At 67.2% G+C, this 227,549-nt stretch carries 200 protein-coding genes, 1 tRNA gene and 1 pseudogene (2 of these 202 cut by a window edge); 88 read left to right on the top strand and 114 right to left on the bottom strand.

Translation table 11 applies throughout. The features are described 5' to 3' along the window. Both ETR14_RS08630 and ETR14_RS08625 read left to right on the top strand, forming a co-directional pair. On the top strand, positions 1–2,243 hold the 3' portion of the coding sequence (locus ETR14_RS08630) for an efflux RND transporter permease subunit (RefSeq protein WP_129384238.1). 931 nt of this gene lie to the left of the window's left edge; 2,243 of the gene's 3,174 nt are visible here — the last part of the coding sequence; its start codon lies off the left edge, out of view; the stop codon is at positions 2,241–2,243. A gap of 11 nt (positions 2,244–2,254) precedes the next feature. Further along, positions 2,255–3,721: an efflux transporter outer membrane subunit gene (locus ETR14_RS08625; protein WP_129384237.1), complete on the top strand. Its 1,467-nt coding sequence runs from the start codon at positions 2,255–2,257 to the stop codon at positions 3,719–3,721. Between the two features lie 128 nt (positions 3,722–3,849). Here the strand turns inward: ETR14_RS08625 and ETR14_RS08620 are convergent, their stop codons facing one another. After that, positions 3,850–6,201 carry an ATP-binding protein gene (locus tag ETR14_RS08620; protein WP_129384236.1) on the bottom strand — a complete coding sequence of 784 codons (2,352 nt, stop codon included), beginning with the start codon at positions 6,199–6,201 and terminating at the stop codon, positions 3,850–3,852. Between the two features lie 159 nt (positions 6,202–6,360). Here ETR14_RS08620 and ETR14_RS08615 point away from each other — a divergent pair, with 159 nt between their 5' ends. Further along, positions 6,361–6,528, top strand: coding sequence for a hypothetical protein (locus ETR14_RS08615; RefSeq protein ID WP_243455827.1), 168 nt, complete (start codon positions 6,361–6,363; stop codon positions 6,526–6,528). On the opposite strand, the gene ETR14_RS08610 is transcribed toward ETR14_RS08615, so the two are convergent. Next, complete coding sequence (locus ETR14_RS08610; RefSeq protein ID WP_243455826.1) at positions 6,525–7,229, bottom strand: HPP family protein; 705 nt, start codon at positions 7,227–7,229, stop codon at positions 6,525–6,527. The two genes, ETR14_RS08615 and ETR14_RS08610, sit on opposite strands and share 4 nt — an antisense overlap. 68 nt (positions 7,230–7,297) lie before the next feature. On the opposite strand from ETR14_RS08610, the gene ETR14_RS08605 reads away from it, so the two are divergent. Continuing rightward, a complete protein-coding gene (locus ETR14_RS08605; RefSeq protein ID WP_129384234.1) occupies positions 7,298–8,848 on the top strand; it encodes a tryptophan halogenase family protein in 1,551 nt (516 codons plus the stop codon). A 187-nt stretch (positions 8,849–9,035) separates the two neighbouring features. On the opposite strand, the gene ETR14_RS08600 is transcribed toward ETR14_RS08605, so the two are convergent. Continuing rightward, positions 9,036–10,412 (bottom strand): cation:proton antiporter, encoded by a 1,377-nt coding sequence (locus ETR14_RS08600; RefSeq protein WP_206186000.1) that lies wholly within the window; start codon positions 10,410–10,412, stop codon positions 9,036–9,038. 114 nt (positions 10,413–10,526) lie between these two features. Between ETR14_RS08600 and ETR14_RS08595 the strand changes: the two genes are divergently transcribed. The 3 genes from ETR14_RS08595 to ETR14_RS08585 are packed head-to-tail and all read left to right on the top strand — an operon-like array spanning position 10,527 to position 12,216. Continuing rightward, complete coding sequence (locus tag ETR14_RS08595) at positions 10,527–10,889, top strand: type II toxin-antitoxin system Phd/YefM family antitoxin (RefSeq protein WP_243455825.1); 363 nt, start codon at positions 10,527–10,529, stop codon at positions 10,887–10,889. Continuing rightward, positions 10,889–11,380 carry a PIN domain-containing protein gene (locus ETR14_RS08590; protein ID WP_129384232.1) on the top strand — a complete coding sequence of 164 codons (492 nt, stop codon included), beginning with the start codon at positions 10,889–10,891 and terminating at the stop codon, positions 11,378–11,380. The genes ETR14_RS08595 and ETR14_RS08590 overlap by 1 nt, the downstream gene beginning before the upstream one ends. Before the next feature lie 47 nt (positions 11,381–11,427). Then, positions 11,428–12,216 (top strand): class III extradiol ring-cleavage dioxygenase, encoded by a 789-nt coding sequence (locus tag ETR14_RS08585; protein ID WP_129384231.1) that lies wholly within the window; start codon positions 11,428–11,430, stop codon positions 12,214–12,216. Here the strand turns inward: ETR14_RS08585 and ETR14_RS08580 are convergent. Together ETR14_RS08580 and ETR14_RS08575 are read right to left on the bottom strand one after the other, a co-directional pair. Further along, positions 12,194–13,738 carry a sodium:solute symporter gene (locus tag ETR14_RS08580; RefSeq protein ID WP_129384230.1) on the bottom strand — a complete coding sequence of 515 codons (1,545 nt, stop codon included), beginning with the start codon at positions 13,736–13,738 and terminating at the stop codon, positions 12,194–12,196. The genes ETR14_RS08585 and ETR14_RS08580 overlap by 23 nt on opposite strands. Then, the gene (locus ETR14_RS08575; protein ID WP_129384229.1) at positions 13,735–14,616 is read right to left on the bottom strand and encodes a LysR family transcriptional regulator; all 882 of its coding nucleotides are present in this window, start codon (positions 14,614–14,616) and stop codon (positions 13,735–13,737) included. Before ETR14_RS08575 ends, ETR14_RS08580 begins: the two co-directional genes overlap by 4 nt. Before the next feature lie 102 nt (positions 14,617–14,718). Between ETR14_RS08575 and ETR14_RS08570 the strand changes: the two genes are divergently transcribed. Next, entirely contained in the window at positions 14,719–15,675 is a 957-nt protein-coding gene (locus ETR14_RS08570; protein ID WP_129384228.1) for an NAD(P)H-binding protein, read from the top strand. A 41-nt stretch (positions 15,676–15,716) separates the two neighbouring features. Further along, positions 15,717–16,409: an alpha/beta fold hydrolase gene (locus ETR14_RS08565; RefSeq protein ID WP_129384227.1), complete on the top strand. Its 693-nt coding sequence runs from the start codon at positions 15,717–15,719 to the stop codon at positions 16,407–16,409. A 12-nt stretch (positions 16,410–16,421) separates the two neighbouring features. Here ETR14_RS08565 and ETR14_RS08560 read toward each other — a convergent pair whose 3' ends face one another. Then, on the bottom strand, positions 16,422–16,739 hold the full coding sequence (locus tag ETR14_RS08560; RefSeq protein WP_129384226.1) for a hypothetical protein: 318 nt from the start codon (positions 16,737–16,739) through the stop codon (positions 16,422–16,424). A 168-nt stretch (positions 16,740–16,907) separates the two neighbouring features. Here ETR14_RS08560 and ETR14_RS08555 point away from each other — a divergent pair, with 168 nt between their 5' ends. Next, a complete protein-coding gene (locus ETR14_RS08555; protein ID WP_129384225.1) occupies positions 16,908–18,839 on the top strand; it encodes a CocE/NonD family hydrolase in 1,932 nt (643 codons plus the stop codon). 334 nt (positions 18,840–19,173) lie between these two features. Here ETR14_RS08555 and ETR14_RS08550 read toward each other — a convergent pair whose 3' ends face one another. The 3 genes from ETR14_RS08550 to ETR14_RS08540 form a co-directional block, all read right to left on the bottom strand. Next, a complete protein-coding gene (locus ETR14_RS08550; RefSeq protein ID WP_129384224.1) occupies positions 19,174–19,953 on the bottom strand; it encodes a hypothetical protein in 780 nt (259 codons plus the stop codon). Further along, on the bottom strand, positions 19,953–22,529 hold the full coding sequence (locus ETR14_RS08545; protein ID WP_129384223.1) for a TonB-dependent receptor: 2,577 nt from the start codon (positions 22,527–22,529) through the stop codon (positions 19,953–19,955). Before ETR14_RS08545 ends, ETR14_RS08550 begins: the two co-directional genes overlap by 1 nt. A gap of 186 nt (positions 22,530–22,715) precedes the next feature. Further along, complete coding sequence (locus ETR14_RS08540; protein ID WP_106513961.1) at positions 22,716–23,099, bottom strand: hypothetical protein; 384 nt, start codon at positions 23,097–23,099, stop codon at positions 22,716–22,718. A gap of 345 nt (positions 23,100–23,444) precedes the next feature. Here ETR14_RS08540 and ETR14_RS08535 point away from each other — a divergent pair. Further along, a pseudogene (locus ETR14_RS08535) lies at positions 23,445–24,323 on the top strand (UDP-2,3-diacylglucosamine diphosphatase). Next, complete coding sequence (locus ETR14_RS08530) at positions 24,323–25,366, top strand: glycosyltransferase family 1 protein (RefSeq protein WP_129384222.1); 1,044 nt, start codon at positions 24,323–24,325, stop codon at positions 25,364–25,366. The pseudogene ETR14_RS08535 and the gene ETR14_RS08530 overlap by 1 nt, the downstream one beginning before the upstream one ends. Here the strand turns inward: ETR14_RS08530 and ETR14_RS28300 are convergent. From ETR14_RS28300 to ETR14_RS08520, 3 genes are all read right to left on the bottom strand, one after another. Further along, positions 25,319–25,477, bottom strand: coding sequence for a hypothetical protein (locus ETR14_RS28300; protein ID WP_165356382.1), 159 nt, complete (start codon positions 25,475–25,477; stop codon positions 25,319–25,321). The two genes, ETR14_RS08530 and ETR14_RS28300, sit on opposite strands and share 48 nt — an antisense overlap. A gap of 80 nt (positions 25,478–25,557) precedes the next feature. Beyond that, on the bottom strand, positions 25,558–26,871 hold the full coding sequence (locus ETR14_RS08525; RefSeq protein ID WP_129384221.1) for a sorbosone dehydrogenase family protein: 1,314 nt from the start codon (positions 26,869–26,871) through the stop codon (positions 25,558–25,560). Next, positions 26,868–27,317: a DUF2231 domain-containing protein gene (locus ETR14_RS08520; RefSeq protein ID WP_129384220.1), complete on the bottom strand. Its 450-nt coding sequence runs from the start codon at positions 27,315–27,317 to the stop codon at positions 26,868–26,870. Before ETR14_RS08520 ends, ETR14_RS08525 begins: the two co-directional genes overlap by 4 nt. Positions 27,318–27,439: 122 nt before the next feature. Here ETR14_RS08520 and ETR14_RS08515 point away from each other — a divergent pair, with 122 nt between their 5' ends. After that, positions 27,440–28,453, top strand: coding sequence for an adenosine deaminase (locus tag ETR14_RS08515; protein WP_129384219.1), 1,014 nt, complete (start codon positions 27,440–27,442; stop codon positions 28,451–28,453). A gap of 5 nt (positions 28,454–28,458) precedes the next feature. Here ETR14_RS08515 and ETR14_RS08510 read toward each other — a convergent pair whose 3' ends face one another. The 7 genes from ETR14_RS08510 to ETR14_RS28295 all read right to left on the bottom strand — a co-directional run bounded on the left by ETR14_RS08510 (position 28,459) and on the right by ETR14_RS28295 (position 35,891). After that, positions 28,459–29,070 carry a TetR/AcrR family transcriptional regulator gene (locus tag ETR14_RS08510; RefSeq protein ID WP_129384218.1) on the bottom strand — a complete coding sequence of 204 codons (612 nt, stop codon included), beginning with the start codon at positions 29,068–29,070 and terminating at the stop codon, positions 28,459–28,461. 327 nt (positions 29,071–29,397) lie between these two features. Then, positions 29,398–30,465 carry a calcium:proton antiporter gene (locus ETR14_RS08505; protein ID WP_129384217.1) on the bottom strand — a complete coding sequence of 356 codons (1,068 nt, stop codon included), beginning with the start codon at positions 30,463–30,465 and terminating at the stop codon, positions 29,398–29,400. Positions 30,466–30,577: 112 nt separating this feature from the next. After that, entirely contained in the window at positions 30,578–31,801 is a 1,224-nt protein-coding gene (locus ETR14_RS08500) for a mechanosensitive ion channel family protein (protein WP_129384216.1), read from the bottom strand. 145 nt (positions 31,802–31,946) lie between these two features. Then, complete coding sequence (locus tag ETR14_RS08495) at positions 31,947–33,047, bottom strand: DNA topoisomerase IB (RefSeq protein ID WP_129384215.1); 1,101 nt, start codon at positions 33,045–33,047, stop codon at positions 31,947–31,949. Between the two features lie 219 nt (positions 33,048–33,266). Beyond that, the gene (locus tag ETR14_RS08490; protein WP_129384214.1) at positions 33,267–34,364 is read right to left on the bottom strand and encodes an acyltransferase; all 1,098 of its coding nucleotides are present in this window, start codon (positions 34,362–34,364) and stop codon (positions 33,267–33,269) included. Continuing rightward, positions 34,361–35,740, bottom strand: coding sequence for a DUF5935 domain-containing protein (locus ETR14_RS08485; protein ID WP_371416765.1), 1,380 nt, complete (start codon positions 35,738–35,740; stop codon positions 34,361–34,363). Before ETR14_RS08485 ends, ETR14_RS08490 begins: the two co-directional genes overlap by 4 nt. Then, a complete protein-coding gene (locus ETR14_RS28295) occupies positions 35,724–35,891 on the bottom strand; it encodes a hypothetical protein (RefSeq protein ID WP_165356381.1) in 168 nt (55 codons plus the stop codon). Before ETR14_RS28295 ends, ETR14_RS08485 begins: the two co-directional genes overlap by 17 nt. 130 nt (positions 35,892–36,021) lie before the next feature. Here ETR14_RS28295 and ETR14_RS08480 point away from each other — a divergent pair, with 130 nt between their 5' ends. Continuing rightward, the gene (locus ETR14_RS08480; protein WP_129384212.1) at positions 36,022–37,770 is read left to right on the top strand and encodes a hypothetical protein; all 1,749 of its coding nucleotides are present in this window, start codon (positions 36,022–36,024) and stop codon (positions 37,768–37,770) included. 184 nt (positions 37,771–37,954) lie between these two features. On the opposite strand, the gene ETR14_RS08475 is transcribed toward ETR14_RS08480, so the two are convergent. After that, entirely contained in the window at positions 37,955–38,899 is a 945-nt protein-coding gene (locus ETR14_RS08475; protein ID WP_129384211.1) for a right-handed parallel beta-helix repeat-containing protein, read from the bottom strand. Positions 38,900–38,985: 86 nt separating this feature from the next. Between ETR14_RS08475 and ETR14_RS08470 the strand changes: the two genes are divergently transcribed. Beyond that, positions 38,986–40,188 (top strand): TIGR04063 family PEP-CTERM/XrtA system glycosyltransferase, encoded by a 1,203-nt coding sequence (locus ETR14_RS08470; RefSeq protein ID WP_129384210.1) that lies wholly within the window; start codon positions 38,986–38,988, stop codon positions 40,186–40,188. Continuing rightward, positions 40,185–41,006, top strand: coding sequence for a hypothetical protein (locus ETR14_RS08465; RefSeq protein WP_129384209.1), 822 nt, complete (start codon positions 40,185–40,187; stop codon positions 41,004–41,006). Before ETR14_RS08470 ends, ETR14_RS08465 begins: the two co-directional genes overlap by 4 nt. 23 nt (positions 41,007–41,029) lie before the next feature. Here the strand turns inward: ETR14_RS08465 and ETR14_RS28290 are convergent, their stop codons facing one another. Next, positions 41,030–41,200: a hypothetical protein gene (locus ETR14_RS28290; protein WP_165356380.1), complete on the bottom strand. Its 171-nt coding sequence runs from the start codon at positions 41,198–41,200 to the stop codon at positions 41,030–41,032. A 138-nt stretch (positions 41,201–41,338) separates the two neighbouring features. On the opposite strand from ETR14_RS28290, the gene ETR14_RS08460 reads away from it, so the two are divergent. The 4 genes from ETR14_RS08460 to ETR14_RS08445 all read left to right on the top strand — a co-directional run bounded on the left by ETR14_RS08460 (position 41,339) and on the right by ETR14_RS08445 (position 48,329). Then, positions 41,339–41,545 (top strand): hypothetical protein, encoded by a 207-nt coding sequence (locus ETR14_RS08460; RefSeq protein WP_129384208.1) that lies wholly within the window; start codon positions 41,339–41,341, stop codon positions 41,543–41,545. A 45-nt stretch (positions 41,546–41,590) separates the two neighbouring features. Continuing rightward, the gene (locus ETR14_RS08455; RefSeq protein WP_129384207.1) at positions 41,591–43,603 is read left to right on the top strand and encodes an autotransporter assembly complex family protein; all 2,013 of its coding nucleotides are present in this window, start codon (positions 41,591–41,593) and stop codon (positions 43,601–43,603) included. Then, positions 43,603–47,823 (top strand): translocation/assembly module TamB domain-containing protein, encoded by a 4,221-nt coding sequence (locus tag ETR14_RS08450; RefSeq protein ID WP_129384206.1) that lies wholly within the window; start codon positions 43,603–43,605, stop codon positions 47,821–47,823. The genes ETR14_RS08455 and ETR14_RS08450 overlap by 1 nt, the downstream gene beginning before the upstream one ends. Before the next feature lie 65 nt (positions 47,824–47,888). Then, the gene (locus tag ETR14_RS08445) at positions 47,889–48,329 is read left to right on the top strand and encodes a PilZ domain-containing protein (protein WP_129384205.1); all 441 of its coding nucleotides are present in this window, start codon (positions 47,889–47,891) and stop codon (positions 48,327–48,329) included. A 96-nt stretch (positions 48,330–48,425) separates the two neighbouring features. Here the strand turns inward: ETR14_RS08445 and ETR14_RS08440 are convergent, their stop codons facing one another. From ETR14_RS08440 to ETR14_RS08425, 4 genes are all read right to left on the bottom strand, one after another. Further along, positions 48,426–51,245: a pitrilysin family protein gene (locus ETR14_RS08440; RefSeq protein ID WP_129384204.1), complete on the bottom strand. Its 2,820-nt coding sequence runs from the start codon at positions 51,243–51,245 to the stop codon at positions 48,426–48,428. Between the two features lie 197 nt (positions 51,246–51,442). Next, positions 51,443–52,855: a type I glutamate--ammonia ligase gene (glnA, locus tag ETR14_RS08435; RefSeq protein ID WP_129384203.1), complete on the bottom strand. Its 1,413-nt coding sequence runs from the start codon at positions 52,853–52,855 to the stop codon at positions 51,443–51,445. Positions 52,856–53,008: 153 nt separating this feature from the next. Continuing rightward, positions 53,009–53,347, bottom strand: a complete 339-nt coding sequence (locus tag ETR14_RS08430; protein WP_106513982.1) for a P-II family nitrogen regulator — start codon at positions 53,345–53,347, stop codon at positions 53,009–53,011. Positions 53,348–53,487: 140 nt separating this feature from the next. After that, positions 53,488–54,819: an SLC13 family permease gene (locus ETR14_RS08425; RefSeq protein ID WP_129384202.1), complete on the bottom strand. Its 1,332-nt coding sequence runs from the start codon at positions 54,817–54,819 to the stop codon at positions 53,488–53,490. Positions 54,820–54,937: 118 nt separating this feature from the next. On the opposite strand from ETR14_RS08425, the gene ETR14_RS08420 reads away from it, so the two are divergent. Both ETR14_RS08420 and ETR14_RS08415 read left to right on the top strand, forming a co-directional pair. Then, positions 54,938–55,819, top strand: coding sequence for a hypothetical protein (locus tag ETR14_RS08420; RefSeq protein ID WP_129384201.1), 882 nt, complete (start codon positions 54,938–54,940; stop codon positions 55,817–55,819). Positions 55,820–55,948: 129 nt separating this feature from the next. After that, the gene (locus tag ETR14_RS08415; protein WP_129384200.1) at positions 55,949–56,836 is read left to right on the top strand and encodes an alpha/beta fold hydrolase; all 888 of its coding nucleotides are present in this window, start codon (positions 55,949–55,951) and stop codon (positions 56,834–56,836) included. 64 nt (positions 56,837–56,900) lie between these two features. On the opposite strand, the gene ETR14_RS08410 is transcribed toward ETR14_RS08415, so the two are convergent. Continuing rightward, positions 56,901–57,869 carry an alpha/beta fold hydrolase gene (locus tag ETR14_RS08410; RefSeq protein WP_165356379.1) on the bottom strand — a complete coding sequence of 323 codons (969 nt, stop codon included), beginning with the start codon at positions 57,867–57,869 and terminating at the stop codon, positions 56,901–56,903. Positions 57,870–57,928: 59 nt separating this feature from the next. Continuing rightward, positions 57,929–60,817 carry a YadA-like family protein gene (locus tag ETR14_RS08405; protein ID WP_165356378.1) on the bottom strand — a complete coding sequence of 963 codons (2,889 nt, stop codon included), beginning with the start codon at positions 60,815–60,817 and terminating at the stop codon, positions 57,929–57,931. 152 nt (positions 60,818–60,969) lie between these two features. Between ETR14_RS08405 and ETR14_RS08400 the strand changes: the two genes are divergently transcribed. Both ETR14_RS08400 and ETR14_RS08395 read left to right on the top strand, forming a co-directional pair. Further along, complete coding sequence (locus ETR14_RS08400; protein ID WP_165356377.1) at positions 60,970–61,914, top strand: AraC family transcriptional regulator; 945 nt, start codon at positions 60,970–60,972, stop codon at positions 61,912–61,914. 83 nt (positions 61,915–61,997) lie between these two features. Further along, on the top strand, positions 61,998–62,507 hold the full coding sequence (locus ETR14_RS08395) for a DUF4189 domain-containing protein (RefSeq protein ID WP_165356376.1): 510 nt from the start codon (positions 61,998–62,000) through the stop codon (positions 62,505–62,507). Positions 62,508–62,525: 18 nt separating this feature from the next. Here the strand turns inward: ETR14_RS08395 and ETR14_RS08390 are convergent, their stop codons facing one another. Further along, positions 62,526–65,147: a glycosyl hydrolase 115 family protein gene (locus ETR14_RS08390; protein ID WP_243455907.1), complete on the bottom strand. Its 2,622-nt coding sequence runs from the start codon at positions 65,145–65,147 to the stop codon at positions 62,526–62,528. Between the two features lie 178 nt (positions 65,148–65,325). On the opposite strand from ETR14_RS08390, the gene ETR14_RS08385 reads away from it, so the two are divergent. After that, positions 65,326–66,315: an SDR family oxidoreductase gene (locus tag ETR14_RS08385; RefSeq protein WP_129384195.1), complete on the top strand. Its 990-nt coding sequence runs from the start codon at positions 65,326–65,328 to the stop codon at positions 66,313–66,315. A 54-nt stretch (positions 66,316–66,369) separates the two neighbouring features. Here the strand turns inward: ETR14_RS08385 and ETR14_RS08380 are convergent, their stop codons facing one another. After that, positions 66,370–67,092 (bottom strand): DUF6683 family protein, encoded by a 723-nt coding sequence (locus ETR14_RS08380; RefSeq protein WP_129384194.1) that lies wholly within the window; start codon positions 67,090–67,092, stop codon positions 66,370–66,372. 209 nt (positions 67,093–67,301) lie between these two features. On the opposite strand from ETR14_RS08380, the gene ETR14_RS08375 reads away from it, so the two are divergent. Together ETR14_RS08375 and ETR14_RS08370 are read left to right on the top strand one after the other, a co-directional pair. Then, positions 67,302–68,666 (top strand): LysM peptidoglycan-binding domain-containing protein, encoded by a 1,365-nt coding sequence (locus ETR14_RS08375; protein WP_129384193.1) that lies wholly within the window; start codon positions 67,302–67,304, stop codon positions 68,664–68,666. Positions 68,667–68,679: 13 nt separating this feature from the next. Beyond that, positions 68,680–69,180 carry a hypothetical protein gene (locus ETR14_RS08370; RefSeq protein WP_129384192.1) on the top strand — a complete coding sequence of 167 codons (501 nt, stop codon included), beginning with the start codon at positions 68,680–68,682 and terminating at the stop codon, positions 69,178–69,180. Positions 69,181–69,206: 26 nt separating this feature from the next. On the opposite strand, the gene ETR14_RS08365 is transcribed toward ETR14_RS08370, so the two are convergent. Further along, positions 69,207–70,379 carry a carbohydrate porin gene (locus ETR14_RS08365; RefSeq protein WP_243455824.1) on the bottom strand — a complete coding sequence of 391 codons (1,173 nt, stop codon included), beginning with the start codon at positions 70,377–70,379 and terminating at the stop codon, positions 69,207–69,209. Between the two features lie 263 nt (positions 70,380–70,642). On the opposite strand from ETR14_RS08365, the gene ETR14_RS08360 reads away from it, so the two are divergent. Beyond that, positions 70,643–72,520, top strand: a complete 1,878-nt coding sequence (locus ETR14_RS08360) for a methyl-accepting chemotaxis protein (protein WP_165356375.1) — start codon at positions 70,643–70,645, stop codon at positions 72,518–72,520. A gap of 105 nt (positions 72,521–72,625) precedes the next feature. After that, the gene (locus ETR14_RS08355; RefSeq protein ID WP_129384189.1) at positions 72,626–74,023 is read left to right on the top strand and encodes a hypothetical protein; all 1,398 of its coding nucleotides are present in this window, start codon (positions 72,626–72,628) and stop codon (positions 74,021–74,023) included. Between the two features lie 15 nt (positions 74,024–74,038). Here the strand turns inward: ETR14_RS08355 and ETR14_RS08350 are convergent, their stop codons facing one another. Next, complete coding sequence (locus ETR14_RS08350; protein ID WP_129384188.1) at positions 74,039–74,818, bottom strand: SDR family NAD(P)-dependent oxidoreductase; 780 nt, start codon at positions 74,816–74,818, stop codon at positions 74,039–74,041. A 96-nt stretch (positions 74,819–74,914) separates the two neighbouring features. Between ETR14_RS08350 and ETR14_RS08345 the strand changes: the two genes are divergently transcribed. Together ETR14_RS08345 and ETR14_RS08340 are read left to right on the top strand one after the other, a co-directional pair. After that, positions 74,915–75,826, top strand: a complete 912-nt coding sequence (locus ETR14_RS08345) for a LysR family transcriptional regulator (RefSeq protein WP_129384187.1) — start codon at positions 74,915–74,917, stop codon at positions 75,824–75,826. A 103-nt stretch (positions 75,827–75,929) separates the two neighbouring features. Next, positions 75,930–76,385: a VOC family protein gene (locus ETR14_RS08340; protein WP_243455823.1), complete on the top strand. Its 456-nt coding sequence runs from the start codon at positions 75,930–75,932 to the stop codon at positions 76,383–76,385. A 6-nt stretch (positions 76,386–76,391) separates the two neighbouring features. On the opposite strand, the gene ETR14_RS08335 is transcribed toward ETR14_RS08340, so the two are convergent. Then, positions 76,392–77,024: a TetR family transcriptional regulator gene (locus ETR14_RS08335; protein ID WP_129384185.1), complete on the bottom strand. Its 633-nt coding sequence runs from the start codon at positions 77,022–77,024 to the stop codon at positions 76,392–76,394. A gap of 87 nt (positions 77,025–77,111) precedes the next feature. On the opposite strand from ETR14_RS08335, the gene ETR14_RS08330 reads away from it, so the two are divergent. Continuing rightward, entirely contained in the window at positions 77,112–77,780 is a 669-nt protein-coding gene (locus tag ETR14_RS08330; protein WP_243455822.1) for an O-methyltransferase, read from the top strand. 5 nt (positions 77,781–77,785) lie between these two features. Here the strand turns inward: ETR14_RS08330 and ETR14_RS08325 are convergent, their stop codons facing one another. Next, the gene (locus ETR14_RS08325) at positions 77,786–78,427 is read right to left on the bottom strand and encodes a TetR/AcrR family transcriptional regulator (protein WP_129384183.1); all 642 of its coding nucleotides are present in this window, start codon (positions 78,425–78,427) and stop codon (positions 77,786–77,788) included. An 86-nt stretch (positions 78,428–78,513) separates the two neighbouring features. On the opposite strand from ETR14_RS08325, the gene ETR14_RS08320 reads away from it, so the two are divergent. Further along, entirely contained in the window at positions 78,514–79,254 is a 741-nt protein-coding gene (locus tag ETR14_RS08320) for an SDR family NAD(P)-dependent oxidoreductase (protein ID WP_129384182.1), read from the top strand. 27 nt (positions 79,255–79,281) lie between these two features. Here the strand turns inward: ETR14_RS08320 and ETR14_RS08315 are convergent, their stop codons facing one another. The 3 genes from ETR14_RS08315 to ETR14_RS08305 form a co-directional block, all read right to left on the bottom strand. Further along, on the bottom strand, positions 79,282–79,971 hold the full coding sequence (locus tag ETR14_RS08315; protein ID WP_165356374.1) for a zinc-ribbon domain-containing protein: 690 nt from the start codon (positions 79,969–79,971) through the stop codon (positions 79,282–79,284). 109 nt (positions 79,972–80,080) lie between these two features. Continuing rightward, a complete protein-coding gene (locus ETR14_RS08310; RefSeq protein ID WP_129384180.1) occupies positions 80,081–80,743 on the bottom strand; it encodes a hypothetical protein in 663 nt (220 codons plus the stop codon). A 94-nt stretch (positions 80,744–80,837) separates the two neighbouring features. After that, positions 80,838–81,731 carry a LysR family transcriptional regulator gene (locus ETR14_RS08305; protein ID WP_129384179.1) on the bottom strand — a complete coding sequence of 298 codons (894 nt, stop codon included), beginning with the start codon at positions 81,729–81,731 and terminating at the stop codon, positions 80,838–80,840. A 95-nt stretch (positions 81,732–81,826) separates the two neighbouring features. Here ETR14_RS08305 and ETR14_RS08300 point away from each other — a divergent pair, with 95 nt between their 5' ends. From ETR14_RS08300 to ETR14_RS08285, 4 genes are read left to right on the top strand one after another with little or no spacing between them, the layout of a single operon-like run. Further along, the gene (locus ETR14_RS08300; RefSeq protein ID WP_129384178.1) at positions 81,827–82,561 is read left to right on the top strand and encodes an SDR family oxidoreductase; all 735 of its coding nucleotides are present in this window, start codon (positions 81,827–81,829) and stop codon (positions 82,559–82,561) included. Between the two features lie 11 nt (positions 82,562–82,572). Then, positions 82,573–83,472 (top strand): SDR family NAD(P)-dependent oxidoreductase, encoded by a 900-nt coding sequence (locus ETR14_RS08295; RefSeq protein WP_129384177.1) that lies wholly within the window; start codon positions 82,573–82,575, stop codon positions 83,470–83,472. 3 nt (positions 83,473–83,475) lie between these two features. Beyond that, positions 83,476–83,919, top strand: a complete 444-nt coding sequence (locus tag ETR14_RS08290; protein WP_129384176.1) for a DoxX family protein — start codon at positions 83,476–83,478, stop codon at positions 83,917–83,919. Between the two features lie 21 nt (positions 83,920–83,940). Then, entirely contained in the window at positions 83,941–84,156 is a 216-nt protein-coding gene (locus ETR14_RS08285) for a 4-oxalocrotonate tautomerase family protein (protein WP_243455821.1), read from the top strand. Between the two features lie 7 nt (positions 84,157–84,163). Here ETR14_RS08285 and map read toward each other — a convergent pair whose 3' ends face one another. Beyond that, positions 84,164–84,991: a type I methionyl aminopeptidase gene (gene map, locus ETR14_RS08280; RefSeq protein WP_129384175.1), complete on the bottom strand. Its 828-nt coding sequence runs from the start codon at positions 84,989–84,991 to the stop codon at positions 84,164–84,166. A gap of 102 nt (positions 84,992–85,093) precedes the next feature. Here map and ETR14_RS08275 point away from each other — a divergent pair, with 102 nt between their 5' ends. Continuing rightward, complete coding sequence (locus ETR14_RS08275; RefSeq protein ID WP_129384174.1) at positions 85,094–85,852, top strand: molybdopterin-binding protein; 759 nt, start codon at positions 85,094–85,096, stop codon at positions 85,850–85,852. A gap of 32 nt (positions 85,853–85,884) precedes the next feature. On the opposite strand, the gene ETR14_RS08270 is transcribed toward ETR14_RS08275, so the two are convergent. The 4 genes from ETR14_RS08270 to ETR14_RS08255 are packed head-to-tail and all read right to left on the bottom strand — an operon-like array spanning position 85,885 to position 89,589. After that, positions 85,885–87,135, bottom strand: coding sequence for an adenosylmethionine--8-amino-7-oxononanoate transaminase (locus tag ETR14_RS08270; protein ID WP_129384173.1), 1,251 nt, complete (start codon positions 87,133–87,135; stop codon positions 85,885–85,887). Next, positions 87,132–87,743: a dethiobiotin synthase gene (gene bioD, locus ETR14_RS08265; protein ID WP_129384172.1), complete on the bottom strand. Its 612-nt coding sequence runs from the start codon at positions 87,741–87,743 to the stop codon at positions 87,132–87,134. The genes ETR14_RS08270 and bioD overlap by 4 nt, the downstream gene beginning before the upstream one ends. After that, a complete protein-coding gene (locus ETR14_RS08260) occupies positions 87,740–88,864 on the bottom strand; it encodes an 8-amino-7-oxononanoate synthase (RefSeq protein ID WP_129384171.1) in 1,125 nt (374 codons plus the stop codon). Before ETR14_RS08260 ends, bioD begins: the two co-directional genes overlap by 4 nt. Positions 88,865–88,905: 41 nt before the next feature. Beyond that, positions 88,906–89,589: an HAD family phosphatase gene (locus ETR14_RS08255; RefSeq protein ID WP_129384170.1), complete on the bottom strand. Its 684-nt coding sequence runs from the start codon at positions 89,587–89,589 to the stop codon at positions 88,906–88,908. Between the two features lie 158 nt (positions 89,590–89,747). Between ETR14_RS08255 and ETR14_RS28285 the strand changes: the two genes are divergently transcribed. Beyond that, on the top strand, positions 89,748–89,894 hold the full coding sequence (locus ETR14_RS28285) for a hypothetical protein (RefSeq protein ID WP_165356373.1): 147 nt from the start codon (positions 89,748–89,750) through the stop codon (positions 89,892–89,894). 82 nt (positions 89,895–89,976) lie between these two features. Continuing rightward, entirely contained in the window at positions 89,977–90,360 is a 384-nt protein-coding gene (locus ETR14_RS08250; RefSeq protein WP_129384169.1) for a thioesterase family protein, read from the top strand. Positions 90,361–90,528: 168 nt separating this feature from the next. On the opposite strand, the gene ETR14_RS08245 is transcribed toward ETR14_RS08250, so the two are convergent. Together ETR14_RS08245 and ETR14_RS08240 are read right to left on the bottom strand one after the other, a co-directional pair. Further along, the gene (locus ETR14_RS08245) at positions 90,529–91,053 is read right to left on the bottom strand and encodes a phosphoribosyltransferase (RefSeq protein WP_129384168.1); all 525 of its coding nucleotides are present in this window, start codon (positions 91,051–91,053) and stop codon (positions 90,529–90,531) included. Between the two features lie 70 nt (positions 91,054–91,123). Continuing rightward, on the bottom strand, positions 91,124–91,753 hold the full coding sequence (locus tag ETR14_RS08240) for a DUF4893 domain-containing protein (RefSeq protein WP_165356372.1): 630 nt from the start codon (positions 91,751–91,753) through the stop codon (positions 91,124–91,126). 296 nt (positions 91,754–92,049) lie between these two features. Between ETR14_RS08240 and ETR14_RS08235 the strand changes: the two genes are divergently transcribed. Beyond that, positions 92,050–93,504, top strand: a complete 1,455-nt coding sequence (locus ETR14_RS08235) for a CYTH and CHAD domain-containing protein (protein WP_129384166.1) — start codon at positions 92,050–92,052, stop codon at positions 93,502–93,504. Between the two features lie 178 nt (positions 93,505–93,682). Here ETR14_RS08235 and phoB read toward each other — a convergent pair whose 3' ends face one another. The 4 genes from phoB to ETR14_RS08215 form a co-directional block, all read right to left on the bottom strand. Next, entirely contained in the window at positions 93,683–94,375 is a 693-nt protein-coding gene (gene phoB, locus ETR14_RS08230; protein ID WP_129384165.1) for a phosphate regulon transcriptional regulator PhoB, read from the bottom strand. Further along, positions 94,376–95,083 carry a phosphate signaling complex protein PhoU gene (phoU, locus tag ETR14_RS08225; protein WP_129384164.1) on the bottom strand — a complete coding sequence of 236 codons (708 nt, stop codon included), beginning with the start codon at positions 95,081–95,083 and terminating at the stop codon, positions 94,376–94,378. Positions 95,084–95,218: 135 nt separating this feature from the next. Next, a complete protein-coding gene (locus ETR14_RS08220) occupies positions 95,219–95,506 on the bottom strand; it encodes an SEL1-like repeat protein (protein WP_371416763.1) in 288 nt (95 codons plus the stop codon). Positions 95,507–95,675: 169 nt separating this feature from the next. After that, positions 95,676–97,997 carry a GH92 family glycosyl hydrolase gene (locus ETR14_RS08215; RefSeq protein WP_129384163.1) on the bottom strand — a complete coding sequence of 774 codons (2,322 nt, stop codon included), beginning with the start codon at positions 97,995–97,997 and terminating at the stop codon, positions 95,676–95,678. A gap of 277 nt (positions 97,998–98,274) precedes the next feature. On the opposite strand from ETR14_RS08215, the gene ETR14_RS08210 reads away from it, so the two are divergent. After that, positions 98,275–98,694, top strand: coding sequence for an energy transducer TonB (locus ETR14_RS08210; RefSeq protein WP_243455820.1), 420 nt, complete (start codon positions 98,275–98,277; stop codon positions 98,692–98,694). A gap of 21 nt (positions 98,695–98,715) precedes the next feature. Here ETR14_RS08210 and ETR14_RS08205 read toward each other — a convergent pair whose 3' ends face one another. Then, positions 98,716–99,636, bottom strand: coding sequence for a LysR substrate-binding domain-containing protein (locus ETR14_RS08205; RefSeq protein WP_129384162.1), 921 nt, complete (start codon positions 99,634–99,636; stop codon positions 98,716–98,718). A gap of 103 nt (positions 99,637–99,739) precedes the next feature. Here ETR14_RS08205 and ETR14_RS08200 point away from each other — a divergent pair, with 103 nt between their 5' ends. The 5 genes from ETR14_RS08200 to ETR14_RS08180 all read left to right on the top strand — a co-directional run bounded on the left by ETR14_RS08200 (position 99,740) and on the right by ETR14_RS08180 (position 102,363). Then, the gene (locus ETR14_RS08200) at positions 99,740–100,057 is read left to right on the top strand and encodes a UrcA family protein (RefSeq protein ID WP_129384161.1); all 318 of its coding nucleotides are present in this window, start codon (positions 99,740–99,742) and stop codon (positions 100,055–100,057) included. 266 nt (positions 100,058–100,323) lie between these two features. After that, the gene (locus ETR14_RS08195) at positions 100,324–100,851 is read left to right on the top strand and encodes a Dps family protein (protein WP_243455819.1); all 528 of its coding nucleotides are present in this window, start codon (positions 100,324–100,326) and stop codon (positions 100,849–100,851) included. 41 nt (positions 100,852–100,892) lie between these two features. After that, complete coding sequence (locus ETR14_RS08190) at positions 100,893–101,315, top strand: cupin domain-containing protein (protein ID WP_243455818.1); 423 nt, start codon at positions 100,893–100,895, stop codon at positions 101,313–101,315. 120 nt (positions 101,316–101,435) lie between these two features. Continuing rightward, positions 101,436–101,879: a phage holin family protein gene (locus tag ETR14_RS08185; RefSeq protein ID WP_129384159.1), complete on the top strand. Its 444-nt coding sequence runs from the start codon at positions 101,436–101,438 to the stop codon at positions 101,877–101,879. Next, a complete protein-coding gene (locus ETR14_RS08180) occupies positions 101,869–102,363 on the top strand; it encodes a DUF3618 domain-containing protein (protein ID WP_165356371.1) in 495 nt (164 codons plus the stop codon). Before ETR14_RS08185 ends, ETR14_RS08180 begins: the two co-directional genes overlap by 11 nt. A gap of 11 nt (positions 102,364–102,374) precedes the next feature. On the opposite strand, the gene rnk is transcribed toward ETR14_RS08180, so the two are convergent. Then, positions 102,375–102,803 carry a nucleoside diphosphate kinase regulator gene (gene rnk / locus ETR14_RS08175; protein WP_129384157.1) on the bottom strand — a complete coding sequence of 143 codons (429 nt, stop codon included), beginning with the start codon at positions 102,801–102,803 and terminating at the stop codon, positions 102,375–102,377. On the opposite strand from rnk, the gene ETR14_RS29520 reads away from it, so the two are divergent. Beyond that, a complete protein-coding gene (locus ETR14_RS29520; RefSeq protein ID WP_256370196.1) occupies positions 102,802–102,930 on the top strand; it encodes a hypothetical protein in 129 nt (42 codons plus the stop codon). The genes rnk and ETR14_RS29520 overlap by 2 nt on opposite strands. A gap of 258 nt (positions 102,931–103,188) precedes the next feature. Next, on the top strand, positions 103,189–104,823 hold the full coding sequence (locus ETR14_RS08170) for an FAD-dependent oxidoreductase (RefSeq protein ID WP_129384156.1): 1,635 nt from the start codon (positions 103,189–103,191) through the stop codon (positions 104,821–104,823). A 16-nt stretch (positions 104,824–104,839) separates the two neighbouring features. Here the strand turns inward: ETR14_RS08170 and ETR14_RS08165 are convergent, their stop codons facing one another. From ETR14_RS08165 to ETR14_RS08150, 4 genes are all read right to left on the bottom strand, one after another. Next, positions 104,840–105,460, bottom strand: coding sequence for a hypothetical protein (locus ETR14_RS08165; protein ID WP_129384155.1), 621 nt, complete (start codon positions 105,458–105,460; stop codon positions 104,840–104,842). Positions 105,461–105,557: 97 nt separating this feature from the next. After that, positions 105,558–105,923: a cupin domain-containing protein gene (locus tag ETR14_RS08160; protein WP_129384154.1), complete on the bottom strand. Its 366-nt coding sequence runs from the start codon at positions 105,921–105,923 to the stop codon at positions 105,558–105,560. A gap of 93 nt (positions 105,924–106,016) precedes the next feature. Further along, a complete protein-coding gene (locus ETR14_RS08155; RefSeq protein ID WP_129384153.1) occupies positions 106,017–106,781 on the bottom strand; it encodes an SIMPL domain-containing protein in 765 nt (254 codons plus the stop codon). Positions 106,782–106,981: 200 nt separating this feature from the next. Beyond that, positions 106,982–107,887, bottom strand: coding sequence for a LysR family transcriptional regulator (locus ETR14_RS08150; RefSeq protein WP_129384152.1), 906 nt, complete (start codon positions 107,885–107,887; stop codon positions 106,982–106,984). 89 nt (positions 107,888–107,976) lie between these two features. Between ETR14_RS08150 and ETR14_RS08145 the strand changes: the two genes are divergently transcribed. After that, positions 107,977–108,858 carry an aldo/keto reductase family oxidoreductase gene (locus tag ETR14_RS08145; RefSeq protein ID WP_129384151.1) on the top strand — a complete coding sequence of 294 codons (882 nt, stop codon included), beginning with the start codon at positions 107,977–107,979 and terminating at the stop codon, positions 108,856–108,858. A gap of 37 nt (positions 108,859–108,895) precedes the next feature. Here the strand turns inward: ETR14_RS08145 and ETR14_RS08140 are convergent, their stop codons facing one another. The 3 genes from ETR14_RS08140 to ETR14_RS08130 all read right to left on the bottom strand — a co-directional run bounded on the left by ETR14_RS08140 (position 108,896) and on the right by ETR14_RS08130 (position 112,606). Continuing rightward, complete coding sequence (locus ETR14_RS08140) at positions 108,896–109,471, bottom strand: helix-turn-helix transcriptional regulator (protein ID WP_129384150.1); 576 nt, start codon at positions 109,469–109,471, stop codon at positions 108,896–108,898. Between the two features lie 65 nt (positions 109,472–109,536). Next, on the bottom strand, positions 109,537–110,655 hold the full coding sequence (locus ETR14_RS08135) for a glycosyltransferase (RefSeq protein WP_165356370.1): 1,119 nt from the start codon (positions 110,653–110,655) through the stop codon (positions 109,537–109,539). Positions 110,656–111,055: 400 nt separating this feature from the next. Beyond that, a complete protein-coding gene (locus tag ETR14_RS08130) occupies positions 111,056–112,606 on the bottom strand; it encodes a hypothetical protein (RefSeq protein WP_129384148.1) in 1,551 nt (516 codons plus the stop codon). 503 nt (positions 112,607–113,109) lie between these two features. Here ETR14_RS08130 and ETR14_RS08125 point away from each other — a divergent pair. Continuing rightward, positions 113,110–114,324, top strand: a complete 1,215-nt coding sequence (locus tag ETR14_RS08125; protein WP_129384147.1) for an amidohydrolase family protein — start codon at positions 113,110–113,112, stop codon at positions 114,322–114,324. A 114-nt stretch (positions 114,325–114,438) separates the two neighbouring features. Here the strand turns inward: ETR14_RS08125 and ETR14_RS08120 are convergent, their stop codons facing one another. Further along, on the bottom strand, positions 114,439–114,972 hold the full coding sequence (locus tag ETR14_RS08120) for a hypothetical protein (RefSeq protein ID WP_129384146.1): 534 nt from the start codon (positions 114,970–114,972) through the stop codon (positions 114,439–114,441). Between the two features lie 164 nt (positions 114,973–115,136). On the opposite strand from ETR14_RS08120, the gene ETR14_RS08115 reads away from it, so the two are divergent. The 3 genes from ETR14_RS08115 to ETR14_RS08105 all read left to right on the top strand — a co-directional run bounded on the left by ETR14_RS08115 (position 115,137) and on the right by ETR14_RS08105 (position 118,515). After that, positions 115,137–115,793: a glutathione S-transferase family protein gene (locus ETR14_RS08115; RefSeq protein WP_129384145.1), complete on the top strand. Its 657-nt coding sequence runs from the start codon at positions 115,137–115,139 to the stop codon at positions 115,791–115,793. A gap of 128 nt (positions 115,794–115,921) precedes the next feature. Then, a complete protein-coding gene (locus ETR14_RS08110; protein WP_129384144.1) occupies positions 115,922–118,033 on the top strand; it encodes a PQQ-binding-like beta-propeller repeat protein in 2,112 nt (703 codons plus the stop codon). Positions 118,034–118,221: 188 nt separating this feature from the next. Further along, positions 118,222–118,515: a hypothetical protein gene (locus ETR14_RS08105; RefSeq protein WP_129384143.1), complete on the top strand. Its 294-nt coding sequence runs from the start codon at positions 118,222–118,224 to the stop codon at positions 118,513–118,515. A 46-nt stretch (positions 118,516–118,561) separates the two neighbouring features. Here ETR14_RS08105 and ETR14_RS08100 read toward each other — a convergent pair whose 3' ends face one another. The 5 genes from ETR14_RS08100 to ETR14_RS08080 form a co-directional block, all read right to left on the bottom strand. Then, a complete protein-coding gene (locus ETR14_RS08100) occupies positions 118,562–119,353 on the bottom strand; it encodes an IclR family transcriptional regulator (RefSeq protein ID WP_129384142.1) in 792 nt (263 codons plus the stop codon). A 104-nt stretch (positions 119,354–119,457) separates the two neighbouring features. Then, entirely contained in the window at positions 119,458–121,002 is a 1,545-nt protein-coding gene (locus tag ETR14_RS08095; RefSeq protein WP_243455817.1) for a tannase/feruloyl esterase family alpha/beta hydrolase, read from the bottom strand. Continuing rightward, positions 121,002–123,668, bottom strand: a complete 2,667-nt coding sequence (locus ETR14_RS08090) for a TonB-dependent receptor (RefSeq protein ID WP_243455816.1) — start codon at positions 123,666–123,668, stop codon at positions 121,002–121,004. Before ETR14_RS08090 ends, ETR14_RS08095 begins: the two co-directional genes overlap by 1 nt. A gap of 63 nt (positions 123,669–123,731) precedes the next feature. Continuing rightward, complete coding sequence (locus ETR14_RS08085) at positions 123,732–124,751, bottom strand: hypothetical protein (RefSeq protein ID WP_129384141.1); 1,020 nt, start codon at positions 124,749–124,751, stop codon at positions 123,732–123,734. Next, the gene (locus tag ETR14_RS08080; protein WP_129384140.1) at positions 124,748–125,872 is read right to left on the bottom strand and encodes a CapA family protein; all 1,125 of its coding nucleotides are present in this window, start codon (positions 125,870–125,872) and stop codon (positions 124,748–124,750) included. The genes ETR14_RS08085 and ETR14_RS08080 overlap by 4 nt, the downstream gene beginning before the upstream one ends. Positions 125,873–126,032: 160 nt before the next feature. Between ETR14_RS08080 and ETR14_RS08075 the strand changes: the two genes are divergently transcribed. Further along, positions 126,033–127,010 (top strand): hypothetical protein, encoded by a 978-nt coding sequence (locus ETR14_RS08075; RefSeq protein WP_243455815.1) that lies wholly within the window; start codon positions 126,033–126,035, stop codon positions 127,008–127,010. 6 nt (positions 127,011–127,016) lie between these two features. On the opposite strand, the gene ETR14_RS08070 is transcribed toward ETR14_RS08075, so the two are convergent. From ETR14_RS08070 to ETR14_RS08045, 6 genes are all read right to left on the bottom strand, one after another. Continuing rightward, positions 127,017–128,249 (bottom strand): S9 family peptidase, encoded by a 1,233-nt coding sequence (locus tag ETR14_RS08070; RefSeq protein ID WP_129384139.1) that lies wholly within the window; start codon positions 128,247–128,249, stop codon positions 127,017–127,019. A 93-nt stretch (positions 128,250–128,342) separates the two neighbouring features. After that, entirely contained in the window at positions 128,343–129,302 is a 960-nt protein-coding gene (locus ETR14_RS08065) for an alpha/beta hydrolase (protein WP_129384138.1), read from the bottom strand. 59 nt (positions 129,303–129,361) lie between these two features. Continuing rightward, complete coding sequence (locus ETR14_RS08060) at positions 129,362–131,254, bottom strand: NPCBM/NEW2 domain-containing protein (RefSeq protein WP_129391535.1); 1,893 nt, start codon at positions 131,252–131,254, stop codon at positions 129,362–129,364. 5 nt (positions 131,255–131,259) lie between these two features. Further along, complete coding sequence (locus tag ETR14_RS08055) at positions 131,260–133,938, bottom strand: glycoside hydrolase family 3 C-terminal domain-containing protein (RefSeq protein ID WP_129384137.1); 2,679 nt, start codon at positions 133,936–133,938, stop codon at positions 131,260–131,262. Positions 133,939–133,961: 23 nt separating this feature from the next. Beyond that, on the bottom strand, positions 133,962–135,503 hold the full coding sequence (locus ETR14_RS08050; RefSeq protein WP_129384136.1) for a tryptophan halogenase family protein: 1,542 nt from the start codon (positions 135,501–135,503) through the stop codon (positions 133,962–133,964). Positions 135,504–135,573: 70 nt separating this feature from the next. Next, positions 135,574–138,588 carry a TonB-dependent receptor gene (locus ETR14_RS08045; protein ID WP_243455814.1) on the bottom strand — a complete coding sequence of 1,005 codons (3,015 nt, stop codon included), beginning with the start codon at positions 138,586–138,588 and terminating at the stop codon, positions 135,574–135,576. Positions 138,589–138,839: 251 nt separating this feature from the next. Between ETR14_RS08045 and ETR14_RS08040 the strand changes: the two genes are divergently transcribed. Together ETR14_RS08040 and ETR14_RS08035 are read left to right on the top strand one after the other, a co-directional pair. Next, positions 138,840–139,523 (top strand): SapC family protein, encoded by a 684-nt coding sequence (locus ETR14_RS08040; RefSeq protein WP_129384134.1) that lies wholly within the window; start codon positions 138,840–138,842, stop codon positions 139,521–139,523. Beyond that, the gene (locus tag ETR14_RS08035) at positions 139,523–140,533 is read left to right on the top strand and encodes a cupin-like domain-containing protein (RefSeq protein ID WP_129384133.1); all 1,011 of its coding nucleotides are present in this window, start codon (positions 139,523–139,525) and stop codon (positions 140,531–140,533) included. Before ETR14_RS08040 ends, ETR14_RS08035 begins: the two co-directional genes overlap by 1 nt. Positions 140,534–140,539: 6 nt before the next feature. Here the strand turns inward: ETR14_RS08035 and ETR14_RS08030 are convergent, their stop codons facing one another. Then, positions 140,540–141,535 carry a LacI family DNA-binding transcriptional regulator gene (locus ETR14_RS08030; RefSeq protein WP_129384132.1) on the bottom strand — a complete coding sequence of 332 codons (996 nt, stop codon included), beginning with the start codon at positions 141,533–141,535 and terminating at the stop codon, positions 140,540–140,542. Positions 141,536–141,573: 38 nt separating this feature from the next. Beyond that, positions 141,574–143,085, bottom strand: a complete 1,512-nt coding sequence (locus tag ETR14_RS08025) for an AMP-binding protein (RefSeq protein WP_206185998.1) — start codon at positions 143,083–143,085, stop codon at positions 141,574–141,576. A gap of 95 nt (positions 143,086–143,180) precedes the next feature. On the opposite strand from ETR14_RS08025, the gene ETR14_RS08020 reads away from it, so the two are divergent. Continuing rightward, on the top strand, positions 143,181–144,305 hold the full coding sequence (locus ETR14_RS08020) for a 5-methyltetrahydropteroyltriglutamate--homocysteine S-methyltransferase (protein ID WP_129384131.1): 1,125 nt from the start codon (positions 143,181–143,183) through the stop codon (positions 144,303–144,305). Here the strand turns inward: ETR14_RS08020 and ETR14_RS08015 are convergent. Further along, positions 144,271–145,482, bottom strand: coding sequence for a zinc-dependent alcohol dehydrogenase family protein (locus tag ETR14_RS08015; RefSeq protein WP_129384130.1), 1,212 nt, complete (start codon positions 145,480–145,482; stop codon positions 144,271–144,273). The genes ETR14_RS08020 and ETR14_RS08015 overlap by 35 nt on opposite strands. A gap of 99 nt (positions 145,483–145,581) precedes the next feature. Here ETR14_RS08015 and ETR14_RS08010 point away from each other — a divergent pair, with 99 nt between their 5' ends. Then, on the top strand, positions 145,582–146,481 hold the full coding sequence (locus ETR14_RS08010; RefSeq protein WP_129384129.1) for a LysR substrate-binding domain-containing protein: 900 nt from the start codon (positions 145,582–145,584) through the stop codon (positions 146,479–146,481). Between the two features lie 234 nt (positions 146,482–146,715). Here the strand turns inward: ETR14_RS08010 and ETR14_RS08005 are convergent, their stop codons facing one another. The 3 genes from ETR14_RS08005 to ETR14_RS07995 are packed head-to-tail and all read right to left on the bottom strand — an operon-like array spanning position 146,716 to position 150,059. Beyond that, positions 146,716–147,756: an aromatic ring-hydroxylating dioxygenase subunit alpha gene (locus ETR14_RS08005; protein ID WP_129384128.1), complete on the bottom strand. Its 1,041-nt coding sequence runs from the start codon at positions 147,754–147,756 to the stop codon at positions 146,716–146,718. A gap of 41 nt (positions 147,757–147,797) precedes the next feature. Beyond that, positions 147,798–148,643, bottom strand: a complete 846-nt coding sequence (locus tag ETR14_RS08000; RefSeq protein WP_129384127.1) for a p-hydroxycinnamoyl CoA hydratase/lyase — start codon at positions 148,641–148,643, stop codon at positions 147,798–147,800. Positions 148,644–148,685: 42 nt separating this feature from the next. Beyond that, complete coding sequence (locus tag ETR14_RS07995; RefSeq protein ID WP_243455906.1) at positions 148,686–150,059, bottom strand: aldehyde dehydrogenase; 1,374 nt, start codon at positions 150,057–150,059, stop codon at positions 148,686–148,688. A 161-nt stretch (positions 150,060–150,220) separates the two neighbouring features. Between ETR14_RS07995 and ETR14_RS07990 the strand changes: the two genes are divergently transcribed. The 4 genes from ETR14_RS07990 to ETR14_RS07975 all read left to right on the top strand — a co-directional run bounded on the left by ETR14_RS07990 (position 150,221) and on the right by ETR14_RS07975 (position 153,928). Then, positions 150,221–150,682 (top strand): MarR family winged helix-turn-helix transcriptional regulator, encoded by a 462-nt coding sequence (locus tag ETR14_RS07990; RefSeq protein WP_129384125.1) that lies wholly within the window; start codon positions 150,221–150,223, stop codon positions 150,680–150,682. A gap of 44 nt (positions 150,683–150,726) precedes the next feature. Further along, entirely contained in the window at positions 150,727–152,040 is a 1,314-nt protein-coding gene (locus tag ETR14_RS07985) for an MFS transporter (protein WP_129384124.1), read from the top strand. Positions 152,041–152,129: 89 nt separating this feature from the next. Further along, positions 152,130–152,543 (top strand): DoxX family protein, encoded by a 414-nt coding sequence (locus ETR14_RS07980; RefSeq protein WP_129384123.1) that lies wholly within the window; start codon positions 152,130–152,132, stop codon positions 152,541–152,543. A gap of 329 nt (positions 152,544–152,872) precedes the next feature. Then, the gene (locus ETR14_RS07975) at positions 152,873–153,928 is read left to right on the top strand and encodes an alpha/beta hydrolase (protein ID WP_165356369.1); all 1,056 of its coding nucleotides are present in this window, start codon (positions 152,873–152,875) and stop codon (positions 153,926–153,928) included. Between the two features lie 39 nt (positions 153,929–153,967). Here ETR14_RS07975 and pobA read toward each other — a convergent pair whose 3' ends face one another. From pobA to ligK, 5 genes are read right to left on the bottom strand one after another with little or no spacing between them, the layout of a single operon-like run. Continuing rightward, complete coding sequence (pobA, locus tag ETR14_RS07970; RefSeq protein ID WP_129384121.1) at positions 153,968–155,137, bottom strand: 4-hydroxybenzoate 3-monooxygenase; 1,170 nt, start codon at positions 155,135–155,137, stop codon at positions 153,968–153,970. Further along, entirely contained in the window at positions 155,137–156,084 is a 948-nt protein-coding gene (locus tag ETR14_RS07965; protein WP_243455905.1) for an aldo/keto reductase, read from the bottom strand. Before ETR14_RS07965 ends, pobA begins: the two co-directional genes overlap by 1 nt. Before the next feature lie 53 nt (positions 156,085–156,137). Next, entirely contained in the window at positions 156,138–157,013 is an 876-nt protein-coding gene (locus ETR14_RS07960) for an amidohydrolase (RefSeq protein WP_129384119.1), read from the bottom strand. Further along, a complete protein-coding gene (locus ETR14_RS07955; RefSeq protein ID WP_129384118.1) occupies positions 157,010–158,080 on the bottom strand; it encodes a 4-oxalomesaconate tautomerase in 1,071 nt (356 codons plus the stop codon). The genes ETR14_RS07960 and ETR14_RS07955 overlap by 4 nt, the downstream gene beginning before the upstream one ends. Further along, positions 158,073–158,747 carry a 4-carboxy-4-hydroxy-2-oxoadipate aldolase/oxaloacetate decarboxylase gene (gene ligK, locus ETR14_RS07950; RefSeq protein WP_129384117.1) on the bottom strand — a complete coding sequence of 225 codons (675 nt, stop codon included), beginning with the start codon at positions 158,745–158,747 and terminating at the stop codon, positions 158,073–158,075. Before ligK ends, ETR14_RS07955 begins: the two co-directional genes overlap by 8 nt. A 265-nt stretch (positions 158,748–159,012) precedes the next feature. Between ligK and ETR14_RS07945 the strand changes: the two genes are divergently transcribed. The 6 genes from ETR14_RS07945 to ETR14_RS07920 all read left to right on the top strand — a co-directional run bounded on the left by ETR14_RS07945 (position 159,013) and on the right by ETR14_RS07920 (position 164,430). Continuing rightward, the gene (locus tag ETR14_RS07945; RefSeq protein WP_129384116.1) at positions 159,013–160,176 is read left to right on the top strand and encodes a LysR family transcriptional regulator; all 1,164 of its coding nucleotides are present in this window, start codon (positions 159,013–159,015) and stop codon (positions 160,174–160,176) included. A 66-nt stretch (positions 160,177–160,242) separates the two neighbouring features. After that, on the top strand, positions 160,243–161,121 hold the full coding sequence (locus tag ETR14_RS07940) for an NAD(P)-dependent oxidoreductase (RefSeq protein ID WP_129391530.1): 879 nt from the start codon (positions 160,243–160,245) through the stop codon (positions 161,119–161,121). Further along, positions 161,118–162,143 carry an amidohydrolase family protein gene (locus ETR14_RS07935; protein ID WP_129384115.1) on the top strand — a complete coding sequence of 342 codons (1,026 nt, stop codon included), beginning with the start codon at positions 161,118–161,120 and terminating at the stop codon, positions 162,141–162,143. The genes ETR14_RS07940 and ETR14_RS07935 overlap by 4 nt, the downstream gene beginning before the upstream one ends. After that, entirely contained in the window at positions 162,140–162,586 is a 447-nt protein-coding gene (gene ligA / locus ETR14_RS07930; protein ID WP_129384114.1) for a protocatechuate 4,5-dioxygenase subunit alpha, read from the top strand. The genes ETR14_RS07935 and ligA overlap by 4 nt, the downstream gene beginning before the upstream one ends. 1 nt (position 162,587) lies before the next feature. Beyond that, positions 162,588–163,469, top strand: coding sequence for a class III extradiol dioxygenase subunit beta (locus ETR14_RS07925; RefSeq protein WP_129384113.1), 882 nt, complete (start codon positions 162,588–162,590; stop codon positions 163,467–163,469). A 4-nt stretch (positions 163,470–163,473) separates the two neighbouring features. After that, complete coding sequence (locus tag ETR14_RS07920; RefSeq protein ID WP_129384112.1) at positions 163,474–164,430, top strand: Gfo/Idh/MocA family oxidoreductase; 957 nt, start codon at positions 163,474–163,476, stop codon at positions 164,428–164,430. A 243-nt stretch (positions 164,431–164,673) separates the two neighbouring features. Here ETR14_RS07920 and ETR14_RS29635 read toward each other — a convergent pair whose 3' ends face one another. The 6 genes from ETR14_RS29635 to ETR14_RS28275 all read right to left on the bottom strand — a co-directional run bounded on the left by ETR14_RS29635 (position 164,674) and on the right by ETR14_RS28275 (position 175,489). After that, entirely contained in the window at positions 164,674–166,293 is a 1,620-nt protein-coding gene (locus ETR14_RS29635; RefSeq protein ID WP_305851963.1) for a M10 family metallopeptidase, read from the bottom strand. A gap of 313 nt (positions 166,294–166,606) precedes the next feature. After that, positions 166,607–167,455 (bottom strand): hypothetical protein, encoded by an 849-nt coding sequence (locus ETR14_RS07910; protein WP_129384110.1) that lies wholly within the window; start codon positions 167,453–167,455, stop codon positions 166,607–166,609. A 143-nt stretch (positions 167,456–167,598) separates the two neighbouring features. Further along, on the bottom strand, positions 167,599–169,248 hold the full coding sequence (locus tag ETR14_RS07905) for a M10 family metallopeptidase C-terminal domain-containing protein (protein ID WP_165356368.1): 1,650 nt from the start codon (positions 169,246–169,248) through the stop codon (positions 167,599–167,601). Between the two features lie 273 nt (positions 169,249–169,521). After that, the gene (locus tag ETR14_RS07900) at positions 169,522–170,244 is read right to left on the bottom strand and encodes a hypothetical protein (RefSeq protein WP_129384108.1); all 723 of its coding nucleotides are present in this window, start codon (positions 170,242–170,244) and stop codon (positions 169,522–169,524) included. 273 nt (positions 170,245–170,517) lie between these two features. Next, positions 170,518–174,351 (bottom strand): tetratricopeptide repeat protein, encoded by a 3,834-nt coding sequence (locus ETR14_RS07895; protein ID WP_165356367.1) that lies wholly within the window; start codon positions 174,349–174,351, stop codon positions 170,518–170,520. Then, positions 174,317–175,489 (bottom strand): hypothetical protein, encoded by a 1,173-nt coding sequence (locus ETR14_RS28275; protein ID WP_165356366.1) that lies wholly within the window; start codon positions 175,487–175,489, stop codon positions 174,317–174,319. The genes ETR14_RS07895 and ETR14_RS28275 overlap by 35 nt, the downstream gene beginning before the upstream one ends. Positions 175,490–175,737: 248 nt before the next feature. Between ETR14_RS28275 and ETR14_RS28270 the strand changes: the two genes are divergently transcribed. Further along, entirely contained in the window at positions 175,738–175,902 is a 165-nt protein-coding gene (locus tag ETR14_RS28270) for a hypothetical protein (protein ID WP_165356365.1), read from the top strand. Positions 175,903–176,141: 239 nt separating this feature from the next. Here the strand turns inward: ETR14_RS28270 and ETR14_RS07890 are convergent, their stop codons facing one another. After that, the gene (locus ETR14_RS07890) at positions 176,142–176,759 is read right to left on the bottom strand and encodes a TetR/AcrR family transcriptional regulator (RefSeq protein ID WP_243455812.1); all 618 of its coding nucleotides are present in this window, start codon (positions 176,757–176,759) and stop codon (positions 176,142–176,144) included. Positions 176,760–176,881: 122 nt separating this feature from the next. Between ETR14_RS07890 and ETR14_RS07885 the strand changes: the two genes are divergently transcribed. Continuing rightward, positions 176,882–177,841: a chlorophyllase gene (locus ETR14_RS07885; RefSeq protein WP_129384106.1), complete on the top strand. Its 960-nt coding sequence runs from the start codon at positions 176,882–176,884 to the stop codon at positions 177,839–177,841. A 94-nt stretch (positions 177,842–177,935) separates the two neighbouring features. Here ETR14_RS07885 and ETR14_RS07880 read toward each other — a convergent pair whose 3' ends face one another. From ETR14_RS07880 to ETR14_RS07850, 7 genes are all read right to left on the bottom strand, one after another. Next, positions 177,936–178,391, bottom strand: a complete 456-nt coding sequence (locus ETR14_RS07880) for an RcnB family protein (RefSeq protein ID WP_129384105.1) — start codon at positions 178,389–178,391, stop codon at positions 177,936–177,938. 151 nt (positions 178,392–178,542) lie between these two features. After that, positions 178,543–179,703: a hypothetical protein gene (locus ETR14_RS07875; protein ID WP_129384104.1), complete on the bottom strand. Its 1,161-nt coding sequence runs from the start codon at positions 179,701–179,703 to the stop codon at positions 178,543–178,545. Beyond that, a complete protein-coding gene (locus ETR14_RS07870; protein WP_129384103.1) occupies positions 179,696–179,896 on the bottom strand; it encodes a hypothetical protein in 201 nt (66 codons plus the stop codon). Before ETR14_RS07870 ends, ETR14_RS07875 begins: the two co-directional genes overlap by 8 nt. A 698-nt stretch (positions 179,897–180,594) precedes the next feature. Then, positions 180,595–181,368, bottom strand: a complete 774-nt coding sequence (locus ETR14_RS07865) for a hypothetical protein (RefSeq protein WP_129384102.1) — start codon at positions 181,366–181,368, stop codon at positions 180,595–180,597. Beyond that, positions 181,365–182,864 carry a hypothetical protein gene (locus ETR14_RS07860; protein ID WP_165356364.1) on the bottom strand — a complete coding sequence of 500 codons (1,500 nt, stop codon included), beginning with the start codon at positions 182,862–182,864 and terminating at the stop codon, positions 181,365–181,367. The genes ETR14_RS07865 and ETR14_RS07860 overlap by 4 nt, the downstream gene beginning before the upstream one ends. A 2-nt stretch (positions 182,865–182,866) precedes the next feature. Further along, on the bottom strand, positions 182,867–185,209 hold the full coding sequence (locus tag ETR14_RS07855) for a TonB-dependent receptor (RefSeq protein WP_129384101.1): 2,343 nt from the start codon (positions 185,207–185,209) through the stop codon (positions 182,867–182,869). A gap of 90 nt (positions 185,210–185,299) precedes the next feature. Next, entirely contained in the window at positions 185,300–186,697 is a 1,398-nt protein-coding gene (locus ETR14_RS07850; protein ID WP_129384100.1) for an MmgE/PrpD family protein, read from the bottom strand. Between the two features lie 95 nt (positions 186,698–186,792). Between ETR14_RS07850 and ETR14_RS07845 the strand changes: the two genes are divergently transcribed. Both ETR14_RS07845 and ETR14_RS07840 read left to right on the top strand, forming a co-directional pair. Further along, positions 186,793–188,076, top strand: a complete 1,284-nt coding sequence (locus tag ETR14_RS07845; RefSeq protein WP_129384099.1) for an MFS transporter — start codon at positions 186,793–186,795, stop codon at positions 188,074–188,076. Beyond that, positions 188,031–189,188: a CapA family protein gene (locus ETR14_RS07840; RefSeq protein ID WP_165356363.1), complete on the top strand. Its 1,158-nt coding sequence runs from the start codon at positions 188,031–188,033 to the stop codon at positions 189,186–189,188. Before ETR14_RS07845 ends, ETR14_RS07840 begins: the two co-directional genes overlap by 46 nt. 194 nt (positions 189,189–189,382) lie before the next feature. On the opposite strand, the gene ETR14_RS07835 is transcribed toward ETR14_RS07840, so the two are convergent. Then, positions 189,383–190,552, bottom strand: a complete 1,170-nt coding sequence (locus ETR14_RS07835; protein WP_129384098.1) for a cytochrome P450 — start codon at positions 190,550–190,552, stop codon at positions 189,383–189,385. A 139-nt stretch (positions 190,553–190,691) separates the two neighbouring features. Here ETR14_RS07835 and ETR14_RS07830 point away from each other — a divergent pair, with 139 nt between their 5' ends. After that, positions 190,692–191,090: a hypothetical protein gene (locus ETR14_RS07830; RefSeq protein ID WP_129384097.1), complete on the top strand. Its 399-nt coding sequence runs from the start codon at positions 190,692–190,694 to the stop codon at positions 191,088–191,090. Positions 191,091–191,156: 66 nt separating this feature from the next. On the opposite strand, the gene ETR14_RS07825 is transcribed toward ETR14_RS07830, so the two are convergent. Next, positions 191,157–191,507: a hypothetical protein gene (locus ETR14_RS07825; protein WP_129384096.1), complete on the bottom strand. Its 351-nt coding sequence runs from the start codon at positions 191,505–191,507 to the stop codon at positions 191,157–191,159. Positions 191,508–191,701: 194 nt separating this feature from the next. Here ETR14_RS07825 and ETR14_RS07820 point away from each other — a divergent pair, with 194 nt between their 5' ends. From ETR14_RS07820 to ETR14_RS07810, 3 genes are read left to right on the top strand one after another with little or no spacing between them, the layout of a single operon-like run. Further along, a complete protein-coding gene (locus ETR14_RS07820; RefSeq protein WP_129384095.1) occupies positions 191,702–192,733 on the top strand; it encodes a cupin-like domain-containing protein in 1,032 nt (343 codons plus the stop codon). 50 nt (positions 192,734–192,783) lie between these two features. Continuing rightward, positions 192,784–193,011, top strand: a complete 228-nt coding sequence (locus ETR14_RS07815; protein WP_129384094.1) for a hypothetical protein — start codon at positions 192,784–192,786, stop codon at positions 193,009–193,011. 36 nt (positions 193,012–193,047) lie between these two features. Next, entirely contained in the window at positions 193,048–193,455 is a 408-nt protein-coding gene (locus ETR14_RS07810; protein ID WP_129384093.1) for a hypothetical protein, read from the top strand. Positions 193,456–193,459: 4 nt separating this feature from the next. Here the strand turns inward: ETR14_RS07810 and ETR14_RS07805 are convergent, their stop codons facing one another. Continuing rightward, the gene (locus tag ETR14_RS07805; protein WP_129384092.1) at positions 193,460–194,437 is read right to left on the bottom strand and encodes a prolyl oligopeptidase family serine peptidase; all 978 of its coding nucleotides are present in this window, start codon (positions 194,435–194,437) and stop codon (positions 193,460–193,462) included. Positions 194,438–194,559: 122 nt separating this feature from the next. Here ETR14_RS07805 and ETR14_RS07800 point away from each other — a divergent pair, with 122 nt between their 5' ends. Beyond that, the gene (locus ETR14_RS07800; RefSeq protein WP_129384091.1) at positions 194,560–195,327 is read left to right on the top strand and encodes a LytTR family DNA-binding domain-containing protein; all 768 of its coding nucleotides are present in this window, start codon (positions 194,560–194,562) and stop codon (positions 195,325–195,327) included. 31 nt (positions 195,328–195,358) lie between these two features. On the opposite strand, the gene ETR14_RS07795 is transcribed toward ETR14_RS07800, so the two are convergent. The 9 genes from ETR14_RS07795 to ETR14_RS07755 all read right to left on the bottom strand — a co-directional run bounded on the left by ETR14_RS07795 (position 195,359) and on the right by ETR14_RS07755 (position 206,018). Continuing rightward, positions 195,359–196,549 (bottom strand): alginate export family protein, encoded by a 1,191-nt coding sequence (locus ETR14_RS07795; protein ID WP_129384090.1) that lies wholly within the window; start codon positions 196,547–196,549, stop codon positions 195,359–195,361. Positions 196,550–196,632: 83 nt separating this feature from the next. After that, positions 196,633–197,415: a uroporphyrinogen-III C-methyltransferase gene (gene cobA, locus ETR14_RS07790; protein WP_129384089.1), complete on the bottom strand. Its 783-nt coding sequence runs from the start codon at positions 197,413–197,415 to the stop codon at positions 196,633–196,635. Position 197,416: 1 nt separating this feature from the next. Further along, positions 197,417–197,776 (bottom strand): nitrite reductase small subunit NirD, encoded by a 360-nt coding sequence (gene nirD, locus ETR14_RS07785; RefSeq protein ID WP_129391518.1) that lies wholly within the window; start codon positions 197,774–197,776, stop codon positions 197,417–197,419. A gap of 4 nt (positions 197,777–197,780) precedes the next feature. Further along, positions 197,781–200,291 (bottom strand): nitrite reductase large subunit NirB, encoded by a 2,511-nt coding sequence (gene nirB, locus ETR14_RS07780; protein ID WP_129384088.1) that lies wholly within the window; start codon positions 200,289–200,291, stop codon positions 197,781–197,783. 219 nt (positions 200,292–200,510) lie between these two features. Continuing rightward, complete coding sequence (locus ETR14_RS07775; RefSeq protein WP_129384087.1) at positions 200,511–201,722, bottom strand: CmpA/NrtA family ABC transporter substrate-binding protein; 1,212 nt, start codon at positions 201,720–201,722, stop codon at positions 200,511–200,513. After that, positions 201,719–202,300, bottom strand: coding sequence for an ANTAR domain-containing response regulator (locus ETR14_RS07770; RefSeq protein ID WP_129384086.1), 582 nt, complete (start codon positions 202,298–202,300; stop codon positions 201,719–201,721). Before ETR14_RS07770 ends, ETR14_RS07775 begins: the two co-directional genes overlap by 4 nt. 386 nt (positions 202,301–202,686) lie before the next feature. After that, on the bottom strand, positions 202,687–204,444 hold the full coding sequence (locus tag ETR14_RS07765) for a bifunctional protein-serine/threonine kinase/phosphatase (protein WP_129384085.1): 1,758 nt from the start codon (positions 204,442–204,444) through the stop codon (positions 202,687–202,689). Beyond that, positions 204,444–205,265 carry a formate/nitrite transporter family protein gene (locus ETR14_RS07760; protein ID WP_129384084.1) on the bottom strand — a complete coding sequence of 274 codons (822 nt, stop codon included), beginning with the start codon at positions 205,263–205,265 and terminating at the stop codon, positions 204,444–204,446. The genes ETR14_RS07765 and ETR14_RS07760 overlap by 1 nt, the downstream gene beginning before the upstream one ends. A gap of 444 nt (positions 205,266–205,709) precedes the next feature. Then, entirely contained in the window at positions 205,710–206,018 is a 309-nt protein-coding gene (locus ETR14_RS07755; RefSeq protein WP_129384083.1) for a hypothetical protein, read from the bottom strand. Between the two features lie 178 nt (positions 206,019–206,196). Between ETR14_RS07755 and ETR14_RS28265 the strand changes: the two genes are divergently transcribed. Further along, positions 206,197–206,421 carry a hypothetical protein gene (locus tag ETR14_RS28265; RefSeq protein ID WP_165356362.1) on the top strand — a complete coding sequence of 75 codons (225 nt, stop codon included), beginning with the start codon at positions 206,197–206,199 and terminating at the stop codon, positions 206,419–206,421. Then, complete coding sequence (locus ETR14_RS28260; RefSeq protein ID WP_165356361.1) at positions 206,421–206,975, top strand: response regulator; 555 nt, start codon at positions 206,421–206,423, stop codon at positions 206,973–206,975. Before ETR14_RS28265 ends, ETR14_RS28260 begins: the two co-directional genes overlap by 1 nt. 28 nt (positions 206,976–207,003) lie before the next feature. Here the strand turns inward: ETR14_RS28260 and ETR14_RS07745 are convergent, their stop codons facing one another. The 4 genes from ETR14_RS07745 to ETR14_RS07730 all read right to left on the bottom strand — a co-directional run bounded on the left by ETR14_RS07745 (position 207,004) and on the right by ETR14_RS07730 (position 209,870). Continuing rightward, positions 207,004–207,597, bottom strand: coding sequence for an NAD(P)H-dependent oxidoreductase (locus ETR14_RS07745; RefSeq protein ID WP_129384081.1), 594 nt, complete (start codon positions 207,595–207,597; stop codon positions 207,004–207,006). A 115-nt stretch (positions 207,598–207,712) separates the two neighbouring features. Continuing rightward, positions 207,713–208,018 carry a hypothetical protein gene (locus ETR14_RS07740; protein ID WP_129384080.1) on the bottom strand — a complete coding sequence of 102 codons (306 nt, stop codon included), beginning with the start codon at positions 208,016–208,018 and terminating at the stop codon, positions 207,713–207,715. Between the two features lie 78 nt (positions 208,019–208,096). Continuing rightward, on the bottom strand, positions 208,097–209,476 hold the full coding sequence (locus ETR14_RS07735; RefSeq protein WP_243455811.1) for an HD-GYP domain-containing protein: 1,380 nt from the start codon (positions 209,474–209,476) through the stop codon (positions 208,097–208,099). A 320-nt stretch (positions 209,477–209,796) separates the two neighbouring features. Further along, a tRNA-Gly gene (locus tag ETR14_RS07730) sits at positions 209,797–209,870 on the bottom strand. 645 nt (positions 209,871–210,515) lie between these two features. On the opposite strand from ETR14_RS07730, the gene sugE reads away from it, so the two are divergent. Then, positions 210,516–210,836 (top strand): quaternary ammonium compound efflux SMR transporter SugE, encoded by a 321-nt coding sequence (gene sugE / locus ETR14_RS07725; RefSeq protein ID WP_129384079.1) that lies wholly within the window; start codon positions 210,516–210,518, stop codon positions 210,834–210,836. Between the two features lie 228 nt (positions 210,837–211,064). Here the strand turns inward: sugE and ETR14_RS07720 are convergent, their stop codons facing one another. After that, the gene (locus ETR14_RS07720) at positions 211,065–212,435 is read right to left on the bottom strand and encodes a 50S ribosomal protein L11 methyltransferase (protein WP_129384078.1); all 1,371 of its coding nucleotides are present in this window, start codon (positions 212,433–212,435) and stop codon (positions 211,065–211,067) included. Between the two features lie 550 nt (positions 212,436–212,985). Here ETR14_RS07720 and ETR14_RS07715 point away from each other — a divergent pair. Then, on the top strand, positions 212,986–214,014 hold the full coding sequence (locus ETR14_RS07715; RefSeq protein WP_129384077.1) for an oxidoreductase: 1,029 nt from the start codon (positions 212,986–212,988) through the stop codon (positions 214,012–214,014). Positions 214,015–214,054: 40 nt separating this feature from the next. On the opposite strand, the gene ETR14_RS07710 is transcribed toward ETR14_RS07715, so the two are convergent. From ETR14_RS07710 to ETR14_RS07695, 4 genes are read right to left on the bottom strand one after another with little or no spacing between them, the layout of a single operon-like run. Continuing rightward, complete coding sequence (locus tag ETR14_RS07710; protein ID WP_129384076.1) at positions 214,055–215,320, bottom strand: Gfo/Idh/MocA family protein; 1,266 nt, start codon at positions 215,318–215,320, stop codon at positions 214,055–214,057. Further along, positions 215,317–216,135 carry an FAD:protein FMN transferase gene (locus ETR14_RS07705; RefSeq protein WP_129384075.1) on the bottom strand — a complete coding sequence of 273 codons (819 nt, stop codon included), beginning with the start codon at positions 216,133–216,135 and terminating at the stop codon, positions 215,317–215,319. The genes ETR14_RS07710 and ETR14_RS07705 overlap by 4 nt, the downstream gene beginning before the upstream one ends. A 41-nt stretch (positions 216,136–216,176) precedes the next feature. Continuing rightward, positions 216,177–217,490, bottom strand: a complete 1,314-nt coding sequence (locus ETR14_RS07700) for a Gfo/Idh/MocA family protein (protein ID WP_129384074.1) — start codon at positions 217,488–217,490, stop codon at positions 216,177–216,179. Between the two features lie 14 nt (positions 217,491–217,504). Continuing rightward, on the bottom strand, positions 217,505–218,902 hold the full coding sequence (locus tag ETR14_RS07695) for a DUF1080 domain-containing protein (protein ID WP_129384073.1): 1,398 nt from the start codon (positions 218,900–218,902) through the stop codon (positions 217,505–217,507). Positions 218,903–219,186: 284 nt separating this feature from the next. On the opposite strand from ETR14_RS07695, the gene ETR14_RS07690 reads away from it, so the two are divergent. The 6 genes from ETR14_RS07690 to ETR14_RS07665 form a co-directional block, all read left to right on the top strand. Further along, positions 219,187–219,906 (top strand): FadR/GntR family transcriptional regulator, encoded by a 720-nt coding sequence (locus ETR14_RS07690; RefSeq protein WP_243455810.1) that lies wholly within the window; start codon positions 219,187–219,189, stop codon positions 219,904–219,906. A gap of 175 nt (positions 219,907–220,081) precedes the next feature. Continuing rightward, positions 220,082–223,150, top strand: coding sequence for a TonB-dependent receptor (locus ETR14_RS07685; protein ID WP_243455809.1), 3,069 nt, complete (start codon positions 220,082–220,084; stop codon positions 223,148–223,150). A gap of 132 nt (positions 223,151–223,282) precedes the next feature. Then, entirely contained in the window at positions 223,283–224,467 is a 1,185-nt protein-coding gene (gene uxuA / locus ETR14_RS07680; RefSeq protein ID WP_243455808.1) for a mannonate dehydratase, read from the top strand. 196 nt (positions 224,468–224,663) lie between these two features. Beyond that, on the top strand, positions 224,664–225,467 hold the full coding sequence (locus ETR14_RS07675) for a DUF1499 domain-containing protein (protein ID WP_165356360.1): 804 nt from the start codon (positions 224,664–224,666) through the stop codon (positions 225,465–225,467). Between the two features lie 1,242 nt (positions 225,468–226,709). Then, a complete protein-coding gene (locus tag ETR14_RS07670) occupies positions 226,710–227,153 on the top strand; it encodes a MarR family winged helix-turn-helix transcriptional regulator (protein ID WP_129384069.1) in 444 nt (147 codons plus the stop codon). After that, a protein-coding gene (locus ETR14_RS07665; protein WP_129384068.1) for an HlyD family secretion protein crosses the window boundary here: on the top strand, positions 227,150–227,549 show its beginning. Its footprint extends 758 nt past the window's final position; 400 of the gene's 1,158 nt are visible here — the first part of the coding sequence; its start codon is at positions 227,150–227,152; the stop codon falls past the right edge of the window. Before ETR14_RS07670 ends, ETR14_RS07665 begins: the two co-directional genes overlap by 4 nt.

Here is a 227,549-nt window from a genome sequence, read left to right as displayed (position 1 = left end):
CCCAATTGGCCGACGCCGCCAAGGATTTCCCCAAGGGTCTCGAATATCGGATCGTCTGGAACCCGACCGAGTTCATCAGCGAATCGATCACCGCCGTGCAGATGACGGTGCTCGAGGCGATCGTGCTCGTCGTCATCGTCATCCTCGTCTTCCTGCAGAGCTGGCGGGCCGCGATCATCCCGGTGGTCGCGATCCCGGTGTCGCTGATCGGCACCTTCACCGTGCTCGCCGCCTTCGGCTATTCGCTCAACACCCTGTCCCTGTTCGGGCTGGTGCTGGCGATCGGCATCGTCGTCGACGACGCGATCGTCGTCGTCGAGAATGTCGAACGCAATCTCGAACGGGGGATGAGCCCGCGCGATGCCGCCCATCGCTCGATGGACGAGGTCGCGGTCGCCCTGGTCGCGATCGTGCTCGTGCTCTGCGCCGTGTTCGTACCGACGATGTTCCTCACCGGCATTTCCGGCGAATTCTACCGTCAGTTCGCGGTCAGCATCTCGGCCGCGACTCTGATTTCGCTGCTGCTCTCGCTGACCTTGTCGCCCGCCCTTGCCGCCCTGCTGCTGCGGCCGAAGGCGCATGACGTGCCGGTGACCGGCTGGCGCCGCTACCCGCATCTTGCCGGCGAGCGCTTCAACCGGGCCTTCGATCGCCTGAGCGGCTGGTACGGCAGGACCACCGCGGCCCTGCTAAAGCGCAGCGGCCGGGTCCTTGTCACCTACGGCGTGCTGATCGCCGCAACCTTCTTCCTGTTCTCGGCGACGCCGGGCGGCTTCATCCCCGCGCAGGACCAGAATTACGCGCTCGCCGTCGTCCAGCTTCCGCCGGGCTCGTCGATCGAACGCACCGACAAGGTGCTGAAGAAGGTCACCGAACGGCTCCTCAAGGTCGACGGAATCGCCGAGGCGGTGATGTTCGCCGGCTTCGACGGCGCCTCCTCCACCCAGGCGCCGAACGCCGCCGCCGCCTACGTCACCTTCGATCCTTATGCCGACCGTGCCAAGACCGGGCGCAGCGAGGCTGCCATCCAGGCCGACATGCGCAAGGCCGTGGCCGACATCAACGAAGCGATGGTGATGGTGATCGGGCCGCCGGTCATCCAGGGCATCGGCAATGGCGGCGGTTATCGGATGATGGTCCAGGCACGCGAGGGCCAGAGCTATCAGGCGCTCGAAAAGGCGGCCGGTGGCCTGATCGGCGCCGCCAACCAGGCGGAGGGCCTGACCCAGGTCTACACCCTGTTCAACACCGCCACGCCCCGCATCTACGCCGACATCGATCGCACCAAGGCGGACATGATGGGGGTTCCGCCGAGCCGGGTCTGGGAGGCGCTTCAGGTCTATCTCGGCTCCGCCTACGTCAACGACTTCAACCTGCTCGGCCGCACCTTCCGGGTGACCGCGCAGGCGGAGAACCGGGCGCGCGACGATCTGTCCGACATCGGCCAGCTCAAGACCCGCTCGGACAGCGGCCGCATGGTCCCGGTCGGCGCCGTCGCCACCTTCGAGGATCGCACCGGGCCGTACCGGGTGGTGCGCTACAACCTCTTCCGCGCGGTCGAGGTCGATGGCGAGACGGCGCCGGGCTACTCGACCGGCCAGTCGATCGGAACCATGGAGCGGCTCGCGCAGAGCCTGCCGGCCGGGTTCCGCGGCGAGTGGACCGATCTCGCCTTCCAGCAAAAGGCCGCAGGCAACGTCGCCGCCCTGGTCTTCGGCCTCGCCGTCGTGTTCGTCTTTCTGGTGCTGGCGGCGCAGTTCGAAAGCCTGATGCTGCCGCTGTCGGTGATCCTGATCGTGCCGATGACCCTGCTCGCGGCGATGGCGGGCGTGAACATCCGCGGCATGGACAACAACATCCTGACCCAGATCGGCCTCATCGTGCTGATCGGCCTCGCCGCGAAGAACGCGATCCTGATCGTCGAATTCGCCAAACAGGCTGAGGAACGCGGGCTGAGCGCCATCGAGGCCGCGATCGAGGCGGCGCAGATGCGGCTGCGGCCGATCCTGATGACGAGCTTCGCCTTCATCCTCGGCGTGCTCCCGCTGGTGACGGCGACCGGCGCCGGCGCGGAGCACCGCCAGGCGCTCGGCACCGCCGTCTTCTTCGGCATGATCGGGGTGACCTTCTTCGGCCTCGTCTTCACCCCGACCTTCTACGTCGCCTGCCGCACCCTGCGCGTTCGCCTGCCGTGGCGCCGCCGCCGTCCGGACGCAGCCCCGACGCTGCAGCCGGCCGAATGAGGAAACCGACCATGTCCCGCTTCCGAATTCCCGTCCTTGTCAGCCTGCTCGCGCTCGCCGCCTGCACGGCGGGCCCCGATTACGTCCGCCCGGACGCCCCCTCGGCGGCGACGGCGCCCCTGCTCGGTGCCGCCAATCCCGCTTTCACTCTGGAGGAGCCGCAGGGCGACTGGTGGCGCCTCTACCAGGACCCGGTGCTCGACGCGCTGATCGCGGACGCCTTCCGGGCGAACACCGATCTCCGCGTCGCCGCCGCCAACCTGGAACGCGCGCGTGCGCTGCTGCGAGAGACACGCTCGCGCCGCCTGCCGCAGACCTCGGTCGGGGCCTCGGCCGGGTACGGCCGCGTCGCCGAGGGCCAGATCCCTGCAGGGGTGGACCGTGAGGATTGGAGCTTCGACGGCGGCCTCGACGTCGCCTACGAGGTCGATCTCGCCGGGCGGGTTCGCCGCTCGATCGAGGCGGCCCGCGCCGACGTCGCCGCCACCGCGGAGGTTCGCCATGCCGTCCAGGTCTCCGTCGCCGCGGAGACCACCCGTGCTTACGCAGACGCCGCGGCTGCCGCGGAGCGGCTCGACGTCGCCGAACGCAGCCTCGCGCTGATCGATCGTACGCTCGGCGTCACCCAGAAAAGATTCGAAGCCGGCTTCGGCACGCGGCTCGACGTGGTTCGCGTTACCTCTCTGCGCGACCAGCAGCGTGCCGAATTGCCGACGCTTCGAGCCGAGCGCGACGGGGCCTTGTTCCGCCTCGCCGCGCTCACCGGTCGCGCGCCCGCCTCCTTGTCCCCGAGTGCGGGCGCGCGCCGGACCATCCTCGAACTCGATCGGGCGATCCCGGTCGGGGACGGGGCCGGCCTGATCGCCCGGCGGCCGGACGTGCGCGAGGCCGAACGCAGGCTCGCCGCCGAGACTGCGCGGATCGGGGTGGCGACCGCCGATCTCTACCCGAACATCACTCTCGGCGGCTCCGTCGGCGCCACCGCAACCTCGATCGGCGACCTGTTCACGGGCGGCGCGTTCCGCTTCCTGCTCGGGCCGCTGATCAACTGGTCCTTCCCCAACCAGGAAGCGACCCGGGCGCGGATCCGGGCGTCCGAAGCATCGGCGGACGCCGCCCTTGCGCGGTTCGACGGCGCAGTGCTCGAGGCGCTGCGCGAAACCGAAACCGCGCTGTCCGCCTATCGCCACGAGATCGATCGCCGAGCGGCACTCGCCTCCGCCCGCGATGCGGCCCGCCGCGCCGCCGAGATCGAGCGCGCCCGCCTCCGCGCCGGCCGCACCGATTCGCTGGCGGTGCTCGATGCCGAGCGTACTCTCACCGAAGCGGAAGCGGATCTCGCTTTGTCCGAGGCGCGGATCGCCGGCGCCCAGATCGACCTCTTCCGCGCCCTCGGCGGCGGCTGGTCGGAAGGCCAGAGCCAGGCCGCGGCGCAGGCGGCGGCCTCGCCCGGCGCGGCCCTGGCGGCGCGCCGCTAGACTCGCGTAGCAAACATGACCCGTTCGGGCTGAGCCCGTCGAAGTCCTTCTCTTCCCCTTTGAGCAAGAAGAAGTGAAGGAAGGACTTCGACAGGCTCAGTCCGAACGGGACCAAGCTTTTCCAGAGGTTACGCGTTCGCCCCGCGCGCCGCCGGCCGCAGCTCCGTCAGCAGCTTGCGCACGCTGTCCCCGCTGAACGGCTTCTCGATCACCGGCCGGCCGCATCGCTCGACGAAGCGGGCGGCGCCTTCGCTGAGGGTGTCTCCGGTGACGAAGCCGATCCGCGGCACCAGATGCGGTTTCTCCGATGCGATCCAGTCGAACAGGCCCGGGCCGTCGAGCCCGGGCATGCGCAGATCGGACAGGATGATGTCGAAATCGGCCGTCTCCAGCCGGCTTCGGGCCTCGTCGCCGCTGGCCGCGATCTCGACCGTATAGCCGGCACGCTCGGCGAACAGCCCCAGCACTTCGGCGACGTCGGCCTCGTCGTCGACGACCAGCACGAGGCCGCGCTCGCCGGACGGCGGTGCCAGCTGCTCGGCCTCCAGCAGCGAGGCCTCGACCCGGTCGGCGGTGCCAAGCTCGATCCGGAAGCAGGCGCCGCCGCCCGGCGTGTCGACGAGCTGGAGCGAACCGCCATGCGCCTCCACCAGGCCGAGCGAGAAGCTCAGGCCGACGCCGGTGCCGCTGCCCTGCGGCTTGGTGGTGAAGAACGGCTCGAACACCCGCCGCCGGATCTCGTCGGGCACGCCGGGGCCGTTATCCTCCACCTCGATCCGGATCCTGGCGGGGTCGGGTGCCCGGGCAACCCGCACCGCAAGCCGGCGCGGCCCCTGCTGCTCCTGCAGCGCCTGCTGCGCATTGACGATCAGATTGACCAGCACCTGATGAAGCTGATCGGGATCGGCGTGGAGCGGCGCCAGATCGGGGGCGATGTCGCAGGTGACTGCGATCCCAGCCGTCCGCAGCGAATATTCGGTGAGGTCGAGCGCGGCCTCGACGATCTCGCCGGCGGCGACGCTTCGCCGCTCCGGCGCCTTCTGCCGGGCCATGGCGAGAAAGGTCTGGACGATTCGGGAGCAACGCTCCGCCGCCCGCCGGACCTTCTCGGCGCGGGTCGCGAACTCGCTTCCCTCCGCCAGTTCTTCCAGCAAAGCGCTCTGGGCGGTGACGATCGTCAGCGGATTGTTGAGTTCGTGGCTGACCCCGGCGAGCAGGCTGCCGAGCGCGGTCAGCTTCTCGGCCTGGTGGAGCGCATCGCGGGACCGGGCAAGCTCGTCCTCGTGGCGCTTGCGCTCGGTCAGATCGACGATCGACGCGATCACCGCCGGCGCGCCCTTGTAGGTGATCCGTCGCCAGTTGATCGTCACCGGGAAGCGGACTCCGTCGCGCAGGAATTCGGCCTCGTAATTGTCGTGCCGGGGATTGGCGCGGACGAAATCCAGAAACGCCGAAAATTCCTGCGGGTCCTTGGTCCAGCGGAGCGGATCTTCCGCGCGCGCATCGCCTTCGCCAACGCCCAGCATCTCGTAATAAGCAGGATTGGCGAGAATGATGCCGCCGTCCTGCGCGATCACCACCGGGATCGGATGCGCTTCGGTGACGGTGCGGAACAGCTTCTCGCTGTCCCGCAACGCGGCGTCGGCACGGGCGCGCTCCAATGTCGCCCAGGTCCGTTCCGCGACCTCGTCGAGCAGGCGGAGCTCCGCTGCCGTCCAGCGCCGGGGCGCGGATTGCTGAGCCGACATGATCGCGCGAAGCACGCCGCCCTTGACCAGGGGCACGCTGGCGAACGCCTGCACGCCGGCGCCCAGGAAACGCGCGCGCATGGCGCCCGAAACGTCCGCGTCGGCTCCGACTTCGAACGAGACCAGCGGCTCGCCGCGGCTGTGGGCCCGAACATAATCCTCGGGGAATTCCGTCATCGGATAATCGTGCGCGGGCGATGCCGGCGCATCGGCACGCCAGTCGCGGTTCACCCGCATCATGCCCGCCTCCCAGTCGATCGTCGCATAGACGATGCGGTCGGCGTGAAGCTCCGATCCGATCTGGTCGGAGACGATGGTGAGGATCGTCTCGGGATCATATTCGTCGCGAATGGCATCGCCGAGGCGCAGCAGGAAGGCTTGCGACCGGTCGAGCCCGTCGCCGGCCTCGACCGCGGTGCCGATCCAATAGGCGATCGCGCCGTCCTCGCCCCGCACCGGTCGTGAGGAGAGAAGAAAGGCGCGCAAGCCGCCCTCGACATGGTGCAGGTCCGCGCTTGCGCTGAACGCGACGTTGCGCGCGCCATTCTCCCGCACCGCATCGATCAGCGGACGGTGGGATTCGATGTCGTCCGGGGCCTCGCCGGTCTGTTCGTGCCAGCGCCGGTTGACCCAGCGCACGCGTCCGTCCGGCTCGGCCACCCAACAGATCACCGGCAGAGCTTCGGCAAAGCTCTGGAATTCCGCGCCGTCGGTCAGCGACGCTGCATTCATCCGGCTCGTCCCTCCCTTGTTCCGCACCCCCGTGCCGGGCGCTTCTAGCGGGGAACGCCGGCGCAGGCGAGAGCGGCCGCGCCGGTTCGCGCGTGAAACGAATGGCACGTTTGCCGACGTCGCGGCGTTGGAGGGGGCAAGCGAATGAAGGAGCAGCGAGTGGCCAACCCCGAGAAGATCGTCGCCGTGGGACTTCTGACGCAGCGCGATCTTGAAATGCTCGGGGCCGGTTTTCGCAGGGCCATTCCGCTTACCGACGTCAGCGAGTTCGAAGATCTGCTGGCAGCGATCGACGAAGCCGAGCAGCGCGCCGGCGAACGGGATTAGCGCCGGGCCGGTTGCACCCGGTCGAGGGCGTGCCGCTCGGCCACCCGGAACAGCAGATCGAGATCCTCGCGGGCGACGTCGAACGTCTCGCCGAGCTCCTCCAGCGCCGCATCGACATCCTCGGTCAGGATTCCATTGACGGTCGCGACCACCTTGTGGCCGGCGACCGGCACCGGGCGATGCGGATAGGAATGGCCGGAGAAACGGTGGAACAGCAGTCCCATCGCGATCAGCAGCAGCGCATTGAGGCCGACGGGGAGCAATGCGAAGCCGAAATCGGTCGCCGCGGATTGGCCGCTGGCAAGGATCGGCAGGATCGCGCAGGCGCCGCCGGGCGGGTGCAGGCAGCGCAGCGCCGACATCGCCAGAATGGCGAGCGATACCCCGATCCCGACCGCCCAATGAGGATCGGGGACGAGGCGCGCGACGCAGATGCCGACGAGCGCCGAGACGATGCTGCCGCCAAGGATCGGCCATGGCTGGGCCATCGGCGACGAGGGTACCGCGAACAGCAGCACCGCGGAGGCGCCCATCGGAGCGACCAGAAACGGAAAGGCGCCGACATGTGGCGCCACGCTCGATGCGGCAGCGGTGGCGGCGATGCCGATCAGCGCACCCAGGCAGGCGATCAGGCGGTCGGACCAGCGCGCGCCGGCAAGCAGCGGCACGAACAGCCGCACAGGGATGAGAAGACGGCGCATCAGGCGGTGACCGGCCATCCTCGCCGCGCGCCCTGTTCGCGCGCGATCGGCTGCGATATGCCGGAGCCATGGAGAGCAAACGCAGGATCCTGATCGTTGGCGGCGGCACGGCCGGCTGGCTCGCCGCCGCCTATCTCGCCCGTTCCTTGGGCCTGCCCGACAATCAACACGTCGAAATCACTCTGCTCGAATCTGCCGAGATCGGGATCATCGGGGTGGGTGAGGGCACCTTTCCGACGATCCGGAATACGCTGAAGTTCCTCGGGATCGAGGAGGCGCGCTTCATCCGCGAAACCTCCGCCACATTCAAGCAGGGGATCCGCTTCGCCGACTGGGCGCGCACGCCGGAGAACGGCGTCCACGATCACTTCTTTCATCCGTTCGAGGCGCCTTTCTATGCCGAGGACGCCGAACTGGTGCCCTACTGGCTGCTTCAGGATCCCCGTACCCGCCGCCCCTTCGCAGAGGCGATGACGATCCAAAACCGGGTCGCCGAGGCCAAGCGGGCCCCCAAGCGTCCCGACGAGAGCGATTTCTCGGGGCCGCTCAACTATGCCTACCATTTCGATGCGACCAGCCTCGCCCATGTCCTCGCCGAGCGCGCCGGCGAACTCGGCGTCGGCCATGTCGAGGACAGGATCGAGGGTGTCGAAACGGATGATCGCGGCATCGCCCGGGTGCTGACCCGGCGGCACGGCGCGATCGAGGCCGATCTCTACGTCGATTGCACCGGCTTCCGCGCCGAACTGATCGGACGTGCACTCGGAGAGCCGCTCAAGTCGATCCGCTCCGTCCTGTTCACCAACCGCGCGCTGACCTGCAAGATTCCCTATGCGAGCGCCGCCGCGCCGCTCGAAAGCTACACCATCGCCACCGCCCATGAGGCGGGCTGGATCTGGGACATCGGCCTGCGGGGCGCACGCGGCATCGGCTGCGTCTATTCCGCCGACCATGTCGACGACGATCGCGCCGCGGACATCCTGCGGGCTTATGTCGGCGCGGCGGCGGACGATCTTTCGCCGCGCCGGATCGAATTCGAGCCTGGCTATCGCGAACGGCAATGGATCGGCAATTGCGTCGCCGTCGGCCTTGCCGGCGGTTTCCTCGAGCCGCTCGAATCGACCGGCGTCGTGCTGATCGAGGCGGCGATCGCGATGGTCGCCGAGATGTTCCCGCACAGCGGGCCGATCGACGCACCGGCGCGCCGGTTCAATCAGCTGATGGCTGCCCGCTACGACAACATCATCACCTTCCTGAAGCTGCATTATTGCCTCAGCCAGCGGCAAGAGCCCTTCTGGCGCGACAATCGCGACCCGGCTTCGATTCCCGAGCGGTTGCAGGAGCTGCTCGAACAATGGCGGTATCGTCCGCCGGGGCGGTTCGATTTCATTCTCGATCTCGAATCCTTCGCCTTCTTCAACTACCAGTATATTCTCTACGGAATGGGCTTCCGGACCGATCTCTCGCCCGGCCGCGGCGATTTTCCGAACGTCCGCGCCGCCGACCGGATCTTCGCCCGCATCCGCAATTTCGGCGAACGCGCCACCCAGGATCTGCCCGCCCATCGCGCCCTGATCGAACAGATCAATGCGGAAGGCGAACCGGCGTTCGCGCTTTGAGGCACCAAACGGCCGCCAGCCCTGACGCCTGTTGGGCTTCCACAGCAAGTCACCAGGGATCATCCCCATCCCCATCTCCGTTCGGGCTGAGCCTGTCGAAGCCCCTTCTTTACCTTGTACGAGGAGGAAGAAGGGAGGGCTTCGACAAGCTCAGCCCGAACGGATGTTCGTTGATGATGGTGGGCGGTTAGGCCGCCCCCGCCGCCAGCTTGCCGTCGAGCGCGTCGAGCTCGCCGCTCGCCCGCGCCTTGCGGCCGTAGACCAGTTCGAACAGCGGGCTCGCCATCACCGTGGTGACGATCGCCATCAGCACCAGCATCGAGAACAGGGTCGGGCCGATGATGCCCTTCTGAAGGCCGATGTTGATGATGATCAGCTCCATCAACCCGCGCGAATTCATCAGCGCGCCGATGCCGAGCGCGGTGCGATTGTTCTCGCCGGCAATGCGGGCGGCGGCATAACAGGCGCCGAATTTGGCGAAGATCGACGCGGCGAGGATGCCGAGCGCAATCAGCAGCAATTCCGCGCTGTTGACCATGTCCATGCGCGTGTTCAGGCCGGAATAGGTGAAGAACATCGGCAGCAGCAGCACCACGGCAAGCGGCTCCACCTTCTTCTTCAGTTCCTCGGCGAAGAGCCCGCGCGGCATCACCGCCCCGAGGATGAAGCCGCCGAAGATGGCGTGGATGCCGATCGCGTCCATGAAGAAGGCGGAAAGGCAGAAGAGCGTCATGGTGATCGCGAGCACGGTCATGCTCATCTCGCCGGCGCGCTCGACGGCGCGGCCGAGCGGCGCCAGCAACCTGCGCCCGAACAGCATCAGGAAGGTGGCGTAACCGACGCCGCCGACGATCGCGAGCACCGCGACTCCCGGGCCGGCGCCGAAGGTGGCGAGAACGATGGCGAGGACGCACCACGAAACCGCGTCGTCGAACGCGCCCGCGGTCAGCGACAATGTGCCGAGCGAGGTCTTCGCCAGCCCGCGCTCGTTGATGATGCGGGCGAGCATCGGAAAGGCGGTCAGCGCGATGCAGGCGCCCATGAACAGGGTCGCGCTGCTGGTCGAAATCCCCGCCGCGAACAGCCCCGGCACGTTCAGCAGCAGCGGCGTGATCGCCGCCGCAACCAGGAACGGCATCACGATTCCGGCGAGCGACACGCCGAAGGCGCTGCGCGCCTTGGACTTGAAATGATCGATCTCCAGCGTGATCCCGACCAGGAACATGTACAGGCCGACGCCGAGCTGCGCGCCGGTGTAGAGGACGTTGCGCGTCTCCTTGGGGAAGATGGCGGCCTGAAGGTCCGGGAACAGAAGGCCGAGCAGCGAGGGGCCGAGCACCACACCGGCGATCATCTCGCCGACCACCTGCGGCTGCCCGAGCAGCTTCTTGCCGAGCCAGCCGACCACCCGGCAGGCGATCAGGATGACGGCGAGCTGAAGAAAGAAATGGATGCTGAAGTCGCCGGGCGCGTAGCTGGACGGCGCGCCGGCGACCGCAGGTCCGTGCGGCTTGAGCACGTCGGCAACGGCGCTGCCGAGCATGTTCAGAAATTCGGAAATCATTCGGTCCCCCTCCCAAGGAATCCTGTTTCGGTCGGCCGACATGGGGCCGTCGTGCCGACTTGGCCCCGGACCGAGCGGTCGCCGCAACCGGGAAACAGTCGGTTTTCAGTGGCCGTGCGCACATTTTCCACCGTTCCGTCCAATCTGTTGCGGCGGCGCTACATTGTAGGTACGTACCTACGCATCTGCGCCGCCCGCCCGGTCGGCGCCAAGGTGGGGAAGTGGCGGATGAAGGTGCTCAGCAGCCGCGAATTCAACCAGGACGTGAGCCGGGCCAAGCGGGATGCGCGACTCGCACCGGTCTTCGTCACGGACCGTGGTCGCCCCACCCATGTCCTGCTCAGCATCGAGGCGTTCCGGCGGCTGTCCGGGCAGAGCGAGACCATCGTCGATCTGCTCGCCATGTCCGATCATCTCGATGCCGCGCTCGACGATCCGCCGCGCGGCGGCTGGCCACGTCCCCCCGGGCGCCGCTGATGTACCTGCTCGACACTACGGTGGTTGCCGAACTCCGCCGTGCGAAAGCGCGCCGCACCAGCGAAGGGCTGGTCAGTTGGGCCGCGGGCACCGACCGAACGCAACTGTTCCTCTCCATCATCAGCCTGCTCGAGCTCCAGAGCGGCGCGGCGCGGCTCGCGCGACGCGACAAGGCGGCCGGTGCGGCGATCGGCGCGTGGATCGCCGACCAGATCCTGCCCGCCTTTGCCGGGCGCCTGCTGGCGGTCGACGCCCCGATCGTGCGCCGCCGCGCCAGGGTGCCGATCGCCGACGATCGCGACGGATTGCTCGCGGCGACCGCGCTCGAGCACGGCCTCACCCTCGTCACCCGAGAGACGGCAGCGTTCAAGGGCGCCAAGCTGAAGCTGCTCGATCCGTGGGATTTCGACGAGGACGATGCGGAGGACGACTGGCAGCAGGCGGGGCGCAGCGGACCGCTCTGGCTGAAGAACCTGTTCGTCCGCGGCTGAACGCCCCACATAAGCGGGAACGACGTCGATCCGATCCAGGACAGCCAATGACCAGCCTTCCCGCCTTCTTCCTGCCGCATGGCGGCGGACCCTGCTTCTTCATGGACGATCCGCAGGGCATCTGGTCGGGCATGGCAGCCTTCCTCCGCGCTCTCCCCGCCAGCCTCGACGCTCCGCCGAGCGCAATCATCGTCGTGTCAGGCCATTGGGAGACGGAGGGCTTCGCCTTTACCGGTGCCGTGCGGCCGGGCCTCGTCTACGATTATTCCGGGTTTCCGCCGCACACCTATGCGCTTCGTTACGACGTGCCGGGCGCGCCGGAGCTTGCCGCAAACGCGGCCACCCTGCTGCGAGGTGCCGGGCTGGAAGCCGGAGTCGATCCGGCACGCGGGCTCGATCATGGCGTGTTCGTGCCGATGAAGGTCGCCTTTCCCGAGGCTGAGATCCCGATGATCGAGATGTCCGTCGATCGGAGCCTCGATCCCGCGCTGCACATCGCTGCCGGACGGGCGCTTGCGCCGCTGCGCGAACAGGGCGTGCTGATCCTGGGTTCGGGGATGAGCTTCCACAACATGCGGGGCTATGGCGATCCCCGCTTCACCGCGCCGTCCGAAGCCTTCGACGCCTGGCTCGCCGATGCGGTGCAACTGCCCGGCCCTGAACGCGCCGTCGCCCTCGCCGGCTGGGCGGAGGCCCCCGCCGGGCGATTGTCTCATCCGCGGGAGGAACATCTGGTGCCGCTGATGGTCGCCGCCGGCACCTCGCAAATTGCGGGCGCCAGGGTCTATGGCGAACGCGTGCTCCAAACCGCGATCAGCGGCTTTCGTTTCGACTGATTCCGGGGGCGACGGCGCAGGTCACGAACGCCACCGCCGTTCCCAGGCACAGCTGGAACGGAAACGCCATGGCCTTCCAACCGTCCGGAAGACCGAGACTGTCGACGACATAAGGCTGCATCGCCACGATCGTCACGAACCCGGTGGCGAGTGCCGCCATCGCCGAGGCCGAAGAGCCGCGGCGGGTGAACAGGGCGGTGAAGAACACGCCGAGCAGACCGGAATAGGCGAACGACATCACCGCCAGCGCGAAGGTCAGCAGCGGCGTGTCGGTATAGTGCTGCCAATGATAGCAGAGCACCGACATCGCCAGCAGCGCGGCACCGAGCACGATCATTCCGATCCGCCCCGCCGTCACGAAATGCGCGTCAGGGAGCGTGCGACGGCGCGAGATCCAGGGTCGATAGAAATCCTCGATCAGCACCGACGCCATCGAGATCAGCCCCGAATTGACCGCCGCCGCCGCCAGAATGCCGACCGCGACGAAGCCGCGCAGGCCGGCCGGAAGCTCGGTCAGAATGTAGTGCATGAAGATGGTGATCGTCTCACCCTGGAACGCACCGGCCGCGGCCGCGCTGCGGCCCATCAAATCGGGGCGCTCGTAGAAGATGTAGAGCAGGGATCCGATCGCCATGAACAACAGCACCACCGGGATCGCCGACAGCACCGACCAATAGAGCGCGCGGCTGCCCTCGCGCGCGTCGCGGCAGGCGAGCAGCCTCTGGGTCGTATCCTGGTCCAGGCCCATGCTGGCGAAGAACAACAGGGTGATGCCGGTCAGCGTCGCGAGCACGGAAAAGGGCGCCGCCGGATCGAGCGACCAGTCGAGCAGGCGCAGCTTGCTGGCACCGTCCGCCGGCGCCGCGAGCGCCGCAACGATCTCGCCGTTGTCGGCGGGGATGGCGAGCCGCAGCAGCACCAGGACGACGAGCGCCGCGCCGGTATAGAGCAAGACCTGGACGAGATCGGTCCACACGATTGATTCCAGCCCGCCGAGGAAGGTGAAGGCGAGGCCGACCACGATCAAAGCCAGCGAGGCCAGAAAGATCGAGCCCGGCCCGACCTCGCCGAAACCGATCATCGCCACCGCGATCGCCGCCAGATAGAGGCGCGCACCGCTCGCCAGAATCCGCCCGATCAGATACATTCCGGCCGCTGCGCGCATCGCGCGAGCGTCGAAGCGATGGCGCAGCAGCTCGTAAACGGTGGTGACGCGAAGCGCGTACAGGCGCGGGATCAGCCAGCGGGAGATCAACCAGGCCGCGAGCAGAGGCCCGGCATAGCTGGCGAGATAGGTGTAATCGCCGCGGAAGGAATAATCGGGCGCGCCGAGAAAGGTCGCCGCCGATTGGGTGGTGGACAGCACCGACACGGCCACCAGCCAGACCGGCACTCTCTGTCCGGCCAGGAAGTAATCGGCGGCATCCCGCTGCCGCCGTGTCGACAGCAGACCGGCCAAAGCGAGCAGCAGCACGTAGCCGCCGACGATCGACCAATCGAGCGCGGTGAAGCCTCCGGTCACGACGGTGCGCCGCTGACATGGTCGAGCAGCCCGGCGACAAGCCGCTCGAACACGGCGCGTACCCGAGCGACCGAGCGCAGGTCTTCGTGCATCACCACCCAGCAGTCGAGATCGAACTGGAAGCCTTGCGGCAGGATGCGGACGAGGCGGGGATCGGCTTCACCGAGCCGGACCTGGCAGATGCCGATGCCGAGCCCCGCTCGGATCGCGGCGAGCTGGACGAGATCGCTGTCGCTGCGCAGGGCGAAATCCTCCAGCCGGATCGGGTGACCGGCCTTGCGCATGGCCCGGACGACGGCATTGTCCTGCTCGACCCCGATCAGGCCGCGTGCAATCACCTCTTCCAGGCGCCTCGGCGGATCGCCGATCATGTCGCGGCGGGCGAACAGGCCAAGCGGAATCGTTCCGATGCGCCGCGCGACCAGTGCTTCCTGCCGCGGCGCGACCATCCGGACGGCGATATCGGCTTCGCGGCGAAGCAGGTCCTCGTTTCGGTTGCTGGCGGAGAGTTCGAGCAGGATTGCCGGATGCGCGGCCCGGAGAGGCGCGAGGATCGGCGGCAGCACTTCGACGCTGACCACCTCGCTCGCCGAAATCCGCACCGGCCCGGCCAGCGCCTGGTCTTCGGCTGCCGCCCGGGCGAAGGCGGCGGCGGCGAGCTCCATCGCTTCGGCATGGCTGCGGAGCCGCTCGGCCGTGGCGGTCGGGATCAGTCCCGACGGCGCGCGGGTGAACAGAGCGGCGCCGAGCTCGGCCTCCAGCGCCTCGATGCGCCGGCGAACCGTCGGATGGACCAGCCCCAGCGCACGCGCCGCGCCGCTCAGGCTGCCGGCGCGGAGCACGGACAGGAAGGTGCGGTGCATCTCCCAATCGGTCATGCGGCGATGTTCATCAATTTGTGATAGGCTGCCTATCAAAGTCTGGCAATTTTCTTCAACTTCTACAGCGGCCATCTCCTTACCTGCCAAAAGGAGATGAGCATGCATGAGAACAAGGTTGCGCTGATCGTGGGCGCACGCGGCGGGATCGGCGGCGAGACGGCGCGCGCTCTGGTGCGGCATGGCTGGCAGGTTCGTGCCTTCGCCCGCACCGCACCCGCCGCGCCGGATTCCGGCTTCGAATGGATCGAGGGCGACGCGCGCGATCGCGCTGCCATCGTCCGCGCCGCCGCAGGTGCGCGCATCATCGTCCACGCAGTCAACCCGCCGGGCTATCGCGGCTGGGCGAAGCTCGTCCTGCCGATGATCGACAACAGCATCGCCGCGGCGCGGGCATCGGGCGCGCGTATCCTTCTGCCGGGTACCATCTACAATTACGGTCCGGACGCCTGGCCATTGCTGCAACCGGGCTCGCCGCAGCATCCTGCCACTCGCAAGGGCAGGATCCGCGTCGCGCTCGAACAACGGCTGGAGGCGGCCGCGTCGGAAGGCGTGCGCACCGCGATCCTGCGCGCCGGGGACTTCTTCGGTGCGAACGCCGGCAACAACTGGTTCTCGCAAGGTGTGGTCACGCCGGGGAAGCCGGTCCGCGCGCTCTCCTATCCCGGCCGACCCGGTGTCGGCCACGCCTGGGCCTATTTGCCCGATCTTGCAGAGACGTTCGCCCGGATCGCCGATGTCGAACAGAGGCTGCCGCCGTTCGCGCGCTACCATTTCGCCGGCCATCATGATGCGAGCGGCACCGAAATGGTGCAGGCGATCGCGGCCGCTCTCGGCCGCCCCGATCTCCCGGTCCGGCGCTTTCCCTGGTGGCTGCTGCGCCTTGCCGCGCCGTTCAACGAGACGCTGCGGGAACTGGGCGAGATGCGTCCGCTTTGGGACCATGATATCCGGCTCGACAATGCCGATCTGATCGCTCTGCTCGGCGCGGAGCCGCACACGCCGCTCGACGAGGCGGTTGCGGAGACCCTGCGAGGCCTCGGCATCCCGCGCGTCTGATCGCGCTTGCGCTCGGTGCGCGGGGATGCTGTCGTCAGGGGATGCTTGCCCCTTTGATCCTGCTGCCCGGCCTGCTCTGCGACGCGACCTTGTGGCGCGCCCAGGTCCAGGATCTCGCCGATGTCGCAGCGGCGATCGTGCCCGATCTCACGCTGGACAGCAGCATCGAAGCGATGGCGGCGCGCGTGCTCGCCGCCGCGCCGCCCGTCTTCGCGCTCGCCGGCCTGTCGATGGGCGGCTATGTGGCGTTCGAAATCCTCCGTCAGGCGCCCGCGCGGGTGGAGCGCCTGGCGTTGTTCTCGACGAGCGCCGCGCCCGATGATCCGGCGCGCGTGGCCGCCCGACGCGGCGGCATCGAGTCGCTGAAGCACGGCCGCTTCATCGGCGTGACCTCGCGGCTCCTGCCTCAGCTGATCCATCCCAGTCGGATCGGCAGCGAGGTCGGGGAGACGGTGACGGCGATGGCAAAGCGCGTCGGCGGCGCTGCCTTTCTCCGCCAGCAGCAGGCAATCCTCGGTCGCTCGGACAGCCGTCCCGGGCTGGCCACGATCCGGGTACCGACCCTGGTCGCAGTCGGCGACGCCGATATGTTGACGCCACCGGAACAATCTTGCGAGATCAACGCCGCGGTTGCGGGGTCGACCTTCCACCTGTTCGAGCAATGCGGTCATTTGCCGGCGCTCGAGCGGCCCGCGGAAACGAGTGCCCTGCTGCGCAGGTGGCTGTCGGGCTGACTTCTTGTAGGGTCAGCGGAACACGTCTTCGATACCGGGTGGTTCCGACACGTCCTCAGCGGCCTTGCGGGTGCGGTAAGACAGCAAGCGGGCCACAGCGACGAGGATACCGGTCAGGATGATCACGAAGGCGCCCGATGCCGGGCCGCGACCACGAGCGATGCTTGGAAGATAGAGGAAGAACAGGATCACCGTCGCGACACTGGAGGCCGCGACCATACCCGTCCTCGGATCATCGAGGATGCGTCGGAACAGCGCCCATTCGATCAGGCTGGAAAGCGCCCAGTTCATGGTCGCGGCGCCCACAAGGAACCCGATCCAGAAGTCCATCTGCGCCTCCCCCAGGAACGCCGCCCTAGTCGCAGATTATCGCATCGGCGATGTTGTGAAAAGCGTTGGGCGTGATGTTCGTCCGTGCAGGGCGTATCACCAGCACCAAGGTTGCGCGGCGCAACCCACCGCGCCTAGGCTGACGCATCCTCTCTCGCGGAGTCCCCAATGACATTGAAGCTGGTCCTGCTTGCCTCCCTCGCGCTCACCACCGCGACCGCCTTCGGCCAGACCACTGTTCCGGCGAGCCCGGCTGGCGACATCCCGGCCAAGTTCACTCCGCCGAGCGAGGATCGCGATTACGTCAAGCGCGAGGTGATGATCCCGATGCGCGACGGGACGAAGCTGTTCACCGTCATCGTCTTCCCAAAGGGCCTGACCGACGCGCCGATCGTGCTCACCCGGACGCCCTACAATGCGGCCGGCCGGGCGAAGCGGATGGACAGTCCCAGCATCCTCTCGACCCTGCCGCTCGCCGACGAAATGTTCGTCAAGGCCGGCTACATCAGGGTCTATCAGGACATTCGCGGCAAGTACGGCTCCGAGGGCGACTACGTCGTCACCCGGCCGGTCATCGGGCCACTCAACCAGACCAAGGTCGATCATGTCACCGACGCCTGGGACACGATCGATTGGCTCGTCAACAAGGCGAACCTGCCCGAATCGAACGGCCGCGTCGGCATGATCGGCTCCTCCTACGAAGGCTTTACCGTCGTCAACGCGCTGCTGAAGCCGCATCCGGCGCTCAAGGTCGCGGCACCGGAGAGCCCGATGATCGATGGCTGGATGGGCGACGACTGGTTCCATTACGGCGCCTTCCGTCTCGCCAACATCGCCTGGCTGGGCGCGCAGACCGGCTACAAGGGCGAAGGCAAGGCGCCGCCGACCGGCGGTTATGACGATTACGACAATTTCCGCCGGGTCGGCTCCGCCGGCGCCTGGGCGAAGAAATCGGGTTACGATCAACTGCCCTTCTGGCAGCGCATGGTCGATCATCCTGCCTACGATGCTTTCTGGCAGGGCCAGGCGCTCGACAAGATGGTCGCCGCCAATCCGTCGAACGTGCCGACCCTGTGGGAACAGGGGCTGTGGGATCAGGAGGACATGTACGGGGCGATCACCACCTGGGAGGCGCTCAAGGCCAAGGGCAAGACCGGCAACAACTTCCTGGTGATGGGGCCATGGCGGCACAGCCAGGTCAATCGCGACGGCCGCTCGCTCGGCGTGTTCCAGTGGGAAGGGGACACCGCCGCCCAATTTCGCGAGCAGATGGTGCTGCCCTTCTTCAATCAATATCTGAAGGATGGCCCGCCCGCGCCGATGCCCGCCGCGACCATCTACAATACCGGCGAGAACAAGTGGGATCGCCTGACCACCTGGCCGCTCGCCTGCGAACAGGGGTGCCAGGCACCGCTGAAGCCGATCTATTTGCAGGCCGAGGGCGGTCTCGGCTTCGAACGCGCCCAAGCGGGTCAGGACAGCTACGTCTCCGATCCCGCCAAGCCGGTCCCCCACCTGCCGCGCCCGGTCAATTTCGGCGATGGGCGCTGGGGCGAGTATCTGGTCACCGACCAGCGCTTCGCCGACGGCCGTACCGACGTGATGACCTATCAGACGGAGGTGCTGACAGCGCCGGTGCGCGTGTCGGGCGCGCCGATCGCCGATCTGTTCGCCAGGACGACCGGCACCGACGCCGATTTCGTGGTCAAGGTGATCGACGTCTATCCGGACGAAGTGGCCACCGATCCGAAGATGGGCGGCTTCCAGTTGCCGATCAGCCTCGACATCTTCCGGGGTCGCTATCGGAACAGCTTCGAGAAGCCCAGCGCGATTCCGACCGGCAAGGTCCAGCGCTATCATTTCCGGCTGCCGACGGTGAACCACGTCTTCCAGCCCGGCCACCGGATCATGATCCAGGTCCAGTCGAGCCTGTTCCCGGTCTATGACCGCAACCCGCAGACCTATGTGCCCAACATCTTCCTCGCCAAGCCGGCCGACTATCGCAAGGCCACCATCACCCTGGAACGCGGCGGCAGCAATGCCAGTGCGGTCTGGCTGCCGGTCGTCCCCGTCGATCAAAGCGCGGTGATGGTGAAGTAAGGGGACCGGCGCCTCCACTGCGCCCGGAATGCGGGTGGCCTGCGATCCGTTCTAACCCGTTCGGGCTGAGCCCGTCGAAGCCCACTCCTTCTTGTTGCTTGGGGCCAGGAAACGGGAGGGGTTCGACAGGCTCACCCCGAACGGCTGTCTAGCGATGGAGCGTTCTTTGATAGTTTGATTCAACGCTGCGCCCGGGCAGGCGAACGAGAATCGCCCTCACCCCCGAGGCCCGTTCGGGCTGAGCCTGTCGAAGCCCACGCCTTCACCTTGTTCCCCAACGGAAAGGGAAGGGCTTCGACGAGCTCAGCCGAACGGGTCCCTGGGGTTTTGATGCTCACTTGCCGACACTCACCCGGCTCGCCACCAGCGCCTTGCGCCCGCGATCGAGCGACCAGAGCAGGGTCGGGTCCGATCGATCCCACTGGATCGCCTGGCCGGGCGTCGGGATCGGGATCGTCGCGACATGTTCGAGCCGCGAGCCCGCCTTGGGCAGTTGTAGCGCGTACAGTTCGGGACGGTCGTGGCCGGTGACGTAGAGCAGGCCGTCCTTGCCCCACGCCCCGCCGGACGAGGAATAGGGCGCAAAAAGCGCGAGCACGGTCTTCGGGAACAGCCAGGCGCCCTGCTCGACGAAGTTGCGGTCGAAGCGGACGAGCGTGGTCGCGCGATGGTCGCGGCCGGCATCCGCGCCCTTGTCGTCGTAATTGGCGAAGCAGGCCCACCAGCTGCCGTCATGCCATTCGAGCCAGGTCAGCGATCCGCGGCCGGGCCCCAGGCTGCGGCTCTTGATGTGGCGCAGGCTGGCCAGATCGAACCATTCGATCGAGCTCGCCATCGGCACGTCGGGATAGTTTGACGCGGCGCAGACCAGCGCCCTGGCGACGATCGTGCAGCTGTTCATGTGGATGAACTGCGCGGGGTCGCCCGTCCAGCCGGTCACCCGCTTGCCGCTGCGCCGATCGTACTTGCCGATCTGGGCGTTCGAGATCGCATAGACGAACCGCGCGTCGGCCGCGACGCCCTGGCGCGCCTCCTCGGCCGGCAGGCGCATTTCCTCGCGAGCCGGCGGCAGTGCCGCGGGCGCAAGCATCAGCGCGATGGCGGCGGCCAGCATCAGAAATGCGCCGACACGCCGGCCCAGAAGGTGCGGCCGTAGCGCTCGTTCTGGATCACCCAGTCCCGGTGTCCGCCCTGATATTGGCGGGTCGGTTCGTCGGTGAGGTTCTGGCCTTCGAAGAACAGGGTGAATCGGTCGGTCACGGCGACGCTCAGCTTTGCATCGAGACGGCGAAGATCGTCATTATACTGATCGGCGTTCGGATCGGCATCCGCCGCGATCAGCGCCCGGCCGGTATGGTGGTAAGCGAGCGAAGCCTCGATCGGACCCTTCTGGTAGAAGAGCTGGGCGCCCCAGAGCAGATCGGATTGCTCGGGGAAGCCGGTGGTTCGGTCCGCTCCGGTCGTGCCGGGAACCCGCAACGTCGAATCGAGCAGGGTGACGTTGAGATTGACGCCGAAGCCGGAAAGCAGCCCCGGCAGGAAGCTGAATTGCTGCTGATAGGACGCCTCGAGCCCGATGATGTCGGCGCTCTCGCCATTTTGCGGCTGGGTGAAGGTGATCCGATCATAATCGGCCCCGCCGACGCTGCCATTGTCGGTCTGGAAGGTGGCGCTGAAAATCGGGTTCCTGATGAACTTGGCGAAGGCGCCAAGGCTGAGCAGGCCGCCTGGCGCGAAATACCACTCGCCGGTGGCATCGAGCGAGTCCGCGACATAGGGGCGGAGCGTCGGGTTGCCGAGCGATACGTCGGCCTCGTCGCCCTCGGCGACGATCTGTCCGCCGGGCGAAAGGCTGGCGTAGCTCGGCCGGCCGACGCTGCGGCTGTAACCGAGCCTGACGACCACATCGTCCGCCGGAGCGATACGGAGGATGAGGCTCGGCAGCCAGTTGGTATAATCACTCTGTTGGGAGACCGGCAGCACGGTAGCGCCGGCAAGCTGAAAGCCGGCAATGTCGAGGCTGGTACGCTCCACGCGCAGGCCGGCGGTGAGCGCGATGGCTCCGAGATCGAGGTCCGCCATGGCGTAGCCGGCCAGCACGTCCTCCTCGAGTTCGAGATCGGACACCGTCTGGTTGACGAGGCTTGCCGCGTCGTCGCGGACGAACTGGGCGGATCCGAGCCTCCCGTCGGTGAAGGCGCGGATCAGGTCGGCATCGATGGTCGGAGCGATGACGTAGGTACGGCCGCCGCCGACGCGGACGTCCGCAGCCGGGCCGGCGAGCCCGACCAGGGTGAACCGGTTCGCGGTCGTGCCCCGATTGTAGATGTCGTTGGCGACGTCGAAGCTCTTGTCGGTCGTCCGATATTTGGCGCCGAATTTGACGAAGCTCTCCGCCCCCAGCGCGAGCGCGCGCCTGGCATCCGCGCGGAACGCCCAGATATCTTCCTCGCCGCGTTCGTCTTGCGCTGTATATTGGCGGAACTGGAGGTTGGAGGCGCCGACCGGTATGCGCGGCGCCGCGGTGAACAACCTGTCGCTGAAATCGAAATCGACCGCGCCGATAGCGGACGCGTTGCGGAACTGCCAGAGCTGATTTGGCTCGATGACTTCGTTGTGGGTCCGCGACGCGCCGTAATCGAGGGTCCAGGGGCCGAAGCGGCTGGTCCCGCCGATCATGCCTGCGAGCACCGATTTCTCCTTATATTCGAGCCGGAGATCGGAGCGCTGCGCGGTTGCGGTGGAGCTGCCGCTGAGCCCATCGGGCGCGAGCACCAGCGCGCCGCTGGCCACCAGCGCCTGGCCGCCGTCGGCGAAGTCGAGCCGGTAACGCTGGCGATATTCGTCTTCGGTGAATCGGCTGTAGATCCCGCGGACATGGAATTGATGATCGTCGCTCGGCCGCCAGTCGAATGATCCGGTGGCGCCGATCCGCTCTCGCTCCAGACGATAGTCGGTATATTTGAGGTTGATCGGAAGCCCGCCGCGCGTGGCGCCGGCGACCGGTGCCCAATCGTCCGGATAGAGGCCGAAGCTCTGGAAATCGCGCTTCGAATAGCTTCCGCCGAGCAGCAGGCCGAATTGCCGGTCGGCGCCGAAGCGGCCGCCGACGCTGAGATCGCCGCGGACCGGAACCTTGTCGTTCAATTCCTGATAGCCGGCCTGAACATTGGCCTGAAGCGCGAACGGCGCGCGAAAGTCGAAGGCCGTCTGGGTGACGAGATTGATCGTCGCGCCGAGTCCCTGGCCCTCCTGGTCGGCGGTCTTGAGCTTGGACACCTCGACCCGGTTGAGCAGCTGGCCCGAAATGACGTCGAGCGGCAGGCGCCGGGTGTTGCCGTCGGGATTGCCGATCTCGAAGCCGTTGACCGTGTAGGAATTGAGATCGGACGGCACGCCGCGCACCGCGACGTAGCGGCCTTCGCCCTGGTCATATTGAACGCCGACGCCGGGCAGGCGCTCTACCACTTCGGCAACGTTGCGGTCCGGCAGCTGACCGATCTCGTCGGCTGAGGCCACGTCGGTGATGCCGAGTGCGTCCCGCTTCAGCGCGATCGATCGCGCCTGTTGCGCCCGCTGCCCGGTGACGACGATCGCGTCCTCCGCCGGAGCAGTCTCCGCCTGCTGCGCCAACGCCGGTCCGCCGGCCGTGGCGACGATTGCCGCGCCGCAAAGAAGATCGATCCGCATGTCCGTTCCCCGCATCCGTTTCGACGCGCCCTAGGCGGCAGGGATGACGGTGCGGCGACAATCGGATGACGGACGGGTGACGAGCCGGAGGCTATCTTCATGCGCCTCCAGCCTGGCGCGGGAGGCCGCGCCAGGCTGGAGGGATGTCGATGTCGGCTGAACGTGCGCCGGTACGGCGCAGCGCGATCAGCTGGCGATGTCGAACAGGCGGTTGTAGCGCTGGAAACCCTTTTCCTCGGCGAGGCTGACGACCTCTTCCTCGGTCAGGACCTGGGTCCCGACGACATATTGGCCGCGGAATTCCTTGCCCTCGATGATCCGGTGATAGACCGGGCGATAGGTCTTGCGCAGGAACTGCGCGGCTTCACTCGCAACGCCGGGGCTGATCGACGGCACGTGCTGCTTGGGCAGAGCGGCGCTGGCGAACGGGCGGATGGTCGCGGTGCAGCCGGTCTCCTTGCGCCATCGCGTGATGGTTTTTTCGCCGACCCCATATTTCTCGGCGAGCTGCCGGTTGGTCTTAACAGGGGCGTGATCCGCGAAATCGGGCGGGCAAGTGAGAATGGCCATGTCTGCCTATCGGCTGTTGGGGGAACGCACCGTGCGAGGAGGAGGTGCACGGCAAGTCCCAATTGGTGATTTGGCAGCGAAAATCAAGCCTTTGAACGGCCGCAGGGGAGAGAAGCGTCTCCTGCGGAGACGGAATACCGTGACTCTACGGTGCCGATCCGCGCTTTTTGCCGGCTTTTGTGCCGATACGGGCACGAGACGGCCGACTCGCACGCCCGTTTTCCAGGAAGGCCGGTGAACTCTTTCGGGTGACAGGGCGAGGCGACCTGCATCGCCGCCGTCGGAAGCACGATTCGAATTGTCACAATAAGCGGAGATAAGGGCCCAACTGCACAGGGGAACGACATGCAGCCTCGGGACAGCGAAGATCCGGCGCTTCGTCCGGTGACGGACTTGCGCAAGCGCCTCGCCAAAGTCGATCGGACCTTCGGGCCGTCCGGCGCGCCGCGCCGCCGCTATCGCACGATCTGGATCTCCGACGTCCATCTCGGCACCCGCGGCTGTAACGATCGGCTGCTGATCGACTTTCTCGACCATGTCGACAGCGACAAGCTGTACCTGGTCGGCGACATCATCGACGGCTGGCGGCTGAAGAAGCGCTTCTACTGGCCCGAGCGCCACAATGCGATCGTCCGGCGGGTGATGAAGCGGGCCAAGCGCGGCACCGAGGTCGTCTACATTCCCGGCAATCACGACCAGATGTTCCGCCAGTTCGCCGGCACCAGCTTCGGCGGCGTGCAGATCCGCCGCCGCGCGGTCCACGTCACCGCCGATGGCCGGCGCCTGCTCGTCCTGCATGGCGACGAATTCGACGCGGTGGTCATGGCGCAGCCGTGGCTCGCCTTCCTCGGCGACGCCGCCTACACCTTCCTCCTCTAGCTCAACGTGGTGGTGAATGCGGTGCGCCGCCGCTTCGATCTGCCTTATTGGTCGCTGTCGAAGCACGCCAAGCACAAGGTCAAGGACGCGGTTGCCTTCATCTCGCGTTTTGAGGAAACCGTCGCCCATGCGGCCTCGGTCCAGCAGGTCGACGGCGTCGTCTGCGGGCACATCCACACTGCCGAAGCCCGGACGTTCGGCGGCGTCGCTTACTATAATGACGGCGACTGGGTCGAAAGCTGCACCGCGCTCGTCGAACATGACGATGGCCGGATGGAAATCCTCCACTGGGCCGACGAGATTGCGGCGCGCGGCCGCGAAGCGGGGCTGAAGGCGGCCGCCTGATGCGCATTCTGATTGTCACCGATGCCTGGGCACCCCAGGTCAACGGCGTGGTGCGCACCCTGCAGGCGACCCGCGACGCTCTTCAGCAGATGGGGCATGTCGTCGGCCTGATCGCGCCCGATCTCTTCCGTTCGCTGCCATGCCCGACCTATCCGGAGATACGGCTTGCGCTCGCCGGCGCTGCCGCGATCGGCAGAAGGATCGAGGCATTCGCACCGGAGGCGATCCACATCGCCACCGAAGGACCGCTGGGCCTTGCAGCGCGGCGCTGGTGCCTGCGCCGCGGCCATCCGTTCACTACGGCCTACCACACCCAATTCCCGGACTATCTGGCGCGGCGCACGCGCTTGCCGGCGGCCGCCTTCTGGCCGTTCATCCGCCGCTTCCACCGTCCTGCCGCCGCCATCCTGGTGTCGACCCGGGCCGTCGCCGTGCAACTCGATCGGCAGGGCCTCGGCCAGACACGATTGTGGAGCCGCGGCGTCGACCTGTCCTGCTTCGGGCCCGATGCACCGGTGCATCCGCGGCTGCAGCGGCTGCCAGGACCGATCCTGCTGCATGTCGGCCGCCTCGCCGTCGAGAAGAATGTCGAGGCCTTCCTGCGCGCGCGCCACGCCGGCAGCAAGATCGTCGTTGGCGACGGGCCCCTGCTCGCCGCGCTCAAGTGCAAATATCCCGACGTCGCCTTTCTCGGCGCCCGTCAAGGCGCCGAGCTCGCGTCGCTTTATGCCAGCGCCGACGCGCTCGTCTTCCCCAGCCGTACCGACACGTTCGGCCTGGGGATGATCGAGGCGCTCGCCTGCGGCACCCCCATTGCCGCCTTTCCGGTACCGGGCCCGGCGGACGTGCTAGACGAGAGCGTCGGCGCGATGCGCGAGGATCTCGACGACGCCATCGCCGCGGCGCTGACTCGTGATCGCGCTGCCTGCGCCGCTTTCGGCCGACGGTTCAGCTGGTCGGCGAGCGCCGGGCAGTTCGTCTCGGCGCTGGTGCCGCTAAAGGCCGGTGCGGATTTCCGTCCGGGCCTCGCCGCCACCGCCTGAGCGGATCCAGCCGAGCCCGACGCCGATGACGGCGAGGCCGAGGAACAGCAGCAGCGCCGAGGTCAGCATCGCTATCTCGAACACGCCTGCGGCGACTTCTCTCGGGCGCATCGACCACTCCTCCGGCTTGCCGAAGGTCTACGCCGATGATGTTGCGCTTTCGCGACACGTCTCCGTGCGCCCCGTTCGGGCTAGCCTCCCGTCGCGGTGACCCGCCAGACGCTGTTGCCGACATCGTCGGCGATCAGCAGCGCGCCGGTGCGGTCGAGCGCCAGGCCGACCGGCCGTCCGCGTGCCTGCCCGTCGGCGTTGAGGAAGTCGGTGACGACGTCCACCGGCTTGCCGGCGGGCCGTCCGGCCTGGAACGGGATGAAGACGACCTTGTAGCCGGCATAATGATCCCGGTTCCAGCTGCCATGCTCGCCGACGAAGGCGCCGCCGGCGAAGCGTCCGCCAAGGCTTCCACCGGCGCCGAAGGCGAGGCCGAGCGGCGCGACGTGCGAGCCGAGCGAATAATCGGGCGGGATCGCGCGGGCGACGAGAGCGGGCTGCTCCGGCTTCACCCGCGGATCGAGATGCTTTCCGTAATAGGAATAGGGCCAGCCGTAGAAGGCGCCGGGCCGCACCGAGGTGAGATAATCGGGCACGAGATCGGGGCCGAGCTCGTCGCGCTCGTTGATCACGGCCCACAAGATGTTGCTGCCGGGGTAGAAGGTCAGGCCGTTGGGGTTGCGAAGACCGCTGGCATAGACACGGTGTCGGCCGGTTGCGCGGTCGACTTCCCAGATCATCGCCCGGTCGCGCTCCGCCTCGGCGCCGTTCTCCATCGCGTTGCTGTTGGAGCCGATGCCGACATAGAGGCTGGCGCCGTCAGGGCTGGCGGCAAGACTCTTCGTCCAATGATGGTTGATCTCCCCGGCTGGAAGATCGGTGAGACGCTGTCCGGGGGCGGTGATCCGGGTCTGGCCGGGCACATACGGATAACGCACGATCGCGTCGGTATTGGCGACGTAGAGCGCGTTGTCGACGAAGACGATGCCAAACGGCGCATTCAGATTCTCGAGCAGCACCGTCTTGAGCTCGGGAACGCCGTCGGCATTGGCGTCGCGCAGCAGGGTCACACGATTGCTCGGCGGCGGCGTGCCCTTTTCGCCATGCGCTTTCGACATCACCAGGCCGACAATGATGCCTTTGGGCCGGGTCACCGGTTCCGCGCCTTGCTTGCGCGATTCGACCACCAGGATGTCGCCATTGGGCAAAGCGATGAGGTTGCGCGGATTGGACAGGCCGGTGGCGACCTGACGGATGGCGAGCCCGCTCGGCACCGTCGGCGCTTCGTTCTGCTTCCAGCCGACCACTTCCGCGATCCGCATCGCCGGCAGCAGAGCCTGCCGCGGCTCGGGAAGCTGCGGGTTCGGGCCAAGCTGGCTCTGCGGATCGATCGTCTGTTCGCCGCAACCGGCCAGCGCGAGCAACGCGGCACCCGCGAGCAGCAGCCGCTTCATGGCCGCACCCCGACGCCATGCTTGTAGACGAGCGAGCCGCCCAGCCACGCGCTCACGCCCAGCAGCAGCACCGTGATCGTGGAGAGAATAAGCCCGGTCGGAACTACCGCGGTCCAGCCATCGCGATTGTGAACGAACACGTTGACCAGCCCGATCACCATCACCGCGATGTTGAGCAGCATGTGCGGCGTCGCCGGGCGCAGCGCGCGAATGCGCTTGTTGGCGAGATAGTCGGTCAGTCCGGTCGCGGCGGCGAGCGCCCCGAACAGAAGGCCGGCGGCGAGCAGCCAGCTCGCCATGTTGAGCCAGAACAGATTGGCCGAGCGCCAATAGGCGATGTCGGCGGCGAACGCGCCGATGAAGGAGACCATCGGGAACGGGATCAGCATCGGGTGAAGCGGATGGCCGAAGATCCGTGCGGTGGATTGCGGGGGCGGGTTTTCCATGCGGCGGACCTCCTGTTGCGAGCGTCTCTACTACACCGTCGCCCCGCCATTGTTCCGGCTCCGGGCTGGACATAGACGAAAGGCGGTAGCCAGTGTTGCGCCGCATGCTTTAGGCTCGAACGATGACCGATCTGTCCGACTTCATCGCTCGCCTGCCCAAGGCCGAACTCCACATGCACATCGAGGGAAGCCTCGAGCCCGAACTGATGTTCGCGCTTGCCCAGCGCAATCGGGTGGAGATCCCGTTCGACAGCGTCGAGGCGGTTTGCGCCGCCTACCAATTTTCCAACCTGCAGGATTTCCTGGACATCTATTATCGCGGCGCAGACGTGCTCCGCACCGAGGCGGATTTCCGCGACCTCGCCGCCGCCTATTTCGATCGGGCGGCTGCCGACGGCGTCGTGCATGCCGAAATCTTCTTCGATCCGCAGACCCACACCGATCGCGGCATCGGCTTCGACGTGGTGATGCGCGGGCTCACCGCGGCCATGGATGCGGCGCAAGCGCGCCATGGCATCACCTCCAGGCTTATCCTCTGCTTCCTCCGCCATCTCGACGAGGCTGCCGCCTTCGCGACCCTCGAGGCCGCGCAGCCATGGCTCCACCGGATCGAGGCGGTGGGCCTCGACAGCTCCGAACTCGGCCATCCGCCCGAAAAGTTCGCCCGGGTGTTCGCGGCGGCCGCCGCTTGCGGCCTGAAGCGCGTCGCCCATGCCGGCGAGGAGGGCCCGCCCGATTACGTCCATCAGGCGCTCGACGTTCTGCAGGTCGATCGGCTCGATCACGGCAACCGCTCGCTCGAGGATCCGGCGCTGGTCGAACGCCTGGTGCGCGAGCAGATGACATTGACCGTCTGTCCGCTCTCCAACCTGAAACTGTGTGTGGTCGGCACGATGGAGGAGCATCCGATCGATCGCATGCTGGACGAGGGGCTGCGGGTGACGATCAACTCCGACGATCCCGCCTATTTCGGCGGCTACGTCAACGACAATTACCGCGCTGCCGCGGAAGCACGCGGGCTGGGGCGCGACGCGCTCGTCACGCTGGCCCGCAATTCGTTCCTCGGCTCGTTCCTCCCCGAGGCCGAGAAGGCCGCGCTCGTCGCGCGCCTCGAGGAGTATGCCGCGCGGGCTTGAGGAACTCAGTCCGCGTGGGCCAACGGTCGTTCGCCCCGTGATGCAAGGTCCTTTAGCAGAGTCCGGATCGCCCAGCCGCAGGCGGCAGCGCTGGCCGCGCCGTCGAGGCCCCATTGGTCTCGCATCTCGCTCCACGCGAAGCCGGCACCGAGATACTGGATGACCGCAATCGCCATCGTCCGATCCGGTTCGGCGAGCGCTTCGGTCTCCTTGGCCAGCGCCGCGCGCCAGGCAGTGCTGCGTTCGGACGTCATGGCGTTGCGCATCGCGCGGCCCTGCGCGCTCGCCATGGCGACGATCATCGTCGGCGCATTGGCGTCGAAGCCCGCGAAGAGGCCGGGCAGGCGGGCGAGGACGTCGGGTCCGCTCTCCGGCCAGGCAGCGGGAGCGATCGCGCTCGCAAGGCGGTTCCATAGCGCCTTCATCAGCGCATCCTTGTCCGGGAAGTAACGGTACACGGTGCGCCGCGACACGCCGGCCGCCTCGGCAAGTGCGTCATGGCCGAGCCTCGCCGGCTCTCCGCTGGCAAAGCCGTCCAGCAAGGCGGCTTCGATCCGGCTTCTCATGTCCTCGCGGCGTGCGGCGCGCTTGCCCGAGGGGGTAGGGAGGGTGGCCATCGCCGCGCGTTAGAGACGGGGCACGCCGAGTGTCAATTTCGCCGAGGCGCCGCCGGCACGGCGTGGCTGAAATCTGCGTGAACGTTGACCTTGATCGATGTTCATGTTACGTTCCATTACATGCCCATGCGCCTGTCGATGGTGCGTGGCGTGATTCCTCCACCACGGGGTACCGCCCTTGCTTGAAGGTGGAGGACTGGACAAGAACAAGCCCGGCTGTCCTGCGGACCGGCTCGGCTCTTCCCGCCGCTGCGGAAATCGACCGTATTTACGGTGAATACGGTCGATCGCGTGGCTGGCCCCGCATCTCCTGGTTCGGCCGATTGGTCACGGCACGATCGTGGTGAACAGATAGACTCCAAGGATGACGAGGTGGACGGCGCCCTGAAGGATGGTGGTCCGGCCGGTGCCGAGCGAAAGGGTGGCGACGATCAGGGTCAGGAAGAGCAGGACGATGCTCTTGGGGTCGAGGCCGAGGGCGATCGGCAGGCCGGCTGCAAGCGACAGCCCGGCAACGGCGGGAATGGTGAGGCCGATCGTCGCCAGGGCGGAGCCGAGCGCGAGGTTGAGGCTGGTCTGGAGGCGGTTCGCCAGCGCCGCCCGGGTGGCGGCGACGCCCTCGGGCAGCAGCACCAAAGCGGCGATAATCACGCCGACGATCGCCCGCGGCGCACCGGCGCCGGTGACCGCATTCTCGATCGGAGTCGCGAGGCTTTTGGCGAGCAGGACCACGCCGCCCAGGCAGAGCAGCAGCAGAGCGGCGGACATCGCGGTGTCGCGGTTCGATGGCGGATCGGCATGGGCGGCGGGATCGGCGGCGCGATCCCGGGTCGGCAGAAAATAATCGCGGTGACGAACGGTCTGCACCGCCACGAAGGTCAGATAGAGCAGGAAGGATACGATCGCGACGAAGGCGAGCTGGGAGGGAGCGTAGACCGGCCCGGGCTGGGCGATCGTGAAGTTGGGCAGCACGAGGGTGAGGGTGGTCAGCGCGCACAGGGTCGCTAGCGAGGCGCTCACTCCGGTCTGCTGGAAACTCTGCTCGCGGTGGCGAAGCGCGCCGATCAGGATGCAGAGCCCGACCAGGCCGTTGAGGATGATCATCACTGCGGCGAACACCGTGTCGCGAGCGAGGGTCGCCGCGGCCGGGCCGGCCGCCGCCATCAAGGTCACGATCAGGCCGAGTTCGATAACCGTCACCGCGATCGCCAGGATCAGGGTGCCGAACGGCTCGCCGACCTTGTGGGCGACGAGCTCGGCATGATGAACGGCCGCGAGCACGGTCAGGATCAGGGCCGCCGCCAGCAGCCACGCGGGCAGCGATTTGCCGCCCGCGATCATTGCCCACGCAAGAAGCGGTGCGAACCAGGTCCAGTGGCGGGCGAGTCTCTCCATCCTCGAGCCTAACGCCGCAAGCGCGTATCCGGTGCCGTTACCGTGTCTGAGGCGCTCGAAGGATCGCCGCACACGTCAGGGCGCTCACGGCCGAAAGCGCGGATCTGGAGGGTCAGCCGTGGCCGTTCCCGCTGGCACGGGCCCGGGGGACTTCGTCTTGCCCTTCGTTCCCGCACTCCCCTTCCGCGAGCATCTTCACGTGCGGGTAGGGCATCACCATCCGGCCGTCCGGTGCGGCGGTGAAGGTGACCTGGGTCGGATAGGCGAATTCCACGCCAAGCTCGGCGAAGCGACGCATCATCTCGACCATCACGGCCTGGCGGACGTCGGCGAAGGCGGTGAACTCCGTGCCTTCCACGTGAAAGACCAGCTCGAAATCGATCGACGAGGCGCCGAACTGGAAGGCGTGGCAGCGGTCGAAGGTCGCGTTCGGCTGCTTCTCGACGATCGCCTTCAGCTCTTCGCCGAGCTGCGGGATGAGATCGGGGGCGATCTGGTAGGTCGTGCCGAACGTCATGAGCGCACGGCGCTGCTGCAGCGGCGCGAAATTCTGCAACTGCATGTTGAGCAGATTGGTGTTGGAGACCACCACCAACTCGCCGTTGAGCGCACGGATCCGGGTGCTCTTGAGGCCGATCTTCTCGACCCTGCCGGTGAACGTGCCAAAGGTGATCATGTCCCCACGGCGGAACGGCCGATCGAAGATGATCGAAAGCGCCGCAAACAGATCGGAGAAGATGCCCTGGGCGGCAAGACCGATGGCGATGCCGCCGATGCCGAGACCGGCGATCAGGCCGGTGACGTTGACGCCAAGATTGTCGAGGATGACGACGATCGCCACCGCGAAGAGGGCGACGGTGACGAGCAGGCGGACGATGCCCATCGCGGACGAGAGCGTGCCGTGGCCGTCGTCGGCGCCGGCACGGTGCTGGATGTAGCCAAGGATCAGCTCGCGGGCCCAGATCGCCGCCTGCAGCGTCGCGGCGATGACGAACAGGAAGTTGATCGCCTGCAGGATTGCCGGCGGAGTCTCGGCATGTTCGGCGACGAGTTGGGCCGAGACGAGGATGATGAAGAACAGGCTGGTCTTGGCGATCACCCGTGCGAACAGGATCGGCCAGCGGGGATCGGTTCCCGGCGTCACTCGGCCGACCATCCGGCAGCCGAGCGCGCGGATCCCGAGCAGGGCCAGCGCGATCACCACGCCGACCGCAGAGGCGATCAGGATGTTGAGCCCGTTATTGGCGATCCAGCCTTGCGCTTCGGTGGCGATTGCGCCGGTCTTCTCGGATAGGTTCTGCGCGGCGTCGGCGACGGAAATGCTGTTGTTGCTCATTCTGGTCCGGATGCGGTTTCGAAGGCTGAACGGGACGAGGCACGCTTCGTTGCCGTGTCGCGTCGAAGCGGCGCACCGACGCGGTAGGCGGCCATGGTCGGGGCCGCATGACGCTCGGATGAACGCAGGCCCCGGAAAGGCGGTGCTACGCCGCCTCGGCCTTTACCTTCTTGCTGGTCTCGGCGGCGATTTCGGCCTCGGCCGCCGCCTTGCTCTTGCCCTTGGATCGGGCGCGCTTGGCCACCTTCGCTTCGACCTTGGCGGCCTCTTCGGGCAGAGCGTCGAGGAACTCGATCAGCCCGCGCTCGGCGGCGGACAGGTATTTGCTTGATCGGGGCAGCTTGCGCTCGCCGATCGCGCCGGCATCCTTGGCCGCCTCGATCAGCGCCGGGTGGACATAGGATTTGCGGCTGATCGCCGGAGTATTGCCGAGTGCCTCGGCGACCGGTTCCATCACGCTCTTCAGCTTGACGCTGCCCTTCTCGTCGACGCGGCGGATCATCTCCTCGAAGGCAATCGTGCTGGCGCCCCAGGTGCGGAAATCCTTGGCGGTGAAGTCCTCGCCCATCGCCTCCTTGATGTAGGCGTTGACGTCGCTCGACGTGACCGCGCAGACATCGCCCTCGCCGGTGACATATTCGAATAAATTCTGCCCCGGCAGATCCTGCGTCTTCTTGGCGATGCGGAGCAGGTTGCGATCGGTGATCGTCACGGTTCGTTTGATGCCGTGCTTGCCGGTATAGCTGATCTTGAGCTTGCCGCGTTCCACCTTGGCATGGCGGTTGCGCAAGGTGGTGGCGCCGAAGCTCTTGTTCTCCTTGGCATATTCCTCATTGCCCACCCGCATCCGAGTTTCGTCGATGAGGCGGACCACGGCGGCGAGCACCGTCTCCTTCGCGGTCGGCTTGCCGGTCAGGTCTTCCTCGAGCCGCTGCCTGAGCTTTGGCAGCGCCTCGCCGAAGCGGGCGAGACGCTCGTATTTTTTGGTCTCCTGCTGCTCGCGGAACAGCGGGTGGTAGCGATATTGCTTGCGGCCGCGCGCGTCCCATCCGACCGCCTGAATATGCCCGACGGGATCCGGGCAGAACCAGCATTTCTCATAGGCCGGCGGCATGCCGACGCCGTTCAGGCGATCGATCTCCTCCCGGTCGGTGATCCGGCTGCCGTCGGCCGCGAAATATTGCCAGTAGCGGCCCTGGCGCTTGCGGGTGATGCCGGGCGCGCTGTCGTCGACGTAGCGGATCATTCACTTTCCTCTGCCGGAGCGAAGGATAAGCGCGCCTGTGGGGCCTTCGTTCCGGTACGGGATTTGTTGAGGCGCGACGAGGTTGCGGTGGAGGAGTTCAGTATCCGTTCGGGCTGAGCCCGTCGAAGCCCATTCCTTCACTTGCTTTTGCAAAGGACAGGAGAAGGCTTCGACAGGCTCAGCCCGAACGGAGTTGGGGAGATGCGGGCGAGCCGATTTCTATTCGGCCGCGATCGCCACCGAAACAGGTCGTCGCGCCCGGCGATCGAAAATATTGCAAAGCGCACGCTGGGCGGGGCGTTCGACGCCGTGGAACAGGATGATCGACGCGGCGAGGGTGAGCAGCAGGTAGAGGCCGAACAAGGCGGGCGTCAGCGCGGTGCCGACGAACACGATCTTGAACAGCCGGAACAGCAGGAAGTGGACGAGGTAGGTCGAGTAGCTGATCAGGCCGAGATAGTGGATCGGACGGGAGGCGAGCGGATCGAAGCGGGCTCCGGCGCCGAGCGCGACCAGAAACAGCAGGGTGGCAAGCAGCAGCGGCGCCGCCAGCGTCTCGCCGGGCGTCGCAGCGACCAGCCCGAGCGGCAGCAGGGCGGCGAGGAAGCCGCGCCGATACCCCGCGCGCCACTGCGTCCACAACGCGCAAAGCATCGTGCCGATGGCGAATTCGATGAGGGCGCGGAAGATGCCGAGGTGCGGGACATCGTGGTCGAGCACGCTGCCGCCGCCAGCCTTCATGACCAGGTGGAGCAGCATGGCAAGGCCGGTGACGAGCAGGATCAGCGCCCAGGCGGGCAGCCGCCGCCAGTCGATCGCGGCGGTGAGCAGCGGGAAGAGGAGATAAGCGGCGAACTCCCCGCTGATCGACCAGGACGGATCGTTCCAGGCCAGCCGGTCCGTGAATCCCCAATTGTGGACCAGCAGGATGTGGAGCGGCAGCTGGCCCCAGGGCTCGTCCGCCGGCTTGCCGAGCGCGAGCAGCAGCGAGGTGAAGGCGATCGCTGCGCCGAGCATGACGATGTGCAGCGGCCAGATCCGCGCGATACGCCGCGCGAGGAAGCCGGGGAAGGCCGCGATCCCGCCTGTCCGTAGCCGATCGACGTAATTCAGCCAGAGCACGAAGCCGGAGAGCATGAAGAACAGATCGACCGCGAGGTAGCCGCGGCCGAGCAGCGCCTGCACCGGCTCCGGCAGGAAAGCGCCGGCGGAGATCCGCGCATGGTAGAGGACGACGTACCAGGCGGCGATCCCGCGTATGCCGGTGAGGGCGGGCAGATCGCCACGTCCCGCGAGAGCCTGGCCTTTCCCGCTCATGCCGGCTGCTGAATGGCCGGGCGGGCAGGCGCCGCCGCAGGTTGCCCCCAGCGGCCGCGGCCCGCCTGCTCGCGACGGCGGACGATGAGCGAGAATCCGGTCTCGACCCCGAGCATCAGCAGGATGAACGGGGTCAGCGCGATCGCGACGAAAGCGGCACCGACCAGATAGATGATCTGAAAATGCTGGAGTGCTGTGGCGAGCGGCGCGATCCACGCCTGGTCGCCGGCGGCGTCGCGATAGCGGCGGCGGATGCGCTCCATCCTGAGCATGACGATGCCGTGGATCAGGAACAGCCACAGCAGACCGGGATAGCCCTGCTCGCCCAGCATCTCGAAATAGGCGCTGTGCCAGGCGCGGCCCTCGTCGATGAGTTTCTGCTCGATCAGGCGCTGCACGCCGCCTTCCTCGACCACCTGCGTGGTCTGCACTTCCAGCTTGTTGATATGATAGGCCCCGAAGCCGCCGCCGGTCGGGTGCTCGCGGGCAAAATCGAGCGTCCATTGCCATACCGCGATTCGCGATGCGGCCGAGCTGTCCTGCTGGTGCCCCGAGATCAGACCCATCCTTTGCTGGAAGCTCTGCGGCAGCAAGGGTGCCACCAGCAGACCAGCGAAGGCGACCAGGCCGATGTAAAGGAAGCGGCGCTTGACGTCGCGCAGCATCAGCACCGCCAGCACCGCGATGCAGACCAGTCCAGTGCGCGCCTCGGTGCCGATCGGGATCAGCAGGCAGGCGAAGACGAAGCCGCCGCAGAACAGCTTCACGCGACGGTCGGGCGGAAAGATGGTGCCGTGGCGGGTGAACCAGAGGATCACCGGGATCAACGCGATCGCGATCGCCGAGATGGTGCTGCCTTCGTAGAGGCCGCTGTTGCTGTCGACCAGCAGGTTGAGGCGGCCGTAACCGCCGCCGCCGGCCATCGTCTTGATCCCTGCCGAGATGATCACCACGCCCGCCGAGAGGACGAGGAAGAGCAAGGCGGCCTCCAGCCGCAGCCGGGTGCGCACCGCCAGCGGCAGGAAGGCGGCGAAGAGCAGGCTCTTCCAAACCCAATCCCATTTGTCCTGCGCCGGCAAGGGCGCGACCGCTGTGCCGGTGGTCCAGCCGGCATAGAGGATCATGCCGACCAGCAGCAGCTGGAAGACCGTGATCCGCATGCCCTTCTTGTCGTCGAGCAGGGCCCAGCCGCCGATCGCCAGCACGGCCACGATCATCGACAGCGGGATCGAATTCAGCAGATAGTAAGAAATTCGATGCGGCGAGACGCTGTCGACATAGATGTAGGCGAGCGTGAACAGGAACGGGCGCCGCGCTGCGAGCCCGAGCAAGGCGAGCAGGAACAGGATGATGCCAATGTCACGCACGCGGCGCATCCGGCGTGCGGCGGAGCTTCGCCCATGCGCTCGTCTCGGCAGCGGCCTCCGGAGCAACCGTATCGTCGTCGAGATCGCGCCGCGACAGGATCCGCCAGGCGGCGAGCAGCATCAGCCCGTGGGTCAGCCCCAGCACGAAATTGTCGATCATCGCCGCCTGTCCTTCCCGCTCGGCTGTAGCCGGATGCGGTTGACGGGCCGTTAAGCCGGCAGCTCCGAGCAACGGACGCGAATCCGGCCCTTCAGCCAGATCTTAAGACCTCCGCTTTAGGCCTGCGCGTATGGCAGGGTTGTTCCTCGTTCGCGGATCGGATCCCGGCGTCGCCGGTCCGGCGCTCGCGTCGGCGCGGGCGCAGTTCGGGCGCCACGGTTTTGCCGCTCCGTCCGAACATGTGGTCGGCGGCTGGACCCTGCTCCACGCGCCGCACATCATCGGCGGCCCGGAGAGCCTGTTCGTCCGCGGTGACGATCTCGTCGCGGTCGCCGGCACTCTGGTCTGCGACGGCAAGCTCGGACGCGGCGCGCTCGAGGCGCTGCTGACGATGGACCTGCCGCGGATCGACTGGAGCCGAATTGGCGGCCAGTTCGTGGCTCTGGTTCGCCGCGGCGGCCGCACCTTCCTGTTCACCGACTTCTTCGCCGCCTTCCAGCTGTTCCGTGACTCCGAGGCGCGGATCTTCTCCACTTCCTTTCTCGCTGCGGCGGAGGCGCTGCCGCGGCTGCATTTCGACGCCCAGGCGGTGTACGAGATGGCGTTCAACGTCGTGCCGATCGGCGATGACACCGTCTTCGCCGAGATCAAGCTCGTGGGTCCGAACGCGCTGATCGAATTGGACGCGGACGGCGCTGTCTTCCACACACTTGCGAAGCCGCTTCCGGACACGGCGATCGACCTGCCGCTTGCGGAACGCATCGCCGCTCACCGCACGAAGCTGGACGCGATCATCGGCGCGCATGTCGCCGCCTACGGCGATCGCATCTGCTGCCCGCTGTCGGGCGGCCTCGATTCGCGCCTGCTGCTCGCCGGCCTCCGCGCCGCCGGCAGTCGTCCGCATGTCTACGTCTACGGCCGCGCGGACAGCGAGGATGTCGCGATCGGTCGCGCGATCGGTGCGGCGGAAGGGTTCAAAGTCGAATGGGTCGACAAATCGGCCGTGCCGCCGCCCGGGCCCGAGGCCTATGCAGAGCGGGTCGCGCGCAACTTCCAGGACTATGACGGCCTTCCCGTCTACGGCGAGATCTTCGAGAGCGGCGCCAATGCCGCGGCGCGGGACGCCAGGCATCCCGGCGGCGCGCTCGCCGCCTCGGGCGGATGCGGCGAGATCTTCCGCAATTTCTTCTATCTGCCCGATCGGCCCGTCTCCGCCGCCGTCGTCGCCCGAACCTTCTTCGCCCGCTACGATCGCGGCGATCTCACCGGGGCGTTCGACGACAAGGCCTTTCTGCGCGGCATCGAGGACAAGATCCTGGCCGCGCTCGGCCGTGCCGGCGATCGCGGCAGGCTGCCGCGCCCGCTCGTCGAGCATATCTATCCGCGGCTGCGCTGCCGCTCCTTCTTCGGCCGCGAGATCAGCCTCGAGGCGCGCTACGGCCCCTATCTGATGCCGTTCCTCGATCATCAGGTCGTCGCCGGAGCAATGACCCTGCCGATGGCACTGAAACATGCCGGACGCTTTGAAGCGATGCTGGTCGCGGCCCTCGACCCATCGCTCGCGCGGCACATGTCCGCCTACGGCCATGGCTTCGATACGCCGCCGGGACTGCGCCACCGCCTGTCCGAATGGAGCACCCGGATGCGCCCGGCCCGCCTCCGGCAGCACAGTTACGCGCTGCAGCGGCGCCTGCAGCGCGGCTGGGCGGGCCCCACCGGGCTGATGGCGTCCGACTATCTCGGACGGGTGATCGATCTCGAACATCCGGCGATGCGGCGCTTCTTCCGGATCGAGCGGGTGCAGGATCAGGGCATGCTGATGCGCATCGCAAATCTCGAATATCTGGCGAAAAGCCTTGGGAGCCGAGTGATCGGGTAGAGCCGAAATTCTAAGCCCCTCCCTTTCAAGGGAGGGGAGGGGGTGGGTGAGCCGCAAGGCGGCTCGATGCCGCCTTGCGGCTGTTTAGCGCCCTCGGCCCCATCGAGGGGCTTCGGCCGCCTACCCACCCCTTTTAAGGGAGGGGCGAAGTTCAAGGCGAGAGGGGGCGAAGCCCGGCTTCCAATTACCGCCCCTCTTCGGCCTTGATGCCCTTGCCGAGGCGATTGCCGCGCACCGTCAGCGGATCGTCCGACCAATTGCCGACGAACACGGTCTCGTAGGTCACCCCGGGCGCCAGCGAGACATCGTTATTCTCCACCACCAGGCCGGCGGAGCTGCTGTGCACGCCTTCCGCGGCGACGGCGATCATCGTCGAATAATTCTCCTTGCCGCGGCCGTTCACGAAGACGTTGCCGACGATGCGACCGGTGGCGCCGCCCGACAGATCGATCGCGTAATTCGTGGCGCTGCCGCGGCTGTCGTCGAAGCTAGTGCCGGTTACCTCGATCTTCGGCGAACGGGATTTGAGATAATGGCCGCCGGTGCCGCGCTCGAACCGCGAATTGGTAACGATCAACGCGCCATATTCGCCGATATAGAGCGAATGGGCACCGGTGCCGTCGGGATGCTTGCCGAGGCCGCTGAAGGTCGAATGATCGATCCGGATCGTCGCGGCGGGATCGTTGGCCGAGAGAATGCCGCACTGGCCGTTCTGGAACACCGTCCAGGCGACGGTGAGATTGCCCTGCTCCATGCGAATGCCGGCGCCGTTGCCGTCGGGCACGCGGGCATTCTGGAAGACGAGGCCCTCGACGTGCGACTCGCGTCCGCGCAGCACCAGAGCGGCCTTGCCCTCGCACATCTCGCCGTCGAACACGGTGATCCCGCGCTGCTCGGCGACGAAGGCGACTCGGCCGCCTTCCTGCACGGCGCACTCGCGGTAGCGGCCGGGGGCGATATAGATGGTGCCGTCGCCATTGCCGATCGCCGAGACCGCTTCCTGCAGCGATCCGAAACGCTGGCCGGTCTCCTCGATCCGGTACGGCCCCGCGTCGGATTGCGCAGCGGCGGGTGCGGCGAGGCCGGTGGCGGCGGCGAAGGACAAGGCAAGGCGCAAGGGGATGGTCATCGCACGAGGCTCCACGATCGGGTTGGCGGGAAGGGTAGAGCGATGCAGTTGACGGGCCGTTAAGCCTTGAATGGCACAAGACGGAGATGCGGATTCTCCACGTGCTCGACCACAGCCTGCCGATGCACAGCGGCTACACGTTCCGGACTCGGGCGATCGTCACCGCGCAGCTCGGCCGCGGCCTGGACGTCGCCTGCCTGACCGGCGCGCGGCACACGAGCGGCGGGCCCCCTCTCGAGACGATCGAGGGAATCGATTTCCATCGCACCCCGATGCCGCGACCGGCGCCGTCGCCGCTGCGTGAGTGGCGCGAGGTGCGCGCGCTCTCGCGGCGGCTCGACGCGCTGGTGCGCGAATGGCGGCCCGATCAGCTCCATGTCCATTCGCCGGTGCTGAATGCGCTCGCCGCGCTGCCGGTGGCACGCCGGCACGGCCTGCCGCTGATCTACGAAATCCGCGCCTTCTGGGAGGATGCCGCGGTCGGCAACGGCACGGGACGCGAAAATTCGCTCCGCTATCGCGCCACCCGCCTGCTCGAAACGCGCGCCGCCCGCCGCGCCGACATGGTCGCGGTGATCTGCGAGGGGCTGCGCCGCGATCTCGTCGCTCGCGGCATCGCTCCGGAGAAGATCATCGTCTCGCCCAACGGTGTCGACATGTCATTGTTCGGCAGCCCGGTCCCGGCCGATCCCAATCTCGCGCGCCGGCTTGGCCTGAAGGATGCCGATGTGGTCGGCTTCATCGGCTCCTTCTACGATTATGAAGGCCTCGACGATCTGATCGCGGCGATGCCGCTGCTGCTTGGCCGGCGACCGAACGCGCATTTGCTGCTGGTCGGCGGCGGACCGATGGAGCAAGCGCTGAAGGCCCAGGCCGCCGCGTCGCCGGCCGCTTCCAGGATCCACTTCGTCGGGCGGGTGCCGCATCATGAGGTGGAGCGCTATTACGGCCTGATCGACGTGCTCGCTTATCCGCGCAAGCAGATGCGGCTGACGGAACTGGTCACGCCGTTGAAGCCGCTCGAGGCCATGGCCCAGCGCAAGCTGGTCGTCGCCTCCAACGTCGGCGGCCATCGCGAGCTGATCGAGGACGGCGTCACCGGCACCCTGTTCCCGGCCGGCGATCCGAAGGCGCTGGCCGACGCGCTTGACAGCCTGTTCGCCAATCGCGGCGCCTGGGAGGGGCGGCGCGACGTTGCCCGCGACTATGTCGAGCGCGATCGTAATTGGTCTTCAAATATTTCCAACTACATGCCGGCCTATCAGAGGCTGACGGGCAAGGCGTTATGATGATCCAGGCTCCCTTCCGGCTCCGCGCCGGCACGTTCGACATCGCGATCGCGGCGTTCGCGGCCGTGGCGATCGGCTTTGCCGGCTTCGCGCTGCCGGAATGGCGGCTGTTCCAGCTGCTCAGCCTCTTCCACGTGCCCGATCTGCTCCCGTTCGCCAATCCGCCGCTGGGCCTCAAGGCGCGGGCGGCGACGGCCTTTCTGTTCGGCGGCGGTGCGTTCGTCGGCGTCTTCCTGCTGATGCGGCTGCTGGACAGGATACCGCCCGCCCGTGACCCGCAGGATGCGGACGAGACGGAAGAGTCGCCGATCCGGTTGCGCCGTGCAGATGCCCATCCGGACGCGCCCGCCCGGCGGCCGCTGGTCGCGCGCGATCTCGGCGAACCGTTCGAGCTTGATCAGGTCGCGGATCTCGCGCTGCCCGCCGAAGCCGAAGCAATCAGCGCCCGTGCCCGCGAGCCGGAACTGGTCGAGTTCGTCGAGATCGAGCCGTCGCTGCCACCCCGCTTCGAGCGCGTCGCCGCCGCACCGCCGCGCGCCGCGCCGGCCGTTGAGGCGCCCGCACCGACCGCGGCGCCGATCCCCACCCTGGGCAGCGATCTGCCGCCGCCATCGGAGGATTCGCTCTCCACGTTGATGCAGCGGCTCGAATCGGGTCTGCGCCGCCGCGAAACTGCGGCGCCGCCTCAAGCTCCGATTCCCGCTCCTGCAATGCCATCGCCGCCGCCGGCTACGCACCGGGCGCCGACGGAGGACAGCCTGTCCGAGCGGCTGCGCAACGCGATGAACGATTTGCAGAGGCTCGCCGCCCGCACCTGATCGTGCGAAAGGCGTGAAGGGTCTCAGCCTTTGCGGTCGAAATGCCAGAACAGCAGGGCGAGCAGGATGCCGGCGGCGGTGCCGACCAGGAATCCGATGCTCGGCTGGCGTACGATGACGCCCGCGACCGTGCCCGCGATGATGCTGATCGCGAGGATCGATCCCCCCGCCTGCGTATAGCGACCCTTGTCCATCGCCGTCTCTTGGCAGGCTGCGGCGGCGAGTTCCAGCCCGTTAACCCTAGCGTTTCAGAACTTGCTATCTCCTGCCATGCTAGACCCTGTTCACCGGTGCGATGTTCCGCTCCGCCGTCCCAGCTTCCAGGGGGAAGATTGCGTTACCAGGTCTTTTTCGGCGCCGCCTTTGCCGACGCTGCCACCCTCATCGACGAATATGGCGCCGAAGCGGGCCGCGAGGCCAAGAAGCGGGCGAGCCGTAGCCGCGATCTCGGCAATGTCGTCCACTTCTGCCGCTGGCGCGAAACGGAGCGGATGATCGGCGCGCTGTGCGAGGACGCGGCGAGCGGAGCCATTCAGTAGAATCATAGGGTGGCGGCGGCCGGCATCGGCCGCTAAATTCCAGCCATGTTTCGCTTTTCCGCGGGGTGGGGTGCGGCGGCTGCTGTGGCTGCCGGAGGGGCCCTGCTGTGCCCGCAGCAAGCGGCGGCCGAGCAATCTGCCGCACCGTCCGCTGCGCCCGAACCGCCGCTTCCCGCCGACCCGTTCGAAGTGCTGAACGCGCCGCTCGATCCATCGGCACCGCTCGATCCGATGCCCGATATCGGCGTCGACTGGCCGGACATGGAGCAGGCGGCACCCGACGACACCATCGCCGACGCGCCGCAAGCGGGGATCGCCGACGCCGCATCGGAGCGAAGCTACACGATCGATCTCGCCGGGCTCGAACCGGAGGTGGAGGCGGCGCTTCGTCCCCGCTTCGACGCGCTTTCCACTTTGGTGCAGAACCGCGACGATCCCGCCAATGCCGCCCAGATCGATCGCCGCGCCCGCGAAGATGCCGATCTGCTCGCCGAATTGCTGCGCAGCCAGGGCTTCTATGACGCGCTCGTCCAGACTCGCGCAGAGCCGCCGCTCGTCGCCGGCGGTCCGGTGCGGGTCACGCTGGAGGCGGAGACCGGGCCGCTCTACCACTTCGCCGACGTTCGGCTGCCGGGCCTGGAGGATACGTCCGACGCGCAGGCTCTGCGCGACGCCTTTGCGGTCAGGCCGGCCGACCCGGTCAGTGCGGAGCGGGTCACTGCCGGCGAGGCCGCGCTGCGGGCGGAGCTCGGCCGCCGCGGCTATGCCTTCGCCGATGTCGGCGAGCTCGACATCGCGATCGATCACGAGGCACGCACTGCGACCCTGACCCTGCCGGTCGTTCCCAACGGCGCGCGGCAGTTCGGTCGGATCATCGTCGAGGGCCGGCCGCTGTTCGATGCCGGGCACATTCAGACGATCGCGCGGTTCAAGCCGGGCGAAGGCTATGAGCAAGCGCGGGTCGACGACCTCCGCCGCGCGCTCGTCGCCACCGGCCTGGTCTCCTCGGTGACGATCCGGCCGGTGGAGAGCGCCGACCGCAAGACGGTCGATCTTGCGGTTGCGCTCGAACCGGCGCCGATGCGCACCATCGCCGGCGAAGCGGGCTACGGTACCGGCGAAGGCATCCGCATCGAGGCGAGCTGGCAGCACCGCAACCTGTTGCCGCCGGAAGGCGCGGTGACCTTCCGGGCCGTCGCCGGCACGCGCGAGCAACTGCTCGGCGCAACGCTCCGCCGCAGCAACTTCCTCCGCCGCGATCAGGTGCTGACCGCCCAGGTGGCAGCCAGTCACGTCGATCGCGCCGCCTTTGATGCCCGCACCTTTTCGATGGCGGGATCGATCGAGCGCCAGACCAATATCATTTGGCAGAAGAAATGGACCTGGTCGCTGGGCGGCGAGCTGATCGCCTCGGACGAGCAGGATGTCGATGTCGACAGCGGCACCACGCGGCGGCGGACCTTCTTCATCGGGGCGCTGCCGGCGACCTTGTCCTATGACGGTTCGAACGACCTGCTCGATCCCACCGAAGGCTTCCGGCTGTCGGGCCGCTTCTCGCCCGAGGCCTCGTTCCAGGGCAGCCCGTTCGGCTATTCGCGCGTCCAGCTCGACGGCAGTTTCTACCAGCCGGTCAGCGATCGGGTGACTCTGGCCGGCCGCGCCCGGCTCGGCACGATCTTCGGCGCAAGCCGCGATCGGATCGCGCCGTCTCGCCGCTTCTACGCCGGCGGCGGCGGCTCGGTCCGCGGCTACGGCTTCCAGCGCCTGGGACCGCGCGATCCGGTGTTCGACGATCCGATCGGCGGCCGCAGCCTCGCCGAATTCTCGATCGAAGCGCGGGTGCGGTTCGGCAATTGGGGAATCGTGCCGTTCCTCGACGCCGGCAACATCTACACTTCGCCCTTGCCGGGGATCGATGACCTGCGCTTCGGCACCGGCCTCGGCGTTCGCTACCATACCCGCTTCGGACCGATCCGGGTCGACGTCGGCACGCCGCTCAACCGGCGCTCGGGCGACGCGCGTGTCGCCGTCTACGTCTCGCTCGGCCAGGCTTTTTGATGAGCGACGACGCGGCGCCGGTCGACGACGCATCGCGTGCCGGCGCCGAGCCGGAGGTGGTGCGCGTCAGGAGGAAAAGGCGGTGGCTCTCGCGGCTGGCCAAGGCCGCCGTCGCCTTGCTGCTGCTCGTCGTCCTGCTCGCCGGCAGCGCCGCCATCCTGCTCGATACCGGCGCCGGCCATCGCTTCCTTGCCGATCGCATCGCCGCGATGGCGCCCAATTCGGGCCTTCGCATTCACATCGGCCGCATCGAGGGTTCGATCTGGGGCGATACGAGGTTGCGCGACGTCCGGCTCTACGATCCGCAGGGGCTGTTCGCCGAATCCGCTCTGATCGAGGTCGACTGGCAACCCCTAGGGTGGATCACCAACCGGCTAATCGTGCACGATCTCGAAAGCGACCTCGCCACCCTCCACCGCTTGCCAAAGCTCAGGCCTTCGCCTGAGCCGAAGCCGATCCTGCCCGGCTTCGATATCCATGTCGGGCGGCTGCGGATCGCAACCCTCAATATCGGCAAGGCCGTCACCGGGCAGGCGCGGATCGCGAGGGTCGCGGGAGAGGCGGACATTCGTGCCGGGCGGGCGCTCGTCCGCCTCGATGCGGAGGTCAAGGGTGGCGGCGACCGGCTCGCGCTGACCCTCGATGCCGAGCCGGATCGCGATCGTTTCGATCTGGACGTCCGTCTGGCGGCACCGGCCAACAGCGTGATCGGCGCGATCGTCGGCACACAGCGGCCAATGGCGCTGGTGATCGCGGGCGAGGGACGCTGGAGCGCCTGGCGCGGCAAGGCCCAGTTCGATCTCTCCGGCCGCCGCACGGCCGAGCTCGTGCTGACCGCCGAGGCGGGTCGCTACGGCCTCAACGGCTGGGCAACTCCCGGCCAGTTTTGGACCGGCGCCAAGGCGCGGATGACGGCCCCGCGTGTGACGATCGCCGGCAACGCCACCTTCGCCGATCGCCGGCTTGCCGGCCGCCTCTCCGCGCGTTCGGCGGCGCTGAAGCTGGAGGGTGCCGGCACGATCGATCTCGCCGGCAGCCGATTTCGTCAGGTGCGGATCGGCGCCGATCTTCTGCGTCCGCCGGCCCTGATCGACACCATGAGCGGTCAGAAGGTGCGCCTGACCCTGCTTCTCGACGGTCCGTTCAAGACGTTCGGCTTCGCCTATCGGATTACCTCACCCCACATCGCGTTCAAGAATACCGGCTTCGATGATGCTCGGCTCGAAGGGCGCGGGAAATGGTCGAAGATGCCGGTCAGCATCCCGGCCCTGTTCGCCGCGCGGCGGGTGACCGGCGAAGGACCGATCGCCGGCGCGATCCTCGCCAACCTGCGCGTGGAAGGTCTGCTCAAGCTCACGCCGAAGGCATTGATCGGGGAGGGGCTCAGCCTCACGTCCGACAAGCTCAAGGGCAAGGTCAGCCTGCTCGTCGATCTCGCCACCGGCCGCTACGATGTCGTCCTGTCAGGCGGCGTCACCCGTTACTACATCCCCGATCTCGGCATCGTCGACGTGACCAGCGAATTGCGCGTGGTGCCGGGCCCGGGCGGCAAGGGCTCGATCGTCACCGGCAAGGGCCGCGCCTGGGTCCGCCGCTTCGACAACCGCTTTCTCGCTGGGCTCGCCGGCGGGCTGCCGAGCCTCGAGGCGGATCTCGTCCGCGGCACCGACAAGGTGCTGCATTTCCGCAATCTGCGCCTGACCGCACCCTCAATCCGCATCGCCGGAACCGCGCTCCGCCGCACCGACGGCACCTTCTTCTTCGAGGGCGGCGGACAGCAGGCGACCTACGCGTCGTTTACGATGACTCTGGACGGCCGGATCGAGCGACCGCGCATCGCGTTGCGGCTCGCCCGCCCCAACGAGGCGCTCGGCCTGTCGAACGTTCAGATCGGCCTCGATCCAACGGCTCTAGGCTATGCCTATCGCGCGCAGGGCGGCTCGCATCTCGGCCCGTTCACCTCGACCGGCGCGATCCTGCTGCCCAAGGGTGCGCCCGCGATCGTTCAGATTGCCGCGCTCGACGCGTCGAACACCCATGCCGCGGGCAGCCTGCGCTCCGATCCGGGCGGCCTCACCGGGCGGCTCGACATCTCCGGGGGCGGGCTCAGCGGCCGGCTGGATTTCAGTCCGTGGAACGACCGTCAGCGGATCGCCGCCGATCTTACCGCCGCCAATGCCCGCTTCGCCGGGCCGCCGCCGATCGCCATCCGCAGCGGCCGGCTGCGCGGTGTCGCGATCCTCGATCCGGCCGGCGTCTCGCTCGAGGGCAGCCTGGTCGCGCGCGGCCTCAGCCGCGGGCCGCTGTCGATCGCCAATCTCACCGCCACAGGCAGCATGCGCGGCGGCACCGGCCAGGTGAAGGCGCAGATATCCGGGACGCGTGGACGCAATTTCAGCTTCGAGACGATCGTCGATTTCGCGCCGAACCAGATCCGCCTGAGCGGCCGCGGTGCGATCGATCGGCGCGCGATCGAGCTTGTTCGCCCGGCTTCGCTGACCCGCGAAGGCGACGGCTGGCGGCTGCGCGAGGCCGCTCTGCGCTTCGCCGGCGGCAATGCCACCGTCTCCGGCCTGTGGGGCAGCGCGGGCACGGAGCTCAATGCCCGCGTGGACGCGATGCCGCTGTCGGTGCTCGACATCGGCTGGCCCGAGCTCGGTCTCGGCGGCTCCGCCTCGGGCACGCTTGCTTACCGCTTCCCGGCGGACGGCGGCCAACCGAGCGGCGATGCCAATCTGCGCGTCCGCGGGCTCACCCGGTCGGGGCTGGTGCTGTCGTCGCGGCCGGTCGACATCGGCGTCGTCGCCCGATTGCAGAACGGCAATGCAGGGATACGGGCGGTCGCGGTCAGCGAAGGCCGAACCGTCGGGCGGGCGCAGGCGCGGCTGTCGCCGGTCGGCGGCACCGGCAATATCGGCGAGCGGCTGGCCGCGGCACCGATGTTCGCGCAGATCCGCTACAACGGGCCCGCCGACACGCTGTGGCGGCTCACCGGAGTCGAACTGCTCGACGTCAGCGGTCCGGTCGCGGTCGGCGCCGATGCTCGCGGCACGCTCGCCAATCCCCAGATACGCGGATCGCTCCGCGCGGAGGGTGCGCGGCTGGAAAGCGCGGTCACCGGCATGGTGATCGACAATGTCCGCGCCACGGGTCGGTTCGGCGGGTCGCGGCTCGTCCTCGACAGCTTCAGCGGTGCGACCAAGCGCGGCGGCACCGTCACCGGCCGCGCTACCCTCGATCTTGCCGGCCCGAAAGGGTTCGGCATGGACATCGCGCTTCAAGCGCAGGCGGCGCAATTGCTCGATCGCGACGACATCCGTGCCCAGGTCACCGGGCCGATCGCGATCCGCTCGGACGGGGAGGATGGCAGCATCTCCGGCAAGATCCGGCTGGTCGGCGGCAGCTTCCGGCTCGGCAGCGCGGCCGCCGCCACCCAGATCACGCGGTTGCCGGTCCGTGAGGTCAAGCGGCCCGCAGACGAGCGTGCGGTGCCGCGGCGCCTGACGCCATGGACGCTGGACCTCGACGTCGATGCGCCGGGCCGGCTGACCGTCACCGGCCTCGGCATCAACAGCGAATGGAGCGCCGACCTCAAGGTCGCGGGAACGGTCACCGAGCCACGGATCAGCGGCCGTGCCGATCTCGTGCGCGGCACCTACGATTTCGCCGGCCGCCGCTTCGATCTCGAACGCGGCCAGATCCGCTTCCTTGGCGAGACTCCGATCAACCCGGTGCTGGATATCACCGCCGAGGGCGGCATCCAGGGGCTGAACGCGGTCATCCGGGTCACCGGCCGCGGACTGCAGCCGGAGATCGCCTTCACCAGCACGCCGGCTCTGCCGCAGGACGAATTGCTGAGCCGCCTGCTGTTCGGCACCTCGATCACCAATTTGTCGGCACCGGAGGCGCTGCAGCTCGCCGCCGCGGTCGCGTCGCTCAACAACAGCGGCGGCGGGCTGGATCCGATCAACGCCGTGCGCAGCGCCACCGGCCTCGACCGCTTGCGCATCGTCCCGGCCGATCTCACCACCGGCCAGGGCACCGCGATCGCGGCCGGCAAATATCTTGGTCGCCGCGTCTATGTCGAAGTGGTCACCGACGCTCGGGGCTATTCGGCGACGATGGTCGAATATCAGATCACGCGGTGGCTCTCGCTGCTCTCCAGCATCTCGACGATCGGCCGCGAAAGCGTGAACGTCCGCGTTTCGAAAGATTATTAGCGAGCCTTTTCAAGGCGGCGCAGCAATTCATTAACGGCTGCGGCGTAAACTCTCCGAGCGAACGCATGAGGTGGATCATGGGATCGGAGCTCGACGGAGACCGCGCGCGGAAAGCGGAGCGCCTGTCTCTCGACGCACCGGCACGGCTGCGGCCGAACGACTGGAGCAACGTCGAGGTGACGATGCTCGATCTCTCCGAGCTCGGCTTCCGCGCCCGATGCGAGGCGCGGCTGCAGCCCGGAGGCAGCGTCTCGCTCGATGTTCCCGGCGTCGGCCCGGTCGAGGCGCAGGTGGAATGGTGCAAGGCCCACCAGTTCGGCGCCCGCTTCTACGTCCCGATCGATCTCGGCTGCTGCCGATGGACGCTCAGCGAACGGCGCGAGGCGCTGGCCGAGTTGCTCGTCGAGCGCTCCAGGGCAAGGCGCTCGGGCCGTCGCACCGCCGAAGCGCCGCCCCGGCAGAAGCTTCTCGCCGATACCACGCGTGCCCAGGGCAACGCCGCATGAGCCTGATCATCTTAGGTCGCAGCCTCATGCTCCGACCTAAGGTGTAAATCAGGCTCTAAATCAAGGCTCTGAGCTACCGCGAGACGCCTGGCCGCCTCATTTCGTCTCGGGCACGATCTCCATCTTCCAGGCCTTGGCATCGACCAGATAGGTCTGCGCCGCCGTCTGCAAATCCGCCGCGGTGATCGCCTGATATTGAGAGATGCCGTCTTCGATGCTGGTGGCGACGCCAGGGTTCGTCTGGACGTTGGCAAGCTCCGACAGCCACCATTGATTGCTCGCCTTCTGCCGGACGATGTTCTCGATCAGCGGCTTGCGTGCGCGCTGGAGCTCGTCGGTGTCGACAGGAGTGGTGCGGAGCGAGGCCGCGATCCTGGCGGCATCGGCGAGGAAGCCGTCGAGCTTTTCCGGCGGCGCCTCGATCTGTGCGGCGAGATAGCCATAGCTTTTGAAGGTCTCGGACGCGCTGTGCCCGGCATTCGGGCTGTAGGTGGTGCCCTGCTTCTCGCGGATCTCGTCGGTGAGACGCAGCTGCAACACCTGGCCAAGCAGGTTGAGGGTCCGCGTCCGCTTCTGATCGGAATAGAAGTCGCTGGTCGGCCAGGCAATGAAGGCGAGCCCCTGGTCGGCGCGGCCCTTGTGGGTGGTGCGCACCAGGCCGGGGGCCGGAAAGGCGATATGCCCGGCTTCCGGGGTGACCGGATCGGGCTTGCGCGGCGGCAGCGCGCCGAAGGTCGCTGCAACCTGACGCACCGCATCGTCGGCCGAAACGTCGCCGACCATGACGATCTCGATCGGTCCGGTTGCGAGCGGTCCCGCGGTCAGCGCCTTTGCCGCGGCCAAATCCGCGCCGGCGATGTCCTGCCGGGTCGGGAACGCCCAGCGTTTGTCGCCGCCGTGGAGGAGCAGCCCGGAATCGCGGTTGAACACCCCCGCCGGCGTGCTCTGCAGCTGATCGTGGATCGGATCCCCGATCGCCCGAAGACGGTCCCAGGCGGCAGGGCGCAGCGCCGGATCGGTCGCGTAGGCCGCCAGCACCTGCAACTGGGTGGCGAGATCCGACGGCCGGGTGCGACCGCCGAGCATGAAGGCATCGTCGCCGATGCCGAAATCGGCACCGAACACCTTGCTGGTCAGCGCCTCCTGCATGTCCTCCTGGCTGATCTTGCCGAGCCCGCCGAGGCCGTAGGCGCCCGAGGCGAGCATGAACGCCGGCACGCTTGCCGCGGGGGTGACGTCGAGATTGCCGTTGCCGAGGCGGACCGAGACCAGGATCTCGTCCTTGCGGAAGTCCGTCGGCTTGACGGTGAGCCGCACGCCGTTCGCGAAGTGAACGGTCGTGACTCCGAGACTCTCGATCTGCTTGCGCTCGGCAATGCCGCCGGGCTTTCCGAACGACTGGTAGGGCCAGGCCGAGGCCTGCCGCGCCGCGCCCGCGCTGATCGGGGTTCCCGCCGATGCCTGGTAGGCCGCGAGCAGGGCCGGCTCTCCGCCGTCGAGCGGCGTCGGCGCCGTCAGGTAGACGAGGGGGCTGCCGGCGAATTTCCCGGCATAAGCGGCGCTGACCTGCGCGGCGGTCAGACCCTTCACCGCGCGATCGAAATCGGCGAGCACGTCCGCCGGCGACTGGAACACGGTCTTTTCGTCCACCGCCGAGAGCATCGCCTGCGCAAGCGCGTTCGAGGGACGGGTGCCGGCACCGGCAGCGGCGTTGACCAGAGCGGTGCGGATCTCCGCAATCTCCCGATCCAGTTCGGCCTGGGTGAAGCCGAACCGGGCGGCGCGTCTCTGCTCCTGCTCCAGCGCGGCAAGCGTCTCCTTCCACTTGCCCGGCTTGGCAATGCCGGTCACCTGGCTGATCTCGGCGCGCTCCGCCTGCTCGCTGCTGCCGCCGCCCGCGAACACGAACGGGGCCTCGGCCTCGGCGCCGATCCGCTGGAAGCGGCGATTGAGGATCCGGATGGCGAGCGCCGGGAGCAGATCCTCGCTGCGGACGGCGCGGCTGTCCGGCCGCAGGTCCGGCGGCGCCACCCAGCTCAGCGAGACGCGGCTGGGCACGCCGGGATCGATGAAGGCGTGGCTCTCCGCGGCCCGCGTGGCGATGCGGGAGGGGGCGAGCTCCGGCCCGGCCCTGCCGCGCGCCGTCCAACTGCCGAACTGCGCCCGAATCTTCTTTTCGATCGCGTCAATGTCGAAGTCGCCGACCGCGATCAATGTCGCGCGCTCCGGCCGATAGTAAGCGTCGTAGAATTCGCGGAACGCGGCCTGGGGTGCGCTCTTCAGCACCTCGGTCTTGCCGATCGGGAGGCGGGCGGGAAGGATGTCGCCCTTCAGCAGGTAGGAGAGTTCGTCCTCGGCATTGCGCAATTGCGGGGTGGCGCGGGTCCGCTCTTCGGACAGCACGATGCCGCGCTCGCTTTCGATCGCCGAAGGCGCGAACGTCGCCTCTCCGGCGACCTCGCGGAGCAGGAACAGAGCGGTGTCGACCGTCTCGGCGTCGGTTTCGGGAAGGTCGAGCATGTAGACCGTCTGATCGAAATCGGTCGAGGCATTGGTGTCCGGGCCGAATTTCAGGCCGGCGCGCTCGAGCCGCCTGATCATCTCGCCCTCGGGCACGTTCTTCGTCCCGTTCAGCACCATATGCTCGATGAAATGCGCAAGGCCACGCTGGTCCTCGCGCTCGTACATCGAGCCGACGTCGATCCGCAGGCGCAGCGAGGCATTGTGCGGCGGCGTCGCATTGCGCAGGATCTGATAGCGCATGCCGTTGGGCAGCATTCCGAAGCGTACCGCGGGATCCGCCTTCAGATCGGAGACGATCGCGCCACGGGCGTCGAACGTTGTCGGTGCAGCGGCGAGGACGGGTGCCGCCAGGGCGAGCGCGACCCCGGCGCAGAGAGGATGAACGTGACGCATTCCAGAATTCTCCCCACCACGGCGCCGTCGCCGATCCCCGTCGACGAACATAGTTCAACCTGCTGAGTTCACAAGGGTTTCGCGACCGGTAAACGCGGCTTCAAGAGGCCTCCTGCCGCCTGCTGCGCGGCAACGAAGAAGGCCTCCGCCCGGTGTCCCGGACGGAGGCCCCTTGCTCGCTTCGAGGAAGCCGAAGCTCAGCTCGAATAATACATGTCGTATTCGACCGGGCTCGGCGTGGTTTCCCAGCGCAGCTGGTCCTGCCACTTGATCTCGATATAGGCGTCGATCTGGTCCTCGGTGAACACGTCGCCCTTGGTCAGGAAGTCGTGGTCCGCTTCGAGCGAATTCAGCGCCTCGCGCAGCGAGCCGCAGACGGTCGGAACCTGGACGAGTTCCTGCGGCGGCAGGTCGTAGAGGTTCTTGTCCATCGGGTCGCCCGGATGGATGCGGTTCTGGATGCCGTCGAGGCCGGCCATCAGGATCGCTGCATAGGCAAGATACGGATTGGCGAGCGCGTCCGGGAAGCGGAATTCGACGCGCTTGGCCTTCTCGCCGGTGCCGTAGGGGATGCGGCAGGAGGCGGAACGATTGCGGCTCGAATAGGCGAGCAGCACCGGCGCTTCGAAGCCCGGAACCAGGCGCTTGTAGCTGTTCGTGGTCGGATTGGTGAAGGCGTTGAGCGCCTTGGCGTGCTTGATCACGCCGCCGATGAAGAACAAGGCGGTCTCGGACAGGCCGGCATAGCCGTTGCCGGCGAACAGCGGCTTGCCGCCGTTCCAGATCGACATGTGGGTGTGCATGCCCGAACCATTGTCCGCCTTGATCGGCTTGGGCATGAAGGTCGCGGTCTTGCCATAGGCATTGGCGACCATGTGCACGACATATTTGTAGATCTGCATGCGGTCGGCGGTCTCGACCAGCTTGCCATAGGTGAGGCCGAGTTCGTGCTGCGCAGCCGCCACCTCATGGTGGTGCTTGTCGCAGGGCAGGCCCATTTCGAGCATGGTCGAGACCATCTCGCCGCGGATGTCGACGGCGCTGTCGACCGGCGCGACCGGGAAGTAGCCGCCCTTGGCGCGCGGACGGTGGCCGAGGTTGCCGACATCATATTCGCGGCCGCTGTTGGTCGGCAGCTCGATGTCGTCGATGCGGTAATAGGAAGCGTTGTAGCTGTCCTCGAACCGCACGTCGTCGAACATGAAGAATTCGGCTTCCGGGCCGACGAACACGGTGTCACCGATGCCGGTGGTCTTGAGATAGGCTTCGGCCCGCTTGGCGGTCGAGCGCGGGTCGCGGGCATAAAGTTCGCCGGTGCCCGGATCGACGATGTCGCAGAACAGGATCATCATCGGCGTTGCCGAGAACGGATCGACATAGACCGCGTCCAGATCCGGTTTGAGGATCATGTCGCTTTCGTTGATCGCCTTCCAGCCCTCGATGGACGAACCGTCGAACATGAAGCCATCGGTCAGCTGATCCTCGTCGATCGCCGAGGCGACCATCGACAGATGCTGCCACTTGCCCTTGGGATCGGTGAAGCGAAGATCGACCCACTCGATCTCTTCGTCCTTGATCCGGCTCAGAATCTTGCCCGCGTCGCTGGCCATCTTACGTCAGTCCTTTGCTCACTTGGCGCCCGGCAGGGCCGGTGCGCGTTCGATGATGTCCGCGCTCCACCCCTTGCAACGCCGGCTCCAAGCCGGATCACTCCTGGTCAAGCGGCCCCAACCCCCGCGCCGGGCGGCTGCCCGGCACAGAATTCAGATCGCGTCCGATCCGCGCTCGCCGGTGCGGATACGAAGCACTTCCTCGACATTGGTGACGAAGATCTTGCCGTCGCCGATCCGGCCGGTGCGCGCGGCCGAAGCGATCGCTTCCACCACCCGCTCGGCCAGGCCGTCGTCCACCACCACTTCCAGCTTCACCTTGGGCAGGAAGTCGACGACATATTCGGCGCCGCGATACAGCTCCGTATGCCCCTTCTGCCGCCCAAAGCCCTTGGCCTCGGTGACGGTGATTCCCGAAACGCCCACGTCATGGAGCGCCTCCTTCACTTCATCGAGCTTGAACGGCTTGATGATGGCTTCGATCTTCTTCACGCGAATCCCTCGGCTGGCGGAGTCTCTCCCCTGATTACCCGCAGGCGTCCACCCCGGCGAGGCGAAAGGTGAAGATTTCACGCTGCAGGGCAGCATGGCACGCCTGTTGCCGTGCCTTTCGGTATGATGCGGCCGAGACTTTAGAAGGGGAAGAAGATGCTGATCGCCCCGATCGCAACGGCGAAGGTCAGGAGATTGAGCGGCAACCCGACCCGGACGAAGTCCAGATAGCGATAGCCTCCCATCTGATAGACGATCACGTTGGTCTGGTAGCCGAAAGGCGTCGCGAAGGCGGCGCTGCCCGCCATCATCACCGCGACCAGGAACGGACGCGGGCTGACGCCGAGGCTTTCCGCGAGGGCCACGGCGATCGGCGTCACCAGCACGGCGACGGTCGCGTTCGAGAGCAGCTCGGTGAGGATCATCGTCGCGCCGTAGAGAATGATCAGCGCGGCGAGGGGACTGATCCCGCGCACCGATCCGAGAAGCGCCCGGGTGATCGCGTCGGCAAGGCCGCTCTCCTCCATCGCAATTCCGATCACCACCATGCCGGCGATCAGGATGAGGATGTCGGGCTTCAATCCGCCATAAGCTTCGTCGGCGGTGATCACGCGCAGCAGGATCAGCAGAACGGCACCCGCGAACGCCGATGCGGCGATCGGTGCGATGTTGAGCGCGGCCAGCAGGATGGCACCAACGAAGATCGCGGAGGCGATCATCGCCTTGACCGGCCGGAACGGACGGGGCTCGGCGAACAGTTCGGCATGGCCGACCTGAACGCCGCCGACATGGACATCGTCGATCGCCCTCTTGGCCGCGAGCCGATCGTCGCCGGTGTCCGGCAGCTCGCTCTCGTCGAGGCTTCGTTGCATGAGCTTGCCGCTGAACAGGAACAGGTACAGCCCGCCGGCCAGCGCCATCGGCAGCCCGACCGGAGTGATTTCGAAAATACCGAACCGGGGCTGCCCCGCGATGCGGGCCATGTCGTCGACCAAGAGGTTAGTCGACGTGCCGATCAAGGTGCAGCAGCCGGTCAGTACGGCGATGTAGGAGAGCGGCATCAGATAGCGTTTCGGCGACAGCTTCAGGGCGACCGCGATGTCGCGCACCACGGGGGCACCGAGCACGACGATCGGCGTGCTGTTGAGAAAGCAGGAGACCAGACCGATCGCGGCCATCAGCAGCCAGAGTCCCGCTGCGCCGATCCGGCGGCACATCGCGATCCCGGCCTGGATCGCCCGATCGAGCAGGCCGGAAAGCTCGAGCGCGTAGGCGATCACGAACAAGGAGGCGAGCGCGATGATGGCGGGGCTCGCGAAGGCGCCCTGTACCTCGACAGGTCGTACCACGCCGGTCATCAGCAGAACAGCCGACCCGGCAAGCGCCACCACATCCGGTCGCAACCGGTCCCAGATCAAGGCACCGACGACCAGCGCCAGGACCAGCAAGGTCACGATCTGATCGATGCTCACGATCTGCTCAGGCCGGTTGCCCGCAACGTCATATACGCTCTGCCATCCAAACCTTCTTCCGCGCGCCGACGCCTGACCGGGTCTGGAGCCGGCGCCGGAATTTGCCTATCGTTTGCGGATGGAGGAACCAAGCCCGAGAAGCAGCCGCCTGGCCCTCGCCGGGGCACTGATCGCCGCGATCGTCGTGGGAGGCGCGGGTTTCCTGATGGGGCGCGCCACCGTCGCGCCGACGCAGCAGGCGGTTGCGCCGAGCGCGGCGCCGACCCTGCCGGCCCCCGCGCCGGACCCGCCTGCGGTGCGCGGAATTCTCGACCGTGCGGCGCTGATCGCCCTTGCCGGCGCAGCCGCCGACGCGGCGGCGGCCGGGAAGGATCCGCCGCCGGACGTCACCGAAAGCGATGGCCGCCGCTTCGCGATGCGCTTGCCCTTCGGCTGTGATGGCCCGGCTCCGGCGGACGGCAAGGCACCGATGCGCTGGCACTATGATCCGGACGATCAGGCACTTCGCATCCATGTCGAGCCGGTCACCTGGCCCGGACAGGCGTGGTTCGCCGGCGACTCAAGCGGCGTAGAGACGATCGAAGGCTTCTGGATCGCGCGCCCGTGGACTGCGAGCGAGGCCTGCCCCCGCGGGAACGACCCGCCAGATGGTACAGAGGCCGAAGCCGTGATGCCGGCGGACCAGAGCCTGGCGCTTGGACAGATTTTTTCGGCCGACAGCGGACGCGGAGGGCGGCGCAACGGCGAGGCGTATGAAACCACGCTGCGCGTCGCTCAAGCCGGTCTCGACACGTCGCAAGGCTTTCGGCTCCGGATCAGCGGCCGAATCAGCAGCGCGCACGGCCTGCCGCCGGTCTCTTGCCGTCAGCTCGACGGGCCGGAGCGTCGGCCGCTCTGTCTGATCAACGTGGTTCTGGACGAAGTGGCCATCGAAAATCCGATCACCGAAGACATTCTGGCCGCGTGGAACCTGGCCGGCCGTGATGCCGAGGGTCATTGAGCGACCGGTGCGAACCCGGGCGATCGTTGCGGCCACGATCGTTCGTGATGGCAAGGCAGTCTGCGTCTGCGCCGGCGGCTTCATCGGCGTCGAGGCTGCGCGCCGCATGCGCATGAGCGGGAGGAGCGGATGTCCGTACCTTGGATCGAAACCTTGGTGATGGCGGCGCTCGCTGCCTCGGCGGCCCCGGCTGCGCAGACCGCGGACGCTGGCGACCGCATCGATATCGGCGGACGCGCCCTGCGCCTGTCGTGCCGCGGTTCCGGCGGTCCGACCGTGATCGTCGATGCCGGCATGGGCACCGCGCCGGCCGAGGATCCGGGCTGGCAGGGCATCGCCGAGAAGATCGCGCCGACGGCGCGGATCTGCCTGTACGACCGCGCCGGCCTCGGCGGCAGCGATCCCGCGCCCGGCGGGCCCCGCACCAGCGCCGATGCCGCCGCCGATCTTCATGCCGCGCTCGCCAAGGCACAGGTGAGAGGTCCCTATCTGCTCGTCGGCCATTCGATCGGCGGACTGCACGCCCAGGTCTTCGCCGCGCTCTATCCCGAGGATGTCGCGGGTCTCGTCCTGGTCTCCTCGACCCATCCGGATCAGATGACGACATGGCTGTCGAAATTGCCGCCGCCGGCGTCAGGCGAGGAAAAGGCGATCGCCGAGACGCGCGCCTTCCTCGCCGCCATGATCGAAGATCCGACCAGAAACGAGGAACGGCTCGATTTCGCAACGAGCGCTACGCAAGCGCGGCGCCTGACCACGCTCGGCGCCAAGCCGGTGATCGTCGCCACCCACAGTCCGCGCTACCGGATGGTACCCGGTCTGTCCGAGCCGCTGGCGGTGACGCTCGAAGCGGAGACCCAGCGCATGCAGAAGCAGTTTCTGACGCTCTCGTCGCGGGCGAAGCAGAGCATCGCCGAAACGGCGGGGCACGGGCTTCCACACGAGGATCCCGGCTTCGTCGTTGCTGCGATACTCGAGGCGCTCGCGCTCGCGCGCGCCGACCCGCCCTCGTCGTGAAGGCGAATCTAGCCTCCTTCGGACGGACATGACGCGGAACCCACGTCCGCCAGACGTCAGAAAGTCATCGATCGTGGTGCGAAACGAAGGCGGCGATCTGCGCCCGCCATGCATCGGGTCGGTCGAATTGGGCCATATGACCGGCGCCCTCGATTTCGGCATAACGGCCGTGACGGAGACGCGGCAGCACGGCGCGGGTCGCCTCCCGCGACAAGAGGTCGAACTCGCCCCGCAGCAGCAAGGTGGGAACGGCGACGCGCCCTAGGAGCGGCTCGTCGTCGAAACCGCGCAACACGCCGCCGAAGCCGGCAAGAAGGTCGTCGCCGACAAGCGCCTTGGCGACGGCATTTCCACGATCCTCCGGAGTCGGCGCCATGTAGGGCATGGCGACGTTGCTCATGTCGGTGCGATAGACGTGACGGCGCATGAAGGCGGCGCTCGCCTTCTGATAGGCGGCGTCGTCGACGGGATCGCCGCGCTTGCGGGCCGTAACGGCATCCCCCGCCCCGTCAGGGAGCTGCGCGGCCAGGCCCTGCACGCTCGCTTCGGCCCGGCGTGCAAACAGGGGAGCACCCTGCAGGATCAGGCTCTTGAGCCCGGACGGCCGTCGCGCGGCATAGCGATTGGCGACGATCCCGCCCCAGCTGTGCCCGAGCAGGTGCAGACGCTCCACGCCGAGCGCGCCGCGGATCGCGTCGATCTCGTCGACGAAACGATCGACGGTCCAGTTGGCAGGATCTCCGGGGGCATCGGAACGGCCGGAATCGAGCTGGTCGTAAAGAATGATCCCCCGCTCGCGCGCCATCGGCAAGGCGGGAAAGAATTGCCACAGGGCAGCGCCCGGCCCGCCATGGACGAAGAGGATTGGTGGACGGCCGCTGAGGCTGCCGTTCACCCGCACATACAGGCTGCCGCCTTTCACCTTGACCCTGAGCTCGCGATCGGCGGCGGGCACCCCCGCTTCAGCAGCCTCCGCAAGCCTCGGCAGCAGCGCCAGCGCGAGCCCGCCCCCGATCGCGGATCGCCTGCACATCGGCATGGTGCATCCTCCCTTTTGTCCCGGAACCAACCGCGTCCGTCATTAACGGAAATCTAGAAGCCGAAGGCAACCCCGACGCGCCCGCCCTTGGATCCGCGTACGGTCGATCCGGCGAAGCCCCCGCTGACATAGATATTGCGGTTGGCACGGATCACCGCAGTGCCGGAAAAGCCCTGCTCGCCGCGATAGGTTGCGAGGTTGAAGGAGACGCTCACCGTCTTGTCCGGGATGACCATCGTTCCACCGAGCGCCATTGCCGCGGCGATGCCGCCCTCCTGCCGGCGGTTGAGCAACAGGGCCTGACCTTCGAGCGCGGACGATCGCGCTTCGAGCGCCGTGGTCCGGCCGTCGAGGCCGGACAGAGTGGCAAGGTCGAGAGAGGAGGTGGCGAGATTCCCGCCGAGATCGGTCGTGACGAGCCGCAGGGCACCCGCTTGCGCAGCCGCGCTCGCGCTCGAAGCAAGTCCGGCCATGCTGTAGGTCGAGCTGCTGTTGCCGAGGCTGACCTGGCCCGCCCGCTCGGCGGCGGCACCTTGGCCGATCGCCACTGCGCCGGCGCCGTTCGCCGTCGCCCCGTCGCCGAGCGCGATTGCCGAATTGCCGTTAGCAGTGTTGAGGTTGCCGATCGCGATCGCGCCTTGCCCGGTCGCGCTGTTGGTGTTGCCGAGCGCGACCGCCCCCGTCCCCGTGGCCACGTTCGGATCGCCGATCGCCACCGCGCCGTTGCCGCTCGCAACATTGGCCGATCCGATCGAAACCGCCTGACCGTTCTGCGCTCTCGCGCCACGCCCGAGCGCAACCGACGCGGTTCCATTGGCAATGCTCGCCTGGCCGATCGCAATCGCATCCAGGCCCGAGGCGGTCGGTGCCGTGCCGGCGGAGTTCACCCGTACATAGGCGCTGTTGGCGAATGCCTCGTCGGCGGTGGATTGTGCCGACGCGGCATTGGCGAGGGCGGTGTCCGCAGTCCCTTGCGCCGCCCCGGCCGCGCCGAGTGCTGTGGCGGCAGTGTCGCCGGCGGCGACGGCCATCGTCATCGCATCGTTCGCCGAGGCCTGCGCCGTCGCGGCGTTGGCAAGCGCTGTGTCGGCCGTACCCTGCGCCGCACCGGCCGCGCCGAGCGCCGTCGCCGCATCGGCGACGGCCGTGTTGGCGGAGCCTTGCGCGGCGTTCGCCGCGTTGAGTGCAGCCGCCGCGGCGTCGCCGCCTGCAGTTGCGGCGGCGAGGGCATTGTCTGCCGTGGCTTGCGCCGTGGCCGCATTCGCGAGTGCCGTGTTCGCCGTCGCTGCAACCGCGTTCAGCTGTGTGAGGTTGACCGCGTCGGTCGATTCGGTGCCCGCTGCGACATTGGTGATCTGACGTTCGCTTCCTGCGGCACCGACGGAAATGCTGTTGTTCCTGGCCGCGAGGGAATTGGCGCCCAGCGCCACCGCATTCGCACCCGTGACGTGCGCCTGATAACCGAGCGCCGCAGCATTGGCGCCGTCGCTGCGCGCACCGGCGCCGAGCGAGACTGCATTGGAGCCTGTCGCCCCCGCGGAGGTGCCGATGGCGATCGCCGAGCCGCCGTTGGCGATCGTCGGCGCGTTTCCGCCGGCGTCGCCGCCGATCGCGATATTCCCGCTGGTCGGCTGTCCTCCACCATCGGTGGTGGCAAAGCGGCCGATCGCCACGTCGGCATCGCCGCGCGCCACTGATCGGCCGATCGCGACTCCTCCGGCGCCCAATGCGCTGGTCGCGTAGCCCAGCGCCGTCGACGCCTCGCCCGAAGCCTCCGCGAAACTGCCGAAAGCGGCGGAAATTCTCGTCGCCGACGCCCGGTCGCCGACGGCCGTGCCATATTCGGCGGCGCCGCTGCCTGCGCCGATCGCGGTGCTGCGCACCTGATTGGCGACGCTGTCGCTGCCGAGCGCAGTCGCATTCTCTCCCCCGGCCCGAGACCCGGAACCGATCCCGACGGCCCGGGCGCCATCGGCCGAAGCGTTGAAGCCCGCCGCAATCGCCCGGTCACCCCCGGTCGAAGCGCCGGCGCCAAGGGAGAGGCTGAACGCCCCGGTTGCGCTGGTGAAGATCGTCACGTTGTTGGCATCCTTGTAGGCCGTTCCGACGGCCAGAGCGGATTGCCCAAGTGACTGGCTGAGCAAGCCCAGTGCGGCCGACCCTTGCCCGCTTGCCTGAGACCCTGCGCCGATCGCCTGCGCATTGCTGCCGGAGGCGACGGCGCTGGCGCCGAGTGCCGTCGCGAACACCGTCGTCGCACTGCTGTTGTGGCCGACCGCGACCGCACTCTGCGACTGCGCCGTCGAAGAAGCACCCAACGCGAGTGTGAAATTTCCATTGGCGCGCGCGTCGGATCCGACCGCACTGCTGTTGGTACCCTGTGCCAAAGCGGATTCGCCGACTGCCGTTGCCGACGCCGAATTTGCTGCGCTGCTGCGGCCGACGGCCGTCGAGCTGCTGCCAAGCGCCCGCGCCTGGGTGCCGATCGCCGTGGAGTCCGGGCCGCTGCTCAGGGCGGAATAGCCGATCGCGGTGGCGTTCGTTCCCGACGCGCTCGCCGCGCCGCCAAATGCCGCCGCACCGCTCTCGGACGCGCTGCTCATGCTGCCGACGCTCGTCGAACGAAAGCCCGAAGCCTCGGAGAGGGATCCCAGGGCGACGGTATCGGTCTCGCTGGCCTCGGCGGAAAATCCGATGGCGATTGCAGACGTGACCGGAGTCCCGTTCGGGCCCTCGGCGCTGGCTTGCGGCCCGATGCCGATCGCGCCGCTGCCGTTGACCGTGGCGCTGCCGCACACGACGGACTCGACACTGCCGGGTGCGATCGTTCCCACCGCATTGCCGTTGCCATCGACGCACTGGGAATTCTGGGCGGCGACCGGCGATGTCGGCATCAACAAGGCGATCACGGCAAACGACGAACCTGCGAGCAGATGCTTCATGAACATTATCCTCTTGTCGGCAGGCCGGTCGCGACCGGCGCGCATTTTCCTTGTCAGCCGGCTTCCGGGCGGCAATCCTCGTCGGATTAAGGGAGTCGTCGCCGCTTATGCGTGGACAGCAGCGCAACGCGCGTGGACCGGAGCGCACCAGCGTGCCTTCTCTTGTGCGCTTCTCGACGTCGTCGCTGCCGGCCGCGGATCGCGTCGCCTACTTTCAGGACATGCTCGCGCGCACCCTCACCGGGTGCAATTCCTCGTCGCTGGAACAAGCCGATCTCAGCGTGGACGTGAACTTCCTCACCGGGCAGGACGTGTGTCTGGGCATCACCCGCTCCACCAGTCTGCGCAATCATCGCGACCGCAGCTGCCTGTCGGACCAGGATGACGACTTCCTGCTGCTTTCGGTGCTTTCGGGCACGGGGCGCATTGAACATCGTGAGCAGCGTGTTACCCTGCAGCGCGGTTCAGGCGTGCTGACGCGGCTTTCGGACACGATCGACACGCACTGGCCGGATGCGCGATTGATGGTCCTTCGGCTGCGCAGACCCGCCCTTCGCAATGTGGATGCGGATCGCGCTGCCGGTCTTGATCTCGCGCGGTCCAGGCCTCTGATGCACCTGCTTCATGCTTACGGGCGGGCGGTGATGCGCGATGCCCTGAACGGAGAGCCGATCGATCCGCTGGCGGAACGCCACATGACCGAATTGGTCGAGGCCCTTTGCGCGCGCAGTGTCGACGAGGCGGAGCAGGCGGCGCGACCCGCAATCGGTGCTGCACGGGTCGCTGCGATGCGTGAGACGATCGCGAGGGATCATGCGCGCCCGATGCTGTCGATGCGCGACGTCGCCGCAGCCGTCGGCATCTCGGAACGCGCCGGTCACCTGGCCTTCGAAGCCGCGGAACTCGGCTTTACCGAGGAACTCCACGCCGTCCGGCTCGATCGTGCCTGTGAGCGCCTGGCCGCGGGCGGCGAGCGGGTGATCGACGTCGCCTTCGCGGTCGGTTTCTCCGACTCGTCGCACTTCCACCGCTTGTTCAAGCGCCGCTTCGGCATGACTCCGTCGGAATATCGCAGTGCGCACCGCAGCAGACGGTAAGCGGCGAGACCAAAGGCGCGTGACAGGCAATGCTTTTCAAGGCGGCGCGTCCGTCACATAGGGGACACGAAGGGAGAGAAGCTATGCATCTACGTACCTGGTGGTCCGGCGGCCTGCTCTTCGCAATGTCGATTGCGGCACCGGCAGCGGCTTTGGCCCCGTCGGTCAAGATCAGCGCGGGGGTCGCCGCGGTCAGAATGGCCTATGCGCCGGCCAGACGGCAAACCGGAACATTCGGCGCCTTGGCCGTCGATCGGACGAACGGCTATCGCTACGGATTCTCGTACGATTACACGTCACGCGCCGCAGCTGAGAAACGCGCGCTTGCCGAAGTGCGCAAACGCGGCGGCTCCGGCACGGTCGTCCTGGCGTGGTCCGGCCGGGGTTGCGCGGCGTACCGGACGGTGCCGGAAGGTGCCGGCAACGCTTATGGCTGGGGTATCGCAGCCACTCGCGCCGCGGCCGACCGCATCGCCTCGGCACATGCCGCCGTGCGCAGCAAGGGCAAGCCTACGCCTAAGGTCGTCTGGGCGTGCAACTCGAAGGGCGGGCCGCTCAAGAAATTGTACGACTCCGCCGCCGGGGGTCGCTGAGAGAGGCCGAAATCAGCCCTAACCTGTTCCTTCGGCCGGTGAGACTGCGATCGCATCCACCACGACATTGTCGTCGATCCGCCAGACCTTGATCGTGTGGCGGCCGGCGCGAAGCCCGGGGAAGGTTGCAGACACCTCGTGCGCGTTGGCGATCACGGCGGCGATCCAGGCGGTCTGCTCCGGCGTGGTTGCGGCGCCCGGTGTCGGGATCAGCGCCGAAGACAGGATCTGAACGGGCCGATCGTCGACCGAGATCCCGATTCGCAAGCCTTTCGCGCCCGTCGTACCGAGCGTCGGCGCAAGCCGGAGGGTGATCCGGGTGTCGCCGCCGCCCGTGGTGACGTCATATTCTACGCGCGGCCCCCTTCTGCTGTCGCTCGGTGGCCCGCCCTGGGGAAGCGAGACGAGCGCGCCCTTGCCCTGACCGAGATCGGCGATCGCGCGCCAGGCGACACCGTCCGCCGGCACCGCACGCTGGAAGTCGGCGGCGTCGAGCACGATCCGCCGGCCCTGGTCGGTCGCTGCGCGGCGGAAGCGCGGCTGCACGCCGCGTTCCTCGGGCGGGGTGTCCGCGCCGACGCGCATGATGCTCGGCATGGTCTGGCGGGTCGGGTCGTTCCAGATCACGTAGCTCATGTGGACCTGATTCATCATCCCGTCCCACTTGCCGCCGTTCAGGGCGTGATATTGCGCCGTCAGGGCCGCGTCGCGGGCGAAGGTCGCCTCGACCTGATCGGCGAAATAGTTCGCACGCGGATCGTTGCGCGAGGCCAGCGCCTTGTTCCACGCGGCCGCATAATAGAGCTCGTAGAGGTTGGAGAGGGCCGCAATCGGATAGCCGGCGAACTGGAACCAGGCGCTCTGCTGATCCGGCCGAAGCCTGGCCCGGACTGCGTCGGCACGGCTGGCGAGCGCGCGCCAGCCCTCGATGATCTCGCCAAATTCGCCGCCGTCGAGCGCATCGCCGGTGATCGGGCCGAGAGCAAAGCTGTCCTGATCGAGCAGCTCGGGCTTTCGGCGGGCGGCATAGCGGCTGTATGTCGTCATCAGGCTGCCGATCTCGGCCGCCAGATCGGGCCCGAAGGTCGCCGCCCCCCAGTCGGTCGGAAAGGCGCCTAGCGCCTCGGCCGTCATCGCCTCCGGATTCCACGCCATCTTCAGGAAGAAATCGAGCGGATATTCCATCGGCTTGATGTCGCCGACATTGACCACCCACAGCTGGCGGGCGCCGCGTGCATAAGCGAGATCCATCTGCTGCCAGATCTTGCCGACCTGGTTGGTGTTGATCCACTTGTAGTTGCGAGGGCCGCCGACATAATCGAAATGATAGTAGACGCCATAGCCCCCGCTGCGCGCGACATCTCCCTTCGATGGATCCGGAAGCCGGCGGATCTGGCCCCAATTGTCGTCGGAGAAGAGCAGGGTGACGTCGTCGGGCACGCGCATGCCGTGGTCGTAATAATCCTGCACCTCCTTGTAGAGCGCCCAAACCTGCGGGGTCCGTTCCGCCGGGCGGCCAGTGACGTCCGCGATGATCTTGCGCTGGTCGGCGACGATGGTTTCGAGAAGTTCGGTGGCAGTGGTCTCGGCCATCGGTTCATCGCCGTCGCCGCGCATGCCGACCGTCACCACATTCTCATAGGCCTGCCCGCCGCCTTTCGACATCATTCGCTCGATGCCGCCGCGCCAGAAGGCGCGCAGATTGGCCGCGTTGGTTCGGTAATCCCAGCGCCCGCCGGCGACTCCGTCGCCGCGCAGCCGGTGCCACTCACTCTGGGCGCGGGTCAGCGGCTCGTGGTGGGACGTGCCCATCACCACGCCCATCTCGTCGGCGAGCGGTATGTTGCGCGGATCATCGAGGGCGAAGGATTTGGGCGCCCACATCGCCGGCCACAGATAATTGCCCTTGAGCCGCAGCAGCAGCTCGAAGACCTTGGCATAGGCCTTTGAGTTCACGCCGCCGAACTGCTGCTTGGCCCAGCCGCTGAACGCGGGATCCTCGTCGTTGATGAAGAAACCGCGATAGCGGACCCGCGGCCGATCGGACCGTGTGCCGGCGGTCACGTAGACGTTCTCGCGGTGCCGCACCGGCACGTCCGCGAACCAGTGCCAGGGCGAGACTCCGATCCGCTCGGACAGATCGTAGGTGCCGAACGCGGCGCCGCGACGATCGGCGCCGACGATCACCAGGGCGCGGGCGACACCCGGCCATGGATGATCGACGACGACTTGGCGAAAGGCCTCCCACTGACCGGCGATGTCGCGCACGTCGATCTTTCCGGACGCGGCGAGGCCATCGATGATCGGGCTTCGGCCGAGCACACCCACCACGACTGCGAGACCGCGCACCTTGCTTCGATCCGTGAGCAGCGCGGCATCGTGCCCGCTCACCCGTTTCAGGTCGGCCCTGAAGCCTGCGACGGCATGTCGGACAGCAGAGTCCGCATCGGCATCGACCAGGATCGCCGCGGGTCTGGCCGCCTCGACGAGGCCGAAGCTGCCCGCTGCCGCCGTTTCGCAGACCGAAGCGGGCTCGACGCAGGCTTCCGCAGCGGTAAGTCCGCACAGCAGCAGGATCAGGCATGCGAAGTCGCGGCCAATCCTGAAGCACGAAATCGGCGACCCGCCTGCTCTCATCATCACCTCTCCGAAGCGGCCTTTGTGGCCTGCCTGGTCATGTTACCGGTAACATAGGTGCGCCGCGTGCGACCCGCCTGTCAATCGGGCACGGCCATGCGCCGAGAAGGCGGCCTTTTTCCCGTAGCAACCATTGCCACGATGGCGCGCTTGCGTGCCTGCCATCTCCCGGAGACGCATCATGGTCGATCAGCCTACCCGCCGCAGCCTTCTTCAGGCGGCCGCCGCCACCGGCGCCGTGCTCGCCGCCGCGCCGGCCATCGCGCAGCCGGCACCGGGGCGCCCATCGGGTACGCCCGCCGACCCGCAGACCAAATATCCGAGCGAGCCATTTCCGGAGCAGCGGCAGAAATGGCCGGGACTGCAGCGCGACATGACACCCGTGCCGGATTGCGGGGAACGTTCCTATGTCGGTTCCGGCAAGTTGCAGGGCCGCAAGGCCCTGGTGACCGGCGGCGATTCGGGGATCGGCCGCGCCGCGGTGATCGGCTTTGCCCGTGAGGGCGCCGACGTCGCGCTCAATTACCATCCCGACGAAGAGGCCGACGCACGCGATGTCGCCGGTCTGCTGCGGGGCGAGGGGCGCAAGGTGGCGCTGATCCCGGGCGATCTCACCAGCCAGCGTTTCTGCGTCGATCTGGTCGGCCGTGCCCGCTCCGAACTCGGGGGCCTCGACATCCTCGTCAACAACGCCGCCTATCAGCAATCCAAGCAATCGATCGACGAGATCAGCTTCGAGCAGTTCGATCGCACGCTGAAGACCAACCTTTATGCCATGTTCTGGATCACCAAGACGGCGGTGCCGCTGCTGCGGCCGGGATCGGCGATCATCAACACGACTTCGGTCAACGCCGTCGATCCTGGCGAGGAACTGCTCGATTACGCGACTACCAAGGCGGGCATTGCGATCTTCACCAAGGGCCTCGCCAAGCAGCTTGCCAAGAAGGGGATCCGGGTCAACGGGGTCGCGCCCGGACCGATCTGGACGCCGCTCCAGGTCGTCGGCGGCCAGTTGCCGGGCGAACTCGGCAAATTCGGGCAGGACACGCCGCTCGGCCGCGCCGGCCAGCCTGCGGAACTCGCCGGTCTCTATGTGGCATTGGCGAGCGGCGAACTCAGCTACACGGACGGCAGCATCTTCGGGGCCAATGGCGGGCTTGGAACGATCTGAGCCTTTTGGATCTGAGCCTTCGAGCTTCCGCCGCACGAAGATCGAGACCGAAACTTACCGCGCTGCGAACCCCGCATCGGTAAGCTCCATGCCATCGAGATCCAGCCCTGACGAACGCGCGCTCCGGCGCACGGCAGCCGCAACCTGGCGGACCAGGTCCGGCTTGCCCTCCGCGCCGTCCATGAAGCCGCCGATCAAGGCGGCCTGGATCAGGTGGGCGTCGGCCATGTCCTGCCGCACGGCGTCGCCAGCCTGTACCACTTGCGGAAGCGCTGCCATGGCTTTTGCGGCCTGTGCACGAACCGCCGCAATCTGGTGGCGCGGCGGCGTGTCGTTGCGCCCGCGCGAGGCGAGCCACGCGTTCAGCCAGTAGATCGTGTAGGCGTCGGCGACATTGTCGATGCGGAGGCCGTAGCCGGATAGGGCACGGCCCATCTTGTCGAAGAGATCGGGCGCGGCGAGCTGCTTTTCGAACGCGGCCGCACCCTGCGAATCCTGCTTGCGCGCGTTTTCGATGAAGCGGGCGATGTTGGCACGGCTTCGTTCCGGCGACCGCTGGTAGGTCAGGCGCACGCTCGGGGCGGGAGAGGGGCGCGTGCCGCCCCGGCGTGTCGTCGAGACGGACTTCTGCGCGGCCTCGTCCATGGCCGTGCCGTGGGCGATGCCGGCTATCAAGCCGCCCCAGTCGACGCCCTCCTGTGCGGCGGCCGGACTGGCGAGCCCGGCAAGCAGCAGCATGCAGGCGGCGAGGCGAGGCTGTTGGGTTCGGACACGCATCGACGATCTCCCTCGTTGGTCTTGTTTCACGTGAGCGCCCGGCAAGCAACGTCGGGAAAGCGCCTTGTCCCTGCCGTCGCTCGACGTGCGCCGGCGGCTCCGCATGATGATAAGCTTGGCGGTAAAGGATAATCTAAGCGATCCGTTTAGATACGGGCCTCCCCGTCTGCTGCTATTCCCGCCGCATCCGCGACACGGGAGTGAGTCCGATGGTCGGCATTTCGGCTACCAGCAGCACCAGCACCAGCATCAACAGCATCAACACCCATGCGAGCGTCAATGCAGGCGCTTCGCCGCCGCAGGAAGGCGGCCGCCACACGGTGGCCCGGGGCGAAACCCTGTCCGGCATCGCCCAGCGCTTCGGCACGGACGTGTCGACGCTTTCGCGATTGAACGACATCCGCAACCCCAACCTGATCCACGAGGGCCAAAGTCTCAAGCTGCCGCAAGGGGCGTCGCAATCGTACGAGATTGCGCGCGGCGACACGCTCGGCCGGATCGCGGCGAAGCACGGCGTCGGTGTCGACGCTCTGCTGTCCGCCAATCCGCAGATTGCCAATCCGAACCGCATCTATCCCGGCGACACCCTGACGATCCCTGCCGGCACCGGGCGCACGGCAGTTGGCGGGACGAACGGAGTCGCCGCGGTCGGCGGCACCACCCGGGTGGAGAACGGGACCTTGTCGCTCTCCGCGCAGGACGTGATCGACCTCAAGAAGACGCTGCAGACGGAATGGGTGCAGACGGCCGGCGACGCCCAGGCGCACGGCATCATCGACACCATCCTCAACCGCACCGCCTCCGGTCATTGGGGCGATACGGTCGCCGATGTGGTCAACAGCCACAACCAGTTTTCCGACATCAACGGGCCGATCGCCCGCCGCGATGGCCGCAACTCGGTCGACGACATTCCGGAAAGCCGGATCAGCGCGCGCGTCGATACGCTTGTCGACACCTATCTGGCGGCGCGTGCCGGCGGGCAGGCCTCGTCGATCGGATCGCACCTCAATTACGCCAATCCGCATTATTCGAGCGCCAACAATCTCGGCTGGATCAACGCCCTCGATGGTCCGGTGCTCGGCCGCGGCAACGCCGTCCACCATCACGGCACCGTGCCCGAGCTCGATCGCTACCGTCCGGCCGAATATGCTGTCGCCCTGCCGGGCGCAGCGGCGGCGACGCCGAGCCCCACCACCAATGTCCAGGCCGGCGGGCGGATCGACGGCAATGCCGTCGCCGCGGCCAACGGAGTCGAGGTCAAGGGGGCGAGCGTGCACATCAGTCGGCTCGATGCAGCGATGGATCCGGCGATCCAGGCAGTGGCCGACGCGGCACGCCGGCTGGGCCTGCCGACGCCGGTGATCACCTCGGGCAACGACAGCCGCCACATGAACGGATCGCTCCATTATTCGGATCGCGCGCTGGATTTCCGAGGCAACAATATCAGCATTGCCCAGGGCCGCGCCTTCCAGAACGAGGTTCGCGCCATCCTCGGCGACCGCTACGATGTCGCGTTCGAAACCTTCACCAATCGCAGCAACAATCACCTTCATGTAGAGTTCGACCCGAATTGACCACGGGAGCGTTATGAAGGGATCGATCGCAGCCTTTGCCGCCTGCCTGCTGCTGCTGCCGGGCTGTTCGCAGGCCGGGGCGCCGACAGCCGGCAACGACACCGAACGGGTGCAGGCTGCGCCGGCCCGAGCACCGTCATCGCAGGAGCCGGCGGCGCAGGCTGCGACCGCGCGCGCCGCTCCTGCGACACCAGCGGAGGCCGGATCGCACGTCCTCGGCAAGAAGGAGCTTGCCCTGCGCGGCAAGCCGGCCTGCGAAATCGCCTTCGTCTATGCAGGCCGCGAGCCCGAGACATTGATTTGGGAGGAAGCCTGCCCCGAGATTACCGCGTCGATGGTCGACCAGGCGGCGCTCGAACGGCTCGGCCGCTGGGAGCGTCTCGACGATTTCGCCCGCAAGTTCGTCGCCGCGCTGCCCGGCGGCAAGGTCCTTCAGGTGGAAGGCAGCCTCAGTGCCTCGGTGTACCCCGTCGGCACGACCGGGTCGACCTACGAGGTTCCGGTCGCCGACTGAGCGGGAGTGCGCGCAACTCACCCGGCTCAATTGCCTGGAATGGTGACGGTGAAGCGCAGACCGACGAGGACGGCGTCCTTGATCCGCGGGTTGGCAGACGGATTGAAGATGTACTGAACGTCCGGCTGGACCGACAGAAACGGCGTGATCGGCTGGCTGTACGTGAGTTCCACCCCCGTCTCGGTCCGGCCGAGCGGCTGGCCCGTCTCGGCGGCGTTGCGCCGGAACTTGGACGACAGTCGTGCCTGATTGACTCCGAGCGAGAGCTGGGAACCCGTGCCGCCCGCATTCTCCACCAGCAGGCCCGCCTGCCAGCCGCCCCGATAGGGCGTGGTGTCGCCGTCCGAGAGGCCGATGCGCGCGAAGCCGCGGATATCGCGCCCGTCCGCGCCGCCGCCGAGCGACGGCGTCTCGGCCAGCAGATAGGCGCCTTGCGTGATCCGGCCCTCCGCCGCGCCGTCTGCGTCGACGCTGCGAATGTCGCCCTGGTGCTTGGTGTAGCGCCAATAACCGGCAGCAAGCTTGCCGTTGCCCGCAATTCCCGCCTCGGCAATGGCCAGCGCGCCATCGCGCATCTTGAAGTCGACGCCGCCGTCGTCGCCGAGCACGCCGGCTTTGGCGTTGAACAGAGCGACATTGGCGTAAGCGCCCTTGCCGTCGGTGATCCGCAGCCGCGCCGCAAGCGCCGTCGATGGAAAGATCGAGGGGCCATTGGGCCCGGTCGCCGCCAGTTCGGATCCGATGCCGAACGCCGGCGCGATCAACAGCCCGGCGGCATCATTCTGATAGAATTCGGAATTGAGGTCGACCATGCCGATCAGCAGCGCCGCACGCTCGCCGGCGAAGCTCTGCTCGATCCAGGCCTGGTAGAGCTTGGAGCGGTTATTCTCGACCTCGATATTGTCGACGCCCTGCATGGTGCCGGCAAGATCGTTGGGCACTTCGCCGTGGACGCTGAGGAAATGGATCTTGGCGCGGGCGCCGCGCCAGCCGAAGCGCGCGAGGTCCGCCTCGGCCATGATCTCGCCATTGCCGAGCAGGCGGATGCCGCGGTCGACGCCGCCGCGCACGTTCGCCATCGCGTCGGCCTTGTACAGCCCCTCTATCTGCAGCCAGTTGGTGCTGCTTTCCACCTCCTCTGCCAACGCCGGGGATGTCAACAGGGCCGCTCCCGCGGCCGCGAACGCCAGATACTTCACGACAGCTCCAATACGCACGAACGCTGCACCGGCGTAACACTCCGCCAGGCAGTGAGCCTGCGCATGGCACCACGGCGGTTCAGACATTCGCACCATCGAACTAGGTAATTCGCCGTGTCGGCCGCACGGACTGGTTTCACTCTAAGATGGAGATGGGAACATCCATCGTTCGGGGTGGGTGTCGATCGGCTGCGGACATGAAGGTCCGGGGCCGACGCGGCGGCTCCGCGCAGGCGGCGCCGCGTTCGCAGAGGAAGTTCAGTGTGTCCGCTTTCAATCAGATGAGCGTCGCGACCAAGATCATGTCGGCGCTCGGCCTGTTTACTGCGCTGACCGGCGGTGTCGCCGCCTACGGCCTGTACAACGTTTCGGCCATGTCGGGGCTCGCCCAGGATCTGGCCAACGACGAAGCCGAAAGCCTGCGCATTGCCGGCGCGGCGAGCGAGCATATGAGCCGGATCCAGCAATTGTGGCTGGAAAGCGCCGTCACCGTGGACGAGGCGGCAACCCGCGCGCTCAAGCAGGAGACGGACGCCGAAACCAAGGCCCTCGACGAGAGCCTCGCCGCGCTGAAGCCTTTCTTTGAGGACGAGCCGGCCGATCTTGCACGCCTGGAAAAGACCACCAGCGCTTTTGCCGAATATAAGGAGACCGTTGCACCGGCCTTCGCCATGTCGCTGCGCAACGACGTTGCCGGCGTGTCGGCGATCCTGACCAAGCAGGCGACTCCCAAATACGATATCGTCGACCAGAATCTGGATGCGATCGTCGACAGCCAGGACAAGGAAATGGAAGCCGCCGCCGCCGACGCAAAGGCGCGCGCCTCGACCGCATCCTGGATGATGATCGGGGCGACCCTGCTTGGCCTGCTCGTCATCGGCGGGATCGCACTGCAGATCGTCCGCCGCCAGGTCACTGGGCCGATCGCATTGATCACCGAAGTGATGCGCAGGCTGGCCGGTGGCGAGACCCGCCTCGAGATTCCGGCCGCCGACCGTGCCGACGAGATCGGCGCGATGGCCAAGGCGGTCCTCGTGTTTCGCGACGCCGCAGTCGCTCAGGAAGAAGCGGCCGAGCAGAAGGAGCTCGCCGACGCCGCGCAACAGACCGTGGTGCGGGATCTCGGCAGCGCCCTCGCCAAGCTGTCCGCTGGGGATCTCACCGTGGCGTTGCGGAACTTCCCCGGCGATTATCGCAAGCTGGAAGAGGATTTCAACGCCGCGATCGGCGAATTGCGCGACGCAATGGGGAAGATCGCGCAGGCCACCGGCAACATTCATGGCGGCTCGGGCGAGATCAGCCAGGCCTCCGACGATCTGTCGCACCGCACCGAGCAGCAGGCTGCTTCGCTCGAGGAAACCGCGGCTGCGATGACGCAGATCACGACGACGGTCCACAACAGCGCGACGGGTGCGAACGAGGCCAACAAGCTGGTCCGCGCCACTCAGGCGGATGCGCAGGAGAGCAGCAAGGTGGTCGGCGATGCCGTCGCCGCGATGGCCGAGATCGAGAAGAGCTCGCAGGAGATCACCAAGATCATCGAAGTGATCGACAAGATCGCATTCCAGACCAATCTCCTTGCGCTCAATGCGTCCGTCGAAGCCGCGCATGCCGGTGAAGCGGGTCGTGCCTTCGCGGTGGTCGCCAATGAGGTGCGCGCGCTTGCCCAGCGTTCGGCAGACGCGGCGCAGGAGATCGGCACCTTGATCTCCAACAGCTCGCGTCAGGTCGAAGGCGGCGTGGCGCTGGTCGGCGAAGCCGGCAAGGCGCTCGGCCGGATCATCGGCTCGGTCGACGAAGTCTCGGGCCTCGTCAGCCAGATCGCAATGGCCGCGGATCAGCAAAGCTCCGCGTTGGCCCAGGTCAACACCGCGATCACCGAGATGGACAAGGTCACCCAGCAGAACGCCGCGATGGTCGAGGAGAGCACCGCAGCCGCGAAGACCCTGGCCGACGAAGCCGACGGGCTCAGCCGACTGGTCGGTCGCTTCGACACCGGCACGGCGAAGCCGTCCGCCGCCCCTGCCCCGCGGCGTGCGGCAACGTCCCGGCCCGCTGCCCGGCCGGCAACGCGCGGCAACAACGCGCTCGCGCTGCAGAGCAACCTCGCCGCTGCGGTCGACGATTGGAACGAGTTCTGAGCGTCCGGCGGGGGCGGCGCTCCGCCCCCGCCCGATTGCGGCGACCGGCACTGGACAGGCGCGCCGCCGCTTGTAAACCGCCCCCTCAGAGACGAGGGGGCTAAGATGATTTTCGAATTGGCGGCCAGCTTGGCGCTTGCCTGGTCGGCCGCCGCCGCGCCCGTCGCACACGTCGACACCCCGTCGCTCGACATCTTCATCGGCACCCTGGCCGTCGACAAGGGCGAGGTCATCCTGACCCGCTGCGATCTCGGCGAGACCCGCTATCGGTTGCACGACGGGCCAGGCGCCCAAACGGTTGCGCGCTACCGGGCAAATCCTGGGCCGGCCTATGCGGAAGTGGTGGCGAGTTATGGCGAGCAGGCGGGCCTGCCGGTCCTGACCGTTGCCGAATTTGCCGAGATCGTGCCGGGACGCAGCTGCCACCTTCGCGAGGCGGCCGAGACCTTGGCCACGGATGCGCAGGTGGGCACGTCCGAAGCCGCGGCGGCTAAGGCTCAGGACCTCACCGGCCATTATTACCTCACCGGCGTAACCGAAGTCGGATCGGAGCTGCTGTTGCGCCCGGACGGCACCTTCGAATGGTTCCTGGCCTATGGCGCGATTGATCAGGCGGCGCACGGAAAGTGGCGTCGCGAAGGCGAGGCGATCCTGCTGGTCGCGGATCTTTCGCCGGCGGACCGGCCGCTCTTCGCCTTCGTTGCGGCGGAGCCGTGGAACGCCGAGGCGGCGGAGGAGGTTCTCGAGCGCAGACAGGGTGCGCAGAACATTGCGCTGCTTGCGCGATGTCCGTTCCTGCCCGGCATGGACGTGATCGCAACGACCGCACCGCCGATTCTGCCCGGCGCCGCACCGGTTCCAGCCGCTACGCTCCGGGATCGTGCCGCCGCAGCTTTGCGGAAAGCCATTTCTGCCCGCGCCGACGTCGAACGGCTCGCCCGAAAGACGATGGCGGGCAAGAGCCAGGACTTGTCGCCAGGCGACGTCGAGGCTGCCCGGGACGCGGCCGCCGCCTGGCGGGCCGCACGTGCGGAAGCGATGGAGGCGGCGCGGGCCGCAGGATTGCCGGAGCCCGACCTCGCCGATCCGGTGCTCCCCGCCGCCTGCGCGCTGCCGATGGCCGCCGATGCCGCGCCGCCGCCGACAGGGCTCGGCGTCCAGGTCGCCGATCTCGAATCGGGAACGCCCCTCCGCCGTGTCGACGTCTCCCTCCGCTTCGCCGACGGCCGCATCGAGCGGATGATGACGACGGGCAGCGGGGGATATGCCTTCGTGGAAGGTCCGGCAGGATCGGCGGCGGTGGGCGCGACGCTGCACGTCGATCAGGAACCGGAACGCGACGCGACGTTCGCCTTCCCGCCAGTCTCCAGTGGCATCCTTCGTTTCTCCATGGATCGCAAGCAGCTCGCGCTGCCTGCCTTCACCGACCTGCGCCTGCGCATCGATGATGGCGCGCTCCTCCTCGGCGGCCCAGGTGACGGACGCTACCAACGCCGCCCCTGAGCCGCCGCGCGTTGTTCAAGCGAGCGCGTTGATCAGCCCGCCTTCGACCCGGATCGCTGCGCCGTTGGTCGCCGCGGAGAGCGGGCTGGCGAGGTAGGCGACGAGGCTGGCTATCTCCTCCGGGTCGATCATCCGCTGCAGCAACGATCCGGAACGCGGGCCGGCGAAGAATTCCGCTTCGGCCTCCTCCCCCGTCGCCTCCGGATTGCTCGACACGCTCTTCAGGAAGTCGACGATGCCTTCGGAGCGGGTGGGCCCCGGCATCACCGAATTGACGGTGACCTGGGTGCCGCGGGTCAAGCCGGCGAGCCCGCGGGCGATCGACAATTGAGCGGTCTTGGTCATCGCATAATGGATCATCGCCGGGTCGACCGCGAGGCCGGTCTCGCTCGACACGAAGATCACCCGGCCTGCTTTCTTCGCCAGCATGCGGGGGAAATAATGGCGGCTGAGCCGCACCCCGCTCAGCACGTTCACCTCGAAATAGGTCATCCAATCCGCGTCGGAGATGTCCGCGAACGGCTTGCTTTCGTAGATGCCGAGATTGTTGACCAGGATATCCACGTCGGGATGGGCAGCGATCACCTCCGCGGTGCCGCCGGGGGTGGTCACGTCGGCAAGGATGCCTGTGGCACGGCCGCCGATCTCCGCGACCGCGGCATCGATCCGCGTCTGATTGCGACCGGTCAGGATCACCCGCGCGCCCTCCTGGGCCAGGGTGCGGGCTATCTCGAGGCCGATGCCGGCGGTCGAACCGGATACCAGCGCAATCTTGTCGGTAAGCTTCAAGTCCATCGATCGTCTCCAGGAAGGGGTGGCCGCGATCTAGTCCTTGGAGCGGTGCTCAACTATGTCCTGGGCAGGAACAATGGCTGTGAATGTGAGGACCAGATGCCGGGGATACTGATGGAGCGATCGGGCGAGATGGAGGTGTTCACCCGGGTTGTGATCGACGGCGGTTTCTCTGCCGCGGCGCGCCGGCTCGACCTGACCCCATCCGCCGTCTCCAAGCTGATCGCCCGCCTTGAGCGACGGCTCGGAACCCGCTTGCTGATCCGCACCACGCGGGCGCTCACCCTCACCGAGGAAGGACGCGCCTTCTTCGAGGCCGCGCAGCGGATCGTCGGCGAGATCGCAGCGGCGGAGGCGGCGGCAAGCGGGGGCGTGGTCGCCGGGACGCTGGCGATCAATGCCTCGCTGCCGTTCGGCCGGCTGATCGTTGCACCGGCCGTACCCTCCTTCCTGCGTGCGCATCCGGGGGTATCGGTCAGCCTCAGCTTCACCGACGACGTCGTCGATCTGATGGCGGAGCGTGCCGATATCGCCATTCGAACGGGCGCCCTTCCGGACAGCGCGCTGGTCGCGCGCAAGCTCGGGCAGAGCCCACTCGTGGTGGTCGCGGCTCCTGCCTACCTGAAGCGCAACGGCAGCCCGGCGGTCCCGGCCGATCTGGCGTGCCATGATTGTCTCGGCTTCAACTTCAGGAAGGCGCGGGGCGGCTGGCCGATGAAGGTCGGCGGCGAGATCGTCCAGGTGCCCGTGGGCGGATCGGTTCGTGTCAACAATGGCGAGACCTTGCGCCAGATGGCGCTCGAGGGTGTCGGTATTGCCCGGCTTGGCCGCTTCCACGTCGCCGAAGATCTTGCGCGCGGCGATCTCGTGCTGCTGCTGGCAGGTTTCGATCCCGGTGACGTCGAGCCGGTCCACGCCATCCACGTCGGTGGCGGCCCGACGCCGCCGCGGGTAACGGCCTTCATCGATCACCTCGCCGCGGCGGTCAGGACATCTGCGCTCTTCCGCTGACGCAAAAGCGATCCCGTACGCCGCCGCTCCATGCTAAACTGCGTCGGTTGCACAGGGGGAGAGCGCGATGCGAGGCCTTCGACTTTCGATACTGTCGTTGGCGGTGGCAAGTGTGGCCGGCGCGACGTCGGCGCAGCCGGCGGATCAATCGATCCCAGCCGCTGGCCATGTCACGGGAGTGGGCGGCATCTTCGTCAGGAGCAAGGATCCAAAGGCGCTGACCGCATGGTATCGCGACGTGCTCGGCATTCGCATCGAGCCGTTCGGTCGCGCGATGTTGCGCTACGATGCGCCCGGCCATCCGGATGTGCTCGTGTGGGGTGGCTTCAAGCAGGACACGACCTACATGGCGCCGTCGACCCGGGAGTTCATGATCAACTTCGCCGTCGACGATCTCGACGCTTTCCTGGCGCGCCTGAGGAGCAAGGGCGTCGCCATCCTGCAGCGTGACGACAGCGATCCCAGCGGCCGCTTCGCCTGGATTCTCGATCCGGACGGCACCAAGATCGAGCTCTGGCAACCCAAGCCGGACGGCGTGGAACAGGACGGTCCCGAATAGGTCGGGTCAGGGGGCGGCCAGGCGTTCGACATAAGCGCAGAGCATGTCGGCGAGGGCGCTCGCGAAGTCGTCGATCTCTGGGTCGGTTCGGGGCAGCTCCGAAAAGCTGCTGCCGACGCGGCTGAGCGTCATTTTGATCAGGTCTCCGGCTTGCCGCCGCAGGCCCTCGGTGGTGCCCGGCAGCGCCTCATCGATGAAAGAGCGGAAGATCGAGGCGCTTTCGGAGCGCGCGGACAGCGCTTCCGGGGCGTCGCGATAAAGCGGCGCCGCATCGGCAAGCGCCAGCCGCACCGGCGCTTCTTCGCACTCCGACCGGATGAAGGCGTGGACGAGGGTTCGAAGGCGCGCGGTCGGAGGCGAAGCGCCGTCTTCCAGAATCGACCGAAGCAGATCGGCGGTGCGGTGCCACTCGTCGCTCTGCAGGCGGAACAGGATCGAGGCCTTGTTCGGAAAATATTGGTAAAGCGACCCGACGCTGACGCCGGCTCGCTCTGCCACCCGCGCCATCGTGAATCGGCCGGCGCCCTCGGACGTCAAAACCTGAACAGCGGCGTCGAGCACGGCTGCGACCAGCGCGTTGGACCGTGCCTGCTTGGGCGCTTTGCGCGAGGAGACTTGGGGAGTTCGGGGCGTCGCCACAGGATGCTCCTGGCAATGCGAATAGGAAACCTGACGAAGTAATCGTATTTTCGGAGCGAGCAAACCCCTGCTCTGGCATTGGAGAAGATGATGACCACGTTGACGACCGCGCCGGTGGCGCCGCTGCTCGAGCAGCTGTTCGCCCAGGCGCGAGGCGAATCGCCGCTCAGCGAGCCGACTTTGGCTGCCGTACCCGAGGAGGAGCGGCGGCGGATGATGCGCAGCAAGACCGATTACCGGGCACTTTACGCGCGGCTGAAGGACTATGCACTGCCGGTTTCTCAAGAGATGGGCCAATTGCTCTACATGCTGGCGCGGGCGGTGCGGGCGGAGCATGTCGTCGAATTCGGGACGTCGTTCGGGCTTTCGACAATCCACCTCGCCTCGGCGCTGCGGGACGGCGGCGGCGGACGTCTGATCACGAGCGAGTTCGAGCCGGACAAAGTTGCGGTCGCCCGCGACAATCTGACGGCTGCCGGTCTCCTCGACCTCGTCGAATTGCGCGAAGGCGACGCGCTCGAGACCCTTGCGACCGACTTGCCGGAGCGGATCGATCTTGTCCTCCTCGACGGTGCCAAGGCGCTGTACGATGATGTGCTTGATCTGCTCGAGCGCCGCTTGCGTCCGGGCGCGGTGATCGTCGCGGACAATGCCGATTACGCGCCCGATTACCTCGCCAGAGTGCGCGCGCCGGCAAGCGGCTACCTGTCGATGCCCCTCGGCGACGACGTCGAGTTGTCGGTGCGAGTAGGCTGAGGAAGTCAGCCGCCGGTCGACGCGTCCCAGCCGCGCATCGCGGTGTCGGCGACCGCTTCCAGTTCGGCTCGATCCGCACCGTCGCGGGCGAGGATCGACATTCCACTCTGTACCGCCTGAACGAAGCGGGCAAGCGCGCGAAGGTCGGCGGAAGGGGCTAGTTCCCCTTCCTCGACTGCCCGGGCGAGCCGCGATTCGAGACGTTCGAGCGTGACCGAACGTGCTTCCCGGACTGTTTCGCCGAGATGCTGATATCCCTCGCTGCCGACCGCGGACAGAGTGACCATGCATCCAAGGGGATTGTCGGCAACCGAGCCGGTCAGCGCTGCCGCCGAGTCGAACAGGAATGCACGAACGGCTGCCCGGGCGGTCTCGGCGTTGCGAAAACGCGCCCACACAAGGCCGTCATAGCTTTCCGCATAATGGCGCAGTGCCTCGGCATAGAGCGCCTCCTTGGAGCCGAAGGCGGCGTAGAGGCTGGGGGAACCGATCCCCATCGCTTCGGTGAGATCGGAAATCGACGTGGCCGCATAGCCTTTCTGCCAGAACAAGCGAGTCGCCTGTGCAAGCGCGGCGGCCCGGTCGAAGGCGCGCGGGCGCCCGCGGCCTTTCTTTCCCGTCTCGATCGAGTCTCCGGATTTCTGCATCGTTCGATATATAACTTCTTGACGCTTCCGGTTAAGCCCCTTAGCTAATTCTGTGTCGATCGTTACAGTATAAGGAAATGAAGAAGATGACGGACTTGGTTGGACGACGGGCGCTTGTGACCGGCGCCTCACGAGGCATCGGTGCCGGTATCGCGCTGGCGCTTGCGGACAAGGGCGCGGACGTGGCGATCACGTTCGAACGCTCCGCCGACCGTGCGGCGGAGGTCGTGCGGGCGATCGAGGCGAAAGGCCGGCGCGCGATCGCCATCCAGGCCGACAGCGCCGATGCGGCGGCCGTCACCCGTTCCGTCGACGAGGCCGTGCAGGCGCTCGGTGGTCTCGACATCCTCGTCAACAATGCCGGTATCGCTCGCTATGGCGCGCTTCCCGAGACCAGCCTCGCCGATATCGACGCCCTGCTCGACGTCAACGTTCGCTCGGTCGTGCTCGCCTCGGCGGCGGCGATCCCGCATCTGAAGGCGGGCGGGCGGATCATTTCCATCGGTTCCTGTCTCGGCGAGCGCGTACCGCTGGCCGGCTCGACCATCTATTCGATGACCAAGTCGGCCCTGCTCGCGCTGACCCGTGGTCTCGCCCGCGATCTCGGGCCGAGCGACATCACCGCCAATCTGGTTCAGCCGGGGCCGATCGACACCGACATGAACCCGGCCGATGGCGAGCATGCCGAGCAGATCCGGTCACACACCGCGCTCGGCCGCTACGGCGCGCCCGAGGACATCGGCGCTGCCGTCGCCTTTCTCGCCAGCCCCGCCGCCCGCTTCATCACAGGGTCGGTGCTGACCGTCGACGGAGGGTTCAACGCCTGACCCGGTTCGCTGCGTTCTCGCCTTGTCTCAGCCGGCGAGGGCACAGCCCTGGAGCAGGGTCGTGCCGGCAAGCGCCCTGACGCCGTCGCACGTCACGGTGATGCGGTCGCCCTTGGCAAGGCGGCTAAGGCGGTCACGATATCCGGCCGGGAAATTCACCACCACGAGATTGAGGCGCGTACGTCCCTCGATGGCGATTGCCGGCGTCGATCCGGGCATCACCATCGTGGCGACGACGCCGGTGACGGTGAGCGAACCCGAATAGCGGGCGCGGGCGCCTTCCGGATTGGCGTGAAAGGCGGAATCGAGGCTCGCGGCGCTCGTCTGGGCGGCGCCGTCGGACGAGGCGGAGACCGTTTCGCTCTCTTTCGCGTCATCCGCCGCCGACGCGGACTCGGATTGCTCCGCCGCTGCGTCTCGCGTCGCAACACGCGAGCGCTCCTCGCTTCGCTGGCTCCACAGGAACAGTCCGATGACGGCGAGCCCCACGATGATCATGATCGGCAGGATCAATCCAGCCCCGCCGCCGCCGCCGGTGACGGGCGTCGCGCCAGGCACGACGGGCGAAGCGCCACGCGCCGGGGGTGCCGCTGCGGAACCGGGCGTCGCCTGCGGCTCGGTGATCGGGGCGGCCTGGCCGGAGACGGCGACGCCGCATTCGGGGCAGAAACGCGCGCCCGCCGGGAGGTTGGTACCGCACGCGCTGCAAAACGCCATGTCGTTGTTCCTCGATCGCTTTCCGAGAAGGACTCCGGAGCGGCAGGATCGTTCCATAGCCGAACCGAGCGGCACCTGCCGCTGTGCGGTCCTGCGCCGCCTGACACACTCAGTGGAAGTAGCTGAACAGGTCGAGCAGGCTGCTCCCGGTCTTCCGCTCGCAGCGGCGATCGATCAGGATCGTGGTCACGAAGCCCACGGCCAAGCCGGTGAGCGCCGAAATGCCACGGACTCTCGGGTCGCCCGGCACGATCAGCCCGATGGTCAGGTCGAGAAAGCCGAACGTGAGGAGTCCTGCGGCCACGCCGCCGACAAGTTCGGCGATCGCGAAACCGAGGAGAAGCAGGCAGCCGCCGTTGCGGGGCTGGGAGGTGCGCGTGGGCGAGGGTTTACGACGGGCAGGGCGCGGCCGGGATGGAGCCACCGGTGCCCGGTCCGCCAGCGCGCGTTCGGGGGCGAGCATCGACCATCTGAGCGAGCGGTAGAGGGCGTAGCCGATCGCCACCATCTGGGCGCCCATCAGCACGAACCCGCCCGCTTCGCCGCCCTCCGGAAAGAAGGTGGCAGTCACCATCGCTGCTGCGACCATGCACAGGCCGAAGGCTACACAGTGAATGAGGAAGTCGATGCCGCCGCGCTTGACGAAACGGGCCCGTTCTTCGGCGGAGACGGGCCGTGCCGGCCCGGTGCGATTGGCACGATAGACGAACCCATTCCCCCGTTCCTCGAACTGCAACGCCATGCCTGTGCCCAACAGCGCCATGATGCCCATTCACGAACCTCCAGCCTCGTTGCCGCATCCAACGCACCCGGCCGCCGAGACGATGCACCGATGAAGGCCGCCAGGCCGGAACTACCGTGGTGGCTCACAGATCGGCATCGCGAAAGATGGCGGCGATGAAGTCGAGAAAGGTGCGAAGCCGGGGCGAGTGCGCCCGTCGGGCCGGGTAGAGCGCCGAGAGCGGCGTCGCCGAGGGCGGGTGCTCGGGCAGGACTTCGACCAGGGTTCCGGCCGCAAGCTCGGCCGCGAACCGGTAGCGCGGCGCCTGCACGAGGCCGAAGCCGCGCCGCGCCAGATCGGCACTGGTGTCGGAATGGTTGGCGCTGACCCGCATCGGCAGGCGGATCTCGCGGGCGCGTCCGTCGACGATGAACTCGAGCGGCAGCACGTCTCCGGTCAGCGACGACCAGAAGCCGACCATGAAATGCCCGGCCAGATCGTCGATCCCGCGCGGATTTCCATGCCGTGCGATATAGTCCGGGCTCGCCACCGTGGTCTCGCGCAGCATGCCGAGCCGCCGCAGCATCAATCCGCTGTCGACCGGCTCGCCGACCCGGATCGCACAGTCGACACCTTCGCGAACCAAATCGACGAGGCGATCGGTCTGGCCGATCTGCAATTGCAGCCGCGGATAGCGGTCGAGGAAATCGGAAAGCACGGGCAGGATGAAGGTGCGGGTGAGCAGACCCGGCGCGTCGATGCGCAGAATTCCGTGCGGCTCGCTGTCGCGCAGCACGCTCTCGGCGTCGTCGAGATCGGCGAGGATCGCCGTGCATCGCTCGTAATAGAGACGTCCGTCCGTGGTCGGCGCGACGTGGCGCGTCGTACGGTCGAGCAAGCGGGCACCAAGCCGCCCCTCCAATTCCCGGATCGCCTCCGTCGCGGTCGAGCGCTTGATGCCGAGATCGCTGGCAGCCGCGGTGAAGCTGCCGCGTTCGACGACCCGCACGAACAGCCGGAGCGACTGGAAGTGATCCATGGCCTTTGTTCGCCCAAGCCGAACGATCTTGTCAAATCGGGGGAGATTATCCGGCGCGACGTCACCGCTATGTATCACCGGAAAGGAGAAGAGCGATGTCCAAGCAGCGCAATGCGATCGTCACCGGCAGTTCCAAAGGCATCGGCGCCGCCGTCGCGCAGCGCCTCGCCGCCGACGGCTTCGCCGTCGTCGTCAATTACGCCCATGGCCGCGAAGCGGCCGACAAGGTGGTGCAATCGATCGAGGCAGCCGGCGGCCGTGCCGTCGCGATTGCCGCAGATCTTGGCGACCCTTCCGGCATGGCCGCCCTGTTCGATGCGGCCGAGGCCGCCCTCGGCACCATCGATCTGCTGGTCAACAATGCCGGCATGATGAGGCTCGGCGCGATCGCCGAGACCGAGGATGAAGCGTTCGAGCAGCAGGTCGCGCTCAATGTCGGCGGCGTCTTCCGAGGGCTGCGCGAGGGCGCGAAACGGCTCGCCGACGGCGGCCGGATCGTCAACTTCTCGTCGAGCGTCGTCGGCCTCTGCCAGCCCGGCTATGGCGTCTATGCGGCGACCAAGGCCGCCGTGGAGGCGCTGACCCGAGTCCTCTCCAAGGAGCTCGGTGGACGCGGCATCACCGTCAACGCGGTCGCGCCGGGACCGGTCGCGACCGAATTGTTCCTGGGCGACAAGAGCGAGGAGCAGGTCGCCGCCATCGCCAGGATGAACCCGTTCGGTCGCATCGGCGCGCCGGACGACATCGCCGGCGTCGTCGCCTTCCTGGCCACTGCCGAGGCCGGCTGGGTCAACGGCCAGGTGATCCGGGTCAACGGCGGCATGAACTGAGGACATCGACGATGCAAAACATCATTCTCGTAACCGGCGCGTCCAGCGGCTTCGGCCGGATGATCGCCCGCGATCTCGCCCATGCCGGCCATGTCGCCTACGCATCGATGCGCGACGCCGCAGGGCGCAACGCCGAAGCCGCCGCCGACAGCGACAGCTACGCGCAGCAGATGGCGATCGACCTGCGCACGATCGAACTGGACGTGCAGGACGAGCGCTCGGTGGCGGCGGCGATCGACGCGATCGTCGCCGAACATGGGCGACTCGACGTCATCGTCCACAATGCCGGACACATGACCTGGGGGCCGAGCGAGGCGTTCACGCCCGAGCAGCTCGCCCAAATCTACGACATCAACGTGCTCGGCGCGCAGCGGGTCAATCGTGCCGTGCTGCCGCACATGCGTGCCGCCGGCCGTGGCCTGCAGGTGTGGATCAGCAGTAGCAGCGTCGCCGGGGGCGTCCCGCCTCTGCTCGGCCCCTATTTCGCGGCCAAGGCGGCGATGGACGCGCTGGCAGTGTGTTATGCCAAGGAACTGGCGCCGCTTGGCATCGAAACCTCGATCGTCGTGCCCGGCGCCTTCACCACCGGCACCAATCATTTCGCCCATGCCGGCACGCCCGACGACGCACCCGTTGCCGATGCCTATGCGGCGGCGTGGCCCGACGGCTTCGCCGACGACATGAAGGCGGCGCTCGCCGCAACGGTACCGGCCTGGGCGGATCCGGCCACGGTTGGACAAAAGGTGGTCGAGATCGTCGCCGCGGAGCACGGCAAGCGCCCGCTGCGGGTCCATGTCGATCCGGCCGACGACGGCGCCGCGGTGAGCTTCACGGTGATCGATCGGGTGCGCTCGGAATTTCTGCACCGGATCGGCCATGCCGACTTGCTGCATCCGCATGTGGAAGGCTGAGGGATGGCTGGGCTTCCGGCCGTCATCGCGGCGGGCGAACCGCTCGCCTACGCCGCGCTGCGCATCGGCTATGGCGTGACTCTGGTGACCCACGGCATTCCCAAGCTGCTCGGTCTTCCGCACGGCTCCATGGCCGATCCGATGGCCGGCTCGGTGCGCCTGATCGACACCGCTCTGGGCCTGCCCTTCGCCGCGCAGATCGGGGCTGCGGTGGCGATTCTGGAGGGGATCGGCGGAGCGCTCCTCGCAGCCGGATTGGCAACCAGGCCGCTCGCTTTCGCCTTTGCCCTGCAGATGGTCGGCATCTGTGTCGCGCTCGGTCCGACTTACCCCTGGATCGACCGCGGCATCGAATATCCGGTCATTCTCGGCCTGATCGGGATTGCGCTCGCGACGCGTGGCGGCGGCCGCTTCTCGCTCGACCGGCGGCTCTTCCGCGCCGCCTGACCCCTGATTGAAAAGGACAGCATGATGCCCTTCGCCAACTTCAAGATTCCCGAGGCCGCGCTCACCCGCGCGCAAAAGGAGGAGCTCGTCCACCGCACCACCCAGATGCTCGTCGACTATTTCTCGGAAGCCGCGCGGCCCCACACGATGGTGCTGATCGAGGAAATCAAGGACGGCGGCTACGCCCGGGCGGACGCGGTCTTCGTCATCCCGGAGGCGTACCGCGCCGGGGATTGAGCCCCGCTCAGGCGTAAGGCGGCTTGTCCAGGCCGGCCGGGCTCTTGGTGAAGATCTCGCAGCCGTCTTCGGTGATCCCGATCGAATGTTCGAATTGGGCGGAGAGGGTGCGGTCGCGGGTGACGGCGGTCCAGCCGTCCTCCAGGATCTTCACCGCCGGCTTGCCGATGTTGATCATCGGCTCGATCGTGAAGAACATGCCCGGCTTCAATTCCGGGCCGGTGCCCGGCCGCCCGGCATGGATCACTTCCGGCGCGTCGTGGAAGATGCGCCCGAGTCCGTGGCCGCAGAAATCCCGGACGACTCCGTAACGCTGCTTCTCGGCATGGGTCTGGATGACGTGGCCGATGTCGCCCAGATGATTGCCGGGCCTCGCCTGCTCGATGCCGAGCATCAGGCATTCGTAGGTGACGTCGACCAGCCGCCGTGCCTTGACGCCGACATCCCCGACCAGGAACATGCGGCTGGTGTCGCCGTGCCAGCCGTCCAGCAGGATGGTAACGTCGATATTGACGATATCGCCGTCCTTCAGCACCCGGTCGCCCGGAATGCCGTGGCAGACGACATGGTTGATCGAGAGGCAGGAGGAGCCGGTGAAGCCGCGATAGCCGAGCGTCGCCGGCACGCCGCCGCGGGCGCGCATCTCGCGATAGACGATGTCGTCGATCTCCTGCGTCGTGACTCCTGGCACGACGTGGGGCACCAGGGTGTCGAGCACCTCGGCGGCGGCGCGGCCGGCGCGACGCATGCCTTCGAAGCCCTCGGGGCCGTGCAGGCGGATCGCGCCGGAGCGGGTGGTGATGTCGGTGCCGGCCACGGCTTCATACTGGGTCATCGGCCCTATATAGTCGCCGTCGCCGGATCGACAAAGTCCGGCTTGCCGGGCCGCCTTTCTTCGCGCAGGAGCGTCGGACGCGCGAAGCAGGCGGAGGGGCATTTGGCCACGGATCGTATCTACACGGCGGCATTGCTGGTGATCGGCGACGAGATCCTCTCCGGTCGCACCCAGGACAGGAATATCGCACAGGTCGGCGGCTGGCTGAACCTGCAGGGGATCCGGTTGCGCGAAGTGCGGGTGGTGCCCGACGTGATCGAGGAGATTGCCGGCGCGGTCAACGCGCTCCGCACCCGCTACGATTATCTGTTCACCACCGGCGGCATCGGCCCGACTCACGACGACATCACCGTCGATGCGATCGCCCACGCCCTCGGCGTGCCCGTCGTCGTTCACCCCGCCGCTCGCGCCACGCTCGAAGCCTATTACGAGACTCGCGGCGGCCTCACCGACGCACGGTTGCGCATGGCGCGGGTGCCGGAAGGCGCCGCCCTGATCGAAAACAGGCTCTCCGGCGCGCCCGGAATCCGGGTCGGCAACATCTTCATCATGGCCGGCGTGCCGCACATTGCGGTGCTGATGATGGAGGCGCTTTCGGGCACGCTCGAAGGCGGCAAGCCGCTCATCTCCCGCACCGTCGGCGGCATGGTTCCCGAAAGCGAGGTCGCCGACATCCTGCGCGAGGTCGAAAAGGCGTTCGAAGGCTGCCAGATCGGCAGCTACCCCTTCTTCCGCGACGGCAAGGTCGGCGCCAATTTCGTCATCCGCTCGGTCGACGAGGCAGAACTCGACGCCTGCGAGGCGGAGCTGATCCGGCGGCTGGCGGAAGTCGGGCGCGAGGTGGTCAAAGGCGGCGTCTGAGCCAAGTTTTGAGCTCGAACGGACTTAGGGGGTCAAGCTCGCACCGCCTCGAGCGCTTCCGCAATTCCCGCATAGATCGCATCCAGATCCGCCTCGTCGATACAATAAGGCGGCATCACGTAGACCGTGTTGCCGAGCGGACGGAGCAGCAGGTTCCGGTCGCGGAAGAACGCGAGCAGCTGCGGCCCCAGCGCGGACAGATAGCCGGGCGCGACATCCTCGATCTCGAACGCGGCGATGGTGCCGAGCCGGCGAGGATTGGCGATCCCTGAGAGGCGGCTCAGCCGCTCGGCCTGGCGCGCGCCGAGGCGGTCGATCCGTTCGCGCACCGGCTCCTCGCGCCAGATGGCGAGATTGGCATTGGCCGCGGCGCAGGCGATCGGATTGGCGGTGTAGCTCGACGAATGGAAGAATTGCTTCTCCCGGTCGGTCGAGAAATGGGCGGCGTAGATCGTCGGGGTCGCCAAGGTGACCGCCAGGGGCACCGCTCCGCCGGTCAGACCCTTGGAGAGACACAGGATGTCCGGAACGATGGCGGCCTGGCTGCAGGCGAGCAGGGTACCGGTTCGGCCCCATCCGGTCATCACCTCGTCGGCGATGAACAGAACGTCGTGGCGGCTGCAGATGGCGTGCATTTCGGCCAGGGTTGCGGGGTCGTAGATCAGCATGCCGCCGGCCCCGAGGATCAGGGGCTCGACGATGAACGCCGCCGGACGCTCGGGGCCGCCGCACGCCGCCTCAAGGGCGTCGAACGTTCTCTGGGCGTTGTCTGCGGCCGGGAACGGAATCGTGCCGACATCGAACAGCAACGGCGCATAAGCCTGGTTGAACACCCCGCGCGCGCCGACTGACATCGCGCCGATCGTGTCGCCATGATAGCTCGCTGCCATCACCAGGATGCGGTGGCGCGGTTCGCCCCGGTTGCGCCAGTAGCCGAGCGCCATCTTCAGCGCGACTTCGACGCTCGTCGACCCGCTGTCGGAGAAGAAGACGTGGGCGAGCGCCGGCGGCATCATCTCGGTCAGTCCTCGCGCAAGCGTCTCCGCCGGCTCGTGGGTCCAGCCCGCGAAGATGATCTGATCGAGCCGCCCCGCCTGCTCGGCGATCGCCGCCATGATCCGGGGATGGCAATGGCCGTGGGTCGTCACCCACCAGGAGGAGATGGCGTCGACGATGCGCCGTCCGTCTTCGGTGTAGAGCGCCGCGCCTTCGGCATGGCTGACGCGCGGGATCGGCTCGCCGAAGCCATGTTGGGTGAACGGGTGCCAGATCGGCGAGCTCATCGGAAATCTCCGAGATCGAAGCTGTCGGCGAGCGCGTCGGCGATCCGCTCGGGCGAAAGCGAGTCCAGATGCGGCAGGCGTCCAAGCCGCTTCACGCCGCCGATCGCGGCGATCGTCGCCTCGCTGTCCTCCACGGCATCGCCGGAGAAGGCGATGCCGAGGATCGGCACATTGCGCGCCCGCAGTGCCTCAATGGTCAGCAGCGTGTGGTTGATCGTGCCGAGGGCGGTGCGGGCGACGATCACCACCGGATATTGCCAACGAGCGAACAGATCCGCGTAGAGGCAGTGTCGGGTCACCGGCACCAGCGCGCCGCCGGCACCCTCGATGACGAGCGGATCGGCCGCCGGTGGAACCAGCCGGTCCAAATCGATCTCGACGCCGTCGAGCTCGGCGGCGCGATGCGGCGAGCAGGGGGTGGTGAGCCGGTAGGCTTCCGGCAGGATTGTCGCACGCGGCGCCAGCGCGGCGACCGTGTCGCTGTCGCTGCCGTCCTCCAGCCCGGCCTGGATCGGCTTCCAATAGGCTGCCCGCAAAGCGCCGGCGAGCGCGGCGGAGAACAGAGTCTTGCCGATGCCGGTGTCGGTGCCGGTGACGACCAGCCTCATCGCAGCGCCTCTCTCAGGGTGTCGGCGAGGGCGTCGATCGCCCTTTCGTCGACGTTGAGCGTGATCGACAGCCGCAGCCGCGCCGTCCCCGCCGGAACCGTCGGCGGACGGATGCCGCGAACGTCGAAGCCCGCCGCCTGCAGCCGGGCCGCCGCGGCCATCGTCGCCTGATCGCCGCCCAGGATCAGCGGCAGGATCTGCGATCCGGTCGCGACGGCGCCGAGCGGGGCCAGGGCTGCCTCGGCTCGCGCGGCGAGGCGGTGCAGTCGCTCCCGGCGCTCGGTGCCGTCGCGGACGAGGGCGATCGCAGCCCGCAGGATCGAGGCGATCAGCGGCGACGGCGCCGTCGAGAAGATGAAGGCGCGGCCGCGATTGACCAGGAAGTCGCGCACCACCGCGGGCCCGCAGACCAGCGCCCCCTCGACCCCGAGCGCCTTGCCGCAGGTATGGACGGTGATGACGTCCGGCCGTCCCTGCAGCGCCGCGCCAAGCCCGCGCCCGGCTTGGCCGAAGACGCCCGTCGCATGGGCTTCGTCGATGATCAGGATGCCGTCGTGCCGAGCGGCGACGGCGGCGAGTGCCTCCAACGGCGCGCGGTCGCCGTCCATGCTGTACAGGCTCTCGGCAACCAGCCACGGCCTGCCGGTGCCGCCGCTGCGGCGCCAGGCGAGGATCGTATCGTCGAAGGCATCGGCATCGTTGTGGGCGGCCGCGGCACCGGCGGCGCGGGCGAGCCGTAATCCTTCATGCGCGCTGGCGTGGATCAGCGCGTCATGGACGATCAGATCCCCGGTCTGCGGCAAGGTCGACAGCAGGGCCGCATTGGCGGCATAACCGCTCGAGAAGAACAGGGCGCGCTCGGCGCCGAGCCAGCGCGCCGCTTCCGTCTCCAGCGCTTCATGCTCTTCGTGATTGCCGCGCAGGAGCCGGGATCCGCCGGATCCGATCGGCACGCCGCGGGCGAGCGCTTCAGCCGCTGCCGCGCGCAAGACCGGATCGCCGGCAAGGCCAAGATAGTCATTCGACGCGAAGTCCCGGCCGGCCCGCGGCGTCAGCGTGCGCCGGCGGTCGATCCGGGCGAGCGCGCTCAGATGATCTTCGAGTTCGGGCAAGGCGGCCATACGCCGCCCCTAACGCCGTTACGGCGCCGGGGCGAGCGCCGTCAGGATTCGACCGGGACCGCCTCGGCGAGCAGCAGGTCGGCGACGTCGCCGAGCGAGCTCAATGTCGCGATCGTCAGCCGCGCGGTCTCCGCGGTCGGACCGAGCAGGTCCGGGATCATGATCGTTGCGAGTCGCGCCGCAGCGGCGGCGCGCACGCCGCTATGCGAATCCTCGAGCGCGACCGCCCGGCCCGCGGAGATGCCGAGGCGGTCGATCGCTTTCAGGTACGGATCGGGCGCGGGCTTGGGCCGGGCGACGTCGCTGAGCGTCACCACCGTCTCAAAGCGGTCGAGAATTCCGGCGGCGGCAAGCCGCTCCTCGGCCCAGGGCGAAGCGGTCGAGGTCACGACGGCCCGGCGCAGGCCGAGCCGGTCGAGCGTGTCGAGCAGGCGGTGAAGCCCCGGCCTCAGCGGCACGCCCCGGGCGAGGATCGCCTCGAAGCGTGCGTCCGAATCCGCATAGAAGAGGTCGAGCGGGAATTCGGCGCCGAACGCCTCGCGAAGCATGATCCGGTTCCTGGGCCGGTGGACTCCGACCATGCTCAGGAACAAGGGCTCCGGCAGATCATAGCCGAGATCGGCCGCGGCAGCCTTCATCGTCTCGCGATGGGCGGCCTCGGTGTCGAGGAGCAGGCCGTCCATGTCGCAGATGACGGCCTCGAGCGGGGCGGGGAGGATCGGCATCGCGGCTCAACGCGCTTTGCCGGAAAGCGTTCGGGCCGTTCGTCCTTGCGCCATCAAGCTGCTGAAAGGGTGACGAGAAATGTGTGAACGCAACATCTTTTTAACCACTTCCTGAGAGACTCGGCCGGTCATCCCCGGCGGACCGGAGAGGGAGAAGAATGCACGTGCAGCTCAAAGCCTTTCTGATCGCCCTTGCCGCGTTCGCCGTGTTCGACGCGGCGGTCTGGCATGGGCAATATCGCGAAAAGGCGTTGATCAAGGCGTCGATGACGGCCCACTGGGTGACCAAGCAGAAATGGGGCTGACGACGCCGATCCGCTACCCCCTGTCGAATCTGTTGACATTCATGTAAGCGAGTCGCAGGCATTTTCTCCTCAGGAGGAGACCATGTTCCGCCACCCGATCGGCATCGTGCCCGCCGACATCGACCATATGGGGCACGTCAACAACTCCGTCTATCTGCGCTGGGTGCAGGAGGCCGTCGTCGGCTATTGGGAGAAGGTCGCCCCCGCCGACGCCGTCGCCGCCCATCTCTGGGTCGCTCTCAAGCATGAGATCACCTACCGCCGGCCCGCCTTTCTCGACGACATCGTCGTTGCCGACGTGATCGCCGAGGGCGTGCAAGGTGCGCGCGCCTTTTTCAGCACGGTGATCAAGCGCGGCGAGGACGTCGTCGCCGAGGTGAAGAGCAGCTGGTGCTGCCTCGACGCCGCCACCAAGCGCCCGGCGCGCCTGGCCAAGGACGTGGTTCGGCGCTTCCTGCCGGAATAGAGGTGCGCCACAGGAGAAGCTCCATTTTCCCGATGGATTTTTGAAGCCGTTCGGGCTGAGCTTGTCGAAGCCCTCTCCTTCGAAGACGCGCTTGGCAGAAGGAAGAGGCCTTCGACAACTCAGGCCGAACGGGAGCTTGAGTGACGCGGGGGTTGCTCACGCGAACGCTCAGGCCAGCCGTTCCGGCACCTCCTGCGCCTCCTCCGCCAACGTTTCCCGGGGTGCGACCGCTTCCCAGGGGAAAACGAACCAGCGTTTGTCGGTCTCGCGATCGATCGTCTCCGCGGCATATTCGGCATGCGCCTTCGAGCGGGCGTTGTTGATCAGCACCGCCACCTTGACCTCGTCGGCGGCGCCGCCATGCGCCGCGATCTTCGCCCGCAAATGCTCGATCGTGGTCCCGCTGTCGTTGATGTCGTCGACGATCAGGATCCGCCGGCCGTCCTTGCTCTTGGCCGCGAGCTTCACCAGCAATTCGTCGGCGAAGCCGGGTTCGCCCGAACTGTGATCGACCGAAAGCATCGCAATGCCCGTGCGATGCGACAGATAGGCCGCGGGCACCAGGCCGCCGCGGCCGATGCCGACCAGGAAATCCGGCTGCCATTGATCCGAGTCGAGCCGCTGCGCGAGCGCTTCGACGCCGTCCAGAAACCGGGGATAGGGGATGTAGAAGAGCTCGGGGTCACCCGTCATGCGCTGGTCCGCCTCGTCGCGAGCGCCTGCGCATAAACCGCGCGGTCCGCGCCTGCAATGCAGGCGCGGATCAGGCGTCCGGAGCCGCGATCAGCTCGATCACGATCAGGCGATTGTCGCCGGTGCGCCGCGGCAGGGTGAGGCGGTAGTGGAATTCGTCGGTGCGCTCGAGCAGGCCCGCCCAGTCCAGCGCTTCGTTGGCGCCGTAGGGCGGCGCCGTCTTGGTACGCGCCGGTACGGTCGCGCCGAGAAAGACGAGATTGTCCCCCTCCTTCACGTCGAACAGATAGCCGCCGATGCGCGTACCCGCGATCTCGCTGGCGAAGCTCAGCTGATCCCCGGACACGCCGACATAGCAGAAACCGCTCTTGGACACGCTCCAGGGCGGTATCCGCGCGGCCCGCGTTCCGAGCCGGATGGCGCGGCAGCGATAGGTACCGGGCGCTGGCGCCGCCCGCGGGAGGCGGGTGTCCGGGACGAGAAGATCGCCCTCCGCGGCCAACGCGCGGCGATAGCGGCGGCGGACTTCGCCGAGGGCTTCCTCCCACGCAGCTGGCAAAGCTTCGAGGCTCTGGATATCGGCCGGCGTTGCCACCCCGCGCCAGGCTTCCACCTCCGGCGGCTCTTCCTCGACGGTGACGACCGGCTGCGGCTTGGCTACCTCCTTTTTCGACGTCTGGCATCCGCCAAGCGCCGTCATGGAACACACAACAAGGATCAGCCCAAGGAGCCGGTACATGGCACCTCCGAACGCGCTACGGGAGGCGCTAAATAGGGGCGATCGGCACACAGGCGCAAGGGCGCGCCGGACCGCAAGCCAATCCATTTCGGCGATGACGCGCCGGATGCCCGACGAGGTCCGCAGCGAAGGCGCTCCTGCCGCCGCACCTTCGTTGCGCAACCAGATTGGGCTTGCATCGTCATGCAAGTGTCATGATGGCGTGCTGAGAAGGCGCTGTTGTAAAATTTCGGGGGTGCGCCTTTGGCTCGCGCGGCATGACGGAGACAGAGGAAGTCGAACTCAAGCTGGAACTCGTCCCCGGCGACGTCGAGCGTTTCCGGGCGCTGGCGCTGCTCGGGGCGCCGTCGCACGCTGCCCAGCCGCAGGTCTCCACCTATTTCGATACGCCCGAAGGCCACGTCCGCAAGGCCGGCTATTCGCTGCGCATCCGGCGCAAGGGCCGCCGCCATGTTCAGACGGTGAAGGCGAAGGGCGGCGAGGCGGGCGGGTTTTCTGCCCGCGCCGAGTGGGAGCAGGGTATCGACGGGCCGACCCTCGATTTCGAAGCTCTGGGATCGACGCCGCTGGCGCCGCTGCTCGCGCGCAAGAAGGTTAGGGCCAGGCTGCAAAGCGTTTCCGAAACGCGGGTCGATCGAACGACCTGGCTGCTGCGCCGCGACGGCAGCACGATCGAGCTGATCCTCGACGTCGGTGCCGTGGTCGTCGGCGATCGCAGCGAGCCGGTGTGCGAGATCGAGCTCGAGCTGAAGCGCGGCAGCCGCGCGGGACTTTTCGCCTTCGCCCGCGAGATCGGCCGCGACATCCCGCTGCGCATGGGCGTGCTGAGCAAATCGGAGCGCGGCCAGCGCCTTGGCGCCAAGCGGCCTCGCCAGAGCCGCAAGGCGGAGAATGTCGAGGTCCCGCCGGGAACCACGATCGCCGATGCCTTCGCCCTGATCGTCCAGTCCTGCCTTCGTCACTTCCGGCGCAACGAACTGGCGGCGATCGCCGACCGCGATGCGGAGGCGGTTCACCAGTTGCGGGTCGCGATCCGCCGCTTGCGCTCGGCCTTCACCTTGTTCAGGCCGGTCGCGGCAAGCGACGAATTCGATCGGCTGCGCGTCGGCTTCGGCGCGCTCTCCGCCCTGCTCGGCGAGGCCCGCGATCTCGATGTCACCCTCGCCGGCCTCCGCGGCACCACCGGCGCCGGCAAAGCCGCCACTGCGGAACGCCAGCGGCTGAAGACGGCGCGAGGCGCTGCCTACGACATGCTGGTCGCGACCCTCACCGGCGAGGATCTGCCGCGCCTGATCCTCGATCTGGTCGCCTTTGCCGAGGTGGGGGCGTGGCGGGAGACGCCGCGCGCGCAGCGCAGCATCGAGGCCTTTGCCGAGGAACGGCTCGGCCGGCTGTGGCGCAAGGTCCGCAAGCAGGGCAAGGATATCGCCGCGATCGATCCGGACGCGCGCCACCAGCTGCGCATCCAGGTCAAGAAGCTGCGCTACGGCTCCGAATTCTTCGCCGAGCTGGCACTCGGCAGCGCCAAGCGCTGGACGCATTTCAACCGGCTGCTCGAGGCGCTTCAGGAAGATCTCGGCAAGCTCAACGACCTCGAAACCGCCCGCACCGTCGCGCCCGCGGCACCGGCGGCGCACGAAGCGGAGGCCTTGCTGATCGCCGCCCAGCGTGCCGCGGACGGCCTGCGGGAAGCAGGGCCGTACTGGCGTTGATCCTTCCTCCGCGGAACGGGGAGTCGTGAGGGTCGCGGAACGCCCTCCACCAGGCTGCGTCGTCCTCCCGCCGTTCGGGCTGAGCTCGTCGAAGCCCTTTCCTTCTCCTTCTAGTCTAAGAACTGAAGGGCTTCGACAAGCTCAGCCCGAACGGAGGATTGCAGCCCGAAGCGTGTCGTCAATCCTCGGCGTCGAGCGCGTAGCCGGCCGCGCGGACGGTGCGGATGAGTTCTTTTCCGCCGCGCGAATTGAGCGCCTGTCGCAAGCGGCGAATGTGGACGTCGACGGTGCGGATCTCGATCTCGGCGTCGCTGCCCCAGACGGCGTCGAGCAGGCGCTCGCGCGAGAAGACGCGGCCGGGATGCTCCAGGAAGTGGCGCAGGATCTTGAACTCGGTCGGCCCCATCACGATCGATCCGCCGGCGCGGCGGACCTTGTGGTTGGCGGTGTCGAGCTCGAGGTCGGCATAGCGCAGGGTCGCGCCGGCGAGCGCCGGCCGGACCCGCCGCAGCACCGCATTCACCCGCGCGATCAGCTCGAGCGGGCTGAACGGCTTGGTGACGTAATCGTCGGCGCCCGTTTCCAGTCCGCGCACTCGGTCCGCTTCCTCGCCGCGCGCGGTCAGCATGATGATCGGCAGATTGGCGGTTTCGGCGTTGCGGCGGAGCCGGCGGCACACCTCGATCCCGGACAATTCCTCGAGCATCCAGTCCAGGAGGACGATGTCCGGATTGTCCTCGGCGGCAAGCATCAGCCCTTCCTCGCCGCTTGGGGTCTGGGTGACGTCGAATTCCTCGCGCTCGAAATGCCAGCGCAGCAGCTGCGCCATCGCAGGGTCGTCTTCCAACAATAACAGCTGCTTGCGTGGCATTCAGAGTCGCTCCATCAGATCCGCATGGGGGCGGGATACGGGGGAAATCTGGTCTTCGCCGGTGACGCTGAAGCGGACTGCGCCGGCGAGGTCGGCCGCCTGGTCGGCGATCCGGGCAAGGCTGCGGGCGACGAAGAGCAGGTTGATTGCGCTGGCGATCGCGCGCGGATCGCAGCGCATCTCGTCCAGACAGCTTTGCAGCAGGGTGGCGTACAGCGTCTCGGCCGCAAGGCTTGCGTCGGACAGGCTGTCGGCCGCGTCGGGGTCGCGCGCCACGAAGGCATTCAAGGCGGTGCGCAGCGCATCGGTCGCGGTGCGCGCGAGATTGCCGAGCGCGCGCGGGCAGGAGAGCGGCCGGGCCGGATCGATCGCGGGGATGGCGGCGGCGATGCTCCGCGCCTGATCGCCGACGCGTTCGATCAGGCCCGCAATCTTCATCGCGGCGAGTACTTCGCGAAGATCATCGGCCATCGGCGCGCGCAGGGCGATGATGCACAGGCCGCGGCGGTCCACGGCGGCGGCAAGCTGATGCATGGCTTCGGTGCGCTGCAGCGATTGAGCAGCGAGCGCAGGATCGAGGCGCAGCAGCGCCTCCATCGCCTCGCGGGTAGCCGCTTCCGCCCATCCGCCGAGGGCAGCGACCTGCGCACGAAGATCTTCGAGATCTTCGTCGAACGCCTTGAGCGTATGCGCTCCGCTGCTCGCCATGCCCTACTCCGGTATGGGTGGAGCCGGCAAAGTGCGGGAATATGGTGACAATCCTGTGACGGATCGTGTCGACGCAACGATCAGAGCAGCGGTTTTACTTGAAAGAAAGGCGTCAAAAGCCTCCGAAACGGAGGATCAGGCGTTGGCGAGCCAGGCGCGGGCCTGACGCTGTGCTTCTGCAATTTCGGCGCGGCTCATGTCGCCGGCGACTTCGGAGCGGCAGAGATGCGCTTCGCTGCTGCCCTTGAGCGCGGCGAGGTTGAACCATTTGTGCGCTTCGATCAGATCGATCTCGATCCCCTGCGCGCCGGTCGAAAACAGCGTTCCGAGCTGGAACAGCGATTCCGGATCGGCCTGGTTGTTCTCCAGGATCTGCGTGGCGGCAAAGAAATCGGCAGTCTTCTGGCTGATCGCCATGGTCATTCCCCTCTGTTCGATGGCTTGTTTTAGCCGATCGAGGGGGGAGATTCGCAATTACGCGCAAGTCCTTACGGGTTTCTGCGGAGGGAGATCGAGCAAGCATCTACCGGGCGGTATCCACGCCCGGCAGCGAGCCTGCCGCGCGGTGAGAAAGCCACCCTGTGGCGGCTCTTCAGCGCGTGAGGGCACTCGCGGAGAAGGGCCGCGCCCGCGCCGTGGTCGCCCAGGCCTTGTTCGGCTTGGCCTGCATGGTGAAGCGCAGCTCGCCGCCGGCGACGATTTCGGCGTGGGTCAGATAGGAGCGCTCGAGCGGGCGGCCGTTCAGGGTGACGCCGCCGATATAGGGATTGGCGTCGGTGAGCCCGTCGGTGACGATGTCGAAGCTCTTGCCGTTGGGCAGAGTGAGCGTGGCGCGGTCTAGGAAAGGGCGACCGATCGCATATTGGTTGGAGCCGGGCGTCACCGGATAGAAACCAAGCGTGGTGAACAGCAGCCACGCCGACATCTGGCCGATGTCGTCATTTCCCGACAGACCATCGGGCGCCGCCTTATACTGGCTGTCGACGATTTGTTTCAGCCGCTCCTGCGTCCGCCACGGCTGGCCGGCATGATTGTAGAGATAGGCGACATGATGGCTCGGCTCGTTGCCGTGGATATATTGCCCGATCAAACCGGCAATGTCCTCGGCATGGCTGTAGTCCAGCTTGGAATTGTCGAAGGCGAACATCGCGTCGAGCTTGCGCACCGCCGCCCGATCGCCGCCCAGCATCGCGAACATCGCTTTCTGGTCGTGCGGTACGAACCAGCTATATTGCCACGCATTCCCTTCCGTATAGTCGCTGCCGTAATTGATCGCGGTAGGATCGAACGGCGTTCGGAAGGACCCGTCGGATTTGCGCGCGCGCAGGAAGCCGGTGCCGCGATCGAAGCTGTTGCGCCAATAAGCGGCGCGCTTGTCGAACGCAGCGGCGATGTCGCTGCGGCCGAGCGCCCGCGCCATCTGCGCGATCGTCCAGTCGTCATAGGCATATTCGACCGTCTTCGACGCCGCTTCCGGCTCGCGGTCGATCGGCACGTAGCCCAAATTCATGTACTCGCCGAGGCCGCCATAGGGCGCATAGGTCGCGCTCTTCACCATGGCGTCGAGCGCCTGGGCACCATCGAAGCCGCGGACGCCCTTCAGCCAGGCGTCGGCGATCACCGGCACCGCGTGGTAGCCGATCATCGTCCAGGTCTCGCGGCCGTGGAATTGCCAGACCGGCAGGATCCCGAACGGGCTCGCCTGCTGGCTGGCGAGCAGCGAACGGATGAAGTCGGTGTTGCGCTGCTCCGGTTGCGTCAGCAGCAGCAACGGGTGCTCGGCACGGAACGTGTCCCACAGCGAAAAGGTCGAGTGGAAGGTGAAGCCGTCTGCCTTGTGGACCTGATCGTCGGGCCCGCGGTAGCGGCCGTCCGCGTCCGAGAAGACGCTCGGGGCGATCATGCTGTGGTAGAGCGCGGTCGCCGCCATTTTCTTCATCGGCACCGCCGCCTCGATGCGCAGCGCGTCGAGGCCCTTGCGCCAGGCGGCGCGGGTGCGATCGCGGACCGCGTCGAAGCCGCCCGTTTCGCTGTCGAGATTGGCGATGGCGCCGTCCTCGTCGACGCTGGAAATCGCGACCTTGAGCTCGAGCGGCGCGGTGAGCGTACCGAAATCGAGCTGTGCCACCAGTGCGCGGCCGAGCAGTTGCGCAGCGTCGTCGGCGCCGCGGCTCGGGCCCTGGAATCCCTTGTAGGGGATGTCGGTCTCGCGGTTGAAGAAGGCGTGGGCGGCGATCGGCTGCGAGGGACGGATGGCGAAGAACAATTTCCGCCCCGGCGCCCAACCCCGTGTCTCGCGCATCCCGGTGATCGTGCCGTCGGCCCGCAGGCGCAGCGACGACCACAGGATCTTGCCGGGATAATCGTACAGCGAACTGCGCAGATCGAGGATCAGATGCGCGGGCTTGCCGGCGGGAAAGGTGTAACGATGGACGCCGACCCGCGTGCCCGCGGTCAGCTCGGCGCGAACCCCGGAGTCGGCCAGGGTCACCGCATAATAGCCCGGCTCGGCCCGCTCGCTGTCGTGGCTGAAGCGGGAGCGGTAACCGGAACCCGGCACCTTGGCGTCGCCGGGCTCGAGGGAGACGCTGTCGCCGGCTGCCGGCATCACCAGCACGTCGCCGAGATCGGAATGGCCGGCGCCGGAGAAATGGGTGTGGGAGAAGCCCTGGATGGTGGGATCGTCGTAGCGATAGCCGGCGGCATGACCGTAGCATTCGCGGATCTTGCAGCCGGTATCGGTGTCCGGGCTCAGCTGCACCATGCCGAACGGTGCCACCGCGCCTGGGAACGTGTGGCCCTCGCCGCCGGTGCCGATGAACGGATCGACGCTTTCGAACGTGCCCTGGGCGGACAGGGCGGTTGCGGAGAGGGCGAGCGCGGCCAGTGCAACGCGACAGGAACCGATGATCATGGGGGCCTTAGAGCATGGCCGAGGGCTCGATCCAAGCGCCCCTGCGGCCGACGGAGCGCGTCCGATGCGCCGTCGCGACTCTGCGTCTCTCGCTGTGCGAAGATTGTGCCGGTGTTTCCGGGCTTTGCAGCTCTGCCGAAGCACGCGTGCTTGCTAAGATTGTGGATTGCTGCCGCTGCGGCAGCCGGCATGACAGACGATCGCCTCCTCTTTGCTCTTGCCGCGTCGACGATCAGCCAGCACTGCGCTCCTTGTGAATCTCGGGAGGAAACAGGGCGTGTACGGTCGCCGATCGATTGATGTGCTGCTGGTGCTCGCGGCCTGCATGTTGCCGAAGTCGGCTTATGCGAAGGGCGATCCCGTGACCGAACCGCCACCGCTCCCGGACGGTGCGGTCGCGGCCGTGCCCAGAACCGGGTTCGCATGGCTGGTGCAGGATAATGATTACCCGCCGGAAGCGTTGCGCAAGAATGCGCAGGGCTCGGTCGGCTTCGAAGTCTGGGTCAGCGCCAAAGGCCGCGCGGAAGCCTGTATCGTGACGCAGACCAGCGGCTCCAGGGCACTCGACGACGCCACCTGCCGCATCGTCTCGACCCGCGCGCGCTTCAAGCCGGCGCGGGGCGCGGCCGGCGAGCCGCTGCGTGATCGGGTTCGCTCTTCACTCGGCTGGTATCTGGAGCGGCCTGGAGCGCGGTGAGCCGTCGTCAGGTCCGGTTCTTCAAACCTGCGGCGGCGTGAGCAGCGCCGGATCGTCGCCATAGGCCTCGCGAACCGCGGCGAGCAGCCAATCGCGCAAGGCGCGCACCTTGGAGGCGTTGCGCTTGTGCTCGGGGTAGACCAGCCAGAAGCCGTTCTTGTAGCGGGCGGTGTGCGCGAACGGCTGGACCAGCAGCCCGGCGTCGATCGCCGGCTTGAACATCGGCGGGCTGAGGATGGCGACGCCGTGGCCGGCAATCGCTGCGTGGCCGTCCAGCACCTGCGATTCGAAGCGGATCCCCGGATCGGAACGGCCGGACGCATCGAAATCCGGCAGCGACTTGAACCACAGATCCCACCAATCGTCTTCCGGCGAGATTCGCGGCACCGCGAGAAGGTCCGCGGGGCTTGCCAGCTTGTATTGGGCGAGGAAGGCGGGGCTGGCGAGCGGGGCGACCGGCATCGCCATCAGATAGTGGCAGACGAGGCCCGGCGTCGCGCAGGGCAGGCCGCGGATCGCCGCGTCGAAACTGCTCGACTGCAGGTCGACGATCTCGTCGCACATGTCGAGCCGAACGGTGAGATCGGGATGGGCGACGTGAAAGTCGCCGAGACGGCCAGCCAGCCAGTTGGTCGAAAAGGTGCGCGGCGCAGTGATCGTCAACACGGACGCGCTTTCGGCGCGGACCGAGGCGAAGGCGTCGCGCAACGACGTGAACGCGCCGGTCACCTGCGGCGCGATCCGGCGACCGATCTCGGTCAGCGCCATGCCGCGCCCGCGCCGAACGAACAAGGCAGCACCGAGCCGCTCCTCCAGCAATTTCATCTGGTAGCTGACGGCGGCCTGGGTCATCGCCAGCTCTTCCGCGGCGCGGCTGAAATTCTCGTGGCGGGCGGCGGCCTCGAAGACTCGAACGGCGGCGAGCGGCGGCAGGCTGGTCATCGCATTATATAAGCATGGCTTGTACCTTCCGCCCAGCGATTTGTTGGTTTCAGCGGACGAAAGGGCGCATCTGCAGGGCCTCACCAGATGAGGAGCCAAGACCATGAAGACGCTCAATATCGCCATCGCGCTGATCGCCTCACTCCCTGCCGCTGCGCTTGCGGAGCAGCCCAGAGCACAGGCTCGGGTGGCCTATCAGGATCTCAACCTGCGCACAGAATCCGGAGTCCGAACGCTCGATCGCCGCCTGGCGCGGGCGGTTGAAGCCGTGTGTCCGGATGGGCGCGGTTCCGTCGACATGGCCCGCAAGGTCGCCGCCCGTCGCTGCATCAGGGACACGACGGCGGAACTCGCGGCCGTGCGGAGCCATGTCCTTGCCGGGCGCGGTGCCGACGAGACGCTTGCCGCCGGTACTCGTTGAACGGGTGCGCCGCGCCGCACGAAGCGGGCGTCGGCCGACCCTGGATCTACAAGCCTCGCTTATGATCCTGAAGACGGTCGACGCCCGCTATCCTGTTCGCATCACGGCGAAATCTCCAATTTCGGGGAGAGACCCCATGATCGATCCGCGCCCGGACGACCGCACAAAATCGCGTCACCTTAAACCAAAGTGTGAATAGGATCGGTCCCGCAACGATGTATTGCACGCCCCGTCGGCGGCGACGCCATTCAGCGGGAGACCAGATCGTGACCGATCACATCATCACCAGCAGCTTCGCGAGCCGTCAGCTCGGCACCCCGACCGATCTCGGCGCCGACGCAACGCGCGACATCTCGGCGGGTCTTACCGGCCTTCTCGCCGACGTGTTCGCGCTCTACCTCAAGACCAAGAACTTTCACTGGCACATGAGCGGGCCGAACTTCCGCGACTACCATCTGCTGCTCGATGAGCAGGCTGATCAGATCTTCGCGATGACCGATCCGATCGCGGAACGTGCCCGCAAGATCGGCGGCACCACCCTCCGCTCAGTCTCCGACATTGCCGGACGCCAGCGCATCCTCGACAACAATGCCGACTATGTCGATCCGCTCGACATGCTTGCCGAACTGCATGGCGACAACAAGCAATTGGTCGCCGAGATGCGCCGGGTCCACGATCTCTGCGATCGTTATGCAGACGTCGCGACGGCAAGCCTGATCGAAGTATGGATCGACGAAACCGAGCGCCGCAGCTGGTTCCTCTACGAAAGTTCGCGCACAAGCGTGATCCGGTGAGCGCCTCGAGGTTGGCGCCGGCAGGACGGAGGCCGAGTTCCATGAGCAACTGCAGACATATTCCCTTCGCAGGCATGGCGATGTTCGTCACGGCCGGCACGGTCGCTGCCGCGCCACCCGCCGAACCGCTGAAAGCCGCGCAGGCGGGCATCACCCGCGTCGACCTGGACAAGAACGATCTCGGCATCGCCGGACGCGAGGCGGTCCGGGTCCGGGTCGACTTTGCGGCCGGCGCCGAGGCGGCACGGCACAGCCATCCGGGCGAGGAACTCGTCTACGTGCTGGCGGGAACACTCGAATATCGCCTTGACGGGCATTCGCCGGTGACGCTCCGGACGGGCGACGTGCTGTTCATCCCGGCCGACGCGATTCACGCGGTCCGCAATGTCGGCGCGGGCACCGGCTCAGAACTCGCCACCTACGTGGTCGAGAAAGGCAAACCGCTCGTCGTTCCCGCAAAGTGAACACGCGCGCTCGTGCATGTCGAAGCACGTCGATTCTTTCGGATGCGGATCGATGGCAACGGGCGCGACGCCGAGACGTTGGCAGCCTCCGATACGCATTGACGAATTGGAGAGGCGCCCATGAGCGACACGAGAAGCCCGTTCAACTTCCGCCCGGCGGCGGACGGGCAGGAGAGCATATCCGATCTGCTGCGGCAATTGGCCGATCAGGGCAGCCACCTCGCCCAGCAACAGGTCTCGCTTGTTCAGGCGGAAGTTCGCGAGTCGGTCAGTGATCTGAAGCTCGGCGTCGGTGCGATGGCGGGCGCCGCGGTGGTGGGGATTGCCGGCCTCGGCGTACTGCTGATGGGCCTCGCCTATCTCCTCGCCGAAGCGATGGACCTGTGGCTCGCAACGCTGATCGTCGCCGGCGCGACATTGCTCGGCGCGTTCCTGCTGTTCCTTGCCGGCCGCAAGAAGATGGCGGCCGGCGCCCTCCATGCCGATCGCACCCGCCGCACCCTCGAACGCGCGCCGTCCGCGCTCTCGGGCAACAGCAACGAAGGACATCTCCATGACCGCTGATTCCAATGCCGACGTGATCGAAGACGACATCCGCCGCACCCAGGATCGGATCGGCGAGACGATCGACAGGCTGGAAGAACAGCTCAGCCCACCCCGTCTCGCCAAATCTCTTCTCGGCGACGACAAGAACGACATCGCCCGGGAAGTGCTGGAGATCACCCGCCAGAATCCGGTTCCGGTGGCGCTGATCGCGATCGGCGTGATCTGGCTGGTGGCGACGGCCCGTACCCGCAACGGCAGCCGTCTCGCCGATCTTCTGACGCCCGGCGGTGCCGCTTCCGGAGACGGCGCGCGCGCCCCGCGTTCGGCCGAGGCAAGCACGCGGTTCGCAGCGGCCGCACCGATCGCTCCGCAGGAGCCCGCGCCCGCCTGGCGTCCGATCGGCAGTGCTCCCGAGCCGACCGAGCGAGCGGACCTGCTCGGATCGGATACGACCGCCTATTCGGACAGCCTCCGCTCGACGGAGCGCGGTCCGCTGCTCTGAGGGCATGTCGGCTACGGAGCCTGGGTCACGTCCAGGATCCTGAGCACGCGCGGCCGCCCGTCGGGGCACGGCCAGTCGATGGACTGGCCGGCCTTAAGGCCGATCAGGCCGGCTGCCATCGGCGTCAGGATCGACAATCTGCCTTGGTCGAGATCGGCATCGTCCGGCATCACCAGTCGGACGCGCCGGACCGCGCCATTGCTCTCGTCGCGATAGGTGACGTCCGCGCCCAGAGCCACGATCCCCGGGGGCAGCGCGTCGGCGGGGCAGATGGTCGCCCGGTCGATCTCGTCCAGCACCATGCGGGCAAGCGCCGGAGCGCGCCCTTCGAGGCTCAACGCGAAGTTGGCGATGAGGTCGTAATCGCTTTCGGAGACGTGGATTGGCGGCTTTTCGGCACCGGAGCGCCTGGGGATGTCATGCATTTCGAAGATCACCATGCTGATCGTTAGGGTCGGGATGCGGGCAGTCTACAGCCGCCGCGGCGACATCGATCCGATTGCATCCTGTTCTATCGATTTCCCCCAGACCCGCCCGGCGTTCGCCGTGGAAGGGGCCTGGGGCTAATTTCCCGCGAGCAGCTGGCCCGAATGCGCGTGGAAGCGCCGGAAGGTTGGCAGGCAATGCATCAGCGCAGGGTGGCCCCTCCCGATCGGCGTGTCAATCAAGGGCGGTCGCTGCCAGGCTGAAACAATAGAAACACGATAGGCTCGTTTCGGACCTAAAACAGCCGCATCGGAGAGGGATGAAGGGCGTCGTTCCTTCGTTGCATCCGGCCGCCGAGGGATTGCGTGAAGTCGAATGTTGCCGGGGACGAGGTGTCTCATGCGCATTGATCTGAACGACATCGGTGGCCGCGATTGCAATGCCGAAATCTGCATCGTCGGCGCCGGGGCCGCCGGCATCACCGCCGCGCGGCGCTTGCTCGCACTCGGCCACGACGTGATGCTGCTGGAAAGCGGCGGCGTCGATCATGATGCCGCAGTGGCCGCACTCAACGACGGGCCCAATGTCGGCCTCGACTATTATCCATTGCGCGATGCGCGGCTGCGTTTCTTCGGCGGCACCACCGCGATCTGGGGCGGCCGCTGCGCCGAGCTCGACCCCATCGATCTGGAGAAACGCGACTGGGTCGATGGGTCCGGCTGGCCGATCGCCTGGGACGATCTTCAGGCACATTACCGGTGCGCCCGGCCCTTGTTCGGCCTGCCGCCGCGGACGCCCGAAATCGGCGACTTCCGCGCCGCGGGCCTTGCGGTGCCCGACTTCGATCCAGCCAGGCTGCACACGCCTTTGTGGTCGTTCGACACGCGGTTCAACCGGTTCACGCTGCCGTCGTGCGAGGATCTCGTCCGCCATCCCCGCTGCACGATCATCACCAACGCCACGGTCACCGAAATCCTCGCCCATGGCGACGGCGCCCATGTCGAATCGGTGGCGGTGCGCTCGCTGCGCGGCGCAAGCCTGACGATCCGTCCTCGCGAGCTGATCCTTGCTGCCGGCGGCATCGAGAATGCACGAATTCTGCTCGCCTCCCGGTCGGTGATGCCAGACGGCCTCGGCAATGCCCACGATCTCGTCGGCCGCTACTTCATGGAGCATCCGCACGCCCGCGGCGGCCGGGTGATCACCAGGGACGGCTGGGATCTCCTGAAGCTGTTCGGGCGGCGCCACCGGATCGCCGGGCATGATCTCGCCGCCCTGATCACGCCTTCGGCCGCGCTGCAGCGTGAGAAGGGTATCCTCAACACGTCGCTGACCATCGCCGCACGCCAGCCCGCAGACGCGTCACAGGCGCTCGGCATGCGGGTCTATTCCGGGCTGAAGCATGAAATCGCGCCGACGCGGGCCGGGCGCTTGCTGTGGATGGGCACCAAGAAGATCGCCACCTGGGCGCAGCGTCACATCGATCCCCTGCGCCCGTGGCTGCTTCACAAGGCGCATCGCGCCGAACTCGCCTTGCTGGTGCGCGGCGAGCAGGCGCCCAATCGGGACAGCCGGGTGACGCTGACAGGCGAGGTCGATGCGCTGGGCGTGCCCCGCGTCGCGCTCGACTGGCGCCTGTCCGAGATCGACAAGCGCAGCGTCGCAACACTTGTCGAAACCCTCGGTGCGGAGCTGCGCAGGCTCGGCCTCGGCGACGTGCGTGCGGAAAGCTGGTTGAAGGTTCCGGAGCAGATGTGGCGGGTCGATCCGCTGGTCTCCGCTCATCCGATCGGCGGCTACCACCATATCGGCACCACCCGCATGGCCGACGATCCGAGGAAGGGCGTCACCGATGCGTACGGCCGGGTCCACGGCATCGACAATCTCCACGTCGTCGGGTCCTCGACCTTCCCGACCGCGAGCTGGGCCAACCCCACTCTCACCATCGTCGCGCTTGCGCTGCGGACGGCCGACCGAATCTCCGCCGCGACCGCGCGCACGGCCCCACAATGGGAGCAGAAGCAGGTGGCCTGAACGGGCGGCGCAACCCCTACTGGCTGCGAGTTTTCCAGAGCGCGTCGAGACGTGCCTGGGCCTTCGCGGCGGAGACCCGCTCGACCAGCGACAGGCCGAGCAGTTCGACATCGGTGCCGCCGAGCAGACTGCCGTCGCGCCGATAGCCGACATCGTAGAGAGCGATATCGGTGAAGGTCTCGCCGCCGGTAACGAAGCGGGTGGTAATCGCGACCGGCAGACGCAGATCGCCGGAGGCTTCTTCGGCGGCGCCGGCCTTGCGGGCCTTCTTGTCGGCTGCCTTGATCCAACCCGCTTCGATCCGCGGCTCGATCAGCGTCTCGATCCGGCCGACGCCGAGTGCGGAGGGGAGGGCGATGGTCTGGCTCTGGATCGCGTGGGCCGGATCCACCGCGGTGAGAGCAAGCCTCTTGCCGCCCCCCTGCGCCTTCAGCACCAGCGCTTTGGAGAGCGAGGCCTTCTCCTTCTTCTCCGCCGCCCGCTCCGCCTCGTCGGCGCTTCGTTGGCTGTAGCTGTTCCACAGGGTGAGGCCCGAGATCAGCACCGCGAGCACAGCCAGGATCTCGCCGAGTGTGATCCAGCGCCGGCGAATGGCCGCCGCCTCTGCGGCCTGGGACGGTGTCTCGGGGTCGGCCATTCTGTTCCTCCTGCTGATCCGGGCGCCGATGCGCGCAATGCCGCGTTCTGCATGCCGGTTCCAGTGGCGAGGCAGCAACGCTTCGGAGGGGAAAGGGTCAGCCTAACTGGTCTTCCAGGCTGCGGGTGCGCTCCGTCACGGTGTCGCCGGTATGCTTGGTCGAAGCGGGCTCGATCAGCATCACCCAGCATTCCTCGTCCGCGACCGGGTTGTGGCGAACGCCGCGCGGCACGGTCAGCATGTCGCCTTGCGCAAGGTGGACCGGCCCGTCGTCGAACTCGATGCGCAACGCACCCTTGACGATGTAGAACAGTTCGTCCTCGCCATCATGCGCGTGCCAGACGAACTCGCCTTTCAACTTGGCGACCTTGAGGAGCTGATCGTTGACCTGCCCGATCACCTTTGGCGACCAATAGTCGGTGACTCGGCCGAAGGCCTCAGTCAGCTTCAATGGCGACAGCATCACTTCCTCCTCGAGAGCCGCGGAACATAGGGATTGCACGCGCCGATGGGGACGTGCCCGATCGACCGGTCGGATCGGCGAGCGGATCCCGGCTCAGTCGGCGATCGCGTAGCGGGCGAACACGCGCGCCTGGGTCTCCAGCGGCCGCGGCGTGACGTCGATCTCGACCAGCGGGAGAGACGGCGGCGGCGGCGGCGGTGCCGACGCCCGGCTGTTCGCTACGAGATACGAAACGTCATAGCCTGAATTTTGATCGTTGAGGGCGATCAGGCGTCCGAGCCGCACCCCGGCACCTTCCGCCATCGCCTCCGCCTTGACGCGTGCGTCCCGGATCGCGGCGGCAGCCGCGCGCCTCTGGGCGGCAGCAGGGTCGGCAAGCTGGAAGCTCTGCACGCGGGCATCGCGCGCGCCCAGCCGGGCGGCAAGAGCGGCGGCGGTGCCGGCCTTGTCGACCGCGCCGGTCCGGCCGGTCCCCTGCAGCGTGGCGAGGTAGCCGGTCAGGGTGCAGGCGCCTTCGCTGAGCCGCGGGCGGTTGTTCGGATTGCCGGGGCCGTCGCATTGCGGGCCGCGCGTTTCCATCACGCTGATCTCACCGGACGCAAGGATTGCATCGGGCCCGAGCAATCCGCGCAGGCCACCGACGATCGCCTTCTGCTTGCCGGCGAGCGCGGCGCTGGCCTCGTCGGCCGTCTTGCCTTCGCCGGTCACCCAATAGACCAGGTTGGCGATGTCGGGTTTGGTCGAGACGCTGGCCACGCCCACCACCTGGATCGACGGCGTGGGTTCGGCGGCCTCTTGCGCGGCGGCTGGAGCGGTGAGCAGTGCCACGATCGTCGCCGCGATGGTTCGCCGCATCATCCCACCCCTTCTTGCCTCGATTGCGGCAGGGTGGATGAAGACGGACCGGGAAGCAACCGGCCGCGGCGGAACCCCGGGCTTTAAGGAAGCGGAAGTCCGGGGTTCGGATGTGGATGTCGCCGATCGGTGCGGCTGATTGGGATTGGAGATAATCGCGAGGTCGGAGCACGCTGGCAGCCGAGGTATTCGCGGTGGCGGTTTCAGCTGGGCCGGGTCTTGATGAAGTCTATGAAAGCGCGGAGCGGCGGTGGCACCAGCCGCCGGTCCGAATAATAAAGGAACGGTCCCGAGAAAGGCTGCCACCAGTCGCGCAGGACCGGCAGAAGGCTGCCGCTGTCGAAGTGGGGGCGCAGCCAATCCTCGAACAGGTGGATGATTCCGACGCCTGCGACCGCCATGTCGACGAGCAGATCGGTGGCGCCGCCGACGCGCACGATCGCCTGGCCATGCGGCTCGATCCGCACGATTTCGCCCGCGCGTTCGAACTCCCAGGGACTGGTCAGCGCACCGCTGGCAAAGCGGCCACGCAGGCACGCATAATCCAGGAGGTCGCGCGGGTGCCGCGGCAGCCCGCACCGATCCAGATAGGCCGGCGCGGCGGCGGTTGCAAAACGCTGCACCCGCGGGCCGATCGGCACTGCGATCATGTCCTGTTCGAGCCGCTCGTCATAGCGGATGCCGGCATCGCAACCGGACGCAAGCACATCGACGAAGGAATCGTCCGCGTCGATCTCGATCTTGATGTCGGGATAGGTGGCAAGGAAGTCCGGGACGATCGCGGGCAGCACCAGTCGGGCGGCGCTTACCGGAACGTTAAGGCGGAGCGTACCCGCCGGGCGATCGCGAAAGCCGCTCATCCCGTCCAGCGCCGCTTCGACCTCGCCTAGAACGGGCGTCAACCGGTCCACCAGGCGTGCGCCGGCCTCCGTCGGCGTAACGCTGCGCGTGGTGCGATGGAGCAGGCGCACCCCGAGGCTGGATTCGAGCCGCCGCACCGCCTCGCTCAAAGTCGACGCGCTCGTGCCGATGGTCCGCGCGGCGTCGCGAAAACCCCGTGCCCGCGCCACCGCCAGGAAGGCGTTCAAGTCTCCGAGATCTGCTTTCATTGTGCGCCTTTCCGTACAGCCCGTGCGGACAATGCCGGATTATCGGCACAGTCGGCAACGGCTACGTCGGGCCCACAAGGAGACAGAGCATGACCATCGATCAGGCAGGAACTTTCGCCCTCGGGAGCCGCATCGTGAAGCGGCTCGGCTACGGCGCCATGCAGCTCGCCGGCCCCGGCGTGTTCGGGCCGCCGCGCGATCGGGAGGCGGCGCTCGCCGTGCTGCGCGCGGCGGTGGAAGCCGGCGTCGACCATATCGACACCAGCGACTTTTACGGCCCGCACGTCACCAATCAGCTGATCCGAGAGGCGCTCTCGCCCTATCCCGAAGATTTGACCATCGTCACCAAGATCGGCGCCCGCCGCGGCGACGATGCTTCCTGGCTCCCCGCTTACGGGGCCGACGAACTCGCCCGCGCGGTCGACGACAATCTCCGCAACCTCGGCGCCGAAAGGCTCGAGATCGTCAATCTGCGGATCATGTTCGATGCTCATGGTCCGGCCGAAGGCTCGATCGCGGCGCCGCTCGAGACGCTGGCGAAGCTCCAGCAGCAGGGTTTGGTGCGGCATATCGGGCTCAGCAACGTGACTGCAGCCCAGGTCGCCGAAGGGCGCTGCATCGCGCAGATCGTCTGCGTCCAGAACCAGTACAACCTCGCCCACCGCGCCGACGATGCGCTGATCGACGCGCTCGCCGAAGACGGCATCGCCTACGTGCCCTTCTTTCCGTTGGGCGGCTTCAGTCCGCTCCAGTCGGCCACTCTCTTCGGCGTCGCCGAACGCCTGCAGGCGACTCCGATGCAGGTCGCGCTGGCCTGGCTGCTGCAGCGCGCCCCCAATATCCTGCTGATCCCAGGCACCAGCTCGATCGCACATTTGCGCGAAAATCTGGCGGCGGCGACTCTGGTCCTGCCCTCCGAAGCGATCGCGGAGCTGGACGGAATTGCCGGACGGACTGCCGAGGCATTGTGAGGCCGCAGTCGCTCTCCGCAAGCGATCGATACGCGGCTCAGCTCAGCGTCTCGACCAGGCGCGCCGGCATCCCGTCGGATAACGCCATGCGAGTCCAGCGGCAGCGGCCCGGCCGGATCGGCACGTGGCAAACGCCATTGTCTCCGGTCTCGAACTCTACCGGGGCCGGCGCCGCGCTGTCGTACCAGCCGCATGAAGCCAGGTGTGCTTCCTCCGCGATCAGCTCCGGCGTCGAGTAACGCCACAGCGATCGGCCGATCAGGTCGGCGTCCGGCACTCCGAAGCCGGCTGCGCGCACGCGGGAGCAGGCGAGCAGCCGGTGGCTGGTGTCGCAGACCAGGTGGATCGGACGTCCGCTCTCCCGTATCAGCCGCGCCAGCACGGCGTCGGCTGCGGACGAGAAACGGGTGCCGACCAGGGCCTGAACCTTGCGCGCTTCCGACGGTTCGAAGCATTGGCGGCCGCTCTCCCAGCGCGAGATCGTCGACTGGGCGACTCCCAGCAATTCGGCGGCGTGCGCCTGCTTGATGCGGTTCAGGGTCCGCCATCGCCGCAGGGCACGCTGCAGGGCCGGTGCCGCCAACGGGCCCTCGTCGTTTCGATCGGCAATCATTCGCGCCTCGTGCGGCAGATACCCCGTGTCTCCTACACGCCTGTCGTAAGTCCTGCCCAGCAGATTTAGCGGCTTAGGCCCACTGCAAGCACCGCGAATTCGTCGAGAGCGCGGTTGCGGCTGAAGGCCGTGGCGCGGGCGCCGGGCCGGATCGGTGTCGCTCCGGTCTGATCGAGCAAGGCCTTGGCGAGGCCATGCACGTCGGCCGGATCGATCAGGCGTCCGTAGCGACCCGATCCGAGCACCTCCTCCGCATTGCCGGCGGTGCGGGAGGCGACGATCGGCCGGCCGCAGGCGAGCGCCTCCAGCAGCACGTTCGACGCGCCCTCCCACCAGGACGGCAGGACGAAGGCGGCGGCGTGCGCCATCCACGGAAACGGATTTGGCACGGCGGGGACGAACGCGACCGCATCGGCGATGCCGAGCGCCTCTGCGCGGCCACGCAAGCGGAGGCGGGTCTTGTCGGTGCCGTCGCCGAGAACGATCAGCCGCAAGGGGCGGGATCGCCGCGCCTCGGCCAAGGCCGCCAGCAAGGTCTCGATATTCTTCTGCGGCGCAAGCCGGCCGACAGTGAGCACGGTCGGATGGTTCGACTCGGCCAACCAGGGATGCGGGGCCGGACCCTCGCTTCGCTTGGCGACCATGGCGAGATCGACTCCGTTCGGGATCAGCCGGGTCTTGCCCCGGCGCGCCGCGGCGGCAATCAGGGGGTGCTGCAGCAGATGGGGCGAGACCAGCGCCAGGCAGGCGGCATGTCCTGCGATCAGACGGAATTGAAGCGTGCGGGCGATCTTGCCGAGGCGTCCGAGCCGTCCGGGCCGCGCGTGATCGAGATCGTTGCTGATCCGGTAGATCGTCCGGGCCCGCGGCGCAGCCGACGCCGCGAGGCGGGTGAGAAGATGGCCGTGATTGCCCGCCGACAGGATGAGGTCGGGCTGCTCCGAGGCGAGCCGCCGGCGCAAGCCCAACAAGGCTCGGGCAAGCCGCACCGGCCGCGGCGCCGTTCTCCAGCGGCTCGGCAGCAGTTCGGTCAGGCGGATGCGGGGGTCGAGCTCTCCGCGCAGGGCACCCTGGGCGCAACTCGCCGCCACCTCGACGACGAAACCGGCAGCGCAGAGCCTTGTCGCCAGCGCGATTGCATTGCGGACGACGCCGGTCGCGCCGAGATCGTCGATGAAAATCATCAGAGAGCCGCCGCCCGCCCGGCGATCCCCGGCATCCGCGGCCCCGTGCCGAGCGGTCGGCAGCAAGGCTGACGCGCGGGACGCCGCAATGTCCGGGAAACGGAAGAGGCTTCCGGACATGCCCTGCATACTTATCCCTCCGCTCAATCCATGCTGGGATCAGGCCTAGGGACGCCGGTTCAGGGCGAGCTTGTCGGATTATTTGCTTCCTGCAATGTTCTGCGGGCGTGCCGCGCGGGCCAGGAGCAGGTTCGGCGCCGGACAATATTGGTTATCGGTGAGGCGGTCGCCGTGACCACATTGGTCACTCCCCACGCCCGAGCTGGGCATGGGGAGTGGCCCGACCGCATCGATCAGTGCGAATGAGGCATGCTGACCGAGATCGACGACAGGGCGAAAGTCACAGAATTCGCTCGATGGTCATGATCGAACCGGCGAGGATGGTCGCCGGACTCGAGCCCTGATTGAGGGCCAATTGGGTTCCGTTGCCCTTGATCGTTATGTCGAGGAAGAAGTTTCGCGTGGCATTGGCCGGGACGCTTGCCAGGCCAGCCGCGATATAGGGCCCTACGGCCACGGGCGCCAAGCTCTCGATCGTGCCGTCATCCTTTTCGAAGGCGATGGCGGCCGAGACGATGGTGCCGCCGGTCCCCTCCATCAGCATCGACATGGCCGGATACCCGCCGCTGCCCTTGCGCATCTTTCCTCTGTAGCGGAGACGGTAGACATTGCCGGTGGTCAGGGTGAACCTCGCCCGCGGCTGGTTGGTGCCTTCGCCGACCACTTGGTTGCCGCCATTCGTGATCGGCAAGTCGATTGGATAGACATATTGCACGGCTTCGCCGGCGGCGCCGGGAAGGTAAAGGCCGGCCGCCTGCTTGACATAGGTGCCGGTCATCGTTGTTGCGGCGCCGATAACGGGCAGGACCAACGGCGAATTGACGACGATGCTGCCACCGATGATCTGAACGACACCGGCATAGACCGCGCCGGAGGCACCGGTTGGCGCGGTCACCTCGACATGATGATCGATCGCCTTGAGCGTTGCTCCCGCCCCGACGGAATAGACCTGCTGGCTGAAGCACACCCCGCGTCCGCCCTCGATCACGATGTTGCCGAGATAGAATAGACCGAGGAGGCTGGCGCTGGAGCCGGTGTTGCCGCCGACCGCGTTGCAGTCTTTGAGCGTGACCCTGTTTACCGAAGCCGTTGCGCTAAGCTTGTTGACGAACAGCAGGGTCTTGCCGTCGGTGTTGACCGCATCGCAATCCTCGAACAGGATCTCGTCGATCAGGCCCGCATCGCCCGAACCGGTATCGGCGATCACGAGATAGGGCTGGCCCTTGCCGATGTGGCGACCGCGACGGAAGGTGATCCGCTTGCTGCCGAACAGGGTGTGCCACACGGCCTCGACACCAAGGGGATTGTCGGCGTCACCGTCGCTCGATGTCATATTCTCGAACAGGATGTCGGTCGCCTGCGTCGTCTCGAAATGCACGTTCGCGTTGCGCGAGATGATGTCTCGGAAAATGCCGTTGCGTGCGAATTCCTGCGCCCAGAAGGCATAGCCGCAGTTCAGGGCCTCGACATTCTCCACTTCGAAGTTCGTCGCCCCGCGCATCCACACGCCCTGGACCTTGTCGTTCACCTTGGGAGATACGACGGTGAGGTCGCTGACCCGGACGCCATTGGCATTGTCGGCCGACCGAATCAGAGCCTTGTCGAAATAGTCGGAGGACGAGATGTTGTTGGTGCGGACCAGCCGGGTGACGCCGCGGCCGGCACCCCGCACGAACTTGCCGGTCGGCACCACGATGGCATGATCGACGCGGATGTTGCCTGGCGGAAGAATGACCCCGAATACTTCGGGATCCGCGAGAGCGGCGTTGATCGCGGTCGAATTGTCGGCTGCGGGATCGTTGGGCACGAAACGTCCGAAGGGCTCTGCCATTCTCTACTACCTCCTCTTTGCGCCGACCGGGATTGGGCGGCGCAACGCCACTCCCCGGGGGAGACGTTCGTCCTCGCCCCGGATGTGCGCACATCTTCGATGAAGTGCCAACCGACCTTTTCCCCGGCCGCTGCCGCGGTTTGCTGCTCGGTTGGCGGTTGTTCATCTCTCTTGGTCAGGTTGCGAACCCTGAGAGTATTCGGGTCGAAATGTCGCGGGCTCGGTCCTGTCCACGAACGTCGGCCTGCGCCGTCAACACTGCACAAGGGCTGTGTTGAAGTTGCTATAATCGCATACGGCATGATGCTTGTCAAGCGATAATCGCAACATCGGTTATGAACTCGGCATTGGCCGGCTGCTTTGCGATCCGGCGCGGCGGGGCGCGGGCACTTGCCTCGGAGGCGGGCGCCTAATTAGGCTGCCGCGCCCCGTGGAGACTCGGCTGGCAGGGAACGGACATCCAGGTTGCCGCCCACAAACGGTGGCTGTTCACGTTGGTCGGAGTGGCACTTGCAGCCCTTGGCGCCGCCGGCCCGGTCAAGGCAGCAAGCGAGACAGCATTCGTGGGTTGCCGGATCGTGCCGTCGGCGGATGCCCTGTCCATTGCCGACGGCGTGCTGGTCATCCGAGAGGGGCGGATCGCGGCGGTCGGCGCCCGCGGCCGGACAAAGGTGCCTGCCGGCGCTGAGCGCATCTCGTGCAACGGCGGCACGCTGCTGCCGGGCTTCTGGAACAGCCACGTCCACTTCATGGGTCCCGAATGGCGCGGGGCGGAGCGGCTGCCCGCCACCCGGCTTTCGGCACAGCTCGCCGACATGCTCACTCGCTACGGCTTCGCGCATGTCGTCGATACCGGGTCCGACCTTGCCAACACGCTGAGCATCCGACGCCGGATCCTGTCGGGCGAGGTGCGAGGCCCCGGCATCATCACCGCGGGAGGCGCGCTCGTCGGCCCCACCGGAACCCCGTTCTACGTCACCGACGGCAAGCTTGCCGAACTGCACGATGCGGAGCAGGCGCGAAGGCTCGTCGCGCAGTCGATCCGTGCGGGGGCGGGAGCGGTCAAGCTGATGAGCGTCTCCCTCACCCGCGAGCAGCCATTCCCGTCGATCCCGGCCGAGACGATCCGGGCCGTGGCCGACGAGGCGCACCGCGCAGGCGTGAAGGTGCTTGTCCATCCGACCAATCGGCGCGGGGTCGAACTCGCCATCGACGGCGGCGCCGACGTGCTGCTCCATACCGCGCCGATCGGCGGCCCCTGGGACGCGCGCTTTGCCGAGCATATCGTCGGTGCGCGCGTCGCGCTGGTGCCGACGCTCAAATTGTGGGGCTACGAGGCCGCGAAGACCAATGACACGGCGATGGCGCAGCACTTCGCGGAGGTCGCTCAGCAGCAGGTCGCGGCCTTCCGAAAGGCTGGCGGACGGATCCTGTTTGGAACCGACGTCGGCTACATGACCGATTTCGATCCGGCCGACGAATATCTTCAGATGCATGCGTCGGGAATGGCGGCGAGAGACATTCTCGCATCGCTGACCACCAATCCCGTCAGAACCTTCGGCGCTCCTGCGCGGCAAGGGCGCCTGGCACCCGGCTATGATGCCGATCTGGTGCTGGTGAACGGCAATCCCGAAACGGACGTGAAAGCGTTCGCCGACGTTCGCCGCGCCTATCGCGCCGGCCGCAGGATCGACGGGGGCGCTCGCCCCCCGGAGTGATTCGAACTGAGCGGTCTGCGCCAAGCCACTCAGGAATGGACGGGGCTCGCCTGCAGGCGAGCCCCGTCCATTGGTAAGCAGATGCTGCCGGACTTGGCCGGCAGCGGTACCGACTTAGAGGGCCGCGACCCGTGCGCGGCTGGAGCTGTGCCCGCCGTGACGGTACAGGATGTCGCGAACCTCCTCGGCGCGGACGTTGCTCGCCGTCGAATCGACCGAGATCAGGGTGCCGCCGCTCGTGATCCGCTCATGGTAATAAGTTGCGTCCTCGTCGCTGATGCCGTGCTTCTTGAGCGACTCGTTGAGGCCGCCGGCCACCGCGCCCGCGGCGGCACCGATCGCCATCGCTTCGGGGACGGCGGAGGCCGCGATCGCGCCCAGCGCGGTCAGCGGGCCGACACCCGGAATGGCCAGCGCCACTACGCCGAGCCCTGCACCGAGCGCACCGCCGCCGAGCAGGCCACGGAGAATGCTGCCATGGCCCTCGCCATGCGTCTCTCCGGTGCCGCTGGTCGTGGTGGTCTTGCCACCCTGCTGCGCGATGATCGACAAGGCGGAGTCCGGGACCCCAATGCTGCGAAGTTCGCCAAGCGCCCGGTCGGCTTCGATCTCGCTGTCGAAGACAGCCGATGCAATGCTCTGGTTCACGTTACTCTCCTAGCGGTTGATCCGTGGCGGCATGAACTCGATCGTCGCGGCTGTGTTCCGCGGAAGCGCGGGAACGCGGTGCGCCGCACCTCAGGAAAGCGCCGAGCCGGCGCGCATTGCTGCTATGCTCCGCCCGCGCGGCCGCATCGAACGGAGGAACTTTGATGACGATCACCATCACGGCCTTTGAAAGCTCTCCCGATCGCGGCCGCGGGCTGGCACGCGACATGCGGGTTCGCTGGGCGCTCGAGGAGGTCGGGCAGCCCTATGCGTGCCGGCTGGTCTCGTTCGAGGCGCTGAAGCAGCCGGGCCATCGCCGGCTCAACCCGTTCGGGCAGATCCCGACGCTTGAAGAAGGTGACCTCGCCTTGTTCGAATCCGGCGCGATCATCCTGCACATCGCCGGCCAGCATGCCGGCCTCCTGCCCGCTGAGGCCAATGCCCGTGCCCGCGCGATCGCCTGGATGTTCGCCGCCTTGAACAGTGTCGAGCCGCCGATCGTCGAACTGTCGATGGCGATGATCGTGGAGCGCGACCGGCCCTGGTTCGCCGCCCGTCTGCCGATGCTGCAGGATCGCGTGCGTGCCCGGTTGAAAGCATTGTCGGCCTTTCTCGGCGAGGCCGACTGGCTCGACGGCGGCTTCAGCGCCGCCGACCTGTTAGTGGTGACGGTGCTGCGCCGGCTCGAATCGTCGGGCCTGCTGCCGGACTATCCGAACCTTGTCGCGTACATCGCCCGTGGCGAGGCGCGCCCGGCCTATCGCCGCGCCTTCGATGCGCAACTGGCGGTCTTTGCTGCCGCATCGAAGGGGAGTGGATGATCTCCTGAGCGTGGCAATGGGGTAGCGACGGCTCTGGCGATTGCGCCCGCTGCCGGCCTACAAGGTCCGTCCCGGTCGTCTGACCGGCTGCTGATCGGCGCAACGCCGTTGCTGAAGGGGGAGCGGCTATGCGTGCGGACAGACATCGAGCCAGGGGCCGCGTCATCGTCGCCTGTGGCGCGTTGCTCCTGGCCGCCGGTGCGATCGCCCGCAATGCCAACGCCGGAGCAGACGATTGGCCGGTCTATGGCGGCAGCCCAGCCGGCGACCGCTTTTCTGCCCTCGAGCAGATCGACACCAACAACGTCTCCGGGCTGCGCGAGGTCTGGCGCTACGAGACCGGCGCCGGCCGCCTGCAGGCGTCGCCGTTGATGATCGGCGGGATCCTTTACGGCGTGACGCCGGGGCAGGGGGTGTTCGCCCTCGATGCTGCAACCGGCAAGCGCCTCTGGGAGCATCGTCCGTCCGAAGCGGGCGAGCAGCCGGTGCGCGGTCTCACTTATTGGTCGGACGGCGACGAAGCGCGGCTCTTCTCCGGCAATGGTGCCGATCTGATCGCGCTCGATCCGAAAACCGGCGCTTCGGTGCGCAGCTTCGGCGATGGCGGCCGGGTCGATCTGCGTGCCAGCCTCGGGCGCGATCCCGAACGCACCGCCGCCTTCCTCACCACGCCGGGAATCGTCTACCGCGATCTCATCATCACCGGCTTCCGCACCTCCGAAAGCGCACCTGCCGCGCCGGGGGCGGTCCGGGCCTATGACGTGCGCACCGGCGCTCTGCGCTGGACGTTCAACCTGATTCCGAAGCCGGGCGAGCCGGGGCACGAAACATGGCCGGCCGACGCCTGGAGAAGTGCCGGCGGCGCCAATGCCTGGGCCGGCATGGCGCTCGACGCCGCCCGCGGCATCGTCTTCGTGCCGACCGGCTCGGCGGTCGACGATTTCTACGGCGGCGATCGGCCCGGCGACAATCTCTACGCCAACAGCCTGGTCGCGCTCGACGCCGCCACCGGACGCCATCTCTGGCACTTCCAGGCGGTGCACCACGACATCCTCGATCGCGATTTCCCATCGCCGCCGGTGCTGCTGACGGTCCGCCACCAGGGCCGCGCGATCGACGCGGTGGCACAGCCGAGCAAGCAGGGCCTCCTGTTCCTGTTCGATCGCGTCACCGGCAAGCCGCTCTTCCCGATCGAGGAGCGACCGGTGCCGGCCAGCGACGTGCCCGGCGAGCGCGCCGCGCCGACCCAGCCCTTTCCGCTGCGCCCGGCACCGTTCGCGCGTCAGTCGCTCACCGCCGAGATGCTGACCGGCCGAACCCCCGCCGCCGAGGCAGCGGCGCGGAAGGCGTTCGCCGCCATGCGCAGCGGCGGCCCCTTCCAGCCGCTTGGCGTTGGCCGGCAGACGATCGTCTTCCCCGGCTTCGACGGCGGCGCCGAATGGGGCGGTTCCGCGGTCGATCGCCGCCGCGGCATCCTCTACCTCAACAGCAACGATATCGCATGGAGCGGCGGCCTCGCGCTTCCGGAACGCGCAGCGACCCGCGGCGAGCAACTCTATCAGGCGCAATGCGCCGCCTGCCACGGGGTGGGGCGAGAGGGCGCACCGCCCGATTTTCCGCGGCTCGACAATGTCGCAGCGCGCATGAACGCCGCGACCATCGCCGCGATCATCAAGGCCGGGCGCGGCCGCATGCCCGGCTTCCCGCAGATTCCCGCCCACGATCGCGCGGCGATAGCCGACTTTCTGATCGCGAGACCCGCCGCCGTCGACCGCGAAGTGACCGCCCCCGGAAGCGACGGCGCGCCGTCGCGCTACGTCTTCACCGGCTACCGCAAGTTCCTCGATCCCGACGGCTATCCCGCGGTGGCGCCGCCCTGGGGCACGCTCAATGCCATCGATCTCAACACCGGCGAATATCTCTGGAAGGTGCCGCTGGGCGAATATCCCGAGCTCGCCGCGCGCGGCATGGCGAACACGGGCAGCGAGAATTATGGCGGGCCGATCGTCACCGCCGGCGGTCTCCTGTTCATCGGTGCGACCATCTACGACCGCAAGTTTCGTGCCTTCGACGCCCGCACCGGCCGGCTGCTGTGGGAGACGATCCTGCCTTATGCCGGCGTCGCCACCCCGATCACCTACTCCGTCAACGGCCGCCAGTTCGTCGTCCTCGCCACCAGCGCCGGCCGCGACCCCAAAGCGCCGCAAGGCTCCGCCTATATCGCCTTCGCGCTGCCTTGATCGCCGACGAGCCTGGCACGTGCGCGGAAGTGAAGGATGAGAGTCGCCGCATCCTGCAAGGTGCTTCCGCGGTCTATCGCGGCGCAGCCCCGGATCAACGCACGTCCGTACACCTTCAACCCGCCCGGTGGTTAGCCGGGTGGACCAAGCCGTGGCCATTCCATAACGATACGCGCAGGAGGCTTTGAATGCTTCGTTTCTGTTTTCTGGGCGCCGCTCTTGCCGTGTCCACACCCGCCATGGCCCAGATGGATCCCGTTTCGACGGGGCAGGGTTTGGTGCTGAGCTCGACCATGCGCGCCCACTCGAACCGGATCGCCGCTCGGAATGGCGGCCGCCGCGGTGTCAGCGACGCCCGCATGGCACAGATTTGTGGCCCTGAGCTTGCCCGTTACAAACGTCAATATGGCGCCTCGGATCCGAAGGTACAGACCCTTGCCGGCCACTGCGCCCGTTACGCCCGCCAATCCGCCAGACGCTGACCGCCCCAAAGCGGGGACACTAACACATTAGTATCCGGTCAGGCGCTCACGCCCGCGCCGGCGCGCCGAGCTCCAGGCTGATCGCCCGTGCCGCCGCATCGACCAGCCCGGCCTGTTCGTCGCGCCATTCGGGCGTCGGCGCCTCGACGATGCTCGAGACGCTGATCGCGGCGAGGATCCTGCCGCCGGCGCCGCGCACCGGGGCGCCGACGCAATGGACGTTGGCCTCGAACTCGGCGCTGTCGAAGGCGATCTGGCGCGCCGCCGCCGCGCGCATGTCCCGGTGCCAGTCGGCAAAATCCCCCGCGCCCTGCTCCGCCTCGAAGCGGCGGCGCAACTCGGCCTCCTCCAGATCGAGCATCAGCGCCTTGCCGAGCGAGGTCCGGGTCATCGGCCGGGTTTCGCCGACGATCGATCGTAGCGAGAGCCGGCGGCGGCCGTGGACCATATGGATGTAGCGCACCATGGCGCGGTCCTCGATGGCGAGATGGACCGCCTCGAGCGTCGCATCGGCGAGCCCGTCGAGATGCGGCCGCGCGACCGCGATCAGATCGATCTGGCGGTCGGCCTCCTCGGCGAGCTTGCGCAACGCGGGGCCGAGCCCGAGCCGCCCGGTGTCCCGCGTCAGGAAGCCGCGGTCGGCGAGGGTTCGGCAAAGCCGCCGCGAGATTTCGGCGCCGAGTCCGGTCGCGGCGCAGACTTCGGGCACGGAGCCGCGGCCGGCGGCGACGCTCTCCAGCACGTCGAGACCGCGCAGCAGCGTCTGGGTGCCGCTCGGCGCGGGCGCCGCGTCGGCGCTGCGTTCGTCCCTCGGCCGGGTTGCGGCGCGGCTGCCCATCCTGTTCCCCTCCAGAGCGGCGGTTGCCGCGCCGGCACGATGGCAGGCTCGCGCGCAAAGACAAAGCGCGTTTTGCAACCGATCGCGGCGTCAGGAAACGAGCGTCAGAACGTGCGGCCTGCCGATGCGCGAAGCCGCGCCGTCAGCGTCGGCGTATCCTTGCAGCGATAGGAAGCGGCGTCCTTCGCATCTCCAATGCCGTCATACACCGCCGCCTTGGGAAACGGGCACAGCTTGCGGGTGAACGATGTTGCGCCGTTCTCGACCGTCTTGGCGGCGACGATCTGCTCCGGCGCCTCGCCCTGTTCGACCCAGCGGATCAGCGACCACAAGATATCGCGCTCCGGATCCGCCACGCCGCTTGCGACCGGATGGCCCGAGCCGCCGAAGCTGTCGGCGCCGGGGCCGCCGCGGCAATGGTACATGCCGGGAACCATGAACAGCCGCACCGCCTCGCCAAGCCTTTCAGCGCCGCCATTGGTAGCCGCGAGCGCGCCGAGATAGTCTATCGTCGGATCCGCGACCGTCGAGGGATCGGCCCAACCCTGGTACAGGATCGCCTTGCCGCCGCGGCGGATGAACGGCGCGATCGCGGTGCGGTCGGCACGCAGCTCCGGCATCGCCCGGTTGACCGCGGCGAGGTCGGCGGAGCGGCGAAACGTCTCCTCGTCCCAGTCCGGATCGTCGTGAACCGCGTCGGCCCACATCGCCCGCAACAGCGGCGAGGGCGGGCCCGGCCGGGTGCGCACCCCGGGCAGCAGGCCCTTGTCCATCGCACGGCCCTGCTCGTCCGGCATCGGCGACACGATGCTGTCGAGCATCGCCAGCTTGGCCGGAGTCAGGCAGTCGCCGGTTCGTCCCTCCGGGCAGAGCAGGACGCGCCGGTCGAACGTGCAGGCCAGCGGGTTTTCGATGATGCCGTCCGAAACGCCGTCTTTCGGATCGCAGGCCCGGGTGACCGCGCGCTCGTAGAGCGACCAGTCGGAATCCGACAATGCGCCGAGCGGATTGCGCTTCTGAGCGAGCGCGAACCACATCATCCGCACCGACATGAGCGGCATGTAGGGCCCGGGCGCACCCGCGATGACGCCGTCATAATCGGCGGGATAGTTCTGCATCTCCTTCAGCGCCTGCCGGCCGCCGCCTGAGCAGCCGAGAAAGTAAGACCGCGTCGCCGCCCGGCCGTAATGCAGTCTGGTCAGCGCCTTCGCCGCCTTCGCGGTGAGATGGACGGCGCGATGCTCGTAATCGATCCGGGCTTTGGCGTTCGCCATCCACCTCTTCTGTGTCGCCTTGTGGCCGCTGTCGGTGGTGACCGTGGCGAACCCCTGGTCGATGCGGACGCTCATGTCGCGATGGTTGAACACCCCCGCATCGCCGCCGACGCCCGCGCCTAGCAGCCGTCCGTTCCATCCCGCGGGCAGCCAGAGCTCGAACCCGATATTGGTCTCGATCGTGCCTTCCACCCGGCAGAACGGCTTCGACACCGGCACCGCGCGATAGACTCCGCCGCTGCCCGGCACCTCCCAGGCCGGCGCCGGCTGGACGAAGGTGGCCGACGTCACGATCACCGATCCTGCATGCCGTCCTTCCAGGCCCTTGCAATCGGCGGCCCCCGCGGCGGCAAGCGCCATTGCCGCCCACAGCATCAGAATTTCACCCCCGCGGTGAACGAGATCAGGCGCGGGATCGGATTGGACGATTGCGGATCGTAGCCGCGCGCGGTGTCGACGAAGGGCGGCTTTTCGTCGAACAGGTTGCGGACGTCGACCGAGAAGCGGAACCGTTCGTCCACGTCCCAGCCGAGGAACAGGTCGATCGTGTCGTAATTGCTGACGCGCTGCACCGGCGTGACGGTGGTGTTGCGATAGCCGGCAAGGTGGTTCCAGGTCACCCGCGCCTGGAAGGCGTTCCACTTGGCGCCGATATCGGCCTGCGACCGGAATTTCTGCGGAAAGGCGATCGTGCCGAGCACGTCGGCAAGGCCGGCCTCGGGCACCGCCTCGAAATCGTAGCGGGTGAAGTAGGTGCCCTGAACGCCGGCATCGACTTCGACGGCGCCGATCGTCCGGCGGTAATAGAGGCCGAAATCGAGCCCGTTGACCAGCGACGTGCCGAGATTCTGCCGGCGCCCGTCGGCGATGAACTGGACCAGATTGGCGTTGATCGCGCTGTTGATCGGAAGGCCGGACGCGAGCAGCGCCTGGACTTCGGCGGCGCTCGGGTCGAACGTGACGAAGTCGGTATAAAGCGGGTTGGTGAGCAGGCCGGGCGTGCCGCGCAGCGCCTGGATCTGGTCGGTATAATCGATGTCGAAATAGGTCAGGGTGGCGGTGAGGCCCGGCGCGAAATTGGGCGCGAACTCGACACCGGCGGACCAGGTCGTCGCGCTTTCCGGGCGCAGATCGGGATTGCCGCCGGCGATGCCGATGCCGGTCAGATTGCCGTTCGGGCCGGGCAGGGTGTCGTAATAGAGGCCGGCGCCGCCGGCGACCGTCGACACCTCGGTAAAGGTCGGCGCGCGGAACGACGTACCGTAGCTGCCGCGCACGGTGATCCCGTTGGCCGGCTTCCAGGTGATGCCGATCTTGGGGTTGGTGGTGCTGCCGAAGTCAGAATAATGTTCGTAGCGGCCCGCCAGCGACAGCGACAGCTCGCGCAGCCCCGGCACGGCATTGTCCGCGCCGACGATCGGCACGAACAGCTCCGCGAACGCGGCCTTGACGGTGCGGCTGCCATCGTCGGCGACATGGGTCTCGGCAGCGCTGGTGCCGGTCGCGAGATCGGTGAACGTATATTCCTTGCGATACTCGCCGCCGGCGGCGAGGCGCACGTTTCCGCCGGGCAGGTGGAACAAGGATCCGTCGAACTGGAGGTTGGCGACGTCGAGGCGGGTGCGGCCGGTGATGACGAACAGGTTGTCGCGGATGCGCGCGATCGTCGCCGGATTGTTCGGCCCGCCGAAGACGTTGAGGGCGGTCAGCGGATTGGTGTCGGCGAGCGCGGCGTTGAGCGCCGCGCTGTTGATCCCGATCCGGCGATCGGCGACGTCGCTGGATTCGCCATGGGCATAATAAAGCGTGCCGGACCAGTCGCCGAACAGATCGGCCTCGACTCCGCCGCTGACGTTCCAGGATTCGCCGCGATAGGGATTGACGTCCGGCCCGCCGACCTGGGGCAGCAGGGAATAGGTAACGTTGACCTGGGTCGCGCCCGGCACCGGGCTGACGAAGAAGGGGTTGGTGTTGCGCACGGTCGCGGTGATGTTCGAGATGCCGGCAATCTCGCCGCTCCGCTTCGAATAGAAGCCGTCGGCGAACAGGCGGACGCGGTCGCCGAGTTGCTGGTTGAATGCGGCGATGACGTTGACCCGCTCCTGTTCGGGAATGACCGTGTCATATTGGTTGTAGAAGCAGCGGTTGGTGGTGCCGCGCACCAGCGAGCCGACATTGGCGTTGGTGACGCCGCCTGTCGGGATCGCATAGCTGCCGCCGCCGACGCTGATCGTGCCGGGATTGCAGAAGTTGGAGCGAAGGTCGCGGCCGCCGCGATCGCGATTGTCGTCCTGGTAGAAATCGAGCTCGGTGCCGAGGAGCGCGTCATTCCTCGTATATTCGGCCGAGACCATGATCGAGCCGCTGTCCCACTTGCGGCCGAAGATTCCGGCAATCTGCTGCTCGTCATAGCCGCGCTCGGTGAAGCCGGAGCGGGCGCGGATCTCGATGCCGTCGAAATTGCGCCGCAGGATGAAATTGACGACGCCGGCGATCGCATCCGATCCGTAGATTGCGGAGGCGCCGTCGGCGACGACCTCGACGCGGGCGAGGGCGATCGCGGGGATGACCGAGGGATCGGTATATTGGCCCTGCGTTCCCTGGGGCGGCATGCGCTTGCCGTCGTAGAGCAGCAAGGTTGCGTTGGTGCCGATGCCGCGCAGGTTGATGCCGGCGCCCCGGGTGGCGTTGGCGGCGCCGTTCTGCGCCGATCCGCCCTGCCGGTTGGCGCCGAGGGCGACGACCTGCGGCACCCGCCGCAGCAGATCATTCGTGGACGTCACCGGTTCCTGCGCGATCCGCGCCTGATCGATGGCGATGACGTTGGAGCCGACCGGTGCGATGCCGCGGATCCGGCTGCCGGTGACCACGATACCCTCTTCGGCCGGGATCGCGGCCGGCGCGATCTCGTCGGCGGCGCCGGCGCCGTCAGCGCCAATGGCCGCGGCCGGCTCCGCCGTTTGCGCCCAGCCGGGCTGGGCCATGGCCAAGGCAAGGGCGCCCCAGGCGCTGCGGCTGGCGAGCAAGCCAAATCGGGTCATCAGGTCAATCCTCCGTTGGGCATCCTGCCGCTGTTGTTCGCGGTTCCGATGGAGTGTCTTGGTTCAGGTCGTTTCGGCGCGCGCGGGCACCATCCGCCGCGGCCAGCGCGGCGCGAGCGAGAGCAGGACGATGGCGGCAATCAGGATTCCGGCCCCGATCAGTTCGGCGGTCCTCGGCGCCCGCAGGCCCCAGAACCATGCCAGGATCAGCGATCCGCCGACCCCCGCCACCAGGCTGGCGGCGCGCTCCAGCGGCACGCAATAGGCGTTCTCGCGCGGGTCGAGCAGGATCACGATCGCGAACACGGATATGATGGTGAGGGTGATGCCGATGCCGAGGATCGGCCAGATCACCGGGTCGGTCCAGATTTCGACGAAGCCCCAATGAAGCTCGCCGGACTGAGAGCCGAAGCCGCTCGCCGAAAGGCCGGCGAGGATCGCCACCGACAGCGGCAGCGCGAAGATCTTCTCCTCGACGAAATAGCGTCGCACCGAGGCCTGGTCGCCGGTCTTCGAAACCTTGGTCATCACCGCGAGGCGGATGAAATAGCCGATCGTGTAGAGGATGACGGTCAGGATCGCGAGCGGCGGCAGGTCCAGGCCGCCGCGGTCGGCGAGCGTGATCGTCAATGCGATCAGCACCATCACCAGCGCCGTCCAGCTCCACCAGCGCACCTTGCGGCCGAACATCATGTCGACGATCGGCGCGATGATCAGGATGTCGCCGCGCATCAGCAGCTGGATGAACGGAATGCTGACCCCGACGAAAGTGAAGGACAGCGGCACCGTGAACAGGACCAGCGCCGTTCCGATGCCGGAGAGCAGGGTGTAGCGGGTCGGCACCGGAATGCGGCGGCCGGCGATCGTCACGCCATGGGCGTCGCGGTGCCACCCCGACAGCCAGATGAAGAGATAGGTGATCACCGTGCTGACGATCAGCGAGGCCGGCAGCGTTTCCAGGCCTGTGAGCGGCCGGCCAAGCCCGGCATGCGGAACGCTGGTCACCAACTTGGTGATGATCACATTTGGCAGATAGGACAGGAAATAAAGGAGGACGATGCCCTCCAGCGGCAGGCGCTTCATGCTTGGGTCCCCACGAGTTCGACCATGTCGGGACCGGTCCGATAGCGCGCATTGAGCCCCGCTTCCTCGGTAACCGCGCGCATGTAGGCGACGATTTCGTCGTGCTCGGCCGAACCGGGCTGCGCGAGACGTGGAATCGCGTCGCGGCCGATGTGCAGCGGCAGGTAGCCGGCGCGAACGACCCGTCCGCCGGCTATCTCCAGCCGAGCGACCATGGAAAGGCGCGACGCCTTGGGAAAATTGTACAGGCTGTCGAAATCGGGCTCCCACTCCTCGGCGAGCACCCGGATCTCCTGGAAGCTCCTGGAGGCGGCATGGGCCGGATCCATCCGGAGATCGGTCGCGAAATTGCACAGCGAGTAGAAGACGGGCGCGCCGTTGATCAGCTCGCAGCCCTTCAGGATGTGCGGATGGCCGCCGAGGATCGCGTCGGCACCGGCGGCGATCGCTGCGCGGGCGACCTCGCGCTGATAGTCGGCGATCACGGCCCGGACGAAATGGATGCCCCAATGGTGCGACACCAGGACGACGTCCGCCTCCGCCTTTGCGGCCTTGATGTCGGCCTCCATCGCGGCGAGATCGTCCTGGTGCGGGAAGGTGTGGATCCGCGCCGGCGTGCCCGGCTGGTCGTGCTCGATCTGCTCGTACACCGTGTGCGCCCGCATCGGCGCGCAGCCCGGCCGGCGTTCGTCGGCCCAATAAGCCATCGGCAGGATGCTGGAATAAGCGAGGATGGCGACGATGGTGCCGTCCGGCAGGGTGAAGCGGACGGGCCGCCGCGCTTCCTTGATGTCGGCACCGGCGCCGACCACGGCGATGCCTGCCGCCTCCAGATTGCGCTTCGTCTCGAAAAATGCGTCGTTGCCCCAGTCGAGGACATGGTTGCCGGCCATCGAGATGACGTCGAACCCGGCGCGGCGCAGCGACGCCGCGCCCTCGGGCCGGGCCAATACCGCATGCCGGGCCTGGGGTGCGCGCACCCCGCTGGTGGCGAAGCTGGTCTCGAGCTGGCCGAAGACGATGTCGGCGGCGTGCAGAAGCTGCGCGGTTTCGGCGAAGCTCTCGTCATAGTGGGCGCGGTCCATGGCAAGGTCGCCGGTTGCCAGAAACACGGCGCTCACGGCGTGCCTCCCAGCTTGTCCTCATCAAAGCGTCCGCCAACAATGTCATGCGTCATAACAATTATGTATCGGAACGTGAAAGCGCTTGCAAGCTCCTCCTGCGAGTGAATAGATCCCTGGGACAGGCTCCCGCGCGAGGAGCCGAACGGAAGGATCTTCGATGCCTCGAAACGCCCTGCTTGCCGGTCTCTGCGCCGTGATCCTGTGCGGCACTGCCTCTGCGCAACCCGCTGCCCGACCGCCGCAGACGGCCGGCGCGGCCGATCCGGCACGGGCGGCCTATGCCGCGATGCCGGATACGAAGGGCAGCGGCCGCTACCCCGCGCTGAAGGAGGTCGATGCGGGCCTGCCCGATCACGTCGTCTACCGCCCGGCCGATCTGACCAGGCTCCGCGGCCGCAAGCTCGGCCTGCTGGTCTGGGGCAATGGCGGCTGTAGCGACGACGGCGCCAGCGCCCGCCAGCACCTCGCCGAAATCGCGTCTCACGGCTATCTGGTGATCGCCCCCGGGGCGATCCGGAGCGGCCCCGGCGCGCCCGCGGCGGCTGCGGAGCCGCGCCGCCCGGATGCTTCGGGCGGCTTGCCGCCGGTCAAGACGACCTCGGCCGATGTCGCTGGTGGCATCCACTGGGCGCTCGCCGAAAATGCCAGGCGGGGGAGCCGCTATTTCGGCCGGATCGATCCCAGGGCGGTGGCGGTTGCCGGCCACAGTTGCGGTGGCCTGCAGGCGATCGAGGTCGGCGCCGATCCGCGGGTTCACGCGGTGATCGTCCACAATAGCGGCATCTTCGCGGACGGCAGCAATCCGATCCCAGGCGTGAAGGTCGACAAGTCGATGCTCAAGGCCCTGCACACGCCGGTGCTCTACGTGCTCGGCGGCAGGTCCGACGTCGCCTGGCCCAACGGCACCGACGATTTCACGAAGATCGCGCATGTGCCGGCCGTCCTCGCGACGAGCGACGTCGGCCATGGCGGCACCTTCCGCCAGAGCAACGGCGGTCAGGTCGCGCAGATCGCCGTGGCGTGGCTCGACTGGCAGCTGCGCGGCGACGCCGCTGCCGGCCGCATGTTTACCGGCGATCCCTGCGGCCTCTGCAAGGATCCCGCCTGGAAGGTGGACCGCAAGGGAATGCCCTGACGAGCATCAGCGGCAGCGGCCGCCGCGCAGGCAGGGGCGGAGCATCGGCGGGGGCGTGTGCGCGATGAACGGCGCCGGTGCTTCGGGCCACCGGCCACTTGCCAGCCGGGCGTCGACCTGGCGAATGCCGGCAAGCACGACGTCCGGCGCGAAATTGCAGTGGCCGGCCTGTCCCACCCAGAGCGACTGGACGTCGCTTCGCTTCGCCGCCTCGGCGTAGAAACGCTGCAGCGACGGCGAGGTCAGCCCGTCGCCGACTGCCTGGATTGCCAGCAGAGGCACCGTCGGTCTGCCGGTCGGGGTATAATGTCGGGTCATGTAGGCGGTCGCGGCCGGCTTGGCGGCGATCCGCGGCGCGGCGTTCAACCGGGCGAGATCCGCCTCGAGGTCGAGCCCCGCCTTGCGATAGAGCGCCTCGACCAGCGGCCGGCGACCGGAGAGGGCGAGCTGCCGGCGATAGTCGATCCCGGTGTTCCAGGAGAAAGTGCCGCCGGCGCGGCGTTCCTGGTCGGCGCGGGGAAGGTAGACTCCACGCACGAACGCATCGGCGATCTGCGCCGCCTGTGCGTCGACATCGTTCGAAGCGGGCTTCGGCGAACCGGGCGTCGTCCAGCCGGGAATGCCGGCAAGCACGCCGGCCAGGGCGACCCGCGCCCGCCCGGCCGGCGTCGCCGTCGCCGCCGCAAGCGCTTCCCCGACTTCCCGCCCGTTCGCCATGTCGTCACCGGTGTCGACCACCCGGATCGCTGCGTTCGGCGCGACGAGCGTGCGGAACGCGAAGGCACCGTCGAGCGCCATGTTCATCATCCCGACCGCACCGCCGATCGACGCGCAGAAGGCGACCGCGCCGTCGATCGCGGCCGGCCTCTGCTCGGCCAGAGCGGTCGTGACCAGCCCCCCCATCGAGAAGCCCCAGGCAATCACCCGCTTCGGCCGGCCGTGCCGGGCGGTGAACGCCGCGATCGTCGCACGCTGCGCCGGCACCGCCTCTTCGAGTGCCCAGCCGCCGGCGCCATAATCCGATCCGGCGAGCGCGTAGCCGGCGGAAAGCAGCGCCTGCTTCACTGGAGGAGGCGCCACTTCCGGCGCACCCGCCTTTGGCGAATAGCCCCGGCTCCAAAGCAGCAGCGTGCCGTTCCAGTTCGCCGGTACCTCGCTTTGCCACTGAGCGCCCGAGGCGAGGGGAGCCGGTGCGGCGGCGGTCAACAGCAGGGCGGCAACAACAAGTCGGATGCGCATACGGAAATCTCCACGGGCGGGTGTGCAAGCGTTTGCACACCCGCCCGTGGCGGGCAAGCGCCGTCACCGTCCGATCACGGTGCGTCCTTGTCTCTATCCGGCGGCCTTGATCATGCCGTGCATCCGCAACCAAGCGGCGAAGTTTTCGAACCAGCCGGTGCTGGTGGTCGTCTTCGGATACATGCCGAAACCATGGCCGCCCTGTTCGTAGAGGTGGAATTCGACCGGCCGCTTTGCCGCCATCCAGCTCTCGATCAGCCCCAGGCCCTTGCCGGCGAAGAGCGGGTCGTCGGCGGCGATGGCGGCGAACATCGGCGGCGCGTCCGCCGGCACGGTCACCGGCTCGAGCGGACCATAAACGAGGCCGATGAACGCGGGCTTGGCATCCTGGCCCGCCAATGTGGTCGCCATCGTCAGCATGGCGCCGGCCGAAAAGCCGACCATGCCGATCCGGCTCGGATCGACATGCCATTCGCCCGCGCGCTTGCGGACGAGCGCAAAGGCAGCACGCGCGTCGGCAATCTGCGGCGCAAGATTGGCGATCGCCGCCTCGGGCTTGAGGCGTGTGGTCGGACGCGCGGCATTCGAAAACATCGCCGTCATCGAGCGATCGAATTCCGCCATGTCCTGCGGCGTCTGGTTCAGCCGATATTTCAGCACGAAGGCCGCAACGCCGCGCGCCGCCAGCGCTTTGGCGACATCCGATCCCTCATTCTCCATCGACAGCGTACGAAAACCGCCGCCAGGCGCCACGATCACGGCGGTGCCGTTGGCCTTGGCCGGATCGGGCAGATAGGGGGTCAGCGTGGCGACGGTGACGTTGCGGGCGAACAGGCTGCCATATTGCTGGTGCCAGACTTCGGGCGCGGTCGCCCCCGGCAACGGACCGGTTCCGAGCACGATTGCATCCGGCTGCGCCGGAATGGCGATCGGAACCATCTTGTCGTCCTGGGCATGCGCCGGCGCCGCCAGCGTGAGCGCAGCGCAGGCGAGACCGAAAGCGGAAAGCCGTCCGCCGCCAAACACTTTTCGAACCGTTCCGATTGCCGACATGGCACGCGCTCCTCTCTGTTGATTGGTGATGGATCGATCCCGGCAGCGTTCCGGCATGCTCACTTCAGCAAGGCCGCCTCCGCCCAGGTCGCAGGCTGCGGCATCGCCGAGGTCCGGGTCCCACCGGATGCGCGCGCCACCAGCTCCACGATCCGGACCTTCGCGATGTCTGCCTTGATCGGCGCCGCCGCGGCACCGAAGCGCATCGCGGCGGAGCGGGCGAGCAGCTTGCCGTCGCCCCAGACTTCGAAGACGACCGGCCCATCGGCCCGACGCCCGGAATCGTTGACTCCGACCATCGCCGCGAACTGGGAGAAGCCCGCGTTACGGACTTCGAGGCGAGATCCGGCGAGGACACCGATGCCCGTGTCGTACGACTTGCCGGCGACGCGGAGCAGCTTGCCGTAGGGCGCTCGATCCGGCTCGGCGCCGCCCCACCCGCCATATTGGACATGCTCGCCGCCGCCGCGGGTGCCCACCCAGGGCGTGATCGACGGGTGGATGGTCGGATCGGGGAGCGGAGCCGGGATACCGTCGACGGCGGGGTTGATCCGCCCGGGCTGTTCGGAAAGATAGAGTCCGTCGGCGAGACGCCGATCGCCGCTGACGCGAAACAGCCGCGTCTCGTGGGCGGCAAGTTGCATCTTGGTTTCGCCGCGGAAGCTGCGTTCCTCCTTGCTCCAGAGATCGCGCAGGCGAACGTCGCTGGACGGCAACATCTTCAGATGGTCGGCGGTGAGGATCGCGTCGCGTGCTGCCCCGGTGCGGTTGAACAGCGCAACTGCCTTGCTGCCGTCGGCCAGCGTCTTGACGAAGATCTGCACCTCACCGGAATCGTACGCCAGGACCGCCTGGTTCCCCGCCGGATCCTGGTTGAGCGCGACGACCTCCGCATTGCCGAAAATGGCGAGCAATTGGGGCCTAAGCTTGCGCAGATCGTAGCCGATGATCAGCGGCGAATTGAGCATCGCCCACAGGCTGAAATGCGATCGTGCCTCCACTCCATGCTGCTGATCGAAGTCGCCGGTGCCGACGAACAGCATGTCGGCGTCGTTCCATGAACCGGGATGGGCGTAGAGCGCACGGTGGGTAACCGTGTCGAGATTGGTGAGCATGCGCCCCCACAGCGGCTGGATGTCGTCGCTGGTGCGCGACATGTTGCCGACGTCCTTGCCCCACGAGCGGACATCGCCCGCGCCCCACAGGCAGAGCGAATAGACGTAGGGGCGGCCGTGGCTGTGCCTGCGGATTGCCTCGCCGACTTCGGTATAGAGCTTGCGGACGCCGGCTACGTCCGATCCGCCGAGCGACTGCATGTCGACCAGCGGCGGCAGGGCCCGGTAGAGGCCCGAGCGGACTCGCGGCGCATCGGCCGGCAGCCCGCGCACCCCGCAGCCGTCGACCTTGATCAGATCGAAATTCCATTCGGCGAAGAACAGACGAATGTCCTGATCGACATGGCCGTACAGGCCGACTTCTCGTTCGGCGAGGCTGCCTTCGGGCTGGTTCTTGAAGTCGGGCGTGTAGATCTGACCGCAGCTGTTGCGGCCGATGTCGGAGTAGATGCCAGCCTTCAATCCCATCGCGTGGAGCCGGTCCGTGAGCGGGCGGAAACTGGGATCCGGGCCGGTCGCCGCCGAGGGAAAATGGGCGGTGCGGATGATCAGCCGCCCATCCGACTCGCGCCGCTTCAGCCACCAGCCGTCGTCGATGTTGACGTAGCGATAGCCGAGGCGGGCGAGGCCGGTGTCGACCAGTGCCTGGGCGGAGGCGAGCACCTTTTCCTCGTCGACGTCGCTGTTGAACGCATTCCAGCTGTTCCAGCCCATCGGCGGCACCGGCGCGTGACCATCCGAATTGGCGCTCCACCGTCCGCTCGGCGCGAGCGGATCCGGTGCGGCCCATGCCGGCACGGAAAGCGCCAGCATTCCGGCGAGAAGGACGAACGACATTGTCTTCATTTCGGCAACTCCGGAGATTGCGCGGCGTCGAAGCTTGCCGACTGTCCGGCGACGCCCGTCCCCGGCTGGCCCGAGCCGATCGTGACCCGGTAGCGGCCGGCGGCGACCATACGCCTGCCGTCGGCATCCACGGAACTGAGGTCGCGCGGCGAAAGATCGAAGACGAGATCGCGTGTTTCCCCCGGACGGAGCGACACGCGTTGGAAGCCGCGCAAGGCGAGCCGCGGCATGCCCGGTCGGTCCGGGAAATCGAGATAAAGCTGGGCCACTTCGTCGCCGGCGCGGGTGCCGGTGTTGGTCAAGCGGGTCGAGATGCGCATCCCCTGTTCGGCTCCGGCTTGCGCCGGTTCGACGGTCAACGGCGCGTAGTCGAAGCGCGTGTAGCTGAGGCCATGACCGAACGGATAGACCGGCGTGCCGGCGAAATAGCGATAGGTCCGCCCGCGCATCGCATAGTCGCCGAACGGCGGCAGATCGTCGACGCTGCGGTAGAAGGTGAGCGGCAGGCGTCCCGACGGGTTGGTTCGGCCGGTAAGGATGTTGGCGGCGGCCTGACCGCCTGCCTCGCCGGCATACCAGGCTTCGAGGATGGCGGCGGCATTGTCCTTGGCCCAGGCGAGATTGATCGGGCTGCCGTTCATCGTCACCACCGCCAGCGGCTTGCCGGTCGCGCGTGCCTGTTCGAGCAGAGCGAGCTGATCGGCCGGAAGATCGAGGCTGGTCTTGTCGCCCCCCGCAAAGCCCGGCACCGTCACCCCGGTTTCCTCGGTTTCCAGATCGGCGGTGTGACCGACGACGGCGACCAGCACGTCCGCCGACGCGGCGGCACGGCCCAGATCCTCCTCCGGCGTTTCGGAGATGCGCTTCCAGACGAGGTTGACGCCGCTGCCGACCACCTTGAGCGGGTAGCGGCGCCCCTTGACGAGCGTTCGCGTGACGAGCCCGGGAAGGTCGTTCCAGCGTGCCTTGCGGCGGTCGACCACCTGCTCTCCATCGAAGTCGAGCGTCGCCCCGGCCCCGGCAAGGCCGATGCGATAGGTCCCGGTTTCCGGCGGCACCAGGAACCCGCTATATTCGATGCGGTGGACGTCGGCGACCTGCGCCAACGCAAGATTGCGGTCGCCGATATCGGGCTCGGTGCGGATCACCACCGGCTCCGCCTGCCAGCGCACCGCAGCGATCGCAGCCTCGCGCGCGCCCGGGGCGAAGCGGGCCGGCAGCGCCGTCTCCGGATTGAAATAGCGGACGCGCACCCCGGGCTTGCCGTCGGGCGTGCGCAACGCCGATTCCGGCACGCGGTCCCCATCGGTCAGCGAGGGGCCATAAGGGACGAGCGTGACATTGCGGCGGCCGAGGGTGGCGCGAAGCCCCTCCAGCACCGAGACCGGCGGCCCCGACAGAGTAGAGGAATAATTGCCGCGCAGCACCCGCGTCGCGTCGCCGAGCGGACCGATCACGGCCACCCGCGCCTTGGGCGCGAGCGGCAGGATGCCGTCATTCTTGAGCAGCACCATCGCACGCTCGGCGGCGGTCAGCGCGAGACGGCGATGGTCCGCATTGCCGATCGCCCCCGGCGGAACCGCCTTGGGCGCGCCGCTCAGCCCGGCCAGATCGCCGGTGCGGAAGCGGGCAGCGAACAGGCGGACCAGGCTCTCGTCGATCTCGCTTTGGGTGAGCAAACCCTGCGCCAGAGCGTCGCGGTAGCGATCCTCGAGACCCGCCGTGTCGCCGAGGGTGCCGCCGTGGCATTCGCTGTCGACCCCCGCGCGCATCGCCGCCGCCACCGCTGCGGCGCCGTTCGGCGCATATTTGTGGTTGTCGGCGATGTCGTGGACGGCGTCGCAATCGGAGACGACATAGCCTGTGAAGTTCCAGGCGCGCTGAAGATGATCCTTGAGCAGCAGGTCGCTCGCGCAGGCCGGCTGGCCGTCGATCCGGTTGTAGGCGCACATGATCGATCCGGCGCGCCCTTCGACGATCGCCGCGCGGAAGGCCGGCAGGTAGGTATCCTCCAGATCGTGCGCGGAGACGAAGACGTTGGCCTCGTGTCGGGTCGATTCCGGGCCGCTGTGCACCGCGAAATGCTTGGGCGTCGCGATCACCCGCGGGCGCTCCGGGTCCGGCCCCTGCATGCCGGTGACGAATGCGACGCCCATGCGGGCGGTCAGGAACGGATCCTCGCCATAGGTTTCCTGCCCGCGCCCCCAGCGGGGATCGCGGAAGATGTTGATGTTGGGGGACCAAGTCTCCAGCCCCGAGCCCATCCGCCCGGTTCGCCCGGTCTTGCGGGCGAGCGTATGCAGGCCTCGCACCTCGACGCTGATCGCCGCGGCGACGTCGTGCACGAGCGCGGTGTCGAAGCTGGCGGCGAGCGCGATTGGCTCCGGAAAGTTGGTGGTCGGCAGCGGCCCCAGCGCCCCATGCAGGCTTTCGGTCCACCAATTGTAGGCGGGGATGCCTAGCCTCGGTATCGCCGGCGCGACGTTGAGCAACTGGGCCAGCTTCTCCTCCACCGTCAGTTGCCCGACGAGCGCCCGCGCCTTCTCCAGCGCCGGGTCCGAAGCCGGTGAAGCCTGGACGGGAATGGACGCCGCGCAGAGGAACAGGGCGGAGATCGTCAGTCTGTACGAGCCGCGGGCGGCCGAGCGGGCGGAACTCTGACGGAAAAACGACATGGACACGGGACTCCGGATCAGGCTCAGACGGGCTGCAGGCCGCGTTCGACGATCTTGGCGATCAGCGCGCGGTGCCCGGGAAGGCCGGCGACCATGCGCTGCGTCTGCGCACGATTCTCCCGTTTAGCCCGCCGTGCCGCCTCCGCATCGGCATCGACGCTGCCGGGTACCAGGTCGGTGCGGTGGCCCATACCGTAGAGAACATATTGGTAGCTTGCGGAGGGGAAGACCTCCTCGGCACGGTCGAACTCGTCGATGTTCCAGGGTACCTGGTAGCGCCAGAGCGTCATCAGATCGTGCAAGCGATCGGGGATCGTCTCGGGCCGGACGTTGTCGCGCCAGAAGTCGCTGTCGGTGCGCTTGGTGAGCGCATAATGGAGCTTGAGGAAGTCGATGATCCGACCCCAGCGGTACGTAGTCGTCTCGTTGAACCGCCGCGCCACCACGTCCATCACCTCTCGGCAGGGTGGAAGCTGATCGGCGATCATCTTGGCCGACAATTCGATGAGCACGATCGCCGAGGCTTCGAGCGGCTCCAGGAAGCCGGCAGCCAGGCCGACTGCGACGCAATTGCCTTTCCAGAATTGCTCCCGGTGGCCGCTGCGGATCGACAGCCGACGCACCGGCAGATCGGCGCCGCGCGGCCCCAGATAGGCGCGAAGCGCTTGCTCCGCCTCTTCGGCGCTGGTGTGGCTGCTGGAGAAGACATGCCCGACGCCGCGGCGGGTGGGTAGCCCGATGTCCCAGATCCAGCCCGCCGACTGGGCGGTGGAGATGGTGTGGGAGGCGATCGGATCGTGGGGGTGCTCGTAGGGGACCTGAACGGCGAGGGCGGTGTCGCAGAACAATATGTCGGAGCAGCTGCGGAACGGTACGCCCAGCGCCTTGCCGATCAGCAGGGCGGAAAAGCCGGTGCAGTCGACGAAGAGATCGCCGTTTATGGTCCCGGCCTGTTCGGTAACGAGCCCCTTTAGGTCGCCATTGTCGGACAACAGGACTTCGCCGACATCGGCGCGCACGTGGCGTACGCCGAGTATTTCGCAGCAATGGTGCTGCAGGAAGGTCGCGAACTTGCCGGCGTCGAGATGGTAGGCGTAATTGGCGACCGCCTCATATTCGGGCGTCGCGATCGTCTTCGGGGCCAGCCCTGCATCGCAGAGCCGCCCCTGCGGCGTCACCGCATCGCAGAAGCTTTCGCCCTCCGCGTCGGCGAGCCAATGCTGGGCCAGGTTAACCTGGCCGAAGCTCTGCGGAAGCATCAGCGGATGATAATAGCCGTCATCCTCGTCGCCCGTCGTCCAACGCGCGAAGCGGGCACCCTGCTTGAAGGCGGCATCGCACCTGCGGAACAATTCGGTCTCGGAAATGCCGATCCGGCGCAGGCTGGTGCGCAAGGTCGGCCAGGTACCCTCACCAACGCCGATCGTCGGCACGTTGGGGGATTCGACGAGCGTGACGGTGAAGCCGTGTGCCTGGCGGCCCTTATGCTTGGCCGCAATCAGCCCGGCGGTCAGCCACCCGGCTGTGCCGCCACCGACGATGACGATGTTCTGAACCGGGGTCATCGATCCTGTCGACCCTTACGAAAAAGCGGTGGAGCGCGATCGGGCTCGCGCTCCACCCAGTGGGGATCGGTTAGAAGCGATAGCGCGCGCCGACCGTGAAGCGGCGCCCGTAATCGAACACGTCGAGCAGCTGGTTGGAATAGCGGCCATGGGTGCTCTGCTGATTGTTGTTGAGATTCAGCGCCTCGCCGAACACGCTGAAGTTCTTCGTGATGTCGTAGCTGGTCGTGAGATCGATCTGGAAGCTCTCGTTGACGAAGGTCGGTTCCGCCCCGAACGAGCCGGTGTTCTGGTTCTGGCCGAACTGGAGCAGATATTTGTCCCGCCAGTTGAGCGCCGCCCGAATCTGGAAGCCGTCCTTGTCGTAGAAGCCGACGAAATTGGCTGAATTGGCGAGGCCGGTCACCGCAAAGCCGCTCTGCGAAATGTCTTCGTCGTCATAGGGCCGGTTGGTGTCGACGAAGGTGGCGTTGGCCTGGAAGCCGAAGCCGCTATCGCCGAACACGTGCTGCCAGGCGAGCTCGACACCCCGAACCGTCGCATCCGGTCCGTTGACCTGCTGCGAGACGGAGAAGGTGGCCTCGCGCCCGGTGGTCGGATCGATCACCCCGTTGATCGACTGGCGCGTGACGCCGGCAATGATGAAGTTGCTGACATTCTTCAGGAAAAAGTCGACCGAGAAGTACGAATTGCGGCGATAATACCATTCCGCCGCGATGTCGAAATTGTCGGCGAGATAGGGGCGCAGGTTTGGATTGCCGCCGCTGGCCGAAAGGGCGTTGACCCGCTGTCCGCTGCCGACGTTCAGAACGGGATTGAGAAGGTTGAGGCCGGGCCGCGTCAGCGTTCGCGAGGCATCGAAGCGCAGGATCAGATCCTCGCGGAGCTCGAGCTTGGCATCGATGCTCGGCAGGAAATAGGAATAATTGCTCTTGCTATCGAGCGGCTGGATTTCCGTGTAGGCTCCGACGCTGAGCAGGGTCGGATCGGCCGCGCTTTGCGTCAGGTTGAGCGGCAGGCGGCCCTGGCCGACGGCACGCAGATGGGTGTTCTCGTTGCGAACGCCGGCGTTGAAGTGGAACGGCATGCCGGCGATGTCGGCTTCGAACTGCACGTTTAGGAACAACGCCCAGGTCTTCTCCTTGACGTCCATGACGCTGCCCGGATCGACCTGTTCGTCGAACGTGCCGGTGAAGCCCTTGACGTCCGGATTGTAGCCCGGAATCGGTGTCGCTTGCGGGTTGCCGAGGCCGCTCAGATAGTTCTGGTATGCTACCGGCGAGAAGATGAACACCGACGGCGGCAGGCTGCCGTTGAAGTCCGGGATGAAATTGTCGAGGCTGATCGAGCCCTGGTACAGGTTGGCGGGCAGTGGTGCGATGCCGGATGCGCGTCCTGAAGGCGCGCCGTAGCCGGCATAAGCCTGCCAGAAATTGTTGGTGAACGTGCTCTGGTTGCGGAAGCGGAAGCGGTCCTCATAATATTGGCCGCCCGCCTTGATCGTGAGATTGTCCTGCTTCCAGGTTGCATTGCCGCGGAATTGCAGCAGCTCGTCCGTATTGTGCTGCGTCTGATTGACGGTCACGTGCGAACCGATCACCGAAGTGTCGGCCCAGCGCGCGCCATTGCCGGCCGGGCCGAAGTTGCTGATCGTCGGGAAAGCGTCCTTGCTGTCGCCGTCGATGGTGAAGCGCAGATTGTTGCCCAGCAAGCCACCATAGCCGATGTCGCCATTCTGGCTGCCGATTACGTCGCCCGGATTGAGCCAGCTCTTCGCATAAGCCACATCGCCTTCGAACGACAGGTTCGCGCTTGCGTCGAACTTGACGTTGAGACCGGTTTGGTTGGTCTTCAGGATCTGCTTGTTCAGCGCCGCCGTGAAGTCCGTCGGTGATCCGGCCTGGGTGAAGTCGATCGCCGTTCCGTTCTCATCGAGCTGCACGTTGCGCAGGTCGCTCTGGTTGAACCAGACGCCGAACGCATAATTGTTCTGGGTGACTTTCTGGCGTGAAAAATTGTTGTCCAGCGTCACCATCAATGCGTCGGATGGATGGTATTGCAGCGAGATGCGCGCGTCGACGCGCTCGTCCTGAACCCGTTGCTGTTCGGCGCCATATTGCTGCGGAAACCAGCCGACCACGTTCTTGTTCTCGGGCGCGAGCTGGGCTGGGGTGCAGCTCGGGGTCAGCTGGCACGGGGCATAGAAGCCGCCCGGCCAACCCGAAACGTAGACGCGATTCGTATCGGTGTCGCGGCGGGTGTAAATGACGTCGGCGAGGATGCCGATCGTGTCGTCGGCGAACGTATTGCTGACGAGCAGACCCCCGGTCGGCACGACCTTGCCGGCGCGATCCTGGATCGATCCGGATGCGGTTGCGGCGGCGCGGAAGCCGGGCCGGTCGAAGGCGTTCGGGAAGGCGATGTTGACCGTCGCGCCGATCGAGCTGGATGCAAGGGAGACATCGGGCGTCTTCAACACGCTCAACTGGCCGATGAAGTCGACGCCGACCGTGCTGAAATCGATCTGACGACCACCGGTCGCGGTGGAGATGCGCCTTCCGTCGTACAAGGTCGTGTTGAAATCGCCGCCGAAGCCGCGAACGGTGATTCCGGTCGGTTCGCCGCGGCTTCCCGATCGCTGGATCGAGACACCCGGCAGGCGCTGCAGCGAGGCGGCAACGTTCGAATCGGGGAACTTGCCGATATCCTCTGCGGAGATGACGTCCACGACCCCGGAAGATGTCCGCTTCAGATCGAGGTTGCGCTGCAAGGATCCGCGCAGGCCTGTGATGACGATCTCCCTCTCGTCGTCAGCAACACCGGCCGTGCCGACTTGAGACGTATCGGAAGGCGTTCCGGAATCTTGTGACTGCAGGGAGGTTTGCGCTTGATCCGCAAAGGCAAGCGAGGCCGACTGTTGCTCTGCCGAAGAAGTAGTGCGTGCAGAAGAGTCTTCCGGGGTCGCCTGCGTCTGGGCTACTGCCGGACAAGTCCAGGCAAGAGCCGCCAGGCTGCTCACACTCATAATCTTAAATGAGATTTGGCCACGGCTCCGCAAGCCAGTGGCGCAGCTATTTGCGCCCATCGCAGGTTTCCCTCCTAGAAATCCGCCGGCACTTCTTCAGCGAGTGCTGGTCGGTCGATGCGTGGTCATTCCAAGGCGCCTATAGTTCAAGTGCGACGTCCAGGCCTGCCACGTTAGCGCTACCATTTCACACCGAAAGCGCTTGCGCAAGCTCATGTCTGAGTTTTTTTCGGAATTCGCGATGACGTGCCTTGGCATCGGCGTCTTCGCATGCTCAATGAGGGCCGAGTGAGAAGGGGAGGGATCAAGAGGTGCCGGACTGGCAGTATCTCAACCATGAGCGGCATGCAGCCCTGCGAATAGATCGCGGCTGCGACTCGAAGCGGCATTTTGCGCAAGTGGTAGCAGCGGAATTCCCTGAAGCCTCGATCCACTATCCCATTGTGTTCACGAAGAACCCGGAAAGCGGCGCTTTCTACGCCGGTGTCATCATGGGCCTTGAGCCCGGAACCAACCTGCTCGCGACTGGCGGAAAGTTGCCGGACTATCGCCCTGCCGATCTGGAGCGCCAAGGCTTCTTTCTGGAGGATGACAACGTTGTCATCGACCTTGAAAGTGCTGCCTTTGCGAGTGGCGAGGGAGAAGTGCTCTTCGAGCATGGGGGAGAGGCGGCGCCGGCACTCAAGCGCGTGCAACATGCCCTCAAGCTATTGCGAACCGGTATCGCAGAAACGGAAGAGATGATCGAGCGTCTAGTGACGGCGCAACTTCTGGAACCGATCGATGTCACGCTGAATTTCGACGACGGCAAGCCGATTCGTCTGGAAGGACTCTACACGATCAGCCTCGATGGCCTCCACGGGTTGCCGGATGCCCTGGTCCTCGAGCTGTTCCGCGCCGGCGATCTGCAGCTGGCTTATTCTCAGACAAATTCGATTCGCCACGTCCGCACGCTTGCCCGTATCCGCAACGAGCGGCTGCCGGGAGCAGCCTGATGAGCGGCATTGTCCTGGAAGCGGATCCGGAGTCGCTGCGCGATCCGGAGAGCTTCCGGGCGGGGGTGATGGAACGGTGCGAACCGCGGATCCTGCGGGAGGCGGCGCGAGACTGGCCGCTGCTGGCCGGATCGGACGTCCGGCAGCTGATCGACCGGCTGCGCCGGTACGACGCCGGACGGTCTGCGGAAGTGTTCGTCGGCAGGCCGGAGATCGCGGCCCGCTATCACTATGATGAGAGCCTCGCAGGGTTCAACTTCGAACGGATCGAAATGCCCCTGGGGGAGGCGCTGACCCGCATCATGGAGACGCAGCCCGGGCCTGACAGTGCGAGCCTCTACACCGGCTCCCTCTCGGCGGAGACATATCTGCCCGGTATCGAACAGCTTACCCGGCTGCCGTTCGTGCCGGTTTCGGTCCGGCCCCGCTTCTGGATCGGTCATGCCTCAAGCATTGCCTGCCACTATGACGTCTTCGACAACGTCGCCTGCGTTGCCGCGGGCCGCCGCCGCTTCACGCTGTTTCCGCCCGACGCCATCGGCGATCTCTATGTCGGCCCGATCGACCGCACGATGGCGGGTCAACCGGTTGCGTTGGCAGTCGGCAGTGACCGCGACGATCCCGTCTATCCCCGCTTCGAACGCGCGCGCGGCCGGGCACTCGTCGCGGAGCTTGGCCCGGGCGACGCCTTGTACGTCCCGAAGCTCTGGTGGCATCAGGTCGAAGCGACCGAGCGGATCAACCTGCTCGTCAATTTCTGGTGGGACGGATTCGCGTCGGGACCGGACCAGCCGTACGCCGCCATGCTGCTTGCGATGATTGCGATCGCCGAGCGCCCACCCGCCGAGCGCGCGGCGTGGCGGGCATGGTTCGATCATTATGTGTTCCGGCCGGATGGCCATCCCCTGGCCTTTCTTCCCCCGGAACAACACGGCGTGCTCGGCAATCTCGCGGAGGGTAATTACGGGCGCATTCGGACGACGCTCATGCGCATGCTGAGGAGCAACTGATCGGCCTCACGCGCTCTCCCGTGCGATCAGCCGGAAGCCGACGTCGATTCGCCTTTCGCCATCGCCCCCGCGGGTCCGCCGCTGGATCGCGGCGATCGCCTCGCGCGCAATCCGCCGTCCATCGATGTCGACGGTGGTGATCGTCGGCCGCATCTCGCCCGCAATCGAGCTGTTGCCGAAGCCGAGCACGGCAAGATCGTCGGGAACTCTGAGGCCGCTGGTCTGGGCTTCGACGATCAACCCCTGGGCGAGAAAATCGGATCCGCAGACGACGACGTCCGGCTGCACGTCCAGCCGCTTGATCTCGGCGAACACACGGCGGGCGTGGCCGAAGCGCGATGGAATGTCGACCTCGCCTTCGCTCGGCGTGGCACCGCCCTGCGCCAGCCATTCCTCCTTGAACCCCTCGCTGCGCATCCGCGCCCGGCTGCCGTTGGCGGTTACCAGGTGAGGCCGCTGGTAACCGCGCGCCATCAGAAACCGGGCGATGTCGCGGCCGGCGTCGCGGTGCGAGAAGCCGACCGCGATGTCGACCGGGTCGTCGGGCAATTCCCAGATCTGCAGGAACGTCATCCGGCTGCGCCGCACCAGCGCCTTGATGCGCTCGTTGATCGGTCCGGTCGAGATGATCGCGTCCGCGCGCCGGCTCATCGCCGCCCGGATCATCTGCTCGGCCTGATCCTCCTGGGTGCCGGTCAGGCCGAACATCACGGTGATTCCGCCTGCGCTCAACTCTTCGACCATGGCCTCGATCGTATCGTTGAAGATCGAGTTGGTGAGATTGGGGATCAGCACCGCGACCAGCCTGCTCTTGCTCGAGGCGAGTCCGCCGGCGACGAGATTGGGAATATAGCCGGTCTCGTCGATTGCCGCGCGGATCCGTTCACCGGTCTTGGCGGCAACCACGTCCGGATTGTTGATGAAGCGAGATACGGTGGCCGTCGAAACGCCCGCGCGGCTCGCAACATCTTCCAGCTTCGGAACAGGAGGGGCGCCGCTCATCCCAGGGAGATAGCGACCGCTGCGCTCGGAACGCAAGCTCAGTCGGAGAGCATCTGCCGCAGCGCCGACTTGATCACCTTGCCCGATCCGGTCCGCGGCAGATCCGGCACGAAATGAATTTTCTTGGGCAGTTTGTAGCGCGCCAGCCTTTCGCCGCACGCGGCGAGGATCGCTTCCGAATCAGGATCGGCGCCGGGCTTGAGCAGCACGAAGGCGTGGCCGACTTCGCCCCAGCGGGCATCGGGTACGCCGAGCACCGCCGCCTGGGCGATTGCCGGATGCGCGGCGAGGACCGCCTCGATTTCCGCGGGGTAGACGTTCTCGCCGCCGGAGATGAACATCTCCTTCTTGCGGTCGACCAGGGTGAGAAAGCCGTCTTCATCCTCGCGGACGAGATCGCCCGTGCGAAAGAAGCCGTCGGACGTAAACGCCTTCGCCGTTTCGGCCGGGTTGCGCCAATAGCCGGCGCAGATGTTGGGCCCGCGGAGCAGCAGCTCGCCGACCTCCCCGTCTGCGCAGTCGCTGCCGTCGGCGGCCGCGATCCGACGCTCGATCGTGGCACCCAGCAGCCCGGCCGAACCCGCCTTTCGATCGATGATGGCGGGGTCGAGCGGCATGCCGAGCACGGTTCCCGCCTCGGTCATGCCGTAGCCGTCGACGATCGGGATAGCGTCGGCAAGCCATTCGCGGATCCGCGCGGCCGGGTGTGGGGCGCCGCCGGTGAACACCGCCTTGAGGCCCCGCAACCGATCCGGATCGAAACCGGGTGCGGCGCGCAGCATCTCCGCCATTTGCGGGACGCAGAAATAGTGGCTGATCGCCAGTGCGGGGTCGCCGAGCCGGGCGAGGGTGGTTGCGGGATCGAAGCCGCTCGACACCACGATCCGACCGCCCATCATCAACGCGGGTCGGATATTGGTGACCATGCCGATGACGTGGAACATCGGCGAATCGACCAGAAAGGCGCTTTCGGCGCCGACTTCCCCGAGCACCGCGAAATTGGCTGCGGTCGCGAACAGGTTGCGCTCCGTCAGCAGCACCCCCTTGGGCTTGCCCGAGGTTCCCGACGTGTACAGCATCAATGACGGCAGATCGGCGTCGCCGGCCTCGAACGGCGCCGCGGCGGCCGCCGCGATCCCGGCGGCGACCTCGGCCATATCGCGCTTCGGGACGGTGACGGTGGCGAGACATTCGAGCAGATCGTCACCGACGATCAGCGCCGGATCGCAATCCTCGATCAGCGCGCACAACTCGGCCGGCGCCAGCCGCCAGTTGAGCGGTGCCAGGATCGCTCCGGCGCGGGCGCAGGCAAGCTGCAGGATCACCGTTTCGGGGCAATTGCGGGCAAGCGCCGCGACTCGGTCGCCACGCCGCACGCCCGCCTCGCGCAGGAAGGTGACGGCCGAGGCGATCGCCTGATCGAGCGCGCAGTAGCTGAAGGCCACGTCTCCGGCGGCGCTTGCCAGCGCGATTGCCTCGGGACGCGCCCGGGCGTGAAGGCGGACGAAGTCCGGCACCGGCATCGGCCTTGCGCGCGTCGCGCTCACCATCGCATCCTCTCCAAGGAACTGATGCGAGGCTTCTGGCATATGTTGTGAGTCATAGCAATCTGCGCTAGACGGCTTGCGACATCAAGGAGAGGATCATGACGACAAGCCGCCCGCCCTTCCGCGCCGATCATGTCGGCAGCCTGCTCCGCCCCCGCTATCTGCTCGAAGCGCGCGAACGCGCCAAGTCGGATCCGGGCGAGGCGGCGCGCCTCAAGGGGCTCGAGGATCAGGCGATCCTCGAACTCATCGCGATGCAGGAAGAGGTCGGGCTCAAGGGCATCACCGACGGGGAGGCCCGCCGCGCCTCCTGGCACATGGATTACATCTACCAGATCGGAGGGATCGAGAAGGTCGCCTCCAACATCAAGGTCCACTTCCACAATCAGGCGGGCGACATCGATTTCACGCCCTCGGCGCTGCGCGTCTCGGACCGGCTGAGCCTGCCGTCGACCATCTTCGCCGACGCCTTCCAGTTCCTGCAGGCGAACGTCACGCGCGGCATTCCCAAGCTCACCATCCCGAGCCCGTCGATGGTCCATTATCGCGGCGGCCGCGCCGCGGTTTCGACCAGCGTCTATCCGCGTCTCGAGGATTTCTACGACGATCTTTCCGCCGTCTACGCGCAGGAAATCGCCAATCTCGCCGGGCTCGGCTGCACCTATCTCCAGCTCGACGACACCAGTCTCGCCTATCTGAACGATCCCGAGCAGCGCAAGATGATCGCGGCCGAGGGCGGCGATCCCGAGCGCCAGCACGAAATCTACATCCAGATCATCAACAAGGCGCTCGCCGGCCGGCCCGACGGTCTGACCATCACCACCCACCTGTGCCGCGGCAATTTCCGCTCGTCCTGGGTGGCGTCGGGCAGCTACGATTATGTCGCCGACGCCTTGTTCAACCAGCTCGACGTGGACGGCTATTTCCTCGAATTCGACGACGAGCGCTCCGGCGGCTTCGAGCCGCTCCGTCTCCTGCCCAAGGGCCACAAGCGGGTGGTCCTCGGCCTCGTCACCACCAAGCGCGGCGAACTCGAAAAGCGCGACGACATCCTCCGCCGGATCGAAGCCGCCGCCAAGTTCGCGCCGCTCGACCAGCTCTGCCTCAGCCCGCAATGCGGCTTCTCCTCCACCTTCGAAGGCAACGATCTCAGCATGGACCAGCAGCGCGCCAAGCTTGAGCTGATCGTCAGCATCGCGAAGGAAGTCTGGGGCGAGCTGTAAGAGCGCCGTTCTTCCCAAGTAACGCCCCTCCTTTCAGGGAAGGGCAGGGGTGGGTGGCGCCTTTGGCGGCTCGATGCCGCCAAAGGCGCAGAATGGCATCCTCGCGGCTATCGAACCCGCTCGGCTGCAACCCACCCCCGGCCCCTCCCTTGAGTAGGGAGGGGAGACGAGTGCCGACCCCCCCTCCTTGAACCCGCACCACGATCTTCCCGAACTGCGCATTCGTCTCGAGGTAGCGGTGCGCCGCGACGATGTCGTCGAAGGCGAACACCCGGTCGATCACCGGCCGGAGCGCGCCGGTCTCCAGGCCGCTCAGCACGAACGCCTTCGCCGCCGCCAGTCTGTCATCATCGGCGACGATTTCGTGGATCAGGTAGCCGCGTAAGGTCAGGCTCTTGGCAAGCACGGCACCGATCGGAAAGGGCGTCGGCTCCGGGCTGAGCGCGCCATATTCGATCAGGATTCCGCCTCGCGCCATCGCCGCGGTGAGCGGTCCGAAGGCCGGCCCGCCGATCGGGTCGAACACCACCCGAATGGCCTCACTGCCCGCGATGGCGGTGAGCCGCGCCAGCAGATCCTCTTCGTCCGAGGCGATGACGTGGGCCGCGCCGGCGGCGACCAGCCTGCCTTCCTTGGCAGAGGAGCGGGTGACGGCGATCGGAACCGCACCGATCCGATTGGCGATCTGGATGGCGGCGAGGCCAACGCTGCTCGAGGCTGCAGTGATCACGACGCACTCGCCGGCCGTGATGTTCGCCAGGTCGATCAGCGCGCCATAAGCGGTCACATATTGCATCCAGAGCGCCGCCGCCTCTTCCCAGCCGAGCGTGGACGGATGCTTGACCAGCAAGCGCGCCGGGAACGTCGCTTGCTCGCCGTAAGCGGGCCAGCGCACCATCGAGGGCGGCGGCACGACGCTGACGGCGTCGCCCGGCACGAAATGGGTGACGTCGGCACCGACGCGCTCGACGATCCCAGCCGCTTCGAGCCCCAGGCCGGAGGGCAGCGCCGGAGACTCGATATAGGTGCCCGCGCGCAGCATCGCCTCGGCGCGGTTGAGGCCGATCGTCTTGACCGCGACGCGGACTTCGTTCGGCCCCGGCGGCGGAAGTTCGACATCGTCGATGCGCAGCTCTTCCGGGCCGCCAAGGGCATGAACACGAACGACGCGGGTCATCGGCTTACTCCATCCTGCTGTGACGGAATCCGCTATTCCAGCCTTGAGGCCCGCGATAAACCAGGCGGCAAGATGCTCTGAGGAAACCAGGAGTTTCGAATGGATCGCCTCACCAGCATGGCTGTCTTCGTCAGGGCGGTGGATCTCGGCTCGTTCGCGGCCGCGGCCTCGGCGCTCGATCTCTCCGCGCCGATGGTCGGCAAGCACGTTCGCGCACTGGAGGCGCGGCTGGGCGTCACTCTGCTCAACCGGACCACCCGCCGGCAGAGCCTGACCGATTTCGGCCGCACCTATTACGAACGCTGTCGTACGGTGCTCGTGGAGGCCGATGCCGCGGACGCGCTCGCCGCCGATCAGCGCCTGGTGCCGTCGGGCAAATTGCGGGTGGCGATGCCGGTGCTGTTCGGTCGGCGCTGCGTCGCACCGATCCTGCTCGATCTCGCCCGCGCCCATCCCGGCCTCGAGCTCGATCTTTCGTTCAGCGACCGCCTTTCCGATCTCGCCGAGGACCGCTTCGATTTCGCCGTGCGCACCGGCACGCTCGCCGACAGCGCCGGCCTGATCGCGCGCTGCGTGGCGCGTCAGCGGATGATCGTCGTCGCCGCCCCGGCCTATCTCGAAGGCCGGAACGTGCCGACGAGGATCGACGATCTCGCCGGCCATGAAGCCGTCATCTATCGCCGTTCCGGCCGCATTCCGCCCTGGCTGTTCCCGCAGCCGGGAGCGCCGCCGCGCGAGATCACGCTTCCCAATCGCCTGCGTTTCGACGATCTCGGCGCCATCGCCGATGCTGCCGCGGCAGGCACTGGCCTCGCCTGGCTGCCGAGCTGGCTGGTCCGCGACCGCCTCCGGTCGGGCGCGCTCGTGCAGCTGCTGCCCGAGCAGCCGCCATTCCTTTACGACGTCCACACCTTGTGGCTGCAGACCCGGCATCTCCCCAACAAGGTCCGGCTCGCGGTCGATGCCCTTGCCGCGGGGCTGCCGAGACTGATGGAGTGAGGCTGTCTTGACCCCTCGGCACGCCTTAGATCCTCCCCGCTCGCGGGGAGGGGGACCGCCGCCGCAGGCGGTGGTGGAGGGGGTTCCGAGACCCCGCTAACTCTTCGTCCTCCCGCTGAGCGGGCCTCGCAACCCCCTCCACCGCCTCCGGCGGTCCCCCTCCCCTTTCGGGGAGGATCCAAGCTGCCGCAGGCTCATACGCGTTTCTTGGGCGTCGGGCGCTGACTGTTGCGACTATCCCGCCACCGCCTCGGCAGCTTCCGCTTTCCTCAGCCGCTCGATCACCAGCCGCGCCTTCACGCCGCCCTGATCGATCGCATAGGCCCGAAGCTTCAGCCCGGGATTGCGCTCGATCGAGCTCTGCTGCGCTTCCAGCACTTCGACATCCTCGGCGAAGACGCCGCCCTGCTGCTGCTTGAAGCGGGCGGTGAAGCCGGTGTCGTGGATGTCGAAATTGCGTGCCATGCCCCAGAAATAATGGGTCCTGCCCTCGCTCTCCGGCGTGATCGCGTCGATCACGAAGCCGCGCACGCCCTGGTCGTGATCTTCGACGGTGGCGCCGGCGCCCACCGGCGCGACGCCGACGTCGATGATCACGTTGGACGGCGGCAGAAAACGGCAGATCTGCCAGCGGTCGACGAGGCCGTCCTGCTTGAGCGCGCCGCGCCAGAAAGGCGGTGCTTCGATGCCCGCCATCCAGCGCGTGACGACGATCTCGTTGCCTTCGGCGTGGGTGGTGATCGGCGCTTCCATCAGTTCGCGCTGGCCGATCGAGCCTTCGTGGACGTAGGTTTCGTGGGTGAGGTCCATCAGATTGTCGATCAGCAGCCGGTAATCGCAGGCGATCGCATTATAGCCGCCGTCGAACGTCCAGCCCTCGTGGCTGCACGGCCAGAAATCGGGGATCAGTGCCGGGTCGGCTTTCTCGGCGGCCCCGATCCAGATCCAGACGAAGCGGTGGCGCTCGACCACTGGATAGGTCTTGACGCAGATCGACGTGTTCACCGGATCGTTGCGGAGCGGCATCTCCTCGGCACGGCCGTCGCTGCCGATCAGCAGGCCATGATAGCGGCAGCGGATCGAATCTCCTTCCTTGATCCCCATCGACAGCGGCAGTAGCCGGTGCGGGCAGGCATCCTGCATCGCGACGATGGTGCGGTCGAGGCGGCGATAGAGCATCACCGGCTCGCCGCAGATCGTCCGCGCCAGGGGCGCCCGGTCAACTTCCGCGTCCCAGGCGGCGACATACCAGCGATTGTCGATCCACGTCGTCATTGCCGCCTCTCCCCTTGCGTTCCCTCAGTCTTCGTCCGCGGTCATTCGGAGTCGCTGCCAACGCGCTCCTTGTCGTAGGCGCCGAGCCCGGGCTTGTAGCTCTTCTCGTCGATGAACTGGCGGATGCCTTCCTTGCGGCCCCGGGGATCGAACGAGTTCGCCGCCTCCTGCGCACGCACCAGGAAATCCTCGGCATTGTCGTAGGTCATGTCCTTGACCCTGCGGACCGCATCCTTGGTTGCCTTGAGCGCCACCGGATTCTTCTCGAGCAGCATCGCCGCCACCGCGCTCACCCGCGCCTTGAGCTCGGCTGCGGGCACGGCCTCGTTGACCAGCCGCCACTCCGCGGCCTTGCGGCCGTCGATCATCTCGCCTGTCATCGCATGGTACATCGCGTCGCGCATCGAGATCAGATCGACGACGACCTTGGTCGCGCCGCCGCCGGGCAGGATGCCCCAGTTGATCTCGGACAGTCCGAACTTCGCTTCCTCGGCGGCGAAGGCGAGGTCGCAGGCGTAAAGCGGGCCGTAGCCGCCGCCGAAGCACCAGCCGTTGACCATTGCGATGGTCGGCTTCTGGAACCAGCGCAGCCGCCGCCACCAGCCATAGCTCTCCCGCTGCGAGCGGCGGATGCCGCCAAGCCCTTCCGCCTCCGTCTCACGAAAATATTCCTTGAGATCCATGCCGGCGGTCCAGGATTCGCCTTCGCCGCTCAGCACCAGCACGCCGACATCGTCGCGGAACTCGAGTTCGTCGAGCACCTCCATCATCCGGCGGTTGAGCTTGGGGCTCATCGCGTTGCGTTTTTCGGGACGGTTGAATTTCACCCAGGCGATGCGGTCGACCACCTCATAGGCGACCGTGTCCTGTTGGCTGCGTTCCTGCATAAACTTGCTCCGATTGGAAGGAGAGGGGCGTGTGCCGCCCGTTCAGAAGGGGTAGTGACCGGCCTGGGTCTCGATCGTGATCCAGCGCAGCTCGGTGAAACTGTCGATCCCGGCCTTGCCGCCGAAGCGGCCGTAACCGGAGGCGCCGACGCCGCCGAACGGCATTTGCGGCTCGTCGTGGACGGTCGGGCCGTTGACGTGGCAGATGCCCGATTTGATCCGGCGGGCGATGGTGAGGCCGCGTGCGGTATCCTTGGTGAAGACGGCGGCGGAGAGCCCGTATTCGCTGTCGTTGGCGAGGCGGATCGCATCCTCCTCGTCCCTGGCGCGCAGGATGCCGACGATCGGGCCGAAGCTCTCGTCGCGGTAGAGGTTCATCTCGCTGGTGACACCGTCGATCACCGTCGCGCCCATCAGCACGCCCTCGGCCTTGCCGCCGGCGAGCGCCCGCGCGCCCTTGCCGAGCGCGTCGTCGATGAGGGCGTTGACGTGATGAACGGTGCGCTGGTCGACCACCGCGCCCAAAGGCGTCTTGCCCTCGCGCGGATCGCCGCACAGCAGGCCTTGCGCCTTGGCGCCGAATTTCTCGGCAAAGGCATCGGCGATCGCCTCGACGACGATGATCCGCTCGGTCGACATGCAGATCTGGCCCTGATTCATGAACGCGCCGAACGCGGCGGCGTTGACCGCTTCGTCGAGATCGGCGTCTTCGAGCACGATCAGGGGCGCCTTGCCGCCGAGTTCGAGCAGCACCGGCTTCAGATGCTCGGCGGCGCGCTTGGCGATGATCCGTCCGACGGCGGTCGATCCGGTGAAGTTGATCCGCCGCACCGCCGGGTGGTCGATCAGGGCGCCGACGATTTCGCCGGCATCTTCCGGGGCGTTGGTGACGAGGTTGACCGCGCCTGCGGGCAGGCCGGCCTCGACGAACGCCTCGATGATCAGGCCATGGGTGCGCGGGCATTGCTCGGACGCCTTCAGCACCACCGTGTTGCCGCAGGCGAGCGGCACTGCGATCGCCCGCACCGCGAGGATGATCGGCGCATTCCACGGCGCGATGCCGAGGATGACGCCGACCGGCTCGCGCAGAGCCATCGCGATGCAGCCGGGCTTGTCGGACGGGATCACCTCGCCGCCGATCTGGGTGGTGAGCGCCGCCGCCTCGCGTACCATGCCGGCGGCGAGCATCAGATTGAACCGCGCCCACATCTCGGTCGATCCGGTCTCGTGCATCATCGCATCGACGAACTGGTCGGCGCGGGCCTCGAGTGCCGCGGCCGCCTTGTTGAGCAGCGCACGCCGGGGATTGGGGCCGAGCGCCGACCAGGCCGGAAAGGCGGCAGCCGCCGCTTCGGCGGCGCGCTGCGCATCCTCGATGCCCGCCGCGGCCGCCCGAGTCGCCGGCTCGCCGGTCATCGGGTTCAACCGGGTGAAGGTGCGGCCTTGCGCCGCCTGTGCAGTCTCTCCACCGATGGACAAAAGCACATTTGCTGCTTCAGACATTGCCGCCTCCACGTCGTTTTGCTGTTGTCATCGGCATAATGTTGTGGAACATAACAATCAAGGGAGAAAGCGCGGTGAACGCAAAGACCAACATGGCGGCGTCCGAGCCGGAGGCGCCGACGCCGTCGCTCCAGGATCTCGTCGGCTATGCGCTGCGCCGCGCCCACAACCGCATGATGGCGGACCTTGCCGTGACCCTGGAGCCGACGGGCCTCCGGCGGGTGTTGGTCGCGATGCTGGCGGTGATCCGGGCCAAGCCGGGCGTGATCCAGATGGGGCTCGGCACGGAGCTCGGCATCCAGCGGGCCAATCTGGTGCCCTTGATCAACGAACTCACCGCGTTGGAGCTGATCGACCGGCGGCCGGCGCCGCACGATCGCCGGGCGCTTGCGCTGTTCCTGACCCCCAAGGGCGAGGCGGAGCTCGACCGCACCCTCGCGCTCGTGCTCGCCCACGAAGAACGCACGCTTGCCCGGCTGACGCCGGGCGAACGCAGGCAATTGCTCGGACTGCTCGACAAGATTGCGGCCGACTGACCGGCACGGCCGCATCCGCGCGGCGTGCGAGAAGGAGAGTGAAGATGGACCGTGATCCGCGGACGACACTGGCCGACGCGCCGATGAGCCCGGCGCAGATCGTCGCCGTGCTGATCACGGTTGCGCTGAACGCGCTCGACGGCTTCGACGTGCTCGCGATCAGCTTCGCCTCGCCCGGCATCGCCTCCGAATGGGGCATCGATCGCGCCGCTCTGGGCGTGGTGCTGTCGATGGAGCTGATCGGCATGGCGGTCGGCTCGATCATCCTCGGCGGGGTCACCGATCGCATCGGCCGGCGCCCGATGATCCTCGCCTGCCTGTGCGTGATGGCGGCCGGCATGTTCATGGTGACGACCACCACCAGCATCTTCGCTCTCTCGGCATGGCGCGTGTTCACCGGCCTCGGCATCGGCGGCATGCTCGCGGCGACCAACGCGACCGTCGCCGAATATGCCAATGCCCGCAGCCGCAACTTCTGCGTCGCGTTGATGGCGATCGGCTATCCCATAGGCGCGGTGCTCGGCGGTATGGTCGCGGCCCAATTGCTGAAGGGCCACGACTGGCGCTTCGTTTTCTATTTCGGCGGCGGCGTTACCCTCGCTTTCCTGCCGATCGTCTGGTGGCTGCTGCCGGAGACCATTCCCTTCCTGTGCCAGAAGCAGGGGCCGGGCGCGCTCGCCAAGGTCAACCGCGCGCTGGCGCGCATGGGTCACGCCGCGGTGGCGGTGCTGCCGCCCGCTGCCGCGGCGGGCGAGGGGCGTTCGCTCGGCGACGTCTTCCGGCCGGCGCTGCTCGCCACCACCCTGCTCGTCACTCTGGCCTATTTCACCCACATCGCGACCTTCTACTTCATCCTGAAATGGGTGCCGAAGATCGTCGTCGACATGGGCTTCGCGCCGTCGGCCGCGGCCGGCGTGCTGGTCTGGGCCAATGTCGGCGGCGCGATCGGCGGAGCCCTGCTCGGCCTGCTCGCCCGCAGCCTGCCGCTGCGCCCGCTGATCTTGGTCGCCCTCACCGGTTCGGTGGTGATGGTGAGCTGGTTCGGCCGCGGCCAGAGCGACCTCGCCCACCTGTCGCTGGTCGTCGGCATTTCCGGCTTCTTCACCAATGCCGGCGTGGTCGGGCTCTACGCGGTCTTCGCCCAGGCCTTCCCGACCCATGTCCGGGCGACCGGCACCGGCTTCGCGATCGGCGTCGGCCGCGGCGGCGCTGCGATCTCGCCGATCGTCGCCGGCCTGCTGTTCGAAGCTGGTTTCGGCCTGCAGGGCGTCGCCATCGTTATGGCTGCGGGCGCCGCCGTCGCCGCTGTCGCCATCCTGCTCCTCCCGCGCAGCGCGGCCGGAGCCGCCGCCGCCTGAGCGGAGACGATCGTTTCGTAAGCGGAAATGGTTTAGCATGCTCCGTCGCGGCGGACGGTCCGGCCGCGCACGCATTTGCGGGGGTCAGAATGATCGATCGGTTTGATGGTGCTACGGCGGCGCGCTGGACGCCTTATGCGCAGGCGGCGCTGCGCATCATGGCGGCTCTGCTGTTCCTGGCGCACGGCGTGCAGAAATTCTTCGGCTTCCCCGCCCCGTCGGAGCGCGGCACCGTCCAGCTTTTCTCGTTCATGGGTCTTGCCGGAACGCTCGAGCTCGTCGGCGGCCTGCTCCTGCTCGTTGGGCTGTTCACCAGGCCGGTCGCCTTTCTGCTCTCCGGCATGATGGCGGTCGCCTATTTCATGGCGCACGCGCCGCGCAGCGTCTTCCCGATCCTCAACGGCGGCGAGCCCGCCATTTTGTTCTGCTTCATCTTCCTGTTCCTCTGCATGGCCGGCCCCGGCGCTTGGAGCCTCGACGCGGCACGCCATCGGCGCCCTTGAAACTCTTTCCAGGCGTGCCTGGAAGGCGGGATGGAGCCGTGCCGCCGCGGCCGCCCATCGCCGCCATGATATCGCTCGCTCCCGCCATATGCGCGTGCGGCAGTTGATGGCCCGATCTACTGCGCCGAGGAATCGCATCTCGTGCCAAGTCTTGGCCTTTTTTAGGAGCCGATCACCTGTGGCTTCGCCCGTGTCTGCACCTGGCATGGATCTTGCGGAACAGAAACGCGGGAGCCCATCGCTCAGGAGATTTCATGTTCACCATAGTCCAGGAAAACAGATCAGGCCGCCAGCATCCATCCGTCACGCGTTTGGCCTGCCGAGGCGCGATGGCTGCCGCAGCCTTCACGATGCTGCCCACCCTCGCTTCGGCTCAGACGCCCAACGAGATTTTCGCGAAGGCGCGCAAGCTGCGGACTGCGGACGCCGTCGATGACACTGGCCTGGTCCCGATCGGCGGCATCGATCAGTGGATTTCGGTGCGCGGCCGTCACCGCGACAATCCCATCCTGCTGTTCGTCCACGGCGGCCCGGGCTTCACCGCGTCCCCCGTCAGCTATCATTACATGCGCGACTGGGAGGAGTATTTCACCGTCGCCCACTGGGACCAGCGCGGCGCCGGCAAGACCTACGCGGCTAACGATCCGGCGAAAGTCCGCCCGACGATGTCGGTTGCGCGGATGGTCGACGATGCCGAAGGCGTAGCAGCTTATCTCAGGCGAAAATACGGCAAGCGCCGCATCGTGCTGATGGCGCACTCCTTTGGAACCATCATCGGCTTGAAGCTGGCGCAGCGGCACCCCGACTGGTTCCACGCCTATGTCGGCACCGGGCAGTTCGTCGACTTCCAGCGCAGCGAGGCCGAAGGATATGCGGCGACCTTGCAGGCGGCCCGCGCCGCGAACAACGCGCAGGCCGTTGCCGACCTGATCCGAATGGCGCCGTTTCCCGATCCCGCGCATCCCGAGCGGAACGTGCAGAATCTCGGGATCGAGCGGAAATGGCTTGCCGCTTTCGGCGGCTATTACTGGCCCGCCGGCGAGGGTCACAACGTCGCCATTTCGCGGTTCAGCCCCGATTACAGCGAAGCTGACCTCAAGACGCGCGACGCGGCGCAGGCCTTCAGCGATCAGGCGCTCTGGGGCGAAATCGGCACCCTTGATTTGAGCCGGTCGACGGCTTTTCGTCTACCGGTGGTGATCTTGCAGGGGCGGCATGATCTCGGCACCTCCTCCGCCTTGGTCGCCAAATGGTTCGGCCGAGTCACCGCGCCCTCCAAGCAACTGGTCTGGTTCGAGGATTCCGCCCACATGACGTTCGAGGAAGAACCCGGGAAGATGCTGGTTTCGCTGGTCGACATCGTCCGTCCGCTGGCGCGGGAATAGGGTAAGCGGAGCATTGGTCGACGGGTGCGAGGCTGCCGCTCAGAGCGGCAGGCCGACATAGTTTTCCGCGATCGCGGTCTGCATCGCCTTGCTCTGGGCGACATAATCGAGCTCGGCGATCTGCATGCGGTGCTCGAACGCGCCGTCCTCGGGGAAATGGTGCATCAGCTTGGTCAATTGCCAGCTGAACCTTTCCGCCTTCCAAATTCGCGCCAATGCGGTCCGCTCGTAGCCGGCGAGCGCAGCCTCGCTGCCGTCGCGATAATGCGCGATCAGCGCGTCGGACAGATAGGCGACGTCCGAGGCCGCCAGGTTCAGTCCTTTGGCGCCGGTCGGCGGCACGATGTGGGCGGCATCGCCGGCGAGAAACAGCCGGCCGTGGCGCATCGTCTCGAACACGTAGCTCCTCAAAGGCGCGATCGAGATTTCAAGCGCCGGCCCGCGTGTCACCCCACGCTCGGAGATCGGGTCGAAGCGACGCGCCAGCTCGTCCCACAGACGCTCCTCCGGCCAGTCCTCGATCCGCTCGCTGAGCGGCACCTGGATATAATAACGGCTGCGGGTCGGCGAGCGCATCGAGGCGAGCGCGAAGCCACGCGGCCCGTTCGCATAAATGAGTTCGGGATGGCAGGGCGGCACGTCGGCGAGGATGCCGAGCCAGCCGAACGGATAGACGCGCTCATACTCCCGGGCGTGGGGGGGCGGGATTGCCTTGCGGGAGGGGCCGTGAAACCCATCGCATCCGGCAATGAATTCGGCGTCGATCCGGCAGGCGGCGCCATCCCTGGTGAAGGTGAGCGACGGTGTGTCCCCGTCCAGATCGTGCAGGGCGACGTCGCCGGCGCCGTAGACGATCTCCAGCCCGCGCTCCGGCGCTGCGTCCATCAGATCGCGGGTGAGTTCCGTTTGGCCGTAGACCGTCACATGCTTGCCGGTCAGCGCCTTGACGTCGATGCGGATCAGGCGTTCGCCGTCGGCGAGATTGAAGCCCTCCTCGATCATTCCTTCCGCGTTCAGCCGCGCATCGATGCCGAGCCGCGCCATCAGCCCGGTGGTGACCGTCTCCAGCACCCCGGCGCGGATCCGCGAGAGCACATAGTCCGGGCTCTGCCGCTCGACGATCACGCACTCGATGCCGGCCTGACGAAGAAGGTGGCCGAGCAGCAGCCCGGACGGCCCCGCGCCGACGATGGCGACCTGGGTGCGCATCAGCGATCCTCCCCGGCACTTGGCCAGGTCTCGGTATCGATCTCGGCCTCTGTCGCCGCCGGGTAGCGCGGCCCCGCCACGGCCTCGGGCGTGAACAACGCATCGATCCGGGCGAGCAGGCCGGCATCCACCGTCACCGCCCGCTTGTTCTGCTCCAGATGATCGAGCGACGTCGTACCCGGAATCGCCACGACATGATCCCCGCGCGCCAGCACCCAGGCGAGCGACAGCTGGGCCGGCGTGCAGCCCGCCTCGGCGGCAAGCGCCTCGAACTTCCCGAGCAGCGTCAGGTTCGCGGCGAGATTGTCGCCCTGGAAGCGCGGCATGCCGCGGCGGATGTCGCCCTCTGCGAGCTGGTCAGCGGAGCGGATCGCCCCGGCGAGAAAGCCGCGCGCCAACGGCGAGAAGGCAACGAGCGCGGTGCCAAGTTCTTGACTCGCATCGAGCACGCCCAGTTCGACGTTGCGCGACCAGGGCGAATATTCGTTCTGCACGGCGGCGATCGGATGGACCGCATGCGCCCGGCGCAGGGTCGCCGCCGAGACTTCGCTGAGCCCGATCGCCCGCACCTTGCCCTCGCGGACCATGTCGGCGAGCGCGCCGACCGACTCCTCGATCGGCACCTTCTTGTCCCAGCGATGGAGGTAATAGAGGTCGATCACGTCGGTGCGCAGCCGCCGCAGCGAGTCTTCGAGCGTACGCCGCAGCGTCTCGGGACGGCCGTCGATCACCCTTTTGCCGTCGACGCCCTGCATCCCGCATTTGGAGGCGAGGGTGAATTCGCGGCGGCGGTGGCCGAGCGCCTCGCCGATCAGTTCCTCATTGGCGCCGAAGCCGTACAATGCGGCGGTGTCGAGCAGATCATTGCCGAGATCGAGCGCGCGGCCCAGCAGCCGCGCCGCATGATCGCGCGGCGGGGGCGTGCCGTAGGCGTGGCTCAGCGACATGCAGCCGAGGCCGATCGCGCCGACCTGCAACGGGCCGATGCTGCGCTTTGCGCTCACGCGGCGTCGCTCCAGTAGAGGCATTCGGGATTGTCGATCAGCAATTTGCGCTGCAGTTCGGCCGTCGGCGCGATCCGCGGAATGACGTCGACCAACGTGCCGTCGTCGGGGATGCGGTGCTCCATGTTCGGGTGCGGCCAGTCCGTCCCCCACAGCACCCGGTCCGGGTAGCGCTCGACCACCGGCCGGATCACGTCGACGAAATCGTCGAACGGCGGCCCCATCAGCGACAGCCGTTCGGCCCCCGAAACCTTGGTCCAGATCGTCGGATGCGTGTCGAGCAGCTGCTTGAACCGCGTGATGTCGGCGCCATCAGGGCCTTGCGCGATATCGGGCCGGCCGAGATGGTCGACGACGACGATGGTCGGGATCGCCTCCAGGAACGGCACCAGCTCTTCCAATATGTCGGCCTCGAAATAGACGACCACGTGCCAGCCGAGCGGTTCGATCTTCTTCGCGATCTCGAGGAACTTGTCCTTGGGCGCATTGTCGACGAGGCGCTTCAGGAAGTTGAACCGCACACCGCGGATGCCGCCCGCGTGCAGCGCCTTGAGTTCGTCGAGGCCGATGTCGAGATCGACCACCGCAACGCCGCGCGCCTTGCCGCCGGACTTGGCGATGCCGTTCAAGGTCGCGCGATTGTCGGTGCCATGGCAGCTCGCCTGGACGATGACGTTGCGCGAGAAGCCGAGATGGTCGCGCAGCGCGAACAGCATTTCGGGGCTCGCGTCCTCCGGATGATATTTGGCCTTGGGGCTGAACGGAAATTCGGCCTCCGGCCCGAACACATGGACATGGGCATCGACCGCGCCCGGCGGCGGCGTCCAGAGCGGCTTGGACGGCGCGTCCACCCAGGTCTTGGTGCGGCTCATGCGAAAACCTTTCCATCCATCAATTTGCGGGCGGTGCGCAGCAGAGCTGCGCTCGCCACCTGGTCCGCCTCATCGAGTTCGAGCACGCAGCTCATCTCGCCGGTCGGATGCTCGACCGAGAGCGTCTTGCGCCGCCCCTCGGGGATGTCCGCCACTTCGGCCGCCGGCGATCCGTCGATCAGGCAGGCCGTGGCGACGCTGACCGCGCCGAGCACGCCGATCGTGGCGTGGGCGCGGTGCGGAATGAAGCTGCGCACCGTCACCGCGCCGCCGTTCCGCGGCGGGGCGACCAGCATCATCTTGGGCACCGACTTGGCGGCGACGTCGCCGAGATTCATCAACGGCCCCGCCTTCAATCGGATCGCCTCGATCCGCGCCTTGAGGTCGCTGGCGGCGTCGAGCGTGTCGCGATCCTCATAGCCGGTCGCGCCGACATCCTCGGCGCGCATCACCACGCAGGGCATGCCATTGTCGATCAGCGTGCAGCGGACGCCGTCGATCTCGTCGGCTGCATGGCTGGTGGGGAGGAGGGCGCCGCACGACGAGCCGGCGGTGTCGCGGAACGCGAGCGGGACGGGGGCGGCGGTGCCCGGCACTCCGTCGATCCGCGCATCACCCGCATAGGAGACCTCGCCGCCGGGCGTGCGCACCGTCGCCACCGCCGACTGCCCGGTATTGACCATGAAGATGGCGACATCCGTCTCGTCGCCGGCTGCCGCCACAAGCCCGCGCTCGATCGCGAACGGGCCGACTCCGGCGAGGATGTTGCCGCAATTCTGCGCATCGGTGACGCGCGCCTGATCGACGAACACCTGCAGGAACAGATAGTCGACGTCGATCCCCGGCCGCGCGGACCTGGACACCACCGCGACCTTGGAGGTCAGCGGATCGGCGCCCCCCATGCCGTCGATCTGCCGCGGATCGGGCGAGCCCATCACTTGGAGCAGGAACGCGTCTCGCTCGGCGGTGTCGGCGGGCAGATCCTCGGCGAGGAAGTAGCCGCCCTTCGAGGTGCCGCCGCGCATCCACATGCAGCGGACGCCCGTTACCCCGGCCCGCTCAGACATATTTCAGCCCCAGTTGCTCGAGCTTGCCGCGCATGTCGTAAATGTCGAGGCCGAGCTCGCCCGCGGCGAGGCGGCGGCGCTTGTCCTGTTCGGCCGCCTCCCGCATCTGCGCTTTGGCGAGCACCTCCTCGGCACGTTCGCGTTCGACCACGCAGACCCCGTCATCGTCCGCGACGATTGCGTCGCCCGGCCGGATCGCCGCACCGGCGCAGACCACCGGCACGTTGACCGAGCCCAAAGTCGCCTTCACCGTCCCTTGTGCGAACACCGCCTTCGACCAGACCGGGAAGCCCATCTCGGTGAGATCGCGCACGTCGCGCACGCCGGCGTCGATCACCAGCCCCCGGCAGCCGCGCGCCATCGCCGAGGTGGCGAGCAGATCACCGAAGTAACCGTCGACGCAAGGGGAGGTCGGCGCCAGCACGAGGATGTCGCCCTCGCGCAATTGTTCGATCGCGACATGGACCATCCAATTGTCGCCGGGCGGCGCCGAGATGGTGACTGCATTGCCGGCGATCCGCGCCCCCGCATAGATCGGCCGCATGTGCGGCGCGAGCAGCCCGGTCCGCCCCTGCGCCTCGTGCACGGTCGCGACGCCGGCGGCGGCGAGGCCGTCGACCACCGCCAGCGGGGTACGCTCGAACTTCTGGACGACGATCCCTGCCATGGCGAACTCCTCGATATGCCCATCTTTTCCTCCCTGTCGCCGCAGGCGATGGGGAGGGGGACCGCACGAAGTGCGGTGGAGGGGCTTCCCGCGCCGATAGCCCCTCCACCACCTTTCAGGTGGTCCCCCTCCCCATCCGTTACGCGGACAGGGAGGATTGAAGGGGGGCGCGTCCGACCCCTCGCCACCCGGGTGCAACCGCTTGCCTGCCGCAGGCAAATGCGAACACTGCGCATCCGATAAGTTTTTGCTAAGACCGCTCATCATGGACGCGTCCGATTTCAACCTCCGTCACCTCGCGGCGATGGTCGCCGCGGCGGAGAGCGGCAGCCTCAGTGCGGCGGCGAGGCGGGTGAACCTCACCCAGCCGGCGATCACCCAGGGTGTGTCGAAGCTCGAACGGGGCCTCGGCCTGCCCTTGTTCGAGCGCCGCCCCGGCGGCATGGAGCCGACCGACGCCGCCCGCATTCTCGCCCCGCGCGCGGCAGCGGCGCTGGCGCTGATCGGCAGTTCGCGGGTCACCGGCCCGCAGATGCGCGCGTTCATGGCGCTCGCGCGGGGCGGCAGCTACGTCGCCGCCGCGGCGGCAACCGGCATTCGCGAAGCGTCGCTGCACCGCGCCGTCGCCGATCTCGCGCTCGGCCTCGGCCACCGCCTGGTCGAGCGCCGTGGCCGCGGCATCGCGCTGACCGCCCGAGGTCTTGCCGTCGCCCGCCGCTTTCGCCTCGCCGAAGCCGAACTGAAGGCGGCGTTGAGCGAACTCGCCGCCCTGCAAGGCCGCGAGATCGGCCGGATCGCGATCGGCGCGATGCCGCTGTCGCGGGCACGCCTCCTGCCGAACGCGGTCGCCGCCTTCCACCGCGCTCATCCCCAGGTCGACCTGTCGATCGCCGAAGGCTCGCATGTCGAGCTGGTCGGCCCGTTGCGTGACGGCGAGATCGATCTGATGCTCGGCGCGCTGCGCGATCCCTCACCCGGCGACGACCTCGTCCAAACCCCTCTGTTCGTCGATCGTCCGGTCGTGCTCGGCCGCAGCGGCCATCCGCTCGCCGGCCGCGGCACGATGCCCGCCATGGCCGATCTCGCCCGCTTCGCCTGGGTCGTCCCGCCCGAGGGCACGCCCCTGCGGGCGCAATGGCGGCGCATGTTCGACCTCAGCGGAGTCGCGGTGCCGCGGGTGGCGATCGAATCCGGCTCGGTGATCGTCGTCCGGCAGCTCCTCATCCAGACCGACTTCCTCACCCTGCTGTCGCCGGATCAGGTCGCGGTCGAGCTCGAGGCGGAATGGATCTGCCGGATCGGCACCCCGCCCGGCGATCCGCATCGCACCATCGGGATCACTGCCCGGGCCGGCTGGCGCCCGACGCCGCTGCAGCGCCGCTTCGTTGCCTCGGTCGAGGCCGAGGCAAAGCGGATCATCGACGATTAGCTTCGTCTAATAGTGCGGACGTGCTTCTGATTGGCGGCGGCCATGGCTCTGCCGCACAGCCGGATCATGGTTGCGACGGTCACCTTCATCGGCTTCGGAGAGGCCGGCCGGGCCTTTGCCGGTGCTCCGGGCTGGCAGGGCCGCGTGCGTGCATATGACCGTCTGACCGACGCCGCGGCGACCCGCGCTGCCAAGCAGGCCGATTATCGCGCCGCCGGCGTGGACGGCGCCGCCAGCCTCGGCGAAGCGCTGTCCGGTACCGATCTCCTCCTCAGCCTGGTCATCGCCGATCAGGCGCTGGCCGTCGCTCGCGACGCCGCCGCGTCGATCGGCGCCGGCGCCCTGTTCTGCGATCTGAACAGCGTCGCCCCCGGTACCAAGTCCGAGGCCGCAACCGCGATCGAAGCCGCCGGCGGCGCCTATGTCGATGTCGCCGTGATGGCGCCGGTCCATCCCGCCGGCCTCGCCGTGCCGCTTTTGCTCAGCGGGCCGGAGGCCGGGCGCGCCGCCGACTCGCTGGCCGGACTCGGCTTCTCGAACCTTCGCGTCGTCGGCGCCCGCGTCGGCCAGGCCTCGTCGATCAAGATGATCCGCTCGGTGATCGTCAAGGGCCTGGAGGCGCTGACGGCCGAGGCGATGCTGGCTGCCGAAGCGGCCGGCGTGACCGAGGAGGTGCTCGCCTCGCTCGATTCCAGCGAGCGGCCGAAGCCTTGGGCCGAACGCGCCGACTACAATCTCGATCGCATGCTCGTGCACGGCCTGCGCCGCGCCGAGGAAATGGCCGAAGTGGTCAAGACCTTGTCCGATCTCGGCGTCGATCCGCTGATGTCGCGCGGCACCGTCTCGCGGCAGCGCCAATTCGGCGAACTCGGCATCGCCTCGCCGCCGTCGGGGCTCGCCGCCAAGATCGCCACCATCACCGACAGAAAGGCGGATGCGGCATGAGCCTCGTCATCGATTGCCACGGCCATTACACCACCGCGCCGGCGGCGCATAACGAGTGGCGCGAGGCGCAGAAGGCGGCGTTCAAGGCCGGCACCGCGCTGCCGCCTTACCCGACCATCTCCGACGACGAGATCCGCGAGACGCTGGAGGCGAACCAGCTCCGCCTCCTGCGCGAGCGCGGCGCCGACATGACCATCTTCAGCCCGCGCGCCTCGGCCATGGCCCACCATGTCGGCGACGAGAGCGTCTCCAGGGCCTGGGCCCGGGCGAACAACGATCTCATCGCCCGCTGCGTCGCCCTCTATCCCGACATTTTCGTCGGCGTCTGCATGCTCCCGCAATCGCCCGCGGCCGATCTCCAGGGCTCGGTCGAGGAACTGGAGCGCTGCGTGACGGAACTTGGCTTCGTGGGCTGCAACCTCAATCCCGATCCCGGCGGCGGCCATTTCCGGCACCCGCCGCTCACCGACCGCCACTGGTACCCGATCTACGAAAAGATGGTCGAATTGGACGTGCCGGCGATGATCCACGTCTCCGGCTCGTGCAATCCGGGCCTGCACGCCACCGGCGCCTTCTACATCGCCGCCGACACGATCGCGTTCATGCAGCTGATCGAGGGCGATCTGTTCAAGGATTTCCCGACCCTGCGCTTCATCATCCCCCATGGCGGCGGCGCGGTGCCCTATCATTGGGGCCGCTACCGGGGCCTCGCCGACATGCTGAAGCAGCCCTCGCTCGATACGCATGTCATGAACAACGTCTATTTCGACACCTGCGTCTATCACCAGCCCGGCATCGATCTCTTGGCCGAGGTGATCGACACCAAGAACATCCTGTTCGGCTCGGAGATGGTCGGCGCGGTCCGCGGCATCGATCCGGAGACCGGCCATCATTTCGACGACACCAAGCGCTACGTCGACGCGCTGCCGATCTCCGACGACCAGCGCCACGCCATCTTCGAGGGCAATGCGCGAAGAGTCTTCCCGCGGCTCGACGCGAAACTGAAGGAGAAGGGTCGATGAACCAGCCCCGCGACATCCACGCCTATCTCGCAGAGTTCGACGATATCCCCGGCACCCGGGTCTACACCGCCAAGCGGGCACGCGCCGGCTATCACCTCAACCAGTTTGCGATGAGCCTGATGAAGGCCGAGAATCGCGAACGCTGGAAGGCGGACGAGCGCGCCTATCTCGATCAGTGGCCGATGACCGAGGAGCAGAAACAGGCGGTGCTCGACCGCGATTACAACCGTCTGCTCGATCTCGGCGGCAACATCTATTTCCTCGCCAAGGTCTTCTCGACCGACGGCCTCTCCTTCCTCCAGGCCGTGAGCACGATGACCGGCATGAGCGTCGAGGATTATCAGGCGATGATGATCGCCGGCGGCCGCTCGCCCGAAGGCGTGCGCTCGCTCAGGGAGAGCGAAGCGGGGATCCCCAAGGCCGAAGACAAGGAGCCAAGCTGACATGGCGCGCATCACCGCCGGCATCGCCTCCAGCCACATCCCAGCGCTTGGGGTCGCCGCCGATCTCGGCAAGACCGAGGAGGCCTATTGGGCCCCGGCTTTCGCCGGCTATGAATGGACCAAGCGCTTCGAGCGCGAGCAGAAGCCGGACGTCGTCATCCTCGTCTACAATGATCACGCCTCCGCCTTCGACATGCGGATCATCCCCACCTTCGCGATCGGCTGCGCCGAACGCTTCCAGCCGGCCGACGAGGGCTGGGGCCCGCGCAAGGTGCCGGTGGTGGAGGGCCATCCCGACCTCGCCTGGCACATCGCGCAGAGCTGCATCCTCGACGAATTCGACATGACCATCATCAACGAGATGGACGTCGATCACGGCCTCACCGTGCCGCTGACGATGATGTTCGGCGATGTCGAGCAATGGCCGGCCAGGGTGATCCCTCTCGCCGTCAACGTCGTCACCTACCCGCCGCCGTCGGGCAATCGATGCTGGGCATTGGGCGAGGCGATCGCCCGCGCTGTCGAGAGCTTCCCGGAGGATCTCAATGTCCAGGTGTGGGGCACCGGCGGCATGAGTCACCAGCTCCAGGGCACGCGCGCCGGCCTGATCAACGCCGAATGGGACAATCGCTTCCTCGATCGCCTGGAGGGCGACACCCAGGAGCTGCGCCACATCCCGCATATCGAATATCTGCGCGAAACCGGCTCGGAGGGAATCGAGATGGTGATGTGGCTGATCATGCGCGGCGCCCTCGGCGCCCGCACGCGGACCCTCCATCGCCACTACCACGTTCCCGCCAGCAACACCGCCGTCGGCCACATCGTGCTGGAGCCGGTCGCGGCCGAGCCCGCCGGGCCGACGGCAACGACATCAGGAGCTTGAGACCATGCGTATCGCACTCGCCGGCGCCGGCGCCTTCGGAGAGAAGCATCTCGACGGCCTCCGCAATATCGCGGGCGTGCAGGTTACCTCCCTCGTTGGCCGCACGCTCGACGCGACGCAGAAGGTCGCCGACAAATATGGCATCGGCCACGTCACCGACGATCTCGCCGAGACGCTGAAGCGCGACGATGTCGACGCGGTGATCCTCTGCACGCCGACCCAGATGCACGCCGCTCAGGCGCTGCAATGCCTGGGCGCCGGCAAGCACGTCCAGGTCGAGATCCCGCTCGCAGACAGCCTCGCCGATGCCGAAGCGGTAGTCGCTAAACAGCGCGAGACCGGCCTCGTCGCGATGTGCGGTCACACAAGGCGCTTCAACCCCTCGCACCAATGGATCCACCACCGCGTCCGCGCCGGCGAGATCGCGCTCCAGCAGATGGACGTGCAGACCTATTTCTTCCGCCGCCGCAACATCAACGCCAAGGGCGAGCCGCGCAGCTGGACCGATCATCTACTCTGGCATCACGCGGCGCATACAGTCGACCTGTTCGCCTACCAGGCCGGCGCGCCGATCGTGCAGGCCAATGCGATCGAGGGCCCGCACCATCCCGAGCTCGGCATCGCGATGGACATGTCGATCCAGCTGAAGGCGGCCAACGGCGCGATCTGTACCTTGTCGCTAAGCTTCAACAATGACGGCCCGCTCGGCACCTTCTTCCGCTACATCTGCGACAACGGCACCTACATCGCCCGCTACGACGATCTCGTGAACGGCAAGGAAGAACCGATCGACGTTTCCAACGTTGACGTCTCGATGAACGGCATCGAACTCCAGGACCGCGAATTCATCGCCGCCATCCGCGAAGGCCGCGAGCCGAACAGCAGCGTCGCGCAGGTGCTGCCATGTTACGAGGTGCTGGACAAGCTGGAGAAGCAGCTCGTTGCGGCGAGGGATAGGTAGCGAAGAAGCGCCCGCCCGAACCTTTTTCGCCCCTCCCCTTGAGGGGAGGGGATCAAGGGGTGGGGTCGCAGCCGAGCGAGCTCGATGCTCGCGAGGCTGCCCCAAGCATCTGAACAAAGAGTCGCTGACACAGCGGCTGCATTCGACACCGGTCTCTACCGCAATCGGGCATGCCGCATCTCGACACGCTCAGCGGCACCGAAGCGGCATGCGCGATCCTGAAATCGCCCACTCCGCGCCGGCTCAGAAGAACAGATCCGCCGCCGCCACGCGGGCGAGGCCGAGATCGATGGTGAAATCCGCCACCTTGTCCCCGTCGACGTCGCCGGCAAGGACGTGGCCGGTCCAGGTGACGAAGCTCCGCAGCTCCCCGGCGACGCCGCCGAACAGGGCGCTGCCGATGAAGTCGAACGCCTGATCCCCGGCCGCGAGGATGTTGGCGTCGATCTCGTGCAAGTCGATCTTGTCGCTGCCCGATTTGAAGTCGAGGATCACGTCCTTGCCGCTTCCGTCGAAGAAGCTGAAGGTGTCGGCGCCCTTGCCGCCGATCAGCACGTCATTGCCGCCGAGCCCGTTCAGCACGTCGTCGCCGCCATTGCCCTTGAGCCAGTTGGCGACGTCGTTGCCAAGCAGATAGTCGCGCGCTTCGCCGCCCACCGCATTTTCGATGATCGTGTTGTACGCGATCGAGATGTTGCGCACGGCGGGCGCGGTGATCCCGGGGATGCCGGTGTCGGCCTCGACGATGCCGGGGTTGCGCGTGAGGGCGAAGCCAAGGAAGCCCTCGTAGCTTGCGGCGTCCCATAGCGCGGAGCCGGCTTCCGCACGGATGGCATTGGCCTCGTCGAGGGTCAGAGAACCGATCGAGGCCGAGCTGAACGCGCCCGCACGCAGATCGAGGAACACGCCCATATTGGCCGTGGAGAAATCGAACGTGTCGTTGCCGCCGGCATCATAGACGCTGAGATAGGGGAACGGATTTTCCCCCAGGTCGTAGACCGCGTTGCCGGCGTTGGAGTTGGCGAAATAGACGGTGTCGCCGCGGCGGGTGGTCGGATCGGCGCCGTAGATCGCCTGGATCGTCAGGATGTCGTGCAGCAAAGGTGTCTGCGGGAGCATCGTGGTCGGGATCGCGGCGTTCCAGACGACGCCGGCGCCCGTATTCTGCTCTGCGAAGTAGGACATGGTGGTGAACTGGCGGCTGTCCTGGGCATAAACGGCGCTGCTCCCATAATCATCGATGATATCGTCGCCGGAATCGTAGTCGCCTGGATGGCTCAGCCCGAAGGCGTGGCCGAGCTCATGGATGAGCGTGTAGCTGCCGAAGAAGCCCGTGCCGATCGCCTGGTTGCCCGATTCCGGAGAGGGGTTGATCCAGACGCTGCTTTGGGGAGTCTTGTTGTTGCCGTCGTCCGTCGGGAAATAGGCCCAGCCGACTTTGGGGCCGGTGGTGGTGTTGGCAAGCGAGATGTCGGGGCTTGCGCCGCGGCCATTGCCACGCTCTTCGACCACGCGCACCGCGATGAGATCATCCCACAGCTGCATCGCGTCGCGCGTGCCGGCCCGCTGGGCCTCGGTCAGCGGCGAAAAGCCGGCATATTCGCCTGGAACGCCGCCCGAAGAAGTGGTGGGCAGCGCATCGAGGAAGCCGAAGGTGATCGTCTTGCCTTGCAGCTTGGCGCCGCTGTCGATCTGGGCGATCACCTGCGCCTGGTTGAAGATCGGCTTGCCGGACCATGTGCCGCCGCTGTCCTCCAGCAGATAAGGCGTCGGCTCGGAAGCGGGCGTCGCTGCGCTATCTCGATCGGGGCGCAGGCGGTCGAAAAGAGCGGGCAGGGAGAAGAGGTTTGTCGGACGGGTCATGGTGCCTCCTGGATTTGGGGGGCGTTCCCACCCAGGAAGACGATGCTGCACTGCAAAACTGACACGGATGTGAAACATTCGCTTCGTCGAGGAGTCAAATCATCGGCGCATCATGTATCGGTCCATTCTAATCTGCTCAGCACTCTGTCGCAGCGCTCTTGAAGCCCGGTTCGCCGACTTCCCACCCGAGCTGACGCTATACTGAGCAGGTCGAGGGGCCCGTCCAAGCCGTCTTCTTATTGATGAACCCGGCGTGGTGCCGCTGATTGTTGCCGTACGAATGGACGCGACCATGTCCTGTGCCGCCATTCTGCTACTGGATTGAGCTGGTATCCTCGACGGCGCTGACGATGATGCGCAACGGGCGGCTCCCGGAATCGAGATCGAAGCGGATCCACCATTCGCCGCTCAGGATCTGGAGACAATAAGAGCCCGGAGACGGACCCTCGTTGCAATTCTGCACCCAGTCGACGGAGTCGTGCGCAAGGCCGCGTGAGGCCACAAGGCATTGGGACGGGTCGAGTGCCTCCCGACCCCAATCGCCAAGGCCGGCACAGTCGAGCGGCGCCGGGGCTGGACCGCCAGCGCGCGCGGCGTCGCCGAGCGCTTGGACCAGGCGTATGGCGAGGGCGAACTGAAAGCCATTGTCTGCTGGTGCGCCGCTCGGGCTGTTCGCTTTGACCGACGCGCAGGACGCGTGCCCTGCGCGGCGCCGTTCCATGGCTGGGCGATTTCGATCGAGGGCACGTTCTTCGTCCTCCACGAAATAGCGCGTTCTCGCCCGTATCTGCCGCAGCACCATGGCCGGGTTCGGCCGCACCGCTGCGTCGGTCGGAACGAAGATCATGTCGATCTCGTCGAGCGCGCAAATCCCGTCCACTTCCGAAGGGCGGGGGCGGATGGCGGCCGTGATCGTCTCAGGCTGGATCCGAAAGGGTCCTTCCTGCCAGGCGTCGCGCGGCCGGAGTGTCATCGCGACGCCGAGATCGCCGAAGAGGCGGCGAGCAAGGTCCGGATCGGGAAGCGTACGCAATTCCTTGAGCGTCAGCGTACCGGAATCCTCCACCCACCCCATTGTCACTGGGTCGGGGGCGGCGAGCGCCTGGGGAGACAGGTGGAGCGCCGACCCGGCGAGCGTAACGAAGACGACGGCCCGTATCACCGAAACATCCTGCTCGTTATCGCCAGGGCTGTCGAGCTACTCCGTTTTGCCGGTCTGCCTCCGGCCCGCCGGACCGGCGTTCCGAAGACTTCCCGGGAGCCAAAGCGCAAGAGCCCAAGCTCAGCAGCCTGGGCTCTTGCTGGTCAGAAGAACAGATCCGCCACCACCACTGTCGCAAGACCAAGATCGATGGTGAAGTCCGCCACCTTGTCGCCGTCGACGTCGCCCGCGAGGAGATGGGTCCCCCAGCTGGCGAAGCTCCGCAGCTCTCCGGCGACGCCGCCGAACAGGGCGCTGCCGATGAAGTCGAACGCCTGGTCGCCGGCGGCGAAGATGTTGGCGTCGATCTCGCGGAGGTCGATGCAGTCGGTGCCGGATGTGAAGTCGAGGATCACGTCCTTGCCGCTCCCATCGAAGAAGCAGAAGCTGTCCGCGCCCTTGCCGCCGACGAGCGTGTCGTTGCCGCCGAGGCCGTTCAGCACGTCGTCACCGCCATTGCCCTTCAGCCAGTTGGCGACGTCGTTGCCGATCAGGTAATCGCGGGATTCGCCGCCGACCGCATTCTCGATCACCGTGTTGTAGGCGATCGAGATGTTGCGGGTCATCGTCGCGGTGACCCCGCTGACCCCGGTGTCGGCCGCGACGATTGCCGCGCCCATCGACAGCATCGATCCCGTCCAGCCGGCGTAGAAGTCCGGATTCCACACGGTCTTGGGCTCGCCCTCGGGCTTCACCGCATTGTAAGCGGTCATCGCCGCGACCGCCTCGGCATAGGGGAGATACCCTTGCGAGGCCGAGCTGAACGCACCCGCCCGCAGATCGACGAACACGCCGCTGGCGGCGGTCGAGAAATCGAACGTGTCGTTGCCGCCGGCGTCGTAGACGCACAGATAGGGAAAGGGATTGTGTTCGAGATCGTAGACCGCGTTGCCGGCGGTCGAATTGGAGAAATAGACGGTGTTGCCGCGGCGTGTGGTCGGATCGGCGCCGTAAATCTCCTGGATCGCCAGGATGTCGTGCAGCAAGGGGGTCTGTGCGTAATTCTGGGTCAGCAGCGATGGATCGAGCGTCTGGGCGCCGGTATAGGCGTTCAGGAAATAGGACATGATCGAATATTGCATACTGTCCTGCGCGTAGACCGCGTCATTCCCGTAGGAGATCGGATCGGGGACGCCGTCGCCGTCGCTGTCGTCGCCATTATTGTAGTCGCCGGGATGGCTGAGGCCGAGCGAATGGCCGATCTCGTGGACCAGGGTGGTGGCGCCCCAGCCGCCGTAGCTCAGCCAGCCATTGCTCCATTGCTGGTCCGGATCGGCGACCCAGATGTTGCTCTGCGGGGTGCGCGGATTGCCGTCTTCAGTCGGCATATAGGCCCAGGCCTGTTCGGGACCGGTGGTGGTGTTGGCGAGCGCGATGTCGACATTGCCGCGAGTCTCGATGAAGTGCATCGGCACGAGATCGTCCCACAATTCCATCGCCGCGCGCGTGGCGGCCTTCTGCGCACCGTCGAACGCCGAGAAGCCCGCATATTCGCTCCCGGTCTGCCCGACGGCATCACGGGCCTCTAGGAAGCCGTAGCGGATCACCCGCCCCTCGATCTTCCAGTCCGTGGTGAGCTGGCCGATCACCTGCTGTTGATCGAAGATCGGCTTGCCGGCCCACGTCCCGCCGGCGGCACCGTCCTCCAGGAGGTAAGGGGTCGGCTCGGTCAGCGGCGTCGGGTCCGTACCGCGATCCCGGCGCAGGCGGCTGAACAGAGCGGGCAAGGAAAAGAAGTTCGTCGGACGGGTCATGGTGCCTCCTGGCCTTGGGGGTCGTTCCCACCCAGGAGACGATGCTGCATCGCAAAACCGACACGGATGTGAAACATTCGCGTCGTCGGAGAGCATTGGCGCTGCTCCAACGCATCGGGTACCAGTCGCTGTGCCGTAATGCGGTCAGTTCGAAATCATGCCGTCTCAGGCCTTCGCGGCTTCGATTGGAAATGCCGCCGCGCTGTTACGAAAGCGTCTGTATCCTTGTCGGCGGTGGGTTCGCCGCACCACGATGCGACGAGGCTTTGTTCATCAGCTTTCGCGGTAGAGCTGGTCCCGGTTGCGCAGGATGAAGGCATGCACGTAGCGCACCGATTCGCGCTTCGTGTCGTCGGAGTAGAACCATGTGTCGAACGCCTCCGCGGCATAGGTCGGCGGCGGTTCGAAATCGAACACGCGTTCGCCGCCGGATGCGAGTTCGCCCGACAGGACGGCCTGCTGGTAGAGCAGCTCCAACCGCCATTCGGGGTGCAAGGCCTCGATAGAAGCGAGGTCGCGCGCTGTCGTCGGCTGCCACCATGTCTTGCCGCGCTGTGCCAGGTGGCGGATCAGCCGCTTGCGGCTCTTCGCCCATTTTTCCGGTTCTTCGGACAGGGGAACCGGCTGCAGCCGGCGGGGCGCAGCGGCATCGCCGGCCTGCTCCGCCATCGCCCGCCCGAAGCGCTCCCGCAATTCGGGCCAGTGCAGCGCCTCTACTGCCGCGACTCCGAGCGCGAGATCGCGCGCATAATTGTCGCAATATTGGGTGAAACCGCCATTGCTGACCTGCCCGACGATATCGGACCACATCATCAAGGTCCGTTGCGCCGGCGTGAGCTGCAGATGGCCGGGATGGCCATAGAGGTTCCAGCCCTCGACGTTCATCACTGCGGACAGGTGGATCAGGCTCTCGCCGGTCATCCACCAGCCGTCATCGACATAAGCGGCGGCTTCGTCGAACGAGTCGCCGGTCATCACAGGGCGGGTGTCGGTCACATTCTCTCCACGGCTGGGGCGGCGCGCAACCTGCCCCGTCTTCTATCCTGCGGGAAGCCGGCACGGCGTTCAATGTGCCACCACGGGATCGCTCTGCATCACGTCGGGCCGGGAACCCCCAGCTCGTCGATCAGCATGCCCGACACGGCGAGACGCTGACAGGTTTGAGGGGCGGCCAGTGCGACCCTGCTGTTGCTGACTCGGCACTTGCCCGTTCCTTCCGGGACGGGGATGGAGGGACATCCTGCCCTCGCACCGGCCGCGCTGTTCCCTTTACGGCTTCACCCCGTAACGCTCGAAATCTTCCCGAATGTTGGGATCGGCCTTCGTCGCTGCGGCAACACCGGTGTCGAACTTCGCCCGATCGCCCTTGCGCGCCCACGCCACCGCGCGGCCGAACAGCGACGATGCCATGTCAGGGGCCTTTGCAAGCGCGCGATCATAATCCGCGATGGCCTCGTCGATGCGGCCGAGCCGGAGCAGAACCAGGCCGCGGCTGTCGAGGAAGCCAGGCACATCGGGCTTCTTGGCAAGCGCCGCATCGCAGTCGGCAAGCGCGGACTCGAGCGCGACGCCGGCGGTCGCCTTCGTCCAGCACATGTTGTTGAGAATCACCGGTTCGCTCGCCTTGCTGCGCGCGCGCTGGAAGTCCGCTTCGGCTTGCTGCGCGTTTCTGGATCGCGCGTGGACGATGCCCCGCCCCATCAGCAAGTCGACCTCCTCCGGAGATTTCGTCAGCGCAGCGGAATAGGTTTCGATCGCCCCGGGCAGGTCCCCGCTATCGGCCTGCAGTTCCGCCTTTGCCGCGATCGCTTCCGAGGAGTCCGGCTCGAGTTTGAGGGCCGCATCGATGTCGGCGCGCCGGCCGGCGAGATCGGTCTTGGGACGGCGAAGGGCCCGGTTGAGGTAGATATAGGCCTCCGGCTTGAGCGCGAGCGCCTTCTCGTAGGCGCGCATCGCCTCGGCATCCTTGTGGAAGGCGCTATAGATGCTTCCGGCCACGACGTGCGCGTAGCCCTCGCTAGGATTGGCGGCGGTCAAGGCCTCGGCCTCGGCGAGCGCAGCCTCCTGTTTGCCCTGGCGGCGCAGAATGTTTGCGCGCATCAGATAGAGGTCTATCCATGCCGGGTTCTGCTTGAGCGCCGCAGCGGCATCGCGCAGCGCTGCCTCGTCATCGTTCCCGGCGCGCGCCGCCATGGCGCGGTGGCCGAGCGCAAAGGCATTTGTCGGTTCGACTTCCAATGCCGACGTGAAGGCCGCAATCGCGTCACGCCATTCCCCTTTCTGCTCCGCCATCACGCCGCGCGCGCGGAAAACAACGGGGTTTCTAGGGTTGATCTTGGCGGCGGCGTCGAGATCGGTGGCGGCTGCCGCGAGATCCCGCTTGTGGACCCGGGCGAGCCCCCGGTTCGCAAGAGCCCACTCGTTGGAGGGGTCCAAAGCCTGCGCCTTGTCGAAATCTGCTATCGCCTTGTCGAAGTCGCCGGTGTCGAGGAAGAAATTACCCCTGCCGACATAGCCGTCCGGATCATCGGAATGTTTCTCGATCACCGATGTGAAATCCCGGAGCGCGCCCTCGGTGTCTCCGAGCCTCGCATAGGCGGCTGCCCGATGCTCGATCGCGAACCGATAATCGGGAGACTGCTCGAGGGCTCTCGTATAGGCCTCGACCGCGTCGCGGGGCCGCCGGTCGGCCTCGGCCAGCATGCCCCGCCCGATCGCGTTTTGAACATAATCGGGATCGGTCGCTTCCGCTCTGGCAAGGTCGCTTCTCGCGCCTGCAAGGTCACCGACCTGAATGCGCGTGATGCCGCGGTTCGCCCAGGCACGGACGTTGTTGGGATCGAGTTCTACGGCCTTGTCATAGTCCAGCAGTGCTTCCTTGAGCATGTTCCGATCGCTGAACACCGAAGCGCGATCGACATAGCCCGAAGATGTCGTCGGCACGTCGGCCTTGACCGCGGCGATGTCGGCACCGCTATGTTTGTAGCGCGCCGGCATGCGGATCGACGCGGTCCGTTCGCTCAGCATGCGCAACGCCGCTTGCTGTGCGGGGGCGTCCTTGGCAGAAAATTCGGGAACGACGCTTCGTTCGGTCTTCTCGATGGTGAACACGCCGTCGGCGATGGTCGCGTGACGCCGGTAGGCGATGCCGCCGGCGGTCTCGTCCACCTCCATGCCCGTCCCGAGCTTGAACTCGCCCGCTCCCGTAGGGAGCACGATCGTCTCCCGCGTGCGGTTGAAGATGGGGTAGGGCACGGCAAAGGGCGCGTCCTTGTTCGGCCCGGGATCGCGGCTGAAGTCCGCCTCGTAGCCGACGCCGGTTCCGTCCGTCTGGTAGTTGCCGTTGGCCCAGTCCAGCTTCGCCTCTCCCTCCATCGAGAGATGCAGTTCGCCCGTCTTCGCGTCGAAGCGGGCGCCGGACGCTTTCACTTCGATGAAGTCGTACCGGGCTTTCCAATATTCCTTCAGCCCGCGGTCGCGCGCGTCGCCGACGAAATTGGCCAAGAGGGCGTTGAACGCGATTGCGTCGTCGCCGCGCAGGATGGTCTCGATCTTTGTCGGCGCCGGAACGGAGATACCCTTGCTCGCGTCGATCCGAATCGAAACGTCCTGGGTCGGTGCGGAAAGCGGCTCAGGCAGCATTCGGATGAGCGCTGCGCCCTTGGCGATCAAAGGCAGGCCCCAGCCGAAATTGGGCGTGGTCAGCCTGTCCAGGCTGGTGTCTCCGGTTCTTGTCCCGTCCAGCCAATGGGTGCGCCCGGCCACGGTGGCGCGGACGAGCACGTGATTGAACAGCCCGACCATCGGCAAGCGCTCGTCCATCCCGTCGCCCTGGGTGGTGCTGACCGCGACCGGTTCCGCCTCGATGTCCATGGCATGGAGCAGCGCGAGAAGCAGAGCGGTCTTGCCCTTGCAGTCGCCGAAGCGGCGGGACCATGTCGTCTCCGCATCAGCGGGGACGTAGCCGCCCGCACCCATGGCGAGCGCGACATAGCGCACCCGGTCCTGAACGAGCGCGAGCGCCGCCTCGGTGCGGACTTCGGGATCGGCCGAGAGATTCCGAATGCGCTCCAGCTCTGCACGCAGCGGACCTTGCGCCGGAATCGTTGCGGTCCGGACGTAAAGAGGCGCCATCAGCGCCCCGAGATCGGCCCAGGAAGCAAAGTCGGTGACTTCCACCAGACGCCCGACTTGGTAGCGGGGCGGCGCGCCCTGGGGCGGAACGATCGGCGCGACGTTGTCGAGCGAGAGCTCGACGCTGGACGTGTCGCCGCGGACCACGGGTTTCATCGGCGGGAGGTGGGCGGTCTGCCGAAGGCGCGCCGGCAGGCTGTTCGGCCACTGGATGCGGAGGTGTGCGCGCGCGATAGGAAATCCGTTCCACGCCCCTGCGAACTGCTCGACGTGGCCCTTCATCGTCGGATCGCTCGATGAAACGGAGAGCGAAAATTCAAGGATATCGCCGACCTGCAGACCCTCGGGCTGGATATTGGCGGTGAGGACACCATCCAGTGTCGCGCTTTCGAGATTCTGCTCGCGCCTCAGCACCGTGAAGGTCTGGCCCGAATTGAGCACGTCGATTGTCTCGTGGCCACGCCGGATCAGGAGCTTGTGGACGGTCAGGACATCCGTCTCGGGCCGCCAGGGCAGCGAGATGTTGCCGGCCGCCAGCCCCTGCGGCGTCTGTATCTTCAGCGACGTTTCGGCATAGACCGTCTCGCGTCCCGGTTCCAACGCGATCTGCTGATCGGTCAGCAGGATCCGAATCGGTGCTTCGTCCGCTTTCGCGGACGTGGCGGGCGGCGCGACCGGTTTGACCCAGGCAGGCGCCGGGCCGATCACCGGCTTGTCCGCGGCATAGGCCGCACTCGTGAGCGCGCTCGTGGCGACGAGCGCAGCGAGAAGAATTTTCATGTACCCCCAACCCCTTGGTGAAGGCACTATAGCGGAGCCGGAGGAGAATTCTACTTGCGATCCCCCCGAGCCGGTATCGCCCGTTCTGTCCAGGATGCCGCTGGCCGGAGCCCGGGCCAATTCGGGAACACACGACGCACTAGGGCGCGTCGTTTCACCCGAGACTTTCCGCCGAGCTCCTTCGATCATCGCGGTAAGGGGGGCTGTGCCGAGTGAGCGGACGAGCCTGACAGCGTGAGATCGCGGAGCGCGCTCGGGAGGCCTCCGATCGTTCGGTCCGGCCGTGCCCGACGGCCGGCTCGGCGAGGCCGCCCTCCGTACATCCGACCCGGACCTGGATGGCTTCGCCTGCATTCGGACCCAACAGATACCCGTTGGTGCGCGCGCAGAGATAGGGCCGGTCCGGCCTGTTGTCGGCGTCCGTTTCGGCGATCGGCCAGAGACCGGCGCAATTCGCCGTTTTGCACCAGCACGTCACCAATGACAGTTGGCGGGCGGGCATACCGGTTTCGAGCTCGGCGCGATTGACGAGCACCCGCTCCGAACCTTCAGTCCGCGCCTGAACGGCCGCGAAGTCTCGCCGCAATGCGGCCATTCCGGCAAAATCGGTATGGACTTCCCTGATCTCGCGCTGGACCCAATCGGGCGCTGCTTCGCTTCCGAGGCCCTCCAGCGCGTGCTGCAAATCGGGACGATCGAGACGGCGGAACACAAGCTCGTCACCCGTCGCGATCGCAGCGACCATCTCTCGGGCGGCTGACAGATGTTCGGCTCTGCCGGCAAGACCGGGCGGCGCCTCCACCAGTTCGCGCCGCTCGAGGGGCACCTCCGCTTCGACCAGTCGGGCGATCGGGGCCCGCGACAGAACCTGCGCGACGACCGGCCGGATGTAGCTTTCGAGCGAGGTGTGGCAATAGCCGGAGACCATGAGGATCTCGTCGGGATGCTCCGCCTGGTTGGCAGCGACGGCAGCATGATGGTCGGCGCAGCTGCCGATCGTGCCGGTGATTTCGACCAGCGCCGGTTGGCGCTCGCCATTGTATCGCCCGCCCGGATACAGCACGATCGATCGTCGAACGGTCTCGTCGTCCCCGCTCTTCGGCTCCAGCGTGGCGAGGCGGTCGGCGAACAGGCGCCGGCCGATCACGATGCCGCGCAACCGCACGCAGCGCCCCGACCATGCATCATGGCGCGCACGTACGGCCTCGATCGTTACTTCGGCGGCCCTAGACCTGCTGCAAGTGTCCTCGCCACCGGCTGCCGATGCGGAGGCGGGCAGCAACAGCCAGCACATCAAGAAGCCAAGAGCGCGGGCAACGATTCTCATCGTCAGATCGTGATCGGTGGTCCCAGGAGTGTCAACGCGGCCGCAGGGTGGAGGACACCAGGGTCCTGACTGGGCCACGCATGTCGCGCGACCGGGCACGGCCAACGCAGAACGCCCGCCGCGGCTAAGCATCTTGCACTGCGGCAACGATATTCTGCTGATCAACGTGCGCAGGCGGCCGACTTCGCAAGTCCTGCTGCTCGGCGGATCCGACTGGGTCGGTAACTGCCGTCTTAGGCGCTCGGAGTTTGATCCTCGGCGTCCGGCGCCGCTCGCTCGGCAGCCTTCTTGTCGGCCTTGGCCTGCGCCTTCTTGGCGGCATCGGCGGCTTTGCTCCGTTCGCGCTCGCGGCGCTCGAAGTCGTAATTGGGTTTGCGTGGCGTGGCGGTTACTCCGACAATCGCGCCTCGTGAAGAAAAGCGGGGCGAGGCAGCAAATCCCCATCGCTCCCTATACGCATCCCCGTCCCGCTGCCAAGCGCGTCACGGTTTGGCGAGGAAGGAACGGGAAGGCGCCATACCCGCCCCGCCGACCGGCGGCACGACCGGGCGCAGCGCCGCCGATTTCTGGCGCGGCTTCAACCCGGTTCAGGTTGGGATCGGCGTTTCGCCCGGACGGCCGCACCGACCCTGGCCTGGGCACTGCCTCTTGCTTACCCGCTCTCGCCGCCACTCTGCTCGCCCGGCCGATGGCGCAAGCCATCCATGAGCAGGTCCAGCATCCGCGCGACATGGGCCGGCCCATCCTCGCCGCTCGCTACCGACAGATTGCCGATCGCGCGCAGCAGATCATAGGCCTGGACGTCGCCGCGGGCTTCACCGACGACCGCGGCCGCGTCGAGCAGCGCGGCGAGAGCGGGCTCGAAGCTGGCCCGGAAGTAAGCGGGCAAGGCTTCGAACGCGGCATCACCGGAATGAAGCGCCGCCGCGAGGCCCTTCTTGGTACCCAGAAAGGTGGCATAACGCTGCAGCCAGCGGGCGAGCGCCTCGCCGGGCGGAAGCGCTGCCGCGAGCCGCGGCGCCTCCGCGGCGCAGGCATCGACTTCGCGGCGGAACACCGCCGCGATCAGATCGGCGCGCTTGGGAAAGCGGCGGTAGAGTGTGCCCATGCCGACCCCGGCGCGGGTCGCGATCTCCCGCACCGTCGCATCGACACCGGATTCGGTGAACACCGCCTTGGCTGCCTCCAGCAAGGCGTCCTCGTTGCGCGCCGCATCGGCGCGCACCCGGCGCCGCGCCGGTCCATTCTCCCGATCATGGCTCTCCGTCACGCGCAAACCCCTTCTTCGGCCCCTTGATAAGCGGAGCAGCGCTCCGTATATGCATCGACCGGAGCAGTGCTCCGTTTAAGTGCGCCGCAACGGTTCGCCAAGCCCCAAGCGAGACAAGCCCCATGAACAACCTCATCTCAGTTGCGCGTGCTCTACCCGCTGCCGCTCCCCGCACCACGATCTCGGTGAGTCCTGTGATCCTCGACGTGCCCGGCAGACCGGTGCCGCTCGAACTGCGGATCACCGCACCGATCGACGGCGACGGTCTGCCGATCGTCCTGCTTTCGCACGGCCACGGTCCATCGCTCTACATTACGTCCAAGGACGGTTACGCACCATTGGTCCACTTCCTCGCGGAACAGGGTTTTGCCTTGATCCAGCCGACTCACGCGAATTCGAAAGTGGCCGGATTCGCGACCGACGCGCCCGGAGCGCCTTTGTTCTGGCGAGAGCGGCGGCACGACATGGTCGCCATTCTCGATCGTCTCGATTCGATCGAGCTACTGGTTCCGGTGATCGCGGGCAGGCTCGACCATGATCGGGTGGCGGTGGTCGGCCACTCGCTCGGCGGCCATACCGCCAGCCTTCTGCTCGGCGCCCGCCTGAGCGCATCGAAGGAGCCCGCCCTCGGCGCCGACCTGTCCGACCCGCGGATCAAGGCCGGCGTGCTGCTCGCGGCACCCGGTCGGGGCGCGGATCTGGGCGAGCCGATGCGCTCCCGTGCGCCCGGGCTCGCCCTCGATTTCGCAGGGATGACGACTCGGACGCTGGTAGTCTACGGTGACGCGGACGTCAGCCCGCACCTCACCACGCGTGGCGCGGACTGGCATGCCGATCCGTTCGACAGCCCCGGCGCCGACGGCCTGCTGACCCTGTTCGGCTGCAAGCACGGTCTCGGCGGCATTGCGGGCTACGACGCCAGGGAGACGGACGACGAGGATCCCGATCGGCTGGCGGTCACCCAGCGCATGACCGCGGCCTATTTGCGGTCCGCCTTCGATCGCGCCGATCCTTCATGGTCAGACGCCTGTGCGGCGCTGCGCGAACGGGCGCCCAAGCTCGGCCGAGTCGATCGCAAATAGTCCGGCGGCATCTCGTCGTCGGTGCCGCGAATACGGCCGGCATGGAAAGGCCCGGCGACCATGGTCGCCGGGCCTTCTTCGATCGAATGGTCGATCAGTAGCGGTTGCGCAGCACCTGTACCACGCGGCCGTTGCGGGCGTTGATCAGCAGCAGGTCGTCGCCGTAGCGGATCCAGCGCCGGTTCGCGCCCGGCGCGCGCAGGCGATAGCTGCCGTAGTTCGAGACCGTGTAGCGCGAGCCGTAGAAAGCAGGTTGCAACCGATAGCCCGGAGTCACCGCACGGTAGCGCCAGCCGCGTACCGGCGCCACATAAGCGGCGCGGCTGCGCTGGAGCTGACGGCGATCGCGGCGCACTTCGCGCCGATCGCGGCGGATTTCGCCACGCGACTCGCCGTTGCGAATGTCCTCGCGCAGCTCCCGCCGGCTTTCGCGCAGGTCGCGGCGATCCTCGCGAACCTCGCGGCGGGTCTGCGCGCTCGCGGCGGTCGGCAGCGCCGCGGTGGGAATGGCAGTGGCGGCCATCAGGCCGATCAAGATGAACTTACGCATCACAGTCTCCATGTCTCGTGCGTGCCCGCGCCGTTCGCAGGCCGCGGTTTCCCGCTCCGATGCGGTCTTCGCACCCTTGCCCTGAACCGCCCGGATACGGACTCGTCAGCGTTGAGACAGCTTCAAGCGCGAGCGATCCGCAGCGCCACCTTCACTCGATCCATATGTCCCGCGACCGCGGGCGCCGGTTCACCGCCGCTTTCTCCGGCACGAAGGGATCGGCGACCCTCTGCGGCGGCAGGTCGTGTTCGGCCGCTGTCGCCCGTGTATGGGCCGCCGCCGCCATCTCGCCTCGGTCGACGGAAAGAGATCCGATCTGCGGTCGATCCTGTTGCCGGGGCTGCGGTGCCGATGTCGCAGCGTGCCCGTCGCACCGAGCTCCGGCCCGTGCCTTTTCCCGCCGGGGAGCGCAGCTGTCAGGGCCGGGTAGCGATGCCGCATCCGCCCATGTTTCGGCGCCGGATCGGGGTGCGGCCATCACGAACAAGGCGGAGTCCGCGTCGCCGGAGGCGGAGCGGGCCTCGGTCGTGTTCGCGGCCGAACCGCTCCGTGTGATTTCAGGCACTGCGGCCGCGTCAGCCCCGCGCGTCATCGTCGGCGGGTGAAGCACAGCGATCACCTCTTCTTCCGCTTCGGCGCCTGATGCTTCCGGGCGGGTGACCGGGGCCGCCGCTGCTTCAGCCCTGCACGGCGGGTCGATCTCCTGCGCACCGTCCCGTCCGGCAGGACGATCGCGATCCGCTTCGGCAGACCGCTGTTCCTCCGGTGCCGAAGGAAAGCCCGGATCCTCCGGCGCGGCCGCATCTCGTCTGGAAGCGGCGATCAGCGACATCTGCTCAAGCCGCTCCACCTCCTGCGCGGAGAGCGAGGCCGCCTCCACCTCCTGCTCGGCGGCGTCCCGTCTGGCCGCCGCCATCAGTGCCACCTGGCGATCGAGCAGGCCCATCAGGCGGGAGCCCTCGCCGATCGTGATCTCCCCGGCCGCGACTGCCGCCAGTACCTGGGCTCCGGCGTCGGCGACGTCGGCGGGGCTGTGCATCGGCGGCAGGTCGAACGTGACCGGCGCTTCCTGGGGCCGCGGCAGCAGACGGTCGATGCAGAGGCGAATTGCCTGCATGTCGCCCCAGCGCGCCTTGCGGATCAGCCATCCGACGATCTCTTCCAGTTCGCCGTGGAGGGACGCCTCGACCATTTGCGTCGCACGATGCCGCGCACCGCGCGGTTTGCCGGGATTGCCCGGCTTGAATCGTGTATCGCGCTTCGGCGCGGAACCCTCATCGGCGGCGCCCGCCGCCAACCCGCCGTCAGCCATGATCTACGCCTCCGTCGCGGCGGCCGGGTTTGCCGGCGTCGTCAATAGCACGTTGGGTTTCGTCCGCCGCGGTGCCGTCCGCCGCGTCGCCGGCGCTGCGCGTGCCGGCCTCGAGCGGGCGGAGATCGAGGATCGGTCCTCGGCTCTCGAACAGCCGCTCGAGCCGCCGCACGCGCTCTTCCAGTCTTCGCATCGTCCCTCCTCCGCTCCCCAGGGGGAGCGTGTGACTTCCGCCCAGGCACAGGGCGGCGGGCTTCCCCAACCCAGGGTTGGGACCGCCCATGCCGCAGCGACATCCTCCCTGTCCGCGAAGCGGATGGGGAGGGGGATGATCAGGTGCGATTTGCCCCCGGCAAATCGCAGCCATGCCTGTGGCATGGCGTGCCTGATCATCTGAAAGCTGGTGGAGGGGCCATCAGCGCCTGAAGCCCCTCCACCGCACTTCGTTATGATCAGGCGCGCCATGCCACCGGCATGGCTTTGAACTGCGGGGCAGTTCAAACCTGATCATCCCTCCCCATCGCCTACGGCGGCAGGGAGGATTGAGGGCATTAGCGGGGCAAGACCCTGAAAGTGCGATCTCCGCGCGTTACAACGACTCACGCATTGACAAGAACAAACAAAGAACATATTGCATGAAGGTTGTCAAGATCATCCTGCATCCTTGCGGAGAATGCGTCATCCTTCACACCCGAAAGGCGCGCGTTCGGCTTGCATGAGACGGCGCTGCATCAGACGGTGCGAGCCGATGCCGGGACCGATCGACACGCTCCATGCTGCGCTGCAGCGCCGTAAATACGGACTCGAATACGGGAAAGATGCCGCAGCGCAGCAGAGTAGAAGCGTCCGCTCTTTGAACTGTGAAACGAAAACGAGCCGCAGGCGGTGCGCCTACAGCTCTACCTCGATGTCGGCGCGCCGCCGCGACGGCTCGGCAAGGCCGTCGGCGCCGTCGGCCGCGACCGGCTGCGCCGCGGTCTTCCAGCGCAGCTCGATCTTGTCCGCGGCGACGCCGAGGCGGCGGAGCGCCTCGCCGACCAGCTCGGCACGGGTGCGGGCGATCGCCGGGTCTTCCGCGATCGCCCGTCCCGAAACTTCGGCCGGGTCGGTCGCCGCCCAGCCGGTGACGATCACGCGCTTCGGGTCGACACCGCGGATCCAGGTGATCGCCTGGTCGAGCAGGTAATCGTCTAGCTGGTAGACGACGAACGCCTTGTCGAAGTCGAAGACGAGGTGAAAGGTCTTGTCGGCGAACGGCGGGGCCGGCGGCGTGCGCTTCTCCGACAAGGGCCGGACGTTGCGCACGGGGAGGGCGAAGCGGTTGCCGGCGAAGCCCTCGGCCGGGAGCATGTGCCTGGGACAGGGCGTCGGCAGAACCGAGGTGCGCACCGGCTCCAGCACTTCGCCGCCGCAATTGCTCCTGGTCTCGGCCGCAACCCGGCCCTCGACGAGGATCTCGAAATTCCAGTCGGGCTTGCTCGGGGCGCGGCTGACGTCGAAGCGGCGGCCGCTGGCGCGGTCGTCGGCAAGCCAGCAGCCCGATTTCTTGCCGGCATCGGTGTCGCGATAGATCGGGCAAGTGATGAACCGCACCGTCTCGGCCGTGTCGGCCCCCGCTGCCGACACGGGAAGGGTGGCGAGCAGGACGAGGAGCAGGCGTCTCACAAGGCGCTCATCAGATTGACCAGGTCCTGCTTCTCCTGCTCGGTATAGCCGATCCGGTAGCGCCGGTCGTAATAGTCCACGACGCCGCGCAGATCCTTGGCCGAGCCGTTGGAGAAATAGGGCGCCCGTGCGGCGAGACCGCGCATCGATTGCAGGGTGATCTTGCCGACGTCGGCGCAGCGGCCGGTGGTCAGCGCATAACCGGGGTCGCTGGTATAGATCACGCGTCCATAATGCGGGTGCGGGGCGCCGGTGCAGGTGATACGGAACAGCGGCAGATGCGGCGCCGGATCGGCGAAGGGCTGGGTGGTGGTGCCGAGATCGACCTGCCCCGGCGCGACGTCATTCCCCATTTGGGTCATGTTGTGGCAGAAGACGCAGCTGTTGCGGACGGGATTGCCGAAGCCGATCGGCGAGTTGATCCCCGCGCTGTCGCTGATCAGGAACATCTTCTCGCGGAAAATGCGGGCGCCGCGCGCGACCGACTGCCGGAAAGCGCGCTGCTCCGCGCTCAGACTCGGGTCCGGTTTTTCCCACGCGGCATATTCGCTCCACACCGGCGCGGGTCCCTGGCTGCCGAGGTTTCCGGGCTCGGACCGGGCGAGCTTCTCCGGCCCGCCCTCGGCACCGCCGGCATCGAGCGCCCCGCCTTTCCGATCCGCGATCTGGGCGGAGAACAGGCGGCTCTCGAAATCGACGATCCGCGCCATGTCGCGGGCGCTCATGTTCTTGAGGAATTCCAGATGCGTCGAGGCGGCGTCGCGCATCTGGGCATTCAGGGTCCCGGCGCGGCCGTCCGCCATCAGATTGCCCGACATCGGCCGCCCGCTCTCCGGATCCAGCGGCAGCGGCATGCCTTGCTTCGGATCATAAGCGAAGCCGACGGCGAGCAGATATTTGAGGTTCGAAATCGGCCGCGGCCGTCTGTACACCGAGATGTTCGGGCGCGCGGCCGTCGGGCCGAATTGGGCGCCGCTGTTGCAGCCCCAGGGATCGCGCACCGTCTCGATGGTGAAGTCCGGCGTGATCGCCTTCCCCTGCAGATCCTTGGGCGGCCAGGGGCGCTGGATCCGGATCAGGCCATGATCGATCAGCAGCGAGTGCGAGGCGCGCTGCGCCTGCGGCAGGGTCGGGCAATTGGATCCGTCGCCGGCGGCGAACAGCGGATCGCGCCCGCCGGTCGCGTCCCACCGCTCGCGTGCCGTTTCCCCCGAGAGACTCATCGAATCCGCCGGCTGGTGGCAGGTCACGCAGGCGCGGCCGTTCGGGCCGATCGGTGCGAAGAAGGGATGGCCCCTGGTCTTCATCGGACCGCCCACCAGCAGGGTCCGCAACGTCCCGGTCTCGTTCTCGTAGTCGAGCTGGGCCGGGAACACCCGGCCCTCGCCCGGCGCCCACCAGCGGCTCGGCTTCGCAGCCGGCGCGGCGAGCGCACCGGTCAGGGCTGCCAGACCGGCAGCGGCGATCGCGAGCGGGCCGAGGCGGGCGAGATCCATAATCAGAAGCGCACGGTGCCGCGGACGCCATATTGCCGCGGCGCTCCGAAGACGTAGCCGCCATTGGCGCTGGAGGCGTTTTGGATCTGGGAGGCGATGTAGAGTTCGTCGGTGAGGTTGTTGACGAACGCCTCCAGCCGGTAGCGGTCGCCGAAATCGAGGGTCAGCCGGGCGTCGATCACGTCGCGACCGGGTATTTCGCTGAAAGCGCTCGGAAAGGGCGTGCCGATCTGGCTGGTGACGTGCGACCATTGCACGCGCGGGGTCAAGGTCACGTCGTTGCCCAGTGCAAACGCATATTGGGCACCGGCATTGATCGTCCATTCCGGCGAGAAGGGCAGCTCCTGTCCCTTGGGAACGAGCTGATCGGCGACGCCGCCGCACAGCGCCGGCGTGCCGGCGGGATTGTTGGTGTTGTTGACGCAGACGTCGTCGGCGAACGCGGCGTCGAGCCAACCGACGCCGCCGTTGAAGCTGAAGCCGCCGAACTGCGCGGTGAGCTCGAACTCGGCGCCCCAGGCCTTGCCCGACGCGGCATTCTGGGTCAGCGGCAGGCCGTTGAGCAGGCTTGCGAGCTGGATGTCCTTGTAATCGGAGCGGAAGACGTCGGCGTTGATCCTGAGGTGCCGGTCCAGCAGCTCGGCCTTGATTCCCGCCTCGTAGACGAAATTCTTCTCGGGGCCGAAATTGGGCGTGTTGGGCGTGAGGTTGACGCCGCCGGCCTTGTAGCCCTTAGACGCGGTTGCGTAGAGCAGCACGTCGTCGGTGGCATGGAAATTTACGCCCACCTTTCCGGTCAGCGCGGTTGATTTCTGCACGCCGGTGATCGGCGTTGCAGTCACCGGCGTGCCGATGCCCTGGGTGATCGTGCGGCTGACCTCGTAGCGATCATAGACCTGCTTGTCCCAGCTGTAGCGGGCGCCGGCGATCAGCTCGATCCGGTCGGTGGCGAACCAGTTCGCCTGGCCGAACAGGGATTGCGACGTGTTGGTCGCTTCGGTGACCGTGCGGTTCAGCGTCGCTGAGACGATGTCGACCTGGCTGCGGTCGTCGCGCAGCTGCAGCAGGGGCACCGTCTCGTCGAGCGAGAAGGCGCCGATCACCCACTGGAACGGACCCTTGCCGGTCGACAGCAGGTTGATCTCGTTGATGAAGGTGCGGAAGTCGGTCGAAGCGCGGCTGACCCGGCCGCGGCGGCCGGTGGGGGCGGCGAGGTTGATCGGGGCGAGGCCGCGGTCGCCGTCGGCCTGGTCGTGGGTGTAGCCGTCCTGCCATGAGGTGAGGCCGCGTATCTGGACGGCGTCGCTGAGGTCGTAGCGGACCTCGCCCGAGAGCCGGTAGCCCTGCTGGTTGAGGAACGAGATCGCGTCCTCGCGGATGACGAACGCGTCGCTCTGGCGGGGGTCGAGCGCCGGCTGGGCGGGGTCGCGCAAGGCCGGCACGATATCGCCGCGATTCTTCACCGGGATGTTGTCGGAGCGGTAGTCGAAATACTCGCCGCGGACGTTGATCTTCAGCCGCTGGTCCGGGGTGCGCAGCGCCAGATTGACGCGGAACGAGTCGAGGTTGAACGAACCCGGCTGGCTGGGGCTGGGCCCGATATTCTCGGAGAAGCTGTCGCGCTGGTCGTGGATCCCGGCGATGCGCACCGCGACATTGTCGTTGGGACCCCAGTTGATCGCGCCGGTGGTTCGATAGCTATCGAAATTGCCGATCGTCTGCTCGAGATAGCCGGAGGTCGCATTGAATTCGGGCTCGGGAGTGCGGACGTAGATCGCGCCGCCGGTCGAATTCTGGCCGGTGAGCGTGCCCTGCGGTCCGCGCAGCACCTCGATCGCGCCGATGTCGTAGAAGCTCTGGCCGATGAACTGCTCGTGCGGGATGAGCTGGCCGTCGATATAATAAGCGATGCCCGGATTGGAGGTCGGCGCCGACTGGGCGATGCCGACGCCCCGGATGTTGATGAAGGTGGAGCGGTTGACCGTGTTGATCGCTACCGACGGCGCGGATTGCTGGACGTCGGCGAGGTTGGTGATGCCGCGGCGGGCGATCTCGTTCGCCGAGAAGACGGTGGCCGAGATCGGGATGTCCTGAAGGCTCTGCTCGCGCCGCTCGGCGGTGATCACGATCTCCTCGAGCCCGTCCTGGCTACCGGCCGCATCGCCGGGCTGGTTGGTCGCCGCGCCGGGGCCGACGGGCGCGGCCGGATCGGTCGCCTGCGGCACTGTCTGCGGGGCGGCCGGCACCTGATCGGCGGCGTCCTGCGCCTGGGCGGCGGAGGCGAGCAAGGCGGACAGGCACGCAGCGCCGAGCAGGCGCGCGCGGCGGTGGGCGACAAGGGTCATGAGGCCTCTCCTGATGGTGTCGCCCCTGCATCTTTGCAGTGGGCCTGGAGTCACGTTAATGTTGTACCCCATAGCAATCAAGCGACAATGTTAAGCGCTTGCATCGCTCGTGCAGAGGCGGATCACCGCGCCGACGTCCGGCTCCCGTTCGAGCGACGACAGACGGTGGGCGAGCGCGTCGGCGGCACGGGGCCGGAGCGACCGTGCGGCACGGGCGGCGCAGGCGACGAACTTGGCGCGGAGCTGTGCATCCGACAGCGGCCGGTCGGGATGACCGAGCGGCACCTCGAGCTCCGCCGCCAGGGTGCGGCCGTCGCGGAGCACGATCTCGATGGCGGCCGAAGCGGCGCGGTTCCGGCCCCAGCCCGGTCGCTCCCGGTAGGAGACGCGCTCCGCCAGGCCAAGGATGGCAGGATCCTCAAGGCTCCCGGCATCGAAGCCGTCGAGGCCGACGTGGCCGCGGACCAGCGCCAGGGCGACGGTGAACGGCAGGCTGAACTTGGCATCGATCGCCGTCGCCGGGCGCTGCTTGCGCGCCGCCGGCTCGGCCAGCATCCGCTGCACCTCGCCGCCCTCGAGCCGGATCGCCTCGATGTCCGCCGCGGCGACAACATGCTGCGCGGCGAGCGCAAGTGCCGCCTCGATATAGCCGTGGGTGCCGCGGCAGGCAGGCCAGGGCTTGAAGCTCAGCCGCTCTATCCAGAACCGGTGACCGAGGCCGTCGAGGATGTCGGCGGGTTCGTAGGCGCCGCCGGCATAGAGGCGGAAGAAGCCGGCCTGCCCTTCGAGCGGCGCATCGAAGCCGCGCACGCCTCGGGCGGCGAGTTCGGCGGAGGTGACCGCTGCCTGGGCAGGGAAGGCCTCCCGCACGGCGCGGATCACGGTTTCGGAACTGTATTTGATCTCGCCCGGGCAACTAACCTGGCAGAGCAGCAGCGATAAGCAATCCTGCACCTGCCGCGGCGACAGGCGCATCAGCCGCGCGGCGGCCGCGGCGGCGCCGAACGCGCCGAGGATCGGTGGCGGGTACCAGCCGCCTTCCTCCATTGTCCGCCTGAGGCTGAGACCGATGCGGCAGACGAGATCGCAGCCGATCGCCACCGCCGCGATCAGCTCTTCCCCAGTTACCGGACCATGGCTCTCCGCGACGGCGAGCGCCGCCGGGATCAGCGAGGCATTGGGGTGCGTCGGCGCGGCGTCGAACGCATCCTCGAAGTCGAGTGCGTGGGCGAGGGCGCCGTTGGCGAAGGCCGCAGCTGCGGCCGGGACCTGCGTGCCGTAGCCAAGGATGGTGGACGAGCCGGCCTGCACGGAGGCGAGCGCGACGAACGGATCGGCCTCCCGGCTCATGCCGCTTGCGGCGAGGGTCACGCCGATGCCGTCGAGCAGGGCGCGCTTCGCGGCCGCCACGGTTTCGGCCGGCAAGGCCGCGTAGGAAGTTTCGGCAATGTGGCGGGCGAGGATCGCCGATAAGCTGGATTCGGTCATTGTGGATCCATGTAAGCGCTTGCGCTGTGTTGCCTGATCGGCAATCCTGTGTCCACAACAACGGGTCGGACGAACCTGTTCACGAGGAGTATGTGATGAGCGTCGGCGCCGAACTTGCCCGCAAGATCCGCTGGCGGCTGGCCGTCCCGACGATCCTGTTCATGCTGCTGAGCTCGCTCGACCGGGTCAACATCAGCTTCGCCGCGCTGAGGATGAACGCCGAACTCGGCTTCACGCCCACCCAATATGGCTTCGGTGCCGGGATCCTCTTCGTCGGTTTCCTCGCCGGCCAGTATCCGAGCGTGCTGCTGCTCCAGCGGATCGGCATGCGACGCTGGCTCGGCGGCTGCGCGATCCTGTGGGGAAGCTGCGCCGGCGGCATGGCGTTCATCGACAGCCACATGCAATTCTACGTGCTGCGAGTGTTGCTCGGCTTCGCCGAAGGCGGGCTCGCACCAGGCATCGTCCTCTATCTCAGCCAGTTCGCCACCGAACGCGAGCGCGCCACCACCTTCGCGACGCCGATGCTCGCCATTCCGCTGTCGATCGTCATCGGCGGCCCGATCTCGGGATGGCTGATGGGAACGAGCTTCGCCGGCCTGTCGAGCTGGCGCTGGATGTTCGTTGCCGAAGCGCTGCCGACGATTCTGCTCGGCTTCGCCGCCTTTTTCTACTTCCCCGATCGGCCCGGCGCGGCGCGCTGGCTCTCCGCCTCCGAGAAGGACTGGCTCGCCCGCAACGCCGCCAACACCAGCGCCAAGGCGCAGGCCAACGACTGGTCGGTGCTGGCGCGGCCGATCGTCTGGACCTCCGCCCTGCTTTGGTTCTGCCTTCTGTCCGGGGCCTATGGCATCATGTTCTGGCTGCCGCAGATGGTGAAGCAGATGACGGCGCTCACGCCGTTCGAGATCGGTCTCGTCAACGCCTTGCCCTGGATCGGAGTCGCCATCGGCATCTACGCCAATTCGGCCCATTCCGACCGTACCGGCGAGCGTTTCTGGCATGTCGGCCTGCCTGCCGCGGTCACCGCAGGCGCGATCCTTGCCGCCGCCGCATTTGGTCCCGGCATACCCGGGCTGATCGCCCTGTTCGTCGCGGGATTGGGTCTCGGCGCCGCGCAGGGCGCCTTCTGGGCCCTGCCGACCTCTCTGTTCACGCCCGCCACGTTCGCGGTCGGCGCGGTCGCGATCAACATCGCCGGCAGCGGCGGCGGCCTCGTCATCCCGCATCTGATGGGCTTTCTGCGCGAGCAGACCGGCGGCTTCGGCGGCCCGACCCTGCTGATCGCCGGCATTCTGGTGGTCGCGGCCCTGCTCGTGCTGTTGATCCGCCTGTGGCTGTTCGAGCATCCGGCTGCGACCGCTGCTGCCGCCCGGTGATCGGCGATCTCGATATCCTGGGGGTCGGCGATATCGGCGCCAGACGCGCGGATCTGGGTTCGATCTTCAGGGGATGCCGGGAGACGCTGCGCGGCGGCCTCACCTTCGGCCAGCTCGAGACCACGGTGTCGGACCGCGGCGCGAAGGTGCCGAACGCGAAGCTCGCGATGCGCGCGCCGCTCGGGCTGGCACCGGTGCTTCGGGACGCCGGCTTCGACGTCATGTCCTTCGCCGGCAATCATTGCCTCGACTGGGGCTATGACGCGTTCGACGACACGCTCGCACATATGGCGGCCGCCGACATCACCTTGTGCGGTGCCGGCCGGGATCTCGCGTCGGCGCTGGAGCCGGTCATTCTCGAACGGAACGGTGTGCGCGTCGCCTTCATCGCCGCCAGCGCCATCCTGCCCGAGGGCTATGCGGCCGAGGCGGACCGTCCCGGCTGCGCCCCGCTTCGCGCCCACACGCTCTACGAGCAGATCGAGCACGATCAGCCCGGCACACCCGCTCGCATTCGCACGGCACCGCATGGCGGCGATCTCCAGGCGCTGATCGACATGGTGCGGACGGCGCGGGCCGCTGCGGAGATCGTCATCGTTTCGCTTCACTGGGGCATCCACATGGTGAAGGGCGAACTCGCCGACTATCAGCGGCGCGCCGGCCACGCCCTCATCGACGCCGGTGCCGATGGGATCTTCGGCCACCATCCGCACATCATGAAGGGGATCGAGCTCCATCGCGGGCGGCCGATCTTCTACAGCCTCGGCAATTTCGCGATCGAGCAGCCGCACGTCTGGGATCCGGCGATCGTCCGCTCGGCCTCCTTCCGCCACCTCGTCAGCCTCAACTCGTCCTGGTCGCCGGACAATGCCTACATGCTGCCGGAGGAGACGCGGATCACCGGTGTCGCCAGACTGGTCGTTCGCGAAGGACGGCTCGCGGAGGTACGCTTCCTCCCAGCCTGGATCGAAGACGACAGCGCCCCCGTGATGCTCGCCGCGGCCGATCCCCGCTTTGAGCGGGTGCGCGCCTATCTTGAGGAGGTCACCGCCTCGGAAGGGCTTTCGACCCGCTTCCATGCCGACGGAGACGAACTCGTAATCCGCGCTTAGTCGATCTGACCTCGCGCTTTTTCCCCCTTCCTGAAAGGCAGGGACGAGGGGTGGGTGCGCGGCGCAGCCGCGCCTCTCGCTTCAGCGGCCGCAGAAGGCGCTTTCAGCCTCGTCGAGGCGCAGAAAGCGCACCCACCCGCGGCCCCTCCCTTGGCAGGGAGGGGAGCTTGGAGCCAGAAGAGAGGAAGCTGCCTCTATTCGAATGCCAGCGGCACCTTGAGTGCGCCGATCTCCGGCATGCGCGTGGGCACGATCTCGCCGTTTACCGCGAAGCCCTTGGTCCGTCCCAGGATCTCCTCCAGCGCGACGGCGAGTTCCAGGCGGGCGAGGGCGGCGCCGGGGCAATGGTGGGTGCCGCGGCCGAAGGCGAGCGAGTCTCGGATGTTGTCGCGGTCGAGGCGAAAGCTTTCGGAATCCTCGAACACCTCCTCGTCCCTGTTCGCCGAGGCATAGACCAGAGCAATCGGTTCGCCGGCCGGGATCGTGCGTCCCCGCAGCGTCACGTCGCGTACCGCGGTGCGTGCGAAGCCGCGATAGGGCGTGTAGAGGCGCAGGAACTCCTCGATCGCCGCCGGGATCAGCGCCGGCTCGGCACGGAGCCGGTCCTGCAGCGCCCGATCGCGGGAGAGATGGACGCAGATCGATCCGATCATCACCGTCGGCGCGATGATCCCGACGACCAGCACCTGTCGGATCATGCCGACGATCATCTCCTCGGGCAGTGGCTCGCCGTCGGCCCGCGCCGCGAGCAGCGACGAGGTGACGTCATCATTCGGATCGAGCGGCCGCGCCTTGCGCTCCGCGACCAGCGCGCGGGCCATGTCGTAGAGCAGCAGCGAGGATTCCTTGGTCGCCTCCATGTCGGCGGACTGGACTGCGACGTTGAACCGGCGACCGACCTCGCCGAGACTCTCGACCTGATCAGGCGGCAGGTTCATCCAGCGGCCGAACACCAGCACCGGCATGCGCGAGGAGAATTCCGTACAGATGTCGCCGCCGCCTTTGGCCAGCATCGGCGCGAGCAGATCGGCGCAGATCGCACGCACGACCGGTCGCAGCCGCTCGACCTTCTTCGGCGTCAGCAAAGGCGAGATCGCGCGGCGATAGGGCGTGTGCTCGGGCGGATCGAGGTGAAGCGGCGGCCGACGGCCGGTGAACGCGACCTTGGGCACCACATTCTGCTGAGACGTGATGTAGGTGTCGCTGTCGCCCGCCGCCGCCGCGACGTCCGCATGCTTGGTCAACGCCCAGAAACCGCCCCATGCCTCGGCATGGGCGACGGGGCAGGTTGCCCGCAACCGGCGATAATCGTCGTGCGGGCTGTCGAAGGTCTCGGACGCAAGGGGATCGAAATCGGCGCTCATGATGGCGTCTGTACCAGCAATGCAAGCGTTTGCAACGACAATGCGTTCTTGCACTTGGATGCGGGAGATCGCGCGTTGGGTTGCTTGCGGACCCCTTCAAGTCTGTCACAGTGCGATGGACCTGAAGGGGAGCCGGGAAATGCGACACCAACTTGCCGCCATGCTGTTGATCGCGCTTGCCGGCTGCGACCACGTGCCGCCGCCTGCCGGGCCTCCGGGTAAGACAAGCGGCCGCTACGCCGGGATCGGTGTGTACGATGCGGGGCGACTATGGTCGCAGATCGCCGACCGGCCGGAGGCGAAGGATCCGGCGCTCGCGGGGATCGCCGACGACGAGCCTATCATCGTGGTTGTCGACAGCCACACCGGCGAAGTCCGCCAGTGCGGCGATCATAGCGGCTATTGCGTGGCAATGAATCCGTGGCGGAGCTCCGGCACGACCCTGCCGTTGAAGCTCGGCAAGCATGCCGAGGACTTGGCGGCCGACGACGTCGCCAATGCCGCCGCGCCGGCGGTCACGGATCGGCCCGGCGGATAACTCGAGCCCTCTGCCTCGGCCAGCACGCAGTGGCCCGGCAGGCGGCGCCTTCGTGCGTCCTGAGACTTAGACGGAATCCTTGGCCGGCCGCGCGTCGGCGGCACAGGCTTCGTGCTGTTCGCCGAAGGTCATCGCGAACAGCATCGCCTCGTCCTCGTCCATGAAGGTGATGCGAAAGACGAGCTTGCCGTTGTGCGGCTCGGTCGGAGCGAGCTTCACCGCATAGCCCCGCTCGCGAACCCAGAGCGCCTGCCGCGTATGCTCCATCGACGTGTAGAGCAGACGTCGCAGCGCGACACCGAACTCACGGTCAGACACCTCAGTGACGGCAGCGAGGGAGCCGACATCCTCGCGATCCCGGGGAAGGCCGGGATATTCGACGAGGAAGACGCAACGGTCGATCTGATGAATAGCCATGCGCCGATGCTATCGGCCGCGACATTAACCGTCGATTGCAAAATGAGGCGGTGTGAACCCCGATGGGACAGATCAGCGTCGCGCTCGCTGAACGTAGGCCGGCGGCGCAGGTTCCACGGGAGCGCAGGGATAAGAGCGCACGCATTGCCTTTGCCAAGCGTCCCGGTCATGCAAGCGCCTGAAAGGCGGTTGGAATGCTCGACAGCGTGGCACGCGTGGAGGAATATGCGAACGTCGACGCAGCCTGCTTCGGCGTGATCCGGCGCGGCAACCGCCCGGCAGTCCTTCGTGGCCTGGTCGATTCATGGCCGCTCGTCGTCCACGGACGCCGGTCGCCGCAAGCGATCGTCGACTATCTCACCGGCTTCTACAATGGCAGCCTGGTCAGCACCGTCACGGCGCGGCCGGAGGTTCGCGGTCGCTTGTTCTACGAAGACGATGCGCGGGCGCTGAATTTCGCCGTCTCCGTCGAGAAGATGTCGAGCGTGCTCAAGGGATTGCTGCGCCAGATCGACGCGCCCGACCCGATCGGCATTGCCATGCAAGGGGTTTCGGCCGCCGAGCATCTTCCCGGGCTGGAGGCGGACCATCCGATGCCGCTGGTGCCGCCCGGCACCGGCGCACGGCTGTGGATCGGCAATCGGGTGACGGTGGCGCCGCATTTCGACGTCGCCGACAACATCGCCTGCGTGGTGGCAGGCCGCCGCCGCTTCGTCCTGTTTCCGCCGGAACAGCTCCCGAACCTCTATGTCGGTCCATTCGATCTGACGCCGGCCGGAGTCCCGGTCAGCATGGTGCGGTTCGACGATCCCGATTTCGACACGCATCCCCGCTTCCGCGATGCGCTCGCCGCTGCGCAAGTGGCGGAGCTGGGCCCCGGGGACGCCCTCTACATACCCTATATGTGGTGGCACGGCGTCCAGTCGCTCGATCCGCTCAGCATCCTCGTCAATTACTGGTGGAATGCCGATGCGGTGTCCGCCCAGCATCCCTACGGCGCGCTGCTCCACGCCGCCACTCTGCTGTATCGCGACATGCCGGCCGAGCAGCGGGCGATCTGGCGCACCATGCACGATCATTATGTGTTCGGGGTCAACGGCGATCCCGCCGCCCATCTTCGGCCGGAGCATCGGGACCGTCATCGCCCGATCGCGCCCGCCGCAGTCGCAGGCTTGAAGTCGGCGCTCGCCGATCTGATCGACGGCGCTCCGGAGCAGCAGGGCTGACATTGCCGTCGGCGCTTGCCGGGACGCGCGCCTGCGGCCAGAGCGGCGTCATGAAAGTGCGTTTGGGGCGGCGGGTCGCCGTCCAGACCTTGATCGCCTGCCTGCTCTTCTTCCCGTTCGTCGATCTGTGGATGGGGATCCTGGCGCGTCTGGTGCCCGGCGCCGGGCAGCCCGCGGTCGTCGCCATCCTGCTCGGCACCGCAATGGCGGTGCTCTGCGTCTGGCAGGTCCCGAAACTCGTTCGCCGTGTGCGAACGACCGATCGCCGGCGGCGCTGACGTGCTGCCCGACGACCGCGAACGAGAAGGACGGCCATGGAGCATTGGGTAGCGTTCAAGGAGCTGATCGCGGGGGCATCGGGGTTCGACCGCGGCAGCCTCCACGTGCTCGCCTCGGTGCCTTTGCACGTCTTCTGTGCGCTGCTGCTGCGTCGGCCGCTGACCAGCCTCTGGCCGTGGCTGCTGGTGCTCGCGATCGCCGTCGGCAACGAAGCCGCGAGCGGCTATGCCGACGGCGTGCTCGAGGACTGGGAGATACCCGGCAGCCTCCGCGATCTCCTGCTCGTCATGGGACTTCCCACCTTCCTCGCTCTGGCGCTGCGGCTGCGCGCGCTCTCGCCGGCACCGCGGCGCGCGGTGCCGGCACGACCCTTGCCGCTGCTCACCGTCTCGACGGCTCCGCGCGACCTGATCGTCGACGCGGAGTTCGAGGAGATACGCTGACGCCTCAGCGCGGCGCCAATGTCCGCCGGAAGAAGGCGATCACGTCCCGGTTGAAGGCGGCGTGGAACGCAGCCCGGTCGAAGCCCGCTGGATCCGCACAGATCGCGCCGCTGCTCTTCGCCGCTTGCGCCGAACAGGGCGCCAGGAAGACGAAGTGGGTGGCGCCGGGCACCGGATGATATTCGGGCCGCCGCGGCAGCGCCGCCAGCACCGCGTCGGCATGAAGAGGGGCCGGCAGGATCTCGTCGGCCGCCGGCTTCCACAATTGGACGGGTACGCGCAGCCCCCGCATATTGGCCTTGGTGAAGGTGTAGCCCAAAGCCGGTGCGGCGCTGACCACCGCCCTGATCCGGCCATCGTGCGTCCAGGCCTGCGGCGGCGCGGGCCGCCGGCCTTCGCTCAGCTTGCAGTCGAAATCCTGCGGCCGCTCCCGGCAGTGCGCCACGACCTTGTCCAGGTCCGGATCGGCACCGGCTGCCGCCAGGACGGTGAAGCCGCCCGAGGAAAAGCCGAAGGCGCCGATCCGCTTCGCGTCGACCAGATCCCGCAGGTCCGGCGCTCCGACCATGTGATCGATCAGCAGCTTGAGCTGCCGGGGTCGGTTGGCCATTTCGGTGGCGCGGCTCTGATCGCGCCAATTGTCGCCGCTATGGGTGAGCGCAGCGACGACGAAACCGGCCTGTGCGAGCGCGATCGCAGTGTCGAAATGGCCGGCGAACGCCCCGCCATTGCCATGCGACATCACCACCAGCGGCAAGTGGCGGCCGGCCGGCGTAGCGCCGGGCGCGACGAGGCCGTCGCCCAGCCCGAAATCGACGGGCTGCGGAGCGGCATTGCTCGGATACCATATGCCGATCTCGATCTCGCCCCCGGCCGGATCCGATATCGTCTGCGTGCGGAAGCCCGCCGAGGCGGCCTGTGCGGCGCCGCCGTGCAGCGCAAGCGCGAGGGTCAGCAACAAAAGGGATCGAACTAACGGCATGCAACGGCTCCTGTGCGGTGAGTGTCCGCGCAGGATGATGGGCAGCGTGGCCGCGGCGCGAGCGCCGTTTCGCGAACGGGCGAACGGGTTCGCGGCCGGGCGAACCGCGCTATAGGAGCGTGGTGCAATCCGATCCGACCCGCTTTCCCGCCTGGCTGAAGTGGCTGATGACGACCACCGTCATCGGCCTCATTCTCGGGCTGATCGGCCCTTACGGCAGCTATCTCAACGGGCCCGCCCATCTGCGGATCTTCTACTGGGTCGGGATGAGCTGGGTTGGGACGGCGATCCTGGCGCCCTCGATTATCGCTGCCTTGCACCTGGCCCGGCGCTGGGAGGTTCCGCAATGGCTGACGATCGCGATCGCCATGCTTTTGGCGGCGCTGCCGCTCAGCGGCGCGGTGGCCTGGATCGCCACCCGCCTGTGGCCGGAACTGACCTTCCTCGGACGCGCCGACTGGTATGCGCAGGTGCTGTTGGTCTGCATGCTCCACGCCGGCGCCTATTTGCTGATCGCCCGCCCGCCGAGCAGCCGAGCCGCCGCGCGCGTGCACCGAGACGATGACGAGCCCGCGCCCATCCCTCGCGGACACTGCCTCTGCCTACAGATGGAGGATCATTATGTTCGGATCCACGGCCCTGCCGGGTCCCGGCTCGAGCACAGCACCCTCGCCCGGGCGATCGCCGACCATGGCGGCCGCGACGGTCTTCAGATCCACCGCTCCTGGTGGGTCGCCCGTTCGGCCGTGGCCGAGGTGATCGAGGACGGACGCAGCGTCCGATTGCGGCTCGTCAACGGCCTCGTCGCACCGGTCTCGCGCGGGCGGATCTCCGCGCTCCGCGCCGCAGGATGGCTGAATTCCGGCGCGGGCGGCGCCACCACCGAATGACGGCGCACCAACGCGTGAGCGAGCCGGCTCCTCAGAATGTGAAATCCACCGAAAGCCAGAAGCGGTCGATATCCGTCGCGAAGCCGTGGCTGCGATAGCCGGCATAGCGGGCCGCGAGCGTGTACCGGCCGCGCTTGGCGCTGGCGAGCAGATCGAGTTCGCGGCCGTAATCGAGATCGAGGCGGGCGCTGTCGAAGCGGTGCCAGGTCGCCGAGAGGGTAACCGCATCGGCGGGGCCGACCTTCTTGGCGCCGTAGCCCGCGCTTAGATAGAGATCGCGCAGGCCGTTCGGCGGCGTGGTGACGAAGCGATCGGCCCAGCCGTTGAACTTGAACAAGGTGCCGAGCGGCGTCTGGAAGCTGGTCAGCGCGCGGCCGTCGTCGGCCCCGAGTTCCTCATAGCCTGCGGTGGCCGTGAAGCCGTGCGCCGCGGCACCGGCTTCCGCAAGCAGATAGGAAGCGGAATAGTCGTTGGGGTTGCGGTGATGGTCGCTCTGGCGGGCATAGCTCGCCGCATAGGAAAGGGCGACCGGACCCAACGCGCGGCTGCCCGCCAGGCGAAGGCCGTACGTCTGGCTCGAAAGGCGAAAGGCCTGCACCACGGCTTCATCCTGATCGACCAGGAAGGCGAAGGCGCTGATCGTGCCGATCGGCGTCGGCAGGCCGGCGACGGCGAACAGATTGTCGCCATCAACGGCGGTCTGACGCGCCCCGCGTCCGCGGCTGCCGTTCACGGTACGCACGCTCCACACGTAGCTGATGTCGAGCGTCGGGCCGGTTTTCGCGCCATATTGGAACCGCAGGGCATCGAAGGTCTGTTCGTTCTGGCGGAACGGCGCGGAGCCGACGAAGCGCTGGTCGAGCAGTTCGATCCGCTGGCGGCCGAGCGTCACTGCCCCGTTCTTCAGGCCGGCGTAGCGAAGCTGGGCGCGGTTCAGTTCGACATTTTCGGGATCCACGACCAGCGGCCGGTCGGCCGGGCCTCTGACACCATCGAAATAGTCGTCGACGAGGGCGATCGTGGCTTCGCCCTCGACCAGCATCGACCAGGGCCCCGAGGCGATTTCGACGCCACCGCGCAAGCGCGCGGTCACCGCGTCGGCCTCACGGGCGAGCCCCTCCTGATCGACATGTTCGGTGCGGAGGCGAAGATCCAGGATCGGCTTCGGGGACACCGGCTCCGCGCGGGCCGCCGCGGAGCCGCCGACTGCCAGGGGAACCATGGCCAATCTGAGGGCGCGTCGTTTCGCGCCGCCACGCGCAGCTGCCGCGCGGCGATTTCCTTTTCGAACTATGATTTTTCCCCTCAGAGCGTCATCGCAGCCAAGCTGTCGATCCGTGTTTCGCGCGTCGGGGTGCCGACGGCCTCGCCGACCAGCAGCAGGGTCGGATCGTCGTCGCTGATCGTCGCGACGAGGAAGGCGAGCGCGTCGAGACGGCCGCGGATGATCCGCTCGTCGGGCAGGGAGACGTTGACCGCGATCAGCACCGGCGTGTCGGCGGCGCGGCCGGCGGCGATCAGGTTGCGGGCGATCTCCCCGGCCGATCCGCGCCCCATGTAGAAGGCAAGGGTCGTGTCGGCCGCGGCGAGCGCGGGCCAGTCGAGCGCCAGCGTCTCGCCGGCGCGGGCATGGGCAGTGACGAAGGTCAGGCGTCGGGCGAGGCCGCGCAGGGTCAGCGACGCCCGGCTGGAGGCGGCGGCGGCGCTCGCGGCGGTGATTCCCGGGCAGATCCGGACCGAAATGCCGTGCGCGGCAAGATGCTCGACCTCCTCGGCCGAGCGGCCGAACACCGACGGGTCGCCGCCCTTCAGGCGCACCACCTTCAGCCCGGCACGCGCGGCCGCCAGGATGAGGTCGTTGATCGCGCCCTGGTCCTTGGAATGGCGGCCGGAGCGCTTGCCGACCGAGACCAGCCTGGCGTCCGCCGGCGCCAGCGCGAGCACGCCTGGGCCGACCAGCGCGTCGTGGAACAGGATGTCGCAGCCGGCGATCAGCCGCTCGGCCTTGCGGGTGAGGAGATCGGGATCGCCGGGGCCGGCCCCTACCAGCCAGACCTCGCCGGGGGCGATCAGGGTGTCGGCGGCCATGTCAGGCGGCCCGGGCGACGAGAGGCGCGAGCGCGACGATCGCGCTGCGCAGGATCAGCACGCGGCCGCCGCTGATCTTCACCGGGATCGTCGGCGTACAGCCCTTGTCGGCCCCTTGCGCCTCGCCGCTGGCGAGCGAAATCACCCAATTGTGAAGCGGGCAGGTGACGCTGGCGCCATGGACGATCCCTTCCGAAAGCGGGCCCTTGCCGTGCGGGCAGCGATTGACCAGCGCATAGACCTGGTCGCTGCCGGTGCGGAACACCGCGACTTCGTCGCCGCCGGGGACTCGGATGGTGCGCGCGCCGCGGGGCGGAATTTCGGCGAGATAGCCGACGTCGAGCCAGTCTCCGGTGATCATCATCTTACTCCGCGGGTTCGAGGATCTGGGGGGCGGGGCGAAGCTCGCCCATCGGAGCATGCTGCTCGCGGTGGGCGCCGGCGGCGCGCTCCGCCCAGGGATCGGTCTGGCTGAAGCGCTGCGAATGATGGAAGCGCTCGGTCAGTGCCCTGCGGCCGTATTCGTCCTCGACCAGGCGTGCCTGGAGGTAGGCGAGGCCGACTCGCTCGATCCACGGCGCGGTACGCTCAAGATAGCGCGCGTCCTCGCGGTAGAGCTGGATGAAGGCTGCGCAGACGTCCATCGCCTCCTGCTCGGTGGCGACGCGGCAGAGCAGGTCGGTGGCGCGGATTTTGATGCCGCCATTGCCGCCGACGTGGAGCTCGTAGCCGGAATCGACGCAAATCACGCCGAAATCCTTGATCGTCGCCTCGGCGCAATTGCGCGGGCAGCCGGACACCGCGATCTTGAACTTGTGGGGCATCCAGCTCCCCCAGGTCATGCGCTCGATCTTGACCCCGAGCCCGGTCGAATCCTGGGTTCCGAACCGGCACCATTCCGAGCCAACGCAGGTCTTCACCGTGCGCAGCGACTTGCCGTAAGCGTGGCCGGAGACCATGCCGGCCGCGTTGAGATCGGCCCAGACGGCGGGCAGGTCCTCCTTGCGGATGCCGAAAATGTCGAGCCGCTGGCCGCCGGTCACCTTGACCAGGGGGGCATTGTATTTCTCAACCACGTCGGCAATCGCGCGCAGCTCGCGCGGATTGGTAATGCCGCCCCACATCCGCGGCACCACTGAATAGGTGCCGTCTTTCTGGATGTTGGCGTGCATGCGCTCGTTGACGAAGCGGCTCTGCTGGTCGTCCCGATAGTCGCCGGGCCAGGCGCAGAGCAGGTAATAATTGAGCGCCGGGCGACAGGACGAGCAGCCGTCCGGAGTCGACCAGTGCAGCTTCTGCATCGCCTCCGGAATCGAGCGCAGGCTTTGGGCGAGGATCTCGCGGCGGACGTCGTCATGGGTGAAGCTGGTGCATTTGCAGATCGGCTTCTCGCCGCGCTCGCCGGAATAGCCGTCGCCGAGGGTCAGGGCGAGCAGACCTTCGACCAGCCCGGTGCAGGATCCGCACGAGGCCGAGGCCTTGGAACAGGCGCGCACTGCGTCGAGCGTGCAGGCGCCACCCTCGACGGCGGCGACCACCGCATGCTTGGACACGCCGTTGCAGCCGCAGATTTCCGCGTCGGCGGGCAGTGCGGCGAGGCGGGCGAGCGGATCGGCACCGCCGGCACCGGCCGCAACCGGGCCGTGGATCAGGGTCGCGCGCAGCGGCGAGACGTCCTCGCCCTTGCGGATCAGATCGAAATACCAGCTGCCGTCCGCGGTGTCGCCGTAGAGCACGGTGCCGACGATCCTGTCGTCGCGCACCACGATCCGTTTGTAGACCCCGCGCGAAGCGTCGCGCAGCACGATGTCCTCGGCGCCGTCGCCGCCGGAGAAATCGCCGGCCGAATAGACATCGATGCCGGAGACCTTGAGCTTGGTCGCGGTGGCGGCCGGACGATAGACGCTGCCGGCGCCAGTCAGCGTGTCGGCGAGCGCACGGCACATTTCCCAGATCGGCGCGACAAGGCCGCAGCAAATGCCGTCATGCTCGGCGCATTCGCCGACCGCCGATATGGCGGCGTCGGAGGTCGTCATTGTATCGTCGACGTGGATGCCACGGCCGACCGCCAGGCCTGCGGCCGCGGCGAGCTTGATGTTGGGCCGGATGCCGACCGCCATCACCACCAGGCTGGCCGAGATCTCGCGACCGTCCTTGAGTCGCACCCCCTCGACCTTCCCTTCGCCGAAGATCTCGGCGGTGTCGGCACCGGTCAGGATGGTCTGGCCGCGGCCTTCAAGGGCGGTCTTGAGCAGCCACGCCGCGGCTTCGTCGAGCTGCCGCTCCATCAAGGTCGGCATCAGGTGCAGCACGGTGACCTCCATGCCACGCTGCGCAAGACCGTGAGCCGCTTCGAGGCCGAGCAGGCCGCCGCCGATCACCACCGCCGCGCCGCCGGCATCGGCGGCCCGGACCATCGCCTCGACGTCGTCGAGATCGCGGAACGACACCACGCCCGGAAGATCGCGGCCGGGCACCGGGATCATGATCGGCTCGGATCCGGTGGCGATGATCAGCCGGTCATAGCCGACCGCGCGTCCTGAGGCGGATGTGACAAGGCGGCGGGCGCGATCGATCGCCACCACCGGATCCCCCGTGATTAGGTCGATGCCGTTCGATCCGTACCAGGCGCGATCGTTGAGGATGATCTGTTCGAAGCTCTTCTCGCCGGAAAGAACGGGGGAGAGCATGATCCGGTCGTAATTGACCCGCGGCTCGGCCCCGAAGATGGTGATCCGGTAGCGGTGGGCATCGCGCTTCAGCACCTCCTCGACCGCGCGGCAGCCCGCCATGCCATTGCCGATCACAACGAGATGCGACCGGGCATCGCCGCCTCGCGCTTCGTCCGATCCCTGCCAGCCCGCCGAAAAGTCCATCGCCCTGCTCCGAAACGAAAAAGGCCGCCTGCGACCCCTCCCTCTCGGGACGGTCGCAGGCGGCCTTGCCTGTTACTCGCGCCTTCGCCTTCTTCGTCGAAGACTCCGGTCTATGTCGGTGCGGACAGCCTCGCCCGCGTCGATTGCAAGGTGCGGGAGCGAGAGGCAGTGCGCAAGGGCTAATATTGCGATGCAGCAAGGATGTGAAATATTGTGCGGTCAGCGCGCCGCTGCGAAGCTTTCGAGATAGGCGTCGATATCGACAGGATCGAAAACACGCCCGTCGAAGAAGCGGTCGGGCCCGAGGGTAAGGGTGCCGCGATCCGATCCGGCGCCGGTCGGCACCGCCAGCGCGCCTTCAACCTTGGAGCTCGCCCCCGGCAGCGGCGTCGCGCCCCCGGCGAGCGCGCGGCGGTAGAGGTCGGACCGGAACAGGCTGGCGGCGCGCGCCTCGGCCGCCGCGCTCGGGGCGGCCAGGCGCCAGCGGACGAATTGCGAGTAGATCCAGAGCGCCTGGCTGCGCCACGGGAAGTTCGCCGCTTCCCGGTGGAACATCAGAAAATCGGGCGCCTCGATCACCTCGCCCTCTTTCGACAGCGGCATCCGTCCGGCGAGCGCCTGCGCGATCAGATCGGCCGGTTCCCCGATAATCTGCGGATCCGCGAGCATTGCCGCGAGCGCGGGGATGTTCGCCTTGTCCTCGCACCACGAAGCGGCGCGGTCGAGGGCGCGGAGCAGGCGGTCGACCGTGTCCCCGTTCGCCTCCGCCCAGTCCTGCCGCATCGCCAGCACCTTCTCGACGCTGCGTGCCCAGATGTTGGAGGAGAAGGCGACGATCTCGCCGAGACCTTCCGCCACCGCGACGCTGCTCCACGGCTCGCCGGCGATGAACCCGTCGATCTCGCCGGCGGCGAGCGCTTCCACCATCGCCGAGGGCGGCAGCACCCGCAGCTGGATGTCGCGATCCGGATCGATGCCGGCGAAGCCGAGCCAATAACGCAGGGTAAGGGCGTGGCTGGAGAAACGGTGGACGATGCCGAGGATCGGCTTGCGGCGATGAAGGCCGATGGCGGCAGCGAGATCGTGGGCAGTGGCGACGGGATCGTCGATCCGGTTGCGGGCGACCGGATCGAGCGCCGCGGCGAGCTCGGCGGACACAGTCAGCGCATTGCCGTTCGTGCCGAGCTTGAACGGCGCCGCGAGCGCGACCGGCGGCTGGCCAAGGCCGAGCGTCACCGCCAGCGCCAGCGGCGCCAGCATGTGCGCGATCTGCACCTGGCCGTAGATCAGCCGGTCGCGCACCGTCGCCCAGCTGCGCTCGCGTGCGAGGGTGAGATCGATGCCTTCGTCGGCGGCGAAGCCGAGCCGCTGCGCCGCGATCAGGATCGCGCTGTCGGTCAGCGGCACGAAGGCTGCGGCGACGGGGATCATGCTTTGCCTCCGATCAGATCGGCGGCGGTGACGATCGCGTCGGCGACGTCGACGATCCGCCGGCCCTGGTTCATCGCCGTCGACCGGATCAGCGCATAGGCATCGGCCTCGGTCATGGTGCGGCTTTCCATCAGGATGATCTTGGCGCGCTCGATCTTCTTGCGGTCGGCAAGCGCGCTGCGCGCTTCCTCGAGCTCGGCGCGAAGACCTGCAAAGGCGTTGAAGCGCCGCACGGCCAGTTCCAGGATCGGCTTCACCCGCTCCTTGCGCAAACCGTCGACGACATAGGCCGAAACGCCCGCGTCGATGGCGGCGCCGATCATCGCATCGTCCGATTCGTCGACGAACATCGCGATCGGCCGCGCCAGCGCCTTGCTGACCAGCAGCATCTCCTCCAGCGTGTCCCGGCTCGGCGTGCCGAGATCGATCAGCACCACGTCAGGCGCGAGCCGCTCGATCCGTGCGACGAAGGCACCGGTCGGCGCGACGACATGGATGTCGTCGAACCCGGCCTCGCGAAGGCCCTCCTCAAGGATGGTGGCCCGAAGGCCGCTTTCATCGACGATGGCGATACGCACGAAGGGATCCCGGAACGGCAGCAAGGCTGGAGTAAGCGGGCGGCACGCCGCGGGGAAGCGCCGGTGAATATCTCACCGTCGGCTGCGCCCACGAAAGACCGGCGAGAGGGGCAACGACCGTGCTGTTGCTGTTGCTGTTGCTGTTGAAGTTGCCAATGCGCCACCCCGTTCGGGCTGAGCCTGTCGAAGCCGGTTTCTTCTCCTTTCCGCGCAAAAGGAAAGGGTTGGGCTTCGACAGGCTCAGCCTGAACGGATGGTGGCGGGGGTGAAGACGCTGCCGCCGCCGCAATCCCCGACGCCGTTCGGGGTGGGCCTGTCGAAGCCCTCTCTTTCTCCTCAAGCCGTGAGGCTCAGGAAGACTTGCCTCTGCGGAAAGTCCGCGCGGGTCAGCGTGCGAAGATCGAGAGCAGCAAGAGCGCAAACAGGATGCCGCTGAGCGCCTTCCAGGCCAGCACCGGGTCGCGCTGAAAGAGTGGTCTCGTATCCGCCGCGGCGAGCGCCGGGTTCGGGTGCGAGAGATCGTAGGTGAATTCGGACAGCAGAGCGTAACGCTGCCCCGGATCGATCGCGACCGCCTTGGCGATCGCCGCGTCGACCCAATCCGGCACCGCCGGATTGTGCGCCGTCGCCGGGGTATAATGGAGGCGGCGCTGCGCTGCGCGGGTGCGCGCGGCCGCAACTCGCGGGCCGTAGGGCAGGTGTCCGGTCAGCATCTGGTAGGCGATGACGCCGAGCGAGAAGAGATCCGAGGCCGGACCGGCGGCGTGGCCGAGGTAGAGTTCGGGCGCGCCATATTGCAAGGTGCCGGCATAAGCGGCGTCCTCCGCTATTTCGATCGTGGCAAGCTCGTCGAGTCCGGCGACCTGGACCGATCCGAAGTCGATGATCGTCGCGGTGCCCTGACCGTCGACCAGGATGTTGTGCGGTCGCAGATCCCGGTGCAGCATCTCGCGCTTGTGCAAGGCAAGCAAGCCGGCGGCGATCTGGCCGATCAGAGAACGAACCGCGGTCAGCTCCGGCGCCGGATGGTCGCGCATCCACTGGTCGAGCGTCTGCCCTTTCACGTATTCGAAGGCCGCGAAGATGTGGCCGCGTCCACGCGCCTGGGGTGCGGCCTTGAGCACGTGCGGATGATCGATCCGCCGTGCCACCCATTCCTCGAGCAGCAGGGCGCGGAGCTTCGCCGGATCCGCAGCATGTTCGGTCGACGGCACCTTGAGCACGATCGGGCGCTCGCTGTCGGGCTCGGCGGCCAGATAGAGGTGGCTGCGCGGGCCGGCATGAATCTCCCGGAGAATGCGGTACTGCTCGAACAGGCCGCCGGGGGTGAGCAACGGCGCCGGCGGCAGAATGATCTCGGAGCCGAGCACATCGTCCACGCCGCCCTCCGGCAGGGTGTCGATCCGCATCAGCAGGGCGGTGAGATTGTCCTCGCTGCCCGCGGCGCGCGCCGCCGCGACCAGACTCGCGGCAGCGTCGTCGAGGCAGCCGGCGTCGTGGAGCAGCGCCGCAATGCGGTCGTCGGGGAGATGATCGTGGACTCCGTCGGTGGTGAGCAGGAAGAGGTCGCCTCGCTCCACGGCGATCCGGCGCGCATCGATCTCGACGTGGCGGTCGATGCCGAGCGCGCGGCCCAGATAGGATTTGCCGCCGCCGACGGAGACGACGTGCGGCGCGGTCAGTGGCTCGATCCGCCCGCCGCGCAGCCGAGCGATACGGGCATCGCCGACATGGAAGAGGTAGGCGCTGCGCGATTTCAGCACCAGCGCCGAGAAGGTGCAGATGAGGCCCCGCTCGCGTTCCTCATCGCAGAGCGGGCGGCCGTTGCGGGCGTGCAGTGCGCTGTTGACCGCGGCGATCACGCTCTCCGCCGAGCTTCGCACCGACCAGCCTTCGGAGGTGCGGAGATAATCGGCAAGGAAGCTCTCGACCGCCGTCGCCGCCGCTTCGCCGCCGCGGGGGCTGGTGCTGATCCCGTCGGCGACGGCGGCGGCGATGCCCTTGGCGGCGAGGAGGCCGCCGTCGGGCCGGACGATCCCGCAGGCATCCTGGTTGACCGGCTTGCGGCCGGCGCTGCTGCACCGGCCGGACGAGACGGAGAGGCGCACCCGGCCGTGCGGGCCCGGCGCGCCATTCTCAGGCATCAGGCGGCGAGCTTGATCACGCGGCGCGGGGCGGTCCGGACGTGGGTGGAATAAAGGGTGAGACCGGTGAAGGTGAGGCCGCCGACGATGTTGCCGAGCACGGTCGGGATCTCGTTCCACCACAGATAGTCGGCGATCGAATATTGGGCGCCCATCATCAATCCGGCCGGGAACAGGAACATGTTCACCACCGAATGTTCGAACACCATGTAGAAGAACAGCATGATCGGCATCCACATCGCGATCACCTTGCCGCTGACATGGGTGGAGATCATCGCGCCGACCACGCCCGTCGAGACCATCCAGTTGCACAGCATGCCGCGCACGAAGATCGTGATCCAGCCGGCGGCACCATATTCGGCGTAACCGAGCGTCCGCGCCTTGCCGATGCCGGCGATCTTCTGGCCGACTTCGTTCGGTTCGACCGAGAAGCAGTAGGTGAAATAGATCGTCATCATGAAGGCGACGATCAGGGCGCCTGCGAAATTGCCGGTGAAGACGAGCCCCCAATTGCGGAATACGCCGCCCCACGTGATGCCGGGCCGCTTGTCCCAGACGGCGAGCGGCGCCAGCACGAACACGCCGGTAAGCAGATCGAAGCCGAGCAGGTAGAGCATCACGAACCCGACCGGGAACAGCAGCGCGCCGAGCAGAACATTGCCGGTCTGGACGTTGATGCTGATCGCGAACACGGCGGCGAGTGCAAGCGTCGCGCCGGCCATGAACGCCCGGATCAACGTGTCCCGGGTCGACATCAGGACCTTGGCCTCACCCGCATCGACCATCTTGGTGACGAATTCCGAAGGCGCCAGATAGGCCATCTCTTTCCCTTTCGAACGGACGCAACAAAGCCGCCTCGAGCCGACGGGCGGCTCGGGCGGCGTCATTGCCGTGTTGCTGGTGAAGCAGCGTGCGCCCCGCGTTGGGCGTCGGGCTGCGTCTGCCCGGATGCTAAGCGATTCGGTACGGGATCGTAAAGCGCTATTTTGCGGTGCAGCAACGGCGGGTCGAAGATCATCCCGGTACGCCAACTCCGTTCGGGCTGAGCGCCTTGACGTGCCGCTTCTTGTCCTCTGGGAAGCAGGGAGGCGTGGGCTTCGGCAGGCTCAGCCCGAACGGCTGATGGAGAAGGCGAAGGTCAGCCACGTAGAAGGTGCGAGGTAGGCGAGCCTCCGCGTCAGCATGCGGCATCGAAGGTCGTGGTAACTTCCCCCAAAACCCCCGTTCGGGCTGAGCCCGTCGAAGCCCCTTGTTCTTCCCCGCTTTCAATGCGCGTTGCTGCCGGTGCCGAATGCGGCGATGCCGTCCCGTTCGGCGCTGGCGCCGTGCTGATCGAGGAAGTTGTAGAGGCCGACCGCGAGTGCGCGGGCGGCGGGCGCGGGGACGATCAGGCAGCCGATGACGACGAGCTGGAGGCCGCCGGGGCCGACGTCGTCGCAACAGCGGGCGAGGCGAGGCTGATCCGGACAGTGTCGTTGACCCTCTCGAACGAACCGCTTCGTCGGCGAGGAGATCGGCGGCGAACGGATTGTAGAGGATCGGGAGATCCGCCTTCGGGCGCATGAGGCGAGCATGATCCCCCCGGACCAAGCCCCGATCGAGCGATCCTGGCCTAGGTGAGAGTGCGGGTATTGCGGGATTCACGCCGTTCGCGCCGGCGCCGTCTATGAATGAAGAAGGGCGGCACAAAGCGGACAATCCGGAGCCACAATCGCAGCCCAGAGACCCGGCAACGAAGCAAGCGAGACGCGAATGCTCCAAGATACCTGCCTCCGCCGATCGCCGGGCCACATCACCGATGCGCAATTGCGGGAAACCGCGGCGCTCGCCGCGAGCGGCCGCAACGTCCCCGACTTCATCATTCGCGCGATCGCGCGCCGCATCGAAGCGGAGGAGCAGGGCGAGGCCGCCGTGCGCCGGCCGCTGCCGCGCAACTGGCTGCTCGACGGTCCGTCCGCGCCGGCGGAGCAGCATTGATGGCGGTCGCGATGGCCCCGGCCTGCATCCATGCGGTCGACGACGATCCGCACTATCTGGAAAGCATCGTCGCGTGGCTGTCGCCGCACGGCTATACGGTGACCACCTTCTCCTCGGCCGACGCGTTTCTGAGCGCGTTGCCGGGCCTGGAGCCGGGCTGCGTGCTGATGGACCTCGGCATGGTGCCGCTCGACGGCTGTGCCGCTCTGCTGGTGATGCGCGATTATCCGATCGACTGGCCGGTGATCATGCTGAGCGAGACCGCGGCGGCGGACATTGCCGATCTGTGCATGCTCGCCGGTGCCGATCTGCATCTCGCCAAGAGCGGCGATCCCGCGCACTTGCTCTGCGCGGTCGAGAGGCTGGCGCGCGACTTCGCCGCAGCCTGCGCCGCGGCGACCATTGCCTCCCTGTCCTACGCGCAGCCAGTCGATCCCCAGGCCTGGCGTGCCCACAAGGACGCGCTTTGCGCCCGCTTCCTCCAGCATCTCGCGCCGGCCCGCGGCGACGGTGATGCCGGCAGCAATCCCGCGGTCGGGAAGTCGCGTCGCTGACGCAGCGATCGTCTGCCGATATCCTGGTCTAAAGCGCCAGGTTCCGCGCGGCATCCGCCGCCGCGGCGATCCAGCTCCGGCGCTCGGCTTCCCGGCTGGTCGCGACGATCCGGAACACCCGGCGCTCGATCCGCTCGAAGCCGCAATAACCGAGCAGGCAGTCGCGCCAGATCCGTTCCAGCGGATCGCCGAACGAAGCGGCCTCGCGCACGGCCGCCGTGTTGCTGGTGTTGAGCACCAGCGCGCGCTTGCCGCGCAGCAGCCCGACAGGCACGTCGCCGTCATCCTCGCCCTTGGCGAAGGCATAAGCCGCGCCGGGCGCGAACACCCGGTCCATCCAGCCCTTCATCATCGCCGGCGGCGCCCCCCAGCAATTGGGGTGGACGACGGCGAGCAGGTCGGCTCGGCCGAGTGCGTCGATCTGGGCGCGGATCGCCGGGTCGCGGGAGGGCCGGCCGCGCGCCTCATCGAGATCGAGCACGGGATCGAAGCCGATCGCGTGCAGGTCGAGCAGATCGGCCGCGATGTCCATCGCCGCCCACGCCGCGACCACGGAGGTGGCGAGGGCATGGTTGAGACTGGCGGGATCGGGATGGCTGACCACGACGAGCCCTGACCGCATTCCCTGTCCCCCTCTCCGGCCGGATCGGCGACGGGCACGATAGGGGCGCCGCGGGCGCCTGCAAGCGCCCGTCACTCTTAAGCGCGCGCGATCGAAGGATCAGCCCGGCCGTGCTTCAGTGGGCGCGGACGTTGTCGGCCTGTTGTTCCAGCGCTTCCGCTTTCTGGTCGGCCGCGTCGCGGGCGGCGTCGGCCTGTTCCTCGAGCGCGTCGGCCTGCGCCTCCCGGGCGTCGTTGGCGCTGTCGGCGGCCTCGTCGTTGCGCTCGCCCATCGTCTCGGCCGGGCCGCTTTCGATACTATCCTCACCGTCGACCGCGCCGGAGGCGTTGTCCGCCTTCTCGCCCGCCTGCTCCTGCGGTCCGTCGCAGGCGGCGACCATCATCACCAGCGCGCCTGCCAATGCGGCCTTCCTCAGCATCATATTGCCACTCCTCCTGTCGTCGATCTACGCGGCCGAGGCGCAGATTGTTCCGGGAGCAGCGCGAGACGCGGGATCGGCTCAGGCGTGGAGGCCGGCCGCGACTGTCGCTTCCAGCGCGGAGAAGCATGCGGGGTCGACCGCCCTCCCGACCTCGTCCTTGATGATGCCGAGCGCCTTCTCGCTCGACATTGCCGCGCGGTACGGCCGATCGGCGGTCAGCGCATCGTAGAAATCGCACACGGTGATGATTCGCGAATCGCGGGCGATCAACATGTCGTGGAGGCCGAGCGGATAGCCATGTCCGTCGAGCCGTTCGTGGTGGGCGCCGGCAATGGCTGCCATGTCGCGAAGCGGACCGATCCGCGCGAGGATGTCGACCGTGTGCGCGGCGTGGCTGCGCATCTCGACCCACTCGTCGTCGTCGAGCTTGCCCGGCTTCTCCAGGATCCGGCTGCTGATCGCGAGCTTGCCGACGTCGTGGAGCACCGCGGCGCGGCGTAACGTGCGCAGCTCGGGCCCCGCAATTCCGACGCGGCGCCCGACCGCTTCCGCATAGGCTCCGACCCTGCAGGAATGGCCGCTCGTATAGGGGCTCTTGGCGTCGATCACCGCGCCGAACGCGGCGACGATGTCGTCGAGCCAGGCCTCGTCGATCACGATCCTCTGCTCGGCGGGCTCGAAGCTGCGCACCCGCTGCTCGAGCAGGGGATCGTCCAGCTCCGACCAGAAGTCGGGATCCTGCGCCAGCGTGCGAAACGCCTGGACCAGAGTCGGATCGAACCAGGTACCGCTGCGTGCTTCGACTTCCTCGATCGCCGCGTCGGGTCCGGCGGCGACATGGAACACGTCGACGATCTGGGCGAGCAATGCCAGACGCGCTGCCAGCGGGATCGAATCACCGCTCTGTCCCAAAGGCTTTCCGTTGCCGTCCCAATGCTCGTCCAGTGCGGCAATCGCCTGCGCGACGGCCTCGGGGAACCGCAACTGCCGGGCTATGGCGGCACCGCGGGTGCAGCGCGTCTGGATGAGGTCGCGGGCGATGTTGGTGCCGTCGCGGAGGATGTGGGCGATCGCCTTTGCGCGGGTACCGAGTCGGTGTCCGCTTCCGGTGCGGGTGAAGACGAACTTCAGCGTCGGCGCCAGTCCTTCAGGCACCAGCTTGAAGTCATGCTTGAAGAGGCGATCGTCGGCCAGATAGAGTTCGGCAATCCGCGCCGCATTGCTGCTGCAGCCCAGATCCTTGAGCAGGGTCGCATAATAGACCGTTTGACGCTCTTCGCCGGACAAGTGCAGCACGCAGGCGATGCGGCTTGCGACCCAGCAGGCGCGCAGCGAATGGCCGGCGGGCTGACCTTCGGTCAGATCGAGCGCATAGGAGAAGGCCCCGAGGATTTCGGCCAGGGATGTCGTCTGGTCCGGTATCGCCTGAACGAAATCGGCGGCGAATGCATGGCGCACGGCGGACTCTCTTACCCTGTTGAAGGGCTTGTCTAGCTACGGAGGTTTAAGACGCCGTTATTGGCGATGGCGCCGAATACCGGTGATCGGCGAACATGTGGCGACCTGAGCGGACAAGATCCGGAGGTCGACGTTCGCGAACGCGCGCTCCAATAAAATGCCCCCGAGAAGGTGGTCGCCCCTCGCTGCGCTCGTGCGGTCCATCAGAAACCATGCCCCGCATTTTAGGCGTCGCCCGGCGCTGCGCTCGTGCGCTCTGTCGCCCCTCGTGCTACGCACTCGTGCGCTCCAAATATAACCATGCCCCGCATGGTTATATTTGGAGCGGGTGAAGGGAATCGAACCCTCGTCGTAAGCTTGGGAAGCTTCTGCTCTACCATTGAGCTACACCCGCGTGCCGCCCGTCTGTAGAAAAGGCGGCGCTGCTTGTCGAGAGGACACGGACGCTGCCGGGCGTCAGGCTGGCGATCGTGAGGCGCTGCTTTCAAGTCCTCTCGTCGCTGCCCCGGCGCAGCGAGAGGCGTCATGCGGGATTTGCGAAAGGGCTGATCGAGGACCGTATTGACCGATAATACGGTCGATTTTCAAGTCCGCCGGTCAAAAGTCCGAGCGCATTGCGGCGCCCGGAAGTCGGATCGGGTGCCCGCCTGCAATCCGGCGCGTGCTGAGGGGAGGAACCGGATCGCAGGACGGACGCCCGGCTCGTATTCTTGTCCGGTCCTCGACCTTCAAGGAGGGCGGATGCCCGGTGGCGGAGGAATCGCCCTGGCGTGCCGCAATGGCTCCTGCGGGAGTTCGGGCGCGGAGGCGAACAATAGGAACATATAAGGAACACGCGTCAAAGTCAATGTGGTGTTCGACTTCCGGCGGACGCAGTTCGACAAGGCGGTGCGCTTTCGCTTGTCGGTGCTCGGCATGCCTGGGTGGCGGCCTTGATCGGCATCGGGCACACTCTACCTAGACGGTGCGGCGACCACGTTCCCGTCCCGACGCGGGTGTTCAAGACCGGGACGGCCCGGCGGCCAGGATGGAGGCTGCCATGGCATGGATCGTTCTCGGCATCGCCGGATTGCTGGAGGTCGTCTGGGCCTTCGCGATGAAGCAGTCCGAAGGTTTCACCCGGCTCTGGCCGTCGCTCGTCACGCTGACCGCGATGGGGGTGAGCTTCGGACTGCTGTCCTGGTCGATGCGGACGCTTCCGCTCGGCACCGCCTACACGGTCTGGACCGGCATCGGCGCGGTCGGTGCCTTCGTCGTCGGCATCGTGGTGCTCGGCGAGGCAGCCAGTCCGATGCGGATCACTGCGGCGTTGCTGATCGTCGCCGGGCTGGTGCTGATGAAGCTCGCAGGCGGTCACTGATCCTTCGTTCCGCTTGCGTGAAGCGAAACGCGACATCTCCGCTCGATCACGGCGCTGAATCTGGAGGAGCCGCACGGCTGTGCCGGCGCAAGAAGACGTAAGCGCCCCCTGGACGTGCGCAAGATAGTGCGCACGTGTCTTGCGCATATTTGTTGTTATGCGCGAACACACCTAACCGCGTCAGCCTTGAACCAGGCGCGAGAAACTTTCTGCTCGCGCCGGCGCAGGTTATCCGCGTTGGTCGCCAAGCGGCAGCAGGATGAGCGTGATCCGATCATGGCCGACGGCGATGTCGATCGTCTCGCCCGCGGTGACGTCGATCGGCTTCGGGAAGCTGTGCAGCACCTGCAGCCAGCCGCCGTCGCTGTAGCGATCGGGATGATTGTCGAACGTCACGCCGGGCCACAGATCGATGTGCATCCACTGGACGATGCCGATCGCGCGGCCGCTTTTGGTGACCGTGATCGGCAGGCGGGCGAGCGTCGCGTCGTGCTTCTTGCGGGTGAGATCGAGGCGGACCAGCTCGAGATCGTCCGACAGGCGCTCCCATGCCGTCATCGTGCCGTGGATCGGCAGGCGCTGCGGCGCGAAATCGGTGAAGGCGGACAGATCGAAGCCGGACACGTCGCCGACGAAGGCATAATCCGCCAGGTTGTCGCTGGCAACGAGACACCCCATTGCACTGGCCGCGCGCGGGATCACGATCGCGTCGGGCGCGAGCAGGCGCCGATGGGCGTCCTCGAACGTGTCGAGCACCTTTTCGGTCAGCAGATCGCTGGAGAGGATTTCCGAGACCAGGATCTCGGCCGGCCTGTCGAGCTCGGCGCCGACGGCGAGCTCGGTGGACGGCCGGGCGTGGACCGTGATGCGCTCGGCATAGCCGTTCCGGGCGACGATCCGCTCTGCCATTTCGGCGATCATCGGCTCCATCTCGCACGCGACCACCTGCCGCGCGCCGGCGCGCGCCGCCATCAGCGACAGCAGGCCGCTGCCGGCGCCGATGTCGAGCACGCGCGCGTCCGGGCCGGCAACGTCGATCGCCGCCTTGATCGCAGCCTCGAACGCATCGTTGCGCGGCACGTCGTTCATCATCGGAATGTGCCAGAAGGGCACCGAGGCCGATCCCAGCCGCCGCACCTGGTGGCGCAGGTGGAGGCTGTCCGGCTGCAGCGCAAGCGCGCGGCGGAAATGCCGGAGCGCTTCGAGGCTCCGACCCGCATCGGCGAGGACCACGGCGAGGTTGCCGATCTTGACCGCATTGTCCGGATCGACCGCGCAGGCGCGTTCGAGCATCGCGATCGCCTCGGCGGTGCGGCCGAGCCAGTGCAGGGTCAGCCCTTGCTCGTGCAGCGCCACTGCATGATCGGGGTCGATCGCGAGCAGCTGATCCCAGGCGACGAGCGCATCTTCCGGCCGCGACAGCCGCCCGAGCAGGCCCGCAAGCAGAGGCAGGACGTCGGCCGGCCGATAGTTCTGCGCCAGCACCGAGCGATAGCCGGCCTCGGCGCCTTCCAGATCCCCCGCTTCGTGCAGCGCCATCGCCTCCGCGAGCGCCGCGCGGGCTTCGGTCTGGCGATCGGGGGAAGCCGGGTCGGTCACGTCGATGTCCTTGAAATCCGGGGTGAAGGCGCGTGCGCGATAGGCAAATGGCGCGGGGAGGGATAGCCCTCTGGTGCGTGGGCGGCCGCTCACGAGGGCGGACGATCGAGGTGCGGCAGCTTCGCCCGCCCAGTCGGCGGCGCCACCTTGCTCAGAGTGACGGCGAGCAATCACGCTCTCGCTTCATGAAAGGAGGCTCTCCAGGATCGTACAGCATGCGAATGCGTCCCATGATGCTGCCGTGGCGCCCGTGATCGCGACGCCGTGAGCGACGCCCGTGGAGCGTTCGGATTGCCGTTGAAGCCCGCGGGGCAGCTATCCTAAACGCCGCTGGTCGCGCATTTCTAAGAACCGCTGGACAGTTGAACCTGGGACTTTCGGCCGTCCGGGGTGATCGCCGCGAACAGTCGCTTTCGCCAGGGTTGTCGCCGCCCGATCCGTTCAGTTCGTGAGTGGCCCAGCGTGCATAGGACCACGGAGTGCCTTGATCCCGACGCGAAGGCCTCCACAAGGGAGTACCCGCTTATCAGCAAGCGCCCGGGAGAAAGACATGACGCGAGACATCGGAGTGGGTCTCATCGGCTATGGGCTTGGCGGTCGTGCCTTTCATGCGCCCTACGTCCGTGTCACGCCCGGCATGACATTGCGCGCCGTGGTTTCACGCGATCCTGCCAAGGTTCGCGCCGATCTGCCGGGAATGTGCGTGGTGCCGAGCGTCGATGCGCTGCTCGCCGAACCCGGCATCGACCTGGTGATCGTCAGCAGTCCGGACGACCTGCATGCCGGCCACGCGCTGGCGGCGCTCGGCGCGGGCAAGCATGTGCTGATCGACAAGCCGTTCGCGACCACCCTCGCCGACGCACGACGGATTGCGGAGACCGCCGAGGCCCAGGGCCGCATGGTGACCGCCTTCCAAAACCGCCGCTGGGACGCCGATTTCCGGACGCTTCGCCGGATGATCGACGCCGGAACGCTGGGCGCAATCGTTCAGTTCGAAAGCCATTTCGATCGATGGCGGCCGTCCCCTGCGCCCGTGTGGAAAGAGGCGCGGCAAGGCGGATCCTGGCTGGATCTCGGCCCGCACCTCGTTGACCAGGCGCTGGTGCTGTTCGAGCGTCCGCTGGCGATCAGCGCCGACATCGCGACCCTGCGCGGCGGGGCGCCCGCACCCGATTATTTCCACGCCGTGCTGCGCTACGAGGAGCATCGCGCCATCCTTCATTCGAGCAAGCTGGCCGCGCAGCATGGCCTGCGGTTCGCGGTACACGGCACGCAGGGAAGCTGGATCAAGCACGGGATCGACGCACAGGAAGCGGCGACCGTCGCCGGCCGGTCGCCGGAGGGCGCCGATTGGGGCGTGGATCCCATTCCCGGCCTGCTCACGCGCGGGGACGATCCGTCGCCGCCGGTGCCGGTGGCGAACGAGCCGGGCGACTATCGCTTGTTCTGGCAGGCGCTGGCCGCCGCATTGCGCGGCGAGGGCGCCAACCCGGTCCCGACCTCCGCCGCCGTCGCGGTCATGGAGGTGCTCGATGCCGGGATGCGCAGCGCGCTGGAGGGACGCGAAATCACCCTTTGAGGGGAGGTACGCCCGAAGGCCGTCGCGAGGTCGGGCCGGCCTACACTTCTACGAGCAACGACGGCCAGTCGACCGGCCGGCCGCTGTCCATCGCTTCCTCACCCATCAGCGACGCAACGCTGGCATGATAGGCCTGGCGCAGCAGTCCCGGCGCGGGCACGCCGCTGCGCACCGCCTCGCCGAAGACCTCGAACTGCAGCATCGTCTCGTCAAATTCGCCCCAGCCCAGCGACTCGCCCGGCGTCGTCACCGGCAGCTCCGGGAACCAGGTTGCGCCGCCGATCGGCACCGGGCGCTTGCGGCCCGCCTGGACGTCCTCCCCCATCTTGCGCAACGCAGGGACGCCGGGCGGCTTCTCCTGATAGATCCGGCCCAGTTCGGGCTCGATCGTCCCCTTGCTGCCCTGGATCTGCTCCTCGCAGCCGTAGCGCGCATTGTTGAGCAGCGACGTGTAGACGAGCTTGCGGCCGCCGGCATAATCGAAGACCAAGGCGACCTGGTCGTAGACCTCGCGCCCGTCCTTCCAGAAGCAGATGCTTCCCGATCCGATCACGCGGGTGGGCGGAGCCTCGAGGAACCAATTGCCGACCTGAAGTTGGTGGGTGGCGAGCTCGGTCATCAGCCCGGCCGAGCTGTTGCGGTACAGGCGCCAGTTGATCTTCCGCTCCAGATCGCTGCCGGCGGGGACCGGGCGGCGCCAGCTATTGTTGCGGTGCCAGCTCGCGCGGATCTGGGTAACGGGCCCGATCTCGCCGGCCTTCACCCGCTTCAGCGCGTTGAGATAGGTCGGGTTGAACATCCGCTGATGGCCGATTTGCAGCACCTTCCGGCGATCCTGCGCGCGCTTCACCATGGCGCTGCAATCGGCGATCGTTCGCGCCATCGCCTTTTCGCACCAGACGTGCACCCCGGCATCGAAAGCATCGAGGGTCTGCGCCGCGTGGACATGGAGAGGCGTCGCGATCACGACGGCGTCGATCCCCCCGGCATCCAGCATCGCGCGATGATCGGTGAAGGTGGGCGTCCCCGCGGGAACGAGCGCGCGGCCCTTGGTCAAGTTCGGCTCATAATCGTCGCAGATCGCCGCCACCGCGCAGTTGCGAGTCTTGGCGATGTTCCGGATCAGCGTGCGCCCGCGATCGCCGGTGCCGATCACGCCGAGGCGGACGCGATCCTTCTGCCCGGGCGCGGTGCTCGCGGCAAAGGCAGCCCAAGGCGCCGCGGCCGCCATTCCGGCCCCGGCCGACGCCTTCAGCACATGATCGATGAACGACCGGCGGGTCAGATCAAAATCCTTGTCGATCATCGTATCTCGGTCTCCGCTGGCGAAACGGGAATCCCGGTTTCCCCGGTAAAATCAAAAAGAAAACGGCGCATGGGCTCCGCGTCAAGCAAGCGCTTCGTCTGATCGTCGTCGGCGACGAGCAAGGCCGTGCTCATCATCTCCGCGCGGGCGCCGCTGCGCGCGCAGGCCAACGCCGTTCGCCGTCCGGTGACGATCGTTCCATCCTTGGGGCGGATCATCGGCGCACGATCGGGCGCAGAGGTTCCCTCCCCGACGGTCGACGAGATCGACAGCGCTTCATCCGCCAGTTCGAGCTTCAACAGAACGCGCTCCGGCTGCAGCGGATGCGGAATGGCGAACGGCCATCGCCCGCCAAGCGGATGTTCGCCGATCACCGCGATCGAGCTCTCGCCCGCCGACAGCAGCGCCGAGACGCGGCCCGCCCGCCGCAGGACGTCGCAGGCCCGGTCAAGGGCGAAGCCCTTGCCGAAACCGCCGAAATCGAGCGCGAGGGGCCGCGATGCATGGATGCGGGCCTGTTCGCGATCGAACACGACCATGACCCATCCCGCCGCTCCGGTGTGGGCATCCGCCGCGGGATCGAACAGGCCTTCCATCGCCTGGTAGAAGTCGTCGATCTCAACCAGCGCGTCGAACAGCAATGGGTCGTCGACGGCGGCGGGGTGGCCGGCCGCGAGGCTTTCGTTGAGCGCGGTCGTCGCCGATGGGCGGTGAATGGTCAGGGCGTCGTCGACGGCCTCGATCGCGCGCCGCGCTTCGATCATCGAACCGTCCTCCGCCGGTCCGAACAGATGCAGTTCGATGCGCGTGCCCATGGCGAGGAATCGTTCGACATGCGTGGTGAGTGGAGCGGAGGTCAGGCCTTCACCTCCCAGCCGGGTTCATAGTCGACCGACCACAATTTCATCGCCTCGGGGCTAGACGGCCGGCCCGTCGCTTCGTCAAGGGTCAAGGCCGTGCCGGTCCGATAGGCGATGTTGCCGAGGTGGCACAGCGTGGTGCTGATATGGCCCTCGCGGATCGGCGACGCCAGCGCGCTTGCCCGGCCGCGGATGACGTCGACGAAATTGCCGGCATGATAGACGTCGAGCGCACCTTCGCCGACCGTCCCGGTGGTCTCGGAACTTGCGGGCGCGGCGACCTGCCGGATTTGCTTGCCGGCAAGATCGAACAGTTCGAAGCCGTTGCGGTCGACGATCGCCGATCCCCTGGTGCCCAGGAACAAGACGCCGCGGCCGCGGCCGTAGCGCGGCATCCCATTGCAGCTGTTGCCGTCCCACCGGATCGCGCGGCCATCGGCATAGACGAGATCGAGCGCGAGCGTGTCGTACATTTCCCAGTCGTCGCCGCGGTAGAAGCGCCGCGATCCGCGGGCGGACACCGTCTTTGGATAGGTCAGGCCCATCAGCCAACGCGCCACATCCAGTTCGTGCATGGCGTTGTTGCAGGTCTCGCCGGTTCCGTACTTCCAGAACCAGTGCCAGTTATAATGGACCAGGTTCGAGCGATAGGGACCCCGCGGGCGCGGCCCCTGCCACATGTTCCAGTCGAGATGCGCCGGCGGCGGGACCCCCTGGCCGCGGCCGATCGAGATCCGGTTGTTCGCGTACCAGGTCTGCGCCTCGTAGACGTCGCCGAGCATTCCGGCACGGACGAGATCGGCGAGCTCGCGCGTTTCCTTGCTCGACCGCTGCTGATTGCCCACCTGCAGGACGCGCCGGGTGCGCTGCTGCGCCGCGATCAGCGCCTCGCCCTCCGCGGGCGCCATGCCGATCGGCTTTTCGAGATAGACGTCCCGGCCGGACTCCATCGCGTCGATCGCAAGCTTGGCATGCCAGTGATCGGGCGTCGCCACGGTGACGATGTCGACCGACTTTCGATCGAGCATGCGGCGATAGTCGCGCTCGATCTGCGGCGCGGCATGTCCTTTGGCGGCGAATTCGCCCGCGCGCTTCGCGAGAACGCGCGAGTCGACGTCGACGAGATGGGTGACGGCGACATTGGGAAGCTTGGTGAAGGCGCTCATATGCGCCTGTCCGCGACCGTTCACGCCGACGACCGCCACCCGCAGGCGATCGTTCGCGCCCTTGATCTGCGCATAGCTGCGCGCGCTGATCGCCATGCCCAGCGCCGCGCCTGCACCCTTGATCATCGTCCGCCGGTCGAACATCGGTCCCGCTCTCCTCACAATTCGCGCAGCTTGAGCGAACGGAAGTCGACCCGGTCGCCGTGATCCTGGAGCAGGATCGGCCCGGCTTCCCATTCGCCGAATCTCGGCCATTTGGCATATTTGCTTTCGGCGACGAGCGCCCGGAAAGCGGGCGACCCGCGTTCGTATTCGACGACCTTGAAGCCGTTCAGCCAATGCTCGACATGCCGGCCGCGAACCACGACGACGGCGCGGTTCCACTCGCCGGGCGGGTTGAACCGCTTGTTCGGGTTGGCAGGATCGGAAAGGTTGCGGGCGGTGATGAGGTCGTAGAGCGAACCGAGCGTGCGGTTGCCGTCGCGGCCCATCTTGGCGTCGGGATGGCGGGCGTCGTCGAGCAGCTGGAACTCGAGCCCGATCGCCGAGCCGTCCCCCTTCAGAAGATCCGGATCGACGAAATATTTGATCCCGCTGTTGGCGCCGGGCGTCAGCCGGAAATCCACCGACAGCTCGAAATCCCGATACTCCCGGGTGGTGATGATGTCGCCGCCATTGGTCGATTCGGCACCGTCGGCGCCGTCCACCGACAGGATGCCCTCCCGTATCGACCAGCCCTTGTCCGGAAAGCCCGGCGCCTTGGCGCTGCGCCACCCATCGGTCGTCTCGCCGTCCCAGAGCAGTTTCCAGCCGGCGCCGCGTTCAACCTCGGTCAGCCGATTGGCCAGCCATCCCTGCTGTTCCAGCGTCGTCGCCGGGGAGGCGAACCGGGCCGGCGTATCGGTGATGATCCGCACCCTGCGGAACCGCACTTCCGGCTGCCGCCGGGCTTCCGCATCCGGCAAGGCGTGGACCTGGAACGCGATGAAGCCGCGCGCATCGACATCGTCGGCGACATCGGCGGCGGGGACTCCGTTGACGAAGGTGCGCAGGCGGTTGCCGATCGCCTCTACCCGGTAGTGGTTCCAGTCGCCGGAGCGGAAGGCGCGCCGCGCGGCGTCGTTGCGCCCGAGCGTGTACAGCCATTGGCGACGCTGCTCGTCATAGATGCCGCCGCTCCAGGCACGGGGCGAGGGATCGATCTCAGCCTGATAGCCATGGACCACGCCGCCGCGATAATCGGGCTTGCTCTGGCCGCGGATCATCACGCCTGAATTCAGGACCGTGTCGGTCTTCGCCTCGAACTCGAGGATGAAGTCGCCATATTGGTCGTCGGACACCAGCCAGCTGTTGGCCGATCCCTGCGCCGCACGGCCGACGAGCTCGCCGCCGGTGACTTCGAACGCCGCATTCCCGCCGGCCTTGTGCCACCCGGTCAAGCCGCCGCGAGGCGTGACGTCCCGCCACGGTGCCTGAGTCTGAGCTGCAGACGGTGCCGGCGCCAGCGCGATCAGCGGCGCTGCGGCAACGGCCAGAAACGCGATCCTCGCGTGCATGATGCTTCCTCTCCTGTTTTCTGTTCTCGATTGGCAGGGAAGTCTATCGTACCGCCATCCGCAGCGGCGCTTCAGAACCCATGACGCTGCCAGGCAAGCGACTCTCCTTTGCGCAACGTGGTAAGTTGTGGTCGGGCAACGTGCAATAGGCTGTCAGGCATTTCCACGTCCGGATGACAGATGGCTGTCCGCGAAGTAGGATGGTCGACGGCACTGGCGCGGGCGGGGATTACGCTCGCGGACGAACGGGGAACGGAATGCAAGCGGCTGAACGCGGAGGAAAATTGTATCGCAGGATCGTGCAGGCGATCCTGACCGACATCTCGAACGGTATTTATCCGGTCGGCTCGCGCCTTCCGGCGGAGCGCGACCTTACCGAACGGTTCAAGGTCAGTCGCCCGACCATACGCGAGGCGATGATCGCCCTCGAAATGCAGGGGCTGGTCGAGGCGCGAAAGGGGTCCGGCGTCTTCGTGCTCGCCTCATCGAACGTCGAGGTGGATGAAGCGCTCGACATCGGCGCGTTCGAGATCACCGAGGCCAGGCGCCTGCTCGAAGGCGAAGTCGCAGCGGTCGCCGCGACCGAGATCGACGAGGCGCAACTGGCCGAGTTGCGATCGCTGCTGGCAGAAATGGCAGTGGAGGACAGTGTCGTGGCGGAGAAGGCGGACCGCCGCTTCCACATCGCCATCGCCGAGGCGACCGGAAATGCGGTGATCATCGCCGCAGTGACCGACTTCTGGGACATGCGCTTTCGCTCGCCGCTCGCCCGCGAAGTTCTCCTCAAGGCGGGCAGCCTGGGGACGGAGAACCGGATGGCCGAACATGGCAGAATCCTGCGGGCGCTCGAGGCCCGATCGCCGGTGGACGCGCGAAACGCGATGCGGGATCACCTCACGCGCGTCATCGATCATCTTCTCGACGTCACCGAAACCGAGGCCGTCGAACGCGCGCGCGCGGAAACGGACCAGCGACGGCGTGCGCTGGCGCGGCGCACGGTCTGATCTCTGGAGGGAGAAGCGACACACTCTCGTGATTGGTCAGGCCACAGCAGCAAAGATGTAAGGCGCTATTGTGGATCGAAGCTGACAATGTTACCCGACCTACGGCCTGAATAAGAAAAGCGGTTCAGCATCGCTGCGGCGGACAATCCGCCATCCGGGCCAAGGGAGAGGTGAAATGGGCTGCAACGCCAGCGGCAAGCGCCGCCTGCTTGTCTCGACGAGTTTCCTGGGCATCCTGATGGCGTCACCCGCCGCAGCCCAAGTGTCCCGCCAAGACGCTCCTCCCGACGCCGGACAGGGATCCGAGCCAGCGCCCGCGGCCCCGCCGGCGGGGGACGCATCGGCGGAGGAAGCCGGTATCGTCGTCACCGGGTTCCGCGCCTCGCTGAACAACGCCCTGAACCTGAAGCGCCAGGAAACCGCGGCGGTCGACAGCATCATCGCCGAGGACATCGGCAAATTTCCCGATTCCAATCTTGCCGAATCGATGCAGCGCATCCCCGGTGTGGCGCTGTCGCGCGGCGACGGCGGCGAAGGCCGCAACATCTCGGTCCGCGGTCTTGGCGCACAATTCACGCGGGTGCGGATCAACGGGATGGAAGGGGTGTCGCAGGTCAGCGGCACCGACATACGCGGCGGCGTCAGCTCCGGCCGCTCGTTCGATTTCGTCACCTTCCCGACCGAGATCTTCTCGGCATTGTCGGTGCGCAAGACGACGTCGGCCGACGTGGAAGAGGGCTCGCTCGGCGCGACCGTCGACCTGCGCGCGCCCAAGCCGTTCGACCAGAAGGGGGATTTCACCTTTTCGGGCACCGCCCGCGGGATCTACAACGACATCGCCAAGAAGATCGACCCGCGGCTGTCCGCGCTGGTGTCGAAGAAGTTCGGCGACACGTTCGGCGTGCTCGGCAGCGTCGCGTATTCGCGGCGGAATATCGAGGAATTCGCTTATTCCGCCGTGGATATCCTGCCCACCTACGTTGCCGGCCAGTCGCAATCGGTTCTGTTGCCGGGCCAGACCGCTCCGACCTCGATCATCTTCCCGTTCTGCACGCCGATCGGTTACACCTATCAGGGCGTCGCCGTCACCAGCCCAGGCCCCGGCAATACGGTCGGATCGCCGCCCGTCCCGGTCGGCGCCGACGCGAACAATTGCAGCACCGGCAATCCGCGCACCAGCACCAAGGAAGCCTACGACTATATCATGAGCCGCACCGGCGTGTCCGGACGGCCCGGCGGCGGCGTATTCCTTCCGCGCCTGCCGCGACCGGTCAAATCGCGCCAGGAGCAGGAGCGTCTCGCCGGATCTTTGACCTTGCAGTGGAAGCCGAGCGACCGCACCGACATTTCGCTCGACGGACTGTACGCCCGGTTCAAGGTCGACCGCCTCGACACCTATCTGGACGCACGCTCGATGGGCCGCACCTTGTCGAACGGCGGGCAGCCGATGATGTCGATCAGGGACATCGAGGTCGACGAGGAAGGTTCGCTGATCCACGGCCTGTGGGACGGCGTCGATCTGCGATCGGAGATGCAGGACGAGAGGTTCACGTCGACCTTCCGCCAGATCAATCTCAACTTCGATCACCGCTTCAGCGACACGTTCCGAGTCTATGGACTCGCCGGCATTTCCGACTCGATCTTGCAGGTCGATCGCCTGCAGGTGGCGATGGATTCGAACGATACCGACAATTTCTCGATCGACTTCCGCGACGATCCCGATCTTCCGACACTGGGCTACGGCGTCGATCCGAGCGATGCCTCGATCTTCTCTTATGGGCCGCCGCTGCCGGACGGCACCCAGCGTGGCCAGATCTCGAGTTTCGATCGCCGCAATTCGATCATCAGCAAGACGTTCGAACTCAACACGGAGTGGGAAGCCGCACCGGGCTTCGTGGTACAGGCCGGCGGCCAGTATCGCACAGGCGACTACAAGCAGCGCCAGCGTGATCTCATCCCCGCCCAGCGCCTGCCGCTGACCTTGCCCGCCGGCGTCTCGCTGAGCAGCCTGACCTTCGTCACCACGGGCGTTGCCAAGACTCTCGGCGGAAACATGCAGGATTTCGCCGCGATCGACCCCGACAAGTTCCGCGACGCGGTCGATTTCGACAATGTCTACCAATATTGCGGGATCGAGTGCGGCAGCGCCTTCGGCAAGGTGAAGGAGAAATATACCTCCGGCTATCTGATGGTGAAGTTCGAGACCGGGGACATGCTGCCGATCCCGGTCCGGGGCGACGCGGGAGTGCGCTACGTCCACACCGATCTTCACACGGAAGGTACGATCCCCGTCAACGCACCGGCCGGATCGCTCTACCCGACGCTGGGAGTCATCACCACCGTCGAGCGGTCCTACGAAGACTGGCTGCCATCCGCCAACCTGGCCTTCGACCTCACGTCCAACCTGATCGGCCGTCTCTCCGTCGCGCGGGTGATGTCGCGTCCGGCCTACGGTCAGTTGATCCCGAGCGCGAGCGTCAACGCGGCCATCCGCACCGGATCGGCCAGCAACCCGCTGCTCGATCCGATCCGTGCCAATACCTTCGATGCCGCGCTCGAATGGTATTTCGCGCCCGGCTCGCTGCTGTCCGTCGCCTATTTCTACAAGAACATCGAAACCTACATCCAGAACACGAACCAGCTGGTCCCGTTCAGCGACCTCAATCTGCCCTTGTCGCTGCTTTCCGGAAGCACCGCGAGCCCGGCCGAATTGTTCAATTTCTCCCGCAGCAACAACACCCCGGGCGGACCGCTGCGCGGGTTCGAGGCGAACGTGCAGCTGCCGTTGCGCTTCTTGCCGGGCTTCCTCAGCAACCTCGGCGTGCTCGCCAATTTCACCCGGGTCCGCTCCAACATCAATTACATCCTGCAGACCAACCCCGCGACCGGCGCGCCGACCTTGGCGCGGACCGCGCCGCTGGTCGGCCTGTCGCCGGAAACGGCGAGCGGCACGCTCTATTACGAGGATTCGCGTTTCAGCATCCGCACGACCATCAACTATCGCGCAGGGTATCTCACCGGCATTCCCGGACCGGCGGACAGCGACGCCAACGGCGCTGCGAGCTCGATCTTCGTCGATGCATCGGCCTCGTACAACATCAGCGACAACATCAAGCTGATCGCCGAGATGTCGAACATCACCAACGAGAAGAACAAGCTCTACACGGACACGGTACGGCAGGACCCGCTCTATACGGCGTCGTTCGGCCGCACCTTCGCCCTGGCGGTGAACTTCCAATTCTAGGCCCAAGTGCCGTGCGCGACGCAACCGACCCGAACGGCCCGGGTCGGTTGCGGTACGGGTGGCCTTCGCCTTTTGACCTGCTAGACGATCGTCGATCGAGAGGAGCCGCCCAGGGCGGTTGAACGCATGTTGATGATGACCCAGACGATGCGGTGGTTCGGGCCGTCGGATCCGGTGACGCTGCGCGACATCCGGCAGGCCGGCGCGAGCGAGGTGGTGACGGCGCTCCACGAGATCGCGAACGGCGAAGTCTGGCCGCAAGAAGCGATCGCCGCGCGCAAAAGGGAGATCGAGGAATCCGGGCTTGCCTGGTCGGTCGTCGAGAGCCTGCCCGTGCACGAGGGGATCAAGACCCGAGGCCCGGACTGGCAGAGGCTGATCGAGAATTATTGCGAGAGCCTCGTCAACCTGGCCGCGTGCGAGATCGCGGTCGTGACGTACAATTTCATGCCCGTGCTCGACTGGACCCGGACCGACCTGGCCTGGACGATGCCGGACGGTGCCCTGGCGTTGCGCTTCGAGCTGGAGGCGGTGGCCGCCTATGATCTGTACATGCTTCGCCGCCCGGGCGCCGAGCGCGATTACTCGCCGGCGCTGCGCGATCGTGCCGCGCAGCGCTTCCGCGCGATGTCGGACGACGATCGTCACCGGCTGGAGCGTACGATCATCGCGGGGCTGCCCGGCAGCGAAGAGACCTTTACTGCGGAGCGCTTTCGCGCGGCGCTTGCCGAATATGATGCCGTCGACGGCGACACGCTGCGTGCCAACCATGTCGCCTTTCTCGAGGCGGTCTGCCCGGTGGCGGACGAGCACGGCATCCGCCTGGTCGTGCACCCGGACGATCCGCCATTCCCTCTCTTCGGCCTGCCGCGCGTGGTCAGCACCGAGGAGGATGTCGCGACCTTGTTCCGCCGCGTTCCCAACCGCTCGAACGGCCTCTGCTTTTGTGCGGGTTCGTTCGGCGTCCGTGCCGACAATGACTTGCCGGGCATGATCGATCGCCTCGGCGATCGGATCGGGTTCTTCCACCTTCGCTCGGTTCAACGCGAATCCGAGGAGGCCTTCCACGAAGCCGCGCATCTGGAAGGAAATGCGGGCATGGCGTCGCTCGTCGCCGCGATCCACGCCCTGCAGCAGCGCGAGGGCCGGTCGATTCCGATACGCCCCGACCACGGCCATCAGATGCTCGACGATTTGGCGAAGCAGACCCTGCCGGGTTATTCGTTGCTCGGGCGGATGCGCGGTCTCGCCGAGTTGCGAGGGCTCGAACGCGGGATTGCGCACATCCGTGGCGGCGTTCGTCAATCCGCCGACTGATCCGTCTTAGGCCGCATTCGAACATCGACACCGCGCGAATGACGGATCGCTGTCCTGCGGTCGAGCGCAGGATTGCTCCGGTGCCCGAAGCGGCCGCAAGTGGTCCGCTGACCTAGGTCCGCTCGCATCCCTCGTATCGATGCTCTTGCTCCTGCTCCCGCTTCAGCGCACGATGCGCGGAAACGGGAGGCACGACATGGCGACGACAGCGAGAACCACCGGCAGCGGCGCGAAGCGCGACTGGGCACGGCTGGTGACCTTGGGGGCCTTGCTGTTCGGCGTCGGCGGTGTGCTCGCGGCGTTGATCGCCTCGCTCGGCGCGGGGCGGGAGCTCTGGCATTTCTCCGCCGCCTTCGGGGTGCTGCGCTATGCGTTCTTCGCGGCGATCGCCGGGGCGGTGCTGGGCGTGATCGGGTTGGTGCTGGCACGGCGGGCGCGGAAGGCGAACCTGCTGCTCGCCAATCTGGTCGCCTTGGTGGTGGCGCTCGGCTTCGTCTTGTTCCTGGGGTCGCTGGTCCGGCAAGCGGAGAGCGTGCCGGCGATCCACGACGTCGCCACCAATCTCGACGATCTGCCGCAATTCCGCACCTTGAGCGTCCGTGCCGACAATCTCGAGAAGATCCCCGACATGGACCGGCCGGAATTGAAGGCGCTGGCGCCGGAAGCGCGCTGGAAGGCAATCCACCGCGAGGCCTATTCGGACCTCAAGACATTGAAGCTGGCGGCGAGCCCCGAGGATGCGATCCGCCGGGCCGAGACGCTCGCCCGCGAGCGCGGCTGGACGGTGGCCAAGGCGGACCCCGCCGGCGGCACCCTGGAGGCGACCGCAACCAGCACCTTCTTCCGCTTCAAGGATGACGTCGTCGTCCGCGCGCGGCCGGCACCGGGCGGCGGCAGCTTGGTCGACATGCGCTCGATCAGCCGGGTCGGCGGCAGCGACGTCGGCATGAACGCGAAACGGGTGCGCGCCTTCCTGGCCGATCTCGCCAAACAGGGCTGATTGAGAGCCGGTCACTCGGCTCGACGCTGGGGTCGTGCGTTGGCTCCCGTCATCCCAGCGGAAGCTGGGATCTCAGGCCGGAAAAGACACCGCGCGCTTCATTCACGCGGATGCAGGTCCTCGGAGAGATCCCAGCTTTCGCTGGGATGACGAGAGGGGCGGAAGGGGCGCAGTGCTGGGGAGGTGGAGGGGGAAGGGCGCGCGCGCGTTGACGGCGGGGGGTGTCGGTATGAATGGCAAAACGGTGCGTGCGTTCCTGGTCGATCTCGGCAAGCGCGGCTGATTGAGAGCCGGTCACCCGGCTCGACGCTGGGGTCGTGAGGGCGGCGTCATCCCAGCGGAAGCTGGGATCTCAGGCCGGAAAAGACACGCGCGCTTCATTCACGCGGACGCAGGTCCTCAGGGAGATCCCAGCTTTCGCTGGGATGACGAGAGGGGCGCAAGGGGCGCAGTGCTGGGGAGGCGGAGGGGGGAAGGGCGCGGGCGCGTTGACGGCGGGGGCGTCGGTATGAATGGCAAAGCGGTGCGTGCGTTCCTGGTCGATCTCGGCAAGCGCGGCTGATTGAGAGCCGGTCACTCGGCTCGACGCTGGGGTCGTGCGTTGGGTCCCGTCATCCCAGCGGAAGCTGGGATCTCAGGCCGGAAAAGACACCGCGCGCTTCATTCACGCCGACTTAGGTCCTCAGGGAGATCCCAGCTTTCGCTGGGATGACGAGAGGGCGAAACGGGCGCGGGAGGCGGTGGGGCGGAGGGGCGGGCGCGTTGACGTCAGCGAAGCCGGCATCAATGGCAAAAGATGGGTGCGCTCCTGGTCGATCTCGGTAAGCGCGGCTGATTGAAAGCCGGTCGCTCGGCTTGACGCTGGGGTCGTGCGTGGGGGCGTCATCCCAGCGAAAGCTGGGATCTCAGGCCGGAAGAGGCACCGCGCGCTTCATCAACGCCGACGCAGGTTCTCCGGGAGATCCCAGCTTTCGCTGGGATGACGAGAGCAGCGGAAGGGGCGGAGTGTGCCGAGTTCGCGGGAGCGAAAAGGCGAAGAGTGAAAGGCCCTGCACCGTCCACGCGCTACCGCCTCGTTCGGGAGCACCGATTGAGGGGGTGAGACACGCGCCGCCGCTTCGCGCCTTTGCGTGCAAAATCCTTAACGGGCGTCGGTGCGAGGCGGCGAGGGTTGAATGCCAACACAATGCGGCTAACGCTGCCCAGCTTGCTCATGATAAGCATGCTTACTATATTGCTGGCATGGACATCAATTTTGCCACCGAGGTCGGGGACACCGCCCACGCCCTGCGCCGCGCGTTCGATCGGCGGGCGGGGGCGCTTGGGGCGACTCGGGCGCAGTGGCGGGTGCTGGCGAAGCTGGCGCGGCAGGACGGGCAGCGGCAGGTGGAGCTTGCCGAGGCGCTGGAGGTCGAGCCGATCACCCTCTCGCGGATGGTCGACCGGCTCGCTGAGGCGGGGCTGGTCGAGCGCCGGGCGGATGGCGAGGATCGCCGGGTGTGGCGGATCCATCTCACCGCCAAGGCAGGCCCGCTGCTCGAAAAATTGCGCGCCCTCGCCGACGATTTCCTCGCCGACGCGCTGGTCGGCATCTCGGCGCCGGAGCAGCAGGCGGTTCTGGAAACCTTGCGGCGGGTGCGGGCCAATTTGGCCTGCACCGCCCGGATCACGGATAAAGTGGCATGAAGGAAGGTCCGATCACGGCCGCCGAGCCCGGCGAGCAGGCAGACCCGTCCGCCGAAGCGGCGGCACCGGCAGCGAGCGTCGAGGCGCCGCCGAAGAAGAAACGTGGCCGCCTGCTGGTGATGCTGTCGGTACCGTTGCTGCTCGCGGCCGTGGGCCTCTATCTGTGGCTGAGCTCGGGGCGCTACGTCTCGACCGACAATGCCTATGTCCAGCAGGACAAGGTCGCGGTCGCCGCCGAGATTTCCGGTACGATCTCGGAAGTCGCAGTGCGCGAGAACCAGCCGGTCAGGAAAGGCCAGCTGCTGTTCCGGATCGATCCGAGCCAGTACCGGATCGCGCTCGCCCAGGCGGAGGCGCAGATCGCCGCGGCGCGGGTGCAGGTCAACCGCACCCAGG

It is taken from the genome of Sphingosinicella sp. BN140058, assembly GCF_004135585.1.
In the GTDB taxonomy this organism is placed as follows: domain Bacteria; phylum Pseudomonadota; class Alphaproteobacteria; order Sphingomonadales; family Sphingomonadaceae; genus Allosphingosinicella.
This window is presented reverse-complemented; position numbering and strand designations above follow the sequence as displayed.

Excerpts from the sequence above, each read along its gene's own strand:
- ETR14_RS08095 (WP_243455817.1), bottom strand. The coding sequence starts at position 121,002 with ATGCTGTGGGCGGCAATGGCGCTTGCCGCCGCGGGGGCCGCCGATTGC.
- ETR14_RS08550 (WP_129384224.1), bottom strand. The coding sequence starts at position 19,953 with ATGCTGGCCGCCGCCATCGCGCTGATGCTTGCGCCCGCGGCACTGCCG.
- ETR14_RS08140 (WP_129384150.1), bottom strand. The coding sequence starts at position 109,471 with ATGATTGCCGATCGAAACGACGAGGGCCCGTTGGCGGCACCGGCCCTG.
- ETR14_RS08395 (WP_165356376.1), top strand. The coding sequence starts at position 61,998 with ATGCATCTACGTACCTGGTGGTCCGGCGGCCTGCTCTTCGCAATGTCG.
- ETR14_RS07895 (WP_165356367.1), bottom strand. The coding sequence starts at position 174,351 with ATGATCGAAGGAGCTCGGCGGAAAGTCTCGGGTGAAACGACGCGCCCT.
- ETR14_RS29635 (WP_305851963.1), bottom strand. The coding sequence starts at position 166,293 with ATGACCCGTCCGACAAACCTCTTCTCCCTGCCCGCTCTTTTCGACCGC.
- ETR14_RS08450 (WP_129384206.1), top strand. The coding sequence starts at position 43,603 with ATGAGCGACGACGCGGCGCCGGTCGACGACGCATCGCGTGCCGGCGCC.
- ETR14_RS08300 (WP_129384178.1), top strand. The coding sequence starts at position 81,827 with ATGTCCAAGCAGCGCAATGCGATCGTCACCGGCAGTTCCAAAGGCATC.
- ETR14_RS08240 (WP_165356372.1), bottom strand. The coding sequence starts at position 91,753 with ATGACGGCGCTTGGCGGATGCCAGACGTCGAAAAAGGAGGTAGCCAAG.
- ETR14_RS08150 (WP_129384152.1), bottom strand. The coding sequence starts at position 107,887 with ATGAAAGCAGATCTCGGAGACTTGAACGCCTTCCTGGCGGTGGCGCGG.
- ETR14_RS08145 (WP_129384151.1), top strand. The coding sequence starts at position 107,977 with ATGACCATCGATCAGGCAGGAACTTTCGCCCTCGGGAGCCGCATCGTG.
- ETR14_RS28265 (WP_165356362.1), top strand. The coding sequence starts at position 206,197 with ATGCTCCAAGATACCTGCCTCCGCCGATCGCCGGGCCACATCACCGAT.
- ETR14_RS08590 (WP_129384232.1), top strand. The coding sequence starts at position 10,889 with ATGTACCTGCTCGACACTACGGTGGTTGCCGAACTCCGCCGTGCGAAA.
- ETR14_RS08600 (WP_206186000.1), bottom strand. The coding sequence starts at position 10,412 with ATGATTTCCGAATTTCTGAACATGCTCGGCAGCGCCGTTGCCGACGTG.
- ETR14_RS08160 (WP_129384154.1), bottom strand. The coding sequence starts at position 105,923 with ATGCTGTCGCCATTGAAGCTGACTGAGGCCTTCGGCCGAGTCACCGAC.
- ETR14_RS08215 (WP_129384163.1), bottom strand. The coding sequence starts at position 97,997 with ATGATCATCGGTTCCTGTCGCGTTGCACTGGCCGCGCTCGCCCTCTCC.
- ETR14_RS28275 (WP_165356366.1), bottom strand. The coding sequence starts at position 175,489 with ATGAGAATCGTTGCCCGCGCTCTTGGCTTCTTGATGTGCTGGCTGTTG.
- ETR14_RS07805 (WP_129384092.1), bottom strand. The coding sequence starts at position 194,437 with ATGCCGTTAGTTCGATCCCTTTTGTTGCTGACCCTCGCGCTTGCGCTG.
- ETR14_RS08385 (WP_129384195.1), top strand. The coding sequence starts at position 65,326 with ATGGTCGATCAGCCTACCCGCCGCAGCCTTCTTCAGGCGGCCGCCGCC.
- ETR14_RS07905 (WP_165356368.1), bottom strand. The coding sequence starts at position 169,248 with ATGACCCGTCCGACGAACTTCTTTTCCTTGCCCGCTCTGTTCAGCCGC.
- ETR14_RS07740 (WP_129384080.1), bottom strand. The coding sequence starts at position 208,018 with ATGATGCTGAGGAAGGCCGCATTGGCAGGCGCGCTGGTGATGATGGTC.
- ETR14_RS08205 (WP_129384162.1), bottom strand. The coding sequence starts at position 99,636 with ATGACCAGCCTGCCGCCGCTCGCCGCCGTTCGAGTCTTCGAGGCCGCC.
- pobA (WP_129384121.1), bottom strand. The coding sequence starts at position 155,137 with ATGCGCACCCAGGTCGCCATCGTCGGCGCGGGGCCGTCCGGGCTGCTG.
- ETR14_RS07755 (WP_129384083.1), bottom strand. The coding sequence starts at position 206,018 with ATGCTCGCCTCATGCGCCCGAAGGCGGATCTCCCGATCCTCTACAATC.
- ETR14_RS08475 (WP_129384211.1), bottom strand. The coding sequence starts at position 38,899 with ATGACCATCCCCTTGCGCCTTGCCTTGTCCTTCGCCGCCGCCACCGGC.
- ETR14_RS08445 (WP_129384205.1), top strand. The coding sequence starts at position 47,889 with ATGAGGTGGATCATGGGATCGGAGCTCGACGGAGACCGCGCGCGGAAA.
- ETR14_RS08480 (WP_129384212.1), top strand. The coding sequence starts at position 36,022 with ATGGCAGGGTTGTTCCTCGTTCGCGGATCGGATCCCGGCGTCGCCGGT.
- nirB (WP_129384088.1), bottom strand. The coding sequence starts at position 200,291 with ATGGACTTTTCGGCGGGCTGGCAGGGATCGGACGAAGCGCGAGGCGGC.
- ETR14_RS08220 (WP_371416763.1), bottom strand. The coding sequence starts at position 95,506 with ATGACCATGGCGATCAGCCAGAAGACTGCCGATTTCTTTGCCGCCACG.
- ETR14_RS07885 (WP_129384106.1), top strand. The coding sequence starts at position 176,882 with ATGAACAACCTCATCTCAGTTGCGCGTGCTCTACCCGCTGCCGCTCCC.
- ETR14_RS08440 (WP_129384204.1), bottom strand. The coding sequence starts at position 51,245 with ATGCGTCACGTTCATCCTCTCTGCGCCGGGGTCGCGCTCGCCCTGGCG.
- ETR14_RS08110 (WP_129384144.1), top strand. The coding sequence starts at position 115,922 with ATGCGTGCGGACAGACATCGAGCCAGGGGCCGCGTCATCGTCGCCTGT.
- ETR14_RS08410 (WP_165356379.1), bottom strand. The coding sequence starts at position 57,869 with ATGTGCAGGCGATCCGCGATCGGGGGCGGGCTCGCGCTGGCGCTGCTG.
- ETR14_RS08085 (WP_129384141.1), bottom strand. The coding sequence starts at position 124,751 with ATGAAGCGCCTGCCGCTGGAGGGCATCGTCCTCCTTTATTTCCTGTCC.
- ETR14_RS08000 (WP_129384127.1), bottom strand. The coding sequence starts at position 148,643 with ATGCAGGAACGCAGCCAACAGGACACGGTCGCCTATGAGGTGGTCGAC.
- ETR14_RS07710 (WP_129384076.1), bottom strand. The coding sequence starts at position 215,320 with ATGATCGACAAGGATTTTGATCTGACCCGCCGGTCGTTCATCGATCAT.
- ETR14_RS08035 (WP_129384133.1), top strand. The coding sequence starts at position 139,523 with ATGAGCGGCATTGTCCTGGAAGCGGATCCGGAGTCGCTGCGCGATCCG.
- ETR14_RS08260 (WP_129384171.1), bottom strand. The coding sequence starts at position 88,864 with ATGGCCGCCTTGCCCGAACTCGAAGATCATCTGAGCGCGCTCGCCCGG.
- ETR14_RS08585 (WP_129384231.1), top strand. The coding sequence starts at position 11,428 with ATGACCAGCCTTCCCGCCTTCTTCCTGCCGCATGGCGGCGGACCCTGC.
- ETR14_RS08295 (WP_129384177.1), top strand. The coding sequence starts at position 82,573 with ATGCAAAACATCATTCTCGTAACCGGCGCGTCCAGCGGCTTCGGCCGG.
- ETR14_RS07675 (WP_165356360.1), top strand. The coding sequence starts at position 224,664 with ATGGCGACGACAGCGAGAACCACCGGCAGCGGCGCGAAGCGCGACTGG.
- ETR14_RS08235 (WP_129384166.1), top strand. The coding sequence starts at position 92,050 with ATGACGGAGACAGAGGAAGTCGAACTCAAGCTGGAACTCGTCCCCGGC.
- ETR14_RS08515 (WP_129384219.1), top strand. The coding sequence starts at position 27,440 with ATGACCGATCTGTCCGACTTCATCGCTCGCCTGCCCAAGGCCGAACTC.
- ETR14_RS08010 (WP_129384129.1), top strand. The coding sequence starts at position 145,582 with ATGGATCGCCTCACCAGCATGGCTGTCTTCGTCAGGGCGGTGGATCTC.
- ETR14_RS08190 (WP_243455818.1), top strand. The coding sequence starts at position 100,893 with ATGAGCAACTGCAGACATATTCCCTTCGCAGGCATGGCGATGTTCGTC.
- ETR14_RS08470 (WP_129384210.1), top strand. The coding sequence starts at position 38,986 with ATGCGGATTCTCCACGTGCTCGACCACAGCCTGCCGATGCACAGCGGC.
- ETR14_RS28285 (WP_165356373.1), top strand. The coding sequence starts at position 89,748 with ATGCACGTGCAGCTCAAAGCCTTTCTGATCGCCCTTGCCGCGTTCGCC.
- ETR14_RS07715 (WP_129384077.1), top strand. The coding sequence starts at position 212,986 with ATGACGCGAGACATCGGAGTGGGTCTCATCGGCTATGGGCTTGGCGGT.
- ETR14_RS08310 (WP_129384180.1), bottom strand. The coding sequence starts at position 80,743 with ATGGGCATCATGGCGCTGTTGGGCACAGGCATGGCGTTGCAGTTCGAG.
- ETR14_RS08520 (WP_129384220.1), bottom strand. The coding sequence starts at position 27,317 with ATGGAAAACCCGCCCCCGCAATCCACCGCACGGATCTTCGGCCATCCG.
- ETR14_RS08255 (WP_129384170.1), bottom strand. The coding sequence starts at position 89,589 with ATGCCGATCCTCCCCGCCCCGCTCGAGGCCGTCATCTGCGACATGGAC.
- ETR14_RS08005 (WP_129384128.1), bottom strand. The coding sequence starts at position 147,756 with ATGACGACGTGGATCGACAATCGCTGGTATGTCGCCGCCTGGGACGCG.
- sugE (WP_129384079.1), top strand. The coding sequence starts at position 210,516 with ATGGCATGGATCGTTCTCGGCATCGCCGGATTGCTGGAGGTCGTCTGG.
- ETR14_RS07825 (WP_129384096.1), bottom strand. The coding sequence starts at position 191,507 with ATGGCTATTCATCAGATCGACCGTTGCGTCTTCCTCGTCGAATATCCC.
- ETR14_RS08510 (WP_129384218.1), bottom strand. The coding sequence starts at position 29,070 with ATGGCCACCCTCCCTACCCCCTCGGGCAAGCGCGCCGCACGCCGCGAG.
- ETR14_RS08130 (WP_129384148.1), bottom strand. The coding sequence starts at position 112,606 with ATGGCAGAGCCCTTCGGACGTTTCGTGCCCAACGATCCCGCAGCCGAC.
- ETR14_RS08025 (WP_206185998.1), bottom strand. The coding sequence starts at position 143,085 with ATGGTGAGCGCGACGCGCGCAAGGCCGATGCCGGTGCCGGACTTCGTC.
- ligA (WP_129384114.1), top strand. The coding sequence starts at position 162,140 with ATGAACCAGCCCCGCGACATCCACGCCTATCTCGCAGAGTTCGACGAT.
- ETR14_RS07745 (WP_129384081.1), bottom strand. The coding sequence starts at position 207,597 with ATGCGGTCAGGGCTCGTCGTGGTCAGCCATCCCGATCCCGCCAGTCTC.
- ETR14_RS08560 (WP_129384226.1), bottom strand. The coding sequence starts at position 16,739 with ATGGACTTCTGGATCGGGTTCCTTGTGGGCGCCGCGACCATGAACTGG.
- ETR14_RS07695 (WP_129384073.1), bottom strand. The coding sequence starts at position 218,902 with ATGCACGCGAGGATCGCGTTTCTGGCCGTTGCCGCAGCGCCGCTGATC.
- ETR14_RS07935 (WP_129384115.1), top strand. The coding sequence starts at position 161,118 with ATGAGCCTCGTCATCGATTGCCACGGCCATTACACCACCGCGCCGGCG.
- ETR14_RS08020 (WP_129384131.1), top strand. The coding sequence starts at position 143,181 with ATGACGACAAGCCGCCCGCCCTTCCGCGCCGATCATGTCGGCAGCCTG.
- ETR14_RS08500 (WP_129384216.1), bottom strand. The coding sequence starts at position 31,801 with ATGAGCAACAACAGCATTTCCGTCGCCGACGCCGCGCAGAACCTATCC.
- phoB (WP_129384165.1), bottom strand. The coding sequence starts at position 94,375 with ATGCCACGCAAGCAGCTGTTATTGTTGGAAGACGACCCTGCGATGGCG.
- ETR14_RS08185 (WP_129384159.1), top strand. The coding sequence starts at position 101,436 with ATGAGCGACACGAGAAGCCCGTTCAACTTCCGCCCGGCGGCGGACGGG.
- ETR14_RS07870 (WP_129384103.1), bottom strand. The coding sequence starts at position 179,896 with ATGCGAAGACTGGAAGAGCGCGTGCGGCGGCTCGAGCGGCTGTTCGAG.
- ETR14_RS08155 (WP_129384153.1), bottom strand. The coding sequence starts at position 106,781 with ATGATGCGGCGAACCATCGCGGCGACGATCGTGGCACTGCTCACCGCT.
- ETR14_RS08610 (WP_243455826.1), bottom strand. The coding sequence starts at position 7,229 with ATGCGCCGTCTTCTCATCCCTGTGCGGCTGTTCGTGCCGCTGCTTGCC.
- ETR14_RS07855 (WP_129384101.1), bottom strand. The coding sequence starts at position 185,209 with ATGACCCTTGTCGCCCACCGCCGCGCGCGCCTGCTCGGCGCTGCGTGC.
- ETR14_RS08305 (WP_129384179.1), bottom strand. The coding sequence starts at position 81,731 with ATGGATCACTTCCAGTCGCTCCGGCTGTTCGTGCGGGTCGTCGAACGC.
- ETR14_RS08015 (WP_129384130.1), bottom strand. The coding sequence starts at position 145,482 with ATGACCCGCGTCGTTCGTGTTCATGCCCTTGGCGGCCCGGAAGAGCTG.
- ETR14_RS08570 (WP_129384228.1), top strand. The coding sequence starts at position 14,719 with ATGCATGAGAACAAGGTTGCGCTGATCGTGGGCGCACGCGGCGGGATC.
- cobA (WP_129384089.1), bottom strand. The coding sequence starts at position 197,415 with ATGGCCGCCGACACCCTGATCGCCCCCGGCGAGGTCTGGCTGGTAGGG.
- ETR14_RS07875 (WP_129384104.1), bottom strand. The coding sequence starts at position 179,703 with ATGGCTGACGGCGGGTTGGCGGCGGGCGCCGCCGATGAGGGTTCCGCG.
- ligK (WP_129384117.1), bottom strand. The coding sequence starts at position 158,747 with ATGGCAGGGATCGTCGTCCAGAAGTTCGAGCGTACCCCGCTGGCGGTG.
- ETR14_RS08245 (WP_129384168.1), bottom strand. The coding sequence starts at position 91,053 with ATGACGGGTGACCCCGAGCTCTTCTACATCCCCTATCCCCGGTTTCTG.
- uxuA (WP_243455808.1), top strand. The coding sequence starts at position 223,283 with ATGATGACCCAGACGATGCGGTGGTTCGGGCCGTCGGATCCGGTGACG.
- ETR14_RS08555 (WP_129384225.1), top strand. The coding sequence starts at position 16,908 with ATGACATTGAAGCTGGTCCTGCTTGCCTCCCTCGCGCTCACCACCGCG.
- ETR14_RS07700 (WP_129384074.1), bottom strand. The coding sequence starts at position 217,490 with ATGTTCGACCGGCGGACGATGATCAAGGGTGCAGGCGCGGCGCTGGGC.
- ETR14_RS08415 (WP_129384200.1), top strand. The coding sequence starts at position 55,949 with ATGTCCGTACCTTGGATCGAAACCTTGGTGATGGCGGCGCTCGCTGCC.
- ETR14_RS07980 (WP_129384123.1), top strand. The coding sequence starts at position 152,130 with ATGATCGATCGGTTTGATGGTGCTACGGCGGCGCGCTGGACGCCTTAT.
- ETR14_RS08565 (WP_129384227.1), top strand. The coding sequence starts at position 15,717 with ATGCTTGCCCCTTTGATCCTGCTGCCCGGCCTGCTCTGCGACGCGACC.
- ETR14_RS07925 (WP_129384113.1), top strand. The coding sequence starts at position 162,588 with ATGGCGCGCATCACCGCCGGCATCGCCTCCAGCCACATCCCAGCGCTT.
- ETR14_RS08070 (WP_129384139.1), bottom strand. The coding sequence starts at position 128,249 with ATGCGCATCCGACTTGTTGTTGCCGCCCTGCTGTTGACCGCCGCCGCA.
- ETR14_RS08290 (WP_129384176.1), top strand. The coding sequence starts at position 83,476 with ATGGCTGGGCTTCCGGCCGTCATCGCGGCGGGCGAACCGCTCGCCTAC.
- ETR14_RS08540 (WP_106513961.1), bottom strand. The coding sequence starts at position 23,099 with ATGGCCATTCTCACTTGCCCGCCCGATTTCGCGGATCACGCCCCTGTT.
- ETR14_RS08620 (WP_129384236.1), bottom strand. The coding sequence starts at position 6,201 with ATGAATGCAGCGTCGCTGACCGACGGCGCGGAATTCCAGAGCTTTGCC.
- ETR14_RS07880 (WP_129384105.1), bottom strand. The coding sequence starts at position 178,391 with ATGCGTAAGTTCATCTTGATCGGCCTGATGGCCGCCACTGCCATTCCC.
- ETR14_RS08165 (WP_129384155.1), bottom strand. The coding sequence starts at position 105,460 with ATGGCCGACCCCGAGACACCGTCCCAGGCCGCAGAGGCGGCGGCCATT.
- ETR14_RS07945 (WP_129384116.1), top strand. The coding sequence starts at position 159,013 with ATGGACGCGTCCGATTTCAACCTCCGTCACCTCGCGGCGATGGTCGCC.
- ETR14_RS07685 (WP_243455809.1), top strand. The coding sequence starts at position 220,082 with ATGGGCTGCAACGCCAGCGGCAAGCGCCGCCTGCTTGTCTCGACGAGT.
- ETR14_RS08575 (WP_129384229.1), bottom strand. The coding sequence starts at position 14,616 with ATGACCGATTGGGAGATGCACCGCACCTTCCTGTCCGTGCTCCGCGCC.
- ETR14_RS28260 (WP_165356361.1), top strand. The coding sequence starts at position 206,421 with ATGGCGGTCGCGATGGCCCCGGCCTGCATCCATGCGGTCGACGACGAT.
- ETR14_RS08030 (WP_129384132.1), bottom strand. The coding sequence starts at position 141,535 with ATGAGCGGCGCCCCTCCTGTTCCGAAGCTGGAAGATGTTGCGAGCCGC.
- map (WP_129384175.1), bottom strand. The coding sequence starts at position 84,991 with ATGACCCAGTATGAAGCCGTGGCCGGCACCGACATCACCACCCGCTCC.
- ETR14_RS07845 (WP_129384099.1), top strand. The coding sequence starts at position 186,793 with ATGAGCGTCGGCGCCGAACTTGCCCGCAAGATCCGCTGGCGGCTGGCC.
- ETR14_RS08465 (WP_129384209.1), top strand. The coding sequence starts at position 40,185 with ATGATGATCCAGGCTCCCTTCCGGCTCCGCGCCGGCACGTTCGACATC.
- ETR14_RS08105 (WP_129384143.1), top strand. The coding sequence starts at position 118,222 with ATGCTTCGTTTCTGTTTTCTGGGCGCCGCTCTTGCCGTGTCCACACCC.
- ETR14_RS08250 (WP_129384169.1), top strand. The coding sequence starts at position 89,977 with ATGTTCCGCCACCCGATCGGCATCGTGCCCGCCGACATCGACCATATG.
- ETR14_RS07960 (WP_129384119.1), bottom strand. The coding sequence starts at position 157,013 with ATGAGCCGCACCAAGACCTGGGTGGACGCGCCGTCCAAGCCGCTCTGG.
- ETR14_RS08135 (WP_165356370.1), bottom strand. The coding sequence starts at position 110,655 with ATGATTTTCATCGACGATCTCGGCGCGACCGGCGTCGTCCGCAATGCA.
- glnA (WP_129384203.1), bottom strand. The coding sequence starts at position 52,855 with ATGGCCAGCGACGCGGGCAAGATTCTGAGCCGGATCAAGGACGAAGAG.
- ETR14_RS08405 (WP_165356378.1), bottom strand. The coding sequence starts at position 60,817 with ATGAAGCATCTGCTCGCAGGTTCGTCGTTTGCCGTGATCGCCTTGTTG.
- ETR14_RS08345 (WP_129384187.1), top strand. The coding sequence starts at position 74,915 with ATGCCGGGGATACTGATGGAGCGATCGGGCGAGATGGAGGTGTTCACC.
- ETR14_RS07670 (WP_129384069.1), top strand. The coding sequence starts at position 226,710 with ATGGACATCAATTTTGCCACCGAGGTCGGGGACACCGCCCACGCCCTG.
- ETR14_RS08315 (WP_165356374.1), bottom strand. The coding sequence starts at position 79,971 with ATGGCGTTTTGCAGCGCGTGCGGTACCAACCTCCCGGCGGGCGCGCGT.
- ETR14_RS08505 (WP_129384217.1), bottom strand. The coding sequence starts at position 30,465 with ATGGAGAGACTCGCCCGCCACTGGACCTGGTTCGCACCGCTTCTTGCG.
- ETR14_RS08170 (WP_129384156.1), top strand. The coding sequence starts at position 103,189 with ATGCGCATTGATCTGAACGACATCGGTGGCCGCGATTGCAATGCCGAA.
- ETR14_RS08605 (WP_129384234.1), top strand. The coding sequence starts at position 7,298 with ATGGAGAGCAAACGCAGGATCCTGATCGTTGGCGGCGGCACGGCCGGC.
- ETR14_RS08375 (WP_129384193.1), top strand. The coding sequence starts at position 67,302 with ATGGTCGGCATTTCGGCTACCAGCAGCACCAGCACCAGCATCAACAGC.
- ETR14_RS08115 (WP_129384145.1), top strand. The coding sequence starts at position 115,137 with ATGACGATCACCATCACGGCCTTTGAAAGCTCTCCCGATCGCGGCCGC.
- ETR14_RS08545 (WP_129384223.1), bottom strand. The coding sequence starts at position 22,529 with ATGCGGATCGATCTTCTTTGCGGCGCGGCAATCGTCGCCACGGCCGGC.
- ETR14_RS08490 (WP_129384214.1), bottom strand. The coding sequence starts at position 34,364 with ATGAGCGGGAAAGGCCAGGCTCTCGCGGGACGTGGCGATCTGCCCGCC.
- ETR14_RS08075 (WP_243455815.1), top strand. The coding sequence starts at position 126,033 with ATGCCTCGAAACGCCCTGCTTGCCGGTCTCTGCGCCGTGATCCTGTGC.
- ETR14_RS08065 (WP_129384138.1), bottom strand. The coding sequence starts at position 129,302 with ATGTCGGCAATCGGAACGGTTCGAAAAGTGTTTGGCGGCGGACGGCTT.
- ETR14_RS08090 (WP_243455816.1), bottom strand. The coding sequence starts at position 123,668 with ATGACCCGATTTGGCTTGCTCGCCAGCCGCAGCGCCTGGGGCGCCCTT.
- ETR14_RS28290 (WP_165356380.1), bottom strand. The coding sequence starts at position 41,200 with ATGGACAAGGGTCGCTATACGCAGGCGGGGGGATCGATCCTCGCGATC.
- ETR14_RS07775 (WP_129384087.1), bottom strand. The coding sequence starts at position 201,722 with ATGATCCCCGTCGCCGCAGCCTTCGTGCCGCTGACCGACAGCGCGATC.
- ETR14_RS08045 (WP_243455814.1), bottom strand. The coding sequence starts at position 138,588 with ATGGGCGCAAATAGCTGCGCCACTGGCTTGCGGAGCCGTGGCCAAATC.
- ETR14_RS07705 (WP_129384075.1), bottom strand. The coding sequence starts at position 216,135 with ATGGGCACGCGCATCGAACTGCATCTGTTCGGACCGGCGGAGGACGGT.
- ETR14_RS08370 (WP_129384192.1), top strand. The coding sequence starts at position 68,680 with ATGAAGGGATCGATCGCAGCCTTTGCCGCCTGCCTGCTGCTGCTGCCG.
- ETR14_RS07965 (WP_243455905.1), bottom strand. The coding sequence starts at position 156,084 with ATGTCGCTGAGCCACGCCTACGGCACGCCCCCGCCGCGCGATCATGCG.
- ETR14_RS07940 (WP_129391530.1), top strand. The coding sequence starts at position 160,243 with ATGGTTGCGACGGTCACCTTCATCGGCTTCGGAGAGGCCGGCCGGGCC.
- ETR14_RS08200 (WP_129384161.1), top strand. The coding sequence starts at position 99,740 with ATGAAGACGCTCAATATCGCCATCGCGCTGATCGCCTCACTCCCTGCC.
- ETR14_RS08485 (WP_371416765.1), bottom strand. The coding sequence starts at position 35,740 with ATGCGCCGCGTGCGTGACATTGGCATCATCCTGTTCCTGCTCGCCTTG.
- ETR14_RS08100 (WP_129384142.1), bottom strand. The coding sequence starts at position 119,353 with ATGGGCAGCCGCGCCGCAACCCGGCCGAGGGACGAACGCAGCGCCGAC.
- ETR14_RS07995 (WP_243455906.1), bottom strand. The coding sequence starts at position 150,059 with ATGACCGGCGAGCCGGCGACTCGGGCGGCCGCGGCGGGCATCGAGGAT.
- ETR14_RS07955 (WP_129384118.1), bottom strand. The coding sequence starts at position 158,080 with ATGTCTGAGCGGGCCGGGGTAACGGGCGTCCGCTGCATGTGGATGCGC.
- ETR14_RS08455 (WP_129384207.1), top strand. The coding sequence starts at position 41,591 with ATGTTTCGCTTTTCCGCGGGGTGGGGTGCGGCGGCTGCTGTGGCTGCC.
- ETR14_RS08055 (WP_129384137.1), bottom strand. The coding sequence starts at position 133,938 with ATGTCGTTTTTCCGTCAGAGTTCCGCCCGCTCGGCCGCCCGCGGCTCG.
- ETR14_RS29520 (WP_256370196.1), top strand. The coding sequence starts at position 102,802 with ATGCTGATCGTTAGGGTCGGGATGCGGGCAGTCTACAGCCGCCGCGGC.
- ETR14_RS07760 (WP_129384084.1), bottom strand. The coding sequence starts at position 205,265 with ATGGCCTATCTGGCGCCTTCGGAATTCGTCACCAAGATGGTCGATGCG.
- bioD (WP_129384172.1), bottom strand. The coding sequence starts at position 87,743 with ATGAGGCTGGTCGTCACCGGCACCGACACCGGCATCGGCAAGACTCTG.
- ETR14_RS08525 (WP_129384221.1), bottom strand. The coding sequence starts at position 26,871 with ATGAAGCGGCTGCTGCTCGCGGGTGCCGCGTTGCTCGCGCTGGCCGGT.
- ETR14_RS08355 (WP_129384189.1), top strand. The coding sequence starts at position 72,626 with ATGATTTTCGAATTGGCGGCCAGCTTGGCGCTTGCCTGGTCGGCCGCC.
- ETR14_RS07795 (WP_129384090.1), bottom strand. The coding sequence starts at position 196,549 with ATGGTTCCCCTGGCAGTCGGCGGCTCCGCGGCGGCCCGCGCGGAGCCG.
- ETR14_RS08390 (WP_243455907.1), bottom strand. The coding sequence starts at position 65,147 with ATGATGAGAGCAGGCGGGTCGCCGATTTCGTGCTTCAGGATTGGCCGC.
- ETR14_RS07815 (WP_129384094.1), top strand. The coding sequence starts at position 192,784 with ATGAAAGTGCGTTTGGGGCGGCGGGTCGCCGTCCAGACCTTGATCGCC.
- ETR14_RS08420 (WP_129384201.1), top strand. The coding sequence starts at position 54,938 with ATGGAGGAACCAAGCCCGAGAAGCAGCCGCCTGGCCCTCGCCGGGGCA.
- ETR14_RS08320 (WP_129384182.1), top strand. The coding sequence starts at position 78,514 with ATGACGGACTTGGTTGGACGACGGGCGCTTGTGACCGGCGCCTCACGA.
- ETR14_RS08495 (WP_129384215.1), bottom strand. The coding sequence starts at position 33,047 with ATGATCCGCTACGTCGACGACAGCGCGCCCGGCATCACCCGCAAGCGC.
- ETR14_RS08180 (WP_165356371.1), top strand. The coding sequence starts at position 101,869 with ATGACCGCTGATTCCAATGCCGACGTGATCGAAGACGACATCCGCCGC.
- ETR14_RS08625 (WP_129384237.1), top strand. The coding sequence starts at position 2,255 with ATGTCCCGCTTCCGAATTCCCGTCCTTGTCAGCCTGCTCGCGCTCGCC.
- ETR14_RS07820 (WP_129384095.1), top strand. The coding sequence starts at position 191,702 with ATGCTCGACAGCGTGGCACGCGTGGAGGAATATGCGAACGTCGACGCA.
- ETR14_RS28300 (WP_165356382.1), bottom strand. The coding sequence starts at position 25,477 with ATGCGCCCGAGAGAAGTCGCCGCAGGCGTGTTCGAGATAGCGATGCTG.
- ETR14_RS08350 (WP_129384188.1), bottom strand. The coding sequence starts at position 74,818 with ATGGACTTGAAGCTTACCGACAAGATTGCGCTGGTATCCGGTTCGACC.
- ETR14_RS07830 (WP_129384097.1), top strand. The coding sequence starts at position 190,692 with ATGCGACACCAACTTGCCGCCATGCTGTTGATCGCGCTTGCCGGCTGC.
- nirD (WP_129391518.1), bottom strand. The coding sequence starts at position 197,776 with ATGATCACCGGAGACTGGCTCGACGTCGGCTATCTCGCCGAAATTCCG.
- ETR14_RS08380 (WP_129384194.1), bottom strand. The coding sequence starts at position 67,092 with ATGCGTGTCCGAACCCAACAGCCTCGCCTCGCCGCCTGCATGCTGCTG.
- ETR14_RS08530 (WP_129384222.1), top strand. The coding sequence starts at position 24,323 with ATGCGCATTCTGATTGTCACCGATGCCTGGGCACCCCAGGTCAACGGC.
- ETR14_RS07975 (WP_165356369.1), top strand. The coding sequence starts at position 152,873 with ATGGCTGCCGCAGCCTTCACGATGCTGCCCACCCTCGCTTCGGCTCAG.
- ETR14_RS07860 (WP_165356364.1), bottom strand. The coding sequence starts at position 182,864 with ATGGATCTCGCCCGCCTCGGCCCGCTCGCGATCGCCGCTGCCGGTCTG.
- ETR14_RS08325 (WP_129384183.1), bottom strand. The coding sequence starts at position 78,427 with ATGCAGAAATCCGGAGACTCGATCGAGACGGGAAAGAAAGGCCGCGGG.
- phoU (WP_129384164.1), bottom strand. The coding sequence starts at position 95,083 with ATGGCGAGCAGCGGAGCGCATACGCTCAAGGCGTTCGACGAAGATCTC.
- ETR14_RS08330 (WP_243455822.1), top strand. The coding sequence starts at position 77,112 with ATGATGACCACGTTGACGACCGCGCCGGTGGCGCCGCTGCTCGAGCAG.
- ETR14_RS07850 (WP_129384100.1), bottom strand. The coding sequence starts at position 186,697 with ATGACCGAATCCAGCTTATCGGCGATCCTCGCCCGCCACATTGCCGAA.
- ETR14_RS08285 (WP_243455821.1), top strand. The coding sequence starts at position 83,941 with ATGATGCCCTTCGCCAACTTCAAGATTCCCGAGGCCGCGCTCACCCGC.
- ETR14_RS07835 (WP_129384098.1), bottom strand. The coding sequence starts at position 190,552 with ATGAGCGCCGATTTCGATCCCCTTGCGTCCGAGACCTTCGACAGCCCG.
- ETR14_RS07985 (WP_129384124.1), top strand. The coding sequence starts at position 150,727 with ATGGACCGTGATCCGCGGACGACACTGGCCGACGCGCCGATGAGCCCG.
- ETR14_RS28295 (WP_165356381.1), bottom strand. The coding sequence starts at position 35,891 with ATGATCGACAATTTCGTGCTGGGGCTGACCCACGGGCTGATGCTGCTC.
- rnk (WP_129384157.1), bottom strand. The coding sequence starts at position 102,803 with ATGGTGATCTTCGAAATGCATGACATCCCCAGGCGCTCCGGTGCCGAA.
- ETR14_RS07810 (WP_129384093.1), top strand. The coding sequence starts at position 193,048 with ATGGAGCATTGGGTAGCGTTCAAGGAGCTGATCGCGGGGGCATCGGGG.
- ETR14_RS08060 (WP_129391535.1), bottom strand. The coding sequence starts at position 131,254 with ATGTCGTTCGTCCTTCTCGCCGGAATGCTGGCGCTTTCCGTGCCGGCA.
- ETR14_RS08050 (WP_129384136.1), bottom strand. The coding sequence starts at position 135,503 with ATGACCCCGGTTCAGAACATCGTCATCGTCGGTGGCGGCACAGCCGGG.
- ETR14_RS07920 (WP_129384112.1), top strand. The coding sequence starts at position 163,474 with ATGCGTATCGCACTCGCCGGCGCCGGCGCCTTCGGAGAGAAGCATCTC.
- ETR14_RS08270 (WP_129384173.1), bottom strand. The coding sequence starts at position 87,135 with ATGAGCTCGCCGATCTGGCACCCGTTCACCCAACATGGCTTCGGCGAG.
- ETR14_RS07765 (WP_129384085.1), bottom strand. The coding sequence starts at position 204,444 with ATGCCTGAGAATGGCGCGCCGGGCCCGCACGGCCGGGTGCGCCTCTCC.